The sequence below is a fragment of the Microbacterium sp. EB106-03-03-XG65 genome, assembly GCF_058791955.1.
Genome location: NZ_JBYTEB010000001.1, coordinates 871,638 through 1,102,323 on the forward strand (window position 1 = coordinate 871,638; position 230,686 = coordinate 1,102,323).

193 protein-coding genes, 3 tRNA genes and 1 pseudogene (1 of these 197 running past the window's edge) are annotated in these 230,686 nt (G+C 68.9%); 120 read left to right on the forward strand and 77 right to left on the reverse strand.

Annotated elements, in window-relative coordinates; translation table 11 throughout:
• From AC3WS6_RS04180 to AC3WS6_RS04205, 6 genes are all read left to right on the forward strand, one after another.
• A protein-coding gene (locus tag AC3WS6_RS04180; protein WP_492499811.1) for an ABC transporter substrate-binding protein crosses the window boundary here: on the forward strand, positions 1 to 670 show its 3' portion. It extends 998 nt beyond the left edge of the window; only the last 670 of its 1,668 coding nucleotides appear in the window; the start codon falls outside the window, past its left edge; its stop codon occupies positions 668 to 670.
• A gap of 222 nt (positions 671 to 892) precedes the next feature.
• Complete coding sequence (locus AC3WS6_RS04185) at positions 893 to 1,717, forward strand: ABC transporter ATP-binding protein (protein ID WP_492499812.1); 825 nt, start codon at positions 893 to 895, stop codon at positions 1,715 to 1,717.
• Complete coding sequence (locus tag AC3WS6_RS04190) at positions 1,714 to 2,520, forward strand: ABC transporter ATP-binding protein (RefSeq protein WP_492499813.1); 807 nt, start codon at positions 1,714 to 1,716, stop codon at positions 2,518 to 2,520. The genes AC3WS6_RS04185 and AC3WS6_RS04190 overlap by 4 nt, the downstream gene beginning before the upstream one ends.
• Positions 2,517 to 3,605 carry an ABC transporter permease gene (locus AC3WS6_RS04195; RefSeq protein ID WP_492499814.1) on the forward strand — a complete coding sequence of 363 codons (1,089 nt, stop codon included), beginning with the start codon at positions 2,517 to 2,519 and terminating at the stop codon, positions 3,603 to 3,605. The genes AC3WS6_RS04190 and AC3WS6_RS04195 overlap by 4 nt, the downstream gene beginning before the upstream one ends.
• Before the next feature lies 1 nt (position 3,606).
• The gene (locus tag AC3WS6_RS04200) at positions 3,607 to 4,734 is read left to right on the forward strand and encodes an ABC transporter permease (RefSeq protein WP_492499815.1); all 1,128 of its coding nucleotides are present in this window, start codon (positions 3,607 to 3,609) and stop codon (positions 4,732 to 4,734) included.
• Positions 4,731 to 6,977 carry an exo-beta-d-1,3/1,6-glucosidase gene (locus AC3WS6_RS04205; RefSeq protein ID WP_492499816.1) on the forward strand — a complete coding sequence of 749 codons (2,247 nt, stop codon included), beginning with the start codon at positions 4,731 to 4,733 and terminating at the stop codon, positions 6,975 to 6,977. The genes AC3WS6_RS04200 and AC3WS6_RS04205 overlap by 4 nt, the downstream gene beginning before the upstream one ends.
• A 17-nt stretch (positions 6,978 to 6,994) precedes the next feature.
• Here the strand turns inward: AC3WS6_RS04205 and soxR are convergent, their stop codons facing one another.
• A complete protein-coding gene (soxR, locus tag AC3WS6_RS04210) occupies positions 6,995 to 7,477 on the reverse strand; it encodes a redox-sensitive transcriptional activator SoxR (protein WP_492499817.1) in 483 nt (160 codons plus the stop codon).
• An 80-nt stretch (positions 7,478 to 7,557) separates the two neighbouring features.
• On the opposite strand from soxR, the gene fdxA reads away from it, so the two are divergent.
• Genes fdxA through AC3WS6_RS04225 form a run of 3 tightly spaced genes read left to right on the forward strand, consistent with a single transcriptional unit; the run spans position 7,558 to position 9,042 of the window.
• Positions 7,558 to 7,884: a ferredoxin gene (gene fdxA, locus AC3WS6_RS04215; RefSeq protein WP_492499818.1), complete on the forward strand. Its 327-nt coding sequence runs from the start codon at positions 7,558 to 7,560 to the stop codon at positions 7,882 to 7,884.
• Complete coding sequence (locus tag AC3WS6_RS04220; protein ID WP_492499819.1) at positions 7,881 to 8,402, forward strand: flavin reductase family protein; 522 nt, start codon at positions 7,881 to 7,883, stop codon at positions 8,400 to 8,402. Before fdxA ends, AC3WS6_RS04220 begins: the two co-directional genes overlap by 4 nt.
• Positions 8,403 to 8,412: 10 nt before the next feature.
• Complete coding sequence (locus AC3WS6_RS04225) at positions 8,413 to 9,042, forward strand: superoxide dismutase (protein ID WP_492499820.1); 630 nt, start codon at positions 8,413 to 8,415, stop codon at positions 9,040 to 9,042.
• Between the two features lie 125 nt (positions 9,043 to 9,167).
• On the opposite strand, the gene AC3WS6_RS04230 is transcribed toward AC3WS6_RS04225, so the two are convergent.
• Positions 9,168 to 9,575, reverse strand: coding sequence for an arsenate reductase ArsC (locus AC3WS6_RS04230; protein WP_492499821.1), 408 nt, complete (start codon positions 9,573 to 9,575; stop codon positions 9,168 to 9,170).
• Between the two features lie 75 nt (positions 9,576 to 9,650).
• On the opposite strand from AC3WS6_RS04230, the gene AC3WS6_RS04235 reads away from it, so the two are divergent.
• Complete coding sequence (locus AC3WS6_RS04235) at positions 9,651 to 9,824, forward strand: hypothetical protein (protein ID WP_492499822.1); 174 nt, start codon at positions 9,651 to 9,653, stop codon at positions 9,822 to 9,824.
• A 66-nt stretch (positions 9,825 to 9,890) separates the two neighbouring features.
• On the forward strand, positions 9,891 to 11,165 hold the full coding sequence (gene nhaA / locus AC3WS6_RS04240) for a Na+/H+ antiporter NhaA (RefSeq protein ID WP_492499823.1): 1,275 nt from the start codon (positions 9,891 to 9,893) through the stop codon (positions 11,163 to 11,165).
• Here nhaA and AC3WS6_RS04245 read toward each other — a convergent pair.
• The 3 genes from AC3WS6_RS04245 to AC3WS6_RS04255 all read right to left on the reverse strand — a co-directional run bounded on the left by AC3WS6_RS04245 (position 11,113) and on the right by AC3WS6_RS04255 (position 14,816).
• Entirely contained in the window at positions 11,113 to 11,952 is an 840-nt protein-coding gene (locus tag AC3WS6_RS04245; RefSeq protein ID WP_492501443.1) for a formylglycine-generating enzyme family protein, read from the reverse strand. The two genes, nhaA and AC3WS6_RS04245, sit on opposite strands and share 53 nt — an antisense overlap.
• Before the next feature lie 75 nt (positions 11,953 to 12,027).
• Positions 12,028 to 13,038, reverse strand: coding sequence for a LacI family DNA-binding transcriptional regulator (locus tag AC3WS6_RS04250; protein WP_492499824.1), 1,011 nt, complete (start codon positions 13,036 to 13,038; stop codon positions 12,028 to 12,030).
• 116 nt (positions 13,039 to 13,154) lie between these two features.
• Positions 13,155 to 14,816, reverse strand: coding sequence for a glycoside hydrolase family 13 protein (locus AC3WS6_RS04255; protein ID WP_492499825.1), 1,662 nt, complete (start codon positions 14,814 to 14,816; stop codon positions 13,155 to 13,157).
• A 138-nt stretch (positions 14,817 to 14,954) separates the two neighbouring features.
• On the opposite strand from AC3WS6_RS04255, the gene AC3WS6_RS04260 reads away from it, so the two are divergent.
• Complete coding sequence (locus AC3WS6_RS04260; protein ID WP_492499826.1) at positions 14,955 to 15,383, forward strand: DUF1761 domain-containing protein; 429 nt, start codon at positions 14,955 to 14,957, stop codon at positions 15,381 to 15,383.
• Here the strand turns inward: AC3WS6_RS04260 and AC3WS6_RS04265 are convergent.
• Entirely contained in the window at positions 15,380 to 15,829 is a 450-nt protein-coding gene (locus AC3WS6_RS04265) for a VOC family protein (RefSeq protein WP_492499827.1), read from the reverse strand. The genes AC3WS6_RS04260 and AC3WS6_RS04265 overlap by 4 nt on opposite strands.
• A gap of 155 nt (positions 15,830 to 15,984) precedes the next feature.
• Between AC3WS6_RS04265 and AC3WS6_RS04270 the strand changes: the two genes are divergently transcribed.
• Positions 15,985 to 17,241, forward strand: coding sequence for a hypothetical protein (locus AC3WS6_RS04270; RefSeq protein WP_492499828.1), 1,257 nt, complete (start codon positions 15,985 to 15,987; stop codon positions 17,239 to 17,241).
• Between the two features lie 271 nt (positions 17,242 to 17,512).
• Here the strand turns inward: AC3WS6_RS04270 and purQ are convergent, their stop codons facing one another.
• From purQ to AC3WS6_RS04285, 3 genes are all read right to left on the reverse strand, one after another.
• Positions 17,513 to 18,220: a phosphoribosylformylglycinamidine synthase subunit PurQ gene (purQ, locus tag AC3WS6_RS04275; protein WP_492499829.1), complete on the reverse strand. Its 708-nt coding sequence runs from the start codon at positions 18,218 to 18,220 to the stop codon at positions 17,513 to 17,515.
• Positions 18,217 to 18,465, reverse strand: coding sequence for a phosphoribosylformylglycinamidine synthase subunit PurS (purS, locus tag AC3WS6_RS04280; RefSeq protein ID WP_201468628.1), 249 nt, complete (start codon positions 18,463 to 18,465; stop codon positions 18,217 to 18,219). Before purS ends, purQ begins: the two co-directional genes overlap by 4 nt.
• 80 nt (positions 18,466 to 18,545) lie before the next feature.
• Positions 18,546 to 19,076, reverse strand: coding sequence for an adenine phosphoribosyltransferase (locus tag AC3WS6_RS04285; RefSeq protein ID WP_492499830.1), 531 nt, complete (start codon positions 19,074 to 19,076; stop codon positions 18,546 to 18,548).
• 165 nt (positions 19,077 to 19,241) lie between these two features.
• Between AC3WS6_RS04285 and AC3WS6_RS04290 the strand changes: the two genes are divergently transcribed.
• The 6 genes from AC3WS6_RS04290 (at position 19,242) to AC3WS6_RS04315 (ending at position 26,073) form a co-directional block, all read left to right on the forward strand.
• Entirely contained in the window at positions 19,242 to 20,546 is a 1,305-nt protein-coding gene (locus AC3WS6_RS04290) for an ABC transporter substrate-binding protein (protein WP_492499831.1), read from the forward strand.
• Positions 20,547 to 20,705: 159 nt separating this feature from the next.
• Complete coding sequence (locus tag AC3WS6_RS04295; RefSeq protein WP_492499832.1) at positions 20,706 to 21,794, forward strand: carbohydrate ABC transporter permease; 1,089 nt, start codon at positions 20,706 to 20,708, stop codon at positions 21,792 to 21,794.
• Entirely contained in the window at positions 21,791 to 22,681 is an 891-nt protein-coding gene (locus tag AC3WS6_RS04300) for a carbohydrate ABC transporter permease (protein WP_492499833.1), read from the forward strand. Before AC3WS6_RS04295 ends, AC3WS6_RS04300 begins: the two co-directional genes overlap by 4 nt.
• Positions 22,682 to 22,686: 5 nt before the next feature.
• Positions 22,687 to 24,117: a GH1 family beta-glucosidase gene (locus tag AC3WS6_RS04305; RefSeq protein ID WP_492499834.1), complete on the forward strand. Its 1,431-nt coding sequence runs from the start codon at positions 22,687 to 22,689 to the stop codon at positions 24,115 to 24,117.
• Positions 24,118 to 24,216: 99 nt separating this feature from the next.
• Positions 24,217 to 25,212, forward strand: coding sequence for a LacI family DNA-binding transcriptional regulator (locus tag AC3WS6_RS04310; protein ID WP_492499835.1), 996 nt, complete (start codon positions 24,217 to 24,219; stop codon positions 25,210 to 25,212).
• Positions 25,213 to 25,407: 195 nt separating this feature from the next.
• Positions 25,408 to 26,073: a TetR/AcrR family transcriptional regulator gene (locus AC3WS6_RS04315; protein ID WP_492499836.1), complete on the forward strand. Its 666-nt coding sequence runs from the start codon at positions 25,408 to 25,410 to the stop codon at positions 26,071 to 26,073.
• A 21-nt stretch (positions 26,074 to 26,094) separates the two neighbouring features.
• Here AC3WS6_RS04315 and AC3WS6_RS04320 read toward each other — a convergent pair whose 3' ends face one another.
• Positions 26,095 to 26,751, reverse strand: coding sequence for a GntR family transcriptional regulator (locus tag AC3WS6_RS04320; protein WP_492499837.1), 657 nt, complete (start codon positions 26,749 to 26,751; stop codon positions 26,095 to 26,097).
• 173 nt (positions 26,752 to 26,924) lie between these two features.
• Here AC3WS6_RS04320 and AC3WS6_RS04325 point away from each other — a divergent pair, with 173 nt between their 5' ends.
• Genes AC3WS6_RS04325 through AC3WS6_RS04345 form a run of 5 tightly spaced genes read left to right on the forward strand, consistent with a single transcriptional unit; the run spans position 26,925 to position 33,071 of the window.
• Entirely contained in the window at positions 26,925 to 28,202 is a 1,278-nt protein-coding gene (locus AC3WS6_RS04325) for an NRAMP family divalent metal transporter (protein WP_492499838.1), read from the forward strand.
• Positions 28,203 to 28,206: 4 nt separating this feature from the next.
• A complete protein-coding gene (locus AC3WS6_RS04330) occupies positions 28,207 to 28,971 on the forward strand; it encodes a LamB/YcsF family protein (RefSeq protein WP_492499839.1) in 765 nt (254 codons plus the stop codon).
• 1 nt (position 28,972) lies between these two features.
• On the forward strand, positions 28,973 to 29,773 hold the full coding sequence (locus AC3WS6_RS04335) for a putative hydro-lyase (RefSeq protein ID WP_492499840.1): 801 nt from the start codon (positions 28,973 to 28,975) through the stop codon (positions 29,771 to 29,773).
• Positions 29,773 to 31,362, forward strand: coding sequence for a 5-oxoprolinase subunit B/C family protein (locus tag AC3WS6_RS04340; RefSeq protein ID WP_492499841.1), 1,590 nt, complete (start codon positions 29,773 to 29,775; stop codon positions 31,360 to 31,362). The genes AC3WS6_RS04335 and AC3WS6_RS04340 overlap by 1 nt, the downstream gene beginning before the upstream one ends.
• Positions 31,359 to 33,071, forward strand: coding sequence for an acetyl/propionyl/methylcrotonyl-CoA carboxylase subunit alpha (locus AC3WS6_RS04345; RefSeq protein ID WP_492499842.1), 1,713 nt, complete (start codon positions 31,359 to 31,361; stop codon positions 33,069 to 33,071). Before AC3WS6_RS04340 ends, AC3WS6_RS04345 begins: the two co-directional genes overlap by 4 nt.
• Before the next feature lie 83 nt (positions 33,072 to 33,154).
• Here the strand turns inward: AC3WS6_RS04345 and AC3WS6_RS04350 are convergent, their stop codons facing one another.
• Both AC3WS6_RS04350 and AC3WS6_RS04355 read right to left on the reverse strand, forming a co-directional pair.
• Complete coding sequence (locus AC3WS6_RS04350; protein WP_492499843.1) at positions 33,155 to 34,510, reverse strand: uracil-xanthine permease family protein; 1,356 nt, start codon at positions 34,508 to 34,510, stop codon at positions 33,155 to 33,157.
• A gap of 312 nt (positions 34,511 to 34,822) precedes the next feature.
• The gene (locus AC3WS6_RS04355; protein ID WP_492499844.1) at positions 34,823 to 35,701 is read right to left on the reverse strand and encodes a phosphoribosylaminoimidazolesuccinocarboxamide synthase; all 879 of its coding nucleotides are present in this window, start codon (positions 35,699 to 35,701) and stop codon (positions 34,823 to 34,825) included.
• Positions 35,702 to 35,796: 95 nt separating this feature from the next.
• Here AC3WS6_RS04355 and AC3WS6_RS04360 point away from each other — a divergent pair, with 95 nt between their 5' ends.
• The 8 genes from AC3WS6_RS04360 to AC3WS6_RS04395 all read left to right on the forward strand — a co-directional run bounded on the left by AC3WS6_RS04360 (position 35,797) and on the right by AC3WS6_RS04395 (position 41,854).
• Positions 35,797 to 36,012, forward strand: a complete 216-nt coding sequence (locus tag AC3WS6_RS04360) for a hypervirulence associated TUDOR domain-containing protein (protein WP_492499845.1) — start codon at positions 35,797 to 35,799, stop codon at positions 36,010 to 36,012.
• 170 nt (positions 36,013 to 36,182) lie between these two features.
• Entirely contained in the window at positions 36,183 to 36,794 is a 612-nt protein-coding gene (locus AC3WS6_RS04365) for a PadR family transcriptional regulator (RefSeq protein WP_492499846.1), read from the forward strand.
• A complete protein-coding gene (locus AC3WS6_RS04370; RefSeq protein WP_492499847.1) occupies positions 36,791 to 38,371 on the forward strand; it encodes a DHA2 family efflux MFS transporter permease subunit in 1,581 nt (526 codons plus the stop codon). The genes AC3WS6_RS04365 and AC3WS6_RS04370 overlap by 4 nt, the downstream gene beginning before the upstream one ends.
• Before the next feature lie 145 nt (positions 38,372 to 38,516).
• On the forward strand, positions 38,517 to 38,741 hold the full coding sequence (locus AC3WS6_RS04375; RefSeq protein WP_492501444.1) for a DUF4160 domain-containing protein: 225 nt from the start codon (positions 38,517 to 38,519) through the stop codon (positions 38,739 to 38,741).
• Positions 38,722 to 38,958 carry a DUF2442 domain-containing protein gene (locus AC3WS6_RS04380; protein ID WP_492499848.1) on the forward strand — a complete coding sequence of 79 codons (237 nt, stop codon included), beginning with the start codon at positions 38,722 to 38,724 and terminating at the stop codon, positions 38,956 to 38,958. The genes AC3WS6_RS04375 and AC3WS6_RS04380 overlap by 20 nt, the downstream gene beginning before the upstream one ends.
• A gap of 41 nt (positions 38,959 to 38,999) precedes the next feature.
• On the forward strand, positions 39,000 to 39,530 hold the full coding sequence (locus AC3WS6_RS04385; protein WP_492499849.1) for a GNAT family N-acetyltransferase: 531 nt from the start codon (positions 39,000 to 39,002) through the stop codon (positions 39,528 to 39,530).
• 183 nt (positions 39,531 to 39,713) lie between these two features.
• Positions 39,714 to 41,129 carry an amino acid ABC transporter substrate-binding protein/permease gene (locus AC3WS6_RS04390; protein WP_492501445.1) on the forward strand — a complete coding sequence of 472 codons (1,416 nt, stop codon included), beginning with the start codon at positions 39,714 to 39,716 and terminating at the stop codon, positions 41,127 to 41,129.
• A complete protein-coding gene (locus AC3WS6_RS04395; protein WP_492499850.1) occupies positions 41,126 to 41,854 on the forward strand; it encodes an amino acid ABC transporter ATP-binding protein in 729 nt (242 codons plus the stop codon). The genes AC3WS6_RS04390 and AC3WS6_RS04395 overlap by 4 nt, the downstream gene beginning before the upstream one ends.
• 77 nt (positions 41,855 to 41,931) lie before the next feature.
• Here the strand turns inward: AC3WS6_RS04395 and purD are convergent, their stop codons facing one another.
• Positions 41,932 to 43,209: a phosphoribosylamine--glycine ligase gene (gene purD, locus AC3WS6_RS04400; protein WP_492499851.1), complete on the reverse strand. Its 1,278-nt coding sequence runs from the start codon at positions 43,207 to 43,209 to the stop codon at positions 41,932 to 41,934.
• Positions 43,210 to 43,315: 106 nt separating this feature from the next.
• Positions 43,316 to 43,996, reverse strand: coding sequence for an NUDIX hydrolase (locus tag AC3WS6_RS04405; protein ID WP_492499852.1), 681 nt, complete (start codon positions 43,994 to 43,996; stop codon positions 43,316 to 43,318).
• 56 nt (positions 43,997 to 44,052) lie between these two features.
• On the opposite strand from AC3WS6_RS04405, the gene AC3WS6_RS04410 reads away from it, so the two are divergent.
• Positions 44,053 to 44,424 carry a sterol carrier family protein gene (locus AC3WS6_RS04410; RefSeq protein WP_492499853.1) on the forward strand — a complete coding sequence of 124 codons (372 nt, stop codon included), beginning with the start codon at positions 44,053 to 44,055 and terminating at the stop codon, positions 44,422 to 44,424.
• A gap of 57 nt (positions 44,425 to 44,481) precedes the next feature.
• Complete coding sequence (locus tag AC3WS6_RS04415; RefSeq protein ID WP_492499854.1) at positions 44,482 to 44,796, forward strand: potassium transporter Trk; 315 nt, start codon at positions 44,482 to 44,484, stop codon at positions 44,794 to 44,796.
• A gap of 24 nt (positions 44,797 to 44,820) precedes the next feature.
• Here the strand turns inward: AC3WS6_RS04415 and AC3WS6_RS04420 are convergent, their stop codons facing one another.
• Positions 44,821 to 45,453 (reverse strand): zinc-binding alcohol dehydrogenase, encoded by a 633-nt coding sequence (locus AC3WS6_RS04420; protein ID WP_492499855.1) that lies wholly within the window; start codon positions 45,451 to 45,453, stop codon positions 44,821 to 44,823.
• A gap of 62 nt (positions 45,454 to 45,515) precedes the next feature.
• Here AC3WS6_RS04420 and purM point away from each other — a divergent pair, with 62 nt between their 5' ends.
• From purM to AC3WS6_RS04435, 3 genes are read left to right on the forward strand one after another with little or no spacing between them, the layout of a single operon-like run.
• The gene (gene purM, locus AC3WS6_RS04425) at positions 45,516 to 46,646 is read left to right on the forward strand and encodes a phosphoribosylformylglycinamidine cyclo-ligase (protein WP_492499856.1); all 1,131 of its coding nucleotides are present in this window, start codon (positions 45,516 to 45,518) and stop codon (positions 46,644 to 46,646) included.
• Between the two features lie 6 nt (positions 46,647 to 46,652).
• A complete protein-coding gene (gene purF / locus AC3WS6_RS04430; protein ID WP_492499857.1) occupies positions 46,653 to 48,125 on the forward strand; it encodes an amidophosphoribosyltransferase in 1,473 nt (490 codons plus the stop codon).
• The gene (locus AC3WS6_RS04435) at positions 48,098 to 49,423 is read left to right on the forward strand and encodes a CynX/NimT family MFS transporter (protein WP_492499858.1); all 1,326 of its coding nucleotides are present in this window, start codon (positions 48,098 to 48,100) and stop codon (positions 49,421 to 49,423) included. Before purF ends, AC3WS6_RS04435 begins: the two co-directional genes overlap by 28 nt.
• Before the next feature lie 42 nt (positions 49,424 to 49,465).
• On the opposite strand, the gene AC3WS6_RS04440 is transcribed toward AC3WS6_RS04435, so the two are convergent.
• Both AC3WS6_RS04440 and AC3WS6_RS04445 read right to left on the reverse strand, forming a co-directional pair.
• Positions 49,466 to 50,287, reverse strand: a complete 822-nt coding sequence (locus AC3WS6_RS04440) for an MOSC domain-containing protein (RefSeq protein WP_492499859.1) — start codon at positions 50,285 to 50,287, stop codon at positions 49,466 to 49,468.
• Between the two features lie 131 nt (positions 50,288 to 50,418).
• A complete protein-coding gene (locus AC3WS6_RS04445; RefSeq protein WP_045254362.1) occupies positions 50,419 to 50,607 on the reverse strand; it encodes a DUF3073 domain-containing protein in 189 nt (62 codons plus the stop codon).
• 149 nt (positions 50,608 to 50,756) lie between these two features.
• Between AC3WS6_RS04445 and AC3WS6_RS04450 the strand changes: the two genes are divergently transcribed.
• A complete protein-coding gene (locus tag AC3WS6_RS04450; protein WP_492499860.1) occupies positions 50,757 to 51,299 on the forward strand; it encodes a universal stress protein in 543 nt (180 codons plus the stop codon).
• Between the two features lie 341 nt (positions 51,300 to 51,640).
• Here AC3WS6_RS04450 and AC3WS6_RS04455 read toward each other — a convergent pair whose 3' ends face one another.
• Positions 51,641 to 52,267, reverse strand: a complete 627-nt coding sequence (locus AC3WS6_RS04455; protein WP_492499861.1) for a PadR family transcriptional regulator — start codon at positions 52,265 to 52,267, stop codon at positions 51,641 to 51,643.
• On the reverse strand, positions 52,264 to 53,106 hold the full coding sequence (locus AC3WS6_RS04460) for a DUF4097 family beta strand repeat-containing protein (protein ID WP_492499862.1): 843 nt from the start codon (positions 53,104 to 53,106) through the stop codon (positions 52,264 to 52,266). Before AC3WS6_RS04460 ends, AC3WS6_RS04455 begins: the two co-directional genes overlap by 4 nt.
• Positions 53,107 to 53,268: 162 nt before the next feature.
• On the opposite strand from AC3WS6_RS04460, the gene AC3WS6_RS04465 reads away from it, so the two are divergent.
• The 3 genes from AC3WS6_RS04465 to AC3WS6_RS04475 all read left to right on the forward strand — a co-directional run bounded on the left by AC3WS6_RS04465 (position 53,269) and on the right by AC3WS6_RS04475 (position 55,412).
• A complete protein-coding gene (locus AC3WS6_RS04465; RefSeq protein WP_492499863.1) occupies positions 53,269 to 54,057 on the forward strand; it encodes a MerR family transcriptional regulator in 789 nt (262 codons plus the stop codon).
• Positions 54,058 to 54,208: 151 nt separating this feature from the next.
• The gene (locus AC3WS6_RS04470) at positions 54,209 to 54,583 is read left to right on the forward strand and encodes a hypothetical protein (RefSeq protein ID WP_492499864.1); all 375 of its coding nucleotides are present in this window, start codon (positions 54,209 to 54,211) and stop codon (positions 54,581 to 54,583) included.
• Positions 54,584 to 54,587: 4 nt separating this feature from the next.
• Positions 54,588 to 55,412, forward strand: coding sequence for a nitroreductase family protein (locus AC3WS6_RS04475; protein ID WP_492499865.1), 825 nt, complete (start codon positions 54,588 to 54,590; stop codon positions 55,410 to 55,412).
• 3 nt (positions 55,413 to 55,415) lie between these two features.
• On the opposite strand, the gene AC3WS6_RS04480 is transcribed toward AC3WS6_RS04475, so the two are convergent.
• Positions 55,416 to 56,945: an FAD-dependent oxidoreductase gene (locus AC3WS6_RS04480; protein WP_492499866.1), complete on the reverse strand. Its 1,530-nt coding sequence runs from the start codon at positions 56,943 to 56,945 to the stop codon at positions 55,416 to 55,418.
• A gap of 87 nt (positions 56,946 to 57,032) precedes the next feature.
• Here AC3WS6_RS04480 and AC3WS6_RS04485 point away from each other — a divergent pair, with 87 nt between their 5' ends.
• From AC3WS6_RS04485 to AC3WS6_RS04500, 4 genes are all read left to right on the forward strand, one after another.
• Positions 57,033 to 57,422 (forward strand): fluoride efflux transporter FluC, encoded by a 390-nt coding sequence (locus AC3WS6_RS04485; protein ID WP_492499867.1) that lies wholly within the window; start codon positions 57,033 to 57,035, stop codon positions 57,420 to 57,422.
• Entirely contained in the window at positions 57,419 to 57,778 is a 360-nt protein-coding gene (locus AC3WS6_RS04490; protein WP_492499868.1) for a fluoride efflux transporter FluC, read from the forward strand. The genes AC3WS6_RS04485 and AC3WS6_RS04490 overlap by 4 nt, the downstream gene beginning before the upstream one ends.
• A 99-nt stretch (positions 57,779 to 57,877) precedes the next feature.
• Positions 57,878 to 58,471: a TetR/AcrR family transcriptional regulator gene (locus AC3WS6_RS04495; protein ID WP_492499869.1), complete on the forward strand. Its 594-nt coding sequence runs from the start codon at positions 57,878 to 57,880 to the stop codon at positions 58,469 to 58,471.
• Positions 58,472 to 58,494: 23 nt separating this feature from the next.
• On the forward strand, positions 58,495 to 61,731 hold the full coding sequence (locus AC3WS6_RS04500; protein WP_492499870.1) for an efflux RND transporter permease subunit: 3,237 nt from the start codon (positions 58,495 to 58,497) through the stop codon (positions 61,729 to 61,731).
• Positions 61,732 to 61,747: 16 nt separating this feature from the next.
• Here the strand turns inward: AC3WS6_RS04500 and AC3WS6_RS04505 are convergent, their stop codons facing one another.
• Positions 61,748 to 62,644, reverse strand: a complete 897-nt coding sequence (locus AC3WS6_RS04505) for an aldose 1-epimerase family protein (RefSeq protein ID WP_492499871.1) — start codon at positions 62,642 to 62,644, stop codon at positions 61,748 to 61,750.
• A gap of 293 nt (positions 62,645 to 62,937) precedes the next feature.
• Between AC3WS6_RS04505 and AC3WS6_RS04510 the strand changes: the two genes are divergently transcribed.
• Positions 62,938 to 65,133, forward strand: coding sequence for a DEAD/DEAH box helicase (locus AC3WS6_RS04510; RefSeq protein ID WP_492499872.1), 2,196 nt, complete (start codon positions 62,938 to 62,940; stop codon positions 65,131 to 65,133).
• A 247-nt stretch (positions 65,134 to 65,380) separates the two neighbouring features.
• On the opposite strand, the gene AC3WS6_RS04515 is transcribed toward AC3WS6_RS04510, so the two are convergent.
• The gene (locus AC3WS6_RS04515) at positions 65,381 to 65,920 is read right to left on the reverse strand and encodes a YaeQ family protein (RefSeq protein ID WP_492499873.1); all 540 of its coding nucleotides are present in this window, start codon (positions 65,918 to 65,920) and stop codon (positions 65,381 to 65,383) included.
• A 43-nt stretch (positions 65,921 to 65,963) separates the two neighbouring features.
• Positions 65,964 to 67,025, reverse strand: a complete 1,062-nt coding sequence (locus tag AC3WS6_RS04520; RefSeq protein WP_492499874.1) for an Rv2578c family radical SAM protein — start codon at positions 67,023 to 67,025, stop codon at positions 65,964 to 65,966.
• 101 nt (positions 67,026 to 67,126) lie between these two features.
• Between AC3WS6_RS04520 and AC3WS6_RS04525 the strand changes: the two genes are divergently transcribed.
• Both AC3WS6_RS04525 and AC3WS6_RS04530 read left to right on the forward strand, forming a co-directional pair.
• Positions 67,127 to 68,065, forward strand: a complete 939-nt coding sequence (locus tag AC3WS6_RS04525) for a M15 family metallopeptidase (protein ID WP_492499875.1) — start codon at positions 67,127 to 67,129, stop codon at positions 68,063 to 68,065.
• A 149-nt stretch (positions 68,066 to 68,214) separates the two neighbouring features.
• Positions 68,215 to 69,378, forward strand: coding sequence for an acyl-CoA dehydrogenase family protein (locus AC3WS6_RS04530; RefSeq protein ID WP_492499876.1), 1,164 nt, complete (start codon positions 68,215 to 68,217; stop codon positions 69,376 to 69,378).
• 181 nt (positions 69,379 to 69,559) lie between these two features.
• Here the strand turns inward: AC3WS6_RS04530 and AC3WS6_RS04535 are convergent, their stop codons facing one another.
• The 5 genes from AC3WS6_RS04535 to AC3WS6_RS04555 form a co-directional block, all read right to left on the reverse strand.
• Positions 69,560 to 70,138, reverse strand: a complete 579-nt coding sequence (locus AC3WS6_RS04535) for an ECF transporter S component (RefSeq protein WP_492499877.1) — start codon at positions 70,136 to 70,138, stop codon at positions 69,560 to 69,562.
• Positions 70,135 to 71,010, reverse strand: a complete 876-nt coding sequence (locus AC3WS6_RS04540; RefSeq protein ID WP_492499878.1) for a siderophore-interacting protein — start codon at positions 71,008 to 71,010, stop codon at positions 70,135 to 70,137. The genes AC3WS6_RS04535 and AC3WS6_RS04540 overlap by 4 nt, the downstream gene beginning before the upstream one ends.
• 11 nt (positions 71,011 to 71,021) lie before the next feature.
• Positions 71,022 to 71,843, reverse strand: a complete 822-nt coding sequence (locus tag AC3WS6_RS04545) for an energy-coupling factor transporter transmembrane component T (RefSeq protein ID WP_492499879.1) — start codon at positions 71,841 to 71,843, stop codon at positions 71,022 to 71,024.
• Complete coding sequence (locus tag AC3WS6_RS04550; RefSeq protein ID WP_492499880.1) at positions 71,840 to 73,534, reverse strand: ABC transporter ATP-binding protein; 1,695 nt, start codon at positions 73,532 to 73,534, stop codon at positions 71,840 to 71,842. Before AC3WS6_RS04550 ends, AC3WS6_RS04545 begins: the two co-directional genes overlap by 4 nt.
• Before the next feature lie 84 nt (positions 73,535 to 73,618).
• Positions 73,619 to 74,161, reverse strand: coding sequence for an ECF transporter S component (locus AC3WS6_RS04555; protein ID WP_492499881.1), 543 nt, complete (start codon positions 74,159 to 74,161; stop codon positions 73,619 to 73,621).
• Positions 74,162 to 74,326: 165 nt separating this feature from the next.
• On the opposite strand from AC3WS6_RS04555, the gene AC3WS6_RS04560 reads away from it, so the two are divergent.
• Positions 74,327 to 77,359, forward strand: coding sequence for a S8 family peptidase (locus tag AC3WS6_RS04560; protein WP_492499882.1), 3,033 nt, complete (start codon positions 74,327 to 74,329; stop codon positions 77,357 to 77,359).
• Between the two features lie 225 nt (positions 77,360 to 77,584).
• Here the strand turns inward: AC3WS6_RS04560 and AC3WS6_RS04565 are convergent, their stop codons facing one another.
• Together AC3WS6_RS04565 and AC3WS6_RS04570 are read right to left on the reverse strand one after the other, a co-directional pair.
• Positions 77,585 to 78,502, reverse strand: coding sequence for a pirin family protein (locus tag AC3WS6_RS04565; RefSeq protein ID WP_492499883.1), 918 nt, complete (start codon positions 78,500 to 78,502; stop codon positions 77,585 to 77,587).
• Entirely contained in the window at positions 78,502 to 78,819 is a 318-nt protein-coding gene (locus AC3WS6_RS04570) for a GNAT family N-acetyltransferase (RefSeq protein WP_492499884.1), read from the reverse strand. The genes AC3WS6_RS04565 and AC3WS6_RS04570 overlap by 1 nt, the downstream gene beginning before the upstream one ends.
• Positions 78,820 to 78,909: 90 nt before the next feature.
• On the opposite strand from AC3WS6_RS04570, the gene recQ reads away from it, so the two are divergent.
• The gene (recQ, locus tag AC3WS6_RS04575) at positions 78,910 to 80,961 is read left to right on the forward strand and encodes a DNA helicase RecQ (RefSeq protein WP_492499885.1); all 2,052 of its coding nucleotides are present in this window, start codon (positions 78,910 to 78,912) and stop codon (positions 80,959 to 80,961) included.
• Positions 80,962 to 81,007: 46 nt separating this feature from the next.
• Here recQ and AC3WS6_RS04580 read toward each other — a convergent pair whose 3' ends face one another.
• The gene (locus AC3WS6_RS04580) at positions 81,008 to 82,282 is read right to left on the reverse strand and encodes a TetR/AcrR family transcriptional regulator (RefSeq protein WP_492499886.1); all 1,275 of its coding nucleotides are present in this window, start codon (positions 82,280 to 82,282) and stop codon (positions 81,008 to 81,010) included.
• A gap of 138 nt (positions 82,283 to 82,420) precedes the next feature.
• Here AC3WS6_RS04580 and AC3WS6_RS04585 point away from each other — a divergent pair, with 138 nt between their 5' ends.
• The 17 genes from AC3WS6_RS04585 (at position 82,421) to AC3WS6_RS04665 (ending at position 115,668) form a co-directional block, all read left to right on the forward strand.
• Entirely contained in the window at positions 82,421 to 83,719 is a 1,299-nt protein-coding gene (locus tag AC3WS6_RS04585; protein ID WP_492499887.1) for an MFS transporter, read from the forward strand.
• A 2-nt stretch (positions 83,720 to 83,721) separates the two neighbouring features.
• Positions 83,722 to 85,488: a glycoside hydrolase family 3 protein gene (locus AC3WS6_RS04590; RefSeq protein ID WP_492499888.1), complete on the forward strand. Its 1,767-nt coding sequence runs from the start codon at positions 83,722 to 83,724 to the stop codon at positions 85,486 to 85,488.
• Between the two features lie 368 nt (positions 85,489 to 85,856).
• Positions 85,857 to 92,222, forward strand: a complete 6,366-nt coding sequence (locus AC3WS6_RS04595) for a hypothetical protein (protein ID WP_492499889.1) — start codon at positions 85,857 to 85,859, stop codon at positions 92,220 to 92,222.
• A 77-nt stretch (positions 92,223 to 92,299) separates the two neighbouring features.
• On the forward strand, positions 92,300 to 93,118 hold the full coding sequence (locus AC3WS6_RS04600) for a DUF5819 family protein (RefSeq protein WP_492499890.1): 819 nt from the start codon (positions 92,300 to 92,302) through the stop codon (positions 93,116 to 93,118).
• Positions 93,119 to 93,216: 98 nt separating this feature from the next.
• The gene (locus AC3WS6_RS04605) at positions 93,217 to 94,323 is read left to right on the forward strand and encodes an HTTM domain-containing protein (RefSeq protein WP_492501446.1); all 1,107 of its coding nucleotides are present in this window, start codon (positions 93,217 to 93,219) and stop codon (positions 94,321 to 94,323) included.
• Positions 94,324 to 94,443: 120 nt separating this feature from the next.
• Positions 94,444 to 96,516 (forward strand): acyl-CoA dehydrogenase family protein, encoded by a 2,073-nt coding sequence (locus tag AC3WS6_RS04610; RefSeq protein WP_492499891.1) that lies wholly within the window; start codon positions 94,444 to 94,446, stop codon positions 96,514 to 96,516.
• 132 nt (positions 96,517 to 96,648) lie between these two features.
• Entirely contained in the window at positions 96,649 to 97,695 is a 1,047-nt protein-coding gene (locus AC3WS6_RS04615; RefSeq protein ID WP_492499892.1) for an NAD(P)-dependent alcohol dehydrogenase, read from the forward strand.
• Positions 97,696 to 97,850: 155 nt separating this feature from the next.
• The gene (locus AC3WS6_RS04620; protein ID WP_492499893.1) at positions 97,851 to 99,305 is read left to right on the forward strand and encodes an HNH endonuclease signature motif containing protein; all 1,455 of its coding nucleotides are present in this window, start codon (positions 97,851 to 97,853) and stop codon (positions 99,303 to 99,305) included.
• Between the two features lie 286 nt (positions 99,306 to 99,591).
• Entirely contained in the window at positions 99,592 to 100,173 is a 582-nt protein-coding gene (locus tag AC3WS6_RS04625) for a DNA-3-methyladenine glycosylase I (RefSeq protein WP_492499894.1), read from the forward strand.
• Positions 100,174 to 100,301: 128 nt separating this feature from the next.
• Complete coding sequence (locus AC3WS6_RS04630; RefSeq protein WP_492499895.1) at positions 100,302 to 101,435, forward strand: serine/threonine-protein kinase; 1,134 nt, start codon at positions 100,302 to 100,304, stop codon at positions 101,433 to 101,435.
• Positions 101,435 to 107,461: an Ig-like domain-containing protein gene (locus AC3WS6_RS04635; RefSeq protein ID WP_492499896.1), complete on the forward strand. Its 6,027-nt coding sequence runs from the start codon at positions 101,435 to 101,437 to the stop codon at positions 107,459 to 107,461. The genes AC3WS6_RS04630 and AC3WS6_RS04635 overlap by 1 nt, the downstream gene beginning before the upstream one ends.
• A gap of 97 nt (positions 107,462 to 107,558) precedes the next feature.
• Positions 107,559 to 108,524, forward strand: coding sequence for an AAA family ATPase (locus AC3WS6_RS04640; RefSeq protein WP_201471500.1), 966 nt, complete (start codon positions 107,559 to 107,561; stop codon positions 108,522 to 108,524).
• Positions 108,521 to 109,891: a DUF58 domain-containing protein gene (locus tag AC3WS6_RS04645; RefSeq protein ID WP_492499897.1), complete on the forward strand. Its 1,371-nt coding sequence runs from the start codon at positions 108,521 to 108,523 to the stop codon at positions 109,889 to 109,891. The genes AC3WS6_RS04640 and AC3WS6_RS04645 overlap by 4 nt, the downstream gene beginning before the upstream one ends.
• Positions 109,888 to 112,467, forward strand: coding sequence for a transglutaminase domain-containing protein (locus AC3WS6_RS04650; RefSeq protein ID WP_492499898.1), 2,580 nt, complete (start codon positions 109,888 to 109,890; stop codon positions 112,465 to 112,467). The genes AC3WS6_RS04645 and AC3WS6_RS04650 overlap by 4 nt, the downstream gene beginning before the upstream one ends.
• Positions 112,464 to 114,257, forward strand: coding sequence for a DUF5684 domain-containing protein (locus AC3WS6_RS04655; RefSeq protein WP_492499899.1), 1,794 nt, complete (start codon positions 112,464 to 112,466; stop codon positions 114,255 to 114,257). The genes AC3WS6_RS04650 and AC3WS6_RS04655 overlap by 4 nt, the downstream gene beginning before the upstream one ends.
• Positions 114,254 to 115,084, forward strand: a complete 831-nt coding sequence (locus tag AC3WS6_RS04660) for a PP2C family protein-serine/threonine phosphatase (protein WP_492499900.1) — start codon at positions 114,254 to 114,256, stop codon at positions 115,082 to 115,084. Before AC3WS6_RS04655 ends, AC3WS6_RS04660 begins: the two co-directional genes overlap by 4 nt.
• Positions 115,081 to 115,668: a hypothetical protein gene (locus tag AC3WS6_RS04665; protein ID WP_492499901.1), complete on the forward strand. Its 588-nt coding sequence runs from the start codon at positions 115,081 to 115,083 to the stop codon at positions 115,666 to 115,668. Before AC3WS6_RS04660 ends, AC3WS6_RS04665 begins: the two co-directional genes overlap by 4 nt.
• Before the next feature lie 42 nt (positions 115,669 to 115,710).
• Here AC3WS6_RS04665 and AC3WS6_RS04670 read toward each other — a convergent pair whose 3' ends face one another.
• Genes AC3WS6_RS04670 through eccD form a run of 3 tightly spaced genes read right to left on the reverse strand, consistent with a single transcriptional unit; the run spans position 115,711 to position 119,762 of the window.
• Entirely contained in the window at positions 115,711 to 117,075 is a 1,365-nt protein-coding gene (locus tag AC3WS6_RS04670; RefSeq protein WP_492499902.1) for a S8 family serine peptidase, read from the reverse strand.
• Entirely contained in the window at positions 117,075 to 118,424 is a 1,350-nt protein-coding gene (eccB, locus tag AC3WS6_RS04675) for a type VII secretion protein EccB (RefSeq protein WP_492499903.1), read from the reverse strand. The genes AC3WS6_RS04670 and eccB overlap by 1 nt, the downstream gene beginning before the upstream one ends.
• Before the next feature lie 3 nt (positions 118,425 to 118,427).
• Positions 118,428 to 119,762: a type VII secretion integral membrane protein EccD gene (gene eccD / locus AC3WS6_RS04680; RefSeq protein ID WP_492499904.1), complete on the reverse strand. Its 1,335-nt coding sequence runs from the start codon at positions 119,760 to 119,762 to the stop codon at positions 118,428 to 118,430.
• Between the two features lie 215 nt (positions 119,763 to 119,977).
• On the opposite strand from eccD, the gene AC3WS6_RS04685 reads away from it, so the two are divergent.
• The 9 genes from AC3WS6_RS04685 to eccCa all read left to right on the forward strand — a co-directional run bounded on the left by AC3WS6_RS04685 (position 119,978) and on the right by eccCa (position 132,225).
• Positions 119,978 to 121,330 (forward strand): S8 family serine peptidase, encoded by a 1,353-nt coding sequence (locus AC3WS6_RS04685; RefSeq protein WP_492499906.1) that lies wholly within the window; start codon positions 119,978 to 119,980, stop codon positions 121,328 to 121,330.
• Between the two features lie 222 nt (positions 121,331 to 121,552).
• A complete protein-coding gene (locus AC3WS6_RS04690; protein ID WP_067115405.1) occupies positions 121,553 to 121,870 on the forward strand; it encodes a WXG100 family type VII secretion target in 318 nt (105 codons plus the stop codon).
• Positions 121,871 to 121,913: 43 nt separating this feature from the next.
• Positions 121,914 to 122,195 (forward strand): WXG100 family type VII secretion target, encoded by a 282-nt coding sequence (locus AC3WS6_RS04695; protein ID WP_079113895.1) that lies wholly within the window; start codon positions 121,914 to 121,916, stop codon positions 122,193 to 122,195.
• A 125-nt stretch (positions 122,196 to 122,320) separates the two neighbouring features.
• Positions 122,321 to 122,755, forward strand: coding sequence for a hypothetical protein (locus AC3WS6_RS04700; protein ID WP_492499907.1), 435 nt, complete (start codon positions 122,321 to 122,323; stop codon positions 122,753 to 122,755).
• The gene (locus AC3WS6_RS04705; protein ID WP_492499908.1) at positions 122,755 to 124,098 is read left to right on the forward strand and encodes a S8 family peptidase; all 1,344 of its coding nucleotides are present in this window, start codon (positions 122,755 to 122,757) and stop codon (positions 124,096 to 124,098) included. Before AC3WS6_RS04700 ends, AC3WS6_RS04705 begins: the two co-directional genes overlap by 1 nt.
• Positions 124,082 to 125,533 (forward strand): hypothetical protein, encoded by a 1,452-nt coding sequence (locus tag AC3WS6_RS04710; protein WP_492499909.1) that lies wholly within the window; start codon positions 124,082 to 124,084, stop codon positions 125,531 to 125,533. Before AC3WS6_RS04705 ends, AC3WS6_RS04710 begins: the two co-directional genes overlap by 17 nt.
• 61 nt (positions 125,534 to 125,594) lie before the next feature.
• Entirely contained in the window at positions 125,595 to 126,953 is a 1,359-nt protein-coding gene (locus AC3WS6_RS04715) for a hypothetical protein (protein WP_492499910.1), read from the forward strand.
• Positions 126,953 to 128,254 (forward strand): FHA domain-containing protein, encoded by a 1,302-nt coding sequence (locus AC3WS6_RS04720; RefSeq protein WP_492499911.1) that lies wholly within the window; start codon positions 126,953 to 126,955, stop codon positions 128,252 to 128,254. The genes AC3WS6_RS04715 and AC3WS6_RS04720 overlap by 1 nt, the downstream gene beginning before the upstream one ends.
• Positions 128,251 to 132,225: a type VII secretion protein EccCa gene (gene eccCa, locus AC3WS6_RS04725; RefSeq protein ID WP_492499912.1), complete on the forward strand. Its 3,975-nt coding sequence runs from the start codon at positions 128,251 to 128,253 to the stop codon at positions 132,223 to 132,225. Before AC3WS6_RS04720 ends, eccCa begins: the two co-directional genes overlap by 4 nt.
• Before the next feature lie 61 nt (positions 132,226 to 132,286).
• Here eccCa and AC3WS6_RS04730 read toward each other — a convergent pair whose 3' ends face one another.
• Both AC3WS6_RS04730 and AC3WS6_RS04735 read right to left on the reverse strand, forming a co-directional pair.
• A complete protein-coding gene (locus AC3WS6_RS04730) occupies positions 132,287 to 132,757 on the reverse strand; it encodes a recombinase family protein (protein WP_201468707.1) in 471 nt (156 codons plus the stop codon).
• A 52-nt stretch (positions 132,758 to 132,809) separates the two neighbouring features.
• Positions 132,810 to 133,799 (reverse strand): malate dehydrogenase, encoded by a 990-nt coding sequence (locus tag AC3WS6_RS04735; RefSeq protein WP_492499913.1) that lies wholly within the window; start codon positions 133,797 to 133,799, stop codon positions 132,810 to 132,812.
• 67 nt (positions 133,800 to 133,866) lie between these two features.
• Between AC3WS6_RS04735 and ypfJ the strand changes: the two genes are divergently transcribed.
• Together ypfJ and pip are read left to right on the forward strand one after the other, a co-directional pair.
• Positions 133,867 to 134,751 (forward strand): KPN_02809 family neutral zinc metallopeptidase, encoded by an 885-nt coding sequence (ypfJ, locus tag AC3WS6_RS04740; RefSeq protein WP_492499914.1) that lies wholly within the window; start codon positions 133,867 to 133,869, stop codon positions 134,749 to 134,751.
• Positions 134,752 to 134,761: 10 nt separating this feature from the next.
• Entirely contained in the window at positions 134,762 to 135,724 is a 963-nt protein-coding gene (gene pip / locus AC3WS6_RS04745; protein WP_492499915.1) for a prolyl aminopeptidase, read from the forward strand.
• Between the two features lie 56 nt (positions 135,725 to 135,780).
• On the opposite strand, the gene AC3WS6_RS04750 is transcribed toward pip, so the two are convergent.
• Complete coding sequence (locus AC3WS6_RS04750; protein ID WP_492499916.1) at positions 135,781 to 137,580, reverse strand: aldehyde dehydrogenase family protein; 1,800 nt, start codon at positions 137,578 to 137,580, stop codon at positions 135,781 to 135,783.
• 91 nt (positions 137,581 to 137,671) lie between these two features.
• Entirely contained in the window at positions 137,672 to 137,935 is a 264-nt protein-coding gene (locus AC3WS6_RS04755; RefSeq protein WP_492499917.1) for a glutaredoxin family protein, read from the reverse strand.
• An 83-nt stretch (positions 137,936 to 138,018) separates the two neighbouring features.
• Between AC3WS6_RS04755 and AC3WS6_RS04760 the strand changes: the two genes are divergently transcribed.
• Positions 138,019 to 138,411, forward strand: a complete 393-nt coding sequence (locus AC3WS6_RS04760) for an SIP domain-containing protein (RefSeq protein ID WP_492499918.1) — start codon at positions 138,019 to 138,021, stop codon at positions 138,409 to 138,411.
• A gap of 22 nt (positions 138,412 to 138,433) precedes the next feature.
• Here AC3WS6_RS04760 and AC3WS6_RS04765 read toward each other — a convergent pair whose 3' ends face one another.
• Entirely contained in the window at positions 138,434 to 138,907 is a 474-nt protein-coding gene (locus tag AC3WS6_RS04765; RefSeq protein WP_492499919.1) for an FAD synthase family protein, read from the reverse strand.
• Positions 138,908 to 139,065: 158 nt separating this feature from the next.
• Here AC3WS6_RS04765 and AC3WS6_RS04770 point away from each other — a divergent pair, with 158 nt between their 5' ends.
• The gene (locus AC3WS6_RS04770) at positions 139,066 to 140,250 is read left to right on the forward strand and encodes a glycosyltransferase (RefSeq protein ID WP_492499920.1); all 1,185 of its coding nucleotides are present in this window, start codon (positions 139,066 to 139,068) and stop codon (positions 140,248 to 140,250) included.
• Here AC3WS6_RS04770 and AC3WS6_RS04775 read toward each other — a convergent pair.
• The 4 genes from AC3WS6_RS04775 to AC3WS6_RS04790 form a co-directional block, all read right to left on the reverse strand.
• Entirely contained in the window at positions 140,247 to 141,761 is a 1,515-nt protein-coding gene (locus AC3WS6_RS04775) for a glycoside hydrolase family 16 protein (RefSeq protein WP_492499921.1), read from the reverse strand. The genes AC3WS6_RS04770 and AC3WS6_RS04775 overlap by 4 nt on opposite strands.
• A 139-nt stretch (positions 141,762 to 141,900) precedes the next feature.
• On the reverse strand, positions 141,901 to 143,328 hold the full coding sequence (locus AC3WS6_RS04780) for a glycosyltransferase (RefSeq protein WP_492499922.1): 1,428 nt from the start codon (positions 143,326 to 143,328) through the stop codon (positions 141,901 to 141,903).
• Positions 143,329 to 144,237 (reverse strand): glycosyltransferase family 2 protein, encoded by a 909-nt coding sequence (locus AC3WS6_RS04785; RefSeq protein ID WP_492499923.1) that lies wholly within the window; start codon positions 144,235 to 144,237, stop codon positions 143,329 to 143,331. It abuts the gene before it with no gap.
• A 56-nt stretch (positions 144,238 to 144,293) separates the two neighbouring features.
• On the reverse strand, positions 144,294 to 145,598 hold the full coding sequence (locus tag AC3WS6_RS04790; protein WP_492499924.1) for an O-antigen ligase family protein: 1,305 nt from the start codon (positions 145,596 to 145,598) through the stop codon (positions 144,294 to 144,296).
• Positions 145,599 to 145,709: 111 nt separating this feature from the next.
• Here AC3WS6_RS04790 and AC3WS6_RS04795 point away from each other — a divergent pair, with 111 nt between their 5' ends.
• A complete protein-coding gene (locus AC3WS6_RS04795; RefSeq protein WP_492499925.1) occupies positions 145,710 to 147,281 on the forward strand; it encodes a Wzz/FepE/Etk N-terminal domain-containing protein in 1,572 nt (523 codons plus the stop codon).
• Between the two features lie 81 nt (positions 147,282 to 147,362).
• On the opposite strand, the gene AC3WS6_RS04800 is transcribed toward AC3WS6_RS04795, so the two are convergent.
• The 6 genes from AC3WS6_RS04800 to AC3WS6_RS04825 all read right to left on the reverse strand — a co-directional run bounded on the left by AC3WS6_RS04800 (position 147,363) and on the right by AC3WS6_RS04825 (position 156,150).
• Complete coding sequence (locus tag AC3WS6_RS04800) at positions 147,363 to 147,983, reverse strand: CDP-alcohol phosphatidyltransferase family protein (RefSeq protein ID WP_492499926.1); 621 nt, start codon at positions 147,981 to 147,983, stop codon at positions 147,363 to 147,365.
• Between the two features lie 101 nt (positions 147,984 to 148,084).
• Positions 148,085 to 151,531, reverse strand: a complete 3,447-nt coding sequence (locus tag AC3WS6_RS04805) for a fibrinogen-like YCDxxxxGGGW domain-containing protein (protein WP_492499927.1) — start codon at positions 151,529 to 151,531, stop codon at positions 148,085 to 148,087.
• A 29-nt stretch (positions 151,532 to 151,560) separates the two neighbouring features.
• Positions 151,561 to 152,241: a hypothetical protein gene (locus AC3WS6_RS04810; protein WP_492499928.1), complete on the reverse strand. Its 681-nt coding sequence runs from the start codon at positions 152,239 to 152,241 to the stop codon at positions 151,561 to 151,563.
• 126 nt (positions 152,242 to 152,367) lie between these two features.
• Positions 152,368 to 153,855: an oligosaccharide flippase family protein gene (locus AC3WS6_RS04815; protein ID WP_492499929.1), complete on the reverse strand. Its 1,488-nt coding sequence runs from the start codon at positions 153,853 to 153,855 to the stop codon at positions 152,368 to 152,370.
• The gene (locus tag AC3WS6_RS04820) at positions 153,852 to 154,613 is read right to left on the reverse strand and encodes a WecB/TagA/CpsF family glycosyltransferase (protein WP_492499930.1); all 762 of its coding nucleotides are present in this window, start codon (positions 154,611 to 154,613) and stop codon (positions 153,852 to 153,854) included. The genes AC3WS6_RS04815 and AC3WS6_RS04820 overlap by 4 nt, the downstream gene beginning before the upstream one ends.
• Positions 154,614 to 154,617: 4 nt before the next feature.
• Entirely contained in the window at positions 154,618 to 156,150 is a 1,533-nt protein-coding gene (locus tag AC3WS6_RS04825; RefSeq protein WP_492499931.1) for a sugar transferase, read from the reverse strand.
• Between the two features lie 352 nt (positions 156,151 to 156,502).
• Here AC3WS6_RS04825 and AC3WS6_RS04830 point away from each other — a divergent pair, with 352 nt between their 5' ends.
• The 7 genes from AC3WS6_RS04830 to AC3WS6_RS04860 all read left to right on the forward strand — a co-directional run bounded on the left by AC3WS6_RS04830 (position 156,503) and on the right by AC3WS6_RS04860 (position 161,993).
• Positions 156,503 to 157,633 carry a low temperature requirement protein A gene (locus AC3WS6_RS04830; protein WP_492501447.1) on the forward strand — a complete coding sequence of 377 codons (1,131 nt, stop codon included), beginning with the start codon at positions 156,503 to 156,505 and terminating at the stop codon, positions 157,631 to 157,633.
• Positions 157,634 to 157,720: 87 nt separating this feature from the next.
• Positions 157,721 to 158,734 (forward strand): intradiol ring-cleavage dioxygenase, encoded by a 1,014-nt coding sequence (locus AC3WS6_RS04835; RefSeq protein ID WP_492499932.1) that lies wholly within the window; start codon positions 157,721 to 157,723, stop codon positions 158,732 to 158,734.
• A gap of 36 nt (positions 158,735 to 158,770) precedes the next feature.
• The gene (locus AC3WS6_RS04840) at positions 158,771 to 159,010 is read left to right on the forward strand and encodes a twin-arginine translocase TatA/TatE family subunit (RefSeq protein WP_492499933.1); all 240 of its coding nucleotides are present in this window, start codon (positions 158,771 to 158,773) and stop codon (positions 159,008 to 159,010) included.
• 3 nt (positions 159,011 to 159,013) lie between these two features.
• Positions 159,014 to 159,826: a twin-arginine translocase subunit TatC gene (gene tatC, locus AC3WS6_RS04845; protein WP_492499934.1), complete on the forward strand. Its 813-nt coding sequence runs from the start codon at positions 159,014 to 159,016 to the stop codon at positions 159,824 to 159,826.
• Between the two features lie 2 nt (positions 159,827 to 159,828).
• Positions 159,829 to 160,242, forward strand: a complete 414-nt coding sequence (locus AC3WS6_RS04850; protein ID WP_492499935.1) for a Sec-independent protein translocase subunit TatA/TatB — start codon at positions 159,829 to 159,831, stop codon at positions 160,240 to 160,242.
• A 203-nt stretch (positions 160,243 to 160,445) separates the two neighbouring features.
• Positions 160,446 to 160,730: a hypothetical protein gene (locus tag AC3WS6_RS04855; protein WP_492499936.1), complete on the forward strand. Its 285-nt coding sequence runs from the start codon at positions 160,446 to 160,448 to the stop codon at positions 160,728 to 160,730.
• A gap of 144 nt (positions 160,731 to 160,874) precedes the next feature.
• Positions 160,875 to 161,993, forward strand: coding sequence for a fatty acid desaturase family protein (locus tag AC3WS6_RS04860; RefSeq protein WP_492501448.1), 1,119 nt, complete (start codon positions 160,875 to 160,877; stop codon positions 161,991 to 161,993).
• Positions 161,994 to 162,154: 161 nt separating this feature from the next.
• Here the strand turns inward: AC3WS6_RS04860 and AC3WS6_RS04865 are convergent, their stop codons facing one another.
• The 9 genes from AC3WS6_RS04865 to AC3WS6_RS04905 form a co-directional block, all read right to left on the reverse strand.
• Positions 162,155 to 162,778, reverse strand: a complete 624-nt coding sequence (locus AC3WS6_RS04865) for a response regulator (protein WP_492499937.1) — start codon at positions 162,776 to 162,778, stop codon at positions 162,155 to 162,157.
• Complete coding sequence (locus tag AC3WS6_RS04870; protein WP_492499938.1) at positions 162,775 to 163,959, reverse strand: sensor histidine kinase; 1,185 nt, start codon at positions 163,957 to 163,959, stop codon at positions 162,775 to 162,777. Before AC3WS6_RS04870 ends, AC3WS6_RS04865 begins: the two co-directional genes overlap by 4 nt.
• Before the next feature lie 16 nt (positions 163,960 to 163,975).
• Complete coding sequence (locus AC3WS6_RS04875) at positions 163,976 to 164,809, reverse strand: ABC transporter permease (protein ID WP_492499939.1); 834 nt, start codon at positions 164,807 to 164,809, stop codon at positions 163,976 to 163,978.
• The gene (locus AC3WS6_RS04880) at positions 164,806 to 165,684 is read right to left on the reverse strand and encodes an ABC transporter ATP-binding protein (RefSeq protein ID WP_492499940.1); all 879 of its coding nucleotides are present in this window, start codon (positions 165,682 to 165,684) and stop codon (positions 164,806 to 164,808) included. Before AC3WS6_RS04880 ends, AC3WS6_RS04875 begins: the two co-directional genes overlap by 4 nt.
• Positions 165,685 to 165,829: 145 nt before the next feature.
• Positions 165,830 to 167,287, reverse strand: coding sequence for a cell division initiation protein (locus AC3WS6_RS04885; RefSeq protein WP_492499942.1), 1,458 nt, complete (start codon positions 167,285 to 167,287; stop codon positions 165,830 to 165,832).
• Between the two features lie 117 nt (positions 167,288 to 167,404).
• Positions 167,405 to 167,878 (reverse strand): hypothetical protein, encoded by a 474-nt coding sequence (locus tag AC3WS6_RS04890; protein ID WP_492499943.1) that lies wholly within the window; start codon positions 167,876 to 167,878, stop codon positions 167,405 to 167,407.
• A gap of 30 nt (positions 167,879 to 167,908) precedes the next feature.
• Complete coding sequence (locus AC3WS6_RS04895; RefSeq protein ID WP_492499944.1) at positions 167,909 to 168,829, reverse strand: AEC family transporter; 921 nt, start codon at positions 168,827 to 168,829, stop codon at positions 167,909 to 167,911.
• A gap of 255 nt (positions 168,830 to 169,084) precedes the next feature.
• Positions 169,085 to 169,396 (reverse strand): hypothetical protein, encoded by a 312-nt coding sequence (locus AC3WS6_RS04900; protein WP_492499945.1) that lies wholly within the window; start codon positions 169,394 to 169,396, stop codon positions 169,085 to 169,087.
• A gap of 39 nt (positions 169,397 to 169,435) precedes the next feature.
• Positions 169,436 to 170,458, reverse strand: coding sequence for a LacI family DNA-binding transcriptional regulator (locus tag AC3WS6_RS04905; protein WP_492499946.1), 1,023 nt, complete (start codon positions 170,456 to 170,458; stop codon positions 169,436 to 169,438).
• Between the two features lie 87 nt (positions 170,459 to 170,545).
• On the opposite strand from AC3WS6_RS04905, the gene AC3WS6_RS04910 reads away from it, so the two are divergent.
• Genes AC3WS6_RS04910 through AC3WS6_RS04925 form a run of 4 tightly spaced genes read left to right on the forward strand, consistent with a single transcriptional unit; the run spans position 170,546 to position 174,208 of the window.
• Positions 170,546 to 171,769, forward strand: a complete 1,224-nt coding sequence (locus AC3WS6_RS04910) for a Gfo/Idh/MocA family protein (protein ID WP_492499947.1) — start codon at positions 170,546 to 170,548, stop codon at positions 171,767 to 171,769.
• Positions 171,769 to 172,461: a ThuA domain-containing protein gene (locus tag AC3WS6_RS04915; protein ID WP_492499948.1), complete on the forward strand. Its 693-nt coding sequence runs from the start codon at positions 171,769 to 171,771 to the stop codon at positions 172,459 to 172,461. Before AC3WS6_RS04910 ends, AC3WS6_RS04915 begins: the two co-directional genes overlap by 1 nt.
• A complete protein-coding gene (locus AC3WS6_RS04920; RefSeq protein ID WP_492499949.1) occupies positions 172,446 to 173,537 on the forward strand; it encodes a Gfo/Idh/MocA family protein in 1,092 nt (363 codons plus the stop codon). The genes AC3WS6_RS04915 and AC3WS6_RS04920 overlap by 16 nt, the downstream gene beginning before the upstream one ends.
• Positions 173,538 to 173,563: 26 nt before the next feature.
• Positions 173,564 to 174,208: a DUF1684 domain-containing protein gene (locus tag AC3WS6_RS04925; RefSeq protein WP_492499950.1), complete on the forward strand. Its 645-nt coding sequence runs from the start codon at positions 173,564 to 173,566 to the stop codon at positions 174,206 to 174,208.
• 46 nt (positions 174,209 to 174,254) lie between these two features.
• Here the strand turns inward: AC3WS6_RS04925 and AC3WS6_RS04930 are convergent, their stop codons facing one another.
• Entirely contained in the window at positions 174,255 to 175,424 is a 1,170-nt protein-coding gene (locus AC3WS6_RS04930) for an ROK family protein (protein WP_492499951.1), read from the reverse strand.
• Positions 175,425 to 175,527: 103 nt separating this feature from the next.
• Between AC3WS6_RS04930 and AC3WS6_RS04935 the strand changes: the two genes are divergently transcribed.
• A complete protein-coding gene (locus tag AC3WS6_RS04935) occupies positions 175,528 to 178,038 on the forward strand; it encodes a glycoside hydrolase family 2 protein (RefSeq protein ID WP_492499952.1) in 2,511 nt (836 codons plus the stop codon).
• 63 nt (positions 178,039 to 178,101) lie between these two features.
• Here the strand turns inward: AC3WS6_RS04935 and AC3WS6_RS04940 are convergent, their stop codons facing one another.
• The gene (locus tag AC3WS6_RS04940; RefSeq protein ID WP_492499953.1) at positions 178,102 to 180,360 is read right to left on the reverse strand and encodes an alpha-galactosidase; all 2,259 of its coding nucleotides are present in this window, start codon (positions 180,358 to 180,360) and stop codon (positions 178,102 to 178,104) included.
• A gap of 160 nt (positions 180,361 to 180,520) precedes the next feature.
• Here AC3WS6_RS04940 and AC3WS6_RS04945 point away from each other — a divergent pair, with 160 nt between their 5' ends.
• The 6 genes from AC3WS6_RS04945 to AC3WS6_RS04970 all read left to right on the forward strand — a co-directional run bounded on the left by AC3WS6_RS04945 (position 180,521) and on the right by AC3WS6_RS04970 (position 188,165).
• Positions 180,521 to 182,227 carry an ABC transporter substrate-binding protein gene (locus AC3WS6_RS04945; RefSeq protein ID WP_492499954.1) on the forward strand — a complete coding sequence of 569 codons (1,707 nt, stop codon included), beginning with the start codon at positions 180,521 to 180,523 and terminating at the stop codon, positions 182,225 to 182,227.
• 52 nt (positions 182,228 to 182,279) lie between these two features.
• On the forward strand, positions 182,280 to 183,269 hold the full coding sequence (locus tag AC3WS6_RS04950) for an ABC transporter permease (RefSeq protein ID WP_492499955.1): 990 nt from the start codon (positions 182,280 to 182,282) through the stop codon (positions 183,267 to 183,269).
• A 70-nt stretch (positions 183,270 to 183,339) separates the two neighbouring features.
• Positions 183,340 to 184,353, forward strand: coding sequence for an ABC transporter permease (locus tag AC3WS6_RS04955; protein WP_492499956.1), 1,014 nt, complete (start codon positions 183,340 to 183,342; stop codon positions 184,351 to 184,353).
• Complete coding sequence (locus AC3WS6_RS04960; RefSeq protein ID WP_492499957.1) at positions 184,350 to 185,240, forward strand: ABC transporter ATP-binding protein; 891 nt, start codon at positions 184,350 to 184,352, stop codon at positions 185,238 to 185,240. Before AC3WS6_RS04955 ends, AC3WS6_RS04960 begins: the two co-directional genes overlap by 4 nt.
• Positions 185,237 to 186,133, forward strand: coding sequence for an ABC transporter ATP-binding protein (locus tag AC3WS6_RS04965; RefSeq protein ID WP_492499958.1), 897 nt, complete (start codon positions 185,237 to 185,239; stop codon positions 186,131 to 186,133). The genes AC3WS6_RS04960 and AC3WS6_RS04965 overlap by 4 nt, the downstream gene beginning before the upstream one ends.
• The gene (locus tag AC3WS6_RS04970; protein WP_492499959.1) at positions 186,126 to 188,165 is read left to right on the forward strand and encodes a beta-galactosidase; all 2,040 of its coding nucleotides are present in this window, start codon (positions 186,126 to 186,128) and stop codon (positions 188,163 to 188,165) included. Before AC3WS6_RS04965 ends, AC3WS6_RS04970 begins: the two co-directional genes overlap by 8 nt.
• 201 nt (positions 188,166 to 188,366) lie before the next feature.
• Here AC3WS6_RS04970 and AC3WS6_RS04975 read toward each other — a convergent pair whose 3' ends face one another.
• From AC3WS6_RS04975 to AC3WS6_RS04995, 5 genes are all read right to left on the reverse strand, one after another.
• Positions 188,367 to 190,952, reverse strand: coding sequence for an alpha-L-rhamnosidase (locus AC3WS6_RS04975; protein ID WP_492499960.1), 2,586 nt, complete (start codon positions 190,950 to 190,952; stop codon positions 188,367 to 188,369).
• A gap of 7 nt (positions 190,953 to 190,959) precedes the next feature.
• The gene (locus tag AC3WS6_RS04980; RefSeq protein ID WP_492499961.1) at positions 190,960 to 194,289 is read right to left on the reverse strand and encodes a sugar-binding protein; all 3,330 of its coding nucleotides are present in this window, start codon (positions 194,287 to 194,289) and stop codon (positions 190,960 to 190,962) included.
• Positions 194,290 to 194,345: 56 nt separating this feature from the next.
• Positions 194,346 to 195,284 carry a carbohydrate ABC transporter permease gene (locus AC3WS6_RS04985; RefSeq protein ID WP_492499962.1) on the reverse strand — a complete coding sequence of 313 codons (939 nt, stop codon included), beginning with the start codon at positions 195,282 to 195,284 and terminating at the stop codon, positions 194,346 to 194,348.
• Positions 195,284 to 196,234, reverse strand: coding sequence for a carbohydrate ABC transporter permease (locus AC3WS6_RS04990; RefSeq protein WP_492499963.1), 951 nt, complete (start codon positions 196,232 to 196,234; stop codon positions 195,284 to 195,286). The genes AC3WS6_RS04985 and AC3WS6_RS04990 overlap by 1 nt, the downstream gene beginning before the upstream one ends.
• A 73-nt stretch (positions 196,235 to 196,307) precedes the next feature.
• Positions 196,308 to 197,711: an ABC transporter substrate-binding protein gene (locus AC3WS6_RS04995; RefSeq protein ID WP_492499964.1), complete on the reverse strand. Its 1,404-nt coding sequence runs from the start codon at positions 197,709 to 197,711 to the stop codon at positions 196,308 to 196,310.
• 278 nt (positions 197,712 to 197,989) lie between these two features.
• Here AC3WS6_RS04995 and AC3WS6_RS05000 point away from each other — a divergent pair, with 278 nt between their 5' ends.
• From AC3WS6_RS05000 to AC3WS6_RS05015, 4 genes are all read left to right on the forward strand, one after another.
• Positions 197,990 to 199,048, forward strand: a complete 1,059-nt coding sequence (locus AC3WS6_RS05000) for a LacI family DNA-binding transcriptional regulator (protein ID WP_492499965.1) — start codon at positions 197,990 to 197,992, stop codon at positions 199,046 to 199,048.
• A gap of 22 nt (positions 199,049 to 199,070) precedes the next feature.
• A complete protein-coding gene (locus AC3WS6_RS05005) occupies positions 199,071 to 201,128 on the forward strand; it encodes a glycoside hydrolase family 36 protein (RefSeq protein ID WP_492499966.1) in 2,058 nt (685 codons plus the stop codon).
• 11 nt (positions 201,129 to 201,139) lie between these two features.
• Positions 201,140 to 202,126: an acetylxylan esterase gene (locus AC3WS6_RS05010; RefSeq protein ID WP_492499967.1), complete on the forward strand. Its 987-nt coding sequence runs from the start codon at positions 201,140 to 201,142 to the stop codon at positions 202,124 to 202,126.
• A gap of 135 nt (positions 202,127 to 202,261) precedes the next feature.
• Positions 202,262 to 205,630 carry a DUF5979 domain-containing protein gene (locus AC3WS6_RS05015; RefSeq protein WP_492499968.1) on the forward strand — a complete coding sequence of 1,123 codons (3,369 nt, stop codon included), beginning with the start codon at positions 202,262 to 202,264 and terminating at the stop codon, positions 205,628 to 205,630.
• A gap of 7 nt (positions 205,631 to 205,637) precedes the next feature.
• Here the strand turns inward: AC3WS6_RS05015 and AC3WS6_RS05020 are convergent, their stop codons facing one another.
• On the reverse strand, positions 205,638 to 206,207 hold the full coding sequence (locus AC3WS6_RS05020) for a flavin reductase family protein (protein ID WP_492499969.1): 570 nt from the start codon (positions 206,205 to 206,207) through the stop codon (positions 205,638 to 205,640).
• Between the two features lie 194 nt (positions 206,208 to 206,401).
• On the opposite strand from AC3WS6_RS05020, the gene AC3WS6_RS05025 reads away from it, so the two are divergent.
• A complete protein-coding gene (locus AC3WS6_RS05025) occupies positions 206,402 to 207,355 on the forward strand; it encodes an ATP-grasp domain-containing protein (protein ID WP_492499970.1) in 954 nt (317 codons plus the stop codon).
• Positions 207,356 to 207,378: 23 nt separating this feature from the next.
• Here the strand turns inward: AC3WS6_RS05025 and AC3WS6_RS05030 are convergent, their stop codons facing one another.
• From AC3WS6_RS05030 to AC3WS6_RS05050, 5 genes and pseudogenes are all read right to left on the reverse strand, one after another.
• Positions 207,379 to 207,939 (reverse strand): zinc-binding dehydrogenase, encoded by a 561-nt coding sequence (locus AC3WS6_RS05030; protein WP_492499971.1) that lies wholly within the window; start codon positions 207,937 to 207,939, stop codon positions 207,379 to 207,381.
• A 118-nt stretch (positions 207,940 to 208,057) separates the two neighbouring features.
• Positions 208,058 to 208,351, reverse strand: a pseudogene (locus AC3WS6_RS05035) (alcohol dehydrogenase catalytic domain-containing protein); the annotation flags it as partial.
• Between the two features lie 160 nt (positions 208,352 to 208,511).
• Positions 208,512 to 208,584: transfer RNA gene (locus tag AC3WS6_RS05040), tRNA-Phe, on the reverse strand.
• A gap of 70 nt (positions 208,585 to 208,654) precedes the next feature.
• Positions 208,655 to 208,728 (reverse strand) — tRNA-Asp (locus tag AC3WS6_RS05045).
• Positions 208,729 to 208,757: 29 nt separating this feature from the next.
• Positions 208,758 to 208,830, reverse strand: a tRNA-Glu gene (locus AC3WS6_RS05050).
• A gap of 220 nt (positions 208,831 to 209,050) precedes the next feature.
• Here AC3WS6_RS05050 and AC3WS6_RS05055 point away from each other — a divergent pair.
• A complete protein-coding gene (locus tag AC3WS6_RS05055; protein WP_492501449.1) occupies positions 209,051 to 210,448 on the forward strand; it encodes a peptidoglycan DD-metalloendopeptidase family protein in 1,398 nt (465 codons plus the stop codon).
• Between the two features lie 89 nt (positions 210,449 to 210,537).
• On the opposite strand, the gene AC3WS6_RS05060 is transcribed toward AC3WS6_RS05055, so the two are convergent.
• Positions 210,538 to 211,029 (reverse strand): inorganic diphosphatase, encoded by a 492-nt coding sequence (locus AC3WS6_RS05060; protein WP_492499972.1) that lies wholly within the window; start codon positions 211,027 to 211,029, stop codon positions 210,538 to 210,540.
• 38 nt (positions 211,030 to 211,067) lie between these two features.
• Complete coding sequence (locus AC3WS6_RS05065; RefSeq protein ID WP_492499973.1) at positions 211,068 to 211,751, reverse strand: TMEM175 family protein; 684 nt, start codon at positions 211,749 to 211,751, stop codon at positions 211,068 to 211,070.
• Between the two features lie 70 nt (positions 211,752 to 211,821).
• On the opposite strand from AC3WS6_RS05065, the gene tilS reads away from it, so the two are divergent.
• Entirely contained in the window at positions 211,822 to 212,808 is a 987-nt protein-coding gene (gene tilS, locus AC3WS6_RS05070) for a tRNA lysidine(34) synthetase TilS (protein ID WP_492499974.1), read from the forward strand.
• A 78-nt stretch (positions 212,809 to 212,886) separates the two neighbouring features.
• Here tilS and AC3WS6_RS05075 read toward each other — a convergent pair whose 3' ends face one another.
• Positions 212,887 to 213,474, reverse strand: coding sequence for a DUF937 domain-containing protein (locus AC3WS6_RS05075; protein WP_492499975.1), 588 nt, complete (start codon positions 213,472 to 213,474; stop codon positions 212,887 to 212,889).
• A 138-nt stretch (positions 213,475 to 213,612) separates the two neighbouring features.
• Between AC3WS6_RS05075 and hpt the strand changes: the two genes are divergently transcribed.
• From hpt to AC3WS6_RS05125, 10 genes are all read left to right on the forward strand, one after another.
• Positions 213,613 to 214,164 (forward strand): hypoxanthine phosphoribosyltransferase, encoded by a 552-nt coding sequence (gene hpt, locus AC3WS6_RS05080; protein ID WP_201468772.1) that lies wholly within the window; start codon positions 213,613 to 213,615, stop codon positions 214,162 to 214,164.
• A gap of 141 nt (positions 214,165 to 214,305) precedes the next feature.
• Positions 214,306 to 216,306, forward strand: coding sequence for an ATP-dependent zinc metalloprotease FtsH (gene ftsH, locus AC3WS6_RS05085; RefSeq protein WP_492499976.1), 2,001 nt, complete (start codon positions 214,306 to 214,308; stop codon positions 216,304 to 216,306).
• Between the two features lie 3 nt (positions 216,307 to 216,309).
• Positions 216,310 to 216,903, forward strand: a complete 594-nt coding sequence (gene folE / locus AC3WS6_RS05090) for a GTP cyclohydrolase I (RefSeq protein WP_492499977.1) — start codon at positions 216,310 to 216,312, stop codon at positions 216,901 to 216,903.
• Positions 216,903 to 217,709, forward strand: a complete 807-nt coding sequence (gene folP, locus AC3WS6_RS05095; protein WP_492499978.1) for a dihydropteroate synthase — start codon at positions 216,903 to 216,905, stop codon at positions 217,707 to 217,709. The genes folE and folP overlap by 1 nt, the downstream gene beginning before the upstream one ends.
• Before the next feature lie 3 nt (positions 217,710 to 217,712).
• Positions 217,713 to 218,105 (forward strand): dihydroneopterin aldolase, encoded by a 393-nt coding sequence (gene folB, locus AC3WS6_RS05100; protein WP_492499979.1) that lies wholly within the window; start codon positions 217,713 to 217,715, stop codon positions 218,103 to 218,105.
• Positions 218,102 to 218,656 (forward strand): 2-amino-4-hydroxy-6-hydroxymethyldihydropteridine diphosphokinase, encoded by a 555-nt coding sequence (gene folK / locus AC3WS6_RS05105; RefSeq protein ID WP_492499980.1) that lies wholly within the window; start codon positions 218,102 to 218,104, stop codon positions 218,654 to 218,656. Before folB ends, folK begins: the two co-directional genes overlap by 4 nt.
• A 4-nt stretch (positions 218,657 to 218,660) precedes the next feature.
• Entirely contained in the window at positions 218,661 to 219,158 is a 498-nt protein-coding gene (locus tag AC3WS6_RS05110) for a DUF3180 domain-containing protein (RefSeq protein WP_492499981.1), read from the forward strand.
• Entirely contained in the window at positions 219,094 to 219,690 is a 597-nt protein-coding gene (locus AC3WS6_RS05115) for a PH domain-containing protein (protein ID WP_492499982.1), read from the forward strand. The genes AC3WS6_RS05110 and AC3WS6_RS05115 overlap by 65 nt, the downstream gene beginning before the upstream one ends.
• Complete coding sequence (locus AC3WS6_RS05120; RefSeq protein ID WP_492499983.1) at positions 219,687 to 221,564, forward strand: PH domain-containing protein; 1,878 nt, start codon at positions 219,687 to 219,689, stop codon at positions 221,562 to 221,564. The genes AC3WS6_RS05115 and AC3WS6_RS05120 overlap by 4 nt, the downstream gene beginning before the upstream one ends.
• A gap of 4 nt (positions 221,565 to 221,568) precedes the next feature.
• Positions 221,569 to 222,261, forward strand: coding sequence for a DUF2520 domain-containing protein (locus AC3WS6_RS05125; RefSeq protein WP_492501450.1), 693 nt, complete (start codon positions 221,569 to 221,571; stop codon positions 222,259 to 222,261).
• Positions 222,262 to 222,391: 130 nt separating this feature from the next.
• Here AC3WS6_RS05125 and AC3WS6_RS05130 read toward each other — a convergent pair whose 3' ends face one another.
• Positions 222,392 to 224,227, reverse strand: a complete 1,836-nt coding sequence (locus AC3WS6_RS05130) for a DUF2207 domain-containing protein (protein ID WP_492499984.1) — start codon at positions 224,225 to 224,227, stop codon at positions 222,392 to 222,394.
• 80 nt (positions 224,228 to 224,307) lie between these two features.
• On the opposite strand from AC3WS6_RS05130, the gene lysS reads away from it, so the two are divergent.
• Positions 224,308 to 225,834, forward strand: a complete 1,527-nt coding sequence (gene lysS, locus AC3WS6_RS05135) for a lysine--tRNA ligase (RefSeq protein ID WP_492499985.1) — start codon at positions 224,308 to 224,310, stop codon at positions 225,832 to 225,834.
• A gap of 35 nt (positions 225,835 to 225,869) precedes the next feature.
• Here the strand turns inward: lysS and AC3WS6_RS05140 are convergent, their stop codons facing one another.
• On the reverse strand, positions 225,870 to 226,988 hold the full coding sequence (locus AC3WS6_RS05140) for a DUF4192 family protein (RefSeq protein ID WP_492499986.1): 1,119 nt from the start codon (positions 226,986 to 226,988) through the stop codon (positions 225,870 to 225,872).
• 128 nt (positions 226,989 to 227,116) lie between these two features.
• On the opposite strand from AC3WS6_RS05140, the gene AC3WS6_RS05145 reads away from it, so the two are divergent.
• From AC3WS6_RS05145 to AC3WS6_RS05155, 3 genes are all read left to right on the forward strand, one after another.
• Positions 227,117 to 227,290, forward strand: coding sequence for a hypothetical protein (locus tag AC3WS6_RS05145; RefSeq protein WP_492499987.1), 174 nt, complete (start codon positions 227,117 to 227,119; stop codon positions 227,288 to 227,290).
• A gap of 100 nt (positions 227,291 to 227,390) precedes the next feature.
• The gene (gene cls / locus AC3WS6_RS05150) at positions 227,391 to 228,851 is read left to right on the forward strand and encodes a cardiolipin synthase (protein WP_492499988.1); all 1,461 of its coding nucleotides are present in this window, start codon (positions 227,391 to 227,393) and stop codon (positions 228,849 to 228,851) included.
• A gap of 59 nt (positions 228,852 to 228,910) precedes the next feature.
• Positions 228,911 to 229,651, forward strand: coding sequence for a hypothetical protein (locus tag AC3WS6_RS05155; protein WP_492499989.1), 741 nt, complete (start codon positions 228,911 to 228,913; stop codon positions 229,649 to 229,651).
• A 20-nt stretch (positions 229,652 to 229,671) separates the two neighbouring features.
• On the opposite strand, the gene AC3WS6_RS05160 is transcribed toward AC3WS6_RS05155, so the two are convergent.
• A complete protein-coding gene (locus AC3WS6_RS05160; RefSeq protein WP_492499990.1) occupies positions 229,672 to 230,670 on the reverse strand; it encodes a diacylglycerol/lipid kinase family protein in 999 nt (332 codons plus the stop codon).
• Positions 230,671 to 230,686 lie beyond the last annotated feature (16 nt).

Here is a 230,686-nt window from a genome sequence, read left to right on the forward strand (position 1 = left end):
GATCCTCGAAGACGAGATCCAGCCCGAGTTCGAGGGCCAGGAGTACTCGGTCGACGCCGAGAAGGCGCGCGATCTGCTCGAGAGCGCCGGCTACACCTGGAAGGACGACGCGCTGATCGACCCCGACGGCACGCCCGTCTCGTTCACGCTCTCGGTGCCGTCCGGCTGGAGCGACTGGAACACCGCGCAGGAGCTCATCGCCGAGGACGTGACCGAGGCGATCGGCGCCGAGGTCAAGATCGACATGCCCGACTGGGGCGGCTGGGCAGGACCCCGAGACGAAGGAACCTTCTCGGCGATCATCCACTGGCTCGAAGACAGCGGCACGGCATATGGCCTCTACACGTCGACCATGGATCCGCGGTGGATCTCGCCCGAGGGCATCGCCGGGTTCAACTTCGGACGCTTCGACGACCCGGCAGCGACCGAGGCGCTGAACGCCTACGCGAACGCGGCGTCCGACGACGTGCGCACCTCGGCGATCACGACTCTCGAGCAGATCTTCGTCGACCAGGTGCCGGCGATCCCGCTCGGCGCTCACCCGCTGCTCGGCGAGTACAACACCCGCAACTACGTCGGATGGCCGTCGGAGGAAGACCCCTACGCCTCGGGCGACCCGACGCAGCAGAACATCGTGATGATCCTCACGAAGCTGAAGCCGGCCGAGTAAGCGACGACGAGGGCGCGTTTCGTCTCGCTCCGCTCGCTCAACGGCCGGACTCCTCTTCTCCGGTCGTTGAGCGAGGCTCGGAGGACCGAACCCCGGTCGTTGAGCGAGGCCGCGAAGCGCCCGAGACGAAACGCAGAACGCATCCTCACCGCGTCTCGACACTTCGACCCGCTCCGCTCGCTCAACGACCGGGTGGTGACCACACCCGACGAAGGACCCCTCATGTCAGAACCCCTGCTCAGCGTGCGCGACTTCTCGGTCGTGTACGACGTCGATCCGCCCGTCGAGGCGGTGAAGAACGTGACGCTCGAACTGCAGCGCGGCGAGATCCTCGGTCTCGCCGGCGAGAGCGGATGCGGCAAGACCACGCTCGCCTACGGGGTGCAGCGTCTGCTGCGGGCTCCCGCCGTGATCGCGGGCGGCAGCGTGACCTTCCACGATGCGTCCGGTGTCGACGTCGACATCAATGCGCTCGACGTCGAGGCGATGCAGAAGTTCCGCTGGGACAAGGTCTCGATGGTGTTCCAGGGGGCGATGAACGCCCTCAACCCGGTCGCCACGATCGGCTCGCAGCTCGAGGACGTGTTCGAGATCCACCGCCCCGACATGACGCGACGCCAGCGCCGGGCCGAGGCTGAGGAGCTGCTCGAGATCGTCAAGGTCGGCCGCCAGCGCACCCGCTCGTTCCCGCATGAGCTCTCGGGCGGCATGCGGCAGCGCGTCATGATCGCGATGGCCCTGGCGCTCCGCCCGCAGCTCATGGTCATGGACGAGCCGACCACCGCCCTCGACGTGCTGGTGCAGCGCGAGATCCTCAAGCAGATCTCGCAGCTGCGTCACGAGTTCGGCTTCTCGGTGATCTTCATCACGCACGACCTTCCTCTGCTGCTCGAGATCAGCGACCGCATCGCGATCATGCGTGCCGGGGAGATCGTCGAACTGGCGTCGGCCGAGCAGATCTGGACGAACCCGCAGAACGACTACACGAAGACGCTCCTGTCGTCGTTCCCCCGACTCACCGGTGCGAGAGGAGTGCTGACCCGATGACCACTCTCGAGTTCGCGAATGTGACCAAGGTCTACAACGTCAGAGGTGCCGGGCGCCTCAAGGCCCTCGACGACGTGAGCTTCACCCTGTCGTCCGGTCAGACGATCGGCCTCGTCGGCCAGTCGGGCAGCGGCAAGTCGACTATCGCCAAGATCCTCACCCAGCTCGAGACCCCCACCGGCGGCGAGGTGCGTCTCGACGGCAAGCCCATCCCGCGTCGCGGCAAGGGGCTGCGAAAGTACCGCCAGCAGCTGCGCATGGTGTTCCAGGATCCGTTCGCCTCGCTCAACCCGTACCACTCGATCCGTTACCACCTCGAGCGCCCGATCCGTCTCGACGATGTCGTGCCCAAGAAAGAGACCGAGGCCGAGGTGCGGCGACTGCTCGCGCGAGTGCGGCTCGATGCGGATGCCGTGATCGACCGCCGTCCGCATGAGCTGTCCGGCGGCCAGCGCCAGCGCGTCGCCATCGCCCGTGCGCTCGCCTCGCGGCCGTCGCTGCTCGTCGCGGATGAGCCCGTGTCGATGCTCGACGTGTCGATCCGCCTCGGAGTGCTGAACCTGCTCGCCGATCTGCAGCGCGAAGAGGGCCTCGGCGTGCTCTACATCACCCACGATCTCGCCACCGCTCGTCATTTCAGCGACAGGATCATGGTGCTCAACCAGGGGCGCGTCGTCGAGTACGGCGACGCCGACGACGTCATCCTCAACCCGCAGGACCCCTACACGCGCGAGCTGCGAGCGGCGTCTCCCGACCCCGACAAGCATTTCGCGACGGCCGGCTCGCACGGAGGTGCACAGTGACCACCGCATCCCCCCAGCTTCCGCTGGTCGACGACGAGAACCGCGACGCGCTCGAGGTCGGCACCACCGCGACGACTGCGCAGAAGGGGCGAGCCGCGGTGCCGTGGCGATTCTTCGCCGGTCGGGCGGGCTTCTACCTGTTCACCCTGTGGGCGGCCATCACGATCAACTTCTTCCTGCCGCGATTCATGAAGGGCGATGCGGTCAGCTCGTACCTCGCGCGCAACCGCAACATCAGCCCCGAGGCCGCGGATTCGCTGCGCATCCTGCTCGGCATCGACTCCGACAAGTCGATGTGGCAGCAGTACATCGACTACTGGGCGATGCTGTTCCGCGGCGATCTCGGCATCTCGACCCTGCACGGCCTGCGTCCGGTCGGCGAGGTGCTGGCATCCGCACTGCCGTGGACGCTGGGCCTGGTCGGACTCGCCACGATCATCTCGTTCGTGCTCGGCACCGTCGGCGGGGCGATCGTGGGCTGGAAGCGCGGCAGCAGGCTCGACGCGCTCATCCCGATCACGACGTTCTTCAACACGATCCCGTACTTCTGGCTCGGCCTGATCGCCATCGCGATCTTCTCGTCGACGCTCAAGTGGTTCCCCTCGTCGCACGCCTACGACAAGGGGCAGTCGCCGGAGTGGAGCCTCGACTTCATCGGCCAGGTCATCATGCACGGCACGCTGCCGGCGGTCACGATCATCATCGCCTCGCTCGGCGGTTGGATGCTGGGCATGCGCAACATGATGCTCACCGTGCTCGACGAGGACTACATCACCGTCGCGCAGGCCAAGGGCATGCCGAACAGGCGCGTGCTATGGGCCTATGCCGCGCGCAACGCGGTGCTGCCGCAGATCCAGAGCTTCGCGCTCTCGATCGGTTTCATCGTGGGCGGAACGATCGTCATGGAGATGGTCTTCAGCTACCCGGGTGTCGGCAAGCTGCTGCTCGACGCCACCAACGCGAAGGACTTCGCGCTGATGCAGGGCGTGTTCCTCGTGATCACGCTGTCGGTGCTCGTCGCCAACATCCTGGCCGACATCGTCTACGCATACCTCGACCCGCGCACGCGCCAGACGGAGGCCTGACATGAGTGTTCCCACCTCGACCGAGACCACGGCTCCCGACGGCAGCGCGATCCCCACCGGGATGCCGGAGACGGCCACGTTCCGCACGGCCGATGACGCCGCACCCGCCCGCAAGACCTTCTGGTCGCAGCTCGCACAGTCGTTCGCGATGTTCCGCAACCCCAAGTCGATCGCGGGGCTGATCATCCTCGGTGTGTTCGTGCTGATCGCGATCTTCGCGCCGCTGCTCGCGCCCTACGGGCCCACGCAGAAGGACCGCACCGCGCTGCGGCAGCCGCCCTCGCTCGACCACTGGCTCGGCACCACGCACATGGGCGAGGACGTGCTCAGCCAGCTGATCTTCGGCACGCGCGGCGTGGTGGTCGTCGGCTTCCTCTCGGCGATCATCGCGACGATCATCGCGATCACGATCGGCGTGATCGCCGGATACGTGCGCGGGTGGAAGAGCGAGTCGCTCTCGGCTCTCACGAACGTGTTCCTGGTGATCCCCGGCATCCCGCTGATCATCATCGTGGCCTCGCAGTTCGAGAACCCGCCGCTCATCGTGATCGCCGCGGTGCTCGGCCTCACGGGCTGGGCCTGGGGTGCCCGCGTGCTGCGCGCGCAGACCATGTCGCTGCGCAACCGCGACTTCATCCAGGCCGCCCGCGCCAACGGCGAACCGCTGCACCGCATCATCACGGTCGAGATGCTGCCGAACCTCATGGCGCTGATCGCATCGAGCTTCGTCGGCACGGTCACCGCGGCCATCCTCGGCCTCACGACCCTCGCCTTCATCGGTGTGATCCCGGTGAGCAACCTCAACTGGGGAACGATCCTGTTCTGGGCACAGCAGAACGGCGCGTTCCCGCGACTGTGGTGGTGGTACGTGCCCGCAGGTCTCTGCATCGCGATCATCGGCGTCGCCCTGTCGCTCATCAACTTCGGCATCGACGAGTACGTCAACCCGAGGCTGCGGTCGGCAGGAGAGCGCGCCCGCGCGATGAAGAAGAAGGGTCTCAATGTGAACGACCCGGTGACGGCGGTGCGGAGCGTGCCGACGACCGACTCGGGTACCGTGCAGAGCGCGGCGACAGCGACGACGACCCAGACGAAGACCGATACGAAGACACAGAACGCCGAGCGATGACCTCTCAGACCCTGACCGAATCCCTGCCGTACCTCGACCCCGAACTTCCGATCGCAGCCCGCGTCGCCGATCTCCTCGACCGCATGACGGTCGAGGAGAAGATCGGGCAGATGCTGCAGCTCGACGCGCGTGACGACCTCGACGACCACGTGCTGGGCAAGCACGTGGGGTCCATCCTGCACACCTCGCCCGAACGCATCATCCGTGCGAACGAGCTGACCTCGCAGACGCGACTGCGCATCCCGCTGCTCGTCGCGGAGGACTGCATCCACGGGCACTCGTTCTGGCCGGGCGCGACGATCTATCCGACGCAGCTCGGCATGGCCGCCACGTGGGACGCCGAGCTGGTCGAGAAGGTCGCCAGGGCCACCGCCGTCGAGGTCGCGGCGACCGGCATCCACTGGACCTTCTCGCCGGTGCTCTGCATCGCGCGCGACCTGCGCTGGGGCCGGATCGACGAGACGTTCGGCGAAGACCCGTTCCTGATCGGCGAACTCGCCTCGGCCATGGTGCGCGGCTACCAGGGCGACGGCCTCGACGACCCCACCGCGATCCTCGCGACGGCCAAGCACTTCGCCGGGTACTCCGAGACGCAGGGTGGTCGGGACGCCAGCGAGGCCGACATCTCGCGCCGCAAGCTGCGGTCGTGGTTCCTGCCGCCGTTCGAGCGCGTGGCCCGCGAGGGATGCCGCACGTTCATGCTCGGCTACCAGACCACCGACGGCGTGCCGATCACGGTCAACGACTGGCTGCTCAGCGACGTGCTGCGCGGCGAGTGGGGCTATACCGGCACGCTCATCACCGACTGGGACAACGTCGGACGCATGGTCTGGGAGCAGCACGTGCAGCCCGATTACGCGCACGCCTCGGCCGCCGCGGTGAGCGCGGGCAACGACATGATCATGAACACCCCCGGCTTCTTCGAGGGGGCACTCGAGGCCGTGTCGAACGGGCTCCTCGCGGAGGATGCCTTCGACGACGCCGTCGCGCGCATCCTCACGCTGAAGTTCGAGCTCGGGCTGTTCGAGAACCCGCGCCTGCCGCAGGACGAGCTGGATGCCGTGGTCGGCAGCGCGGCACATGCCGAGCTCAATCTCGAGACCGCTCGCCGCTCGATCGTGCTTCTCGAGAACGACGGTGTGCTGCCGCTCGACGCCGCGACGCCGCTGAAGGTCGCCGTCGTGGGGCCGCTCGCCGACGACGCGCAGACGCAGCTCGGCGACTGGGCCGGCGGCTCGGGTCAGGCGGGCTGGCTCGACGGACAGCCGCGCGAGATGATCACGACCGTGCTCGACGGCCTCGCGGGCATCGAGGGATGGTCGGTCACGCATGCCCGCGGCGCCGAGATCCTCACGCTCGAAGACGACCCTCGCGGTGCGAAGTTCCCCGACGGACAGCCTCGGCCTTCCGTCGTCGTGCCGGCGCCGGTCGACGACGCGCTGATCGCTGAGGCCGTGGCGGCTGCTGCGTCATCCGATGTCGTGGTCGCTGTGGTCGGAGACCGCATCGAACTCGTGGGCGAGGGGCGATCGACCGCCACGCTCGAGCTGATCGGCGGCCAGAACGCGCTGCTCGACGCACTGATCGCGACCGGGAAGCCCGTGGTCGTGGTGCTGCTCGCCTCGAAGCCGCTGGTGCTCCCGGCATCCGCCTCGCAGGCCGCCGCCGTGATCTGGGCGGCGAACCCCGGCATGCAGGGTGGCCGCGCGCTCGCCGAGATCATCTCGGGTGCCGTCGAGCCGTCAGGGCGCCTGCCGATCTCGTTCGCGCGTCACGTCGGCCAGCAGCCGACCTACTACAACCAGATCCGCGGACAGCACGGCGACCGGTACGCCGACCTCACCCAGTCTCCGGCGTGGGCGTTCGGGGAGGGGCTGTCGTACTCGACCGTCGCGTACGGCGAGCTGTCGCTCGACTCCGACAGGGTCTCTCTCGACGACACCGTCGCAGCGGAGGTCACGGTCACGAACACGGGCTCTCGGCCTGTGCGCGAGACCGTGCAGGTGTATGTGCGCGACTCGGTGACGAGTGTCAGCTGGGCCGACAAAGAGCTCAAGTCCTACCGCCAGGTCGACATCGCGCCGGGGCAGTCCGTGCGCGTACGACTCGAGGTGCCGGTGGCCGAGTGCTCGATCATCGACGCCGCCGGCATCCGGCGGGTGGAGTCGGGCGCGTTCGAACTTCTCGTGGGTCCGAGCTCGCGCGATGAGGTGCTGCTGAGCGCTCCGTTCACCGTCGCCTGAGTCAGTGACGAGGGCGCTCAGGCGTCCTCGTCACGCAGCCGCTGCGGACCCGCGCCCTGGCTGCTCAGAGCGTCGTCGGGGTTGAGCAGGCCGCACGCCTTCATCGACAGGCACCCGCAGCCGATGCATCCGGTCAGCTCGCGTTCGAGGCGCTCGATGCCCTCGCGGCGCTTCTCGAGCTCTCGCTTCCAACGCCGCGACGCGCGCTGCCAGTCCTCGTGACTGGGGGTCTGCGTGAGAGGGACGTCGGCGAAGGCATCGTGCACATCGGACAGCGGGATGCCGAGGCGCTTCGCCACCGTGATGAGCGAGACCCGTCGCAGCATGTGGCGGGCGTAGCGGCGCTGATTGCCCGAGGTGCGGGTGGATGCGATGAGGCCGAGGCTCTCGTAGAAGTGCAGCGCCGAAGGCGCGACGCCGGTGCGCCGACTCATCTCGCCGATGGTCAGTGGCTCGTCAGGGCCGTGGACAGCGCGGTCTGCGGCAGCATCCGAGATCATGCCGACCTCCCTCGATTTGACCTCAAGTATACTTGAGGTCGTACGGTGGCAACCGTGACCCGAACGGAGACCGCCACCCCATGACCTACGTGATCGCGCTCCCGTGCGTCGATGTCAAGGACCGTGCGTGCATCGACGAGTGCCCGGTTGACTGCATCTATGAGGGCGAACGCTCGCTGTACATCCATCCCGACGAATGCGTCGACTGCGGCGCGTGCGAACCCGTGTGCCCCGTCGAAGCGATCTACTACGAAGACGACCTGCCGCAAGAATGGCAGGACTACTACAAGGCCAACGTCGAGTTCTTCGACGACCTGGGATCGCCGGGAGGTGCCGCGAAGCTCGGCATCATCGAACGCGATCATCCGATCGTCGCAGCCCTTCCGCCCCAGGAGGCACCCGCATGAGCACCCAGCATCCCGCAGCGCCGGTTCCTTCCGAGGTCGGTGAAGGACTCAAGGCCGCCTTCCGCGCGCATCCGGCCGGAGTCGCGATCATCACCGCGATGACCCCTGCGGGGCCGGTCGGCCTCACGGCATCCAGCGTCGCGTCCGTCGCCGTCGACCCCGCGGCGATCGTGTTCTCCGTCACCAGAGCGACCGGCAGCGCCGGGTCGATCCTCAACGCCGAGTCGTTCGTCGTGCACCTGATCGATGACGAGCATTCGGCCCTCGCGCAGAGCTTCGCCGTGAGCGGCGCCGACCGGTTCACCCCCGAGCAGGGGTGGAGCTCGCTCCCCACCGGAGAGCCGTACCTCGCCGAGGCACGCGCCGCGATGCGCGGGCACACGATGTCGACCGTCGCGGTCGGATCGTCGACCGTCGTGGTCGCCGAGATCGACGAGGTGCTGCTGGGGCGCCCGGGCCGACCGCTCGTCTACCTCGACCGCAGATTCCACTCACTCCCCACCGATCAGAACGACTGAAAGGAACAGCATGTCTGCTGCGTACACCCTGCCCGAACTGCCGTACGACTACTCGGCACTCGCCCCGCACATCTCGGGCAAGATCATGGAGCTGCATCACTCGAAGCACCACCAGGCCTACGTGACCGGCGCGAACACCGCGCTCGAGCAGCTGGCTGCGGCCCGCGAGTCTGGCGACTTCGCCGCGGTGAACAAGCTCGAGAAGGACCTCGCGTTCAACCTCGGCGGGCACATCAACCACTCCGTGTTCTGGGAGAACCTGTCGCCCGACGGCGGCGGCAACCCCGAGGGCGAGCTCGAGGCGGCGCTGACCGACGCGTTCGGCTCGATCGACGCGTTCCGTGCGCACTTCACCGCGACCGCGCTCGGCGTGCAGGGCTCGGGCTGGGCCGTTCTCGCCTGGGACAGCGTCGGCGCCCGCCCGGTCATCTTCCAGCTGTTCGACCAGCAGGGCCACGCGCCCCTCGGTGTGACGCCGCTGCTGCAGCTCGACGTCTGGGAGCACGCCTACTACCTCGACTACCTCAACGTGCGCGCCGACTACGTCAAGGCGTTCTGGGAGCTCGTCAACTGGTCCGACGTGCAGCGCCGCTTCGAGGCCGTGCAGCAGAAGACGCAGGGACTCATCGTCGCCCGCTGACCCGGCCTCCCCGTCGGCCCGGGACCGGCCCCAGCCACATCAGCCTTTCGAATCGCGCACCTTGCACGTTTCGCCCTCGCGAAACTGCAAAGTGCGCGATTCGAACGGGGCAGGGCGGGCGCGCCTCAGGCGAGCAGCTCGGCCGCGAGCGTCTCGATCCGACGGCGGATGTCGTCGCGGATCGGACGCACGGCGTCGATGCCCTGCCCGGCCGGGTCGTCGAGCTCCCAGTCTTCGTAGCGCTTGCCGGGGAAGAACGGGCAGGCGTCGCCGCATCCCATCGTGATCACGACGTCGGATGCCTGAACCGCCTCGGTCGTCAGCACCTTGGGCGCCTCGGCGGTGATATCGATGCCCAGCTCGGCCATCACCTCCACCGCGACCGGATTGATCTGGTCGGCGGGCATGGACCCGGCCGAGCGCACCTCGATGCGGTCGCCGGCGACCTCGCGCAGGAAGCCGGCGGCCATCTGCGAGCGCCCTGCGTTGTGCACGCAGACGAAGAGGACGGAGGGCTTGGTGGTCGTGGTCATGGTGTCTCCAGGGTAAGCGAGCGTGCGGGTTCATGCTCACGGAGGACTCCCGGTGCCACCCGATAGGCTGGTTCCATGGCCCTCCTCTCGATCGCCGGTTCGGCGCGCGCTCCCCAGGAGCTGCGTTCGGCGACCCCGATGAGGACGTCGATGCGCGTCGTCATGCACCCGGGGACCAACGGGTGGACCAGCGTCTGGGGCACTCTCTCGCACGGTGAGATCGCGGGCTGCCCGCCGCCACGCGACTAGACCGCGCTCCCGTCGGGGGTGCGGTCTTCCGTGCCGTTCACCCCTTCTCCCGCGTGAGGTCTCTTCGTGTCCATCTCTCCCGTCCGTACCCGGCTGCGCCTCGCTCCTCATGAGCTGTGGCGCGGCATCCGCACCAACGCCCGCAGTGACGTGCTCGGAGGCACGCTGCTCCTCGCCGCCACCGTCGCCGCGCTGATCCTCGCCAACACCCCCGCGGTGTCGTGGTACGAGTCCGTCCGAGACTTCACGTTCGGCATCCCGGAGCTGCATCTCGATCTGAGTATCGGCGCCTGGGCGGCCGACGGGCTGCTGGCGATCTTCTTCTTCGTCGTCGGTCTCGAGCTGAAGGAGGAGTTCGTCACGGGCCGCCTGCGCCATCCCCGCCAGGCGGCATTGCCGATCGCCGCAGCCGTCGGAGGGGTCATCGTGCCCGCCGTCATCTTCGCCGTGATCAACGCGGGCGACGCCGACGCCCTGCGCGGCTGGGCGATTCCGACCGCGACCGACATCGCCTTCGCCGTCGCGGTGATCGCCGTGGTCGGAAAGTTCCTCCCGCCCGCGCTCCGCGTCTTCCTGCTCACGCTCGCGATCATCGACGACCTGATCGCCATCACGATCATCGCCACGTTCTACACCGAGACGATCAGCTTCCCGTGGCTCGCGTTCGCCCTGCTGCCCCTCGCCGGGTTCGCGCTCCTGGTGCAGAAGGGCGTGCGCGCCTGGTGGATCCTGCTGCCGCTCGCGATCGCGGTCTGGGTCTGCATCCACGCCGCGGGCATCCATGCGACCGTCGCCGGTGTGCTGCTGGGCTTCGTGGTTCCCGTCGTGCCGACCGAGCGCGCGCGTGTGCGGCGAGGGACGGATGCCGACGGGGAGGCTGTGTACGACGGCCTCGCCCCGCATTTCGCCGACCGGTGGGGCGTTGTGGCGACCATGTTCGCCGTGCCCGTCTTCGCGTTCTTCGCGGCGGGCGTCACGATCGGCGGCCTCGACGGACTCCGCTCCGCGCTGACCGACCCGATAGCGATCGGCATCATCACAGGGCTCGTCCTGGGCAAGCCCATCGGGATCCTCGCGACCACCTTCCTTCTCAGTCGGGTGCCGTCGCTGCGCCTCGATGAGACGCTGCGCTGGCCCGATCTCACGGGTATGGCGTTCCTTGCGGGAATCGGATTCACGGTCTCGCTGCTCGTCGGCGAGCTCGCCTACGGCTCGAGCTCGGTCGCCGACGAGCACGTCAAGATCGGCGTGCTCCTCGGTTCGCTCCTCGCGGCGGTGATCGGCGGACTCATGCTCGCGAGGCGAAACGCACTCGCCCGCCGATCACGGATCGACTCCTGAGGGCGCCGGTCAGGAGCTCCCGACCGTCGACTTCAGCTTCGCCATCACCTGCGTGATCGTGAACGGCGCGGATTCCTGGCGAGCGGGGAACTCGGCGAGCGTCTGCGCCACCGTCGCCACGTACGCCTGTGCAGGGATCGCTTGTCCACTCCCACACGTTCGCGATCATGTCGTAGAGGCCGTAGCCGTTGGCCTCGTAGGAGCCGACGGGGGCCGTGCCGCCGACGCCCTGGTTGCCGTACGGGAAGCGACCCAGCCAGGAGTTGGCCTGCGCCTCACCGCCGGGGTAGATCTCGTCGCCCCACGCGAACGCGGCGCCGTCGAGACCGCCGCGGGCGGCGTACTCGTGCTCTGCTTCGGTGGGCAGCCGCATCCCCGCCCAGTCGGCGTACGCGACGGCGTCCTCGAAGGCGACGTGCACGACGGGATGCTGCAGCCGATCGTCGATCGACGAATCGGGACCGAAAGGATGCCGCCATGAAGCGCCCGCCTGCCATCGCCACCAGTTGCGCCAGTCGCGCAGGTCCGTGGGGCCCGTGGTCGGCGTGAAGACCATGGACCCGGGAACGAGGTCGTTGGGGTCGGCACCCGAGAAGGCGGCAGGGTCGAGCGGACGCTCGGCCACCGTGACGTAGCCCGTCGCGTCGACGAACTCCGCGTATTGCGCGTTGGTCACCGCGTAGCGGTCGATCTCGAACGACGCGACCTGCCGCTCGTGCACCGGGCGCTCGTCGGGGTAGAAGTCCTCGGATCCCATCCGAAAGGTCCCGCCGGGGATCCGGACCATGTCGCGAATGTTCGTCACCCGCGTCAGCGTAGCGTCAGGGGCCGCGCGGGGCTCGGCGAGCTCGCCCGCGCGGGGCTACCCGGCCAGGCGCGCGGTCGTGCCGCGCACATTCAGCTCGTAGGGGAGCTCCGCGGGAATGCCCGCGGCGTCGCCGTCGGCGAGCTTGGCCAGCACGGCATCCGCTGCCCGCTCGCCCTGACCGAGTGGGAACTGGTCCACGGTCGTGAGACGGAAGAACTCGCCGAGCTCGTGGCCGTCGATGCCGACGATCGAGAGGTCTCCGGGCACGGCGAATCCGAGGTCGCGTGCCGCGAGGATCGCCCCGATCGCCATCTCGTCGGATGCGGCGAACACGGCGGTGGGCCGCGGGCCGGGGCGGCCGAGCAGCTGTTTCGCTGCACGGTATCCACCCTCGACCGTGAAGTCGGCAGGTTCGAGGAATGCCGGGTTCAGCGGGATGCCGGCCTTCGCCAGGGCCTTCTCGAAGCCCAGTCGACGGTTGGTCGGGATGTGGAAGTCGATGTCGAACTCGGGATTCGCCCCGATGTGCGCGATGTCGTGGTGGCCGAGACCGATCAGGTGCTCGGTCGCGAGCTGGGCGACGGTGACGTCGTCGACCGTGAGGGTGTCGAGCTTCGGATTCGGTCCTCCGATCGCGATCACCGGCAGGCCGAGGTCGAGCAGATACTGCGTCTCGTCCTCGTCGAGCTCGATCGACACCGCGATCACGGCATCCACTCGCTGCCGCCGCAGGAAGGTGTCGAACACGTGGCGGCGCACGTCTTTGTCGGCGGTGATGTTGTAGAGCGTGATGTCGTAGCCCTCGCGCATCAGCGCGGCGGACACCCCCGACAGCACCGTGCTGAAGAACCACCGGTCGAGGAAGGGCACGACCACGCCGATGTTGCGGGTGCGGCCGGATGCGAGGCTCGATGCCCTAGAGGACACCACGTAGCCGAGCGCCGACGCCGCCTCCTGCACGCGCGCACGGGCCGATTCCGACACATGGCCTCGTCCGCTCAGCGCGCGCGAAACGGTGGCGGTCGAGACGCCGGCGAGCCGGGCGACCTCATCGATGCTCGCCATGGGGGTCCTCTCGAAGGGGGTGGCGTGGAGTGCGAGACCCCGCTTCCGCGGCGACACCCACCGCCGGAGCGGGGGTCTCGTGCAGAAAGCGGGGTCTCGTCAGACTATGTCGCGAGTCAGGCGGTCGTGTACCAGACGGCCGTGTCGACCGGCAGCTCGGTGCCCTCGAACGGCTGGCTGCTAACGATGATCGTCGCGTCGGCCGGCAGGGCGAGCGGCTTCGTGCCGAGGTTCGCGACCACGTGCACCGCACCGCGACGAAACGCGACCGCGTGCTTGCCTGCGTCCTCCCACACCAGCGATCCGCTGCCGAAGCCGTGCTCACGACGACCGGCGAGCAGCTGCTTGTACAGCGACAGGGTCGAGGTCTCGTCCTTCTCCTCGACCTCGCGCGAGTACGCGGCCCAGTCGGCGGGCTGCGGCAGCCACGACGCCCCGGTCTCGTTGAAGCCGAATGCCGGAGCATTCGCCTCCCACGGCAGCGGCACACGGCATCCGTCGCGGCCGTAGCGCTCGCCGTTGGTGCGGAACCACGTCGGGTCCTGACGGAACGCGTCGGGGATCTCCATCGCCTCGGGCAGCCCCAGCTCCTCGCCCTGGTACAGGTACGCGGAACCCGGGAGCGCGAGCATTACGGTGGTCGCGGCGCGGGCGCGGGCAAGGCCGATCGCGGTGTCGGGCTTGTCGGGGGTGTTCGGGCCGATGCCCTCGCCCTGCGGGTTCTCGGCGGTCAGCGCGAGGCGCGAGGCGTGGCGCACGACGTCATGGTTCGACAGCACCCAGGTGCTCGGCGCTCCGACCTCGCCGAATGCGTCGAGAGATTCGCGGATGACGTCGCCCAGAGCCTTGGCATCCCACTCGGTCATGAGGTACGGGAAGTTGAAGGTCTGGTGCATCTCGTCGGGGCGCACCCACAGCGCGGTCTGCTTCAGCGTCGGCATCCATGCCTCGCCGCACAGTGCGCGATCGCCGTCGTACTCGGCGAGCACCTTGTGCCAGTCGCGGTAGATGTCGTGAACGCCGTCCTGACCCCAGTACGGCACGTTCGCCTCGCCGCCGCCCATCGAGTCGGCGTCGGCCGGCGGGGTGTAGTCGGGCAGACCGTCGGCCTTGATCATGCCGTGCGCCACGTCGACGCGGAAGCCGTCGACGCCGCGGTCGAGCCAGAAGCGCAGGATCGAGCGGAACTCCTCGCGCACCTCTTCGTTGTTCCAGTCGAAGTCGGGCTGCGTGGGGTCGAAGATGTGCAGGTACCACTGGCCCGGCGTGCCGTCGGCCTCGGTGATGCGCTCCCACATGCCGCCGCCGAAGACGGACTCCCAGTTGTTCGGGGGCAGCTCGCCGTTCTTTCCCTTGCCGTCGCGGAAGATGTAGCGCGCGCGCTCGGGGCTGCCGGGAGCCGCCTTGAGCGCCTCCTGGAACCAGGCGTGCTGCGCCGAGGAGTGGTTGGGAACCAGGTCGACGACGACGCGGATGCCGCGGGCGTGCGCGGCATTCAGCATCATGTCGAAGTCGTCGAGGGTGCCGAACAGCGGATCGACGTCGCGGTAGTCGGCCACGTCGTAGCCGGCGTCGCGCTGCGGGCTCGTCATGAAGGGGCTCAGCCAGATCGCGTCGACGCCGAGCTCCTTCAGGGAGTCGAGCCGGCTCGTGATGCCGGGCAGGTCGCCGATGCCGTCGCCCGAGGCGTCGGCGAACGAACGGGGGTAGATCTGATAGATGACCGCACTGCGCCACCACTCGGAACCGGGGGCTGCGATCTGCTCAAGCTGTGCCATGGCAACAGATTAGTGCAAACGCTTACATGATTGCCAGAGCGAGCATCGAATCGATTCGGCGTTGTGATATTCCGCGCCGACCTGTGGCGGCTTGCAGCCCGGGAGTATGCTTCCCGCATCCGACCACAGGAGGCTGTCATGGTTCCCGAGATCAACTACTGGGCCGTTCTGCTCGCGACCGCTTCGAGCATGATCGTCGGCTCGATCTGGTACGCGCCGAAGGTGTTCGGCTCCCGCTGGTCGAAGCTCGCGAACGTCGACATGGACCGCCCGGGCTCGAGCGCGACGATGGCGATCATCACCACCGTGATCGTGAGCTTCGCGACGGCATGGGTGCTGGCCGGAGCATCCGCCATCGCCTGGCACTTCTACGACGGATCGTTCTTCTGGGCCGCTGTCGTCACCGGCGTGCTGCTCTGGGCGGGATTCACCGCCGCCCGGTTCATCACGCACGACGCCTTCGAAGGGCGCCCGACGGCCCTGACCACCCTGAACATCGCGCACGAGATCGTCACGATCGTGGTCATGGCGGTGATCATCGGGGTCTGGCCGCCGGCTCTCGGCTAGGTCGTCGCGGAATCTTTCGTGAGGTCCTGCGCGAACATGACGAGGATGCCGCTCGGGCCGCGCAGGTAGGTGAGGCGGTAGACGTCCCGGTAGTTCGCGACTCCCCGCAGCGGGTGGTATCCGTGACGGGCCGCAATGGCGAGCGACGCGTCGATGTCGTCGACGGAGAACGCCACGCGGTGCATCCCGATCTCGTTCGGCAGCGTCGGCTCCGTCTCGATCGCGTCGGGATGGATGTATTCGAACAGTTCGAGCTGACCGTGGCCGTCGGGTGTCTGCAGCACGGCGATCTTCGCGTGGTTGCCGTCGAGGCCGACAGCGGTGTCGGCCCACTCGCCGCTGACCTCGTCGCGACCGAGCACGGTGAGGCCGAGATCGGTGAAGAAGGCGATGGTCGCCTCGAGGTCGCGCACGGCGATGCCGACGTTCTCCAGTGTGATGGGCATGGCTCGCATGCTACTCGCGGGGTGCGACACGCCCGGAGTCGCAAAAGACTAGACGTTCGCCACTTCCGCCGAGACTTCCTGGTATGCCAGCATTTTGCTCGTGACCTCCAGGTCGCCTGCGGTCACCGACCGCAGTTGTGACCGAGGGGGTCTTGATGTCGGGTTCGTCGCGCCGCTCCGCGCCGTGGATGATCGCCGCCGCGCTCATGGCCGCTGCGCTGGTAGCGGGGGCTGCGACCGCGGCATCCGGTGATGCGCCCGCCGACGACCCGACCTCCGCGCCGGATCCGACTCTGTCGGTCGCCCTCGCCTACGAGTTCCTCGATGCCCGCACCGATGAATTCTGCGACGGCGCCGGCCACTGCCTCCCCCGCAGCTACCAGGGCGGCTTCTTCACCGACCTGCCGACGTGGGACTTCACACCCTCGTTCGTCTACGACGACGCGCTCGTGGTGATCGCCTACACGGCGCGGGGCCTTCCCGACGACATCCGTCGGGCGCAGGCCATCGGCGACACCCTTCTCTTCGTGCAGGCGAACGACCCGATCGGCGACGGGCGCGTGCGCACCTCGTATGAGCCCCACGGCATCCGTCAGGGGCGCGTCGAGATCACCGGCCCGGGCACTTTCACCGGCAACCAGGCGTGGACCGGGATGGCACTCGCGCGGCTCTTCCACGTCACCGGGGAGCAGAAATACCTCGACGGCGCCGTGCAGATCGCCGAGTGGATTCAGGCGAACACCGCCGACATGGTGCGCGCGCCCTTCGGCTATACCGGCGGACAGCTCGAGAACGGCTCGTCGCTGGAATGGAAGTCGACCGAGCACAACACCGACATCGCCGGGTTCTTCGCACAGCTCTCCGAGCTCACCGGTGACTCGGTCTGGGCGGATCGCGCGGCCGTCGCATCGGCCTTCGTGGCGGCGATGCAGAGTGCCGACGGGCATGTCGACACGGGCACGCTCCTCGACGGCTCGACCGTGAACACGTACCCGGTTCCTCTCGACGCGCAGACCTGGACGCTGCTCGGCACGGGGGATCCGAGGTACGGCGCATCCGTCGACTGGGCGCTCGCGAACCTGATGGCGACCGACGGGCAGTACACGGGACCGTCGATCAGCCACGTCGATACGTCGAAGGTGTGGTTCGAGGGCAGCGGTCACCTGGCGCTGGCCCTGAAGCTGCGCGGCGCTGACGGCGACGCCGATCGCGCCGAGGCGCTGCTCGACAGCATCCGCCTCGGTCAGCGCGATGCCGCGAACGGCGACGGCAAGGGCATCGTCGCGACCTCGACCGACGGCCTCGACTCGGGCTTCGGCGACCTGTACTACGCGAGCCTGCACACCGGAGCGACGGCCTGGTATCTGCTCGCGGCCGCGGGCGACAATCCGTTCACGCTGCCGGCCGACTGAGACGCGCCTCCCCGTCCTAGGTCTGGCTGTCCCTGGTCATGGCCCCCTGCTTTCGAATCGCGCACTTTGCAGATTTTCAGACCGATAATCTGCAAAGTGCGCGATTCGAAGGGGCTGGAGGATCGGCCCTCTGCGCGCTGCGGGGTCAAAAACGCATCTCCCGTGTGATGCGGGGTCAAAAGCGCATCCCATTCGGGCGATACGGATGCGAAAGTGGCCCCGGCGGGGTCGCGGATGCCGAATGGGCCCGGCTGGGCGCGGCGCGAACCCGTTACGCGGCGACGCGGGCCACGGCGGCGATCGCGCTCGTGAAGAAGTCGACCCCGTCGATGCCCGAGCGCATGGCGGCGGAGGTGTCGGGACCGAAGCCCGCCTCGGTCGCGTGCTCGGGGTGCGGCATGAGCCCCACGACGTTGCCGGCCTCGTTGGTCAGTCCGGCGATGTCGCGCAGCGAGCCGTTGGGGTTCACGCCCGCATAGCGGAATGCGACGAGGTTCTCTCCCTCGAGGCGGTCGAGCGTGTCTTCGTCGGCGATGTAGCCGCCGTCGGCGTTCTTCAGCGGGATCGTGATCTCCTGGCCCGTGCGGAACCGGTTGGTCCACGCGGTGTCGGAGTTCTCGACGACGAGCTTCTGATCGCGGCGCACGAAGTGCTGGTGATCGTTGCGGATCAGTCCGCCGGGCAGCAGGTGCGCCTCGACCAGCATCTGGAAGCCGTTGCAGATGCCGAGGATCGGCATGCCCTTGGCAGCCGCATCCTTGACCTCCGCCATGATCGGCGAGAGCGCGGCGATCGCACCGGCGCGCAGGTAGTCGCCGTAGCTGAATCCGCCGGGCAGCACGAGGGCGTCGACGCCCTCGAGGTCGTGCGAGCCGTGCCAGAGGGCGACGGGCTCGGCGCCGGCGATGCGCACAGCGCGCTGCGCGTCGCGGTCGTCGAGGGAGCCGGGGAAGGTGATGACGCCGATGCGCGTGGTCACTCGGCGACCTCGATGCCCACGACGTCTTCGATCACGGAGTTCGAGAGCACCTCGTCGGCGATGCGCCGGGCCTCGGCGAGCACCTCGTCGGTGACCTCGCCTTCGACGGTGAGCTCGAAGCGCTTGCCGATGCGGACATCCGAGAAGCCCTCGACGCCGAGACGGGAGAATGCGCCGGACACGGCCTTCCCCTGCGGGTCGAGCAGTTCGGGCTTGGGCATGACGTCGACGACGATGGTGGGCATGAACGGCTCCGGGAGTCGCGGGCGGACGGGCGTGTCCAGTCTACCGGCTCAGGACTCGCCCGATTCCCGGGTGACGAGGCTCAGGCGTGGAAGACGGTGTGCAGGTCGCCGATCGCCTCGCGGCCACCGAGGCCGTCGATCTCGAAGAGCACCGAGATGCCGATGACGTGGCTTCCCAGGCGCTCGACCAGCTCACGGCCTGCGGCGAGCGTGCCTCCGGTCGCGAGCACGTCGTCGATGAGCAGCACGCGGGATCCGGCGGGCAGGTCGTCGTGCATCTCGATCGTCGCGGTGCCGTATTCGAGGGCGTAGTCGACGGATGCTGCGGGACGGGGCAGCTTGCCGGCCTTGCGGATCGGGATGAGGCCGACGCCTGCCGCGATCGCCGCCGCCCCGGCGAGGATGAACCCGCGAGCCTCGATGCCTGCCACGACCTCGAACTGGCCGGCGAACGGCGCGATGATCGCATCCGTCGTGGCCTGCAGCGCCTCGGCGTCGGCGAGCAGCGGGGTGATGTCGCGGAAGATGATCCCCGCCTCGGGATAGTCCGGGATGCTGCGGATCAGCGATTCGGCGCGGACGAGGGCGGGGGAGAGTTCGGTGTCGGGCACCGGTCAAGGGTACGCCAGGCCCGCACTTGACATTCATGGGAGCGCTCCCATAGAGTCACTGCACAGTGCGTGGGAGCGCTCCCACAGAACTTCCACGGAGCCGCCACGCACGCCCCAAGCACCATCTGCACCATCACTGCACGACCCACCACAAAGGAGTGAACCGTGAACACACGTGCCCGCACCCGGATCCTGACGACAGCAGCCGTCGCATCCGTCTCCGCCCTGGCCCTCGCCGGCTGCGCCGCCGGCGGCGGCGACGCCGAGGGAGGCGACGAGAAGGTCACCCTGACCGTCACCACCTTCGGCACCTTCGGATACGACGACCTCTACGACGAGTACGAGAAGGCGAACCCGAACGTCACGATCGAGGCGACCAACATCGACACCGGCGGCAACGCCCGCACCGACGCCTTCACGAAGATCGCCGCAGGCTCGGGCCTGAGCGACGTCGTCGCGATCGAAGAGGGCTGGCTCGGAGCCATCATGGACGTCTCCGACACCTTCGTCGATCTGCGCGACTACGGCATCGAAGACCGCAAGGACGACTGGGTCGACTGGAAGTACGGACAGGCGACGGATGCCGAGGGCCGCGTGATCGGCTACGGCACCGACATCGGCCCCAGCGGCATCTGCTACAACGGCGCAGCCTTCGAGGCTGCCGGACTCCCGAGCGACCGCGAGTCGGTCGCCGAGCTGCTGAACGGCGACTGGGAGAACTACTTCACGGTCGGCGCCGACTACACGGCCAAGACCGGCAAGGCCTGGTACGACCACTCCGGCTTCGTGTGGAACGCCATGGTCAACCAGCTCGACGAGGGGTACTACACCACCGACGGCGAACTGAACGTCGAGGACAACGCCGAGCTCAAGGAGCGCTTCGAGCTGCTCGGAGCCGCCACCGAGGGCGGCCAGTCCGCGGCACAGACCGCGTGGGACTGGAACGGCGGCAAGTCGTTCGTCGACGGCACCTTCGCCACGTTCGTCTGCCCGGGCTGGATGCTGGGTGTCGTGCAGGGCCAGGTCGAGGCCGGCGGCGGCGACGCCTCCACCGGATGGGACTTCGCCGACGTGTTCCCGGGCGGCGCCGCGAACTGGGGTGGGGCGTTCCTCTCGATCCCCGAGAGCTCGCAGCACAAGGAAGAGGCGGCGAAGCTGGCCGACTGGCTGACCCAGCCCGAGCAGCAGGTCGAGCAGTCGGCCGCGGCGGGCAACTTCCCGTCGACGATCGGCGCGCAGGAGACCCTCGCCTCGGAGGCCACTCCGAACGAGTTCTTCAACGACGCACCCACCGGCGCGATCCTCGCCGAGCGCGCGAAGGGCGTCGTCGCCCAGTTCAAGGGCGCCGACGACTCGGTGATCCAGGAGAACGTCTTCGGTCCGGCCCTCAGCGGCCTTGACCGCGGCGAGACCGACACACAGGGCGCCTGGGATGCCGCGGTCAAGCTCCTGAACGAGCTGGTCGACTGACCCGCGAGCTCTCCGGTCGTTGAGCGAAAAGGGCTCACCGCGTTTCGTCTCGGTGATTCGCTCCTCGCTCAACGACCGGGGTGGTCTCCACACCCGGTCGTTGAGCGAAGACGACGAAGTCGCCTGAGACGAAACGCGTCAACCGAAGAAGGAACCCTCATGACCCTCACAGCGGAACGCCGCCAGACGGCATCCGAAGAGCCGAAGACGGATGCCGCGGGCCGGCGACCGTGGCGGCATCGCCTGTCGCGATTCGACCAGAACGCCTCTCCGTACTTCTACATCTCGCCGTTCTTCCTGCTCTTCGGACTGGTCGGACTCTTCCCGCTGCTCTACACGGTGTGGGTGGCCGTGCACGAGTGGGACCTGCTCAAGGGGCAGGGAGAGTTCGTCGGCACGGGCAATTTCGTCGAGATCCTCGGCGACGCGATGTTCTGGAACTCCATCGTCAACACCCTGAGCATCTTCCTGCTCTCGGCGATCCCGCAGCTCGCCGTGGCCCTGGTGATCGCCTATCTCCTCGACCGCGGACTGCGCGCCCCGACGTTCTGGCGCATGAGCATCCTCATCCCGTTCGTCGTCACGCCCGTGGCGGTCGCCATCATCTTCTCGAGCATCTTCAATGAGGCCGACGGCCTCGCCAACAACCTGCTCAATCTGATCGGCATCGCCGACCAGGAGTGGAAGCACAACACCGCGCTCTCGCACATCGCGATCGCCGTGATGGTGAACTTCCGCTGGACCGGATACAACGCCCTGATCCTGCTCGCCGCGATGCAGGCGGTGCCCCGCGACCTCTACGAGTCCGCCGCGCTCGACGGCGCAGGCGCCGCTCGTCGCTTCTTCTCGATCACGATCCCCACCATCCGTCCGACCCTGATCTTCGTCATCATCACGTCGACGATCGGCGGACTGCAGATCTTCGCCGAGCCGCGACTGTTCGACGTCTCGACGGCGGGCGGCATCGGCGGCAGCGACCGCCAGTTCCAGACGACCGTGCTGTTCCTGTGGGAACTGGCCTTCTTCCGGCGGGACCTCGGCGAAGCATCCGCCGTCGCGATCCTGCTGTTCCTGCTCATCGTCGGGATCGGAGTGATCAACTTCCTGGTCTCCCGGCGCATCTCGACCGGCGATGCGCCGAAGAACCGCGCCGCGCGTCGGCGCCACCGTGCGGCTGCCGCTGCCGCAGCGACCGCCGCCGCCACCGGAACGACGCTCGCCACCACCACCGAGGAGAACGCACGATGACCGCCACCCAGGCGCTGAGCGTCCCCGAGAAGATCCGCAGGCGCCGAGGCGTCGTGGGCGGAAACGCCGGAATCGGCAGCCGCCCCGGCTTCCTCACCTACGGCCTGCTCGCCGCCTTCATCATCGGAAGCGTCTACCCGCTGTGGTGGTCGGTCGTCGTGGCGAGCGGCACCAACGCCACCCGCGGCGAGACTCTGCCGCTGATCCCCGGCGGCAACTTCTTCGCCAATGCGGCGAAGGTGTTCGACGCGATCCCGTTCTGGCTGGCTCTCGGCAACTCGTTCCTCATCTCGGCGATCATCACGCTCTCGGTCGTGACGTTCTCGACCCTCGCGGGCTATGCGTTCGCGAAGCTGCGGTTCAAGGGCCGCGACGGTCTGATGATCTTCGTGATCGCGACCATGGCGATCCCGACGCAGCTCGGCATCATCCCGCTGTTCATGCTCATGCGCGAGCTGGGGTGGACCGGCTCGATCGGCGCGGTCATCGTGCCGACGCTGGTCACCGCCTTCGGCGTCTTCTTCATGCGCCAGTACCTCGTCGACGTCATCCCCGACGAGCTGATCGAGGCGGCGCGGATGGACGGCGCGAACCAGTTCCGCACCTTCCTCACCGTCGGCATCCCTGCCGCTCGTCCCGCCATGGCGATCCTCGGCCTGTTCACCTTCATGACCGCGTGGACCGACTACCTCTGGCCGCTGATCGTGCTCTCCCCGCAGAATCCGACGCTGCAGACAGCACTCAGCCAGCTGCAGTCCGGCTACTACATCGACTACTCCATCGTGCTCGCCGGTGCGGTGCTCGCGACGCTTCCGCTGCTCGTCCTGTTCATCGTGGCGGGCCGGCAGCTGGTCAGTGGCATCATGGCGGGCGCGGTGAAAGGATGACCCCTATGACCCGTGCCTTTCCCGAGAACTTCCTGTTCGGCGCCGCGACAGCGGCGTACCAGATCGAAGGGGCGGCTTTCGAAGACGGGCGCACCGCGTCGATCTGGGATGCCTTCAGCAGGGAGTCCGGTGCCGTGATCGGCGGCGACAACGGCGATGTGGCGTGCGACCACTACCACCGCTATCCGCAGGACGTCGCTCTCATGAAGGAGCTCGGGCTGCAGACCTACCGCTTCTCGACCTCGTGGTCGCGGGTGCGGCCTGACGGCGGCGCTGTCAACGCGAAGGGCGTCGACTTCTACAAGCGTCTGGTCGACGAGCTGCTCGCGAACGACATCCTGCCCTGGCTGACCCTCTACCACTGGGACATGCCGCAGGCCCTGCAGGAGACCGGCGGCTGGACGAACCGTGACACCGTCGGGCGCTTCCTCGAGTACGCGGGCACCATGCACGACGCGCTGGGCGACCGCGTGAACGTGTGGACCACGCTGAACGAGCCGTGGTGCTCGTCGTTCCTCTCGTACACCGGTGGCGAGCACGCCCCCGGTCACACGAGCGTCGCCGAGGGCCTGCTCTCGGCGCACCACCTGCTGCTCGCGCACGGCGAGACCGTGCGCGAACTGCGTGGGCGCGACGACAGCCTGAACCTCGGGATCACGCTGAATCACACGGTCGCAGACCCCGCCGACCCCACCAACCCGGCTGACATCGACGCCGCACGCCGTGTCGACGGCCAGTTCAACCGCTGGTTCCTCGACCCCATCTACCGCGGCGTGTACCCGGACGACATCATCAGGGACATCCGGGCGGTGGATGCCGACGCCGTGGCGCGCTTCACGGAGGCGGTGCACGACGGCGACCTCGACGTGATCTCGCAGCGCATCGACACGCAGGGCGTCAACTACTACCACGGGGACTTCGTCTCGGGCACGGCCCCGAGCGAGGAGTCCGTCAGCGGAGCGCCCACGACAGGGCGCCCCACTCGCAGTCCCTACCCGTCGCACGAGGGCATCCACCCGGTCGAGCGCGGACTGCCGCGCACGGCCCAGAACTGGGAGGTGCAGCCCGAGGGGCTCACCCGCCTGCTGCAGCGGGTGTGGACGGAGTATGCGGAGCCCGCGGGAACCGTGCTGTACATGACCGAGAACGGCGCCGCCTACGACGACGTCGCGGTCGTCGAAGACGGCGAGACCCGCGTGCACGACGAGGACCGCACCGAGTTCCTGCGCCTGCACCTGGCCGCTGTGCTCGATGCGGCGGATGCCGGGGTCGACGTGCGCGGCTTCTTCTACTGGTCGATGCTCGACAACTTCGAATGGGCGTGGGGCTACGACAAGCGCTTCGGCATCGTGCGCGTCGACTACGACACCCAGGAGCGGTCTCTCAAGGACTCGGGCCGGGAGTACGCTCGCATCATCGCCGCTCGCTCGCTCTGAGCGCGAGCGATCCGGATCGCTCACCCGATCGCTCTCTCCTCGCGGGAGGGCCGGGTGGGCGACGCGGATCGAGCGGCGTGTCAGACCGAAGGGAGAGCTGTGCCGTCTCGAGCGACCATCGAAGAGGTGGCGTCGGCCGCCGGCGTCTCGCGATCGACCGTCTCCCGTGTGGTGAACGGCTCGACGGCCGTGAGCCCCGAAGCGCTCGTCGCCGTGCAGCGCGCGATCGAAGACCTCAGCTATGTGCCGAATCGCGCGGCGCGCTCTCTCGCGTCGAAGCAGACGCACGCGATCGCGCTGATCGTTCCCGAAGACACCACCCGCTTCTTCGGAGATCCTTTCTTCGCCGAGATCGTCGCGGGGATCACGGGCGCGCTCCGGCGCTCGGACTACCTGCTGAATCTGCTCATCGCCAGCGATGACCCCGGCGACAAGATGACCAGCTTCGTGCGCAACGGCGGTGTCGATGGGGCGCTCATCGTGTCGCACCACACCAGCGATGCGTTCATCGATCGGGTGGCAGATGCGGTGCCGGTCGTCTGGGGCGGCCGCCCGACCCGTTTCCGCGACGGCGACTACGTCGTCGACGTCGACAACGTCGAGGGCGCGCGCACAGCGACGACCCACCTGATCGAGAGAGGGCGTCGGCGCATCGCGACGATCGGCGGACCCGTGACGATGGTCTCGTCGGTCGACCGCGTGCAGGGCTTCCGCAGCGCCCTGGCGGACGCTGGACTCACGCCCTTCGCCGAAGAGGCAGGCGATTACAGCGAAGAGAGCGGGGCGGATGCTGCGCGGCGCATCCTCGCGACAGGGCGTCCTGACGCGATCTTCGTGGCGAGCGACCTCATGGCGCGCGGCGCGCTCACGGCTCTGCGCAGCGTCGGCATCCGGGTGCCCGAAGACATCGCCATCGTTGGTTTCGACGACTCCTCGGTCGCGCTGAGCACGGATCCGCAGCTCACCACCATGCGGCAGCCGATGTATGCGCAGGGTGAGGCGATGGCGGGCGTTCTGCTCTCGCGTCTGGCCGGTCGCGACCCCGAGCACCAGACGATCCTGCCGACCGAGCTCGTGGTTCGCGCGTCGGCGTAGGCTGTAGTCGAGCGCGGATGCGGACCCCACGCCCCTCGAAGAGGTCCGCACCCGTCGATGCCCGGTTACCCGAAACCGGAGTGAATGTCGTCAGGCGTTCTCAGCCCCCGCTTAGCCTGAACGGTCATTCAACGACTAATATATAGGTTTGGCTTCGATTTTCGAAGTCGTCCGATTTCTGGGGAAGAGGACGCAGTGGCACGATCTGACGAGCGCAATCAGCAGGTGCGCGAGCGGGCCCGAGAGAACATTCTGCTCTCGGCGACCGAGGTCTTCGGTGAGAAGGGCGTCGCAGGAGCGAGCATCGCAGAGATCACGCGGCGCGCCGGCGTCGCCCAAGGGCTCGCCAACTACCACTTCGGCGCCAAGGACCAACTCGTCGGGGCCGTGATCGACCGGTGGTTCGAAGCGCTGTTCGACATCCCTCAACGCCCGGGGTCGCCCGAGGACAAGCTCGCGGGCATCATCGACGGCGTGCTCATGGCGACCGGATTCGCGCTGCCGCTGCAGCGTGCGGTGCTCGCGATGCAGCAGCAGCCCGACACTCATCGGCTCTTCGCCGAGTCGGAGCAGCGGTTCGCAGAGCAGGCGAAGGCCTCGGAGGAGATCGTGCGCGGCATCTTCCGCGAGCGCGGCGCCGACGATCCCGCACTCGAGGAGGTCATGCTCCGCAGCAACCTCGAGGGCGTCGTGATCAAGTACGCCGTGTACGGCGACTCGTTCCCCCTCGAAGACGCGCGCCGGTGGATGTACCGCTTGTACGACCTCCGTGATCCCGAGGAGCCGCTGCCGCTGGATCTTGCGCCTCGCGACGCCGACCTCAGGCTGCGCGCCATCCGCGCCGTGCGGCCGACTCACTGAGCCGACCGGCTGCGCGCGCGTTCACCCCAGCTGCATCCGAGCGAACGCCCCGAGAACGACGCGCTCGGACTGCACCAGGTAGCGCTCGAGCTCGGCTGCGCCGGCCTGCGCGCCGCGCGTGAGGAACGTGTCGAGCACCGCGCGGTTCTTGCGCACGAACGGCTCGTGGAGCGATCGAGGATCGTCGATCTTCAGGAAGGCGAGTCGCAGCTCGGCCGCCAGGTCGCGATAGGTGCGCGCCAGGCGGGGGCTGTCGGCGAGTGAGACCAGGGCCACATGGAACGCCATGTTGGCGCTGCCGACCGCACGCCAGGTCTCGGTGTCGTCGAGGACGGCATCCGCGGCAGCCGCCTCTGCGGCGACCACGGCATCCTGCATCTGCTGAACCGCGGGGTGCTCGGGCTCGGAGTGCAGCAGCGCGGTGCACTCGATGATGCGTCGGGCGCGGTAGATGTCGATCACGTCGGCGATCGAGGGCGAGGCGACGGAGACGCCGCGGTGCGGCACGTGCTCGAGGAGGCCCTGTTCGGAGAGGGCGCGGAATGCCTCGCGCAGCGTGTTGCGTGCGACGCCGAAGTGCTCGGCGATCGCCGATTCCGACAGTCGCGAACCGGGCGCGAAGGCGCCGTCGATGATCTGCTGTCGAAGCTCATCCGCGAGCATGCCCTGCTGGCTCATGCCTTCATCGTAGGTGCGGGTCGGGCGGATCGTTCAGAGCGGCAGTTCCTGTTACACGTGAATGCAATCGATTCGTAGCACAGCCGAAACAAAGTTGTTGAACAATATTTCTCATTCCGTTCTACACTGGGTGACACTCGACACCCACCAACGACGATGGGAATCCCCCCGCAATGTCTGAGAACACCGCAGTCCCGCTCACCGCCGAAGACGAAGTCCGCATCGCCGCCGCCAAGAAGCGCGCCGGCCGCAGCGCGGTCATCGGCGCGATCTTCCTGATGGCCACCAGCGCCATCGGCCCCGGATTCATCACCCAGACGGCCACCTTCACCGCGACGATGGGGGCGGCGTTCGCGTTCGCGATCCTCGTCTCGATCCTCGTCGACATCGCCGTGCAGCTGAACATCTGGCGAATGATCACCTCGTCGGGCAAGCGCGCCGGCGAACTCGCCAACAGCGCGATCCCCTTCTCGGGCCACGTGATCGCCGTGCTGGTGGTGATCGGCGGCCTCGCGTTCAACATCGGCAACATCGCCGGCGGCGGGCTGGGGCTCAATGCCCTGCTCGGCATCGACCCCAAGCTCGGCGGCGCTCTCACCGCGGCGCTCGCGATCATCATCTTCCTGGTCAAGAAGGCCGGCCCGGTGATGGACGTGGTGCTCGTGATCCTCGGCATCGGCATGATCGGGATGACGATCGTCGTCGCCGTGATCGCCCAGCCTCCCATCGGCGAGGCGCTGCGCCAGACGTTCCTCCCCGACGAGCTCAACTTCGCCACCATCACGACGATCGTCGGTGGAACCGTCGGCGGATACATCACCTACTCGGGCGCGCACCGCTACCTCGACTCGGGTCACACGGGTCCTGAGCAGGCGGGCCCCGTGATGCGCGCTGCGGCGAACGGCATCCTCGTCACCGGTGTCATGCGCTACGTGCTGTTCCTCGCGATCCTCGGCGTGGTCGCCTCGGGCGTCTCGCTGGACCTCTCGAGCCAGGCCGCGAACCCGGCCGGCCAGGCGTTCGGCGCCGTGCTCGGCGACGCGGGACTGCGGATCTTCGGCGCGATCTTCTGGGCTGCCGCGATCAGCTCGGTCATCGGTGCGGCCTACACGTCGGCGACCTTCCTCTCGACCTTCACGAAGAAGCTCAAGGGCGGCTGGCCTCTGCAGCTGGCGACCGTCGCCTTCATCGTCGTGTCGCTGATCGTCTACCTGTCGATCGGCACCGCACCGGCCGCGATCCTCGTGTTCGTCGGCGGTTTCAACGGCCTGATCCTTCCCATCGGCCTCACGGTCTTCATGTACATCGGATGGTTCCGGCGTGACCTGCTCGGGTCGAAGAAGTACCCGATGTGGCTGCTCGTCGCCGGTACGCTCGTGACGCTGCTGACCTGGTACATGGGCATCGTCTCGGTCGGCCCCATCTTCGCCTTCCTCGGAATCGGAGCGTGACCCCATGACGACGATCGACCTGAACTCCGACCTCGGGGAGAACGTCCCCGATCGCATCGTGAGCGACGACGAGAGCATGCTCCGTCTGGTGACCAGTGCGAACGTGGCGTGCGGGTTCCATGCGGGCAGCCCCGAGGGCATCCGGTCGACGCTCGAGAGCGCCGTGGCGGGTGGCGTCGTGATCGGCGCGCACCCCGGCTACCGCGACTACGAGAACTTCGGCCGCACGAAGGTCGAGATCGACTCGGTCACCCTCCAGGCGCACGTCGAGTACCAGCTCGGGGCCCTGATCGGTCTTGCCGCAGCCGTGGGCGGCCGGGTCGCCTACGTCAAGCCGCACGGAGCGCTGTACAACACGATCGCCCGTGACGAGCGGCAGTCGAAGGACGTGGTGGCGGCGATCCGCGCGATCGATCCGAGCCTCGTGCTGCTGGGCCTCGCCGGCGGCGTCGTGCTCGACGTCGCCGAGCGCGCCGGCCTGCAGATCGCGGCCGAGGCCTTCGCCGATCGGGCCTATCAGCCTGACGGTCAGCTGGTTTCGCGCACCGAACCGGGCTCGGTGCTGCATGACCCCGCAGCCGTCGCCGAGCGTATGGTGCGCCTCGCCGGCGACGGCGTGATCCGGGCGATCGACGGCACCGATGTGCCGGTCAGCGCGCAGTCGATCTGCGTGCACGGCGACAGCCCCGGCTCGGTGGCGATGGCTGCGGAGACCAAGCGGATGCTGCAGGATGCCGGCATCACGATTGCACCGTTCGCGGGAGTCTGACATGAGCGTTCTCGCCACCCCCGATCAGCTCGCCTCCGCCCGCGCGGCGCGAGCGGCCATCCGAGCAGGGCACTCCGCGCCCACGAGCGGCGTCGCGGTCGGACTCACGCAGGCGAACCTCATCTCGGTGCCGGCGGACTGGGCGTTCGAGACCCTGCTCTTCGCGCAGCGCAACCCGAAGCCGTGCCCCGTGCTCGAGGTCATCGAGGCGGGCCAGGTCGAATCCCGGCTCGCTCCGGGCAGCGACATCCGCACCGACATCGGCCGGTACCGCATCTGGCGCGGCGGCGAGCTCGTCGACGAGGTCACCGATGCGACTGCGGCATGGGCGGAGCATCCTGACCTCGTCTCGTTCCTGATCGGATGCAGCTTCACGTTCGAGTCCGGGCTCGTGCAGGCGGGCATCCCGATCCGCCACCAGGAACTCGGACGCAACGTGCCGATGTACCGCACGGCGATCGACTGCACCCCGGCGGGACGCCTGAGCGGTGAGATGGTCGTGTCGATGCGGCCGATCCCCGCGGATCGTGTCGCGGATGCCGTGCAGATCTCGGGCCGGACCCCTGCGGTGCACGGTGCCCCGGTGCACATCGGCGATCCCGCATCTCTCGGCATCGCCGACCTCGCCCACCCCGACTTCGGCGACGCCCCCGAGGTGCGCGAGGGCGAGATCCCGGTGTTCTGGGCGTGCGGCGTCACCCCTCAGGCCGCCATCATGGCCTCGAAGCCGCCGTTCGCCATCACGCATGCGCCCGGCTACATGTTCATCACCGACGTGCCGGATGCGGAGTACCTCGTCTGATGCGCATCCTCACGGCATCCGACCACGCCCTTCTCGTCGAGGCCGCCGACCTCGACGAGGCGATGCGTCTGAACCTCGCGTGGGATGGCGTGCGCGGCGTGGTCGAGCGGATCCCGGGGGCCCGCACGGTGCTCGTGCGGTTCGACCCGCTGGTGGTGTCGGCATCCGATCTCGCCCATGCTCTGGCCTCGACCGAGATCGACGCCGCTCACCTGCCGGCCACCGGTGAGGTCACGGTTCCGGTGCGATACGACGGGGAAGACCTCGACGAGGCAGCATCCCTGCTGGGCGTGTCGGCATCCGAGCTCGTGAACCGACACCTCGCCGCCGACTGGAAGGTCGCGTTCTCGGGCTTCGCCCCGGGCTTCGGATATGTGGTGAGCAGCGATCCGCTGTTCGACGTGCCGCGCCGCTCATCGCCCCGCACCCGGGTGCCGGCCGGATCCGTCGCGCTCGCCGGGCAGTTCACCGGGGTGTACCCACGGGAGAGCCCCGGCGGCTGGCAGCTCATCGGTCGCACGGATGCGGTGATGTGGGACATCGACCGCGACCCTCCTGCGCTGCTCTCGCCGGGCACGACCGTGCGGTTCGCGCACGTGCGCGAGCGCGTCACGGCGTCGGAGAACGCAGACCACCGCGTCGACGCGGGGCGTGGCGTCGAACGACACGCCGATGCAGAGGCAGCGGACCCGAGTCCTCCGACAGCCCCCGCCGTCGAGGTCGTGCGTCCCTCCATGCAGCTGCTGGTGCAGGATGCCGGCCGCCCGGGATTTGCGGCGCTCGGCGTCTCGGCGTCCGGTGTCGCCGATCGCCGAGCCATGCGCGAGGCGAACCGCGCAGTCGGCAATGCGGTGGGCGCCGCGGTGCTCGAGAGCGTCGGGGGAGCCGTGCTGCGCTTCCGGGGCTCCGGAGTCGCGGCCGTCACCGGTGCTGTCGGTTCCCTCGAGCTGATCGACGCCGACGGCGTGGCCCGCCGCATCAAGCACGGCGCGCCCTTCGCCACCGTCGAGGGCGACGAACTCACGCTGGGGCATCCGACCCACGGTCTGCGCTATGTCATCGCGGTCCGCGGCGGAGTGGCCGCGGAACCGGCGCTCGACAGTCGATCGAGCGACACCCTCGCCGGGCTCGGACCTGCTGCGCTCGCCGCCGGCGACGTGCTCAGCATCGGCGACTCGGCTCGGCACTCGGTCGAGCCGGACGTCACGCCGCGCGCGCTTCCGGCATCCGGTGACCTCGTCGATCTCGAGATCACCCTCGGCCCTCGCGGCGACTGGTTCACGCCCGCAGCACTCGCGACCCTCACCGGGCAGGAATGGACCGTGACCCCGCGGTCCGACCGCGTCGGCATCAGGCTCGAGGGCGATGTGCCGCTCGAGCGCTCCGTCGCAGGGGAGCTCCCCAGCGAGGGAGCTGTCACCGGGGCCATCCAGGTGCCGCCCGACGGTCAACCGGTGCTGTTCCTGCCCGATCACCCGCTCACCGGCGGATATCCCATCATCGGCGCACTCACCGATCGCAGCCTCGACCTCGCCGGGCAGCTGCCGCCCGGCGTGCGCATCCGCTTCATCATCAAGGAGACCTCATGACCACGGTGCTGATCGCGAATCGCGGAGAGATCGCCGTGCGGGTCATCCGCGCCTGCGCCGAGGCCGGCTACACGTCGGTCGCGGTCTACGCCGACCAGGATGCCGATGCGCTGCACGTGCGCCTCGCGGATGAGGCCGTGGGGCTGGGGGGAGAGACCGCCGCGACGACCTATCTCTCGATCGAGGCGCTGCTGGACGCGGCTCGCAAGAGCGGTGCGGATGCCGTGCATCCCGGATACGGATTCCTGTCGGAGAGCGCGGAGTTCGCCCGGGCCGTCGAAGGCGCAGGTCTCACGTGGATCGGCCCCTCGCCCGACAGCATCGATGCGCTCGGCGACAAGATGACCGCGCGCCGGATCGCGCAGCGCGTCGGGGCGCCCCTGGCCGCCGGCACCGATCAGCCGCTGGCCGGCCCCGACGAGGCCGTGGCCTTCGCCGAAAAGCATGGACTTCCGATCGCGATCAAGGCGGCGTTCGGCGGAGGCGGTCGAGGCCTGAAGGTGGTGCGTGAGCTGTCGGAGGTCGCGGATGCCTTCGAGGCCGCGACCCGCGAGGCGATCGCCGCCTTCGGTCGGGGGGAGTGCTTCGTCGAGCGATTCCTCGAGAGCCCGCGCCACATCGAGGTGCAGGTGCTCGGCGACGGACACGGCGGCGTCGTGGTGGTCGGCGACCGCGACTGCTCGATGCAGCGCCGCAACCAGAAGCTCATCGAAGAGGCCCCCGCGCCGGGACTCTCCCACGACCAGCGCACGCGATTCCATGACGCGGCCAGGGCGATCTGCGCCGAAGTGCAGTACCGCGGCGCGGGGACCGTGGAGTTCCTGCTCGCCGCCGACGGCACGATCTCCTTCCTCGAGGTGAACACCCGGCTCCAGGTCGAGCACCCGGTCACCGAAGAGGTCACCGGCACGGATCTCGTGCGCGAGCAGTTCCGCATCGCGTTCGGAGAGGGCATCTCGTTCTCGGAGACGCCCGTGCCGTCCGGGCACGCGTTCGAGTTCCGCATCAACGCCGAGGACCCGGGTCGCGGCTTCCTGCCCAGCCCCGGTCGGGTCGAGTCGCTGCGCATCCCCGGCGGGCCCGGCGCGCGCTGGGACAGCGGCATCGAGGCGGGCGACGTCGTGCAGCCGGCGTTCGACTCGATGATCGCCAAGCTCATCGTGCACGCCGACACCCGTGATGCGGCGCTCGTGCGGGCGCGACGGGCGCTGCGCGAGCTCGTGGTCGAGGGGCCGGCGACTGTCATCCCGTTCGATCTGCTCGCGCTCGACGACGAGGCGTTCGCCACCGAGACCTTCGCGGTGCACACCCAGTGGATCGAGAGCACTCTGCTTCCCCGCCTCGAACCCCAGCTGCGGCCGGCGCCTGCTCCGGACGCCGGACTCCAGCGCTTCCCCGTCGAGATCGACGGGCGACGGGTCGTTCTCGGACTCCCGCTCGCGCTGCTCGCCGGGTTCGGCGGGTCGGCGGGTGCTGCCGCTGCGGATCCGGCATCCGACCCGACCGAGCTGCGCGCCCCCGCGCCCGGCACGCTCGTACGCTGGCTCGCCGACGACGGGGCGACCGTCGCCGAGGGCGATCCGGTCGCCGTGCTCGACGCCATGAAGATGGAGACCACGGTCACGGCCCACCGCGCCGGCGTCGTGTCGCACCGGGCGGAACTCTCCGCCGCGATCGCGCCTGACGGGCTGCTCGCCGTCATCGCCTGAGCCCAGGTCGCCCGCTGAACGCACAGATCCCGGATGCCGCAGGTGCAGCATCCGGGATCTTCGCGTTCGCGAGTCGAGCCTGATTACGCGGGGTCGCCGCCCAGCGGGCCCACGGCCTCGAGCGGCTTGGGGTCGTCGGCGCCGGTCTTGCGGGCGCGGGCGATCGCGTTGCCCAGGTGGTAGATCAGCAGAGCCGCCACCGTGCCGAGCACGATGCCGCCGAAGGCGAAGTCGCCGAGCTGCATCGAGAATCCGGCGATGCCGATCACGAGCGAGACGGCGGCGGTGTACTGGTTGACGGGACGGGAGAAGTCGACCTTGCTGTCGACCCAGATCTTGATGCCGATGATGCCGATCAGGCCGTAGAGCGCGGTGGTCGCGCCGCCGAGCACACCTGCGGGGATCGAGTTGAAGACCTCGCCGACCTTGGGCGAGAACGCCAGAAGGATCGCGAAGAGACCGGCGACCCAGTAGACGGCGGTCGAGTAGACGCGGGTCGCGGCCATGACGCCGATGTTCTCGCCGTACGTCGTGGTTCCCGATCCGCCGAAGCCACCGGCGATCGTCGTGGCGACACCGTCGGCGATGAGCGCGCGACCCGTGTGCTTGTTGATCTCCGGGTCTTCGGTCATGGTCGCGACGCCGCGCACGTGGCCGACGTTCTCGGCGACGAGCACCAGCACGACGGGCAGGAACATCGCGATGGTCGACCAGGTGCCGGGTTCGACGAAGTCGGGGAGCTGGAACTCGGGAAGGCCGATCCAGGGGGCGTCGGCGATGAGCTCGGCGGGCGTCTTGCCTCCGCGGAGGGCGTTGGGAACGTCGAACGATCCGGTGAACGCGGCGTAGATGAAGCCGACCGCGACGCCGAGGAAGATCGAGATGCGTCCGAGGAAGCCGCGGAACAGCACCGCGAACAGGATGATCGCGACGAGCGTGATGGTCGCGGTCACGGGGTCGATCTGGAAGTTGTTCCACGCGGTGGGGGCGAGGTTGAAGCCGATCAGCGCGACGATCGCGCCCGCGACCACGGGAGGCATCAGCGCGTCGACCCAGCGGAGGCCGGCGAACTGCACGACCAGGCCGACGACGGTGAGCAGGATGCCGACGGCGACCACGCCCGCGAGGGCGGAGCCGGTGCCGCCCGCGGCGACCGCGGCGGTGATCGGGGCGATGAACGCGAACGATGAGCCGAGATAGCTGGGCAGCTGGTTCTTGGTGATCAGCAGGAAGATCAGGGTGCCGAGACCGCTGAACAGCAGGGTGGTCGAGACCGGGAAGCCGGTCAGGGTCGGGACGAGGAACGTGGCGCCGAACATCGCGACGACGTGCTGGGCGCCGATCGCGATCGTCGCGGGCCAGTTCAGGCGCTCGTCGGGCTTGACGACGGCGCCGGGCTCGACCGTGCGTCCGTTTCCGTGGGTCTTCCACAGGGGCATGCGGGCTCCTCAGGATCGGGGGGAGGGGAGTGCTGGAGCAACACTACCGATTCCTGAGTGTTCCCTGGGTGCGCCGAGTCGTTCGGTCGTTGAGCGAGCCCGGCGGAGCCGAGCGAGACGAAACGCGCTCCGCTCGGGTCGCGACGTCGTCCGTTCCGGTCGTTGAGCGAGCCCGGCGGAGCCGAGCGAGACGAAACGCGCTGCGCTCGGGTCGCGACGTTTCGTCTCAGTCGACTTCGTCGGCTTCGCTCAACGACCGGGGGGGGGGCGACGCGCTGCGCCGGCTCCGCTCAGGCCGGGAGGTCGCGCCCGTCAGGCGCCGAGTCGCTCGATCAGCTCGCGGTAGCGGGCGGCGGTGCGCTCGACGATGTCCTCGGGCAGCACGGGCGGCTCGCCCTGCTTGTCCCAGTTCGCGGCGAGCCAGTCGCGCACGATCTGCTTGTCGAAGCTCGCCATCCGCGCGCTCGGCGTCGTGCCGGTGCGCCACGCCTCGGCATCCCAATACCGCGAGGAGTCGCTCGTGAGCACCTCATCAGCCAGGCGCAGGGTGCCGTCGGCATCCGTTCCGAACTCGAACTTCGTGTCGGCGAGGATCAAGCCCTTCTCCTCCGCGATCGCGGCGGCGCGCGCGTAGAGCGAGAGAGAGGCGTCGCGCAGCTCGGCCGCGCGCTCGGCGCCGACGAGTCCGACGGTCTGCTCGAACGTGATGTTCTCGTCGTGCTCGCCCATCGGGGCCTTGTAGGCGGGGGTGAAGAGCGGCTCGGGAAGGCGGTCGCCGTTCTGCAGGCCCTCGGGCAGCGGGATGCCGCACACGGTGCCGCTCTCGGTGTACTCGGCCCAGCCGGAACCGGTGATGTAGCCGCGCACGACGCATTCGATCGGAAGCATCTCGAGCGACTGCGCGAGCATGGCGCGGTCGGCGATGCTCGCCGGGAGATCTCCCTCGGCGAGGTGGTTGGGAATGTCGTCGAGCTGGTCGAACCACCAGCGGCTGAGACGCGTGAGCAGTGCGCCCTTCTCGGGGATGCCGGGGGAGAGAACGAAGTCGAACGCACTCACACGGTCGGAGGCGACCACGAGGATGCGAGTGTCGGCGGCGTCTTCCGACGCATACAGGTCGCGGACCTTGCCCGAGTAGATGTGGCGCCAGCCGGGGATGGTCTGCGCGCTGTCGTCCGAATGTGTGCTCACCCGCCCATTATCCCGGTACCCGTGGTCCTGTCGTGTCAAGGCCTGTACGACCGAGATGACATCGACCACGCTGGAATCGAGGAAGCGGAGGAATCATGGCGAAGGATCTGTCCACGGGGGACCGCGTGAGCTGGAACACGTCGCAGGGACGCACGCAGGGGACCGTCGAGGAGAAGAAGACCGAGGACTTCCGGTTCGCCGGGCAGAGCTTCTCCGCCTCCGAAGACGAGCCCGCGTACATCGTGAAATCAGAGAAGAGCGGCGACAAGGCGGCGCACAAGGGATCGGCGTTGCGCAAGCTGGGCGCCTGAGCCCCGCGGCGACATGGCGCGGAGACGACGGGGTACGCCACCGCGCGGGCCCAGCTCGACGCGGCGCTGCGGTAGACGCCCCCGGAGCAATGGGACGGCTTGTCGATGTCGGACCCCAGGCGTATAGTCCACACGGACTATTTGAGCCGGACCATCCGAGGAGGGGAACGATGCACCGTCTGACCCCCATGGGCGTGATGATCCTCGCTCTGCTGCGTGAGGGCGACATGCACCCCTACGAGATGGTGCGGCTGATGCGCGCACGTCGCGATGAGCGGCTGCTCGCGGTCACCAACGGCACGCTCTATCACACGGTCGGTCGACTGCAGCGGGCCGGACTCATCGACGAGGTCGGCAGCGATCGCGAAGGGAATCGCCCCGAGCGCACCACGTACGCACTCACGGATGCCGGACGAGAGGCGCTCATCGTCTGGCTGCGTCGTGAGCTGTCGATCATCGAGCGTCCTGCCGAGTTCCGCATCGCACTCGCCGAGGCTCACAATCTCGAACGTCACGACGTCATCGACTGCCTCCGCACGCGCCGCTTCGCGCTCGCCGAAGGCCACGCGCTGCACCGTGATGGGCTGGTCGGCGCTCGCCGGAAAGACGTGCCCGAGCAGGTGCTCGTCGAGTTCGAGCGCCAGGAGGTGCTGCTCGACGCCGAGCTGCGCTGGATCGACTCCCTCCTCTCCCGTCTCGAGGCCGAGGAGTTCCCGTGGGGACCCACCGCTTTCGAGAACACAGACCGCTACCTCGCTCAGCGAAAGGCTGCACAGCAATGACCGATTCCCCCTCGACCGGAGGCCGTCCCACGGCATCCGCGTCATCCGGTCCCTCGACCGGCACCTTCGCCGCAGGGCACCGCCCCGCGAGCCCCTGGCCCGCGCTCTGGGCGCTCGTCATCGGCTTCTTCATGATCCTCGTCGACACGACGATCGTCTCGGTCGCGAACCCCGCGATCAAGGCCGCACTCGACCCGACGACCAACAACCTCGACAACGTCGTGTGGGTGACGAGCGCCTACCTGCTCGCCTACGCCGTGCCGCTGCTGATCACCGGGCGGCTCGGCGATCGATTCGGGCCGAAGAACATCTATCTCATCGGTCTCGCGATCTTCACGCTCGCCTCTCTCTGGTGCGGGCTCTCGAGCTCTCTCGAGGGGCTGATCGTCGCCCGGGCCGTTCAGGGCCTCGGCGCCGCGTTCATGACGCCGCAGACCATGGCCGTCATCACCCGCACTTTCCCGCCGAATCGTCGGGGAGCGGCCATGGGGCTCTGGGGAGCCACGGCCGGAGTCGCGACCCTCGTCGGCCCGCTGCTCGGCGGCGTGTTGGTCGACAGCCTCGGGTGGGAGTGGATCTTCTTCGTCAACCTCCCCGTCGGCGTGGTCGCCTTCGTCGCCGCATGGATCCTCGTGCCCAAGCTCGCGACCCATCCGCACCGCTTCGACATCCTGGGCGTCGTCCTGAGCGCCGCCGCCATCTTCCTCGTCGTGTTCGGCCTGCAGGAGGGTGAGAAGTACGACTGGGGCGTGATCTGGGGACCCTTCTCCGTCTGGGGGATGATCATCGCCGGCATCGTCGTGCTGGGCGTGTTCATCGTGCAGCAGTGGAAGACGAAGAGCGAGGCGCTCGTGCCGCTGGAGCTCTTCCGTGACCGCAACTTCTCGGGGGCGAACATCGCGATCGCGACCGTGGGCTTCGCCGTCACGAGCATGTCGCTGCCGCTCATGTTCTTCCTGCAGATCGCCCGGGGCCTCGCACCGACGCAGGCTGCGCTGCTGATGATCCCGATGGCGGTGTTCTCGGGCGTGCTCGCCCCGGTCGCGGGCAAGATCCTCGATCGCACGGATCCCCGATTCATCCTGATCCCCGGCCTTCTCATCTTCGGGACGGCCCTCGTCTGGTACTCGTCTCTGGTGAGCATGGACACCGAGATCTGGATGTTCCTGTTCCCGTCCGCTCTTCTCGGCATCGGCAGCGCCGGCATGTGGGGCCCTCTCGCGACGACCGCGACGCGACGCCTGCCGATGCGTCAGGCGGGCGCGGGCGCGGGCATCTACAACACCACCCGGACGATCGGCTCGGTGATCGGATCCGCCGCGATCGCGACGTTCATGCAGTCGCGGCTCGAGGCGAACCTTCCGGGCATGGGCGACTCCGCCGGTTCGATCAGCTCCGGGGGCACGCTTCCTCCGCAGGTCGCCGACGGCTTCTCCGCCGCGATGTCGCAGGCGATCCTGCTGCCGGCGAGCGTCATCGTGATCGGCCTCGTCGCCGCGTTCTTCCTACGTGGTGCGCCGAAGGAGACGGATGCTGCGGCATCCGCCCCCGCAGAGGCGCCCGCCCCCGCGGCCTGAGCCGCCCCTGAGCTGCACCTGACGACGAGCCGGGTCTTCTGCACGATCGTGCGGACGGCCCGGCTCTCCCCAATCGGCGGAGGGCGCTGCGAACCCGTCTCGCTCGGCTGATGACGTCGCCTACCGTCAGTCCGTGCCGACGGTCATGCGGGTTCGCGGATACCGATTCTTCTTCTACAGCAACGAGGGATCGGAACCGCCGCACGTGCATGTCGAGCATTCCGGAATGACTGCCAAGTTCTGGCTTGCGCCCGTAAGATCGGCATCAAGATCGAGGTTCACCGACGATGAACTGCGCTCGCTCTCGCGCCTCGTCGAGAAGTACCGAGACCGATTCGAGGAGGTCTGGCATGAGTATTTCGGTCGATGACGCTGTCGCCGTCGCCGTCATGATCGACGATGACGCCCTGCACGTGCGAATCCGCGACGGGCGGACGATCAGTGCTCCTCTCGACGGATTCCCTCGTCTTGCGAGCGCAAGCGCTTCAGACCGCGCGGATTGGCGATTGATCGGCTCGGGCGAGGGTATCCACTGGAACCGGCTCGACGAGGACGTCTCGATCTCGGGGCTGCTGCGCAGAGACTGACCGCATTGCGCCGGGCGCCGTCGGTGTGCTGTCATCGGGCGATGACGATCGTGCTCACGAGGCCCACCGCCGAACTCTTCGACTCCTGGGCGGCCGCGGTCGCCGAGTTCGGCGAGGCGCATGTCGACGGGTCGGGTCTGCAGGCACCCGTCACCCCCGATCGTGCGACGCTGGATGCCCTGATCGAGAAGTCGACGATGCTCTCCGACACCACGATCACGCCGCCTGAGGGCGCGGTGCACAACGACCTCTACTGGATCGTCGATGAGGGCGAGGTCGTGGGGTTCCTCTCCTTCCGGCACGAGCTCGACGAATGGCTCCGCGAGGCGGGCGGGCACATCGGCTACTCGGTCCGCGCTTCCCGCCGCCGTCAGGGCTACGCCTCCGCGGCGCTGCGACTCGGACTGGAGCGGGCGCGCGAGATCGGGCTCGACCGTGTGCTGGTCACATGCGACGACGACAACGTCGGCTCCTCCCGCACGATCGAGGGCGCCGGCGGTGTGCTGCAGGACGTCAGAGACCAGTCGGAGCGCGGATACGCGATGCTCCGGCGCTACTGGATCACGCTCTAGCGCCGAGCGCGCGAACCGTGCTCGGAACACGGCGACACGCCGTCGCCGGTTAGGGTGGAGGGTCGACGACCGTCCCGGTGGCAGCATCCTGTCGCCCATCCGATCCGAGGAGCATCCGTCGTGATCCCACATCCCACTCCTGCGTCCGCGCGTCTGCGCGCGATCGGGCGCACCGTCGGGGCGATGGCGCTCACGGCGTTCATCGCGGCCGGTGCCCTGCTCGGCGGGGCTTCCGCTGCGACCGCGGCTGACGAGACCGAGACCTTCGTCATCGGCACAGACACGACGTTCGCGCCGTTCGAGTTCACGTCTCCCGAGGGCGACCTCGTCGGCATCGACATGGACCTGCTGCGCGCGATCGCCGAAGACCAGGGCTTCGAGGTCGAGATCCGCCAGCTCGGATTCGATGCGGCGCTGCAGGCTCTGCAGTCGAACCAGGTGGATGCCGTCATGGCCGGCATGTCGATCACCGACGAACGCCAGCAGATCTTCGACTTCAGCGACCCGTACTTCACCAGCGGCATCCAGTTGGGCGTGCTCGATGACAGCGACATCCAGTCGCTCGACGACCTCGACGGCAAGACGGTCGCGGTCAAGACCGGCACCCAGGGTCAGACCTTCGCCGAAGAGAATCAGGACGAGTTCGGCTTCCGCGTCACGCCGTACTCCGACACGACCGACATGGTCGATGCCGTGAAGGCGGGTCAGGCGGTCGGTTACTTCGAGGACTTCCCGGTGCTCGCCTACGGCATCCAGCAGGGGTCCGGCTTCCGCCTCGTCGGTGAGCCCGAGCTGGGCGGCGAGTACGGTTTCGCGGTCAACAAGGGACAGAACCCCGAGCTGATCGAGATGTTCAACGAGGGTCTCGCGAACCTCCAGGCATCCGGCGAGTACGACGAGATCGTCGACACCTACCTCGCCGGCGGCGAGGAGACCACGCAGGCCACCGACATCTTCTCGGTCGCCGTGAAGTACTGGCCGGCGCTCATGGAGGGACTCTGGCTCACCATCCTCGCCACGCTCGTCGCCCTCGTCGCGGCGTTCATCCTCGGCATCGTGTTCGGGTTCGGACGCATCTCGAAGTTCACGCCCTTCCGCTGGCTCGCGACGGCATACGTGTTCGTCTTCCGCGGCACGCCGATCCTGGTCCAGGCCTTCTTCGTGTTCTTCGCCATCCCGCAGCTGTTCCCGGAGCTGACGTTCAGCCCGTTCGTCGCCGGGGCCATCACGCTCTCGCTGAACACGGGTGCGTATATGACCGAGATCATCCGCGGCGGCATCCAGGCCGTCGACCCGGGCCAGAACGAAGCCTCGCGCTCGCTCGGGCTCGGCCACTGGAAGACCATGCAGAAGGTCGTGCTGCCGCAGGCGTTCCGCATCATGATCCCGTCGTTCGTGAACCAGGGCATCATCACGCTCAAGGACACCTCGCTCATCAGCGTGATCGGCCTCGCGGAGCTGACGTTCGTGTCGCGGCAGATCATCGCGTCGACGTATCTGTCGGCGCAGGTGCTGACGATCGTCGCCATCATCTACTTCGTCGTGATCACGCTGCTGACGCTGCTCGCGAACCGCCTGGAGAGGAAGTTCAACGCATGAGCAAGATCGAGGTCAAGGGCCTGCACAAGTCGTTCGCCGACAACCACGTGCTCAAGGGCATCGATCTCACCGTCGACGACGGCGAGGTCGTCGCGGTCATCGGTCCCTCGGGGTCTGGCAAGTCGACGCTGCTGCGGTGCCTCAACAAGCTCGAGGAGCCGACGTCGGGTCACGTGATCGTCGACGGCGTCGACCTGACCGACAAGAGCGTCAAGCTCGACGAGGTGCGCCAGCGCATCGGCATGGTGTTCCAGCACTTCAACCTGTTCCCGCACATGACCGTGCTCGAGAACATCACCCTGGCGCCGATCGAGCTCGGCAAGCTGTCGAAGGCCGAGGCGAAGCAGCGGGCACTCACGCTGCTCGACCGCGTGGGCCTCGCCGAGAAGGCCGACGCCAAGCCGGCATCCCTCTCGGGTGGTCAGAAGCAGCGCGTGGCGATCGCCCGCGCGCTCGCCATGGACCCCGAGATCATGCTGTTCGACGAGGCCACCAGCGCGCTCGACCCCGAGATGGTCGGAGAGGTGCTCCAGGTCATCCGCGACCTGGCGTCCGGCGGCATGACGATGGTGCTCGTGACGCACGAGATGGGCTTCGCCCGCGAGGTCTCGGGCCGCACCGTGTTCATGGACGGCGGAGTCGTCGTCGAGGAGGCACCGCCGGCCGAGCTGTTCGGCGCCCCGAAGAACGAGCGCCTGAAGGACTTCCTCTCGAAGGTGCTCTGACCGGCTCTCCCCGCTTCGAATAGCGCAAATGGTCCCGTTTCTGCCAGAAACGGGACCATTTGCGCTATTCGAACGGGCTACTCGGCGACGCGCGCCGCGATGTCGGTGCGGAAGTGCGAACCGTCGAGGCGGATGCGGGCGATGGCCTCGTACGCGCGGTCACGAGCGGTGCGGAAGTCGGATGCCACGGCGACGACGTTCAGCACGCGGCCCCCGGTCGCGATGAGCGAGCCGCCGGGTGCATCGGGGCTCGCGGTCGCGGCGTGCACGAGGCGAACGCCCTCAACGGCGGACGCATCGGCGAGGCCCTCGATCGGACGGCCCGTCTGCGGCGCTTCGGGGTAGCCCTCGCTCGCGAGGACGACCGTGATCGCGACGTCGTCGCTGAAGACGGGCTCGGGCTGGTCCTCGAGCGTGCCGGATGCCGCGGCGAGCAGCAGCTCCGAGAGCGGGGTCTGGAGGCGAGGCAGCACGATCTGCGTCTCGGGGTCGCCGAAACGGGCGTTGAACTCGATCACGCGCACGCCGGCGGGCGTGAGGATGAGACCCGCGTACAGCAGGCCGATGAACGGGGTGCCCTCGTCGTCGAGCCGGCGGATCACCGGCAGAGCGACGTCGCGGGTGACTTCCTCGACGAAGGCCTGCTCGCTGCCGAACTGCTCGGCGAGCCAGGGGAGCGGCGAGTACGCGCCCATGCCGCCGGTGTTGGGGCCCTCGTCGCCGTCGAGCGCGCGCTTGAAGTCCTGCGCAGGGCTGAGCGCGCGCACGGTGTCGCCGTCGCTGAGGAAGAAGAGCGAGACCTCGGGTCCCGACAGGAATTCCTCGATCAGCACGGGGCCGGACGGCAGGTAGTGCTCGGCGTGAGTGAGCGCGTCAGCGCGGTCGGACGTGACGATGACGCCCTTGCCCGCTGCCAGTCCGTCGGCCTTGACCACATACGGGGCGCCCAGCTCGTCGAACGCGGCCTCGACCTCGGAGGTGGTGGTGGCGCGCACCGCGCGACCGGTGGGCACGCCCGCGGCATCCATGATGCGCTTCGCGAACGACTTGGAGCCCTCGAGCTGGGCGGCCGCCTTGCCAGGACCGAAGACGGGGATGCCGTGGGCCCGAAGAACATCGGCCACTCCGGCGACCAGGGGGGCCTCGGGGCCGACGACGACCAGGTCGACGGCATGTTCGTTGGCGAACGAGGTCACCGCGGCGCCGTCGAGCATGTCGAGGGTGACGGGGGTCGCATCCTGGGCGATGCCGGCGTTGCCGGGGGCGACGAAGATCTCGTGCTCCGCGGTCTCTGCTCGCAGAGCGAGGATGATCGCGTGCTCACGGGCACCGGAACCGAGGACGAGAATCTTCACTCATCCAGACTACCGACGCCGGTCGGAACGGATGCGACGCGTTTCGTCTCCGTCGACTTCGTCGTCGTCGCTCAACGACCGGGTGGGCGGCGCCTCGGTCGGCAGATCAGAGCGCGATGGGCCGCTCGACCGACGGATCCCAGGGCAGGGTCCAGCCGGCGGCGTCGAACAGTGCATCGAGCACCATCGCGGTGAAACCCCACACGATCGTGCCGTCGATGTCGAACGCAGGACCCTTCCACGTGCGGCCCATGCGGTGGATCGTCGAGGTGTGCCGGTTCGCAGGATCAAGCAGCTGCGCCACCGGCACGCGGAAGACGTCGACCGTCTCGGCGTGATCGACCGCTGCGACGCGCGACGGTGATCGCCACCAGCCCAGCACAGGGGTGACCACGTGGTTGCTCGCGGCGAGGGGAAGCTCGGGCAGAGTGGCGAGGATCTCGACGCCGGCTGGATCGAGGCCCGTCTCCTCCTCGGCTTCGCGGAGGGCGGTGGCGATCGCATCCGCATCCGTGTCCTCGGCCCGGCCCCCGGGGAACGACACCTGGCCGGGGTGCGACGACAGCGTGGCCGCGCGGCGCTGCAGCAGCACGTCGAGGTCGGCGGCCACGGTCGCGGCGTCGGTCTGCGCCGGGATGCTGTCGAGCCGCCCGAACAGCACGAGCACGGATGCCGGATGCGCAGCGCCGTCGACCGGCGGGAACGGTCTCGCCCAGCCCCCGCTGCGGGTCGCCGCGGCGATCAGCTCGGCGCGCGCTCCGTGCAGGGTGTCGGGATTCTCGCTCATCGACCCGAGCCTATGCCCGCGGCGCGCCCCCCCGGGGCGGGCGTACCCTGGGCTGCATGCCATCTCGCAAGATCGACATCGTCGACGGTCGCGCCGCGCTCGCCGCGGTGCGGGCCGCCGAGACCGCCGGTGAGAAGCCGCAGCGCACCGCGCTCGCGACCACCGTGCGCTACCTGCTGCAGCTGCTCGACGAGAAGGCGCCGGGCAACAGCGTCGAGGTGCGCGTGCCGCCCTTCGGCGCCGTGCAGGTGATCCAGGGGCCGCGCCACACACGCGGCACTCCTCCCAATGTCGTCGAGATGGATGCCGCCACCTGGATCGCCGTCGCGACGGGGACGGAGCGCTGGGCCGATGCCGCAGCATCCGGTCGGGTCCAGGCCTCGGGCACGCGGGCGGATCTCGCAGACGTGCTGCCGCTGCGTCCCTGATCGGGTGCTGCCGCAGATCCGCATGCGGCACACATGCAACGGTGGGACAATGGATGCATGTCCTCCCACGATTCCTCCGAGACGGTCGAGGCGACCGTACGACGCGTACCGCGATTCGGCGTGTTCATGGGCATCGGCGTCGTCCTCGGCGTCATCGCCGCGGGCATCCTCACGATGATCGGCAGCTACGAGCCGTCGGATGCGGTGAACGTCGTCTACCCTCCCGGCCAGGTGTTCGGATTCCTGCTGCTGTGGACGGTTCCGATCGGTGTCGCGCTCGCCAGCATCGTGGCGCTGATCCTCGAGCGCACCGCGCGTCGCCACGATCACGTCGTACGCGTCGAGCACGAGACCATCATCGCGAACGACTGACGTCCCCGTCCGATCGCCGCCGCGTCACGCCAGTTCGGCGATGATCGGCCTGATCGCCGCGTCGAACGACACCACATCGCGTCGCAGCCCGTCTGTCACGGCCACCGTCAGCGCGCCGACCCACCAGATCCCGCGCTGCGAGAACGGCAGCACCTGCACGTTCAGCTCGAAGGAGTGCGCCCGGCGGCCGACGTCGCGTTCGAACTCCGCGATCGCGCTGGCGTACGCGCGATAGGACTCTCCGCCGATGGTGCCGCCGCCCGAGCGGGTCGCGATCGAGCTGCGGATGGACGACACGTACCGGTCGTGTGCGACCCGGGCGAAGTGCAGGGCCGATGCCGCATGGGGCGCGATCGCCTCTGCCAGCTGCTCCGCCCCCGTCGCCGGCAATGCCACCAGCGTGTCGAAGCCGTCGACCAGTTCGAGCGGAACGCCGGAGGGATGTGCGCGCGGCTCGATCGTCATGTCCCAGTAGTCGCGCCACTGCTTCTCGAGCTCAGGCGTCACGTCGACGGCATCCGGCGCTCTGACGGGCAGATCGCGCAGGCTCGGCAGGTCGTCGGGGGCCCGGATGCCGAGGGATTGCCGCAGTGCGAGCGCGACGAGCACCGGAACGCTCGCGTCTTCGCGTATCAACCACTGCGGCTTGTCGGCCATGGCCCCATCGTAGGAGATGCGGGGAGGGGAGAGGAGGCCTCGGCGGGCGGTAGGCTGGAGAGGTGGCTGCCTCCCCCACCAATCCCTATTCCGAAGCCGGCGTCGATACCGCTGCAGGCGATCTCGCCGTCGAGCTGATGAAGTCCTCTGTGCGCGCGACGCACGGCCCTGAAGTGCTGGGCGGTGTCGGCGGGTTCGCCGGGCTGTTCGATGCGAGTGCGCTGCGCGACTTCCGTCGCCCGCTGCTCGCGACCAGCACCGACGGCGTCGGTACGAAGGTCGCCATCGCGCAGGCCATCGACAAGCACGACACGATCGGTCAGGACCTCGTCGGCATGGTCGTCGACGACATCGTGGTGGTCGGCGCGAAGCCGCTCTTCATGACGGACTACATCGCGTGCGGCAAGGTCTTCCCGCAGCGCATCGCCGACATCGTGCGCGGCATCGCCGAGGCGTGCTCCGCGACCGGCACCGCGCTGGTCGGTGGCGAGACGGCCGAGCATCCGGGTCTTCTCGGTCCGCGCGACTACGACGTGGCGGGAGCTGCGACCGGTGTCGTCGAGGCCGACGGCATCCTCGGTGCCGACCGCGTGCGCGACGGCGACGTCGTGCTCGGCATCGAGTCGAGTGGCCTGCACTCGAACGGCTACTCGCTCGTTCGTCACATCGTGACGAACGCGGGAATCGCCTACGCAGACAACGCCGCCGACTTCGGCGCGACCTGGGGCGAGGCGCTGCTCGAGCCCACGCGCCTGTACACGCTTCCGCTCCTGCGTCTGATCGAGCAGCTCGGCGGCTCGACAGGCACGGGCGGAGTGCACTCGCTCAGCCATGTCACCGGCGGCGGCATCGCGGCGAACCTCGCGCGCGTGCTCCCGCAGGGCAGCTGGGCCGAGGTCGATCGCAGCACGTGGTCGCCGAGCCCGGTCTTCCGCGTGCTCAGCGACATCGCGGGATCCACGCTCGAATCCGCCGAAGGCACCTGGAATCTCGGCATCGGGTTCCTCGCGGTCGTCGCGGCCGACAAGAAGGATGCGGCGATCGCGGCGCTCGCCGCCGAAGGAATGCCCGCATGGCAGGTCGCGACGGTGGGCTTCGGCGCACGTCCGGCAGGAGAGTTCGAACAGGGCGCCAAGGGCGTCGATGGTGGAGCAGTGCGCCTGGTCGGCGCCTACGCGGACGGAGCGAAGTAAGAGCCCATGTGCGGCATCGTCGGAATGGTGGGCTCTGCCCCGGTCAATCAGGACATCTACGACGCTCTCCTGCTGCTGCAGCACCGCGGCCAGGATGCGACAGGCATCGCCACCGCCGAGGCGAACGGCGTGATGCACAACGCCAAGGCGCAGGGCATGGTGCGCGAGGCGTTCCGCACGCGTGACATGCGCGGGCTCCTCGGCAACGTCGGCCTCGGTCATGTGCGCTACGCGACCAAGGGCACCGCGTCGAACGAAGAGGAGATGCAGCCGTTCTACGTGAACGCGCCGTACGGCATCATCCTCATCCACAACGGCAACCTGACGAACACGCGTGAGCTCACGGCCGACATGGCCAAGCGCGACCGCCGTCACCTCAACTCCTCGAGCGACACCGAGCTGCTGCTGAACGTGCTCGCCGGTGAGCTGCAGAACACCACGTCGACGGTCGACCTCGATGCCGAGCGCATCTTCGAGGCCGTCGCCCGCACGCATGAGCGCATCGAGGGCGCCTACGCCGTGATCGCCGTGATCGCGGGATACGGCCTCCTCGCGTTCCGCGACCCCTTCGGCATCCGCCCGCTGATCCTCGGACGCAGGCCCTCGACCGTCGCCGGTTCCGAAGGCCGCGACGAGTGGGTCGTGGCGAGCGAGTCGCTGGTGCTCGAGAACGCCGACTACGAGGTCGTGCGCGAGGTCGAACCGGGCGAGGCGATCTTCATCACGAACGAGGGCGAGCTGCACAGTCGGCAGTGCGCCACCGAGGCTGTGCTCGCGCCGTGCGCGTTCGAGTACGTGTATCTCGCGCGTCCCGACTCCGTCATGAACGGCGTCTCGGTCTACGAGTCGCGCCTGCGCATGGGTGACAAGCTGGCCGACACCATCGCCAAGCACGTGCCGATGGACAAGATCGACGTCGTGATGCCGATCCCCGACTCCGCGCGCCCTGCGGCCATGGAGGTCGCCCGCAAGCTGGGCATCGAGTACCGCGAGGGCTTCTACAAGAACCGCTACGTGGGCCGCACCTTCATCATGCCGGGCCAGGCCGTGCGCAAGAAGAGCGTGCGTCAGAAGCTCAACGCCATGTCGACCGAGTTCCAGGGCAAGAACGTGCTGCTGATCGACGACTCGATCGTGCGCGGCACGACCTCGAAGCAGATCATCCAGATGGCCCGTGACGCGGGTGCGACGTCGGTGACGTTCGCCTCTGCGGCGCCGCCCGTGCGGCATCCGCATGTCTACGGCATCAACATGCCGTCGCGTCACGAGCTGATCGCGCACGGCCGCACGATCCCCGAGATCGCGCAGGAGCTGGGCTGCGATCACCTGGTCTACCAGGAGGTCGATGACCTCAAGGCCGCGATCATCGAGGGCTCCGTGCTCAGCGATCTCGACATGAGCTGCTTCGACGGTCGCTATGTCACCGGAACCGTGTCCGACGAGTACCTCGCGTGGGTGGAGGGGTCGCAGACATCGTGACCTCGGGTGCGCAACCGCTCTGGCGGGGGCGTGCTCTCGCCCTGATCGGCATCGTGCTGGTCGCCTTCTCGCTGCGGTCTGCGGTGGCGTCGCTGTCTCCGGTGATCGATCACGTCGCCGAGGACTTCCCCGTCTCGTCGGTCGTGGTCGGCCTGATCGGCGCGGCACCGCCCGTGTGCTTCGCGGTGTTCGGCCTGCTCACGCCGCTGTTCGAGCGTCGGTTCGGGCTCGAGCGCGTCGCGGTGGTGGCGATCGGCCTGATCGCGGCAGGCCTGCTGCTGCGCAGCTTCGCCGGCGACTCGACCTCGCTGCTCGCTGCGACCGCAGTGGTCTTCGCGGGTGTCGGATCGGGCAACGTGCTGCTGCCGCCGCTGGTCAAGAAGTACTTCCCCGATCGCCTCGGGTTGATGATGACCGTCTACTCCACCACCATGGCGGTGTCGACGTTCGTGCCACCGCTGGTCGCTGTGCCCATCGCCGACACTGCGGGGTGGAGAGTCTCGTTGGGTCTGTGGGGAGTCTTCGCCGCGATCGCACTGGTGCCGTGGGTCGCGATGCTGCTGACCAGCAGAGCGGATGCCTCGGCGAGGCCTGCGCGCGTCGAGCCGGCCCCCACGCCCGACGTCGACACCCATGACGCCGCGTCCGTGGCGACGGGACCGATCTCGACGAGTGGTCCGAACCCCCGAGTGTTCGGGCGCCTCTGGCGACTCCCGCTGGCCTGGTCGATCGCTCTCGTGTTCGGCGCCTCGTCGACCGTGGCGTATGTGTCGTTCTCGTGGCTGCCGACCATCATGATCGACGTGGGCGGGGTCTCCCCGGCGAACGCCGGGCTGCTGCTGTCGCTGTTCGGCCTGATGGGGCTGCCGTGCTCGCTGCTCGTGCCGATCCTGATCGTGCGCTTCCAGGCGACCCGCCCGGTGTTCTTCATCGCGATCGCCTGCGGTCTCGCCGGTCTCGCCGGATTCCTCTTCCTGCCGACCGTGGCGATGCCCCTGTGGGTGGTGCTGTTCGGCCTCTCTCCGGCGCTGTTCCCGCTCGCGCTGGTGCTGCTCAGCATCCGTGCCCGCACGCCCGAGAGCGCCGTCGCACTCAGTGGATTCGTGCAGAGCGTCGGCTACGCGGTCGCCGCGGCCTTCCCCCTGCTGATCGGCCTGATCCACGACCTCACCGACAGCTGGCAGATCCCGCTGTGGGTGCTCGTCGGCGTGCTGGTCGCGGTGATCCCCGCGGGCTGGGTCGCCGGTCGCCGCCGCACGATCGAAGAGGACTGGGAGCGCCGGCACGGTCGCTGGTGATCCGGGCCCGCACACCGGGGTCGAGACCCGTGCGCCGCGGCGTCACACGCCGGTGTGCACCTCGTCGCCGATGCTGATGGTGCCGCCTGCCCAGGAGTCCTGCTCGCCTGCACTGCGCCCGGGCAGCAGGAGCCGTCCGAGAGTGGGCTCGGCCTGACCGAGAGCGCCCGTGAGCGTGGTCAGCACCTTGGCGTCGCGAACGCCGGTGTCGGGGTTCGCGTGCGTCGCGAGGCAGCGCACGATCGGTCCTGCCACCTCGAACGCCACCCGTCCGACGGTCACCTCGCCGCTCCACTCGAGTTCGGACCAGGCTCCGGCATCGTCGATGACGATGTTCGAGCGGAACCGACGGTCGTCGATGCCGAGGCCGAGCGCGTCACCGAGAGCGCTCACGCTCGCGCTGCTGTGCACCGACACGTAGCCGCGCGCGCGATCCTGGAACCGCGGGGTCGTGCCGTCGCCGACCACGACCAGAGGGAGTCGGCCGGGCCGACGCAGGCGGCGTCCCTCCGGCGTGGCGAGAACGAAGTCGGCCACGGCATCCGCCAGCGCGGTACGACCCGCGTCGTCGAGACCCGCTTCGACGATGGTCGACCCGTCGAGGTCGATGCGCACGATACGAGACTCATCGTCATAGGTGGTCTTCAGAGTGGCGAGGGCGGGGAAGTCCTGCAGAGAGAGGCCCTTCGCCTTCGGCCAGTGGTCGAGCCCGTCGTCGACCTCGGGCGCGACGGCGTCGGCGAAGCGGAAGGCGAGCACGCGGTCGCCGGCGATGCGACCATCCGGCTGCACCGTGATCGAGTCGACGGACTCGGGGGTGAGTCCTTTGACGGGGTGACGGTACAGAGAGACGACGCGAGCCATGGGAACAGTCTCTCAGCGGCGGTGCCGAGCTCCGTGCTCACGCACGCGGCGCGAAGCGAAGTTCTGGTATTCCAGACACGACGAATCCCCCGAGCGGCGCGCGGGGGATTCGACGACGAGCGAAATGGCGGTCAGGCCTTTTCGAGTTCGTCCTCGTCTTCGTCGGCATACTCGTCTGCCCACTTGTCGACGTATGCGTCTTCCGAGTCGCTCGGGTGCGCGAGTTCGCGCTCGAGCGCCGAGTAGTTCACCGACGGACTGAATGACTTCAGTTCGCGGGCGATCTTGGTGTGTTTCGCCTTTTGACGGCCACGGCCCATGCCTGAGACCCCCTCACGATTTAAGCTGCGGGCAGCTGACGGCCCGATGCATTCACGACACCGGCTCAGGGCCGGTAAGAGTAGCATTCAGAATAGCACGCGGCCAGGCAGCCACGGCCGATGCCGAGCCGGTGAAGGGAGCGATCATCATGACCGACAACACCTCCACGCACTCTGACGAGGCGGCGCAGAACGCCACGTTGCAGAAAGCCGTGATCGTCGGGATGCAGCCGGGGCAGTCCGCGCACGTCATCCACGAGGCGGCGCGTTTCGCTCGACTGTTGCGGGTGCCGCTCGTGGTCGCTCATGTCGATGTCACGCGCTTCGTGACCTACGAGGATCCCGACGGGTATGTGCACTCGGCGCCCATCGATCTCAACCTCGAGGCGGGCGCGGCCGAGTTCGAGACCGTGCAGGCAGAAGCCGCGGCGGCGCTCGACGGCACGGGCATCACCTGGACGGCTCGTCAACTCGTGGGTGACCCTGCTCTCGCGATCAAGCAGCTCGCGAACAAGGTCGACGCTCAGCTGATCGTCGTGGGAACCCGCAAGCGAGGCATCGGCGAGTCGATCCGCGAGTTCTTCACCGGGTCTGTCGCTGCGCGCCTCGCGCATCGCCAGCACCGCTCGGTGCTCGTCGTGCCTCTCGGCGAGTCCGTGCCCGACAGCGAACCCGAGATCTGGACCGAGTAGGGCGCACCTCCCCATCCGGTCGTTGAGCGAGGACGGCGGAGCCCCCGCCCTCCCCATCCGGTCGTTGAGCGAGGACGGCGAAGCCCCCGCCCTCCCCATCCGGTCGTTGAGCGAGGACGGCGGAGCCCCCGCCCTCCCCATCCGGTCGTTGAGCGAGGACGGCGAAGCCCCCGCCCTCCCCATCCGGTCGTTGAGCGAGGACGGCGGGGCCGACCGAGACGAAACGCGCCGAATCGACGCGGAGCGCTGTCCGCGGGATTCGGCGCGTTTCGTCTCGGTGCTTCGCTCCTCGCTCAACGACCGGGGCAGGTGCTTCGCTCCTCGCTCAACGACCGGGGAAGTCAGCGCTTGAGAGACGCCAGTGCCGTGGTGATGCCGCGAGCCGCGGCATCCAGTCCGTCTTCCAGTTCTGAGACGACGGATGCGGGAAGCGTGCCGCCCTGGGCGACGTGAGTGCGCAGGTCGGTGCGCACGCGTGCGCGGAAGGCGTTGATGATGGCATCCGCCCTGTGCATCTCCTCGCGACTGACGATGCGTTCGTCGTCTCCCGCGCTGCGCGGGCGCGACTTGGATGCCGCCCGATCGTCTTTCTCGGCGGTGGCGAGATCGGCCCGCAGGCTCTTCATTGCCTCCTTGACGCTCTGGCGCACTTCGTTGGCGATCAGCCGCACAGAGTCGGTGAGTCCCGCCTCGATGCCGGCCAGGTCGCCTTCGCGTGATGCGAGCTCGGCGCGTCCGGCATCCGTGATCGCGTAGATCGTGGTGCGGCCGTCGACGGTCTTGGTGACCAGACCCTCATCTTCGAGCTTCGCGAGACGGGGATAGATGGTGCCCGCACTCGGCGTGTAGGTTCCGCCCGTTCGATCGGTCAGGGCCTGGATGATGCCGTAGCCGTGCTGGGGCGATTCGGCGAGCAGCGACAGCAGGTAGAGCCTGAGATCGCCATGCGAGAAGACTGCGGGGCTCATGCTTCCTCCCACTCCGCATCATTCGTGATCGACTCGGGTGTGCGGCGCAGCACGGTCACGCCGCCCGAGACGGAGTTGGCGCGCAGGTCGACGAAACGTCCCGCGAGCTCGCCCGACGAGCCGGTGTAGTTGTTGATGCCTGACGATCCTCGCTCGATGCCGTCGATGAGCAGGCGACCGCTGAGCGAGCGGATCACGTAGTTCGCCGCGAGCGACTCGTCGAGACGCACCGTGGTTCCGCCTGACACCGAGTTGATGTTGATCGTGTTCACGTCGCCCGCGGCGTCGACGAGCGTCGAACCCGAGACGATGTCGACCGTGGCCTTGCGCACCGTTCCGGTGACGGCCACGTCTCCTGAGACGCTGTTCGCCGTGATCGACCCCGTGAGGCCGCGCACCTGCACGTCACCCGACACGGAGTTGACCGACAGATCGCCGATCAGCGTATCGACGATGATGTCGCCCGAGACGGTGTTGAGGCGAGCGTCATTGCGGATGCCCGAGATCAGAGCGCCGGCGCTGACGACGCCGAGGTTGAGGGCGATGGAGCGGGGAACCGCGACGCTGACCTCTGCCTTGGGGCCGCCGGAGCCGAAGTTGCGGAACACCTCGAGGAAGTTGTCCCAGCCGAGCTGGGGGTGGTCGATCTCGACCTCGCCGTCGTGCGCCTCGATGCGGAGGTCTTTCGTGGTGACGCCGTGCACCTCGATGCGGATGCCGGGTTCGTCGTGCGCGATGACATCGACCTGGCCGCCGACCAGACCGATCTTCAGGCGGGTGACGTTCTCGATGTCGATGACGCGTTCTTCGCCCGGGGCGATGAGCCACTTCTCGGTCATGTCTGCTTCTCCTGGGTTGAGGGAACACGATATATCGTGTTCGACGAGAATAACACGATATATCTCGATCTTGTCAAGGGCCGCGTGCGAAGCTCTTGACCTCGACGTAGCGTCAACTTCTACCGTGGAGTCATCGAAGAAGGATTCACGGAAGGAGGAGCCATGACCGGTCGTGATTGGTCGATCCAGGAGATCGCCCGACTCGCGGGCACCACCAGCAGAACGCTGCGTCACTACGACGACGTCGGTCTGCTGCCGCCCTCGCGCATCGCGCACAACGGTTATCGCCACTACGACGAGGCTGCGCTCGTGCGTCTGCAGCGCATCCTGCTGCTGCGCGAGCTCGGACTCGGTCTGCCGCAGATCGCCGAGGTGCTCAACCCGACGACTGCGCGACAGAGCGAGGCATCCGCTCTCGAGACCCACCTCGCGCTGCTGCGTGAGGAGCAGAAACGGCTGGCGCGGCAGATCGCGTCGGTCGAGAACACCATCAACGCATTGAGAGGAGGTGAAGAACTCATGGCAGAGAACATGTTCGACGGTTTCGACCACACCCAGTACAAAGAGGAGGTCGAAGAACGCTGGGGGCGCAAGGCCTACGCCGACAGCGACCGCTGGTGGCGCGGGATGACCGACGCCGAACGAGCCGACTGGCAACAGCGTGTGTCCGACCTCGGTCGCGACTGGATCGCCGCCGCGGAGAGCGGCATCGCCCCGGCATCCGCCGAGGCTCAGGACGTCGCCCGTCGCCACGTCGACTGGCTCACCGGCATCCCTGGGACACCCGCTGCCGCGCCCGGCGGCGATGTCAAGGCATACGTCATCGGACTCGGCGAGATGTACGTGGCAGACCCGCGCTTCGGCGCGAACTACGCGACATCGGCCGGCGGCACGCAGGGCGCGGAGTTCGTCCGCGACGCGCTCCGCATCTACGCGGAGGGCAAACTGTAGCCCCCCACCGGCTTTGAAGTCGCGCACTTTGCAGAAAACCCGGGTCGAAAACTGCAAAGTGCGCGATTCGAAAGCCGGGGGGGTGTTGCACAGAACCGGACGCCGGATCAAGGCCGGGATCGGATGCCGGGGGTGGGCGTAGGGTCATGGCATGGGCCCTCGACGCAGACGTACGGATGCTGCGCCGCTGTTCGCGGCGGCGGCCGTCGCCTACACCGCGAACGTCGCCCTCGGCTCGGCGGTCGCCGTCAAGCTCATCGACACGAGCAGCTTCCGCTGGCTGCACCACGCGATCTACATCGCCACGTGCGTGACCTCCGCCGCCGCGTTCTCGGCGGTCCTCTGGGGTCGGCCGCGCCACGCGAGCCGCCGCGCGGCCCTGGCGCTCGCGCCGGCTGCCGCCCCGCTTGCCGCCATCCCGTATCTCGGCACGCACAGCCGACGGCATCCGCTCATCGCGCTCGCCGCGGCGCCCTTCATCGTCGCGGGCCTCGTGTGCTCGCGCCTCGCCACCGACCGGAAGTGAACGCATGGAACTGCTCGACGCCATCCGCCGCCGCAAGACCACGAACGGATCGTTCCTGCCCGATCCGGTGTCGGAGGAGCATCAGCGCATCCTGCTCGAAGCCGCAGGCCGTGCGCCCTCGCAGTTGAACAGTCAGCCGTGGCGGTTCGTGGTCATCGAGAACCGCGACACGATCGACAAGATCGCGCGCATCTCGGGCGACAGCATGACCGAGGCGATGTCGAACGGCACCTTCTTCGAGCGCTACAAGCCGTACTTCCGCTTCAGCCAGGCCGAGATGGAGGAGAAGCGCAGCGGGATGCTGTTCGACAAGCTCCCCGCAGCGCTCCGCCCGTTCACCAGTCAGGTGTTCACCAAGCGCGGCCAGAAGCTGATGAACACGTTCGGGGTGCCGAAGACACTGGGTGAGGAGAACCACAAGCTCGTCGCCGGATCGCCGCTGCTGCTGGGGGTGATGCTCGATCGCAGCGAGTACCGACCGGGTCAGCTGTCGTCGTTCTACTCGGTGTTCAGCATGGGCGCGGCGATGGAGAACGTCTGGCTGACCACGGTCGAGCTCGGCATGGGCATCCAGTTCATCTCGTTCCCGATGGAGGTTCCGGGTCAGTGGGACGAGATCGTGAAGCTGCTGCGCGTGCCCGACGACCTCGAGCTCATGGCCGTCTACCGTCTCGGCTACCTGCCGCCGGAGCAGCGGCGCCCCGCGATCGACTGGTCGAGCCATCAGCGCAAGCTCGCATCGCAGTACGTCTTCCGCGAGAACTGCGATGAGCCCCAGCAGGGGTGGGATTCGCCGCCGCCCGGTGCGGAAGCGCCGGCGTCGAACTGAACCTCAGCCCTCGCTCGTTCGGGGCAGCGGCTTCAGGTCCTGCAGCGCCGGGCCTTCGATCCGCGTGCCCTCGGCGGTGAAGCGCGAGGCGTGCAGCGGGCAGTCCCACGTGCACTCGGCGTCGTTCCAGTCGAGCACGCCGCCCAGGTGCGGGCACACGGCCGAGACGGCGCGGGTCACACCGTCGACCGTCGAGATGCCCACGGGGCGGCCACCGCGGTTCGCGACGACACCCTCGCCCTCGGCCGGCTTCGGCACAGGCACGGGTCGGCGTTCGGCGTCGACCCATCCGGTCGTCGCTGCCGCAGCCACCTTCGCACCCTCGACCGCTCCTCGGGCGAGGTCGGCGGGAACCGTGAGTCTCGTGCCGATCTTGACCATCCAGCCGGGTCGATCGTGCCAGTTCGCCCCGAGGATCTCGGTGGTGAGCCGCAGCGCGGCGGCCGGTGCGTTCGACAGCCCCCACTTCGCATAGCCCGTCGCGAAGCGGATGCTGCCGAGCCCCCGCGGCATCGCACCCACGAACGGGATCTGGTTGTGCGACTCGTAGTCCTGCGCCGACCACCGGTGCGTCTCCTCGGCGTCGGGAAAGTGCGACCTCGTCCACTCGACGAGGTCGTCGACCGCGGCGGCCTCGCTGTCGGAGCGACCGACCGGGTGTCCGTTGCCGCCGACGATGAGCTGGGCGGTCTCGCCGGGCCCGTCCGCGGCGGACACGGGGCGGATCGATCGTGAGGGACTGTCGACCGACATGAACGTGCTGTCGGGGATGTCGGCGGAGGTGCGGAACGAGACGCAGTACGAGCGGAACGCCCGCATCTTGGTGAAGTAGAGGCCGCGGTCGAGGATCGGGTACCCGGTGGCGATCACGATGTGCTCGGCGAACATCGGGCCGACCGGCGTCTCGACGCGCGGCTCGGGGAGCGCGTGTGTCGCGGTCACGCGGACGCCGGTGTGCAGTGTCCCGCCGCCGGCGAGCAGCTCACCCGCAAGCGCCTCGGCGACGAGCATCGGATCGATCGTGACCTGGTCGTCGAGAGCGACGGCACCGGCGGCGGGGAAGGCGGTCGACCCGAGCTCGCCCTGCGTCAGCATCCTGGTCGCGAGTCCCGCCTCGCGTGCCGCCGAGTGGATCTCCTGCAGGGTCTCGAGGCCGTCCGATCCCTGGGCGTAGGAGTGGTCGGTGCGGCATTCGTACGGGACTCCGGCATGGTCGGCGAAGCCGACGAGCCAGTCCATGCCTGCGCGGTTGCCGTCGACATAGGCCTGCGTCAGAGAGGCGGAATGGTGCGCGCGGATCTCGGCGAGGCGCTGACCCTGCAGCAGCGTGAGCTTGCCGGTGTTGCCTCCCGATGCGAGCTCCCCGACCGCGCCCGCTTCGATCACGGCCACATCGAGACCAGCGCGCGTGAGCATGACCGCGGTGCTGAGGCCGGTGAGGCCCGCTCCGACGATGATCACGTCATGTCGTGCGCCGGGGTCGAACGGTGTGCCGGTGGGCGGGGTCCGGTCGAGCTTCCACAGTGGCTTCATGCTGACAGTCTCGACCCAGGGTGGATCCGAGCGCACCCGGTTGACAAGCGGGCGGATGCGGCGGAAGGGCGCGACTAGAGTTGCCGCGTGACCCCTCGACGCCTGCTCCTCGTCTTCATCGGCGGCAGCATCGGCACGGCGGCGCGGCTGGCGGTCGGCCTCTGGATTCCGGATGCCGGTGGCTTTCCCGCAGCGACCCTCGCGGTCAATGTCGTGGGCTCCCTGCTGATCGGCGTGTTGGCCGCGCGTGTGGCCCCGACCGCAGGACTGCGGTTGTTCCTCGGCACCGGGGTGCTCGGGGGATTCACGACGTACAGTGCGTTCGCGACAGGGGCCATCTCGCTGTCGACGGATGCTCCGATCCTGGCGTTCATCTATGCCGCGGGCAGCCTGGTGCTCGGCCTCGCGGCGGCGGCGCTCGGGCTGCGCGTCGGCCGCCCACGTTCGACGAATCCCCACGAGAGAGTCGACTCGTGAGCCCGCTGCTGTTCGTCGGAGCCGCGCTCGCCGGGGGAGCGGGGGCGATGCTGCGCTACCTCGTCGACCTCGGTGTCGCGAAGATCGTGGATGGACGCTTTCCCTGGGGCATCATGCTCGTGAACCTCAGCGGGTCGTTCGCGCTCGGCCTCGTGACCGCGGCGCTGCCCGATCAGGCGTTCCTCGTGGGGGCCGGGCTGCTGGGCGGGTACACCACCTTCAGCACGGCCATGCTCGACACGGTCGCGCTGTGGGGCGACGGCGAACGCCGAGCATCCGTGTTCAACGCCGCCGGGATGCTGCTGATGGGACTCGTCGCGGCGGGTCTCGGTCTCGAAGTCGGCTCAGGCATCTGACGGCCGAGCAGGCGAGCGCCCCCGGCCAATCTCCAGCTTTCGCATGCAGAATGTACAAACGTACATGTACGCACGTACAAGAGAGCGTGAGGGGATGCGATGAGCGAGGGCACACGCCGCCGTCGGGATCCTGAAGCGCGCCGTCTCGAGATCGTGACGGCCGCCGCCGAGCTGATCGTCGAGATCGGCGTCGACGCGCTCACCCACCGCAAGGTCGCCGCGCGTGCCGGGGTGCCGCTCGGTGCCACCACGCAGTATTTCGCGACACTCGACGACCTGCGCGAAGCTGCCATCGGCGCGCTCGCCGCAGAGATCGAATCGCGCATCGACGAGACCAGGCGCGCGGTGGTCGTCGAGGGTGTCACGCCCGAGGGGCTCGCGCGACTTGTGCATCAGGGACTCACGAATGCCCGGGCGATCCAGGCCGACCGGGCCGTCGTCACGGCCGCCGTGCATGACCCTCGCGTACGACAGTTCGCCAAGCTCTGGTCCGACGAGATCGTGGGGTTCATCGCCCCGGTACACGGGGTGGACCGCGCCAGGGCCGCCGCCGTCTTCATCGACGGCGTACTGTGGCATGCACAGATCCACGACGAGCCGCTCGACGAAGAGCTCATCCGCGACGCCCTCGCCGGGATTCTCCTCCCTCGGCAGGCGTCGTCCTCAGCATCCACCGCCGCAGCATCCTCCTGATCCCACCGAGAGAGAATCCGCCCGTGTCGAACCTCGCCGTCCTGAGTCTGAAGAACCGCGCACTGATCGCGTTGATTACGATCGTCGCCGCCGTGTTCGGCGGGCTCGCTCTGACGAACCTCAAGCAGGAGCTCATCCCGTCGCTCGAGCTGCCGAACCTGATGGTCATGACGACGTATCCCGGCGCCTCGCCCGAGGTCGTCGAGAACGACGTGTCGACGCCCATCGAGTCGGCGATCCAGGGGGTTCCGGGTCTCGAGGGCACGACCGCCACGAGCACCACGAACGCCTCGATCGTGCAGGCGACGTTCGCCTACGGCACCAACCTCGCGACGGCCGAGCAGAAGATCCAGCAGGCCATCAACCGCATCTCCGCTCAGCTGCCCGAAGACCTGAGCCCGCAGGTGCTCGCGGTGTCGATCGATGACTTCCCCGTGATCCAGGTCGCGGTGACGGGATTCGACGACGCCGAGAACGCACAGGCCGAGCTGACGAACGTCGCGATCCCCGAACTCGAAGACGTCGATGGCGTCAACGCCGCGCAGCTCATCGGAGGCGTCGGCCAGCGCATCACGATCACGCCCGACGTCGCGGCGCTCGCCGCGCAGGGGCAGTCCTCGCAGGCGATCAGCACCGCACTGCAGCAGAACGGCACGCTGTTCCCGGGCGGGGAGATCACCGAGAACGGTCAGACCCTCACGGTGCAGACCGGAGCCAAGATCACGTCCGTCGACGAGATCGCAGCGCTGCCGCTCGTCGGCACGACGGCGACCGTCGGAGATGTGGCGACGGTGGTGCAGGAGACCGATCCTGTCTCCTCGATCTCGCGCGTCGACGGCAAGGACGCCCTCTCGATCTCGATCACCAAGCTGCCCGCCGCCAACACCGTCGAGGTCTCGCAGGGCGTCATCGCCGCGCTCGACACGATCGGCGAGGCGTTCCCCGACGCCGAGTTCACGATCATCTTCGACCAGGCGCCGTTCATCCAGCAGTCGATCGAGACTCTCGCGACCGAGGGGCTGCTCGGGCTCGTCTTCGCCGTGATCATCATCCTCGTCTTCCTGCTGTCGATCCGCTCGACGCTCGTGACGGCGATCTCGATCCCGACCAGCGTGCTGATCACCTTCATCGGTCTGCAGGCGTTCGGGTATTCGCTCAACATCCTCACCCTCGGTGCGCTCACGATCGCGATCGGTCGTGTGGTCGACGACTCGATCGTCGTGATCGAGAACATCAAACGCCACTACGTGGGAGACGCAGACAAGGGTGACGCGATCCGTCTCGCCGTGCGCGAGGTGGCGATGGCGGTGACCTCGTCGACCATCACCACGGTCGCGGTCTTCCTGCCCATCGTGTTCGTGGGGGACATGGTCGGCGAGCTGTTCCGACCGTTCGCCATGACCGTCTCGATCGCGATGGTGGCTTCGCTGCTCGTGTCGCTGACGATCGTGCCGGTGCTCGCCTACTGGTTCCTGCGCCCGGGCAAGCCGCTGCTCGACGAGAACGGCGTGCAGATCGATCCGGAGGACCCGGCTGCGCCGCCGACGGCGCTGCAGCGCGCTTACCGGCCGATTCTCGGGTGGACGCTCAAGCACTCCGGTCTCACCGTGATCCTCGCGGTCGTCGTGCTCGGTGCCACGCTCGCCGCCGCGCCGCTGATGAAGGTGAACTTCCTCAGCGACTCGGGGCAGAACACCATGACCGTGACTCAAGATCTGGGCCCGACAGCGAGCCTCGAGACCAAGTCGGAGGCGGCTGTCGCCGTCGAAGACGCTCTGATGCAGATCGACGGCGTCACCACCGTGCAGGCATCGATCGGGTCGAGCGGTTCCGCTCTGCGCGACGCGTTCTCGGGCGGCGCCGGAATCACCTACTCGGTGCTCACCGATGCCGACGCCGATCAGGAAGAGCTGAGGGCAGCGGTGCAGGATGCCGTCGCAGACCTCACCGACGTCGGAGAGGTGTCGGTCGCATCGGCGGCCGGATTCGGATCGAGCGACATCGAGATCTCGGTCTCCGCCTCGAACGCCGAGGACCTGCAGACCGCGACGACCGCGGTGGTCGACGAGCTCGACGGACGTGACGGAATCGGACAGATCACCGACAACCTGGCAGCGGCTCTGCCGTACCTGGCCGTGGTCGTCGACCGGGACGCCGCTGCACAGCGAGGTCTCTCGGAGGTCGCCGTCGGATCGATCGTGTCGAACACGATGCGTCCGCAGCAGGTCGGAACGGTCGAGATCGACGACACGTCACTCACGATCTACCTCGCCTCGGCTGAGCCGCCGACGACCGCACAGGCACTGCGCGAGCTGACGATCCCCACGCCGCTCGGCGTGGTGCAGCTGCAGGAGATCGCGACCGTCGAGGAGCGCAACGGCCCCACCTCGATCACGACCGAGCAGGGGCGCCGCACCGCCACGATCACCGTGCCCCCGGCATCCGACAACCTCGCCGTCGCGACCCAGTCGGTCACCGCGGCGCTCGACGCGGTCGATCTGCCCGACGGCGCCTCTGCCGAGGTCGGAGGTGTGGCGACGCAGCAGGCGGACTCGTTCTCGCAGCTGGGCCTGGCGATGCTCGCGGCGATCCTGATCGTCTACGTCGTGATGGTGGCGACCTTCAAGTCGCTGCGCCAGCCGCTGCTGCTGCTCGTCTCGGTGCCGTTCGCGGCGACCGGAGCGATCCTGCTGCAGATCATCACCGGAGTGCCGCTCGGTGTGGCCTCGCTCATCGGCGTTCTGATGCTCATCGGCATCGTGGTGACCAACGCGATCGTGCTCATCGACCTCGTCAACCAGTATCGGGAGAAGGGGCTGTCGACGCTCGACGCCGTGAAGGCGGGTGGGGAGAAGCGACTGCGTCCGATCCTCATGACGGCACTCGCGACGATCTTCGCGCTGACTCCGATGGCGCTCGGCATCACCGGCCACGGCGGGTTCATCTCGCAGCCGCTCGCGATCGTCGTGATCGGCGGACTCATCTCGTCGACCGTGCTGACCCTGATCGTGCTGCCCACGCTCTACAACCTGGTCGAGGGCGCGAAGGAGCGTCGTCGCGCTCGCAAGGCGGGCTCCGGCGACGACGGGTCCGCGCCGGTCGAGGGCGTTGAGCCGTCCGACGGGCCCGCGCCGGCCGGTGACCTGGCGCTGGCCGGTGCGGGTGTGGCCGGTGCCGGTGTGGCCGGATCGGATTCGGGCGCCGGGCTGCCGCACGCGAACCAGCTGACCCGACGCGAGCTGCGCGAGCGCGGCGACTAGCTGCGAGCGTGGGTGGTCACTCGAAAGTGATGCCCCACTCCAGCGTCCAGGTCTCGCCCGGGGCGAGGCGACGGATGCCGGTGCCGCTGTTGAGGGCGTCGGCGGGGGCGGTCATGGGCTCGATCGCCACCGCGAGGGGCTGTCCCGGGTACTTGTCGGTGATGTAGACCTGCACGAAGTCGAAGCCCGCGCCCTGCCAGAGCGTCAGACGGCGCCCGTCCGGAGCCGTCAGCGAGTGGCGCACGAGTCCGTCGGTGTCGCGCGCGAGGTCGGTGAACCCGGTGTCGAGGGTCACATCGCCCACGCGCACGCCGTCGCGCAGCGCGGCATCCGCCGGGTGCGTGCCCGTGGGCAGCATCCGCTCGTCGGTGTCGAATGCGGTCTGCGCCGGCACCCTCAGTACGAGGTCGTGCGGGTCGACATCGCCGATCGTCACGAACGGGTGCGTGCCGAGGGCGACCGGTGCCGCGGTGGCGGAACGGTTGGTCAGGGCGTGGGTCACGTCGATCCCGTCGGCGCGCAGCACGTAGGTGACGCTCGTCTCGATCAGGTACGGGTAGCCCGTCTGCGGCACGACCGTGGCGCTCAGCGTCGTCGCCGAGGCCGTCTCCTCGATCGTGTAGGCCGTGAACCGCAGGAGTCCGTGGCTGGCATTCATGAACTTCGGCTCGGTGATGGCGAGTTGCCGCTCGGTGCCCTCGTCGCTCCAGAGCCCGTCGCGCACGCGATTCGGCCAGGGCGTGAGCACCACGCCGGAGCACGAGGGCGTGGGAGCGTCGAGGGGATAGGGGGCGATCAGGTCGACAGAGCCGATGCGCAGCGAGCGGAGCGATGCGCCGACCTGCGCGATCTGAGCGCTGACATCGCCGAGCTGCAGGTGCACCTGGGTGCCGGTGGGGGATGCGGAGTTCACCCCGCAATCGTATGGCGAGCCGAGCCCGCCCGGGGGACTGGGCGGTTTTTCAGGTGCGCCCGCTACACTTGATGCGTCGGCTTCGGACACCCGCGCATGGCGCGGACGTTTTTGTGTAAGAAGTGTGAGTCCAGGGGCCGATGGTGAGCGTCGCTCGACGCTAATCAACCATCACATGAATGGCCCCGGCCGCTGACAGTCCGGAACCCCGCCCGATCGCATCCGATCCGGCGCAGGGTGCTCGCGCGTGTGCGCGGCGCCGTTCTCGTGCGAGAACTCAGAAGGACATCCCCATGCCCAAGAACAAGAAGCCCCGCGGCGGACGCCCCGCCGCCAACTTCGAGCCGCGCTACGGCGCGAACAAGACCTCGTTCCACGACCGCCGCGCCGGCGGCCGTGACGCCGGTCGCGACACGCGCGATTCCCGCGACGCTCGCGGCGGACGTGCGGATGCCGGTGAGCGCCGCGCTCCCTCGGCCGGTTTCGACCGTCGCCCCGGCAGCCGCAGCGTCGGTCACCGCGGATACCGTCCCGCTGAAGAAGGCGGCGCACCCAAGCAGCGCTGGAGCGCCCAGGAGCGCGCCGGTCGCGATGAGGCCCGAGGCATCCGCAGCCGTGCCGAGTCGGGTCGCCGTGACGCGCCGCACACCCGCGACGACCGTCCGCGCTACAACGACCGCTCCTCCTCGGGCTTCGACCGTCCGCGCCGTGACGACCGCGGTGCCGGCACGCAGCGCCAGGGCTTCCGCGACAACGATCACCGCGATGGCGGACGTCCGGGCCGTGACGACCGCCGCGATCAGCGCTCCGGTGGCTTCCGCGACGATCGCGGTGGCCAGCGCTTCAACCGCGACGACCGTCCTGCCCGTTCGGGCGACCGCTCCGAGCGCCCCCGCTTCGACCGCTCGGCATCCGAGCGCCCCCGCTTCGACCGTGACGACCGCCCGCGTCGTGACGACCGTGGCGCGGGCCCGCGTCGTGATGACCGTGGCGGCGCCGAGCGCCCTGAGCGCTCCTACGACGCCGACCGTGCGCGTCGTGCCTTCGACCGCGACCGCACTCAGCGTGCGATCGAGGGCGGCCGCGACGAGCGTTCGCGTCCCTCGACCGGTGGCGCGTACCGTACCGAGCGTCCCCGCCCGTTGACGTCGGACACCCGCAGACGGCCGTCGCGCAATGAGCGCCCCAGCCGTAACGACTGGAACGCCACAGCGGCGCCCGCCAAGAAGTTCGAGCCGACCGACGACGTCGTGCACGAGCGCCTCGAGGCGAAGTCCGTCGCCGCGGTCGAGGTCGACGGCGTGACCTTCGGCGATCTGGGTCTCGGATCCAACATCGTCGAGACCCTCGTCGGCATGGGCGCGGCGACGCCGTTCCCGATCCAGGCAGCGAGCATTCCAGCCGTTCTCGCGGGCCGCGATGTGCTCGCCCGCGGACGCACCGGCTCGGGCAAGACCATCGCTTTCGGAGCGCCGCTCGTCGAGCGCGTGCTGCAGTCGCAGGCGGGCAAGCGTCGTGAGTTCGGCCGTTCGCCGCGCGCGATCATCCTCGCTCCGACCCGGGAGCTCGCGCTGCAGATCGACCGCACCATTCAGCCGATCGCCCGCAGCGTCGGCCTCTTCACCACGCAGATCTACGGTGGTGTGCCGCAGGGCCGCCAGGTGGGCGCGCTGAAGAAGGGCGTCGACATCGTCATCGGCACGCCCGGTCGTATCGAGGACCTGATCAACCAGGGCAAGCTCGACCTCTCGGACTGCCGCATCGCGGTGCTCGACGAGGCCGACCACATGTGCGAGCTCGGATTCGTCGAGCCGGTGCAGCGCATCCTGCGTCACACGGCCGACGGCAGCCAGAAGCTGCTCTTCTCGGCGACGCTCGACCGTGAGGTCGCGGCTCTCGTCGACGAGTTCCTCGTCGACCCGGCCGTCTACGAGGTCGCCGGTGAAGACCAGGACTCGAGCACGATCGAGCACCGCGTGCTCGTGATCGAGCACCGCGACAAGGCCGACATCCTCACCTCGCTGGTCGACCGCGACGGCAAGACCCTGGTCTTCGCCCGCACGCGTGCCTACGCCGACATGCTCGCGGAGCAGTTCGACGACGCCGGCATCCCCGCGGTCTCGCTGCACGGCGACCTCAACCAGGCCAAGCGCACGCGCAACCTCGAGCGTCTGACCTCGGGACGCGTGAACGTGCTCGTCGCCACCGATGTCGCTGCCCGCGGCATCCACGTCGATGACATCGATCTGGTCGTGCAGGCCGACGCTCCCGACGAGTACAAGACGTACCTGCATCGCTCGGGCCGCACCGGTCGCGCGGGTCGTTCAGGTCGCGTCGTGACGCTCATCACCCGTCAGCGTCAGCGTCGCATGACCGAGCTGCTCGACCGTGCCGAGATCGATGCGCCGTTCGAGAACGCGCGCCTGAACGACGACCTGATCGAGGAGATCGCCGGCCGCGTGCCGACTGCCGCAGACCTCACCGCCTGACCCGTGTGATTCGAAGACCCCGTCGCCGCATCCGCGGTGGCGGGGTCTTCGTAGTTGGGCGGTGAACTCGCTGTTGGGCGGAGGGGCTCACGCTCATCGGCCTCCCATCGGGGAGTTCTCCGCCCGACAGGGTGCGCACAAGACGGATGCCGCCGCCCGACAGGGTGCGCACAAGACGGATGCCGCCGCCCGACAGGGTGCGCACAAGACGGATGCCGCGGGGCGGGCCGGAAGCGGCTCGCGCGGGTCAGGCCAGCTCGTGCTCGTGCACGCCGGTGGTCAGGCTCGTGCCGTTCAGATCGAGATACAGCGTGCCCTCGGTGAGTGTGATCGTCATCGTGTTGCGGCGCTCGATGAGCGGCGCGGCCGAATCGACGAACCCGGGGTCGAAACTGAAGACCCGGATGTCTTCGGAGCGATGGATGCGCTTGTCGGCCCATGGCGCCATGACCTTCAGCGGATCGCGATGCGTGTAGACGACGGTGCGGTCGGCGAGTCGACTGCCGTAGTGCAGACGCTCGGCATCGGGTGCGCCGACCTCGATCCACGCGGTGATCAGACCGGTGAGATCGCGCACCAGAACAGCCGGCTCGTCGGTCTGCGAGATCCCGCCGCCGAACGCGATGCCCTCGGTGAACTCGAGGCCGTAGGCGAGCACCCGTGTGAGCATGTAGGCGTCGGTCTCGGACGGATGCCGCGCAGCACGCAGCGAGAAGTCGTCGTACACGCCACGATCCATGTCGGCGAGCTGGACGTCGAATGTGTGCATCGTGGAGCCGGTAGCCATAACGAACGAGCCTACGCGCCCGCGACGCGGGCGGACGACCGCTTCAGAACAGCATCGGCTGTGCCGACGGCGCCGACGGCGCGAAAGCGGGCGCCGGCCGCCCATGGGGTGCGGATGCGCGCATGCCTCGCACCGGGTAGTCGTCTTCATGCTGTCCGTCGAGACCGTGCAGCCGGATCAGCGGTCGCGCCCGCTTCGCGAGCCACTGCCGGTATCCCTTCGGCGTCTCGGCCGAGACGCCCGGATACAGGCCTCGGTAGGACGAGACCAGGTCGGGGCGCACCTCGCCGAGCCACTGCATGAACCAGGGCTTCACTCCCGCGCGAAGATGCAGAGCACCGTAGACGACGCTGCTCGCCCCGGCCTCTTTGATGCGTCGCAGGGCGGTGTCGATCGCCTCGATCGAGTCGGTCATGTGCGGCATGATCGGCATCAGGAACACCGTCACGCGGAACCCGGCATCGCGCAGCGCCCGCACGGTGTCGAGCCGCGCCTGAGTGGTGGGCGTGCCCGGTTCGATCGCCTTCTGCAGCTCGTTGTCGTACATCGCGATCGACATCTGGATGTCGATCGGCACTCGCTGGGCGGCCTTCACCAGCAGCGGGATGTCGCGCCGGATGAGCGTGCCTTTGGTCAGGATCGAGATCGGTGTGCCCGAGGCGGCGAGGGCGTCGATGATCCCCGGCATCAGCGTGTAGCGGCCCTCAGCGCGCTGGTAGGGGTCGGTGTTCGTGCCGAGGGCGACGGTCTCATGCTGCCAGCTGCCCTTGCGCAGTTCCTTCTGCAGCACCTCGACGATGTTCGTCTTGACGACGATCTGCGAGTCGAAGTCCGCGCCCCCGTCGAGGTCGAGATACTCATGGGTTCCGCGAGCGAAGCAATAGATGCATGCATGGCTGCACCCGCGGTACGGGTTGATCGTCCAGGCGAAGGGCATGCGCGATGCGCCGGGGACATGGTTGAGTGCAGACTTCGACAGCACCTCGTGGAACGTCATTCCCGCGAAGTCGGGGGTCGTCACGGAGCGGACGATGCCGGCGCGGTTCTCCAGCCCGGGCAGGGCGGAGTCATCGATCTCTCCGACTTTCTGCCCTTGCCATCGCATACTTCATTCGAACATATGGACTACTCTCGCGTCAACCGGTCACCGATATGCCGTCGACTGTCTCAGCGAGCATCCGGCCTGGGATGAGTGACAATGGAGGCATGCTCTCCACGCCGCAGCCTCAGCATGCGGCACGGCGCTCCCCGATCTTCGAAATCGCTCTGCCTGTCGGGCTCGCCGTCACGGCTCTCGGCATCCTGCTGTCCCTCTCCGGAGCCGAGGCGGTGGAGACCCCTCAGGCCGCAGTCCAGGTTCTCCCCGAACCCGTCGTGGTGCAGGCGGTGCCCGAGGTGCAGGTCGGGGCGACGACCGCTGCGGACCCGTGCTCCGAGCCCAGTGTGCTCGAGGCGATATCGGTGGCCGACGATGCGGCGATCATCGCGGGATTCGGCGGCGGCGAGAGTTTCCGGGCCGCGGTGGTGGCGGGCAACGCGCCGTGCATCTCGCTCGCTGACCCCGCACACGTCTGGGTCGTCGTCAACAAGGCGCGTCCGCTCGAGCCGGTCGAGTTCGCCCCCGCGCCGCTCGCCGATCTTCCCGTGCCGATGACCACGAGATCGGGCCAGGCGCGTTCCGACGTCGCGGCCGCGATCGGCGCTCTGGCCGCGGACGCCGCCGCGGAGGGGGTCGGCAGCATCGGAGCCAACAACGGCTATCGCTCCTACGATCTGCAGGTCGCCACGCACGCGTCGCACGTGCGCAACAGCGGCCAGGCCGGGGCCGATGCCTCGTCGGCGCGAGCCGGCCACAGCGAGCACCAGACCGGTCTCGCACTCGACCTCGTGGCCTGCGACGGCTCGTGCGGAGAGATCGATGCGTTCGGGGGCACCGCTCAGGGGGCGTGGGTGGCCGAGAACGCGTGGGAGTACGGATTCATCGTGCGCTACGAGCAGGTGGGCACGGGCATCACCGGGTACAAGCCCGAGCCCTGGCATCTAAGGTACCTGGGGCCGGAGCTCGCCGCCGCGTACCACGAGGGGGGCTTTCACACGCTCGAAGAGTTCTTCGCGCTCCCCGCTGCACCTGATTACGCCCACTGACCAGCCGTAAAGACGTTCTGAGGGCTTTCGACAATCGCGAGACCCAGTCTCACGGGTTGTGAGATGCATTCCCACAATGCTGTGGAGCGGACCTGCGAACCGGCATAGAATCGCCGGAGCAATGACGCATGAACGTTCGGGAGGACGCAATGGAACGCGACATCTACGAAGAGGATCACGAGGCCTTCCGCGACCTCGTCAAGGACTTCGTCAAGCGCCACGTGAACAACGAGGCGATCGAGCGGTGGGATGCCGCGGGCGAGATCGACCGGGCGACCATGCTGGCGGCCGGTGAGGCCGGTCTGATCGGACTGTCCGTCCCCGAGGAGTTCGGCGGCGCCGGAATGCTCCAGGACTACCGCTTCCGCACGATCGTGATGGAAGAGGTCATCGCCTCGGGTGCCGGTTCGCTCGCCGGTGCCTTCGGCATCCAGGACGACCTGGCAGTGCCCTACCTCGTGCACATGGGCACGCAGGAGCAGAAGGAGAAGTGGCTGCCCCGCATGGCCACGGGCGAGGTGCTCGGCGCGCTCGCGATGACCGACCCCGGGGCGGGCTCGGACCTGCGCGGCATCAAGACCAACGCCAAGAAGGTCGACGGGGGATACATCCTCAACGGCGCCAAGACGTTCATCTCGTCGGGCTCGACGGCCGACGTGGTGGTGACCTTCGTCAAGACCGGTGAGGGCAATCGGCCCGACGCGTTCAGCCTGCTGCTCGTCGAGAAGGGCATGGAGGGCTTCGACCAGGGCAAGAAGCTCAGCAAGATGGGCTTCCACGGGTGGGACACCGCCGAGCTCAGCTTCACCGACGTGTTCATCCCCGACGAGAACCTCATCAGCGGCAAGGAGGGGCAGGGCTTCATCCAGCTGATGCTGAATCTGCCGCTCGAGCGTCTGTCGATCGGCGTCGCCGCGGCCGCTGCCGCGCAGGCCGCCCTCGACTGGACCGTCGCCTACACGAAGGACCGTGAGGCGTTCGGCGAGCGCATCGCCGACTTCCAGAACACCCGCTTCCGGCTCGCGGACATGGCGGCGACCACGGACGCGATGTGGGCGTACATCGACCGCGCGCTGATCGCCTACAAGAACAGCACTCTCACGGCCGAGGACGCCGCGAAGGTGAAGTTCTGGGCGACCGAGCGCGAGTGGGAGGTGCTCGACACGGGTGTGCAGCTGCACGGCGGCTACGGATACATCATGGAGTACCCGATCGCCCGCGCGTTCACGGATGCCCGGGTGCACCGCATCTACGGCGGCACGAACGAGATCATGCGCGATCTCGTCGGTCGCCAGATCGTCGGCAAGCGCTAACGCGCATCGCCCACGAGGGCCCCGGATGCCGGCATCCGGGGCCCTTCCTGTGCCGTCGGGCTCCTCGTGCCAGATCTTGCCGGGCACAGATTCGGACGGCAGGCACGACGCGCCGCAGTCGGACATGGGCGCGCGGCGCGCCCGACGCCGGGATCCGAAGCTGTGCCCGGCGGATGCCCTGTCACCGAGGCAGGCGGGCACCGACCCCGGCCCTGCGCAGCCGATCGGCGATCAGGATGCCGAGGGCGGTGCCGCCGAGACAGCTCGCGAGGGTGATCGCGAAGAAGGCGATCTGCAGTCCGACATCGAACGTCCCGAGGTCGAACGAGGTCCACGCGAGCACGGGATACACGACGCCGACGATCGCCGCACCGAGATAGTGCAGCCAGGTGCCCCAGTATCGCCACAGGACGAACAGGAACGGCAACTCGGTGAACGCCGCCCACCACACGTTCGTAGCCACGCTGCTGAACCCGTAACCCGAGAACGGGACGATCACGAGCCCGGCCAGAAGGCCCACGAGCAGACCGACGAGAGGGCGTCGCAGCAGGCGAAGGGCGATCACCGAGGGGAGCAGCCAGAGCCCGGCCAGCGCCACGCTCACGAAGGGGAGGCCGGGGAAGAGGATCGTCGAGATCCAGTTGGCGGGTGCCAGCAGTGCCCCGCCGGCGACGCCGAGCGCGGCGCACGTCAGGAGGATCGCGGTCGGGAAGCGGAAGCGCGAGCGAGACCGCGGCCCCGACGCATCCGTGCCGCTCATGAGAGCGGCTCCGCTGCGGCCTCGCGGGCGGCCTTCGACGCGGGCGACGACGCGCCGATCTTCCAGTACCCGCAGAAGCTCACATGGTTCTTGTCGACCCCGCGCTCGCCGACGAGGTGTTTGCGTGCACCCGAGGCGAGCGACTGCTCACCCGCGGCATAGGCGTGGAACGGCGCCTCGGGAAGCGTCAGCTCGCGCAGGCGGGCGAGCGCGAACGACCCCGGCTCGAACTCGTGCGGGCGTACGAGCCAGACCACCTCGATGCCGGCAGGATGCGGGAACTCCAGCGCGTCTTCCTCCGCAGGCACCTCGATGATGGCCGTGCCCGTGGCGTCGCCGGGCAGTGAGGCGCAGATCGAGGCGATCGCGGGCAGTGCCGTCTCGTCACCGATCAGCACCACCCGACTCGTGCCGCGCTGAGGATTGAACGTGAGACCCTCGTCGATGATCAGCACGTGCTCGCCGGGCTCGCACGTCTCGGCCCACCGCGAGGCGGGGCCCGCCGTGCCGTCCGACGCAGATCCGTGCAGCACGAAATCGACGTCGATCTCGGCGCCGGAGAGCGCCGTCGCCGGGCGGTGGGCGCGCACGCTGTAGTTGCGCATGACCGGGCGCTCGCCGTCGGGGATGCGCAGGAATTTGAGGTACCCGAACATCTTGTTGGCCTTCGCGGGAACGCGATCGAGGCCCGCATCGCCGCCGATCGGCAGGAACAGGCGGAACCATTGATCGAAGCCCATCGGACGGAACCTTTCGATCTCGCCCTCCCCGAGCGTGACCCTCATCCAATGCTCGGAGAGACGCTCGGTACGCACCACCCGGAGATGGATGAGCTCGGACGACTCGGGCTTGACCAGTTTGCTGTATGCCATGCGGGCGCCTTTCAGGGCAGCTGCCAGGGGAAGAACGACACGAAGATCGCGGCGGATGCGGCGATCGACACGACGATGAAGACGGTGTCGCGCACGCGGAACGGCACCAGATGCCGCTCGGTGCGCGTCGTGTGGGCGCCGAACGCGCGGGAGTCCATGGCGAGTGCCACGCGCTCGGCATGACGGATGGCCCCGGCGAGCAGCGGCACGATGTACCCCCAACCGCGGGCGATCCGTGCGAACGGGCCGTTGCCGCCGTGGTGTCCGCGAACGCGGTGCGCGGCGCGGATCACCGAGAGCTCGTGACCGAAGCGCGGCACGAACCGGAACGCGGCGAGGGCCGTGTAGCCGATCCGGTAAGGCACCCGCAGCTGCTGCACGCTGGCCCGCACGAGGTCGGGACCGGTGGTGGTCAGTCCGCCGATGAGCGCGAGTGCGATGATCGCGCCGAGACGAAGCGCGGTCGCGAAGCCGATGGCGAGGGCGCCTCGGTGCAACGTCCAGTCGCCGAGCTGCAGCACTGCGGCGGTGTCGCGCACGAGGTCGGCGTCGACCCACAGCGAGAAACCCACTCCGATGGCGATCATGCCGATCGGCAGTGCCAGGAACAGCAGGGCGGCGACGCGCCACGTGAGGCGGGAGCCGAGGACGATCAGTGCGAGAGACAGCACCAGGAAGACAGCGGGCGTGGCGAGGTCGCGCACGAAGATGAGCACCAGCATGGCGGGCGCGACGCCGGCGATCTTGGCGAGCGGGTTCAGCGCATACAGGAACTGGCGCGGAGAGGAGGCCGTCATCGCGGCGTACGGATCGAAGGCCGGTGCGCTGCTCATGCGATCGCCTGCCCCGCCGCAGCCAGCACGCGCTGCAGTGCCGGAAGTCGCAGCCCCGCCTCGAGGAAGGGCGTCTCATCGCGGAAGAGCACGTCGGTGCGATCGGCGGCGTGCACGAGGCCGTCCTTGAGGATGACGGTATGCGAGGTGTGCTCGGCGACGAGCTGCAGGTCGTGAGTCACGATGACGATCGTGGTGCCCTCGTCGCGCAGATCGTGCAGCAGCGCGAGGAGCTCGGATGCTCGGGCGCGATCCTGCCCGAACGTCGGTTCGTCGAGAGCGAGCACCCTCGGGCGGGTGATCAGCGCGGTGCCGACCGACAGACGGCGCTTCTCCCCGCCCGAGAGCAGAAAGGGATGCACGCCGGCCTTGTCCTCGAGGCCGAAGCGGGCGAGCATCGCCTCCACTCGCTCGCCGACCTCGGCATCCGGAGTGTGCCGAAGCCTGAGCCCGTGTGCGAGCTCGTCGAAGACCGTGTGCGCGATGAACTGGTGCTCGGGGTTCTGGAAGACGAAGCCGATGCGGTTCGACAGCGCGCGGGGCGAGGCGGACCCCGGATCGATGCCGTCGACGCTCACCTGCCGCGCGGGTGGTGGCACGACGCCGGCGAGCGCCTGCAGCAGAGTGGTCTTGCCCGCGCCGTTGGTGCCGATGATGGCGGTGAGGGTGTCCGGTGCGATGTCGAGGTCGATGCCGTGCAGGATCTCGGTGCGGCGGCGACGCACCGTGAGGCCGCGTGCGCTGATGATCGGGGCAGAGGCTGCGGGGGGCGAGGCGGACGGGGCCGCCCCCGCGACGGACGGAGCCGGAGCCGGGCGGGCGGATGAGGGGCGGGCGGACTCCAGGGCCGCGGCGAGCTCCTCCGGGGTGAGCGGCAGTTCGGTGAGATCGACGGTCCCGGCATCCTGCATCCGCAGGGCGGCCAGCGTGGCCCCCGGCAGCCAGACACCCATGGCGGCGAGTTCCGCGGCGTGCGTGCGGATGACGTCGGCGGCCGGGCCGTCGAAGACGACCCGGCCGGTACGGTCGAGCACGACCACGCGGGTCACGAAGCCCATGGCCGCGTCGAGGTTGTGCTCGACCAGTAGGATGCCGCGATCGCCGGCCGCGACGACGTCGCTGAGAGCGGCATACACGTCGTCGATCCCCTGGGGATCGAGGTTCGCCGTGGGCTCGTCGAGCACGATCAGCGGTGAGCCCATGGCCAGCGCGCACGCGATCGCGAGTCGCTGCCGACCGCCTCCCGAGAGCCGATCGGGGTTCTCGTCGCGTCGATCCCACAGGCCGACGCGCCGCACCGCGTCTTCGGTGCGCCGATGCACCTCGTCGAGGGGCAGCCGCAGATTCTCAGGGCCGAAGGCGACCTCGTCGTAGACCGTGCCGGTGACGATCTGGGCATCCGGATCTTGGAAGACCATCGCGACCCGCGTGCTCAGCTCGGCGGTGGCGTGGTGCGCGGTGTCGAGGCCGCCGGCCTCGACACCGCCGGTCATGGTGGCCGGCACGGCGTGCGGGATGAGTCCGTTGAGTGCGAGCGTCAGGGTGGATTTGCCCGATCCCGAGGGGCCGAGCAGCAGCACGACCTCGCCGGCGGCGATGTCGAACGTGACGCCCCGGGGCGAGGGGTGCACGGCATCGGCGTGGGTGATCGTGAGGTCACGCACGCGGAGAAGAGGCGCAGATGAGCGCACGGCATAACCCCGGTTCTGCGGATCGGTACCGTTCTAACTTAGCTGAGCCTTACCTGAATTGTCACGGCGATCAGGGCCGCTCGATCAGCGTCGGGCGACGCCGGCGCGAGACAGTGCAGACCCGATCGCGAGCCCGACCGCCGTCCAGGCGAGGGGACCGATCACCGCGATCGCGAGATAGGCGATCTGCACCCACGGGGCGAAGGTCGCGAGATCGACCGCGAAGAAGACGACGACCGCCACGATCAGGCCGATCACGCCGGCCGAGATGAAGAAGCGCCACGGTCCCCACGAGCGGTAGCGGGTGAGGGCGGCGATCCCCTCTTGGATCGCGCCGAAGAGCAGCGCCGTGCCGATGAAGCGCAGAGCCCACGCCGGATTGAAGGCGCTCGAGATGAGCGCCGCGATCAGGTGGGTGACCAGGGCGACGAACGGGCGGCGCAGCACCTCCTGGGCGATGATGCCGGGCAGCACATGCGACCCCAGCACGAATCCGTAGAGGTAGGGGGTGAGCACGATGACACCGGGAGTGATGAGGCCCGCGATCCCGCCGAGGATGCCGGTGGCGACGCCGATCGCGGCGCAGATCAGCAGCACGCGGGTCGTCAGGACGGGGGAGGGAGCCACTCTCTCAGCCTACTGTCGACCAATGGCGAGGCGGCTGGCCGATCGGCCAGTAATAACTCCGGAACCTGGAAACGGAGCCGAGCGCGGGCTTAGCGTGAGCGGCAGTGCGGCAACCGGCCGCGCCGGGATCATCGGGAGAATCACATGGGTCGAACACCCCTCCGGATGGCAGCGGTCACCACCGTGGCCACGCTGTTCATCGCATCGACGGCAACCGTCAGCTACGCAGCGACGGGGGAGGCGACTCACCCCACTCCCGTCGACGGAACGCCGGGCCATTACATCGTCGTGATGAAGTCCGATCCGCTCGCGAGCTACACCGGCGGCGTGAACGGCCTCGAGGCGACCAAGCCCGCCGAGGGCGAGCAGCTCGAGACGCAGTCGCAGGACTCGCAGCGCTATGTCGAGCACCTCGAGACGCAGCAGCAGACTCTCGCGCAGGAGGTCGGGGTGACGCCCGACATCACCTACCAGGTGGTGCTCAACGGCTTCAGCGCCGATCTCTCGGGCGAGCAGGTCGACAAGCTGCGCGCGTCGAAGGACGTCTACGGCGTCTACCCCGACTTCGTGCGGCATCCGGATGCGCAGACCTCGACGGACTTCCTCGGACTGGGCGATGACAAGAAGGGCCGCGGAGGTGTCTGGCAGCAGACCGGCGGCGTCGACAAGGCGGGCGAGGGCGTGGTCGTGGGTGTGATCGACACCGGCATCGCTCCCGAACACCCCTCTTTCGAGGGCAAGAAGCTCAAGAACCAGAAGAAGAGCGACAAGCGCCACAAGGGCAACCAGCCCTACACCGACGGCAGCTACGTGTACTTCGACAAGTCCGACGGCGGTCAGTTCCAGGCCGCGATGGTCGAGGCGCAGGAGTGGGACAAGAACGACTACTCCACCAAGCTCATCGGTGCGCAGTACTTCTCGGCGGGCGCCGCGGCCGCAGGGTTCGACTTCCAGTACGACTATCTCTCGCCGCGCGACGGGGACGGCCACGGATCGCACACCGCGAGCACCGCGGCAGGGAACTTCGGTGTGCGCGCGTCGATCGAGGACGTCGACTTCGGGCGCATCTCGGGAGTCGCGCCCGGCGCGAAGGTCTCGGCATACAAGGCCTGCTATGTCGGACCGGATGAGGCGGTCACGACCGACGACATCTGCGCCGGCAGCGACCTGATCGCGGCGATCGACCAGGCAGTCGCCGACGGCGTCGACGTGATCAACTACTCGATCGGAGGCGGTGCGGCATCCACCGTGCTCGCCCCCGAGGACATCGCGTTCTTCAACGCCGCGGCAGCGGGCGTCTTCGTCGCCACGAGCGCCGGGAACGACGGGCCCGACTCGGTCACGGCCGATCACGCGTCGCCGTGGTACACCACGGTCGCGGCATCCACGATCCCCACATGGGAGGGAACCGTGCAGTTCGACGGCTTCGCCCAGGCGGGTGCGTCGGTGAGCGTGCCGTTCGGCACGACGGTGACCGGTCCGTCGATCTACGCGGGCGATGCGCCCGCAGCGGGCGCATCGACGGCGGATGCCGCTCTCTGCCTGCCCGGCTCGATCGACCCGGCGAAGGTCACCGGTCACATCGTGGTCTGCGATCGCGGAGGCAACGCCCGCGCCGAGAAGTCGCAGGTCGTGAAGGATGCCGGCGGTATGGGCATGGTGCTCGTGAACGTGCCCGGCGCTGCCGACTCGCTCGACAACGACTTCCACGCGGTGCCCACCGTGCACCTGTCGTCGGTGCACCGCGCAGCCGTGCTGGCCTACGTGCAGGGCGGCGTCGACCGTCCGATCACGCTCGTGGGTGAGAACACGACCGGAGTGGTGACGCCCGTGCCGCAGATCGCCGGATTCTCGAGCCGCGGCCCGATGCTGGCGGACGGCAGCGACATCATGAAGCCCGACATCGCCGCGCCCGGCGTGGCGATCCTCGCGGCCACGCAGAACGCACCCGGCGAGGAGCCGACGTTCGGCATCCTGTCGGGCACGTCGATGGCGTCACCGCATATCGCCGGTCTCGCGGCTCTGTACCTCGGTGAGCGTCCGAACGCCAAGCCCGCCGAGATCAAGTCGGCCATGATGACCACCGCCTACGACACGGTGAACCCCGACGGCTCGGCCAACACCGACCCGTTCCAGCAGGGTGCGGGCCAGGTCGACCCGAAGCGCTTCTTCAATCCCGGTCTTCTCTACCTCAACGACGTGCCCGACTGGGTGGCGTTCCTCGAGGGCAAGGGCCTGGCGGACTTCCCCGGTGAGCCCATCGACGGCAGCGACCTCAACATCGCTTCGTTCTCGATCGGGTCGCTGGCGAGCGCGCAGACGGTCACCCGCACGGTGACGGCTACCGAGAAGGGCACGTTCACGGCATCCGTCGATCTGCCCGGCGTGAACGTGACGGTGGAGCCGTCGACGCTGAAGTTCGACAAGCCGGGCCAGACCGCGACCTACACGGTCACGTTCGACAACCAGAGCGCGCCGGTCGAGCAGTGGGCGACCGGATCGCTCACCTGGACGAGCAAGAAGAACACGGTGCGGTCGCCGATCGCGGTGTTCCCGGTCACGGCGGATGCTCCGGCCGAGGTCACGGGCACGGGAGTCGACGGTTCGACAACGGTCGACATCACCCCCGGCGTCGACGGCGCTCTCGCGCTCGGGGTCTCGGGTCTGACGCCGTTCACGCTGCTGGAGGACCCGGACGGCCGGGTCGTCGGCCACTCGGGAGACGAGACGTCGGGAGATGAGAACAAGGACGTGTCGTGGATCGTCGACGTGCCGGAGGGCACGACGCTGTCGCGCTTCGACCTCGACTCGTCGGACGACACGGGCAGCGACCTCGACCTCACGGTCTATCGGGTCGTGAGCCCCGACGATCTGCGCTACTACGAGCGCTGGCAGTCGGCCACCGGTTCGGCGGATGAGCAGGTCACGCTGCCCGCTCCGACGGCCGGCACGTACCTCGTGGTCGCGAACGTCTACTCGACCTCGGCGCCGATGACGTGGGACATGACCTACGCCAACGTGCAGCCCGAGGGTGAGGGAGCGTTCACTGCGACCCCGAACCCGATCGAGGCCGTGCGCGGGCAGGCGACGAGCTACGAGGTCAGCTGGACCGGCCTCACGGCAGGCACCCGCTACCTCGGTCTCGTGCAGTACGGCGAGTCGGAGGTGCGCACGATCGTCTCGGTCGACGCGCCGTAGCGGTCAGCGCGCCGTTCCGGTCGTCGAGCGAGCAGCGGAGCAGCGACACCCGGTCGTCGAGCGAGCAGCGGAGCAGCGAGACGAAACGCGGTGGGTGTGCGATCGGCCCACTGCGTTTCGTCTCGGTCGACTTCGTCGTCCTCGCTCAACGACCGGGGGAGGTCGGGTCGTCCTCGCTCGGCGACCGGGGGAGGTCGCGTCGTCCTCGCTCGACGACCGGGGGCGTCAGATCTTGCGGCCGCGCGGCATCAGGCGCACATCCGGCAACGGAGGTGCGGGAATGCGCACATCGTGTCCGTCGACGACTCCGAAGCGATCGGATGCCGCCTCCCAGTCCGCGCGCGCCTCGACGATCTCGTCATGCGTGCGGCCGGCGAAGTTCCACCACATCACGATCTCGCTCTCGAACGGCTCGCCGCCGATCAGGAACAGCAGCGCCCCCTGAGCGCTGGACACCTCGACGAACTCCCTCGAGTCGCCGAGATAGAGCATGTCGTTCCGTGGCATCGCGTGAGTCGAGACCGTCGCATCGCCCTCGACCAGCATCAGCGCGTGCTCCCACTCCGGCCGCAGCGGCAGCCGCACCCGGGTGCCTGCCGGCACCGAGATCTCTGCGCCGACGATCGGGGTGTACACGGTCGCGGGCGACACCGTGTCGGCGAACTCTCCGAGGACGACGACGCTCGTGGCGTCCTCGCCCGCGTCGGCGGGAAGAGTCACCTGTGGCAGCTGGGTGTGCCGTTCGAAGCCGCCGGCGCCGTGCCGGGCGCTCTCGGGGAGCACCACCCAGAACTGCAGGGCGTCGAGAGGGATCGGGTCGTCGCCGATCGAATACTCCGAGTGCGAGATGCCGTTGCCGGCGGTCATGAGGTTCAACTGGCCTCGGCGCAGGTCGGCATCGCTGCCCACCGAGTCGCGGTGACGGATCTCTCCGACCAGGGGCCAGGTCACGGTCTGCAGTCCGATGTGCGGATGCGGTTCGACGCGCATCCGCGTGTCGGCGGGCCCGAACCGGTCGAGGAAGCACCACGCGCCGATGGTCGGGAGGTTGCGGTGCGGCAGCACGCGCAGCACGTTCATGCCGCGCACCCCGCCCAGCGGCACCTCGCGCGGTTCGAGGACGATGCGCCGTTCGCCGATCATCACGCCTCCGTCGGCGCGGCGCCGGGTCGCTTCGGCCAGCGGATCTCGGCTCCGGGGATCTCATGCGTGGTCAGGTACTTCACGATGTACGGGCAGAGCGGCACGATCGCGTCGCCGGATGCCGAGGCATCCGTCAGGGCGCGCTCGGCGAGGATCCCCGCCAGTCCCTGGCCCTGGAACGCCGGGTCGATCTCGGTGTGGATGAAGCGGATCGCGCCCGGTCGCCGCTCGAACTCGGCGAAACCTGCCAGCGTCTCATCCGAGTGGATCTCATAGCGGGAGGCGTCGTCGTTGCGGGTGACGGTGATGTCGGTCATCGGTGCTCCTTCGGGCGTCTGCCACAAACCTACGCCCGCTGAGTCTGCACAGGCGCGGCCGAGGTCGGCGGGGGTCGTTACGCTGGAGGGATGCCGCAGACTCCCCGTGACCCGTACGAGGATCTGCCCTACGCCGACGAGCCGTGGGACGGCGCCGGGTGGGAGCCCTCCGAGCCGCCCGAGCCGATGGACTGGGAGCCGCAGGGCGCCGGCTACGAGCCGCCGCTCGACTGGGGCCAGGGGCCCGTGACGCCGGTCGGATCGGCGTCCGCGCGTTCGTCGTCCGGTCCGAGGGCGACGGCGACGGCGGTTCGGCGCGCCGCCCCCAGCAAATACGCGACTGCGGTCGAGGCGCTGCACACGGTCTTCGGCTACGACGAGTTCCGTGGCGATCAGGCCGCGATCGTCGAACAGGTCATCTCGGGCGGTGACGCCGTCGTGCTGATGCCCACCGGCGGCGGCAAGAGCGTGACCTATCAGGTGCCTGCGCTCGTGCGCGAGGGCACGGGCCTCGTGATCAGCCCGCTCATCGCGCTCATGCACGACCAGGTCGACGCGCTGAGGGCAAACGGCGTCAACGCCGCGTACCTCAACTCGACGCAGGCGATCGAGGAGCGGCGCGAGGTCGAACGGGCGTATGTCGCGGGTGAGCTCGATCTCATCTACGTGGCCCCCGAGCGGCTGTCGTCACCGCAGACGACCGCCCTGCTGCAGCGGGGCACGCTCAGCGTGATCGCGATCGACGAGGCGCACTGCGTGTCGCAGTGGGGCCATGACTTCCGCCCCGACTACCTCGCGCTCGGCGACCTGGGCGAGCGGTTCCCCGGCGTTCCGCGCATGGCCCTCACGGCGACCGCGACCCGTGCGACGCATAAAGAGCTCACCGAGCGCCTGCGTCTCGACGCGGCGAAGCACTACGTCGCCAGCTTCGACCGCCCCAACATCCAATACCGGATCGTGCCCAAGGTCGATCCGCGCAAGCAGCTCGTCTCGTTCATCCGCGCGCAGCCCGAGGGATCGGTCGGCATCGTCTACGCGCTCAGCCGCAAGTCGGTCGAGCAGACCGCGACCTATCTCGCCGCGCAGGGGTTCGACGCGCTGCCGTATCACGCCGGTCTGCCGGCCGAGGTGCGCGCGAAGAACCAGTCGCGGTTCCTGCGCGAAGACGGCGTCGTGATGGTCGCGACGATCGCCTTCGGCATGGGCATCGACAAGCCCGATGTGCGTTTCGTCGCCCACATCGACCTGCCGAAATCGGTCGAGGGGTACTACCAGGAGACCGGTCGCGCAGGCCGTGACGGAGAGCCGTCGATCGCCTGGATGGCCTATGGCCTGGGCGACGTGGTGCAGCAGCGCCGCATGATCGACCAGAGTCCCGGCGACCGCACATTCAAGATGCGCCTCGGGCAGCACCTCGACGCCATGCTCGCGCTGTGCGAGACGGTCGAATGCCGCCGCCAGAACCTGCTGGGCTACTTCGGGCAGGACTCGCAGCCGTGCGGCAACTGCGACACCTGTCTCGAGAACCCCGAGACCTTCGACGGTCTGGTTCCCGCGCAGAAGCTCCTCTCGACCATCGTGCGCCTCAAGCGCGAGCGCAATCAGTCGTTCGGCGCCGGGCACCTGATCGACATCCTGCGGGGCGCCTCGACCGAGCGCATCCGCCAGCAGGGGCACGAGAAGATCGCGACCTACGGCATCGGCGCAGATCTTTCGGATCAGGACTGGCGCAGTGTCGTGCGCCAGCTGCTCGCACGAGGCATCATCGTCGCGCAGGGCGACTACGGCACCCTGGCGCCGGGTGAGCAGGCCGGGGGAGTGCTGAAGGGCGAGACCGCTGTGCCGCTGCGCAAAGACACGATCGGGCGGCCGGCATCGTCACCGCGCGCACGCAAGGCGAGTGCGGCGGATGCGCTGGACACGGCCGACCGCGGGCTCTTCGAGGCTCTGCGCGCATGGAGGGCCGAGACCGCGCGCGAGCAGGGTGTGCCCGCCTACATCGTCTTCGGAGACGCCACGCTGCGTGCGCTCGCCGAGCACAGGCCGGCCTCGCTCAGCGACCTCGACGGCATCACCGGCATCGGCGCCAAGAAGCGCGACGCCTACGGCGAGGGCGTGCTCGCGGTGATCGCCGACGCCTGATCAGGCACCACTCGACGCGGCGCTCGGCGTCGGGTCGATTCGCGGCTCAGCGCCGGGGGAGCACATCGTCGAGGTGCGCCTCGAGGTGCGCGACGACGTCGATCGCTCCGCGGTCGTACAGCCACTGATACTGCAGACCGTCCCACAGGGCGACGAGCCAGATCGCCTCGTGCTCGGGGTCGCGGTGCTCGGGGAGATCGCCGTCGACCGCCGCGAGCCGGAACAGCTGCGTGAAGTAGTCGATCGCCTGCGAGAACCGGGTGGTGAAATAGTCGTGCGCAGGATGCGCGGCCGGTACCGCCTCGCACGACAGCACGGCGTACACCTCGATGAGCCCGGGTTCGTCGAGGGCGCTCACCCGGGCGCCGTGCGGGATGCTGCGGAGGGCATCGGCTGCCCGGTCAGCGGGCACCGACTCGTTGCGCGTCCGGATGGCGCTGTCTCGCTCGGCGAGGACCGCGCTCAGCAACAGCTCCTTCGACGAGTAGTGGTGCAGGAGCGTGGACTTCGAGACGCCGACCGCCTGGGCGATGTCGCGCAGACTCGTATCGCCGTAGCCGTCGCGTGCGAAGAGCCGGGTGGCGTCAGCCAGGATCTGCGCCCGGCGGCGGCGACCGACCTCATATCCCTCCGTGTCGTCATCGGCCGCATCTGCACCGAAGACCGGAGGCAGGGGGCCGGCGGGAGCGGATGATGCCAGCGGATGGCCGGGATCGCGCCACCCCTGCGGCAGGGCCCAGAGAGTTTCGCGCTCCTCGAGCATCTGCACGACGTCGACCCGATCGGGGAGGTACTGCGAGATGAGCTGCAGACCGTCCCATCCCGCCATGTGCCTCGTGGTCTCGTCTGCCACGCATCGTTCCGGGTCGATCGTGCCGTGCTGTGCCGCGTCGGCCAGCACCTCGGAGCACAGGTGGCGAAGCCGGGCGTACCGCTCGCGCATCCGCTGGTGGGCGGGGTGTCCGGGGGCGGATGCCTCTCCCGTCAGCGCTGCGAACAGCTCGAGATAGCCGGGGGTGCGCGCATTGCGTCGCGCGACGTCCGCGAAGATCAGCTCCCCGGAATCGGATGCCGCCGCCACCAGGTCGAACGCCCTTTCGTTGTCCTCTTCGAAACCCGCGACGACCTCGGCGAGCAGGTCGTCCTTCGAGGAGAAGTGGCCGAGGAGCCCCGGGTGGCTCACCGAGGCTGCGGCCGCGATGTCGCGAAGAGACGTCGCACGGTAGCCGTTCGACACGAAGAGGTCGCGAGCGGCATCCACGATGCGCATGCGCGTCGCCGCGGCGCGGTTCTGGCGCGAACCCGTGGTCGTCGTCGTCATCGATCCCCCTTTCCCTTCATTCTCCCTCATTACCGATCGGTCGACTTTCACTTACCAATCGGTCGAGATTCGTGTATCGTCATCTCTCGACGCCGATCGCGGACGATCGGCGCACCCTGCTCGAGAGGACCCCCCTTCATGACAGAGTTGTCATCGGCCGCGGCTGCCGCTGCCGTCGGAACGACCGGCTTCAAAGCCCCAGGCACCACCCCGCTGAAGACACCGCGTGGCTATACCCCCGGCCTCGCCGCGGTGAACTTCGGCGTCTATCTGGCTCTGCTCACCCCGGTGATGGTGTCGATGGCCTTCAAGATCCAGCGCCTCGACCCGACGAACACCGAGGCGAGCCTCGGGCTGGTGATGGGGGTTGGTGCGGCATTCGCACTCGTCGCGAATCCCCTCGTCGGACGCCTCTCCGATCGCACCACCTCGAGGTGGGGCATGCGCCGTCCCTGGATCCTCGGTGGCGCGATCGTCGGCCTCGGCGGCTTCGCCATCATCGGCCTCGCGACCTCCGTGCTGGTGGTCATGCTCGCCTGGTGCCTCGTGCAGGCATCGATGAACGCGGTGCTCGCCGCCGCCAACGCGACGCTGCCCGACCAGGTGCCGGTGTCGAGCCGAGGGAAGGTCTCGGGTGTCATCGGCATCACCACGCCGATCGGCATCCTGGCCGGAAGCTTCATCGTGAACTTCCTGCCGGGCGACTTCGAGCGCTTCTTCGTGCCCGGCGCGATCGCTCTGATCCTGGTCGTCGTCTTCGTGCTGACCCTCAAGGACCGTCGCCTCACCGAGAAGCCGGCGACGCGCTTCACGGTCGGCACGTTCTTCGGCTCGTTCGTCTTCAACCCGCGCAAGCACCCCGACTTCGGCTGGACCTGGCTCACGAAGTTCTTCGTGATGTTCGGCTACGCCGGAATCGCCACGTTCCTGCCGCTCTACCTCGTGACGAAGTTCGAGCTCGACGAGCAGGGCGCCGTCGGTACGATCCTGATCGCGAACCTCGCCTCGATGGCAGCCATGGCCATCTCCGCTCCACTCGGCGGATTCCTCTCGGACCGGATCGGCAAGCGGCGCCCGTTCGTGGCGATCGCCGGCCTGATCATGGTCGTGGGGCTGGTCATCCTGGCCATCGCTCCCACCATCGCGGTCGTGATCATCGCTCAGGCGATCATCGGTCTCGGTGCAGGCTCCTTCTTGTCGGTCGACCTCGCGCTCGCCACCGAGGTGCTGCCGAACCCCGACGATGTGGCGAAGGATCTGGGTGTGCTCAACATCGCCAACGCGCTGCCGCAGTCGATCGCCCCGGCCATCGCCCCGAGCATCATCGCGCTGGGTGCCGCCACACCGCTCGGCGGCTACACCACCTGGTATCTGTTCGGGGCGCTCGTCGCGCTCGCCGGTGCCGTGCTCGTCTATCGCATCAAGGGAGTCAAGTGACCATGACCGGCAACGACACGACGACCATGACCGCGCGCCCCTGGCTCGACGCGAGTCTTCCTATCGATGAGCGGGTGCGCCTGCTGCTCGACGAGATGACGGTGGAGGAGAAGGCAGGTCTCTTCTTCCACACCATGATCGCGATCGGCGACCTCGACGAGCAGAACCCCGTGTTCGGCACGCCGAGTGCGCGCGACTTCGTCGACGTCAAGAAGATGAACCACTTCAACCTGCTGGGCGGCGCTCCGAGCGGACGCGAGATCGCAGCGTGGCAGAACGAGCTGCAGCGGCTCGCCGCCTCCACGCGCCTCGGGATTCCGGTGACCCTGTCGACCGACCCCCGGCATTCGTTCAGCGAGAACCCCGGAGCGTCGATCCTCGCCGGCCCGTTCTCGCAGTGGCCGGAGACCCTGGGCCTCGCGGCGACGAGGGACCCCGAACTGGTCGAGCGTTTCGCAGATATCGCTCGGCAGGAATATACGGCCGTCGGCCTCCGTGTCGCCCTGCATCCGCAGGTGGATCTCGCGACCGAACCGCGCTGGGCGCGACAGACGGCGACCTTCGGCGAAGACGCAGAACTGGCCGGCATTCTCGGAGCGGCATATATCCGAGGCTTCCAGGGCGAGTCGTTCGGGCCGGGGTCGGTGGCGACCATGACGAAGCACTTTCCCGGCGGCGGCCCGCAGAAGGACGGCGAGGATCCGCACTTTCCGTACGGACGCGAGCAGGTGTATCCGGGAGGCCGGTTCGAGCTGCACCTCGCGCCGTTCGAAGACGCGATCGCCGCGGGTACGCGTCAGATGATGCCGTACTACGGCATGCCTGTCGGCACCGAGCACGAAGAGGTCGGATTCGGATTCAACAAGAGCGTCATCACGGGTCTGCTGCGCGAGCGCTTCGGCTTCGACCGACTCGTCTGCACGGATTGGGGACTGATCAACGATGCCGAGATCTTCGGTCAGCCGTTCCCGGCACGGGCGTGGGGCGTCGAGCAGCTGAGCCCACGGGAGCGCATGATCAGGGTGCTGGATGCGGGCGTCGACCAATTCGGCGGCGAGGACTGCCCCGAGATGCTCGTGGAACTCGTCGAGGACGGCTCGGTCTCGGAAGCACGCCTCGATGCCTCGGCGCGGCGGATCCTGCGCGAGAAGTTCGAACTCGGTCTCTTCGAGGATCCTTTCGTCGATGAGGATGCCGCGGATGCGGTGGTCGGTCGTGCCGACTTCCGGGCCGCCGGCGAAGACGCTCAGCGCGCATCCGTCACGGTACTGACGAACGACGGGTCCTTGCCCTTCGCTGCCGGCACGAAGCTCTACGTCGAAGGCATCGAACCCGAGGTCGCGGAGGCGTACGGTCAGGTCGTCGCGACTCCGGACGAGGCCGACCTCGCGCTCATCCGCCTGCATGCCCCCTTCGAGCAGCGCGAGACGATGTTCGAGAACTTCTTCCATGCGGGGTCGCTCGACTTCCCCGACCAGGTCGTCGAGCATGTGCGTGCGATCGCTGCGGCGGTGCCGACGGTCGTCGACGTGCTCGCTGATCGTCCCCCGATCCTCGAGCCGATCACGGTCGCCGCGGCAGCCGTCACCGTGAACTGGGGTGCGTCGGGCGCGGCCCTGCTCGACGTGCTCAGCGGCCGCGTGGGCGCGCGAGGTCGGCTGCCGTTCGACCTGCCTCGGTCGATGGCGGCGGTCGAGGAGTCGCGGCCCGACGTGCCGTTCGACACGGCTGATCCGCTCTTCCGCTTCGGGCACGGCCTCACCCTCTGACGCCTCCCGCACACCTCCTCAGAACGCCCCGCAGGTTGACTCCTGCGGGGCGTTCTCGTCGTCTCCCGCAGCTGTGCACGATCCTCCGACCGCGCCGCGACACGCCGAAGACGGACGCGGGATCGCTCTGTCCAAAATGTTGACTGAACCCCCATTCAGTCACACGTTAAGTTGACTGAACGCGCAGTCAGGTTGCAGTTTGTCTCGATATGAACGTTGATAACGCGACACCTTAAGACAAAACCTGGACTTTGGCCGTGAAAAACGGCAATACTTTCCCCACATGCGCTCTGTCGATGAAGTCGTCGACACCTGGGGAGGGCCTATGACGCGGATTATCTGCATCACGGGAGAGGCGAATGGGCATCATGGAGGGGAAGACTCTGCGCACGCGCAGAGCCATCGGAGGGGGAATCGCGAGCGCTACAGCCGCAGCGGTCGTCCTCGCGAGTGCACTGGTCCCATCGGCGGCGAATGCCCTCGATGCGGCGAATCCGAACGATCCTTCGGTCGCGCAGGGGCAGATCATCGATCTGCCGGCGCCACTGCTCGGCGGCCTCGATGTCGCGGCGCTCGGACACACGCTCACGAGCAACCCGGCGGCAGCCGGACCTGAGCTCGGCGGACTCGACATCGCGCTTCTCGAAGCGCTGAACATCCAGGTCGGTGCGGTGAACCTCCCGCTCCTGACCGACGGCACAGGCCCCGGACTGCTGCAGCTCGGCGACCTCGGAACGACGCAGAGCTACAGCTCATCGCCCACGCAGACGCAGTCCGTCGCTTCGTCCGGAACGATCACGTCGGGCGGCGCGATCGACGCCGGCGCGATCGACGGCTCGAGCAACCCCGCGTCTCTCGAGCTCACGGGACTCCTGTCGCAGCTCGGCCTCACCGGCGTCACTGACGGGATCATCGACGAAGCGTCGGTGAGCATCGGCGCGCTCGCATCGCGCGCCACTTCGGATCAAGACGTCATCGCATCCGAGTATCGGATCGCCGACCTCGGCGTCGACCTGCACAGCCAGCTGCTCGACGAACTCGCCGACACGCTCGACACGACCGTGCAGACGGCCGTCGCCCCGGTGAACGCCCTGGTCGGCCCGGGCGGTGCGCTGACGAACCTGACGAGCTCGATCTCGAGCACGCTGAACGGCATCAACGCGCTCCTCGCGCAGGTGCGCTCCACGGGCGCGACGTCGACCATCGTGGGCCTCGACACGGTCGGGCAGACCGTCGCGAATGAGGTGCTCAACGAGCCCGTGCAGAACACCACGGGCTCGGTGCTCGTCGACCTCGAGACCGGCACGATCTCAGCGAATCTCGCGCAGATCCTGGTCGAGACCGGGCAGGGAGCCGACCTCAACAGCCTTCCGGCGAACACGCCGGCTCTCTCCGCGGCGACGATCGCGGCGATCCAGCAGGGAGTGACCTCGGCGCTGACCGGCACCCACGCCGACAGCCTGAACGGCAAGCTGGCGTCGGTGCTCACCACCACGCTGAACGCACTGCAGGTGCAGCTGCAGGTGAATGTGCAGCTCTACACGCCGGGGGTCCCGCCGCTCGTCCCCGAGGTCATTCTGGCGAACGGAAACATCACGGTCGCCGGTTCGCTCGCGCAGTTCGCCGGAGTCGGTGCGCAGCCCACGGTGACTCCGAACATCACCCTCGCCGGGCTGGATCTCTCGCTGCTGACGACACCCGTCGTCACGCTGCTGACCAACACGCTGAGCACGGTCACCGCACCCCTGGTCAATACGGCGCTCACCAGCGTCGTCCCGGGTCTTCAGACGACGCTCGCCGCCACCACCGGTCCCCTTCTGACCGCGCTCGACCCCGTGCTCCAGGGCGTGCTCTCGGGCATCGCGACGATCACCATCAACGAGCAGAACGAACCAGGCGACATCCCCGGCGACAGCTTCACCGTGCGGGCGCTCGGCATCAACCTCCTGCCCGCCGTCGGCGGCGGGGTGGAACTCGACCTCGGCTCGGCGACCGTCAAGGCTGCGGTCGCTGCTGTCGCGGCGATCGATGCGGCCGCCACGGTACCCGCGGGCACAGACCTGCCGGTCACCGGGTCGGGCTGGCCCGCGAACACCTCGGTATCGATCGCGGTCACGACTCCCGGCGGCGATGCGGTCAACGAGCCGGAGTTCGTGACGACCGACGGCAATGGCGGGTTCACCACGACCTTCTTCATCCCCGCAGACACGACGCCGGGCACGGGCTTCACCGTGACGGCGACCGCGGGTGGCATCACAGCCACCGACACGACAGAGGTCACGGCGGCGGCGACGGTCGATGCTGCCCCTGCGGTGCAGGACGGCACCGACCTCGCGGTGACCGGCGCCAACTGGCCCGCGAACTCGACCGTCTCGGTGCAGCTGACCGCGCCCGGTGGGGGTGCGATCGGCGGACCTGAGACCGCGGCGACCGACGAGTTCGGCGTCTTCACACTTGCCTACCCCGTACCGGCCGGAACCCCCGCTGCGCCCGGTTACACCGTGACGGCCACCGCTGGAGCACAGACGGCGACCGACACGACAGAGGTGACGGCCGCGCCGGTGCCGGTGGTGGATGCCGCCGACACCGTGCAGGCCGGCACCGACCTCGCGGTCGGCGGTGACACGTGGCCGGCGAACACCGACGTGACTCTTCAGCTCACGGCACCCGGTACCGGCGAGAACATCGGGACGGCCGTCACAGTGACGACGGACGGAGCCGGCGCCTTCGCGACCGGCTACCCGGTGCCTGCCACGGCAGTGCCCGGCACGGGATACGTGCTGACGGCGACGGCCGGTGCGCAGTCGGCGATCGACACGACCCAGGTCACGGCAGCGGTATCGGTGGATGCTGCGGACACGGCTCAGGCCGGAACCGATCTGCCGATCACGGGTGCGAACTGGCCGGCGAACACCGATGTCACGGTGCAGCTGACGGCTCCGGGCGGTGCGACGGTCGGTGGTCCTGAGACGGTCACGACCGACGGTGCCGGCGGGTTCACTCTGAACTACCCGGTGCCTGCCGACGCCGAGCCGGGCACGGGCTACACCGTGACCGCCTCGGCCGGAACCCAGACCGCGACCGACACGACCGAGATCACGGCCGCCGCGACGATCGACGCCGCGCCTGCGGTGCAGGCTGGCACCGACCTTGCGGTCACGGGTGCGAACTGGCCCGCGAACACCGTCGTCACGGTGCAGCTCACGGCTCCCGGCGGCGGCGCCATCGGCGGACCCGAGACGGCGACGACCGACGGCACGGGCGTGTTCACCCTCGCCTACCCGGTGCCCGCGGGAACCCCCGCTGCCACCGGATACACGGTCACCGCGAACGTGGGAGCACAGACGGCGACCGACACGACCGAGGTGACGGCTGCGCCGGTGCCGGTGGTGGATGCCGCCGACACCGTGCAGGCCGGCACCGACCTGCCGGTCAGCGGTAACACATGGCCGGCGAACACCGACGTCACTCTCCAGCTCACGGCCCCCGGCACGGGCGACAACGTCGGTGGGCCGGTCACGGTGACGACCGACGGCACCGGCGCCTTCACGACCGACTATCCGGTGCCCGCATCCGCGGTGCCCGGCACCGGCTACATCGTGACGGCCACGGCCGGTGCGCAGTCGGCGATCGACACGGTCGAGATCACGCCCGCGGTCGCGGTGGATGCTGCGGATACGGCTCAGGCCGGAACCGCCCTGCCGGTGACCGGTGCCAACTGGCCTGCGAACACCGACGTCACGGTGCAGCTCACGGGTCCCGGCGCGACGCCGGTCGGCACGCCGCAGACCGTCACGACCGACGGAGCGGGCGGGTTCACGCTGAACTACCCGGTGCCTGCGGACGCTGAGCCGGGCACGGGCTACACCGTGACGGCGACGGACGGCACGCAGACGGCGACCGACACCACCGCGATCACCGCGGCGGTCTCGGTGGATGCTGCGGACACGGCTCAGGCCGGAACCGATCTGCCGATCACGGGCGCGAACTGGCCCGCGAACACCGAGATCACGGTGCAGCTCACCGCTCCCGGCGGTGCGACGGTCGGTGGTCCCGAGACGGTCACGACCGACGGAGCGGGCGGGTTCACTCTGAACTACCCGGTGCCTGCGGACGCTGAGCCGGGCACGGGCTACACCGTGACCGCATCGGCCGGAACCCAGACCGCGACCGACACCACCGATATCACCGCCGCCGCGACGGTCGACGCCGCGGACACGGTCGAGGCCGGTGGAGATCTGACGGTGACGGGCGCCGGATGGCCGGCGAACACGCTGATCACGGTGCAGCTCACCGCTCCCGGTGGCGGTGACATCGGCGGACCCGAGACCGTCACGACCGGTGCGCTCGGAGGCTTCACCCTCGAGTACCCGGTTCCGGCCGGCACCCCGGCTGGAGCGGGCTACACCGTGACGGCATCCGCGGGTACCCAGACGGCGACCGACACCACCGAGGTCACGGCGGCAGCCGTCGTCGTCGACGCGGCGGCCTCGGTCCCGGCGGGCACCAACCTGTCGGTGACGGGATCCGGCTGGCCGCTGAACACCGCGGTCGCGCTGCAGCTCACCGCTCCCGGCGGCGCTGACGTCGGCGGGCCCGTCGATGTGACGACCGACGGGGCGGGAGCCTTCTCGACGGTGTACGCCGTACCCGCAGACGCGACGCCGGCCACCGGCTACACGATCACGGCCACGGCAGGTGCGATCACGGCCACCGACACCACCGAGGTGACGGCGGGCGACCCGGGCGACGTCAACACCAACGCGGCGGCGTCGGCATCCGCATCGGCTGACGCCACCGCTGACGGAGACCCCTCCGCGCAGGCGGCGGCAGAGGCTGCGGCCTTCGCAGACGCCACGTCGAACGCCTCGGCCGCGGCTGACTCCGATGCGACCGCTGCGGCTGAGGCGGCGGCGACGCCGGATGCCTCGACCGCGGCATCGAGCGACGCGACCACCGATGTGAACGCCTCGGCGGCGACCGCCGCGCAGGCAGCGGCTCAGGCCGACGCCTCGGATGACGCGAACGCTTCGGCATCGACGGCGGCGGACGCGAACTCCGCGGCTTCGTCGGAGTCGGCGGCGACGAGCGATTCGTCGTCGGATGCCTCGTCCGAAGCCTCGGCCAACACGAACGCGGCTGCCTCGGCATCCGCCTCCGCAGACGCCACGGCAGACGGTGACCCGTCCGCGCAGGCAGCGGCTGAGGCCTCCGCCTTCGCCGACGCCACCTCGACCGCGTCGGCCGCGGCCGATGCGAGCGCCGAATCGGCGGCTGAGGCGGCTGCTCTGGCTACCGCATCGGCTGACGCCTCGACGACGTCGACGTCTGACGCGAACGCTCAGGCTGCTGCGGCGGCCCAGGCCGCGGCGCAGACCGACGCGTCGGATGATGCCAACGCGTCGGCCTCGGCCGTCGCCGATGCGAACTCCTCGACGGCGGCGCAGGCCGCAGCCGTGGCGGACGCCAGCAACGACGCGTCGGCCGATGCCTCGACGAACGCGAACGCCGCGGCCTCGGCTTCGGCATCCGCGAACGCCGATGCGACGACGGCCGCAGTCGCCGAAGCCTCCGCGCAGGCGGCGGCCTATGCCGACGCGACGTCGGAGGGCTCGGCTGCGGCCGACCCGGCGGCAGAGGCGGCGGCACAGTCCGCGGCGACGGCGAACTCGTCGACCGCAGCCACCGCTGACGCGACCTCGGCCGCCAATGCCAACGCTGCGGTGGCGGCACAGGCGGCTGCGCAGGCAGACGCGTCCGACGACACCGCGGCGCAGGCCTCGGCGGTCGCGAACGCCAACGCCTCGTCGGCGGCGGATGCTGCGGCGGTCGCGAACTCGTCGACGGATGCCTCGAGTGAGGCCGCAGCGACGTCGCAGGCGAACACCAACGCCTCGGCCTCTGCAGCGGCATCGGCGCAGGCCGATGACGACAGCAACGCCTCGGCTCAGGCCGCGGCCGAGGCTGCGGCACTCGCTGACGCGACGAGCTCGGCATCGGCGGCGGCGGATGTGTCCGCGAACGCGGCGGCCCAGGCCGCTGCGACCGACGACGCCTCGACCGATGCCTCGGCCACGGCGACGTCCGAGGCCTCGGCGGCAGCTGCGGCGGCGGCCCAGGCTGCAGCGCAGAACGACGCGACCTCGACCAGCGCGGCGGACTCGTCGGCGTCGGCCGATGCCGATCCGAACGCCTCGGCGGCAGCCGCTGCCAACGCCTCGGCGTCGGCGACGGCCTCGGCGACGGCGGCGGCAGACGCCTCGGCGGAAGCATCCGCGGAAGCATCCGCCTCCGCGACCGCAGAGGCCTCGGCTTCTGCAGACGCGGGCGCCGACCCGACGCAGCAGCTCGGCATCCGGGTGCTGGTTCCCGTGCTCGAGCGCGGCGAGCAGCAGACCGCGATCGGCACCGGCTTCCGGCCGGGCGAGGTCGTCACCGGTGTGATGACCTCCGACCCGCTCGCGCTCGGCACCCAGGTGGCGAACGCGCAGGGAACGGTCACGTTCACCTGGACGATCCCGGCCGACTACGACCTCGGAACGCACACCGTGACGCTCACCGGACCCGAGTCCGGAAGCATCGCGACCACGTTCAAGGTCGTGGCGAAGGGTCTCGCCACCACCGGTGGTGACGTGCAGGGCGGATGGATCGCACTGGCGGCGCTGCTGCTGATGCTCGGGTTCGGAGCGACCAGGGTCGCCCGCTCCCGGCGCCCACTCGTCGACACCGAGTGAACGTCGCGTAGGAAACGCTGACAGGTCGGGGCCGTCAATGCGGCGGTCCCGACCTTCGGTGATGAGAAGGTATGGGAATGAGCACGATGACCGAGGCGTCACCGGACGCACAGGACGAGAATCCCCGCTCGACCGCATCCTCGAGGCCCCGCCCCGCGTGGTGGGTCAAGCTCGTCGCTTTCGCGGCGTGCCTGCTGACGCTGTGGCACATCGGTGCGTCCTTCCTGTGGATCGCTCCGTACTCCGCGTTGCGGGAGATCCCGACCCAGGAGGTGCTCGCGGGGTACATGCTGCCGATGTTCGGACAGTCCTGGAGCGTGTTCGCCCCCGAGCCCATCAACGGCGACTACCACTTCAACGTCAGGGCCGTCATCGAGAAAGACGGAGAAGAGGTCGAGACCGGGTGGGTCAGCGCGACCGACGTCGAGCTCTCGATGATCCGCTACAACCTGTTCCCGCCGCGTGCCGGCATCCAGTCCACTGAGGTGGCGAGCGGTCAGATGGGCGCCTTCAACAAACTGAACGAGCAGCAGCAGGCCGTGGTCGCACTCGACTTCGCCGAAGACGGCTGGGAGGACTGGATGGTCCGCTCGTTCGATGAGCTCGAGGGCGAGAACCCGTCGACCGAGGCCTACATGGCCGAGGAGCGACTCTCCACGGCGTATGCCACGCAGGTCGCGTACGCGATCTGGGGCGCGGATGCCGTCGTCTCGGTGCAGTACCGGGTCAGCCGACAGAATGTGGTCCCGTACGCCGACCGCAACGATCCCGGCGCGCAGCGCCCGGACCCGACCTTCTCGACGACCGGGTGGCGTGCCCCTATAGAAGAGGAAGGGCAGAGTCGCGAGAACTTCGCGAACACGTTCCGCAGCCAGTTCGAGAGGACCCAGCCGTGAGCGCCCCGACGAAGACCTCATCGAAGGCCGCGCCGAAGGCTGCGTCGAAGGTTGCGGCCGAGACCGCGACGACGTCCACGGCGGGAGACACGGCTTCGATGAAGCCCGGTGTCCCCGGGGCGGCACCCGAGGCGCAGACGGTCTCGTTCCCCGCGAGAGTCCTCACCTTCCTGTCGTCGATGATCGGCGGACTGTGGGCGATGGTCGTCTCGGCGATCGACCGTATCTCGGCGTTCGTGGGCGACTGGCTCTTCAACGGGAAGAAGGCCCTGTACGGCCTCGCCGTGACGCGCATCCTGTTCGGGGTCACCGCGATCGGCCTTCTCGCATCGAACTTCAGCACGCGGCTGTACACCTTCGGCTCGGGATCGGCATGGAACGGCGAGCTCGCCGAACCCGTGAGCGACTTCCCGAAGATCTGGCTGTTCAGCGCCTTCCACGCGGCGATGGGGAACGACGTCCTCTATACGGCGCTGTATGTGCTGTTGGGCGTGCTGGCCGTGCTGTTCGTGCTCGGCTGGCGGTTCCGCATCGTCCTCCCCGTGTTCTTCTGCCTGTGGGTCGGTTTCATCGAGGCGAACGACATGGTCGGCGACCAGGGGGACAACATGTTCCGCATCGCGCTGTTCCTGCTCTTCTTCGCCGATCCCGCGGCACGCTGGTCGCTCGATGCGAAGCGTCGGGCCCGGAGCGGCGACTGGTTCCCTCCGAACAGCCAGCCGGCGCTGCTGGGCACCATGTTCCACAATCTCGCCCTCGTCGCCCTGACCGCACAGGTGTGCTTCGTGTACGCCTCCGGGGCGCTCTTCAAGGCCGGCGGCGAGCCGTGGAAGGAGGGGTACGCGGTCTACAACCCGCTGCAGACCGCGCGCTTCGGCACCTGGCCCGTGCTCAGCGATCTGGTGACGGCGTGGGGCCCGATGGTGGTCGTCGCGAGCTGGGGATCGATCATCCTGCAGGTCGCGTTCCCGCTCATGCTGCTGACGCGTCCCACCCGACTGCTCGGCCTGCTCGGCATCCTGTCGTTCCACATCGGCATCGCGGTGCTCATGGGGCTGCCCTGGTTCTCGTTGACCATGATCGCGATCGACTCGATCTTCATCCGTGACCGCACCTGGTCGCGGCTCAGCGAGGGCACCGTGCGGCGGTGGAATGCCGCGAAGCGCCCGGCCATGAGCGCGGCACCACCCGGGACTGTGGCCTGACGACAATCGGGCGCGGCGACTGGGTCGGGCCGCGTTGGAGGATGACCACAGGCGACTTCGCCTCTCGTTGTGGCAGACCTACCATGGCAGCATCCCTACTTCTCTGTGAGAGGAATGCACATGGTCGACGCTGCTGTCCGTCCGAAGACGACTCCCGCCCCCGGTTCCCCCGATGTCTCTGATGCCGCGCTGCAGGTCGACGTCGCCCAGGTCACCGAGTTGCTGCTCGGCACCTGGGCCGACACGAGACGCGAAGCCCGTGAGCTCATCAAGGACTCGGCGTTCTGGCGCGACGACGAACTGGGCAAGGACGAGCACCGCGAGCGCGTGCTGAGCCAGCTGCACCTGCTCGTCGAGAACAAGGCCGTGCACCGGGCATTCCCCAAGTCCCTCGGCGGCGAGGAGAACAACGGCGCGAACATCGCCGGTTTCGAGGAGCTCGTGGTCGCCGACCCGAGTCTCCAGATCAAATCGGGCGTGCAGTGGGGGCTCTTCGGCTCCGCGATCCTGCAGCTGGGCACCGCCGAGCACCACGAGAAGTGGCTGCCCGGCGTCATGGACCTCACTATCCCCGGTGCGTTCGCGATGACCGAGATCGGCCACGGCTCCGACGTCGCGGCTGTCGGCACCACCGCGACCTATGACCCCGAGACCTCGGAGTTCGTGATCAACACGCCGTTCCGCGGCGCCACGAAGGAGTACCTCGGCAACGCGGCGCTGCACGGTGTCGCCGCCACCGTGTTCGCCCAGCTGATCACGAACGGCGTCAATCACGGCGTGCACTGCTTCTACGTACCGCTGCGCGGAGACGACGGCGTCGACCTGCCCGGAATCGGGCGTGAGGACGACGGGCTCAAGGGCGGGCTCAACGGCATCGACAACGGACGGCTGTCGTTCGATCACGTGCGCATCCCGCGCACGAACCTGTTGAATCGGTACGGCGACGTGGCAGCCGACGGCACGTACTCGAGTGCGATCGACAGCCCCGGTCGCCGTTTCTTCACGATGCTCGGCACGCTGGTACAGGGCCGTGTCTCTCTCGACGGCGCAGCCTCGTGGGCGTCTGCCCTCGGACTGAAGATCGCGATCACCTATGCGACCCAGCGCCGCCAGTTCGACGGGGCGGACGGGCAGGAGGTAGTGCTGATGGACTACGGCAAGCACCAGCGCCGACTCTTCCCCCGCCTGGCGACGACCTACGCGCAGATCTTCGCGCACGACGAGTTCCTGCAGAAGTTCGACGGAGTCTTCTCGGGGCGCATCGACACGCCGGCCGACCGCGAAGACCTCGAGACTCTGGCTGCGGCGCTCAAGCCGCTCTCGACCTGGCACGCGCTCGACACCCTGCAAGAGGCGCGCGAGGCCTGTGGCGGGGCGGGCTTCATGTTCGAGAACCGTCTCGTCGGCCTCCGCGCCGACCTCGACATCTACGTCACGTTCGAGGGCGACAACAACGTGCTGCTGCAGCTGGTCGGCAAGCGCCTGCTCACCGACTACGCCAAGCAGTTCACGGGCAAGGATGCCGCAGCGCTCGCGAAGTTCGCGGTCGGGATGACCGCAGGCAAGGTGTTCCACGGCGCGGGTCTGCGCCAGTTCGGGCAGTCGGTCGTCGATCTGGGCCAGGTCGCCCGCTCGGTCGAGAACGGGCTGCGCGAGGAGCAGCAGCACCAGCTGCTCGCCGAGCGCGTGCAGCAGATGGTGGCCGATGTGGCCGGCCGCCTGCGCGCGGGCGGCAAGGACAAGGCGCTCGGGGCGCGGCTGTTCAACGAGAACCAGGCGGAGCTCATCGAGGCGGCGCGCGCGCACGGCGAGCTGCTGCAGTGGGAGGCCTTCACCGATGCCGTGCGCCGCGTCGAAGACGCCGACACCAAGAAGGTGCTGACGTGGCTGCGCGACCTGTTCGGCCTGCAGCTGATCGAGAAGCATCTCGCGTGGCACCTCATCAACGGACGCCTCTCGACGCAGCGCGCGGCCGCGGTCTCGCGCTACATCGACCGTCTCTGCGCGCGGCTGCGCCCCTACGCGCTCGACCTGGTCGATGCGTTCGGCTACGAGCCCGAGCACGTGCGCGCGCCGATCGCCTCGGGTGCCGAGAGGCAGCGTCAGGATGAGGCCCGCGCGTACTACGCCGAGCAGGCGGCATCCGGCGCAGCGCCCGTGCTCGAGAAGACGCTGAAGAAGTCGAAGCGCTGAGGCCGTTCGCACCCCATCGCACGCGGGCCGGGATCGAGTGATCCCGGCCCGCGTCGTGCGCGGTCAGCTGCCCCAGGGGCGGCGCGGGTAGTGTCGACCTGCCCCACCCGTATCGACCCCGAGGAGTCTGCGATGACCCGCGTCCACGCCTATGCCGCACCCAGCGAAGCCGCCCCGCTCGAGAAGACCGTCATCGAGCGTCGCGAGCTCGGCCCGAACGACATCCTGATCGACATCGCCTTCGCGGGCATCTGTCATTCCGACATCCACACGGTTCGCGGGGACTGGGGGCCGCAGAGCTACCCGCTCGCTCCCGGCCACGAGATCGCCGGAATCGTCGCGGCCGTCGGTTCGGATGTCACTCGGCACGCGGTCGGCGACCGCGTCGGAGTCGGATGCCTCGTGAACTCCTGCGGCGAGTGCCGCAACTGCCAGCGCGGTGACGAGCAGTTCTGCTCGAACGGCGCGATCTTCACCTACGGCAGCCCCGACCGCGACGGCAGCATCACGCAGGGCGGGTACTCCGAGCAGGTCGTGGTGACCGAGGCGTTCGTCGTGCGCATCCCGGACGCGCTCGCACTCGATGTCGCCGCGCCTCTGCTGTGCGCGGGCATCACCACCTACTCGCCGCTGCGGCACTGGAACGTCGGTCCCGGGTCGCGAGTCGCCGTCGTCGGACTCGGCGGGCTCGGACACATGGGTGTGCAGATCGCGCACGCGCTCGGTGCCGAGGTGACCGTGCTGTCGCAGACGCTGAACAAGAAGGACGACGGCCTGCGTCTCGGCGCCGACCACTACTTCGCCACGTCCGATGCGGGCACCTTCCGGTCGCTGCGGAACTCCTTCGACGTCATCCTGAACACCGTCAGTGCACCGGTCGATCTGCGCGCCTACCTCGGGCTGCTCGACGTGGGCGGATCGATGGTGTGCGTCGGCGCCCCCGCCGAGCCGCTCCCCGTCACCGTGTCATCGCTGATCGGCGGTCGTCGCTCGCTGGCCGGATCCAACATCGGCGGAATCCGCGAGACGCAGGAGATGCTCGACTTCTGTGCAGAGCACGGCATCGCAGCCGAGATCGAGGTCATCACCGCGGCTCAGATCAATGAGGCGTACGAGCGCGTGCTGAAGTCAGACGTGCGCTACCGCTTCGTGATCGACGGGTCGACTTTCGCGGACTGAGCCGAGCGGTTCCTCCGGGCGGGGATGTCGCTGACTGGAGGTGTTTCTCGGGATGCCGGAACGGTGGTGCGGTGTTCCGGAATATGCTTCTGAACTGGCCTTTGGCGGGCTGGTTTCGAGGGTCGAATGTCGGTGGGTGAGGGTTGGATGGGGTCATGCCCACCCGCACGCTCTCCCTTCTCGATCAGGCGGTGTCGTGCCTGGATGAGGTGCTGGCCGGTGCCGGTGCCGGTGCGGATGCGGGCGGGCTGGCGGGGTTGTCGGATGCGGAGCGCGTCGACGTGCTCGTGATCGCGGGGGCGGTGTTCCGTCGGGTGGAGGCGGTGGTGGTCGAGGCGCTCGCGACTGTTCCTTCGTCTGCGGTGGATCTGGCGCACGTGGCGGGGTGCCGGTCGGAGAGCGAGTTGTTGCAGCGGACGCTGTTGATCGACGTGCCGGCGGCGACGCGGATCGGCAGAGTCGTGGGGCTGGTGCACCGGGATGTGAGCCTGGTGTCGGGGGAGAGGCTTCCGGCGCGGTGGCCGGCGTTGCGGGAGGCGCTGTTGGAGGGCGCGCTGACGGTGGAGGGGTTCCTGGCGGCGGTGGGCCCGTTGCAGAAGTGCGCGGATCGGATCACGGCCGCGGAGCGCCTGGCGGCGGATGAGTTCCTCGCCGACCAGGCGCGCGGGGTGCGGGATGCAGACGCGGGGCCGGATGCGCCGCGGGGTGCGAAGCCGACGCCGGCGGATCTGCAGATCCTTGCCCAGGCGCTTGTCGCGTTGTGGGATCCGGATGGTGCGGAACCGGATGATGACAACGCGCAGCACCGCCGCGGTGTGACGATCGGGCGGTTGAAGCACGGTCTGCGGTCGATCCGCGGATGGTTGTCCCCTGAGGTCGCTGCGCAGCTCGAGACGATCTTCGACGCGATCAACAACCCCAAGGGTGCGAGTGGGGCGGGGGTGCGGTTCACAGGCGCCGACACCGATGCCGATGCCGATGTCGATGCCGATACCGACACCGACACCGACACCGATGTCGATGGTGGCTCGGGTTGCGGCGCGGGGTTCGATCCGGTCGCCGAGGGCCTGCCTGACACCGAGGATCCGGCGAACTGCGACCCGCGGGCGGTGATCGATCCCCGCACCGCGGATCAGAAACGCCACGACGCGTTCGCCGCGGCGATCAGCATCGCCGCCCGCCACGCCTCGATGCCCACCATCGGCGGGGCCGCCCCGACCCTCGTCGTCACCATCGACGCGAAAGACCTCGCCGACGGCACCGGGTGGGCCACCCTCCCCGGCGCACACGGACACCCCTTCGCACACGCCCCCGCCCGTGTCGCCGCACAGACCGGCTGCACCGGAACCATCCAACGCGTGATCATGGACGAGGGACGCATCATCGGCATCAGCACCACACACCGGGTGTTCACCGCCCACCAGGGACGTGCGATCATCGCCCGCGACCACGAGTGCCTGATCCCCGGATGTCACACCCCCGCGACCTGGTGCGAGATCCACCACGTCACCGAACACGCACACGGCGGGCCCACGCACACCGACAACGGCGTCCCGCTCTGCTACTACCACCACCGATCCCTCGACGGATCCGATGGGACATCCGCATGACCACCGGCACCCCCCAAGTCAGAGGCCCCGCCTGGTGGGACCCCGAACAACAATGGCGAACACCCGCACTCAGCCTGCCGTCGCATGCATCGGCATCCCGCTCTCACTCGCGCGCCGGGTTCCGCTCCGGCTCCGGCTCCGGTTCCGGTTCCGAGTCCGGTCTCGACTCCGGTTCCGGTTCCGGTCTCGACTCCGGTTCGGGCTCCCGTGCAAGACCGGGGTCGCGCGACGCCGACGGCATTCGCGCCCGGATCCCGCTGTCCGAGTCTGCAGATACGGTGAGAGCATGACGTCTCTCGCCACCGGCCCTGACCACCGCGCGCGCTGCGCGTGGGTGGGCGACGATGCGGAGTACCGCCGTTACCACGACGAAGAGTGGGGCACTCCTCTGCGAGGCGACAGGGCGCTGTTCGAGAAGATGGCGCTCGAGGGGTTCCAGGCGGGGCTGTCGTGGATCACGATCCTTCGCAAGCGTCCCCGCTTTCGCGAGGTCTTCGCAGGGTTCGATGTCGCGGCTGTCGCGGAGTTCGACGAGAACGACGTGGAGCGGCTCATGACAGACGCCGGCATCATCCGCAATCGAGCCAAGATCGAGGCGACGATCGGCAACGCGCGCATCGTCCGGGAGATGGCCGAGGGCGACCTCGACGCATTGATGTGGTCCTTCGCGCCCGAGCCGCGCAGTCGACCCGCGACGCTGCTCGACGTGCCGGCCGTGACTGTCGAATCGACTGCGATGAGCAAAGAGCTGAGGCGGCGCGGCTTGCGTTTCGTGGGGCCGACGACCATCTATGCGCTCATGCAGTCGACCGGCATGGTCGACGATCACGTCGTCGGGTGCTGGCGCAGCGAGCGCGACGAACGATAGACCGCCCCTGAGCTCTGCCGTGCGGCGCGCTCGACCGCGGATATACTCGGTGACCGGGGGGAACGCCTTGCGCGTGGCGTCAGGCTCAGCACGGCGCGGTCTCCCTGCACCGACCGTGAGGAGCATGAGTGGCCACGCGCATGGCATCGACCCCGCCGACCTTGGCGGGCTACAGCTACGTGCGCCCTCTCGGTTCCGGCGGTTTCGCCGATGTCTTCCTCTACGAGCAGGACATGCCGCGTCGCGTCGCCGCCGTCAAGGTGCTGCTGGCCGACGCGGTCAACCCCGAGGTGCTGCGGACGTTCAACGTCGAGGCCGACATCTCCGCACGACTGAGCGCACACCCCTCGATCGTCACGATCTATCAGGCCTCGATCTCCGCCGACGGACGTCCGTACTTCGCCATGGAGTACTGCCCCGACACCATGAGCGCGCGCTACAAGAAGGCTCCGCTGCCGCTGGCCGACGTGCTCGACACCGGCGTGCGCATCGCGGGCGCGCTCGAGACCGTGCACCGCGCGGGGCTGCTGCACCGTGACATCAAGCCCTCGAACGTGCTGATCAACTCCCTCGGGGCGCCCGTGCTCGCCGACTTCGGCATCGCCGCCGCCGTCATCGACGAGGGCGACGGCGAGACGATCGCCATGTCCGTGCCCTGGAGCTCGCCGGAAGTCCTGCAGGAGCGCGTGACCGGTTCCGTCCCCAGCGAGATCTGGAGCCTCGGCGCCACGCTCTACACCCTCCTCGCCGGTCGGAGCCCCTTCGAGCGCGCCGACCGAGGGTCCAACTCGCGCGACCAGCTGACCGACCGCATCATCAAGGCGCGGTACACAGCGGTGCCGATCGCGGGGGTCCCGCCGATCATCGACGACATCCTCGCGACGGCCATGCAGCGCGACCCGGCCAAGCGGTTCGCGACCATGGCGGAGTTCGCAGAGCGACTGCGCTGGGCGCAATACGAGCTCGGCATCCACCCCACCGCCTTCGAAGCGGCCTCGGCGGAGTGGGCGGCTGCCGCGCCGGTGAGCTTCTCCGACTCCGCGGCCCGCGGCCCCGTCATCACGACCGTCGCGTCCGATTCCCGCCGTGCCGCTCGCGCAGCTCGCCCTCTCGCCGCGCCACGTGACCGCGATGACCTCCCGTCGACGCCGCGGACGAAGACTCGCTCGCCGTTGGTCGCCGGCGTGATCGGAGCCGTCATCGGAGCCGCGGCCCTCGGCGGAGTGGGCGTCGCAGCGCTGTTCCTGACGGGGGTCCTGTGATGGCGATCGGCGACCGCGCCAAGAACGTCGCGAGCCCGCGGCCTCGCCGCCGAGTGATCGCCGCGATCTCGGGAATCGCCGCACTCGCGGTCGTCACGACGCTCGCGATCACAGCGCAGGGTTACGAGTCGCAGGAGGTGCCACGGCTCGAATCCGCCGTGTGGGTCATGCGCGACAGCGGACAGTACGCCCGTGTGAACACCGAGCTGGCCGAGATCGACACGGTCCGCAACGTCGACGACCCCGAGGCCGTATGGCAGAGCGGCTCGCGCGCGGTGCTGTACGCCCAGGGGAACCGGCAGCGGTGGGATGTCGATCCGGCGACCCCCACCGACCTGCTCTCCGATCCTTCCGCAGAAGGCGCTCCGATCGCCTCGGAGCCGACGCCGGCGGGGACCCGCCAGATCATCTCGGCCGGCCCCTACGTCGCCTACCGCACCGACACGGGACAGGTGTCGGTGACGACTCTCGAGGCCGGAGCGGCGACCGCCCTGGTCGACCCGTTCTCCGGCGTCGAGGTCGAAGAGGGCGAGGACCCTCCGACCTACACGGCCGATGCCGTGGGACTGTCGCCCGACGGCCTGCTCGTGCTCTATTCGGCTGAGGAGGGGGCCGTCCGGCGTTTCGACATCGACGAGTACCGCTTCCTCGACGAGGGCACCGCCGTCGCGAACGCCCCCGAGGCCGGTGACGATCTCGCACTCACCGTCGTGGGTGAGCGCTGGGCGATGCTGCAGGGCGGCTCGGGCGATCTCTGGCTCTCGGGCCGAGACGAGCCCGTCGAACTCGACGTCGCCGAGGACGCCACACTTCAGGCGGGCACGGCGCGTGGCGACGACGTCGTGGTCGCCGACTCCGACGGCCTCGTGTCCGTCGAACTCGCATCCGGTGAGTCCGACCGCATCGTCGAGGCATCCGGAGTTCCGGCGACTCCGGTCGTGGTAGGCGGGGACACCTACGCCGCGTGGCTCGACACGGCATCCGGCACGCTGTGGTCGAACGGCGAGAGCGTGACGCTGACCGTTCCCGACGAAGCGCTCGACTCCGCGACGATCGAACCGGTCTTCCAGGCGAACGGCGATCGTGCGGTGCTGAGCGAGCTCGGCACCGGTCTGATCTGGACCGCCCCTGATGGGGTGCTGATCCCCCTCGAGCAGTGGGCCGTCGAAGACGAGACGGAGCAGGAAGAGGGCACCGTCATCGTCGAGGACGTCGCCGAGCAGATGCCTCCCGTGGCGGTGAACGATGCGTTCGGTGTGCGCGCGGGTCAGCAGGTGATCCTCCCTGTGCTGTTCAACGATCACGACCCGAACAAGAAAGACGTCCTGTCGATCGACCCCGCATCGATCTCGGGGCTCGCCGACGGCGGATTCGGCGACCTGTCTCTCGTCGCGAACGGGCAGTCCCTGGTCGTGAACGTGCGAGCGGATGCAGGGCAGACGAGCTTCACGTATGCGGTGACCGACGGCGCGGCGACCTCAGCGCCCGCGACCGTGTCGCTCACTGTGATCGATGACGCGTCGAACTCCGCGCCGGTGTGGTGCGGTGTGGAAGCGTGTCAACAGGAATGGCCGACCCCTCAGCTCCTCCCCGGCGGCAGCACGATCGTGTCGGCGCTGTCGGGCTGGGTCGATCCCGAGGGCGATCCCTTCGTCCTCAGCGACGCGTACGAGACCGACCCGTCGTCTCCCGTCATGGTCGTCCCGATGTCCGACGGCCGCGTCGCGATCCGGCACACCGACCCCAACGCGGCGGATGCCGTGATCCCGGTGACCGTGGTCGTCGAAGACGTGCACGGCGCCCGCGCGGAGAAGACGCTCGAAGTGCAGGTCACCGGCAGCCCCGCACTGCTCGCCGCTCCGGTGGCGCTGACCGCGCGGGTGGGCGAGCGGCAGTCGATCCGCATCTCGGACCATCTCTCGGGCGGGTCCGGTTCGTACCGTCTCGTCGACGCCGTGCAGACCGCCGCGACGGCACAGGGACTCGAAGTCACCCCCAACACGGCCGGGGGCACGGTCGATCTGACGGTCGCCGAGCCCGGTCAGTACGTCGTCACCTACACGGCGCAGGACGTGTCGACCCAGGCCGAGCAGTCCGCCGTCATCCGCATCACCGCGGTCGACGGCTCCTCGGCACTCGCGATGGCCCCGCTCACCGCTTTCGTGCGCGAGGGTGAGGACACGACGGTCGACGTGCTCGACTCCGTGCAGAACACCAGCGGCAGGGTGCTCATGCTCTCGGATGCCGTGAGCTCGACGCCGCAGCTCAATGTCCGCGTCGTCGGCAACGAGAGCATCCGCGTCAACGGCACGACCGAGAGCGGCGACCCCGGGGTCATCGGCACCGCGACAGTGACGGTCGCCGACGGGGCGGGCGCGGCTGTGCAGGGCACCGTCACGGTCTTCCTCGCTCCACCGTCGACAGTCACGCGGCCGATCGTCTTCCCCGACGCCATCACGGTGCGCGCCGGATCGCTCACGCGCATCAGCGTCGCGGCCAACGACGTCGCTCCTCGTGGCGAGCCGCTCGTCGTGCTCCCCGAGGTCACGGGCTCCGGTGAGGCCGGCGAGCTCGTCTTCGCCGACGGCAACGCACTGCGCTACCTCGCGCCGAGCACCCCGGGAACCTACCGCCTCACCTACTCGGTGTCGCTGGAGCGCAACCCCTCGCTGTACGACAACGGCTCTGTGACGGTGACGGTGCTTCCGGCCGGCACGAACCGTGCGCCGACCCCCACCACCCTCACCGGTCGGGTGCTGAGCGGTCAGACCGTGTCGATCCCCGTGCCGGCCACCGGCATGGACAGTGACGGCGACCGCGTCGTGCTGGCCGGTGTCGACCAGCCCGAGCGCGGGTCAGGCACGGCGACGATCTCGGCCAACGGCGAGTCGATCGTCTACCGTGCTCCCGCCACGGGCGTCTCCGGCGGGCAGGCGTCGTTCCGGTACACGGTCCGCGATCCCCAGGGAGAGACCGGCACCGGCATCGTCCGGGTCGGAGTCCTCGATGCCGACATCGACGACACCGCGCCGGTGACCTTCAGCGACTATGTGCGCGTCGAGGCGGGCTCCGAGACCCCTGTCGTGCTGGACCCACGCTCGAACGACCTCGACCCCGCGCAGAGCGACCTCGAGATCACCGAGCTCGTGCCCAATGCGCCCCCGGTGCAGGGCAACCCTCTGTACGAGCGGCTCACCTCGCTGATCGACCCGGACACCTCGTTGGAGGACGGCCGGATCGTGCTGCGAGCCGGCGACACGGCGGGCACGAACTCCTACTTCTACACGGTCAAGTCGGCGAGGTCCTCGAGCACGTCGCAGGGGCTGATCGTCGTCACGGTCACCGACGGCGCGGTCACGGACCAGCCGACCATCGCCGACACGGTCCTCACGGCGAGGGACAGGGATGAGATCGCCGAGCGCGGCATCGACGTCGTCACGGATCGGGTCAGCTGGCCCTCCGGCGACGTGGGTTCGCTGACGCTGAGCCTCTGGGGCGACCAACCCGGATTCTCGGTGCAGGGCGACCGCATCATCGGTCAGGCACCCGCAGAGGGTGCGCTCGTGCCGTTCCAGCTCACCGGCACGGCGCAGGGCGGGCGCGACGTGGTCGGCCACGGATTCCTGCGCATCCCGGCCTTCGACGACATGCAGGTGCAGATCAAGCCGGGCACCACGCCGTTGACGGTCGACGAGGACGCCTCGGTCTCGTTCGGGCTCGCCGACTATGTCGACCTGCCGCCCTCCGACAGCATCGAGGTCGGTACCGGTGAGTTCGCCGCGCAGCGTGCCTCGGCCACGTGTGCCCCGGACGGCTCCGGCGGAGCGATCTACAAGGCGGGCCGGGAGGCCCCCTGGGCTGACACGTGCCTGGTGCCGGTAAGGCTGCAGGGGCAGGAGCGCTGGTCGTACATCGACGTGCCCATCAGCATCCGCCCGGCAGAGCCCCAGCTGCTGCTCTCGTCGATCTCGCATACGATCGCGCCCGGCGCGACCGAGAGCGTCGATCTGTACTCCAACATGGCGAGCTGGGAGGGCGGTCGCGAGGGCGATGTCGGCGCTCTCGACTATCGCGTCGTCTACAACGGCTCGGCATTCATCGTCACCCAGAACGGGGCGTCGCTCACGATCGAGGCGCGGGCGGATGCTCGGCCGGGCAACACCGAGAACGTGAGCATCACGGTGCCGCAGTACGGAGAGCCGTCGGCATCCGTCCGGCTCGTGGTCGGGGCGGCGCCGCCGGATGCTCCTCGCGGTGCGACGTTCACGCGGCAGTGCGTCGTCACCAACCCCAACTGCTCCATCGAGGTGGTCGACGTCGCGGGTGAGTACGATCCGTTCGCGGGCAAGGCCGGCTCGGGGCTCCGCCTGGTGTCCCTGGGGGACGGCGCGCGGTGCGACGTCGCATCGATCTCGACCTCGGGCAGCACCTCGCTCGTCGCCACCTGGCCCGGCGGCGGTCAGGCGCCCGGCGGCCAGTGCGTCATCCCGTTCGTCGTCTCGGACGCTCAGGGACGCACGGGCACCGGCACGCTGACCCTCGATCTGCAGGGCTTCCCGCAAGCGCCCGCGAGCGTCTCGACCGTCGGGTTCACCCGCTCCACGGTCGAGCTCGAGGTGCCGCTCGGCGAGGCAGGGCGTGCGCACCCCGCGGTCAGCGCGATCACGATCCTGCAGGACGGTGCTCCGGCGAATACCTCGTGCAGCCCGGCGGGTGGCGGCGTCTACCGCTGCACCGTCAGCGGCCTCGTCAACGGAGAGCCGCATGCGTTCACCGCATCGGCCGTGAACGGGGTCGGCACCTCGGCCGCGACCTCGGCTCACACCACGTGGGCCTACGCGGCACCGGTGGTGTCGAACGCCTCGGCCGCGCCGGTGTACCGCGCCGGTGTGACCGACCGGTCGCGCGGTGTGGCCGCGCTGTCGGTCGCCGCATCCGACGATGCCCGTGCGTTCCGCATCGAGGAGACGGGGCAGGTCATCGAGCGCACCGGTGCCACGACCACGGCCGACATCACGCTCGCCCCCGGTGCGCAGACGCTGACCCTCGTGCCGATCAGTCAGTTCCAGCCTCCCACCGGCGAGGGCGGCAACGAGGGCGGCGCGTTCCGCACCTCGGTGACCGTCGCGGGCACCGTGTACTTCGACCCCGCGGGCACCCAGGCGGCCGCAGCGTCGAACACCTCGGTGAACGTCACCGGGGTGAAGGCGCAGGCGAACGGCAGCGCACAGCCCCTCGATCTGGTCTACCTCGCCTGGCGCTCGGGCACCGCGAGCTGCACTGTCGACGGCAATGGTCGCCTGGTGGTCTCGGGAGCCGAGGCGAAATCCACATCCGCGACCCTCACCAACCTGGCCGAGTACTCGGTGTACAAGATCAAGGCGTGCGCCTCGAACGGCTACGGCGTCGCCGAATCGGCCACGACAGAGGTGTTCACGTTCGTGTTCGTCGACGGTCCGAAGGGCAACGCGAGCTACACGGTGGCGACGCAGCCCGCGTTCCAGGACAATCGCTACGCGTACGTGCTCGAGTCGGCACCGAACGTCGCGGCGAGAGACGGCTTCGTCACGCAGTACAACAGATATGGCTCGTGGTACCCGAACTTCGAGCTGACCTCCGACGCCTCGCCGCTGCCGGTCAGCGCGCGATCGTGTCATGCGGTGTTCACGCAGTTCTGCTCCGACCCGATCGAGATCGTGCCGCGCACCGCGCCCACCACCGTCGCGGTGCAGTTCCAGCGCTGTGTCCCGGTGAACGTGAACGACGTGTTCACGGTGACGGCGGCTGCCCGCGGCTCGTACTCCGCGATCTTCGAGCCCAAGATCGTCGACGGCGTCTCGGTGGTCGACGCCAGGATCACCTGGACCGGCGCTTTCGCCGCGCTCAAGCCGATCAGCCACCGTGCGCCGCTGTGCACCCAGCCGCCGCCCCCCAAGCCGCCGGTTCCCACCAAGCCGCCGGTTCAGCCCGAGCCCGAGCCCGAGCAGCCTGAGGTTCCGGGCGTTCCTGTGGACCCGGCCGGATGACCATGACGATGACGACTCCCCACGACCCCATGCCCTGCACAGCGCAGAGGCCCGAGAAGAATACGGTTGCCCTATGCCTGCTCCCACCGCTGCTCCCGTGACGATCGCCGCCGAACAGGCGGCCTGGTTCGCAGAGACGTTCTCGATCCTCACCGGCAATGTCGAACAGGCGATCCTCGGCAAGAGGCACGTCGTCGAGCTGGTGCTCGCCGCGGCCGTGAGCGGTGGGCATGTGCTGCTCGAAGACTTCCCCGGCACGGGCAAGACCGCGCTCGCCCGTGCGATCGCCCAGACGGTGACCGGCACGAGCACCCGCATCCAGTTCACCCCCGACCTGCTGCCGGGCGACGTGACCGGCATCACGGTGTACGACCAGAAGGAGGGCGCGTTCGAGTTCCACGCGGGCCCGGTCTTCGCGAACATCGTGCTCGCCGACGAGATCAACCGTGCCAGCCCCAAGACGCAGTCCGCGCTGCTGGAGGTCATGGAGGAGGGGACGGTCACGGTCGACGGCGTCACGCGCCCGGTCGGCTCGCCGTTCCTCGTCATGGCGACGCAGAACCCGATCGAGCAGGGCGGAACGTATCGTCTGCCCGAGGCGCAGCTCGACCGCTTCATGATCAAGACCTCGATCGGCTACCCCGATGAGGCGGCGACCATGCGCATCCTGCAGGGGGCGGCTCAGCCGAAGCACGTTCTCGACGGCATCGTCAGCACCGACACCATCCTGACCATGGCCGAGATGACGCGCGGCGTGTATGTGAACCCGCTGGTGTCGGACTACATCATGCGCATCGTCGACGCCACCCGACGCGCCTCCGAGGTGCGCCTGGGGGCCAGCGTGCGTGGAGCGCTCGCGCTGTCGCGCCTGGTGATGACCTGGGCGGCCAAGAACGGCCGCACGTTCGTGACACCGGATGACGTGCGCGAACTCGCCGTCGTGGCGCTGGCGCACCGACTCGTGCTCGAGCCCGAGGCAGAGTTCGACGGCGTCACCGCGGTCGCCGTCGTCGGCCAGATCCTGCTCGACGTCGAACCTCCGCGCGAGAACGGCACTGCGTGAGCTTCAGCACCGAATCGCGACTGACGCGCACCACGGCGGGCACGAGCACCTCCACTCGCACGTCGACGGTGACGCGCTACGACCGCACGCGCCGCGGGCCCGTCCGCGGCGCGGTGTTCGGCGTGCGTCAGGCGCTGCGTACGACCGCGCGCGCGATCGGTCGCTCTGCGGACTGGGTGCGCGAGACCGTCACTGCCGCCGGACTCCTGGTCGCGGTGACGCTCGTGCTGGGTGTCGTCGCCGGTCTGTTCTTCGGCTGGATCGAGGCGTGGGCGGTCGCCGCGATCGCCCTGGTGCTGCTGCTCGTCTGCATCCCCTTCATCCTGGGGGCGCACGACTACCGCATCGACCTCGAGCTCGATCGCGATCGGGTCGTCGCGGGGGCGGAGATCGGCGCGACCCTCGATGTGCGCAACAACGGCGAGCGCCTGTCGCTGCCGGGAATCGTCGATGTCCCGGTGGGGGAGGGACTCGTCGAGGCTCATGTGCCGCTGCTGCGGCCTGGCGCGCACCACCGCGAGCAGCTGACGATCGCCGCACACCGGCGAGGTGTGATCGACGTCGGTCCCATGACCATCACGCGCGGCGACCCGATCGGCATCCTGCGTCGTGAGCTGCGCTGGCCCGACGTGCAGCGGATCCACGTGCATCCGGTCACGGTTCGCCTGCCCAGCACAAGCGCGGGGCTCATCCGCGATCTCGAGGGCACGCCCAGTACCGCCCTGGTCGATGCCGATCTGTCGTTCCACGCGGTCCGCGAATACGTCGTCGGCGACTCGCAGCGCCACGTGCACTGGAAGTCGACCGCCAAGACCGGCAAGCTCATGGTCCGTCAGTACGAGGAGTCGAGACACGCACGCATCGCGATCATCCTCGACCTCGACGCCGAATCGTACGAGAGCGACGACGAGTTCGAGAACACGGTGAGCGCCGCGGCATCCCTCGCCCTGCAGGGCGTGCGAGACGGCCGAGACGTGCTCTTCTCAGTGAGCAACGAGATCCCCGAGCACAGCCGCACCGAGGTGCTCTCGATCCGCACTCTGCCCACAGTCACGCCCAAGGCGCTGCTCGACGCGACCTCGACGATCGATGCGGCCGACAGGGTGATGCGCCTCGAGGCCGTGACCGCACTCACGGCGCAGTCGTACCCCGATCTGTCGATCGGCTTCCTGCTGACGGGATCGCGCATGCCGCTGGAACGTCTCCGTCACGCTGCCGTCAAGCTCCCGGCCGCAGTGGAGGCCGTGGCCGTGCGCAGTGAACTCGGCGAGCAGCCGACGATGCGCACGGCGCGCGAACTCGCCGTCATGACGCTCGGCGCTCTCGGCGATCTGCCGCAGATGCTCGCCCGCGGAGCCCTCCGATGAACGCGGCAGGGCCGAAGAGGCGCGGCAGCGCGAGAGACGGTGCGAGCGGCACTGCGAAGGCCCGTCGCCCGTTCGCGCTCTCGGCACTGACCCTCTGGTCGCTGGGGTATGTCGTGGTCGGCATCCTGCTCGCCACCGCCGCCGCCTGGCCCGTGTACGAGGCGCCGCGCGAGGTCGTCGTCGGACTCGTCGGCGGCGCGCTCGGCGTGGCCCTCGCGCTGACCGCGCGGATGCTTCGCTGGGGTCTGCTGTTGGGCACGCTCGCCGCCGCGGGAGCCTATCTGGTCGTCGCCGTGCCGCTCGCGATCCCCTCGGCCCTCACCTCGATTCCGGCCTTCATCGGGGGTCTCCGCGATGCCGTGCTCGGGGTCGTGCTGGGCTGGAAGCAGATGCTCACGCTGAACCCGCCGCTCGGCGAATACCAGGCGGTGCTCATCCCGTTCCTGGTGGTGATGCTCTTCGGAGCGTTCTTCGCCACTCTGCTGGTTCTCGAGCAGGGGCGTCGCTCGACCGTCGCAGTGCCGGTGGTCGCAGCCATGAGCCTGTTCGGCATCGCTTTCGGACTCAGCGGCACCTCGTCGGCGGTCACCGTGCTGGGGATCACGCTTCCCGCTCCGCGCGAATGGCTGATCGGCGTCGCCGTGTTCGTCTCGGCGCTGGTCTGGGTGATCGGTCGCACCCGACTGCAGCGCGCGCAGGCGCTGCGCGCTGTGGCCGCCGCCAACATCTCGCGACGCGCGACGCCGGTGTGGTTGACCGTTCGTCGCCATCTGCTCTCGGCGGGCATCGCCGCGGTCGCGCTGGTCGCGGGTGTCGCCGTCGCGCCGGCCGCTGCCGGATGGAGCGATCGGTCGGTGCTGCGTGACGAGGTCGAGCCGATGGTCGTGGTGCAGCAGCAGACCAGCCCTCTCAGCTCCTACCGCTCGTGGTTCACGGCCGAGCGGTTCGGCGAGACCGTGCTGCAGGTCGAGGGCGATCCCGGCGCCGTGGATCGCATCCGACTGGTCACCCTCGACTCATACGACGGCGAGGACTTCCACATCGCCCCCGACGACCGCTTCAGCCGGTTGCCGCGCACCGCGCTCCCGGGTCCCGGGCGCACGTCGCTCGACCTCACGGTCGGCGATGCCTATCGAGGCATCTGGGTGCCCGCCCCGGCCGGTCTCGCCGAGGCGCCGCAGTTCGACGGAGCGCGGGCAGATGAGCTCGCCGACGGTTTCCACGTGAACGAGGGCGGCGACACCGCCATCACCATCGCGGATGCTCCGGGTGGCGGTCAGGGACTCGTGCCGGGCGACAGCTATTCCGTGCTCGTCGACGCGCCATCCGACGGTATCGATCTCACCGCGGCGCAGGGTGGCGGTTCGAAGCTCGACACCGACCTGTACCCGGCGCTCGCCGAGTGGGCCGAGATGCAGGAGCTGCCACGATCGGGGGCCGGTTACCTCGAGCTGATCGATCGCCTGCGTTCGCGCGGATACCTCAGCCATGCACTGATCGACGACACCTCCGCCGACGCATGGATCGCCTCGCTCGCAGCGGCGGAGGGCTATGCGTTCGCGTCGAGCTATGCGGGCCACTCGGTGGCGCGCATCGAAGAGCTCTTCACCGAGCTGATCGAGCAGGAACGTCGCGCTGGGGCCGACGCGGCACCCGAGATGCTCGTCTCCGCTGTCGGTGACGACGAGCAGTTCTCGGTCGCGGCCGCCCTGCTCGCCCAGCACTTCGGCCTCGAATCACGCGTGGTGATCGGCGCCCGTCTGGCAGGAGCGGCCGAGGTTCCGGGCATCCCGGCATGCGACCAGGTGTGCACGGGCGCCAACATGAGCGCCTGGGTCGAGGTGCGGGCCTCCGGCGGCGAGTGGACGCCGGTCGACACGACACCCCAGTATGCGATGCTGCCCAGCTCCATCAAAGAGGGCGAACAGCTTCCCGAGCATCCGACGGTGCCCGAGCAGCCGCGGTCCGAGGCCCTCGACCCGCCACTCGCGCAGAGCGACTCCAACAACGACGCGGAGCCGCTCGACGAGCCGCAGTCCGCGGTGCTCTCCGTCCTGCTGCCGATCCTCCGCGGCGTCGGGCTGGGGCTTCTCGCCGTGGCTCTGCTCCTGCTTCCGCTGCTGGTCCTGTTCCTCGCGAAGCGGCAGCGCGCACGGGCACGCCGCACGGCCGCCGACCCCGAAGTGCGTCTCGCCGGGGCCTGGGAGGAGCTCGTCGACCTGTATGCCGATCACGACGTCACGATGGATGCGGCCGGCACACGCACGCAACGGGCGCAGTCTGTCGACCGTGGGGCCGCCGCGCGGCTCGCCGCGCTCGTCGATCGCGGTGTCTTCGGTGAGCATCCGCCCACGGATGACGATGCCACAGCGGCATGGGCTGTCGTCGACGCCGAGCGGGCGGATCTCGTGCGGTCGCAACGACGGTGGCGGCGGCTCGTGAGCCGCGTGCGCCCCAGGTCGTTCGTCGGTCGGGTGCGGCCGACGCGGGATGCTGCGTTCTTCGGACTGCGTCCCATGCTCGGTACGCTCGGATTGACCGGATCGCTCGACGACCGGAAGAAGGGGATGTCATGACCGCCGCTACGGAGACCGGCCTCGTCACGATGCTCGCCATCGTCGGAGGCCTCGGCCTGCTCATCGGCGTCGCCGTGTACGTCTGGTACGCCCTGGCCCTGTCACGGCTGTTCCCGCGCATCGGTGGCGAGGCGTGGAAGGGCTGGGTGCCGATCCTCAACGAGGCCGAGATCCTCGCGCGGGGGGGAGTGCCGGCGTGGTCGGTGGTGTTCTACTTCATCCCGATCGTGCAGCTCTACGGTCTGTATCTCAAAGTCGTCGCGACGCACCGCATCAACAAGCGTTTCGGCCGGGGAGCCGGCATGACGGTGTTGGCGATCCTCCTTCCGCCGGTCTGGGCGACCGTGCTCGCGTGGGGCGCCGCCCCGTATCCCGAGGGTGAGCGTCTCGCCGCTCTGCAGCCGGGGCCGCGTCGCAGCACGCCGCCGTCGGCGACACCGGCACGCGACGCATCCGGCTACACGATCCCGTCGCTCGCGCCGCAGAACCCGGCGCCTGCCGAGTCTCCCTCGCTCATCTTCCCCGACTACGCTGCACCGCAGCGCGCCCCTCAGCCGGCTGCTGCAGAGCAGCCCGTGGCTGCCGCCGAGCCGCATTCGGCGCCTCCCGCCGCGACGCCCTCTGTGTGGGGCGCTCCGCCTCAGCCGCCGGTCGCGGGAGCGCCCGTCGCCTCCGGCGCCCCGGCCGCGTCGTTCGCACCTCCGGCACCGACACCTCCCGCACCGACACCTCCGGCACCGGCGTCCTCCGCACCGGTGACGCCCGCTCCGCCTCAGCCGTTCGCGCCGCAGCCGCCCGCGTTCAGCGCGCCGCAGCCGCCCGTCCCGCCTGCGCAGCCCGTTGCGCCCGCACCGGCGGCCGACCCCGCCGGGCCCGGTGCGTCCACGCCCGCGACGCTGCCGCACGTCTCGACCGATGCCCCCCAGTTCAGCGGGCACGCCGAGTTCGACGGCTACGCGAACCAGCCCGTCGCGCCTGCGCCTGTCGAGCCTGCGCCCGAGCCCGCGCCTGCGCCTGTCGAGGCCGACGCGCACCCTGCGACGGGAATCATGGCCGCGATGGGCGGAGAGCCCTCCGAGGAGCAGCAGCCGTACTCGCCGATGCCGGAGTCGCACGCCGAGCACGACGACGCCCGCGCCGCAGAGAAGCCGGCACCGGTCGTTCGGCCTGTCCCTCCGTCGTTCCGCGAGTCCGACTCGGCGGTCGAGGTCCCCGCGGCGCCGAGCATCCGTCCGGCACCGATGCCGACCAACGCCGAGACCCCCGCACCCGGAGCGGCTGTCGCACCCCCCGCGCTCGACGCGCCTGGCGTCGCTGCCGCCGACGGGGGCGTCGTGGCCGGACTCACCGACGCGAGTCTCGCGGGTGCCGGGCTCGCCGCCGACGTGGACAAGACGGTCGTGACCCCGCGCCCGACCGACGACGACCTCGATGCGACCGTCGTGGTGGCGCGCAAGCGCGGAGTCCGACGTTCGCTCGTGCTCGACGACGGACGCACTTTCGCTCTGTCTGGCGCGAGCGTCGTGATCGGCCGCAACCCGATGGGTGATCCGGGTGAGCAGCGACTGGCGATCTCCGACACCACTCGCACACTGTCGAAGACGCACGCGCGACTCGTCGTGCACGACGACGAATGGCGCCTGACCGACCTTCACGCCACGAACGGCGTGGTCGTGGTCGAGGAGAACGGAACCGAGACACTGCTCGATCCCGGCGAGAGCGTCACGGGCAACGGGCGGTTCATCCTCGGCGAGGTCGGGATGCACGTGGTGGCGGAGCGCGATTCGTGACCGTCTCGTCCGTCGTCCTCAATGTCGCGGCGCTCTCCGACACCGGGCTCACGCGCGCGGCGAACGAGGACTCCGTGCTCGCTGCCTCGCCGGTCTTCCTCGTCGCCGACGGAATGGGCGGGCATGAAGCCGGAGACCGCGCGAGCGCTGCCGTGGTCGCGGCGTTCGAGCCGCTGATCGGCGCGGCGGTGCAGGTCGACGACGTCAGAGAGGCGCTGAATCGAGCCGCCGCGGTCGTCGAGGGCATCGCCGCCGAGCACAAGCGCGGCGCGGGGAGCACCGTGTCGGGTGTGGCCCTTCTCGAGCACGACGGTGCGCCGCACTGGCTTCTCTTCAACGTCGGCGACTCCCGCGTATACCGGCTTCACGGCAGTGAGCTCACGCAGCTCACGATCGATCATTCCCTCGGGCAGGAGCTCGTGGATGCCGGCGAGCTGCGCCCCGAGGACCTTGCGACCTTCGCGCAGCGCAACGTGATCACCCGAGCGATCGGCGGTCCCGACAGCACGGCAGACAGCTGGCTGCTCCCGGTGATCGACGGCGAGCGGATGCTGCTGTGCTCCGACGGCCTCAGCGGCGAGGTCAGCGACGAGGGGATCCGTGCCACGCTCACGATGAACGGGCGCCCCGAGACCGCCGCCGCGGCGCTCATCCGTCGCGCGCTGCAGTCCGGAGGTCGAGACAACGTCTCTGTCGTGGTGATCGACGTGGTGTCGGGTGGCGCCCGCACCGCGCCGTCCGACGAAGGTGCGGCGGGGCACGCGGCGGTCGCCGCTCTGACCGATTCGATGCTCGAGGGCACGACGATTCCGGTTCGGGCGAGATGACCGCCGACGAGAACGTCGAAGAGACGGTCATGCTCACACGGCGCGACCGCCGTCGGGCCGTGGCGCAGGAGGCGTCCGACTCGAATGCGGCACCGGTCGGGGTCGCGGGCGCGGTCGAAGGCGAGGTCGAGGTCGAAGGCGTGGATCCCGAGGCTGTCGATGAGGCGACGGTGGTCGTCGATCGTTCGCCGGGCGGTGCGTCACAGCCTGTCGATGACGCGACGGTCGTCGTCGATCGTTCTGATCGCCGATCGAAGGGTGATGTCGCCACCGACACCGACGCCACCATCGACACCGACACCGACACCGCCACCGATGCGGCAGCTGACGCTGGAGCGCAGGCGTTCGCGGCGCCTGCGGAGCCGGCCCCGGCCATCTACAAGCCGCGTCCCGCTCCTCGGGAGCCGAGCGCCCCGCCGGTCGTCGTCGGCGGAGAGGCGCCGACACGCATCGACGATCCCGAGCGGCCATCCGTCGCGAAGCAGGCTCGTCGGTGGGGCGTGCTCACCCTCGCCGCTTTCATCGTGGCGTGTGTCGCGTCGGTCGCGGGGCTCATCGGAGTCGGGTTCCTGGCCCTCAGCTGACCGCATCTCGGACCGAGCCCCGGTCGCGCAGGCGTGCGGCGGTCAGATCGTCCGCGTCGGGTCGGCGTTCGGGTCTGCGCGGTCGAGCAGCCCGCCTTCGCGGTCGACCTCGACCTCGCCCTCGGGGTCCTGTCGACGACGGCGCAGCACGATGAGGATGCCCAGGACTCCGAGGAGGCTCGCTCCGCCGATCGCCGTGATCAGCGCCGCATCGCGTGTGAGCAGGAACGGAGAGGACCCGTGGTCGGGGTTCACAGCCGCGACGGGTGGCCGCGCCTGGCTCTCGACAGTGTCGAAGAACGGGCTGACGGGGCCACGCGTCGTCTCATCCGGCAGCAGCTCGATCGCGGCTGTCGGCTGAATGAGGCCCCAGCCGTTCACGTCGTCGCGGTTGTCGGCATCGGCGCGCAGGGCCGTGGCGGTGAGGCGATACGCCCATCCCGCGGGGGGATCCTCAGGGTGCGCCTCGGCGACGAGGGCCGCTGCAGCGCTCGCATACCCCGTCGCGAAGCTCGAGGCCGGTGCGTCGCTGGCGAACACGCAGTCGCCGCCGCCGGGGAAGGCCGTGAGCACATTGCTTCCCGGGGCCGTCACATCGACCTGCGGACCGTGGATCGACGAGTCGGTCGCGAGCCCTCTCGCGTCGGCGGCGCTGACCCCGAGTGCCTGTTCGTAGGCGGCCGGATAGCGCGCGGCATCCGCGGCGTCCTCGTCGGACAGGCGGTTGCCGCCGCTTGCGACCACGAGCGCCCCGACGGCCGCAGCGTGCTCGACGGCGGCCCGCAGCACGGGGGAGTCGGTCGTCTGCGACATCGACACGTTGATGATGTCGGCACCGTTGTCGGCTGCCCAATGGATGCCGTCGGCGAGTCGCTCGGACGTGGGGCCGAACCCCTTGTCGACGTCCTGCTTGTCGTCGCTGCGGAACACTCGCACCGACAGCAGCTTCGCGTCAGGGGCGAGGCCCACGACCCCGGAGCCCTGAACCGGCTGGGCGGCGATCTGGCCGGCGATCGCCGTGCCATGGCCGGTCGTGTCGCTCAGACCGTCGCCGCGCTCGCCGTCACCCACCAGATCGATGCCGCCGATGATCGTGCCCGCGAGATGCGCGTTGCTCGCATCGACACCGGAGTCGACGATCGCGACCACGACTCCCTTGCCGGTGGCGAGCCGGTTCGCTTCTTCGGCCGCGAGTTGTGCGAGCGCGGAGGGGGCCTCCGGAGAGTAGACCACTGTGCCGGGGGTGCAGGCGTCGCCGGTGGTCGCCGTGCGCACGAGCGACGTCGGCGCGGTGTACCCCCATGGAACGGATGCCGTCGATGCCGGTGCCGCAGCCGAGGGAGCTGCGGCGCCGAAGACGGCAGCGCCCAGCACGAGGGCGGCGACGGCGGACAGTCGACGTCGCATCAGTTCGTTCCGGAGCCCGGGGTCTCCCGTGCCGCCTCTGCGGTGAGCGCGGGGCCCGCCGCGAAGAACTCGATCCAGGCGTCGGAGACCTGGCCGACGTCGGAGAGCGAGTACCCGAGCTGGGTGATCGCGCCGGTCGCGGCATCTTCGGCGCCCTCATCGAGAGTCGCTCCGGAGATCGCGTATGCGGTTCCGGACTCGTCGATCAGCACGGCCATGCCGGCGGCACCGTCCGACCCGTCCGTCACCTCGACCAGCGCACCGGCACCGACTGCCACGTCGACGCGCGAGCGCTCGTCCGGAAGCGCGTCCGTGGTGGTGCCGAGCACAGTGCGGGCGTCGCCGCCGAGAACGGCGCACGGCGTCTCGCCGTTCGCCAGGGGGGTGAGGGGCTGAGCGGGCCAGTCGGCACCGCCCAGATTCGAAATCGTCGGGACATCGGCCACGTCGGCAGGCGAGACCTCGACCTCCCTGGCCTGCTGGCCGCTGCCGAGCAGGTACAACTGATAGGCCAGCGGGCTGAGCGGTGCGAGCTGGCCGGAGGCCAGGGCGACGTATCGCTCCTCTGCAGGGGTGTCCCGGGTGTGGACGATGGCGCCCGCGGTGAGGTCGGTGCCCTCGACCGCGGCTCCGAAGCCGTCGATGCGGATCGGGGCGAGCTCGTCACCCGAGGCGAAGAGATTGAGCCAGCGTCCGTCGACCTCGAGGATGTCGCTCGCTCCGAGACCGACCGCGCGCAGCACCGCGTTGGCATCCCCGGGGGCCACCGCGTACCGCAGTCCGTCGGCCACCACGAACAGGTCTTCGCCGCGCTGGACGACGGCACCCGTGCCGGTCGAGATCGCGGCGATCGGGTCGTCGGAGAGCGCGACGGCCGCGCCCGTGCCGTCGTCGATGCAGGCCGTCCACGAGGAGTTGATGAGCGCGCCGGGGGCGGGGAGATCGTCGGGAGCGCCGAGGATGCCGATGGCGGGGCCGATCGGGATCCCGTCGAGCGCCGACTGGTCGGTGCGAACCACCTTGAACTCACCGGCGGGTATCAGCAGTCGTGCACTCGCCGTATTGATCACCGGATAGAGGGTGCCCTCGACCGAGACGTAGCGAGACCCCGTGTCGGTGGCCACGATCAGACGATTGTTCTGCCAATCACCGGGGAGACCCGGCTGCATGATGCCCCAGAAGACTCCGACGAGGATGACTCCCACGGTGAGCGCGACACCCGCCACGACAGCACGCAGCGGCTTCGCCGGATCGAGTTCTTTGCCGCCGGGCGCGCCACCGGTGAAGGCCGACAGCAGTCGGCGGCGGCTGAAGCCCTGGGCCTCGATCAGATCCTTCTTGGTCGCCATCGGTCAGACGAGCCCTGCCGTGATGACGCCCAGGGGCAGGAGCAGGGCGAGAGCGACGACTTCGACCGTGTCGCCGAGTCGCGTGAGGCGAAGACGTGCACGGGGCGTGAGGAGTGTGAGCCCGACGAGGATGACGGTCGCGACGACGAGCACCAGCAGCATCCAGGTGCGGACATCGGGCAGTGCGAGAGCGACGGTGACGCCGGTCGCAGCGAGTCCGATCGCACCGATGGCCATCAGGACGAGCACGCCGAGGCGCGCATGGATCTGCCGCGACTGGAACATCATGCCCACGAAGGCGAGCACGCACAGCACGGCGCCGAAGGCTCCGCTCGCCGCGACGAGCGGGGTCGCCATGAGGGCGGCGAGTCCGAGTGCCGCGCGCAGCGAGATGAGGGTGCGGGTGCCCGCGGCCGCGCGACGCTTGACCTCGTCGGCGTCGATCGGCTCGGGTGCCGAGAACATGTCGGCATCGCTCTGCGGCGAGATCACGCGGATGCGCGTCGAACTCAGCGCGAGCCAGGGGATGCCGTTGGCGAGCAGGGCCGTCGTCGCCAGCATGATCGCATAAGGCGCGAGCGTGTCGCCGAACAGGGCCGCTGCCGTCGCGGTGATGCCGATCGCGGCGCCGAGGGTGATGGGCACCAGGTGGATCTCGGGCTTGTCCTGCGTCACGGCGAGCCCGATGCCTCCGACGATGACGAGACCGAGGCCCATCGCGGCGAACGGCCAACCCCAGATGCTCTGCGGCGGGACAGCGAGATAGCCGGCCAGACCGCCGTACGCGGCGGCGGCGAGGCCCAGGGCGTGACCCGCTTCGGGCTGCCGCAGCCGCATGAGCACGGCCGCCGCGACGCTCAGCACCACGGCGCCGGATCCGGCGATGATGGCGGGGATCAGCGAGGTCGGCGGAGTGGCCACCAGCAGGAGGGCGCACAGCGCGAGGAAGGTCATGCTGATGAAGAGTGCGGTGCGCGAGCTGTCGGCCGGAGTCCAGGCTCCGTGCTGTTCGGCTGTCGCATCGATCACGGCCTCGACGACGTCGTCGTAGACGCGAGGCTCGCTGGTGAGCCCCCCGCGCACGAGCGTGAGGAGTTCGCCCTCGTGCACGCCCTGTGCGGCGGCGCCCCGCGACGGATCGAGGGGAGTGCCGTCCGCGCGCTGCAGGGCGTATCCGCCGTGCGTGAGCGTGGGATCGAGCACGCCGAGGCTGCGCGCGAAGCCGGGGATGATCTCGATCAGCGGCACCTGAGACGGCACGCCGACATCGAGCCGCCGGTCATCGCTGACGACGGAAAGTCGCAGCACGGTGCCTGCCGTGGCGCTGCTCTGAGACATGGAACGAAGCCCCCTCCATGGTGTGCAGCCGCAAGTGACGGGATGTGGCTGCGCATTCCGCATCTCACCCTAGTTGAGGCGCCGGACAACGTGTAGTCGCGCGGGCGAGTGATTTGTCCACCGACCGCACGATCTCGCGCGCGTCGACGCAGGATTCCGGAGACCGGCGGAGCCTGATCTAGCCTGTCCCAGAACAGGAGGCCGAGGAGAACATGATGCAGCGCAGTTCTGAAGCGATTCGCAGGGCGGTTGCCGCTGCCGGCGCGCTGGTACTGGCTGCGGTGGTGGCCGCGCCCGCGACCGCGACCGCGGCCGCGACGTCGGAGCAGGGGCTGTGGTGGTTCGATCGAGGGCGGATCCAAGAAGCGCATGATGCGGGATTCGATGGCGCCGGCATCAAGATCGCGGTCATCGACAGCCAGATCAACCCGGATGTCGTCGGGCTGCGCGGGGCGAACCTCACCGTCGACGATTCCTCGTACTGCCGCGATGCGACCGGTCAGCCGTATCCCGCGGTGTCCGCCGAGTACGACGAGTCCTCCCACGGCACACAGGTCGTCTCGATGATCTCCGGTACCGGCGAGGCGCCTCCGGGAGGCGCGCCCGTGATGGGCATGGCACCGGGGGCCGAGGTCCTCTTCTACAGCACCGGGGTGCTCGACGGCGTCACCGGCGAAGACGGCGGTGACGTGGAGTGCATCCAGGAGAACGGCGAAGAGCTCGGCGACGACGGCCGTTTCGCGCTCGACCGCGCGATCTCCGACGCAGCGGCCGACGGCGCCGACATCATCTCGGTCTCGTCAGGGAGCAGCATCAACATGCGGCAGGGGCTCGCCGACGCCTACGCCGCCGGTGCGGTGGTGGTCGCCGGAATGTCGAACGACGACGGGATCAGCCTGTGGCCCGCCGGACTCAACGGAGTCGTCGCCGTCCAGGCGTTCGGCGAGGACGGCAAGATCCAGACGGGAACGAACGGCACGCCGAACCTCGCAGACGACGTGGTCGTGGCCGCGCCCGGTGTCGGGCTCCTGCTGCAGGGGACACGCGAGTCGTGGGACGCTCAGCAGATCGGCTCGGGCACGTCGTTCTCGACTCCGATCGTCGCGGGCTTCCTCGCGATCGTGAAGCAGAAGTATCCGGATGCGACCGCAGGTCAACTGATCCAGAGCCTCATCCGCAACACGGGCACGAAGGGCGAGCACGAACCGGAGTGGAGCAACAGCGTCGGCTATGGGGCCGCGTCTCTCACCGGGATGCTCGCGGTGAACCCGACGAAGTACCCGGATGTCAATCCGCTCTTCGATGCGGAAGAGCCGTACGCGCAGCCGTCCGCCGGTGACGTCGCCAAGGCGAAGGCGGCTCTCCAGGAAGGCGGGCAGACCGCGATCCCGAGCGATGCGCCTGTCGCCGACGACGCGGATCCTCCGCTCTCGACGGTCACGCCGTGGCTCATCGGCGGTGGGGCCCTTCTCGTGCTGCTGGTCGTCGGCGGCGCGATCCTCGCGACCGTCTTGACGCGCTCCGCGCGCCGACGGGCGGGTGAGCAGGGTCCGAATCGCGAGAGCTGAGCAGATCGGTCCGAGCATGCGCAGCGCGCAGCGAGGAGGGGCGGCGAGATTTGTCCATCGAGTGCACGATTTCGCTTCGGATCCTCACAGGATTCTGGCGATCCGTGTGGATCTGATCTAACCTGTCACCTGAAACGAATCGTGGGGGGTTGTTTCGAAGTCGTCCCAACACTGGGATGCGCTCCCCGCACGTGTGTCCGTGAGGACCGGAGGGAGTGAGTTATGGCTGATGTCATCTCCGCAGAAGAAGGGGCTCTGCGCCGCGGAGCCCAGGCGGTGCGGGAGACCAAGTCCGGAATCGATCAGCAGACCAAGAAGGTCCGCAGCGAGATCGAGCAGCTGCGCGGCTTCTGGACGGGTGCGGCAGCCGCATCGTTCACCACGCTGATGTCCCGCTGGGACGAGCAGGCTCGTCAGCTCAACGAGGTCCTCGTGACCCTCGAGGATGCTCTCGCGGGCACCGAGCGCGACCAGGCAGCGACCGAAGAGGCGCACCAGCAGACCATTTCGGGCCTCGGCTCGATGATGTCGGGCGCCTGAGCGCTCGCATTCACAGGACTATAAGGAGAACATGATGCAGTCGATGTCAGTTCGCCCGGAGCAGGTCAACGCTCTGGCAGCTCAGATCCGCAGTGGTTCGCAGGGCATCCGCTCCGAGCTCGATCGCCTCGAGTCCGAGGTCGGCAAGCTCCGCGCCGCGTGGGACGGTTCTGCTCAGCAGGCCTACGACCAGGCTCAGGCGAAGTGGAACCGTTCGCTGAGCGAGATGCAGCAGCTGCTCACGCAGATCGCAGGAAAGACCGAGGAGATCTCGGGCCAGTACGTGCAGACCGACAAGTCGGCTGCCGGGCGGTTCGGGGCCTGATCCCGTGGCGCGGACCCGCGGCAGAGATGCTCGGGTCCGCGCCATCTGCTGTGCTGTTCGTCCGCATGGCCGGACCGCACAGCAGATGTCACGGGATTCGTCGTTGTAAATGAGGAGGGGCGTCGATGGTAATCGCAATCGACTTCGAGCAGATCTTCGCCGAGCTCAAGCGCATCTCGCGCGAACTCGAGCACTTCCCGGCGGCTGACGAGGTCACCGTCGTCGAGGGCGGTGTGTCCGAGACGACGAGCGCGTTCCGCGGAGAGCTGCGCCGGGCTGCGCAGCGTATGGGCGACGCCACCGCGAAGACCATCGAGGCGCTGACTCAAGCGCAGGAGACGATCCGCGCCGCCGTCATGCAGATGGCGGAGCAGGATGCTGCGCTCGCCGACGAGAGCAAGATGATCATCCAGCTGCTGGATTCCGCTGTCGCCCAGGCGAACGGGACCCCGAACACAGCAGGTTCGACCCGCACCGGCGACGGCGGCGGCACCGGATCCGGCATCGGTGTCGAAGCCGGAGCAGAGGCCGGTCACACGGCCGAAGAGGCCGACTACTGATGAAGCGTGTGCATCGCCTCGGCGCGGTGCTCAGTGCGGTGGTGCTGGGCGCGGCGATCGCCGTGCCGTCGAGCGCAGTGGCGGACGACCTCGCCTCGGGACTGTGGTGGTTCGACCGTGGCAACGTGCAGGAGGCGCACGACGCCGGCTTCGATGGCTCCGGCGTCACGATCGCGGTGATCGACACTCAGATCAACCCCGATGCGATCGGGCTCCGCGGCGCCGATCTGCAGGTGCGCGAGAACACCTACTGCTACGACGCCGCCGGTGCTCCCATCCCCGCGGTGTCCACCGACTACGTGGCCGCCGCACACGGCACCAACGTCGCGTCGATGATCCTCGGCACGGGGGAGGCTCCCGCCGGCGGTGTGCCGATCAAGGGCGCTGCGCCGGGCGCGACGGTGAAGTACTACTCGGCAGGGCTCGAGGATCCGGAGTCCGGTGAGGTGTCGTGCGCGCTCGAGGACGGCGAGCAGACGACCACCGACTACACCGGGGCATCCGCCGAGGCGATGTCCTTGGCCATCTCCGATGCGGTCGACGAGGGCGCCGACTTCATCTCGATCTCCAGCGGCGGTTACGGCTCCATCCTCGGAGGGGTCGCGAAGGCTGTCGCCGCCGGAGTCCCGATCATCGCGAGCCTGCCGAATGAAGGCGGCGTCGGTGATCAGCCCGCCGGTTTGAACGGTGTGGTCGGGGTGCAGGCGTTCGGCTCGGACGGAGCGATCGCGACGTGGCCGAGCGGCGACCCCAACCTGAGCGACGACGTCCGCACGGCAGCCCCCGGAATCGGAGTCCTCCTGCAGGGCACCGACGCGTCCTGGGACGAACAGCAGCTGGCAAGAGGAACATCGTTCGCGACTCCGATCGTCTCCGGGTTCCTTGCCGTGGTCAAACAGAAGTACCCCGAGGCCACGGGAAATCAACTTCTTCAGAGTCTCATCCACAACTCGGGGACCAAGGGCGAGCACGAGCCCGAGTGGAACGACAGCACCGGCTATGGTGCGGCATCACTGACCGGGATGCTCGCGGTGGACCCCACGAAGTACCCCGATGAGAATCCTTTCTTCGATGCCGACGATCCCAACGCTTTCCCGAACGCTGAGGATGTGGCGAAGGCCGAAGCGGAGTTCGGCTCCGGATCCACGCCCGAGCCGACCGAGACCAGCGCCGCACCCGAGCAGCCCAACGCAGACAGCGCGGGGGTGATGCCCTGGGCGATCGGCGGCGGTGTCGCCCTGCTCGTCCTGCTCGCGGGAGGCATCGTGCTCGCCGTCGCACTCTCCAGATCATCGAAACGACGCACTGAAAACACAGGGGGCAATCATGACCGGCAGGTATGAAGCCGAGTTGAATCGCATGCGGGCCATCGAAGACTGGCGGATCCCGAAAGCTGCGGCTCTGAGGTCCGCCCTCGATTCCCTGAACGATGCGATCACCGCGGTGACCGCGTCCGAGGCGTGGGACAGCAAGACGCGGGATGCCGCGAATGCCGCCCTGACCGACATCCAGGGGCAGATCCGGACCATCGGCGACGCTGTGACCGCGATCGACTCCGCCGTCACTCAGGCCAACAACGCTCGGCGGGCGGCGAACGATGCCGAGCTGCCGTCGGCGACCGTCGACCCGTTCTGGGCGAACGCGGCGAAGGGAGCATCCTTCGTGGTGCATCCCTTCCTCGGGCCGATCGCGGCAGACAAGGCGATCGACGTGATCGGTGACTTCCTGGGCAGCCAGCGCGAAGCGGAGGCCGAGCGCAGGGTGAAGAGCATCGAGAAGTCACTCGAGCCGCCCACGGACTCGGTTCGTGCGTCGGCGGAGGCCCTCGAAGCGGTGCGGTACGACCGTATGACAGACGGTCCGGCGAGTGACGACAGCGGCGGCGACGGTCCCTCCGTCGACAGCCCGTCGATCACCTACCCCGGTGGCGGCAACAGCCCCTTCAACACCGGGCCCGGCGGCGGCGGGTACCCGACTGGCGGTGGCGGCGGCGGTGGCGGAGTCGGAGAGTATCAGCCGCCGGTGCCGACGAACCCGACATTCCCGACTTACCCCGACGACCCGACCTTCCCGACCTATCCGGACGACCCGACATTCCCGACCAACCCTGACGACACGGGCAACTGGGAGTACGACCCGGACGGCCCCGGTGTGATCGACGGCGGAGACGATCCGACGGTCGACTTCCCAGGCGGTGGCGTGCTGCCCGGCGGCTCCGGCGGCGGAAACGGCGGGGGCTCGTCACTGACCCCGGGCGGAACGTTCCCCGGTGGAGGGACCCCGGGTGGGCTGCTCCCCGGCGGTGCGGGCGGCGGCGGTATCGGTGGGATCGTCGGCGGTGGCGCCGGAGCTGCGGCGATCGCCGCAGGTTCGAAGATCGCCGGCATCGGAAGCATGGGCGCCCTGGGCAGCTCGGGTCTCGGTGGAGCATCCGGTGCTGGACTCAAAGCCGGCGGCGGCCTGCTCGGCAACTCCGCGCTCGGCGGCGCCGGCGGTTCGGGCGGCGCGGCGGGCTCCGCTCGTCCCGGGGGCATCGGCGGTGTCGGAGGCGTCGGGGGTGCCGGTGGCACCGGAGGCGCAGCCGGATCGTCGGGAGCAGCGGGGTCCGGCATGCGTCCGGGTATGGGCATGATGGGCGGCGCCGGCGGCGACGAGGAGGAGAAGGCCAAGCGCTCGGGACTCGGCGGTCCGATCGCTCCCAAGCTCGAGGACGAGGAAGAGCGGGGTCCGCGCGCCAAGGGCGCACAGGCCGGTTCCCGCGGCGACCACGCAGGCTGATCCGCGTGCGCGGAAGAGGGGGCGTGCGGTTGAGGCCGCACGCGGTCGATAAGGTGCAGGTGTGTCAGTCGAGATCGTAGAGCGGCGCCGCATCGTGCTCCAGAGCGAAGATCGGCGTATCGATCTCTCGCTTCCGTTCGACGAGACCCTCGACGACGCGCTCGTGCTGAGCGGCCTGTCGAACGCCGACGGGTTCGTGATCGTGGGCCCCGGAGGCTTCGAGGTCCCGGGCGACACCGAGTGTGAAGAGCTCGTCGACGGCGGCCTCTATGCGTTGATCGACCGTGAGGCCCTGGCGCCGCGCGCCAGCCGCACGACATCGGGTGCGCCCGACAGGGCGGATCACGGAGCGCGATGGTGGATGCTGGGCGTCAGTGGGCTTCTGCTGGTGGCGGTGTTCGCCCAGGGGACGGGTGATCCTCTGCTGCGCATGTCGGTCGCGCTGATCCTGGTCGCCGGCACGCTCGGCGGCGCGGTCGCCTGGGCGCGCCGCGATTCCATGGCAGGGGCGCGGGGCGTCCTCGGGGTGCTCGCACCGGTGCTGATGGCGTTCTCGGCCGGGGCGCTGCTGATCCCTGCGGCGCTCGAGGCGAGCGCGCACCTGTCGATCGCATCCGGGTTCCTCGCAGCGGGCGTCACGACAGCGATCGTGGCCGTCGTCGCGCGCGCTCGCCCGATGCGCGCCGCGGCAGGCACGGCCACCGTGCTGCTGGTGAGCCTGGCAGCGGTGTGGGGTCTCGCGCTTCTCGTGCGCTGGCAGCCGTCCGATGCTGCGGCGATCTCGCTCGGGCTCGTTCCGCTGGGCCTGCGTGCGCTGCCGAGCAGCCTGGTGAACCTGCCCGAGGGGTATTTCATCGACTACAAGCACTTCATGACGAGCCGGTGGACCGTGCGCGGCGCGATCCCCGACTCCGTCGGCATCCTGCGCACCGAGCGCATCACCGCGGTGGTCGACGACTCTTCAGCGCGACTGGTGGCGGGCACGGCGGTGCTCAGCGTGGTGGCCGCGGTGATGGCACCGATCGCCTTCCTGCGGCCCTGGTCCGCCGATCCTTTCGTCGTGTCGGGCGGCATCGCCCTGCTCGTCTGCGTCATCCTCGCTCTGCTTCTCACCCCGCGGCACACGACGTCGCGCATCCTGCGATGGCTGCCGCGTGCCGCCGCAGCAGCGGTCTTCATCGTCGCCGCGATACAGGCCGCCACAGCCCTCGGCGCGGGGTTCCAGATACTGGGGGCCACCGTGCTGTTCGCGATCGCGCTCGTCGCCGTCGCCGTCATCGTCCCGATCTCCCGCGGCTCGAGCTCGCTGATCTGGTCTCGTTTCGGCGACGCGTTCGAATGGCTCGCCGTGGCGCTCTCGCTCCCTGCTGCGCTGCTCTTCGCGGATTCGCTGTCGCTCCTCCGTGGAATGATGGCGTGATGAGCGGGAACGGCGAACCACAGCCCCGGCCGGCGGGTGGCCCGGTCCCACCGGTGGACCCCGGCCTCGCACAGCTCGGTGCGGCTCCGTTCGGCTCGGCCCAGGTCGGAGACGTGCCTGCGCTGCCGCCCGCTCTGATCGCGGCTCCCCCCGGCGTCGACGGCGCTCCGCTCCGGCAGAGGTCCACTCCGGTGGCGCCCACGCCGCTGGTCACCTCTCGCGCACGCGACCGACGCCCCACAGAGGGCCTCGGTCCCGCTTTCGTCGGCGCGCCCGCCTCGACAGGCCTTCGCATCGCCGCGTTCACACTCGACGCGGCTGTGGTCATCCTCGCCGCCGCCGTCGTGCTGATCACCACCCGAAGCACTCTGCTCGCCGGGTTGACCGTCGCCGAGCTCGCCGTCTTCCTCTGGGTTCTCGAGGCCCGGACAGGTCTCACCCTGGGCAACCTCGTGCTCCGTCTGCGCAGCGCGCGCGGCGATCGTCCGTTCTCTCCCGGTATCGGACGCCAGTTCGTGCGCGGTGCCATCACGGGTGCCGGGTTCCTCGTGGCCGTGGGCAGCTGGATCGTCGTCGCCTCCAGCGCCTGGGACCCGGACGGTCGCCGTCGTACCTGGGCCGATCGGATCGCCGGCACCGTGGTGGTCTCGGTGCCCCCTCGGGCGGCTGCAGCGTCGACGGAGGCAGCGCACCCGACACTCCCGCCCGCAGAGGCGGATTCGTTGGCGCCGCCGCAGGTCGTCACGCTCGGTTCGCACCCCGCCCTGGTCGACGAGGACTCCGAGCCGACCGATGCGCGGGCAGCGTCGCATCGTGCAGAGCCGCCGGTCCCTTCGGCCTCCGGCGCGCCGGAGAAGCCCCTCTTCTCGGTCGCGCCCCAGACCGCGCCGCAGACAGGGCCGCAGCCGGTGGCCGAGTCCCGGTCGGCTTCCGATTCCGGTGCGCTGCTGCTCATCTTCGACACGGGGCAGCGCGTGCAGCTGCCCCTGCCGCTCGCCGCCAACCTCGGCCGGGGGCCGGTCGCGAGCGCGCACGACGACCGTCTCGTGATCGTGACCGACCCCGACTCCTCGGTGTCGAAGACCCACCTGCGCATCGAGCACTCCCGCGGACGCACCTGGGTCACCGACTTCGGGTCGACCAACGGCTCCGACATCCGCTCCGATGACGGTCAGACGACCGAGCTCGTGGCGGGCGAACGGGTTCTTCTCGACGACGCCGATCGCGTGCGCATCGGCAACCGCAGCTTCACGATCAGCCTTCTGCTGGGCACCGACAGCAGCGCTGGAGAGAGAGCATGACAGGACCCCGTCTCGCACCGCCACGCGTCCCCTCGGGAAAGGTGCCCGTCCAGGCTCCGCCCGAGCTCCAGCCGAACGACGGTGGAATGGGCGTGCTGGGATCCCTGCTGCCGATGCTCGGCAGCGTCGGCGCCATCGTGATGGTCACCATGTCGAATCAGTCGGTCACCGGCCTTTTGACCGGTGGCATGTTCCTGCTGTCGTCGCTCGGCTTCGTGGCGGTCAACGGCTGGCGTCAGCGGTCGCAGCGGCAGGCGGCCACACTCAGCTCGCGCCGCGAGTACCTCGCCTATCTCACCGAGCTGCGACAGACCGTGCGGGTGGCGGCGCGCCAGCAGCGGCGCGCCGCGAACTGGCATCTTCCGGCTCCGTCGGCGCTTCCCTACATCGCCGAGGAACGCACCCGGGTGTGGGAGCGCAACGTCAACGACCCTGATTTCCTCTCGGTGCGGGTCGGCACGAGCGATCAGCCGTTGTGCATCACGCTCGAGGCCCCCGAGCTTCCGCCGCTCGCGCAGCTCGACCCGGTCGCGGCGTCTGCCGCGCACCGTTTCATGCTCACGCACGAGATGCAGAAGAACCTGCCGGTCGGCATCACCCTCCGCGACTACGCGCGGATCGAGATCACGGGCGACGAGAACGAGTCGCGGGCCCTGGCCCGCGCCATCCTGCTGCACGCCGCGACCATGCACGATCCCGACACCGTGCAGATCGTCGTCGCCGCCGATGCCGCCGTGCTGCCGCAGTGGGAATGGACCAAGTGGCTTCCGCACACCCACTCGCGGACCGTGCGGGATGGCCTGGGTGCGGCGCGCATGATCGGCTCGCAGCTCTCGGAGCTCGAAGACATGCTGCCCGCCGAGGTGCGCGAGCGTGCGCGGTTCGCGCGCGACGGCTCGTCTCCGACGCTGCCGCACATCGTGATCGTGACCGACGGCGCCGCGACGTCGTTCAAGGATGTCCTCGTCAGCGGCGACGGAGTTCAGGGCGTCACCGTCATCGATCTGCCTTCACGCTGGGCCGACCTCGAAGACCCGCACGCGCTGCGCATCGCTTTCGACCCCGCGTCGAAGGGCTCACGCGCAGAGCTCGTCAGTCTGCAGGTGTCGACCCGGCCGTTCGACGCAGACGGCATCAGCATCGTCGAGGCCGAGGCGACGGCACGTCGTCTCATGCCGCTCTACTCGGGCGGCACCGCGATCGCCAAGAAGAAGAGCTCGACCGACCAGGCGGAGCTCGTCGAGCTCCTCGGCCTGCCCGATGTGCGCGACATCGATCTCGATGCGGCCTGGTCGCCGCGCCTCGAGCGCGATCGCCTGCGCGTGCCGATCGGGCAGACCGAAGACGGCAGCCCCCTGATCCTCGACATCAAGGAGTCCGCGCAGCAGGGTATGGGGCCGCACGGCCTCATCATCGGAGCGACCGGTTCGGGAAAGTCCGAGGTGCTGCGCACGCTGGTGCTCGCTCTCGCGATGACGCACTCGCCCGAGCAGCTCAACTTCGTGCTCGTCGACTTCAAGGGTGGCGCCACCTTCGCGGGTATGGCCGACATGCCTCATGTCTCGGCGATCATCACCAACCTCGGCGAGGAGATCTCGCTCGTCGATCGTATGCAGGACGCGCTGCAGGGAGAGATGGTGCGCAGGCAGGAGCTCCTGCGCGCGACGGGTCCCTTCGCCAACGTCGCCGACTACGAGAAGGCTCGACGCGGTGGCCGCACCGATCTGGCGCCGCTGCCCGCGCTCCTGATCGTCGCCGACGAGTTCTCCGAGCTGCTCTCGGCCAAGCCCGAGTTCGTCGACACCTTCGTCAACATCGGTCGACTGGGCCGCTCGCTGCAGGTGCATCTCCTGCTCTCGTCCCAGCGTCTGGAAGAGGGCAAGCTGCGCGGTCTCGACACTCACCTGTCGTATCGCATCGGTCTGCGCACGTTCTCGGCCGCCGAGTCGCGCACCGTTCTGGGTGTGCCCGACGCGTACCACCTGCCCACGCAGCCGGGTGCCGGCATCCTGAAGTCCGATACCGAGACGATGACCCAGTTCCGTGCCGCGTACGTGTCGGGGCCCCCGCCCCGCCGCCGGCGCCGCGCGTCCTCCGGATCCACGCAGAGCACGGGGTCGACGGCGGTCGAGCTGTTCACTGCGGCCCCCGTGTGGCGCGCCGAGACTCCGGTCGACGAGCCCGAGGTCGTCGTCGACGCCGAGCCCGAAGAGAAGCGCAACACGTTCGAGATCGCCGTCGAGATGATGAGCGGGCGCGGCCCGTCGGCGCACCAGGTCTGGCTGCCGCCTCTCGAGACGCCCGCGACACTCGATCAGTTGTTCGGCGACCTCGTCGAGGACCCCGCGCTCGGCCTCATCTCGCCGCGCTGGCGCGGTGCGGCGGCGCTCACGGTCCCGCTCGGCATCGTCGATGTGCCGCTCGAGCAGCGTCGTGAGACTCTCGCGGTCTCGCTCGGAGGGGCCGCCGGTCACATGGCGATCGTCGGTGCTCCGCTCAGCGGCAAGAGCACGCTCGCACGCACGGCACTCGTGGCGCTCGCGCTCACACACACGCCGCAGGAAGTGCAGTTCTTCGTCATCGACTTCGGCGGTGGCAGCTTCGCCGGTCTGCAGAAGTTCACCCACGTCAGCGGTGTGGCGACGCGCTCGGAGCCCGACATCGTCCGACGCACCGTGGCCGAGATCACGAGCCTGCTCAACGCTCGCGAGGTGTACTTCCGTCAGAACGGCATCGACTCGATCGACACGTATCGGCAGCGACGCGCCCAGGGCATGGCGGATGACGGCTACGGAGACATCTTCCTCGTGGTCGACGGCTGGGGCACCCTCCGCGCCGAGTTCGACATGCTCGAACCGCAGATCCAGGCGATCGCTGCGCGCGGTCTCACGTACGGCGTGCACGTCGTGATCACGGCAGCCCGGTGGATGGAGGTTCGCGCCAATCTCAAGGACCTCATCGGCACGCGCATCGAGCTGCGCCTCGGCGATCCGTCGGACTCCGAGGTCAACCGCAAGGCGGCCGAGAACGTCACCTCGCTTCCTGGTCGCGGACTCAACGACAACGGGCTGCAGATGCTCACGGCGCTGCCGCGCATCGACGGCGTCGACGAGGCCTCGTCGCTCTCCGACGGCATCGACGATCTGGCGCGCAAGGTCGCGGACGCTTGGCACGGTCCCGCGGGGCCGAAGCTGCGCCTGCTGCCGTCGCAGATCGGCCACGCCGACCTGCGCGCTGTCGCCGCTGCCGCGAGCCCCGACGGAACGGAACCCCGCGAGATCCTGCTCGGCATCGACGAAGCGAATCTCGCACCGTTCTCGATCGACCCCATCGCCGAGCCGCTGCTGTACCTCTACGGCGACGCCGACTCGGGCAAGTCCTCGATGCTCAGGGGAGTCGTGCACGAGATCACACGTCTCTACGGCCCCAACGAGGCGAAGATCTTCGTGGTCGACTACCGACGCGCTCTGCTCGGTGAGATCCCCCAGGAGTACCTGGGCGCGTACCTCACCTCGCACGAGATGACCGAGGGAGGCATGAGCGAGCTCGCCCAGTTCTTCCAGAGTCGCATCCCCGGCGCCGACGTCACTCCCGATCAGCTGCGTTCGCGGTCGTGGTGGTCGGGCGCCGAGGGCTTCGTGCTCATCGACGACTACGACCTGGTGTCGACCTCGCAGGGCAACCCGGTCGCCGTGCTCGCCCCGCTGCTCGCACAGGCCGCAGACCTCGGCCTGCATGTGATCCTCACCCGCCGAACCGGCGGGGCGAGCCGCGCCGCCTACGATCCGATCATCCAGCGCATGACCGACCTCGGAGCGACCGGGATCCTGCTCTCCGGAAGCCCGGAAGAGGGGCAGCTGATCGGGAAGGTCAAGGCCATCCCGGCCATCCCCGGCCGAGCGCAGATCGTCAGCCGTGATCGCGGACTCGTCTCGGCTCAGCTTCTGTGGGTCCCGCCGAAGTATCAGTGAGGGTCACCCGCTGACGCAGAAGGCCCGCTGACGCACGTCAGCGGGCCTTCTCACGTGCGGTTCAGCGCACCGCGTCGGCGAGGTGCCGGGCGTCGTGGCTCAGCACCTTGACGATGATGCCGTGGCGGCGCAGCTCAGCGGCCGTACGGACCCCTTCATCGGCATCGCGACCGAGGGCGTTGATGTTGGCCACCACCAGGACATCACCCTTGTTCAGGGTGGCGATGAGGCGTGAGAGCCGGTCGCTCCAACTCTCGAGGATGTCGGGGGCGGGGTGTCGAAACCCCTCGATCGGCACGCCGAATCGCGTCAGATCGTCTCGCTGCTCGACGACCGACGGCATGCCCTCACGCGACACCACGAGGCCGACCAGCCGTGACCCGTCGGGGCGGGCCAGCCAGAAGTCGCGGTTCCGCTGCAGCTCGGTGAAGCACTTGGGGCATTCCGCGGCCGCATGCGGCAGGTGCAGCGGACTCGTCAGGGCCTCGTCGACGGATGCCGTCGCCTTCATGGGATCGATCGTCTCGCTCATCGCGCACCTCCAGCATCCATTGTGCCCTGATTCACGACGCGGCGGTGGCGTTTCAGAGCATCCCGAGTGCTCTGACCGCGTCGCGCTCGTCGACCAGTTCTGTGACCGAGGCGTCGATGCGGGCACGGGCCCACTCGCTCACCTCCAGTCCCTCGACGATGCGCCACTCTCCGTCGATCGCGCGCACCGGGAAAGACGAGATCAGGCCGGCAGGGACCCCGTACTCGCCGTGCGACACGACGCCCGCCGACGTCCAGTCGTCTGTGCCACGCACCCAGTCGCGCACGTGGTCGATCGCCGCGCTGGCGGCGGAGGCCACCGACGACGATCCGCGTACCCGGATGATCTCGGCCCCGCGCTGGGCGACCCGGGGGATGTAGGTGTCGGCGAGCCATGCGGGCACGTCGCCGACGATCGCTTCCAGCGCGTCGGTCACGGGGCGCCCCGCCACCGTCGCGTACGACACGTCGGGGAACTGCGTCGCCGAGTGGTTGCCCCAGATCGGCACGCGCCGGATCGTGTCGACGGGAGCGGCGAGGGTGTGGGCGAGCTGGGCCCGCGCGCGGTTCTCGTCCAGCCTGGTCAGCGCCGTGAAGCGCTCGGCGGGCACCCCGTCGGCGGCGGCTGCGGCGATCAGGGCGTTCGTGTTCGCGGGGTTCCCGACCACGGTCACCCGCACGTCCGACGAGGCATGAGCGGCGATCGCGGCGCCCTGAGGGCCGAAGATGCCCGCGTTCGCGGCGAGGAGGTCACCGCGCTCCATGCCAGGACCGCGAGGACGCGCGCCGACGAGCAGGGCGAGCTCGCACCCGTCGAAGCCGATCGCAGGATCGTCGGTGACCTCGACGTGGTCGAGCAGGCCGAACGCTCCGTCCTGCAGTTCGAGAGCCGCACCCTCGGCGGCGCCGAGGCCCTGGGGGATCTCGAGCAGCCGAAGCCGCACCTTCTCGTCCGGGCCGAGCAGGTCTCCTGCGGCGATACGGAAGAGCAGCGCGTACCCGATCTGTCCGCCTGCACCGGTGATCGTGATCGTGGTGGTCATGACTCGAGCCTACGACCGACAGGGCGCCGATGTGCCCCTGAATCGGTGCGCAGAGTACCCTCGTGGCATGACCTTCAATCCCGACGCCGACGTCTCCGGAAACACCGCTCGCCGCCGTGGACGCGGTGCCGTCGTCGCCGGAGCGGGCGGTGTCGGCCTGCTCGGCATCATCGCGCTGATCGCCGGCCCGCTGCTCGGCATCGACCTCACCGGGCTGCTCGGCGGCACGGGTGGCGCGGGTGGCGGAGCGGAGCCGTCAGAGGGCAGCGTGATCGAGAACTGCCTGACCGGTGAAGACGCCAACGAGAATGTCGACTGCCGAGTGGCGGCCTCGCAGCTCGCGCTCGACGGCTACTGGGAGGACTACATCGACCCCTATCGTCCGCCGCAGCTCGTCATCGTCGACGGCGCCACGTCCACCTCCTGCGGCACCGCGTCGAACGCGGTCGGCCCTTTCTACTGCCCGCCCGATGAGACGGTCTTCATCGATCCCACGTTCTTCGACCTCATGCAGCAGCAGTTCGGGGCGTCCGCCGGCGACCTCGCTCAGCTCTACATCGTGGGTCACGAATGGGGGCACCACATCCAGTACATCACCGGCGTGATGGATCAGTATCCGAACAACGGCACCGGCCCGGACAGCAATGGCGTGCGCATCGAGCTGCAGGCCGACTGCTATGCCGGCGCCTGGATCGGGCAGATGACCCAGGAGAAGGACCCGGACGGTGTCCCCTACCTGCTGGAGCCGACCGAGGCGGAGATCACAGACGCGCTGAACGCCGCGAACACGGTCGGGGACGACAACATCCAGGAGCAGTCCTCCGGTTCGGTCAATCCCGAGAGCTTCACGCACGGCACCAGCGAACAGCGCAAGTACTGGTTTGCGAACGGCTACCAGAACGGTCTCGATGTGTGCGCCGCGCCGCTCACCGCAGCCGCCGGCGACCTGTGAGGCTGAGGACATGACGCTCGACGCGCTGTACCCGCCGATCGAACCGTACGAGACGGGCGAGCTGCTCGTCGGCGACGGGCATCGCGTGTACTGGGAGGTGAGTGGGAATCCCGACGGCAAACCCGTGGTGTTCCTGCACGGTGGTCCGGGCAGCGGTACCTCAGCCTGGCAGCGTCGATTCTTCGATCCCGAGAGGTACCGGATCGTGCTGTTCGATCAGCGCGGGTGCGGTCGCAGCACTCCGCACGCGAGCGCACCCGACACCGATCTGCGTTTCGTCACCACGCCGCATCTCGTGGCCGACATCGAGCTGCTGCGCCGCAATCTCGGCATCCGCAGTTGGCAGGTCTTCGGGGGATCCTGGGGGAGTGCTCTCGCCCTCGCCTACGCGCAGGCGCATCCGGATGCCGTCAGCGAACTCGTGCTCCGCGGGATCTTCACGCTCCGCCGCGAAGAGCTCGAGTGGTTCTACGAAGGGGGTGCCGCGGCGCTGTTCCCGGATCTGTGGGAGGAGTTCGTCGCGCAGATCCCGGTGCTCGAGCGCTCACATATGATCGAGGCCTATCACCGGCGGCTGTTCGACCCCGACCCGGCGGTGCATGAGCCGGCGGCCGTCGCCTGGTCGCGCTGGGAGGCGTCGACCGTGACATTGCGCCCTGATGCCGCGCAGATCGAGGCGATGTCCGATCCGCGCACCGCCACCGCGTTCGCCCGCATCGAGAACCACTTCTTCGTGAACCGCGGCTGGTGGACCGAAGGCCAGCTGATCGCCGGCGTCGACCGCATCCGTCATATCCCCACGGTCATCGTGCAGGGCCGCCACGATGTCTGCACCCCCATGATGACGGCGTGGGACCTGCATCGTGCCTGGCCCGAGGCGGACTTCGTCGCGGTCGACGATGCGGGCCATTCGGCGACGGAACCCGGAATCCAGGCCGCTCTGCGGGAGGCGACCGACCGCTTCGCCGTCTGACAGCGTCGCGAAGGGCATTCTGCCCGAGATCGGCGCCGGGCAGAGCGCGGCATGACTCAGGCGCGCAGCGCCTTCGCGAGCGTCTTCACGAGTCCGAGGGTCCCGCCGTCGGCGCGGAAGCGCGTGAGGCCCTCGCTCACCGCCGCTCCCGTGCGCGATGACACGAACCACGGCGGCTTCGGCAGGATCGTGCGGCGGCTGCGGCGTCCGGAAGGTCGCAGCGATCCGGGCACCCAGCGCGGGAACGGGCGGAAGGGGGCCCGCAGGACCGAGCGCTCGACGCGATCGAGGAGCAGCGCGTTGTGCACGACCCCGATGCCGCTGCCCACGCTGTCGAGCGTGTTGCCGGGGAATGCGCCCCAGGTCAGGGTGGGAGTGATGAACGCGAAGGCGGTCCAGCCGTTGATGGCGATCGATCCGTACCGCAGCGCGGCGATCGCTCGGCCGAAGCCGCTGCCCAGCGACTTCTCGGTCGCGGGGTCGATCAGCAGGTTGGCGCCGAGCGTTCCCGCCAGCCGGTCGTTCGCATAGGCCACGGCGGCGTCGAGGAACTCCTGTCCGTGGCCCCCGATCGTGACGACTCCGAGCACCGGCGCGAAGTACTCCGTGCTCTGGAGCGCCGAGGCGTCGTCGCCGGGGCCGATCTCGACCAGCATCCGGTCTCCGAGCGCCAGGGCGTCGGGGTAGTCCTGGGCTGCACGATCCATGCGCGACGACGAACCCGGGTACCACGTGGAGCGTTCGGGAGCGTTGGCGTAGGCACGCCGCAGTTCTGCGCGGAACTGGTCTGCCTGTGCCCAGTCGGAGGACATGATGACGATCTGGCCCGCGATGCAGTTGTGTCCGCTGTTCTGCAGGCGCATGGTCGCCACATGCTCGGCCTGATACGTGAGATCCGCCGGAGTCCACTCGCCGGGCACGATGATGATGGGCGAGACGCCGCCGAGCTCTGCCGTGATCGGCTTCTCGAGCTGTGGGCGATTCTCACTGCGGCGTCGCGCCGCGGCGGCGCCGGTGCCCCACACGATCGCATCGAATGTCTGGGCGGAGCCCGTGATGTGCACGTGAGTGAGGTCCGGGTGCGCGGTCAGGTACTCGCCCACGTTCGGTCCGCCGCGCACGATGCGCATGAGGCCCAGCGAGATGAGCGGCGCGAAGGCTCGTGTGTACACCGGCACGAGGGGATCCTGCGTGGGATTGAGCTTGAGCAGGGCCGTGCGGTTGTGCGCGAGGAGTTCATAGAGCACATCGAGAACAGGGATCGACGTGACGTTGCCGGCCCCGAGGACCAAGCCTGCACCTCCTGACTCGCGGGGGGTCCGCTGGGCCAGACCCGCGTTCGCGCGTGCAGCGTTCGGCGTGACACCGGGTTCGAGCCAGACCTCGCCGTCGAAACCCGCGAGCAGCAGACGGTCGATCCCGGTCAGCGGGAAGGCATGCACTCGGGTGCGCCCACCCGGCGCGCGATCGATGCGGATGCCGTCGAGAGGGTTGGTTCCGGCCGCGAGGCGCGAGAGGGTCTCGATGTATGCGTCGAGCGCGCCGAGCACGCTGTACGGCCCGCTGAGCCATTCCTCACCGCGCAGCGGGTGTCGCGAGTCCAGCCCTTTCGACGCCGCCGCTGTCGTCGCCCATTCCTCTGCGACCGCGGAAACGCTGGTCCGCACGCCGCGCAAGAGCGTGACCCGTTGAGCGAGCGTCAGGGTCGACCAGGTGCGCGAACCGATCTGCAGCGCGCCGATCGCCGCGTCGAGCCTCGCCCGCTCCGCGTCGCCGAGCCCTGCAGTCGCATCCGCGGGCGTGTCCGCGACCTTTTCAGTGGACGTCGAGGTGGACGGCGTGGTCGCAGAGGTCATCGGCGGCTCCTTCGGACGGGATCCCAGCTTATGCCGCGCGTGCGGCGCCTTTGCCGGATCGTTTCTCCGAGAGGCGCTGTCGACCCGAGGGTCAGATGAGGGAGAGTTCGCGCAGCTTCGTCTCGACGTCGGCATTCGACGGCTCGACGTGGTGCGAGGAGTCGGGGTAGACCACGACCGGGATGCTCGTACGTCCCGAGATCTCCTTCGCGACATCGGCTGCCGAGGGATCGGCGACGAGGTCGACATAGGTGTAGTCGACGCCGAGGGCATCGAGCTGCTTCTTGGTGCGGATGCAGTCACGGCACCAGTCGGCGCCGAACATGGTGATCGCGGATTCTGCAGGAGAAGTCATGCCTCAAGCCTAGAGCCGCTCACCTGGACGGGCGCCGAAATGCAGCATTGATAGGTAAGGGGAGCCTTACCTATAGTGGTGGCATGACTCACGCACGCGAGCACCTCGACGATCCTGACTGGGAGAGCATCGAGGGCGCTGTGCTCATCGCGGGTGATGCGGCCGATGCGGTGGTGATCGCCGACATCGCCGCACGGCTGCCGTGGGACGCCTCGGGCGTCATCCTGCTCGAAGCCGCTGCGCGCATACAGTTCCGCCACATCGACGTGCCCGAGGGAGTGTCGGTGCGATGGCTGCTGCGCGGTGACGGAGTGCGTCAGCGCGCGAAGGGTGAGCGTCTCGCGAATGCGGTGCATTCGTGGCTCATCGAGTGGACGTGTGCGGAGCCGCCGGAGCAGTGGACGGTGTGGCTCGGTGCGCACACGCCTCCGCACGTCGCGCGGATGGCGCGGAGCCTGCTCGGCGTCTCGAACTGACGCGTCGACCTCCCGTCGTGCGTCAGACGGTGGCGAGAGCCGCGCCGCCCCGGGACACGCCACCCGGCGTCGCCGCCGCGGTGATCGCGTCGAGAGCACGGCGAAGCGACGAGCTCGAGGTGTGGGCCGTGTACGGGAAGTACACGACCTCGACACCGACGACCGCGAACTCGCGCTCGAGCCGAAGGCCCTTTTCGGTACCTCGCCAGTCATCGCCCTTGAAGAAGTGCGTGAACTGCACGTCGCGCCACGAATCCATCTTCGACGGAGTGGTCTCGACGTAGACGTCGTCGACGAACGAGATGTGGCGAACGATCTCCGCCCGCTCCGCGGTGGGGATGACGGGCTCGATGCCCTTCACCTGCCGCAGCATCTCATCGCTGACCACACCGGCGACGAGAACATCGCAGTGCTGCTTTGCGTGACGAAGAAGGTTCAGATGCCCGACGTGAAACAGGTCGAAGGCACCAACGGCATAGCCGATGCGCGTCCCCATGATCTCCCCAGATCAGTTGATTCCCCAGGAGCGGATCCCCATCCGCTCAGCGACTCCCACAGCCGCCTTCTCGGAGTGTAGCAGGAACGGGTTTCGCTGTGCACAGGCTGACGTGGAACTATGGATGCCGCAGCGATCGCGCGCACAGGCGAAGGGGGATGCTCGTGGCGACAGGGGTCACCGTCATCGTGCCGACCTTCAACGAGCGTGACAACGTCGTGGAACTCGTGGCACGCACCGCTTCGGCTCTCGCCGGATACGACGTCGAGATCGTCTTCGTCGACGACAGCGTCGACGACACCGCGACGGAGGTCGAGCGGGTGGCCGCCGACGCTCCGATCCCCGTGCGGGTCATCCACCGCGACGAGAACACCGGTGGGTTGGGCGGCGCGGTCGTCGTGGGGCTGCGCGCCGCGGCATCCGACCTCTGCATCGTCATGGACGGCGATCTGCAGCATCCGCCCGAGCTCCTGCCCGCGCTGCTCGCCCGGCACGCGCAGGGCGATGCCGATGTCGTCGCGGCTTCGCGCTATGTCGGCGGCGGCGACACCAGCGGCCTCGGCACCGCCGTGCGCTTCGGGGTCTCCCGTGCCGCGACCTGGCTCACCCGGGCGATGTTCCCGATCCGACTCGCCCGCAGCACCGACCCGATGACCGGGTTCTTCCTCGTCGACCGCAGCCGCCTCGACCTCGACTCGCTCAAGCCGCAGGGCTTCAAGATCCTGCTCGAGATCCTCGCGCGCACGGATCTCCGCATCGCGGAGATCCCGATGGAGTTCGCCGAGAGACGTCACGGCACCTCGAAGGCGAGCCTTCGTCAGGGGGCGACGTTCGTCGCCCATCTGGCGCGTCTGAGATTCGGCAAGATGTCGCTCTTCGCGCTGATCGGTGTGATCGGCGCCGTGGCCAACCTCGGCATCATGTGGGCGCTCACGGCCCTCGGTGTCCCGTACATCTGGGCCGCGATCATCGGCGCCGAGGTCACCATCATCGGCAACTTCATCCTGCAGGAGAAGTTCGTCTTCGCCGACATGCGCACGAACGCGAGGGGGCTCGGAGGCCGCTTCGCCGCGTCGTTCACATTCAACAACGTCGAGGCGGCCCTGCGGATCCCGGTCATGGCCTTGATGGTCGAAACCTGGCACATCTCGAGCGTGCTGGCCACCGGCCTGTCGCTCATCGTGGCGTTCTTCGCGCGCTTCCTCTTCCACTCGCTGGTCGTCTATGCACCGTCGCGCCGCGTGCGCACAGAAGCGGCGGTGTCCGAGCCGAAGCCGGACACCGCCGCGATCCGTGTCCTCCGCGCCATCGACGCTGAGGCCATGAAGCCGGGTGAGCTCTAGCGCAGCTGGGCGCTGAGCTCCGACCACGGCGCAGTGACGGCGTTGGGCGCGACCTTCGACAGGTAGCCCATGATGCGGATGCCGTCACCCGTCGCCGCACTGGCGCCGCCCGCAGCGCTCAGCTGCCAGTCGGGCTCATTGGCGTCGGCGGCCCACGCCTTCGCGAGGACCTTGCCGTCGATGACCCGGATCGAGACGCGCACGTCATCGCCCGGTTCGTAGGATCCGCGACCCGCGACGACCACGTCCTTCAGGACCTCGGTCTTGTTGGCCGTGACCTTCGCAAGAGTCAGTCGGATGCTGCCCGACGCCTTGAGCGTGACCGTGGCGCGGTAGCCGTTCTTCGCGTCGTCCGACGAGAGCGCCTGCAGCGAGTTGTACATCACTCCCGTGCCGATGTTCTCGGGAACGGTGAACGTGACGGAACCCTCGGTGCCCTCGGTGTCCGCCCCCTGGTAGTCGTGACGGATCTCCTGACCCGGACGCAGAGCGAAGGTTCCGGCCTCGTCAGCCGGAGGTTCGACGACAGGCGGCTCGACGACGGGAGGCTCGACCACGGGCGGCTGGACGACAGGCGGCTGCACGACAGGCGGCTGCACGACAGGCGGCTGCACGACAGGCGGCTGCGGTGCAGGCTCCACCACGGGAGGCTGCGGTGCAGGCTCCACCACGGGTGGCTGCTGCTCGCCCGGCTTTGCCATGCGCCAGATCTTCAGGGTCTCGAGCTTCATCTGCCCGCCCTTCCACCCGGTGGCGGGCAGGCCGATACCGCAGCCCACGTCGAGCGGCGGGCAGCCGATCTGCAGTGTCACACGCGGGTACCAGGTCGCGCCGGGGCGCTCGAAGATGGCCTTCCAGTCGAAGCCGGGGCGCACGTCCTCCGGACCCGCGTCGAGCATGACGTGGCCGTCGACGCTGATCACGATGCGGTTCGGCGTCTTCTCCATCACGTACGTGTGCACGCCAGTGGGATTGGAGTTCGGCAGCTGCTCCCAGCGCACAGAGCCCTGGAGGCTGCGGTGCGTGGAACCGTACTCGTTGTGCAGTGTCGCTGCCGGGCGAGCGTCATCGCCGAAGACCTCCATGAGGTCGATCTCGCCATGAGCGCTGTCGAGCGGACGCAGCCACATCAGAGCCGGCCAGAGCCCGGGGCCGAACGGCACGGAGCCGGTGACCTCGACACGGGAGTAGTTCGGGATCACGATGTCGAGACCCTTCGCGTCACCCGAGGTGTACGCGGCGCTGCCGCGAGACTCGGCGGCCCCTCGAACAGTCAGTCCGCTCGAACCGAACGACACATTGCTCGGGATGTCGTACGACGAGGTGTTCGCAGCCTGGCCGGTTTCGAGAGTCCACCGGCTGGCGTCGGAAAGATCGACGTCCTCCTGATGGATCCAACCGGGCAGGTCTTTATCATCGGCGGCGGTGGCAGCTGGTGCCCCGCCGAGAATGGAAATGGTGAGTATGGCCGCGCTGAGCGCGGCAAGAGACGTCTTTCGGGAGATGCTCATATTTCGGAAAACTCAATCCGTCGGAACCCCCTCCGCGGAAAATAACGCTTTCATCACAGCATGACCTACTTGCCACGGTCAAATCACGCCGCGGCCATATAACAGTATGCCGGACTGCTGGATATTCGCTCTGAGGAATTCAGACGCGCATCTCGGCGGCGGGCGAGAGCACGATCGCGCCCGCAGGCACATCTTTGAAGACCACGGCATTCGGACCGATCCTCGCACCCGCGCCCACGGTCACGGCGCCGATGATCACTGCGCCGACCCCGATCTCGACGCCGTCCTCGATGGTCGGACAGTCGTCGGAGCTCTTGCGGTTGCCGAGGGTCACGCCCTGCCTGATCATGACGCCCGCGCCGATACGACTCGCCGGATTGACGACGATCCCGACACCGTGACGCAGTCGAAGGCCCGGGCCCACGCGGGTGCTCACGGGGAGCTCGATGCCCATGAACCCCTCGGTCGCCACCTTGTAGGAGCCGCCGACGATCAGGAAGAGGATCCGCGCGAGCGGGCCTCGTTCCGCGCGCCAGCGCTGAGCGCGACGGAACCAGCGGAGTATGAAGCGGCTCTTCGGGTACGACGCGTTCGCCCGGCGATCGGCGGCGACCGCCTCTCGATAGGTCTGCCGCGGGCTCGCCGTCGCAGTGGTCGGTGCTGCCGCGCCGCCGTCACTCGCCTCTTGCCGCACGCGATTCGCGAGCCACGCACGGCGCTCAGCGAGTTTGCGGTGCAGCGCGCGCTGAGCGGGTTGCGAGTGCGCCTCGATCGCCTGAGCGAAGTCCGCCGCGAACCGATCGACCTCGGCGAGCTTGTCGGCCCCCGTGCGGCTGTCATCGATCGAGAGCGAGGTGATGCGGACCGCGGGGGATCCGAGCAACCGCTCAGCCAGCGCGGAGTAGGCCTCGGCGATGTCGGGGTTCTGCCACGAAGACCGCCGCCAGTCGGCGGAGGCCGTGACCTGGCCGGGGTGCACGCGGTAGGCGAGCCCGGGGATCGCGAGCCGCTGCAGACGAGCACCGCGGGCGGCCATGCGCAGCCAGAGGTCGTAGTCCTCGGTGGGGATCTCGCGATACGCGCCGGCGTCGACCACCGCAGAGCGCCGACCGAGGAAGGTCGAGTGCGCCACCGGGTTGGTCAGCAGCAGATGCATGCCGAAGTCCTCGGGCGAGATGCCGGAGGGCCGCGGTACTCCGGGAAGCCCCGAACCCCACGTCACGACGGTGCTGAAGACGCCGTCGACGCCGTGGTCCATCGCACGCAGCTGTCGGCGGAACCGACCGGGCAGCACGATGTCGTCGGCATCCATGCGCGCGACGAACTCGCTGTCGGTCGCGTCGAGCAGGTCGTTGAGCGTCGCGGCGACCCCCCGGTTCGGGCGAGAGAGCACTCGCACCCGAGGATCGTCGACCGCACGCGCAGCGTCTGCGGTGCCGTCGACACTGCCATCGTCGAGGATCACGACCTCGGCGTCGCGCGGAAGCGCGCGCACCGTCGATCGGACCGCTGAGGCGATGGTGCCCGCCGCGTTGTAGGCGGGCACGATCACGGACAGGCGAGGCATCTACATGCCTCTGCCGCGCTTGTTCAGCGCCGAGACCACGCGCTCGCCGGAGACGAGGCCCATGCCGACGACCATCGCGAGATAGGCGCGCGGCTGACGGATGTCGTGCCCGATCGCGCGCCGGGCCCACGACCTGGCACGAGGACGATCGCCCAGCGCACCGTGAGCGAAGGCGATCTGACCCTCGATGCGAGCCTGGCCCTCTCCGCTGCGCACGAATTCCGGGTGCTTGGCGAGGAGGTAGCTCAGGCCGTCTGCGATGCCCTGCCACTTCTCGCTGAAGTAAGAGGTGCGGTCCCAGTGGATGATGGTGTGCGCCTCGGGAACAGCGACCACGCGGCCGGCCTTGGCTGCCCGGAGCAGGAGGTCGTAGTCCTCACCGTATGACGCGGGCAGCTCTTCGTCGACGAGCCCGATGGCACCGCGGAGCGCATCGGCGCGCACGACGAACGAGCTGGGATGCAGCTCGGTGATGCGCGAGCGGAGCAGATCGTCGAGTGTCACCGAGGCCGGCGAGAGCCGAGCGTGCGTGCCCCCGGCGGAGTGGATCTCGATGCCGGTGGCGGCGAGTACGACCTTCTCATCGTCGAACAGCGGAAGCTGGGCGGCGAGCTTGGTCGGCTTCCACTCGTCGTCATCGTCGCAGAACGCGACGAGATCGGCGGAGGCCTCGAGGATCCCCGTGTTCCGCGCGCCCGCGAGGCCGGGAGTGCGAGAGTTGTTGACGGCACGCAACGTGTGCGGCCCTCGATCCAGGTCGGTCAGCTCATCGATGTCGGTGCCGTCGTAGACGAGCACCACCTCGATCGGCTGGACCGTCTCCTGCGCGAAGACGGACGCGACAGCGCGTCGAAGCAGCTGCGGACGATTGCGCGTCGCCATGACGACGCTCACTAGCGGTTGCACCATTGACTCCCCAAAGTCTGGTAGACGTCGCACTTCCCCAAAAGTGCGATCGGTCCATCCTAGCGGAGGGTCGGAGGCGGGGACAATGATGTGCTCCGCAGCTCGCGCATCGCGAGAGCCGCCGCCGGGAAGGTGAGGATCAGCCCGTTCGGCAGCACGCCGTAGAAGAAGATCTCCACGAGGATCACGAGTTGCACGGTGTTGAGGATCATCAGAGCGGTGCTGCCGGTGCGCAGTGTCGCGAAGAACATCCACACGAGGGCGGCGACGAAGCAGATCAGCGCCGGGAAGCCGTGCGAGAACATCACCATCCACAGGTGGCCCTGCGTGCCGGCCGACGGTGCGCCGTCGGTGAAGGACGGGCGGGGGGCGCCGTAACCGAAGAGTGGCGACTGGAGAGTGCGCACGAACGTCTCCTCGTACAGGTTCGCCCTGTCTTCGGTGGATGAGCTCGTCTCCACCCGGTCGGTGAGCTTGCTGCCGATGTCGAGCGCGACGGCGGCCGCTCCGGCGATCACGCCGATGACGCTGAGGAGCCCGACGGCTCGCAGCTTGCCGGCGAGGGCGAAGCGGACGAAGAGGTAGGCGGCGGCGACGGCCAGGCCGATGAACATGCCGCGGTTCAGAGTGAGGAACGCGGGGATGAGCGAGAGGGGGATCGCCAGGAGGAGCAGCCAGAACCGTCGTCCTCGCGGGATCACCGTGAGGTACGCGACCACCATCGGCAGGGTGATCGAGTACACGTTCCCCCAGCCGTTCGTGTAGAGGAAGGGTGCGGACGGGCGCGGATCCAGCGCCAGCCAGCTGTCGGGGTTGTACTGCGTGAGCCGCCGCACGACCATCTCGCCGATGAGCTCGTTGGACTGGAGCCCCTGCGGCAGGATGTAGCCGAGCGGCGTGCGGAACGAGAACTCCGGTGCGACGATGCCCGCGAATCCGCCCAGCACCGCCCAGAGCCAGAAGAGCGTGAACACCCCCAGCACGTAGCGCAGGGTGAGCGTCTCGCGCGCGTTGTAGACGTACACGAAGACCACCGTGATCATCATGTACAGCAGCGCGCGGTAGACGAACCCGATCATGCGTCCCGACGTGTCGACGCCGATGACCGAGGCGCACATGAGCACGACGAAGAGCAGCCAGATCGCGAAACCCCGCGGGACCTGGATGCCGCCTCTGCGCACCATGAGGACGACCATGCATGCCGCGAGCGGTATCCATGCCATCTCGGCGAAGCCGAGCACCCACCACAGGGGGAAGAAGGCGAGCATGGCTGTGAACGGCCACCGCGGCAGCTCCGAGCGCAGGGTGCCCGCAGGGGGCGTGAGCGATCGTGCCCCGCCCGCCAGTGCGATATGCGAGTTCACCCGTCCTCCAAGTCCCCAGGGTTCGCCCCTAGGATAGGCGCACAGGCTGTTATGTAGGCGGAAAAACTGGGGACGACTCCGCGGCAGTGTGAAGGCGAGGGGGATTCGTCCATGGATACCAACGATCAGGCAGCATCCGCGACTCTGGGATTCGAGCACTACGTGTTCGTGCTCAAGCGGCAGTGGCGGCTGCTCGTCGTGGCCACCGTGCTCGGCGCGCTCGCCGCCGGCGGCTATCTGCTGCTCGCTCCGCAGACCGTCACCGCCACGACGACGATCAACCTCAACGTCATCACCACCGAGCCGTTCAGCGCGCAGCGCGCGGCATCCGGCCTGCTCGACGATGCGACCGAGACGGCGATCGCACGATCGCACGTCGTGGCGTCGCGCGCGGCCGACCTTCTCAAGGGCGACGCGTCGGCGAGCGAGATCCGCAGCGCCTCGACCGTCGCCACGTCTTCCGGTGCCGCGGTCGTCACCGTGGACTACGACGCCCCCACAGCCGCAGCCGCCGTGCGCGGGGCGGACGCCGTGGCATCCGCCTACCTGTCGTTCCGCAGCGAGCAGGCGCAGGAGCGCATCACCGTGATGGTCACCAACCTCAACGAGCGGATCGACGCTCTCAACACGACGCTCGGCGAGGTGAACCAGCAGCTGGTCTCCGCGGATCCGAACAGCGCGGCGTTCGCCCAGGCGACGACCCAGCGACAGCAGATCATCACCGAGCTCGACGGACTGCTGACCCAGCGGAACGGCCTGCAGAGCGTCGACACCACGGGCGGCATCGTGCTCTCGGCCGCGGAGGACAATGAGCTCGCGTTCGCTCCCGGGCGCACGATCACCCTGCTCACCGGGCTCGCGGCCGGACTCGTCGTCGGGATCATCGCCGCCTTCGTCTGGAACCCCTTCGACCGCCGCCTGCGGAACGCCGCAGAGATGACACGCGCGCTCGGAGCACCCGTCTTCGCGACGCTCGACGCGAACCGCGAAGACGTGCCCGCCAAGGGGGCCGCGGCAGACGCGCTCCGCGTGACGCGCGAGCGTCTGCTCGTCGACATCTATCTCGGCACCACGGTGCTCGTGATCGACGCGACGCACTCCGACGAGACCTCGCCGACCGCGGTGAACCTCGCCGTCGTGACCGCCCAGGTCGGGCACGATGTGCAGTTGATCGTTCCGGCGGGCAGCGATGACTTCCGCGAGCATCTCACGAGCGCGCTCGACCTGGAAGAGACCGAAGGCGGCGCGGCCGTCTCGACGGTCGTCCCGGCGCTGCGGGTCTTCACCGCATCCGACGCCGGTGACGAGCGCCAGGGCGATCTGCTTCTCACAGAGCAGACGCACGCGGCCATCGGCAGCGCCGGAGACGAGACGCTCACGTTCCTCGTGCTGCCGTCGTCGGCGCACCCCGCGAGCATCCTCGCCGGACTGCGCCTGTCGCAGTCGGTGGTGGTCGTCGCCCGCGAGCACGACACGACGACGACCGAGATCCGCTGGCTGAAGGAAGAGGCGGACGCCATCGACACCGCGGTGCTCGGCGCCGTCGCCGAGCGTCGTGTGCGCCACGGGCGGCGGGATGCCGCCGGAATCGGCTGGCCCTTCCCCGCACGGTCCGAACGAGGAACCGCCGCCCGGGCGAATGCGCGAGCGGCGGCCAAGGTCGAGGTCGGGACGGGTTCCTGACAGGCGGCGAACGCCGAACCGCCGCCCGTGCGAGTGCGCGAGCGGCGGCCAGACGGTGGGTCGCGGGGCGACTCCTCAGAGTCAGCGAACGGTGAGTTTGCGGTACTTCCTGCGCATCGACGCCGCGGAGTGCACCGTGTTGATGAGGAAGAGCGCGCCGTAGACGACGAGGAACAGTGGGGGAGCGGCCCAGAAGACGAAGCTCCAGCACAGCACGCCGGTATCGGTGGGCAGCAGCACGAGCGACTTGCGGGTGCCTGACGCCTCTGCCGCTTCGCCGCCGGTGTTGCGCACCAGCTGCTCGGCGAGGATCTGACTCATGAACTGCCCCACGCTCATCAGCGTGAAGAGGATCGCGATCACGGCGAGCCAGACCAGATCCGGGCGGTGAAGAAGAACGGCGACAGCCACGGTCAGGTGGATCGCCGGAGTGCGGATCGCGTCGACGACATGGTCGAGCCACTCGCCGGCGGGGCTCGAGGTGCCCGTGAGTCGAGCGACCTGCCCGTCGGCCGAGTCGAACACGTAGCCAGCGGCGAGCAGTGCTCCCGTCGCAAGCGCCGACCACCAGGAGGGCTCGACGACGATCATGATCGCGAGCCCGACGGCGGAGAGGCCGGCGCTGATCATCGTGACGGCGTTGGGTGAGAGCCCGAGGGCCGCCGCCGATGCGGCGACACCTCGGGCGAGTCGACGATTCACCCAGCGTGTGTACGCAGGCACTCCTGCCCCGCTCTTCTGAGCGCGGTTGAGATCGGCGAGGTGGTCTCGGAACCCCGGCCGCGGACGAGCTGCCACCTGCGTCACGACGCCACTGCCGAGAGTTCGAAGCTGTGGCTCGGGGTCGAGCGGTAGTTCGAGTGCACCTCGACGCTGATGACGTTGGCGCCCACCTGGAAGGCGGATGCCGGCACATCGAACACGAGCGGCGTGCTGACCGCGGCCGAGGCCGACACCGCCGCGTTGGCATAGGTGCCCTGCGTCACGGCTCCCGCGTTGAGGTTCTTGCGAGCCACCTCGACGCCGTTCACGTACACCACTACTCCGTCGTCAGCGCGGGTCGTGACCGTCACCTTCGAGAAGTTCAGCGCACTGAGCGTGATCGGCTGACGGTAGTAGCTCGTGATCGGCCGCGGCGACAGCGTCGTGTCGAGCGGAGTCGCGAGTCCGGTGTGCCCCCAGCCGAAGGCTCCGGCTCCCGTGGCCCAGGTCGAGGCGTCGAAGTCGACTGCCGCCCAGTTCGCCGGGGTCGCATCGTTCGTGAAGCGGTATGCCCACGTCGATCCGGCCGCGACCACCGTGGTCACCGCGGGTTCGGGCTCCGGCTCGGGCTCGGGCTCGGGCTCGGGCTCAGGTTCGGGCTCCGTGACGGGCGGCGCCGGCTGCGTGCCGATGGTCGCGATCGCCTCGAGCTCGAAGCTGTGGCTCGGGGTCGAGCGGTAGTTCGAGTGCACCGAAGCGGTGATCACATTGACCCCGTTGGTGAACAGGTACCCCGGAACCGTGACGACCTGCGGATTGGCCACCGCGGCAGCGGCACCGACGGCAGCGGTCGCGTACGTTCCGACTCCGGCTGTGACGCCCTCGGTGACGTTCTTGCGCAGTACCTCTGTACCGTTGACGTACAGGACGATGCCGTCATCGGCCCTGGTCGTGATCTTCACGGACTCGACCTTCGAGGCGTCTGCGATCTGGAACGCGTGTCGGTAGAACGACGCCAGAGGCTTGGGTGTGACGGTCGTGGTCAGCGTGGTCCCGAGCGTCGACTGACCCCAGCCGAGCGGTGCTGCGCCCGTCTGCCATGCCGAGCTGTCATATGCCGCGGTCGTCCACGGGCCCGTCGGGCCTGTCGCGTCGTACACGTACGACCAGGTGGAACCGGCTGCGACGAGCGTCGCGGACGCCGGCTGCGCGGGCGGCACGACCGCCGTGACGCCGGCGGTCGATGCCGACGCGTTGCCGCGGCCGTCGATCGCTCGCACGAAGTACAGCGTGCCCGCGGGCGCTGCGGGGAGCGCTGCCGTCGTGCCGGTGATGGTGGCCACCACGCGGTCGTTACGCAGTACCTGGTAGGCGGTGACGGCCCGGTCATCTGTCGACGCGGACCAGGTCAGAGCGACACCGTCTGCGGTGGTCTTGACGGACAGGTTGGCGGGCGTCGTCGGAGCGACCGTGTCGCGCTGGGCGTGGCGGACGAAGCCTCCCGACCACTGCCGGATGTACCCCGGTCGCGTCGAGTAGGTCCAGTCGCCGCCCTGCCACAGTGTGCCGGTCGAGTCCACGAAGAGAGCCCACGAGCCCGCACCGCGGTTCGTGTCGAAGTCACCGTTGAAGCTCGGGATGCGCTCGCCGGTCGTCGCGCTCCAGGCGCCCGAACCGTACACCGCGTTCGCCGAGGTCCATGCCGTGCCGATCGGGTTCCAGGTCGTGGACCCGTCGTACTGCGTCTCGAAGCAGTGGCATCCGCCGTACACGGCGTTTCCGTCGGTCGCGATCGCCTGGAAGTCGCCGCCGGCGTTGCCGACCGACGAGCTGACGAGGGTGAGCGCGTCGCGCGAGTAGCTGAACAGCGAGTGCTCGGACCCTCCGAGCCACACCTTGTCGCCCACCTCGAGCACGGCCTGCTGATAACCGGTGCGGCCCGAGTTGCGGTTCGAGAAGACGACTGCCCAGGGCAGCAGGTCGGTGTTCGCCGACGACATCGCGGCGGCCTTGTCAGCCGGGCGCGACTTCGACGTCGAGAAGAAGCCGGCGAAGTACACGCGGTCACCGCGAGCCGAGGCATCGACGCTCATCACGGTTCCGTTGAACTCCGGGTTCCACGTGCCGTCGGGGGCTCCGGTGGTCAGGTTGAAGCGCGCGGCTCCTCGCGTGTAGGTCTGCGCAGAGGTACCGCTCGCCGAGTGCGTGAAAGTGCCGGCGACGTACAGCCAGTTGTCCTGCACATCGAGCGTTCTCACGACGGGGACCCCGCCGCTGAGAGCGTTGATCAGGCGACCCGTGAAGGCCGTGTCGATTTCTCCCGTCGTGGCGTTCAGCACGACCAGGCCGGCGGCGTTCTGCCCATTGACCTGGGTGAAGTAGCCACCGACGGCCAGCCTGTTGCCAGGGAGGGCGGCGAGAGCCTTGATCTGGTTGTTGAACGTCGGCCGGAACGTCGGGATGAACTCGGCCGAGTCGCGCTGGAATGCCGCGAGGTAGGCCTGCGGCTGTGCGCTGCCACCGCCCGCCGTCTTCTGCACGCTGGTGAAGTTGCCGCCGGCGAACACCGTGCCGCCGACCTCGGCGAATGCCGAGACCTCGTTGCTGCCCTCGATGGTGGCAGGGCCTGCGCCGAGGCCGGCCACGCCCCAGTTCTGCGTCTGCGCGAAGCTGTCGACGACGGCCTGGTTCGCGATCGCCGGAGTGCCCGATGCGGCGATCGGCGTGAACGACGCGGTCGAGATCTGCGGGCGGATGAAGACCTGCGTGAAGGGCCGCGCGTATCCCGTGTTGGTGTCCTTCGACCACAGGAAACTCGTCGAGGCGGGGTTTCCGCGGATGTTGCTGCCGAATCCGAAGCCCATCGCCCAGCCCTCGTTGGCAGTGGTGATGGTGCGAACGCGGACGTAGTTGTTGTCGTTGCCGAAGTTCGACGTCTGTCCACCGGTGCGCGTGGTGGTGCCGATCTTGTACTGTGCGACGCGCTGCTCGTTGTTGAACATCCAGGTCCACTTGTCGCGCGGGCTTGAGAACGTGAACGTCAGATCCTGCCAGGTGGTGCCTGCCTGATTGGTGGCGCGAACCAGACGGATGCCCTCGGCGAGGTTCTTGATCGGCTGATTGTTGTTGAGCTGGTCGATCAGCTCGCCCGACAGCTGACGGGGAGTGAACGCGGCCGTGCCGGTGACGTTGGTGCGTACCTGCTCCGGCGATCCGGAGCCGTTCGTCGAGGTCGACCATGCCTCGCGACCACGCCCGACGAGCAGCCAGCCGCCGCCGTTGGTCGTCTGATCGCAGTAGAACTGGTCGGCGGCGACCATGGCCTGAGTCTTGAGCCAGTAGACGCCGTCGGTGGACTGCGGGTTGCGCTGCTTGATCTCCCAGCACGACGCGGCGGCGGTGATCTCGGTGAGCCCGTCGGCCGTCGGCAGAGTCGGCTCGGCGGCGTTCGCGGCCGTGACCGGCACGAACATCGCCGCGATCGAGAGGGCGGCCGTGGCTGCGGCCACGAGGAGACGGCCCTTGCGGCGGGTCGGCTTGATGGTCATTTCGTGGCGCCTTTCGTGGGCGGCGGAGGTCAGCATGTCGGGTCGTTCGGGAAACTGTGGCTGGCGATGCGCCAGATGTCGTCGTCGCCCTGGACCAGGGAGAAGAGGTGCAGTGCGCGCGCCACGGTGGCGGAGTCATCGCCGATGCGGTCTCCGTTCGCGTCGAGGATCGCCACTGCGGACGAGTCGATGCACGCGGTGATCTCGGCTGTCGCCGGGTCGGCCTCGGCGTTCACCGCGGTGACTTCGCTCGACACCAGCGAGGGCTCGCCCGTGATCGTCCAGCCCTGGGAGACGAGCTCCTGCCACTGGGCCTCGATCTCGGCGGCGTATCCGTCGACCGCGACGTCTTTGAGCAGAACCGCGAGGTCTTCCGACGTGCCCACGGTGCTGATCGGGGCGGCCAGAGCCGTCTCGACCGTCACCAGCGCGGCGTCATCGTCGAGTTCGCCGTCGACCGTGGGCGGTGCCGCAGGTGCGGGCGTCGCCGTCACGGTCGGAGTCGGCTCGGGAGTCGGAGTGGCGGTCGCTGACGCGTCCGCTCCGATGCTCCCGCCCGATCCGGCGTCGGGATCGTTGCCCCCACCGCCGGATGTCGTCACCCCGTAGGCGGTGATCGCGCCGAGCGCGACCACAGCCGCGACGGCGAGTGAAATCCATAAAGCCTTGCGCCTGCGCGCGACAGGCGTCGCTAAAACGTCCCCAGACATCCCCTATATCCCCAATTAGTAGTTGCTCGTCCCACCGAGCGGGCTTCTTCGTACTAAGAGACGAGAAGCTTCCCCAGGCGCAGAATATCACACAGCCTGAACTTCTCACCAGTAGTTTCTCGACGGCTATGCAGAGGGCCTCCGCAGCTCGTCGAGATGCAGTCGGCGCCGGTCGAGACGGCACCAGACGAGGAAGAGGAGCGCCCCCACAGCCGCGGCCAGGATGAGGCTGAGCCACGTCGCCCCCAGGCTCAGCCGCAGCGCGGTCGCGGGCACGCCGAAAGTGATGATCGCGACGGCCAGGGGATAGAGACCGGGCAGCGGCGACACTGCGAGATGCAGCACGAAGCGCACCTGCACCGTGGCGAGGGCGGCGTCGATCGCGCACGCTGCAGCCCAGGCCACAGCGGCTCCGGTGATGCCCCAGATCGGCACGAGCAGGTAGATCAACGCCACGTTCATCGCGACCGCGATGGCCTTGTTCATCGCGGCCAGCCCGCTGCGGCCGCTCATGAGGAGCACGGAGTGGATGTTGCCGGCCAGGAAGGTCACGATCGACCCGATCGCCATGACCACGAGCACCGGCTCCCCATCGGCGAAGGAGCCGCCGAGCAGTGAGAGCGCAACGGGCGCGAAGGCCGCGAGCAGCACGTACACGGGCGTGCTGAAGAGAACCAGCCACACGGTCGCCGTGCGGTAGACGCTCTCGAGCCCCGTCGTATCGTCGCGGTGGAGCATCTTGCTGAACATCGGCGAGACCACGACCCGAAGGGCGGTGTCCACGATCATCCCGGCGGCGACGAAGCGGCTCGCCGCGCCGTAGACTCCCGCCGCGGCGGGGCCCGCCAGCGCACCGACGATGATCACGGCGAGCCAGATCAGGAGCTGTTCGAGCCCCGAGGACATCACGCGGGGGAGCGCATACCGGATGGTTCGCGAGGGGACGCCGGAGCGCAGGAATCCCGGCTGCGCCGCGTGTCCGAGCCGCCGCAGCTGCCACAGCATCACGATCACGGCGGCGATGGCGGCGGGGAGCAGGGGCAGTGCCCAGGCGAACGCGGCGCCGACCGCGCCCGCCCCGACGCCCACGGCGATCGCGATGGCGACCGGGCGCAGGGTCGGCAGCAAGACGTTGCCCACGAGCACGTAGGCGTTCACCTTGCCGAGGGCTCGCGTCGCCGACAGCGAGGTCAGCATGACGGAGGCGACGGGGAGGAGCCACGCGATCGAGCGGACGGCGTGTGCGACCTCGTCTGCAGGGTCCTGCGCCTCGACGATCAGCGCCCCGGCGAACAGGATGCCGGCGCACGCGAGTCCCGCGATCGCCGACACCAGCACGAGGAAGGCGCCGGTCGGACGCAGCATCGCGCGCTCGTCGTCGAGCTGGCGCGGCAGGATCCAGATCGCCGCAGAGTCCATCCCGAAGCGAGCCACCCCCAGCGCGATGGTGAAGGCGCCGACCGTCTGCAGCACGACTCCCGAGCCGGCATCGCCGAGCAGGCGTCCGAGCACGACGATCAGCACGAGCCCCATCACGGCGCTGACGGCCGAGCCGACGAAGCTCAGTGCGCCCCCGCGAGCGAGTTCGGAACGTGCGGTGGGTGTGCTGGTCATGCCCGCGACCTGCGAAGCCGCTGCGCGGCGACCGCGGCCATGAAGGACGGGTTGCCGAGCAGGTAGCGCTTCGCGAGTCGACGCGGTTCGATCATGAGGCGCCACAGCCACTCGAGTCCGGCGCGGATCATCCATTCCGGTGCGCGGCGATTCGACCCGCTGAGCCAGTCGAAGAGCCCGCCGCACGTCAGCACCGCCGCCGGGAGGTGCTCCCGGTAGGTGTCGACCCAGTACTGCTGCGCAGGATCGCCCATTCCGACGAAGAGGATGCGGGTTCCGTGCGCGGCGATGTCGTCGAGCACCGCGGGCATCTCGTCGGGTGAGACGTAGCCGTGATGTGCACGCAGCTTCAGCCCGGGGATGCGTCCTCGCAGGATCGCCGCAGCGCGCTCGGCCACGCCTTCGGCAGCGCCGAAGAAGTAGACCGGTATGCCCTCGACCGCGGCTGAGCGGAGCAGCGGCTCGGCCACGTCGGTGGTGGCGAGGCGCTCAGGCAGATGGCCGCCGAGCAGCTTCGCGGCCCAGACGACGGATTGCCCGTCCGCGTATGCGACGCTCGAGCCCAGCATGCGTCGAAAGCGCTCGTCGGTGCGAGCCAGATTGCAGACGTGTGCATTGACCCCGACCGCGACCTGCGTGCTCGCCCCGGCGGACATCTCGAGCACGCGGTCGATCAGCGTCGCCTCTGTGAACGACTGCACGCGCACGCCGGTGATGTCGACGGACATGGTCTCGTCGATCGAATTCCTGTCGCTCATCCGCTCAGTATGCCCCGCTGGGCTGCACCATGACCTTGGCGGTGCGCCACATGATCTGCAGGTCGCTCATCACGGACCAGTTCTCGACGTAGCGGAGGTCGAGCCGCACACTCTCGTCCCACGACAGATCGCTTCGCCCCGATACCTGCCACAGTCCGGTGATGCCCGGCTTGATGTACAGGCGGCGGTAGACGGTGCCGTCGTAGGCGGTGACCTCACTGGGAAGCGGCGGACGGGGCCCGACGACGCTCATGTCGCCGACGAGCACGTTCCAGAACTGCGGCAGCTCATCGAGCGAGAGCTTGCGCAGAATGCGGCCGACACGCGTCACACGAGGGTCGTCCTTCATCTTGAAGAGGAGTCCGGCTCCCTCGTTCTGCGCCTTCAATGCGACGAGCTGCTGCTCGGCATCGGTCTTCATCGAGCGGAACTTCACGATCTTGAAGGTGCGACCGTCTTGCCCCACACGCTCCTGGAAGAAGAAGAGCGGCCCCGGGGAGTCGAGCTTCACGAGCAGAGCGAGGAACGGGGTGATGAGTGCGATCGGGATGAGCGCCACGGCGGCCACGATGATGTCGAGAGCGCGCTTGAGCAGATGGCGACCGCCCTCGTAGGTCGGGATCTGCACCTGGATGAGGGGGAGGCCCTCGACCGACGCGAAGGAGATGCGCGGGCCGGCGACATCGGTGAGCCTGCTCGAGAGCACGAGCTCTGCGGCGGTGCCCTCGAGCTGCCAGCTCAGGTGCTTGACGAAGTCGGGGCTGCCCTCAGGACGGCTCGCCACGATGATCGTGTCGGCGCCGAGCTCGGCGGCGACCGTCGCGACGGTGTTGACGTTGCCGAGGACCGGGAACTGCGCTCCGTCGATGTCGACGTCGCGTGCGTTGCCGTCGAGCAGCGTGGCGCCCACGACCTGGTAGCCCGATGCCCCGATCGGATGCAGAGTGCGGACGACGTACTCGACGTCGTCTCTGTTGCCGACGACGAGCGTGCGCGAGGCGAACCTCCCCCGCGCACGCTGCGCCGTCAGCCAGTGCCGCCACACCCAGCGGGTGATGAGCAGCGTGAGGACACCGAGCGGCAGGCCGACGATCAGCACGAGCTGCATCGTCTGCCAGCCGAGCACGACACCGAACATGGCGATGATCCCGAACGCCAGTCCGCTGGCATGCGCCACGCCTCGGTATTCGGTCGCACTGGCGCGGAACAGCGCTGCATCACGAGTATGCAGAGCGCTGAGCATCAGATACCACAGAGCCGCCAGCGGCACTCCGGTGCGCAGGGCCTCTTCCCCCGCGACACCGGTCACCATCTGGACTGCTGCGGTGATCGCGACTGCGAACAGGATGACCCCAGCATCCGTCACCCGCAGAAGCATCCGATAGCGCCGTTCCCACTGTCGGCGTCGTTCCAGCGTCGCCGACGCACGCGGCGTGACCGCCGTGTGCGTGACAGACCTCGTGGCTCGCGGTGCGGCGATCGGCGCGAATACCGACCCCGTGCGAGTGATGCTCACGGCATCCTCGACGGAGGTCATGCCGAAGCCCCTTGAGCCGTGCAGGTACGCAGAATTCCCCAGTGCGCCATGTGTATCCCCAGTTTTCCCCAGACCAGGGACCCCACGTCCCCAGCGTCGTCCGCATTCCCGACCCCTCGGGTCCTGCATGCGACCGTGATCCCACATCACGGGGGCGAACACCGTCCCACACGGTGTTGCTGGCAGCAGGTACTGCAGACTTCGTTCACTCTAGCGGAACCTCGCGTTCAGCGGAAGGTAATTCACCCGAGTGGATGAACCGAGATTCCAGTACTCACGTATACGTCGGGCACGGCGTCGATATCCTGACCGCGTGAACACCCTCAGTGCACCGCGCTTCCATCTGAGTCGCATGCTCCCGCGCGACCCCGCGCAGCCTCATCGCACCGCGAGCACGCTCGAGCTCTTCTTCGACCTGGTCTTCGTCGTCGCGGTGAGCATCGCCTCGGCGCAGTTGCACCACGCGCTCAGCCACGGCGACTTCGTGCACGGGATCACGTCGTACGCGATGGTGTTCTTCGCCGTGTGGTGGGCGTGGATGAACTTCACCTGGTTCGCGACCTCCTTCGACACCGACGACTGGCTCTACCGGGTCACCACTTTCGTGCAGATGGGCGGCGTGCTCATCGTCGCCGCCGGCATCCCCGCGGCATTCGAGCACGGCGACTTCATGATCCTCGTGCTCGGCTACATCGTGATGCGCATCGCGATGGTCGCGCAGTGGCTCCGCGCCTCGCGCGGGGCGGGAGAGCTGCGGTCGGCCACCCGTCGATACGCGGTCGGCATCGCGGCGGTGCAGGTGCTGTGGGTGCTGTTCCTGCTCATCCCCTCGGGGCCCGCGCAGCTCGTGGCGTTCGTCGTCTTCGCGCTGATCGAGGTCAGCGTGCCGATCTTCGCCGAGTATCGGCGGCAGACGCCCTGGCACCCTCACCACATCACCGAGAGATACGGCCTGTTCACGCTGATCGTGCTGGGCGAGAGCCTCCTGGCTTCCGCGAACGCGATCATCGATGCTCGAGAGCAACTCGAGTCCTTCGTGCCGCTCATCTCGATCTCGGTGCTGACGCTGGTCGTGACCGCGTCGCTCTGGTGGATCTACTTCTGGCCGCCGCACCACCGCGCGATCACGACCTTCGCTCGGTCGCTGCGATACGGGTACACCCACTACTTCGTGTTCGCTGCGGCCGCGGCATTCTCAGCGGGCGTCGAGGTCGAGATCGACGTGCTCATCGGCGAGAGCCATCTGTCGGCCGCCACCGCCTCACTGACGGTGACCATCCCGATCGCCGTGTTCCTGATCAGCATCTGGTGGATCGCCATCCGCGACAATGCCGATCGCGTGGTCAACGTCGTCGTCCCGACCGGGGCGGTCCTCGTGCTCCTCGATCCGCTCCTGCCCATACCCGTGGCGATCACCGCGGTCGTCATGGCCGTGATCGTGGTCGTCCTGGTGCTGCGACCCCCGGCGCCTGTGCACTCATAGCTTCCGCATAGTTGAGGCATAGCTCGCTGATCGTCTCCTCGATGAACATGGGTGCAACGACACCCCTGATCCGAGAGGAGCACGATCATGAGCCGCATCCCCGAACCCGTACAGACCCCCGAAGGCCCCGCATACGAGGGGCGTCTGCTCGACCGCGCCGACGAGGAGGTCGTCGACCAGGGGGCCGCCTTCGACATCCGCACCCTCGTCACGCGCCGCGGCGTGCTCGGCCTCGCCGGCCTCGGGGTCGGAGCCCTCGTGCTCGCGGCCTGCGCGCCGGCGGCCACCGGGACGTCGTCGCAAACCTCGGTCGACGGCGGCGCGAGCTCGACAGATGGCACAGGGTCGGACTCGTCGTCGGGGTCGTCCACGGGGGCGTCCACGGCAACCGTGGAGGGGGAGATCCCGGACGAGACGGCGGGGCCCTATCCCGGGGACGGCTCGAACGGCCCTGACGTGCTCGAGGAGTCCGGCATCATCCGCCAGGACATCACGACATCGATCGACGGGGTCGCCACCGCCGACGGCATCCCGCTCACCTTCTCGTTCCAGGTGGTCGACATGGCGAACGGCGGCATCCCGTTCGCGGGGGCAGCCGTCTATGCCTGGCACTGCACCGCGCAAGGGGAGTACTCGATGTACTCGTCGGGGCTGGAGGACGTCACCTATCTGCGGGGAGTGCAGGTGGCGGATGCCGACGGCATGGTCTCTTTCACTTCGGTGTTCCCGGGCTGCTACTCGGGGCGCTGGCCGCACATCCACTTCGAGGTGTATCCCAACGCCGACTCGATCACCGACTCGGCGAACGCGATAGCCACCTCGCAGATGGCCCTGCCCGAAGACGCGTGTGCGGCGGTCTACGCCGATTCCCGCTACGACGGCTCGGCGCGAAACCTCTCGCAGACCAGCCTCTCGACCGACAACGTCTTCAGCGACGATGCGGCAGCCCTGCAGCTGCCCACGATCACCGGCGACACCGCCGCCGGTTATGCGGCCACGCTCGTGGTCGGCGTCGACACGGCGACCACGCCCAGCGCAGGCTCCGCCCCCTCGGGTGGCGGCACGGGCGGCCCCGGCGGCGGCCAGTCGCCGTCGCGCTGACACCGCTCATACACGTACACGAACAAGGAGAGAATCATGCTGCAGAACCTCACGGGCTGGCACGCCCTGATCATCCTCGCGATCATCGTCCTGATCTTCGGCGCGGCGAAGCTTCCCGCACTCGCGAAGAGCGTCGGGCAGTCGATGCGGATCCTGAAGACCGAGGTCGCGGACCCGGTGTCCTCGATGCCTGCCGTGTCGGGGCAGCAGGGTGCTGCAAGGGATTCGGCGGCATCCGTCGATGCTTCCCGGTCATCGCTGCGCCCCGGGGAGTAGATCATGACCGCGTTCGCTCCGGTGTCCGTGGACGCGGCGGTGCAGGCGCCGACCTCGGCGCCTGCACCGGGCAGCGCTCCGCTGTCGTCGCACCTGCAGGAAGCGCGCACTCGCGCGGCCCGCGCGACGGCGGCGCTGCTGGTCGGTGTGGTGTTGGGATACCTGATGTCGGACCAGATCCTGAACGTACTGCGCACGCCCATCGCCTCTCTCGCCGAGTCACGTGACGCGAGTCTGAACTTCGACAGCATCACGGGAGCGTTCGACCTCACGATCAAGATCGCTCTGTTCGCCGGTGTCGCTCTGTCGAGCCCGGTCTGGATGTACGAGATCCTGGCCTTCCTCGCGCCGGGACTCCGGCACCGCGAGAAGAAGTACACGTTCGGATTCCTGGCGGCAGCCGTTCCGCTGTTCGCGGCGGGCTGCGCGGCGGGGCTCCTTCTGTTCCCGCACATGGTCGAGCTGCTCGCGGGATTCGCCTCGACCGAGGACGCCACTCTGCTGCAGGCGTCGGACTACGTGGACTTCGTCGTGAAGATCGTGCTCGCCTCAGGAGTGGCCTTCGTGCTGCCGGTGTTCCTGGTGGTACTCAATCTGCTGGGCCTGGTGTCCGCTCGCTCGCTCGCGCGCAGCTGGCGGATCGCGGTGGTCATGATCGTGCTGTTCAGTGCGATCGTGACACCGGCTGCCGACGTTCTCTCGATGTTCCTGATCGCGGTGCCGATGACCGCACTCTTCCTGACCGCGCTGTCCGTGGCGTGCGTGCATGACCGTCGCGCCGCTCGCCGCGCATCCATCGCCTCGAGCGGGGAGTGACGATGTTCGGGCTCACGATCGAGAAGCTCTTCGTGGTCGCGCTCCTCGCGGCCGTCATCATCGGGCCGCGCCGGCTCCCCGACTACGCCAGCGGCCTCGCCCGATTCGTGCGCGGCCTCGCAGCGCGGGCGAGCGATGCCGCCCGACAGGCGGGGCGCGAGAGCGGAGTCGCGGACCTGCGCGAGGACTGGACCACGCTCGATCCGCGGCAGTACGACCCGCGGCGCATCATCCGCGAGGCCTGGGCGGCGAGCGAGTCGACCGGGGCAGGAGGCGGGATCCTCGGGGCGGAGGAACCGGATGCCGCAGCCCGCCGCAGCACAGATGCGGCGTCGGGGGCGGGAAAGGTCGGCGGGGAGTGGGTGATGGCCGGTTCTTCCGGACATCCGCGACGGGTCTGGGTTCCGGGGGAGTGACCTCGCACCGCGTCGGAGGAGCGGGGTGCGGCGGTCTGCTAGACTGATCGAGCTACGTGTGACATGGCCTCCTCTCAGGCCGCCACGTCGCCACTGATCAGGGCCATCACGGACCATGCGCATCGACGCGCGCGATCCGCCCTCGATCTCACATCTTCGCGAGCCGCCTACTGCGTGCCCGCCGCACAGCAATGAGTATCACCATGAGCACGACCACCTTCCCTCCTTCCGATCCGCTGACCTGGAAACAGGCAGACGACGACGTCTACGTCGCGACCCGCGCCGGCGAGTTCGCCGGATTCGTCGAATTCGACGGCACCTCGCACCTCGTCCGTGACCAGCGCGGTGCCGAACTCGGCACCTTCTCCTCTCTCGACGACGCCCAGGTGGCGCTCGAGGGCGCTCACGCAGATGCGAAGACACCGCTGAGCTTCACGATCACGCTGCCGCGGATTCTCCGCAGGCGCCCTCGCCGCGCTCGCGCCTGAGACGCCTCGACGCCACGACCTGTGAGTTGTCAGGGCATCGCGACGTATTCCGCGCGGTGCATGCGGGGCGGGTTAGCCTGAGTTAAGCGTTGGGCGATCTGCCTTGGGCTTCCACAGCTCAAGGGCTCCAATCGACAGGAGAGCATCATCTCCATTGCACAGGTCGAAACGACCGCCACGCTCGGACCGGTACGTCAGACGTATTCCGGCAACGCGGAATTCCCTCCCATGGCGCACGCCTACAAGCAGGTGTCGCAGGTGGTGAAGGAGACCGGCCTCCTCCGCCGCGCCGGATGGTTCTACGTCATGGTGGGTGCCGCTCTCGCGGTCGCTCTCGGTGGCGTGATCACCGGATTCATCCTGCTCGGCGACAGCTGGCTCCAGCTGCTGATGGCGGGCGCGCTCGGCATCATCCTGACGCAGGTCGCGTTCCTCGCTCACGAGGCGGCGCACCGTCAGATCCTCTCGTCCGGGCCGGCGAACTTCCGCCTCGCCCGCATCCTCGCCGCCGGTGTCGTCGGCATCAGCTACTCCTGGTGGGACTCCAAGCACACCAAGCACCACGGAAACCCGAACCAGGTCGGCAAGGACCCCGACATCGAGGTCGACACGATCTCGTTCCTCGAGACCGACGCGGCGCAGTCGCGCGGCATCGTGCGTCTGGTCACGCGCAAGCAGGGCTGGTTCTTCTTCCCGCTGCTCACCCTCGAGGGTCTCAACCTCCACTACCTCGGCGTCAAGCATCTCGTCACCAGCAAGAAGGCCAAGGGCCGCTGGATCGAGCTGGGTCTCATCGCCCTCCGGTTCGCGATCGTCCTCGTGCCGGTGTTCCTGATGCTCCCGCTCGGAATGGCGTTCGCCTTCATGGGCGTGCAGCTCGCGGTCTTCGGCGTGTACATGGGCGCATCCTTCGCGCCGAACCACAAGGGCATGCCGATCATCGATCCCAACGCCCGTCTCGACTTCTTCTCGAAGCAGGTGCGCACCTCTCGCAACATCCGCGGCGGATGGTGGGCCACCTGGCTCATGGGCGGTCTCAACTACCAGGTCGAGCACCACCTGTTCCCGAACATGCCGCGACCGCACCTGTCGAAGGCCCGCGAGATCGTGCGCGACTACTGCGCCTCGAACGATGTGCCGTACACCGAGACCAGCCTCGGCCGGTCGTACGCCATCGTCATCGAATACCTCAACCGCGTCGGCCTCGCCGCCGGTGCTGACCCGTTCGACTGCCCGGCGGTCTCGCAGTTCGGCCGCGCCTGAGCACGACATGACGAAGGCCCCATCCCTCGGGATGGGGCCTTTTTCGTGCCGCACACGCGCATCGCCCCGGGAGGCGGACTCGGCGTCGGGCGGGGATCCTCGTCGGATTCCTCCGCCGCACACGGAGTTCTCCGCCCGACGCGGTGGCCCTCCGCCGGAGGCTAGAGCAAGCCCAGCTCCAGGGCGAGCGTGACGGCGCGTGTACGGTCGGAGACCTCGAGCTTCTCGAAGACGTGGAGCAGGTGGGTCTTGACCGTGGCTTCGCCGATGAACAGATCCCGCGCGATCTCGGGATTGCTGCGGCCCGCGGCCACGAGTCGCAGCACATCGAGCTCGCGCGGACTCAGCTGCGGGCGACCGGGGCGCTCGCCGCGCATGCGTGAGACCAGCGTCGCCGCGATCGTCGGCGCGAGCACGGTGTGCCCGTCGGCGACCGCGCGGATGCCGGCCACGATCTCCTCCTGCGGGGCGGCCTTGAGCAGGTAGCCGCTGGCCCCCGCCTCGATCGCACCGAGGATGTCGTCGTCCGTCTCATAGGTCGTGAGTACGAGGACGCGAACGTCGGGCTGCTCCGCGGTTATGCGGGCGGTCGCCTCGATGCCGGAGAGGCCGGGCATCCGCAGATCCATCAGCACCACGTCGGGCTGCGCACGCGCGGCGAGCTCGACCGCCGCTGCTCCGTCGGGCGCCTCTCCGACGACGTCGAGTCCGGGATCGAGTGCGAGGAGTCCGACGATGCCGGAGCGGACGACGGGATGGTCGTCGGCGACGATCACGCGGATCACGATGTGTGCTCCATCTCTCGGATCAGCGGTATCCGAACGGTGAGGTCGGTGCCGGGGGAGTCGCCGTCGGTGACGGTCAGGGAGCCGCCGACGAGCGCGACGCGCTCCCGCATCCCGGCGAGGCCGAAGCCCCGGTCGTCGTCGATCGACACTCCTCCGAGGCCTCGCCCGTCGTCGCGGATGCGGAGCTCGGCGGAGTCCGCCGTGAGGAGCGTGACGCGGGCTGAGGCCGCTCCGGAGTGCTTGCGGACGTTCGCCAGTCCCTCCTGGGCGCAGCGGAGCAGCACGACCTGCACGTCGCGCGCGAGCGTGGCATCGGAGGCCGTGACCTCGACGCGCACGCCCGTCTCGCGGGCGAACCGCTCACCCAGGCGGCGAAGGGCATCACCGAGCGAATCGGCCGACGGTGCCGGCGACGTCACCGCGACCAGTGCCCGCGCCTCGAGCAGCGCCTCGCGCGCCGCATCCTCGATCAGGCCGAGCGCGGCGGGAGAGCCGTCGAGACGCGCCCGCTCGGCGAGCATGACGATGCTCGTGAGGCTCTGCGCGATCGTGTCGTGCACGTCGCGCGCGAGTCGAGCTCGTTCCTCCACCGCTCCGGCCTCACGGCTGGCGATCTCGAGGCCCGCCTGCGCGGCGGTGAGCTCGGTGAGCAGCGTCTCGCGCTCGGCGCCCCACTCCGCGATGCGCGTGATCCACAGGCCGAGCGCCAGGCTGAAGGCCGTCGAGAGACCCGCCGTGAGAAAGCCGCCCGCGAAGGCGTCGGCGACCCACCCGCCCCACGCGGCGTAAGCCAGCGCGAGGACGATGCCGTTGCCGATCGTCACCAGGATCGCCTGGAGCGTGGACCGAGATGTCATCCACAGGAGCGGGAGCACGAGCGTCTGCAGAAGCAGCATGTTCGGCTCGAGCACCACTCCCGCGGCGAGGAGCGCGATCAGCAGCACCTGGATCGCCGCGGATCGGGCGGGCGACGGATCTTCGATGCCGTCGCTGATGCCGACGTAGGGGCGAGCGCCGAGGGCGTAGACGAGCAGGACGCTGACGGCGATCCCGATCAGTACCCCGCGCGACCCCGGGAAGCTCTCGGGCAGCGAGAGCGAGAGTCCGGCCACCGCGACCACCAGTGCGGTCGCGGCGATGTCCCACCCCCACCGCTCCCTGCGGTTTCCACGCGTCATACGAACACTCTTCCAGTCATCCGTCGCGACGGATCCATCGGAAGGTCGCGCGGCTGAGGATGACTCCGACGACCAGCCACACGCCCAGCACGATCGCCACCAGGCCGATCGCCCACTCGCCTCCCGGCTCGACCGCCCGGAAGGAGTCGGGGAGGATCGCTGCGCGCATGCCCTGAGCGATCCACTTGAGGGGGAAGACAGACGCGACGTTCTGCAGCCATTCGGGCAGCGACGTGAAGGCGATGTAGACCCCCGAGATGAACTGCAGCAGGAGCACCACCGGGATGACCACCGCCGAGGCCGTCTTGCCCGAGCGGGGTACGGCCGACAGCGCGACGCCGAGCAGCGCGCACGTCAGGAGACCGAGCACGAACACCCAGGCGAAGCGGCCCCAGGCGCCGGCATCGGTCGGCAGCTCGACCCGGTACAGGACGACCGCGACCACGAGGAGCAGGGCGATCTGCAGGATCGCGGTGACGAAGACCTCGCCGATCTTGCCGATGAAGTACGTCACGGGTGAGAGCGGGGTGCCGCCGAGGCGTTTCAGCGTGCCGTCGCTCTTCTCCACCGCGATCTCGATCGACAGTCCTTGGACGCCGGAGAGGAAGATGCCTCCCGCGACCAAGCCGGGGAGATAGTAGGTCGCCATGCTGATCCTGTCCGGTCCCTCGCCGATGTCGCCCGTGAAGATCGTCGCGAAGATCACGTACATGACGGTCGGGAACAGGAAGGTGAAGAAGACCTGGTCGCCGGCTCGGAAGTACTGTCGCAGCTCGAAGCCGATGCGACGCACGCCGAGACGGATCGTCCGGGACGGGCCGAAGCGGGTGGGTGCGGTCGTGGTGCTCATGCCGGCTCCGTGACGTCGGTGAGTGCGGCGGCGTCGTGCGCCCTGATCAGTCCGAGGTAGATGTCCTCGAGGGTGGGCCGCACGATCTCCAGCCCCTGTGGTTCGCCGACGGCGCGGTGGAGGTCGGCGACGACCGCACCGGGAGAGGTCGTGCGCTGCTCGTGCCGCACTCCGTCTGCATCGATCCAGCGGACCACGGGCGTGCGCGCCTCGAGGTCGCCGATCTCGTCGATCGCGCCCATCGCGGCGATGCGTCCGCCGACGATGACTGCGGCGCGGTCACCCAGTTGCGCGGCTTCGTCGAGGTAGTGCGTGGTCAGCAGGATGCTGGTTCCCTCGGCCTTGAGCGAGCGGATGAGATCCCAGAACTGGCGTCGGGCCTCGGGGTCGAAGCCCGTGGTCGGCTCATCGAGGAAGAGCAGCTCGGGGCGGCCGATGATCCCGAGTGCGACGTCGAGGCGGCGCTGCTGTCCGCCCGAGAGCCTGCCCGCGCGGGATCGCTGCTTCTGCTCGAGGCCGACCGCCGCGATCACCTCGTCGATGTCGCGGGGGTTCGGGTAGTACCCGGCGAACTCGGTGAGCAGCTCACGCACCGTGAAGGTGCCCGCTTCTCCGGTCGACTGCAGCACGATGCCCAGGCGCGCCTTCCAGTCCAGGCCGCCGCGCTGCGGGTCGACGCCGAGCACGCGTACCTCGCCCGACGTGCGGTGGCGGTATCCCTCGAGGATCTCGATGGTCGTCGACTTGCCCGCACCGTTCGGGCCTAGCAGCGCGAACGTCTCACCCCGCCGGATGTCGAAGCTGATGTCGTCGACGGCGACGAACCCGCCGTAGTCCTTGCGGAGCCCTCGCACTTCGATCACGCTGTCTGTCATATTCCCAGCGTGCCCGTGCACGGGCTCCCGCGGTAGCCATGAAGCGACGGACTCGTGCATCCACCGATCGGTGGATGTCCCCGAGCGTGCAGAAGGGGCGTGAGCGGTATGCCCGCCCACGCCCCTGTCGGTCAGAAGCTCGAGGTCAGCGCGAGGACGTGTCGTCGGCCTCGACGACCTCGATCGTGATCTTGCCGTCGATCGTCGCGGCATCGTCATCGAAAAGCTCGTCGTCGAGTGCCTCGTCGCCGCGGAACTCCTCGACTCGCGTGTCGGCGTCGGCGTCGTCGGACTCCTCGATCACCTCGGCGTGCACGGTCTCGATGTCGTCGTCGGAATCGGCTGCGAGCACGTCGTCGAGAGTCGAGACCGACGACCCGGCGGCGGAGCCTGCGGCGGACGAGTTCGCGGCCGGTGCGGCGTCGCTGAAGATGCCGTCGGGGCGGATGAGCTCGCGCACCTCGGCCATGAAGCTGGCGAGCTGCTGCTGCTGCCAACGCAGCTGGCGGGCCTGGTCCTCGGCATCGCGCAGCACCTGTGAGGTGTGCGAGGTGACGGAGTCGACGATCTTCTGCGACTTCGCGCGGGCGCGGTCGAGCGTGTCGCGGGCTCGCACCTGAGCATCCGCCTCGATCGTCTGCGCCTGCAAGCGCATGAGGCGCTCGTAGTCGTCGGCCTTGCCCGAGATGCGCTGTGCGTGCTCGAGCGACGCCCTGACCTGCTCATTGGCGTCGGCGGTGACCCGCTCGGCGTGGGCGACCGCCTGATTGTGCAGCACGAGGAACTCCTGCTGCGCGTCGTCCTGGCGGCGCGTGAGAGTCTCTTCGAACTCGAGCACGCGTGCGTTCATGTCGCGCACCTCGCGCTCGGCATCCGTGCGGAGCTGCGTCGTCTCACGCGTGACGAGGGAGCGGAGCGCGGCTGCGCCCTTCTCGGCCTCGGTGCGGATCGCCGTGGCTTCCTGCGTCGCCTGATGCACCTTCTCGGCGGCATGTGCGGCCTCGCGCTCGATCGTCGCCTCGTGCGCGGTGTACTCGGTGTCGATCTTCAGGCGGATCTGGTCGGCATCGTGCTGCGCCTGCGCGATGATGCGGGTCACATCGGCCTCGGCCTCGGCGCGCTGGGCCGTGACCTCTTCGCGGGCGGCGGCCATCAGACGGTCCGCCTGCACCGCCGCGTTCTGGATCAGGACGTTGGCCTGGTCTTCTGCGACGCGGAGGATCGTCTCGAACTGCTCGCGCGAGGGGGCGTCCTGGCCGTCTGCCCGAGGGGTGTCGACGAGCTCGTTGGTGAGGGTCAGCACCTGCTGCTCGGTCTCGGCCGCCTTGGCCTTGATGGTGGTGAGCTCGGCCTCGAGCTCTTCGCGGGCCTCGCGCTCATCGTCGCGCAGTGCCTCGAGAGCGTCTTCGTGTCGAGCCTCGGCGTCGGCGAGATCGGCCTTGGCCTGCTGCAGCTGGTTGCGCAGAGTGCTCAGCGCGGAGTCGACCTCGGCCTTGTCGTAGCCTCGGAACGAGGCCGTGAAGCCGGACTGCTCGCGGGGGGTCTCTTCGATCAGCTTGTCGAAGAAGTCGGGCGTTCGATCGTTGGACGGGGTTTCGCTCATGGGTCAGCCTTTCCGGCGCAGGTCACGGCCTCGGAGACTGTGACGAGAAGTGGTGCCGCGGTGGTGCCGACCGTGGGCACGAGTCGGTCGGGCGTCGGCACACACAGCCTAGTTGCGTCAGGCTGAGTTCGCGCGTCCGGGTTCGGTCGTGACGGCGATATCTTGCGCGACAGCACGGGCGCTGACGAGGGAACGCAGCTCGTTCCAGAACGATGCGCCCTGCGGCATCCCGAGATGCTCGCGCGAGCGTTCGACCTGCATGCGGGTGGTCGCGCCGTCGGTCACGAGGCGGACGACCGCGTCATCGGGTTCGACGAACCGGATGCCGTAGCCGCCGTCGTCGAGCACCGTGAACTCGCGAGGTCGCTGCCAGACGATCTCGTCGACCAGCCCGCGGACCACGGTCTCGGGAGCGTGGAGGACGAGGGTCGTGCCCAGATCGCGGAGGGCGTCGGCGCGCCGGGAGTCGGCGACACGTCGCTCCTCTCGGGACCCCGCCGATGTGCTCGAGCGTCGCACCCACCGCGGCAGGAAGATCGAGAGCACGATGAGCGCGGCGATCAGCACGACGAAGATGAGCGGGTTGTCCACCGTTACAACCTAGGGCGTGGGTCGTGCTGATCAGCCCAGCAGCACCATGATCAGCACGAGCACCGGCAGGCATCCGACCGTGGTGAGGAAGACCGTGTCTCGCGAGATCGTCTCGCCGACGTCATAGCGCTGCGAGTAGTTGAAGACGTTCTGGGCGGTGGGCAGGGCGGCGAGCACCACGACGATCAGCACCTCTGCGGGGGAGAGGCCGAACACGAACTCCGCCATCACCCAGGCGATCAGCGGCATGGCGACGAGCTTCAGTCCGCTCGCGACGATGATGTCGCGGCGTCGCCCCGGCGCGCCGAGGACGCGCTGACCGTGCAGCGAGATGCCGTAGCTGATCAGCAGCACCGGCACGGCGGCGTCTGCGATCAGCTGCGCGGGCTGCATGACGATCTCGGGCACCCTGATGCCGAACACCGAGACGAGAGTGCCGAGCACGGATCCGATGATGATGGGGTTCGTCGCCGTGCGGACGAGGGTCTTGCGCAGCGACACCCGATCGCTCGTGACCGCGTCGAGGATCGTGAGGGAGATCGGGGTGAAGATCAGCAGTTGGAGCAGCACGACCGGCGCCGGATACGCGGCGCTGCCGAGCAGGTAGAGCGACAGTGGGATGCCGATGTTGTTCGAGTTGACCTGTCCGGCGGCCAGAGCGCCGATCAGGGTCTCGCCGACGGAGCGCTTCCACCACAGCCGGGCGATCAGGGCGTACATCGCGATGACGGCGACCGCGGCGATCGCCGACACCGGCAGCAGCGAGGAGAACAGCATGCGCGCGTCGGCGTGAGCGAGCACCGTGAACAGGAGGAAGGGCGACAGGACGAAGAAGATCAGACGGCCGAGGACGTGGCGGGCGTGCGGTCCGAGCAGATCGATGCGCCCGATGACGTAGCCCAGGATGATCGCCACCCCCACGACGGCGAATCCGGTGAAAGTCTCGAGCACCCTTCGAGCGTAACGCCCTACCAAGCGCCGGGCCGTCAGTCAATGGTCGGGCCGACATCGGTGCTGCGGGATCATTCCCCGTACGCTGAGATCACGTCGAGCCGCCATGCGCCGCTCTCCGTCGGTCGAACCAGATGTCGTCCTCGGGTTCTCTCGGTCTCGGGCACGAAGATGGGGGTGGGTGCGCATGCGCGCCTTCTCAACACGACTGCTCCGGTCCCCCTGTTCGGGCATGGGGGGCCGGAACCAACTTCTTCAGCGTCGCTCTTCGGCGCCGGCGCGAAGACGCGCGCGTCGGTTGTGAAGCGCGATCACCGACAGCGCGGCGATCGGCCCGGCCGCCACGACCATGGCGGTCCATTGCCAGCCGGAGGTGCCGACCAGTACCGCCCCGAGCACGATCAGGCCGGCTGCGAGGGCGCGCATCTCGACCGTTCCACGAGGACTGATCGGCGGTCTGCGCCCGAAGGGAAGGCGAGACGTCGGGTTCGCCGCGATCGTTCGGCCGAGGGCGGTGTGGAACAACACGATTCCTAGGACGGCGGTGATCACTCCCACGACGAACATGCTCCGACAGTATCAATGGGGATGCGGCCGTGCGGCGGTTCAGGTCGAGTCGCGCACGATGAGCCGGGTCGGGAGCACGATCGGCTCTCCCGGCAGCTCGTCTGCTCTGGCTGCGTCTGCGAGCGCGGCCACGGCCGCGCCGGACATCTCTCGGATCGGCTGTCGCACGGTCGTGAGAGCCGGGCTGAGCCACCGCGCGGCGCGCAGGTCATCGAACCCCACGACGAGCACGTCCTCGGGAATGCGCCGCGCGGTCACGGCTGCGGCGGCGTAGACGCCGGCGGCCAACTCGTCGGTGCACGCGAAGACGCCCAGGCGCTCGCCCGGTCGCAGCCCTCGGAGGACCGGGACCATCGAATCGCGGGCGGCGGCCGTCGACCACCCGGACTGGATGAGCGTGATGCCCGCTCCCGGCCGAGCTTCGCCGAGCGCCTCGCGGAATCCCGCGTACCGGGTGCGTCCGTACCGGTACCGGGGTCGTCCGAGCAGCACGGCGAACCGCGTCGCACCCCGGCCGGTGAGGTGGAGCGCCGCGGAGCGACCGCCCTCGTGGTCGGTGGTGCGCACGCTCGTGAGCCCTCGCGGGTCGTCGCTGCGCGGATCCATCAGGACCACCGGGATCGAGGCGTCGGCGAGAACAGCCAGCTGCGACGCGGTGGGCGAGATCAGTCCGAGCACGACCCCGGCCGACCCACGGCGTCGGATGCGGAGCGGCCAGTCGTCGTCGGGGAGGTCGCGCTCCTCCGTGAGCACCAGATCGTATCCGGCGTCGGCCGCGGCGCTGCGGGCGCCCGCCGTCACCTCGTCGGAGTAGTCGTCGCCGTACGCGCCGAGGACGAGGTCCATGAGGCGCGCGGATCCGGGTGGGCGTCCGCCGGCCGACGGTTCGCGCACGTAACCGACGTCTCGTGCCGCGGCGTGCACCCGACGGCGCGTGGCCGCCGCGAGATCGCCCCGCCCGGCCAGTGCGCGCGACGCGGTCGCGACGCTCACACCCGCGGCGTCTGCGACGGCGGCGAGGGTCGCCCGTCGTGGCCTGGCGGTGTCCGCGTGATCGGGCATGGATCCACCCTGGCGCTCCCGCGGGTTTTGCGCAAACTTCTCGACGTCGTTCGGAGCGGGTGGCATCGTCGATGTCAGGAGGGTGAGATGACGACGACGACACCACCGCTGCGGATCGCGATGATCGGCACGGGCTTCATGGGGCGCATGCACTCGCAGGCATGGAACACCGCACCGCGGTTCTTCGATCTGCCGAGAGAACCGAGGCTCGCGCTCATCATCGGACGCCGAGAAGAAGCGACGAGGGATGCTGCCGCGCGATGGGGCTGGTCGGACCACTCGCTCGACTGGCGCGCAGCCGTCGAACGCGACGACATCGACGTGATCGACATCTGCACGCCGGGGGACACGCACGAGGAGATCGCGCTCGCCGCGCTCGCGGCGGGCAAGCACGTGCTGTGCGAGAAGCCGCTCGCCAACACTGTCGCCGAGGCCCAGCGGATGACGGCGGCGGCCCGTGACGCGTTCGAACGCTCGGGTGCCGTGGCGATGTGCGGCTTCAGCTATCGGCGCACACCTGCACTCGCCCTCGCGCGGCAGCTGATCGCCGACGGACGCATCGGAGAGATCCGTCACGTGCGTGCGCAGTACCTGCAGGACTGGCTGAGCGACCCCGATTCTCCGCATACCTGGCGCCTCGACCGCGAGCGAGCGGGGTCCGGCGCTCTGGGCGACATCGGAGCGCACAGCATCGACACGGCGCAGTGGCTCGCGGGCCAGCGGATCTCGGCGGTCTCGGCCACCCTGCGCACCTTCGTCGATTCGCGACCCCGGCGCTCGAGCGTCGAGGGACTCGGGGGCAGCGCGGCAGATGCGTCGGATCGCCTACCCGTGACGGTCGACGATGCCGCGGCGTTCACCGCCCGCTTCGACGGCGGTGCGCTCGGAGTGTTCGAGGCGACGCGCATGGCCACGGGCCGACGCAATGCCAATCGCATCGAGATCAATGGCGACAGAGGATCGGTCGCGTTCGACTTCGAGCGCATGAACGAGCTCGAGGTGTACGACGTCGCCGACGACGCCGCGCAGGGGTTCCGGCGTGTGCAGGTCACCGAGGCCCGGCATCCGTACGCCGGTGCCTGGTGGCCCGCAGGCCACGGGCTCGGCTACGAGCACCTCTTCACCCACCAGGCGGTCGATTTCGTGCGGGCCGTGGCCGGCGACCACCCGGTGTCTCCGGGATTCGCCGAGGCGACGCAGGTGCAGAGAGTGCTCGCGGCGGTCGAATCCAGCGCGCAGCGCGACAGCATCCTGACTCCCGTGGGCACGGGATCAGACGCCGACACCGATTCCGAAGAAGGAGAATCCTGATGACACGCACCGCTCTCGTCGTCCGCGGCGGCTGGGACGGACACCACCCCGTCGAGGCGACCGAGCTGTTCCTCCCCTTCCTGCGGGAGAACGGCTTCGACGTCGCCGTCGAATCGGATCCGGAGATCTACGCCGACGCGTCGCGCATGGCAGAGGTCGACCTCGTCGTGCAGTCGGTCACGATGTCGCAGTGCTCGGACGCGGCCGTGCGCGGCCTCCGCGATGCGGTCGTCGCCGGCACGGGACTCGCCGGCTGGCACGGCGGCATCGCCGACTCGTTCCGGGCGAGCTCCGACTACCTGCAGCTCGTGGGCGGCCAGTTCGCCACGCATCCCTCCAAGCATCCCGATGAGGTCGTGGGCGATCAGACCGACAACTATCTGGAGCACGCGGTCGAGATCACGGATCTCGGGCAGACGCATGAGATCACTCGTGGCATCGACGACTTCACCCTCGTCACCGAGCAGTACTGGGTGCTGCACGACGACCTGATCGACGTGCTCGCGACGACCACGCATCCGGTGCAGCCGTATCACCCGTGGCATCGACCGATCGTGTCGCCCGCGATCTGGACCCGCGACTGGGGGAAGGGGCGGGTCTTCGTCTCGACTCCGGGCCACAGCCTCGACGTACTGCAGCACAGCTCGGTGCGCACGGTGATCGAGCGGGGGATGCTGTGGGCGGCGCGGTGATCGGCGTCGGCATCGTCGGACTCGGCGTGATCTCGGAGCAGTACCTCACGACTCTGCTCTCGGCGCCGGCCGTGCGCATCGTGGCGGTCGCCGACCTCGACCTCGAGAGGGCGCGATCCGCCGCCGAGCGCATCCCCGGCTGCCGGGCACTGACCACCGCAGAGCTCGTCGCCGCAGCAGATGTCGATGTCGTGCTGAACCTGACGATCCCCGCCGCGCACGCCGAGGTCGCGCTCGCCGCGATCGCACACGGAAAGGCGGTCTACGGCGAGAAGCCGCTCGCGGCGACGTTCGCCGAGGCCGCAGCGGTGATGGATGCCGCGACGGCCGCCGGAGTGCGCGTCGGAGGGGCGCCGGATACCGTGCTCGGCACCGGACTGCAGACCGCCCGCGCCGCGATCGACCACGGCCTGATCGGCACGCCCACCTCCGCCTCGGCGATGTGGGTGTCGGCGGGTCACGAAGCGTGGCACCCGCACCCGGACTTCTACTACCGCGAGGGCGGGGGGCCGCTGCTCGACATGGGTCCCTACTACGTCACGGCACTCGTGCAGCTGCTCGGACCCGTGATCGCGGTCTCCGGGGCGGCATCGCGGTCGCGCGATGAACGCGTGATCGGCTCGGGACCCCGGGCAGGCGAGAGCATCCCGGTCGAGGTCGACACGCACCTCACCGGCATCCTGCATCACGGATCCGGTGCGATCTCGACCGTGACGATGAGCTTCGACGGCGTGCGCTCGACCGCAGCGCCCATCGAGGTGCACGGAGTCGAGGGGTCGCTCGGCGTTCCCGACCCCAACGGCTTCGCCGGCGAGGTGCGCCTGCATCCGCGTGAGGGGGAGTGGCGCGTGCTCGACCCCTCGGCCGGTTACGAGGATTCCGGCCGCGGCATCGGGCTGATCGACTTCGTGAACGGCGCAGGACGCGCCGACGGCGCGATGGCGCTGCACGTGCTCGAGATCATGTCGGCGCTCTCGGCCTCCGCGCGCTCCGGCGCCCGCGTGACGGTGTCGACCACGGTCGAACGTCCCTCTCTCGTGCCGTTGACCCCGGCGAGCGAGTGGCGCGCCGTGTGAGTGACGGGTCGGCGTAGCCTGGCCACATGAACCCCGCAGCCCGCACGGCCCTCGAGGTCGCAGACTGGCGCCGTCGCGTCTTCGCCCTCTATTCGGCGGTGCGTGATTCCGACTCGCCCGAAGAGGCGCACGAACTCTGGCGCATCGAACGCGACGAGCTGATGCTGCACCATCCGGCCACACCGCTGCTGCCCGACGACCGGCTGCTCTTCGAAGGGTTGCCGATCTCCTCGTACGACGCCTCCTGGCGCTTCGAGCTGCCGGTCCTCGACGCCGAGCCGGGTGGTTTCGACTTCGCGACGGGCACCGACGGCGTCGTCCCGTTCGAACGGGTGGGACGGGTCGAGATCCCGGAGGCGGGTTCGCTCGACGTCTGGCGATTGACCACGTACGGAGGAGGACTCTTCGTCCCCTTCCGCGACTCCCTCGCGGGGCGGCCGGGCGGAACATACGGCGGCGGCCGGTACCTGATCGACACGATCAAGGGCGCCGACCTCGGGTCGGATGCCGAGCGCGGCACGATCGTGCTCGACTTCAACTTCGCGTACAACCCGTCGTGCGCCTACGATCCCGCCTGGGCCTGCCCTCTCGCGCAGCCCGGGAACGTGCTCGACGTGGCGATCCCGGTCGGCGAGCTCTACGGCCCCTCCGATCGGAGTCGACGCGCGTGACATGAGCGCGCCGTGCCGATCGCTCGGCGACGAGTGCCGCTGCGGGTCAGAAGCGCAGCAGGCTGCGGATGGCGAGCACCGCGCCGGCGCGCGCCCACTCCGTGAACTCGAACGGCTGCACGTCGAGCGGAACAGGGAGCGTGCTCGGCAGCCGTGCGGCGTCGATCGTCTGCATGACGCGTTCGCCCTGCAGCTCCATCACGGCCAGGCCGTCGCCGGTCAGCACGATCTTCTCGGGGTCGAGTCCGCTCACGATGGTTCCGATGATGATCCCGAGAGCGCGTGCGGCGTCGTCGAATGCCTGCAGCGCGATCGGATCTCCCTCGTGGGCGCGCCGGACCGCACCCTCGTAGTCGAGATCGTCGGTGCCGCCTCCGGCGTCGCGGATCGCCTGCACGATGCACGCGCTGGGCAGATAGGCGCTCGCGCAGCCGTGATGGCCGAGCCCGCACTCGGGCCCCGTGGTGTCGACCAGCAGGTGGTCGAGCTGGCCGGCGCGGCCGTTGTGCCCGGTCACGACGCGGCCGTCGATCACGAGGCCGAAGCCGATCCCCGCCCCCACGGTGACCAACGCCAGGGAGTCGCAGCCCGCGCCCGCCCCGAACCAGTGCTCCGCGGCGGTCAGAGCACGCACGTCGTTGTCGGCGGTCACCGGGATGCCCATGCGCTCACTCAGCAGCGCGGCGAGAGGGACGTCACGCCAGCGGAGGAAGAAGGAGGCGACGACGATCTGCTGCCCGTCGACGGTCGCGAGGTCGCCCGCCAGACAGATCCCCGCGGCATGGATGTCGGGGTAGTCCTCGGCGAATCGGGCATGGATCCTCACGATCTGGTCGACCGTGTCGGCCACCGAGTTCGACACCAGCGGCTCCTCGACGGAGGCGACCATCCGCGCACCGAGGGTGGTCACCACGGCGAACACGGCATCGCCCGTGAGCTTGACGCCCAGCAGGTGGTGCTCGTCGTGGTTGACCGCGAGCATCTCGCTGGGACGGCCCATCGCCCCGCGGAGGGTGATCTCGTCTTCGGCGATCAGCGACTGCTCGACCAGGATGCGGGTGGCCCGCGTCATGCTGGCTCGCGAGACGTGCAGTCGCCGTGCCATCTCTGCCCGGGGGAGTGGGCCGTGGATCAGCAGCTCGCGCAGCGCTCCCCGCTCGACGCCCGTCAGGTGGGGCCAGGTGCGCTTCTTCGCGCCCGCATCGTGCTCGGTCACCTGTCCTGCTTTCGGTTCATCGACACCCCGGATCATACCGCCGGGCTATACTGGGCTGACTTTGTAAACTTAAGTAATAAAGTACCTCAAGGCAAGGATGCTCATGGCGCTTCGACCACTCCACGACAACTGGACCCTCACCGCCGTCGCCGGCCCGATCCCCGCGGAGGTCGCCGACAGAGCGATCCCCGCGGCCGTTCCGGGCTGCGCGCACACCGACCTCCACTCGGCGGGACTCATCGCTGCGCCGTTCGACGGCGACAACGAATCGTCGCAGCAATGGATCGGCAGCACCGTGTGGCGCTACGAGACCGAGTTCGAGTGGCACGACGACGGGTCCGACCGTCATGATCTTGTCGCCGACGGCCTCGACACCGTCGCGGAGATCGCGGTGAACGGCCGAGCGATCGCCACGACCCAGAACCAGCACCGCAGCTACCGATTCGAGATCGGACCGCACCTGCGCGAGGGGGCCAACACACTCGCGATCACGTTCCGTGCACCGGTCGATGAAGCCGAGTCGCGCAGCGCCGAGCACGGCCCGCGCCCCCATGTGAACCACCACCCCTACAACGCGCTGCGCAAGGCGGCGTTCAACTTCGGCTGGGACTGGGGGATCGACGTCGCCACCAGCGGCATCTGGCGACCGATCGGTCTCGACAGCTGGTCGGGGGTGCGGATCGCCGCGGTCAGGCCGCTCGTCGACCTCGCGCGCCACGACGGCGGGATCGATGGCGTGCTCGACGCGCATGTCGAGCTGGAGTGGGCAGCGGGCGCGGCCTCGGAGCCGGTGCGGGTCACCGTCGACGTGGGCGGCGAGACGGCCACGGCCGAGGTGTCGCACGGGACGACGTCCGCGCTCCTGACCGCGCGGGTCGTCGACGTGCAGGTGTGGTGGCCCACCGGCCACGGAGCGCAGCCGCTCTACCCGGTCGCGGTGGCGGTCGAGCGTGCCGGCGAGGCTGTGGATCACTGGGAGTCACGGGTCGGGTTCCGCACCGTGCGGGTCGACACGGCGCCGGATGCCGAGGGCCGGCCGTTCGCCCTGTTCGTGAATGACAAGGCCATCCAGGTGCGCGGGGCGAACTGGATCCCCGATCATGCGTTCGTCACCGAGATCGACGCCGACCGCTATCGGCGTCGCGTGGTCGACGCCGCCGAGGCCAACATGAATCTGCTCCGGGTGTGGGGCGGTGGCATCTACGAGTCCGATGACTTCTACGCCGCATGCGACGAACTCGGCATCCTGGTCTGGCAGGACTTCCTGTTCGCATGCGCCGCGTACGCCGAGGAGGCGTGGCTGGCCGACGAGGTCGAGGCCGAGGCCAGGCAGGCGATCGTGCGGCTCAGCCCGCATCCCTCGCTGGTGATCTGGAACGGGAACAACGAGAACATCTGGGGACATGAGGACTGGGGCTGGAAGGAACCGCTCGACGGCCGCACCTGGGGTCTCGGGTACTACCTCTCGCTGCTGCCTTCGCTCGTGGCCGAGCTCGACCCCACGCGTTTCTACTCTCCGGCCAGCCCGTACTCGTTCGACGAAGAGCGGCATCCCAACGACGAATCCCACGGCACCATGCACATCTGGGATGTGTGGAACACCCTCGACTACTCGGAGTACCGGCGCCACCGTCCGCGCTTCGCATCGGAGTTCGGGTTCCAGGGCCCGCCGGCGTGGACGACGCTGGTCGACGCCGTGCACGACGAGCCGCTCGAACCGTACGCGCAGCAGATGCTGGTGCATCAGAAGGCGGCCGACGGCAACCTCAAGCTCGAACGGGGGATGGCGGGTCACCTGCCCGAGCCCCGCTCGATCGAGGAGTGGCACTGGGCCACGCAGCTGAACCAGGCCGCTGCTGTGCGCTTCGGCATCGAGCACTTCCGTTCGCTCTCGCCGCGCAACACCGGGGTGATCGTCTGGCAGCTGAACGACAGCTGGCCGGTCGTGTCGTGGGCGGCGGTCGACTTCGCCGAGCGCCGCAAGCCCCTCTGGTTCGCGCTGCGCGACGTCTACGAGCCGCGTCTGGCGACCTTCCAGCCGCGGGAGTCCGGGCTCGCGCTCGTGGTGCTCAACGACACCGACGAACCGTGGCAGGGCGAGATCACCCTGCAGCGCACGACGTTCGACGGCCGGGTGCTGGTCGAGTCGGTGCAGGCGCAGTCGCTCGCGGCCCGCGGCGAGACGACCGTGCCGCTCGCGCCGGAGCTCACGGACTTCGAGGATGCCGCCCGCGAGATCCTGATCGCGCGTCTCGAGGGATTCGCGACGGCGGTGCACAATCCGGTCGAGCTGGTCGATCAGCGGTTGCAGCCGGATGCGGTCGACGTCGAGGTGCGCGCGAGCGAGGGCGAGCCGGGCGTGACGCTCGTGCAGGTCACCGCGCGGGCCTATGTGCGCGACCTCACACTTCTCGTCGACCGGTACTCGGTCGATGCGACCGTCGATCGAGGGCTCGTCACGCTGCTCGCCGGGGAGACCGCGGTGTTCAGGGTCGTCGGCGGGGGTTCCGGCGATCCGGCGGCGCTGAAGGACCCCGCGATCCTGCAGAGCGGCAACGCCCTGCAGCGCGGACGCGCCGCCCTCGACGAGGTGTCGGAAGGCGCCGCGGCGTAACCGAGACTCGCAGACAGCAATGCCCGGTCGGTCGCGAGAAGCGGCCGACCGGGCATCGCTCTGTCAGTCGCGCACGAGATGCAGCACGACCGCCTGCGCGGGCCAGAAGGGCGGGATCTGCAGGCCGACGGTGGCGAGGACCGCACCCGACAGGGTCACGCCCGCGGACTGGAGCCACTCGGGGGTCGCGAAGCCATGCGGCGCGGCGCCGATCTCGTCGCGCACCCTGAGGCGATACCGGCCCTCGGGGTCGAGCCCGTGCAGGCGGATGCGTTCGGGCAGGGAGTCCTCGAGCGTCGCGACGCTCGCGATCGTGAAGACCGCCTCCGCGCGGTCGGTGCTCACGGCGCCGACGACCCGCAATGCAGGGTCGCGCACGTCGGCGTGCACCGCGGTGCCGGTGTGGATCACCGACCGCAGCTCCTTGTACAGCGCGGCCCATCGACGCAGCACCTCGACCTCGTCGGGAGTGCACTCGGCGATGTTCCATTCGAAGCCCGCGGACCCCATCAGGCTCGTCGCGAGACGGAAGGCGAGCGAGGTCGTGCGGCCCGAGGAGTGAGCGGTCGTCGGGCCGACGTGTCCTCCCACCAGTTCGGGGGCGAGCAGCAGCTGGGTCCACCGCTGGATGTCCTGCCGTTCGACGGGGTCGTTCGAGTCGCTCGCCCACACCCGGTCGGCGACCTGGAGCACGCCGAGGTCGCTGCGCGCCCCGCCCGAGGAGCAGGACTCGATCTCGAGGCCGGGATGCCGTGACTTCAGCTCCTCGATCATCCGGTACATCGCGAGCGTCTGCGCGTGCGTGCCGGGTGCGCCGGCGTGCTCGGCCTCGACGAGATCGCGATTGTGGTCCCACTTGATGAAGTCGATGCCGAGCTCGGTCACGAGCGCGTCGATGCGGCCGATGATGTGCGCGTAGACCTCGGGTCGTGCGATGTCGAGCACGTACTGCGATCGCCACGAGAGCCGCGCAGGGGTCGGAAGGTGATCGGCCGGGTGCAGCAGCCACTCGGGATGTTCACGCGCGAGGTCGGAGTCGAGATTGATCATCTCGGGCTCGAACCAGAGCCCGAACTCCATGCCGAGCTCGTGCACGTGGTCGGCGAGAGGCGCGAGGCCGTCGGGCCACACGGTGCGATCGACGAGCCAGTCTCCCAGGCCGCTCCGGTCGTGACGTCGGCCGAGGAACCAGCCGTCGTCGAGCACGAAGCGCTCGACGCCGACGTATGCCGCGCGGTCGGCGAGTGTGCGCAGGAACGCCGGATCGTGATCGAAGTACACGGCCTCCCAGGTGTTCAGCACCAGGGGGCGCGGCCGGATCGGATGCTGCGGACGCGCCCGCTGGAATCGGTGGAAGCGTTCGGAGAGCCCGTCCAGGCCCGCCCCCGACCAGGCGAAGTACGCGGTGGGGGTGGCGTAGGTCTCGCCGCTGCGCAGAGTGACCTCACCCGCGCGCAGCAGCTCTCCGGCGCCGATGACGTCGACCGAGTCGGGCAGCCGGTCGTTGCGGTACGTGACGTCGGCGCTCCACCCCAGGTGCACACCCCAGAGTTCGCCGTCGCGGTCGCGCGGCGGGTCGATCGAGACGATGTAGAGCATCGGCGAATCGTGTCCGCCCCGCCCACGTCGGGTCTGCCGCACCGTCGATCCGCGCGGGATCTCGGAGGTGTGCGGAACCTTCTCACGCGTCCACCGGCCGGAGAACGTGGTGAGTCGGTCGACGGCCTTCGGGGTCGGCAGCGTCGCTTCGAGCCACCCGATCGAGAGGCCGCCGGTCGCTCCGGAGCCGTCGGTGTCGGCGGAGGCGCTCTCGTTCTCGCCGGTCGAGGTGAGCGCGTGGTCGACCGTGACGACGCCTCCGGCCTGCAGCGCGATGCTCGTGGTGAGGCGCATGCCGTTGCGCAGGTCGTCAGCGATGATCGTGAGCTCGTGCGCGTCGTCGTCGGCGATGCTGTCGACCCGATCCCATCGCGGGTGCACGGAGAGTCCTCCGCGAGAGACCGCGAGCCCGGGGCGGCCCGCCCAACCGTCGCGGTCGACCGGCAGGATCGACGCCTGCCACGCCGCGTCGAGGGCGCCCGACGAGTGCTGTCGGCTGACCGCCGCAGCGATGTCGATAAGTTCGGCGTCGGACTGCGGGCCGAGGTCGGCGCCCCAGAACAGCACGTGCGGGAGGGCCGGCGCCTGGTCGTCGTGCGCGCCGCCGGTCGGATGCTCGACCAGCAGTGACACGCCGTCGCGACGCAGATGGGCGAACCGCGTGGCGGTGGATGAGCGCGCAGCGTCAGTGCTGTGCGCGGGGGGAGGTGCGAGGTCTGTCATGGTGCCCTTTCGCGGCTGGGTGCGCTCGGAGTGCTTCTCGGAAAACGCTTGACGGACATAGTTTAGCTAAGTAACAATGGGGCCGGTAGGTGAGATTCCCCCCTCACGATCACACAGTCGGCGCCGACAGCTCTCAGCGGAAGCGCCTGAGAAAGGACCAATGATGTTCCGCAGAAAGAACGATGCACGACCGTCGAGACGGCTCTGGATCACGGGTGCCGCGGCTGCGGCGACCGCCGCTCTCCTGCTGTCGGGATGCTCACCCGCAGGGGGAGGTTCGTCGTCGTCGTCGAGCGCCGACACCCTCGTCGCGTACACCGGCCAGTCCGGCGACTATCAGATCAACTTCAATCCGTACTCGCCCTCGCAGATCGGCGGTATCGGCACGATCTACGAGTCGCTCTTCTTCGTCACGAACGTGAACAACGACCCCTACGTGCCGCTGCTCGGCACCGAGTACGCCTGGAACGACGACGGCACCCAGCTGACCGTGACGGTGCGCGAGGGCGTCACCTGGTCGGACGGCGAGCCCTTCACCGCCGACGACGTGGCATTCACGTTCCAGATGATGCTCGACACCCCGTCTCTGAACAACGGCGGGTTCGACGGTGCGGTCGAGGCGGTCGACGACACGCAGGTCGTGTTCACGTGGGACTACCCGGCATTCGTGAGCGCGCCGACGCTGCTCGGGCGCACGCCGATCGTGCCCGAGCACATCTGGTCGGGCATCGACCCGACGACCGACGTCATGGCCGAGCCGGTCGGCACGGGGCCCTACACCCTGAGCAACTTCAAGCCGCAGGCGTTCACGCTGGAATCCAACCCGGACTACTGGGACGGCGAGCCGGCCGTGAAGGCCGTGCGGTACCTGTCTCTGTCGGGCAACACCGCCGGGGCCGATGCGCTGAAGGCCGGCACGATCGACTGGCAGACGGGCCCCGTGCCCGACATCCAGAACGTGTCGACCACCTACCCCGGCTATGACGCGATCACCATCCCGCAGAACCAGGTGGCTCTGCTCACGTGCTCGAACGCGGATCTCGGCTGCGCAGGGCCGCAGACCGACCCCGCGGTGCGGCAGGCGATCTACGCGGCACTCAACCGCGATCAGATCAACTCTCTCGCGTTCCAGAACACCGCCAGCGAGATCTCTCCGACGCTCGCGCTCACCACGACGCAGAAGGATCTGATCTCCGCCTCCGTCGCCGAGCCTGTCGCGCCCAACACGGCCGACCCCGAGGGGGCCGCCGAGATCCTCGAGGCCGCCGGGTGGGAGAAGGGCACGGACGGGATCTACGCCCGCGAGGGCGAGAAGCTCGCGCTGACGGTCGAGGTGGTGACCGGATGGACCGACTACATCACGGCGATCGACACGATGGCCCAGCAGCTCAAGGCCGCGGGCATCGAGCTGAAGGTGTCGCAGTCCTCGTGGAACGAATGGACCGACAAGAAGGGCAAGGGCACGTACCAGCTGGCGATCGACTCGCTCGGCCAGGGCGCGGCATCCGACCCCTATTACCTGTACGACAAGTACTTCAACACGGAGTTCACGGCACCCGTGGGTGAGGTCGCGCCGCAGAACGTCGCCCGCTTCAGCGACCCGGCCGTCGACGCCGCGCTCGCCGTGCTCAAGGCCACCGACCCCGAGGACACCGCGGCGCGTCAGGCCCAGTTCGACATCATCCAGGCGGAGATCGTGACCTCGATGCCGTACATCCCGGTCCTGACCGGTGGCACGACGAGCGAGTTCCACGCCGACAAGTTCACGGGCTGGCCGACCCTCGACGACCTCTACGCGTTCCCCGCGATCTGGGCGTCGCCGGACAACGCGCAGATCTTCAAGGCCCTGAAGCCGACGGGGGAGTGATCGTGATCGTCGTCGAGAAGGGGCCCGTCGGGCCGGAAGGAGGGCGGACGCCGTGAACTACGTCGTTCGAAAGCTGGGGTTCTATCTCGTGGCCCTGTGGGCCGCACTGACCCTGAACTTCCTCATCCCCCGGCTGCTGCCCGGGAATCCGGTCGACATCCTGCTCGCGAAGCTGCAGCAGAGGGGCGGAATCGTCACTCCTGCCACTCGCGATGCCTACGAGCTCCTTCTCGGCGGCGATTCCGACCAGCCGCTGCTGCTGCAGTACGGGAACTACCTCGTCAACGTGTTCCGGGGCGACCTCGGCGTCTCGGTGAGCTATTTCCCCACCCCGGTGACCGAGGTCATCAGCACCTCGCTGCCGTGGACGATCGTGCTCGTCGGCGTGGCGACCGTGCTCGCCGCGGTGATCGGCGTCACCCTCGGTGCGATCGTCGGATGGAAGCCCGGCACGTGGCTGGACTCCCTGGTGCCGGCCACGACCCTGCTCGCCGCCGTGCCGTACTTCTGGCTGGCGCTGATCCTGGTCTACTTCTTCGCCTCGACGCTCAAGATGTTCCCGTCGCAGGGCGGCTACGACGTGGTGCTCGACCCCGGATTCAGCTGGGAGTTCATCGCCTCCGCGATCCAGTACGGGTTCCTGCCGGCGCTCACGATCGTCATCGCGTCGGTCGGCGGATGGCTGCTCGGCATGCGCAACATGATGGTGTCGACCCTGTCGGAGGACTACATCGTCACGGCGCAGGCGAAGGGGCTCACGCCCGGGCGCATCCTCCGTCACTACGCGGCCCGCAACGCCGTGCTGCCCTCGATCGCGGGGTTCGCGATCTCTCTGGGCTTCGTCGTGTCGGGCTCCATCGTCACCGAGCAGGTGTTCTCGTATCCCGGCATCGGCTCGAAACTGCTCTCGGCGGTGACGAACAACGACTACGCGCTGATGCAGGGCCTGTTCCTGTTCATCACCCTCGCCGTGCTCGGCGCCAACCTGATCGTCGACCTGTTCTACGGCCTGATCGATCCCCGCACGCGGGTGAACGCATGAGGCGCCGGGCGATCTCCGCAGACGCCGCGCGCACCGCATCCCCGCGCCACCTCTCGGAAGGATCCGGCGAATGACGAACCTCTCACCACGGACCGAGCCCAGCGTCGCCGACTCGACGATGACGCTCGCCACCGCCCAGGCGGAGCGCGGCAAGCCGCCGCGCTCCGCCTGGCGGATGATGCTCCCCACGATGACCCCGTGGCTCGCCTTCGGTCTGATCCTCATCGGCGGCATCACGCTCTTCGGCGTCCTCGGCCCGCTCTTCGTGCAGGATCCGACCACCATCCGGGATACGGGCCTGCAGCCCCCGAGTGCCGAGCACATCCTCGGCACCACGCAGACGGGACAGGACGTGTTCGCGCAGCTCGCCTACGCGACGGCCGGTTCACTGCAGATCGGCCTGATCGTCGGCGTTCTGGCCACCATCCTCTCCGCGTTCTTCGGCATCCTGGGCGCGTACATCGGCGGCTTCGCCGACGAGGCGTTCTCGCTGTTCTCGAACGTGTTCCTCGTGATCCCGGGTCTTCCGCTCGTGATCGTGATCTCGGGCTTCGTGCCTCAGGAGCAGCGCGGTCTCTGGACCATCGCCGTGGTGCTCGCGATCACCGGATGGGCAGCGTCCAGCCGAGTGCTGCGCGCCCAGACGCTCTCGATCCGCAACCGCGACTACGTCGCCGCATCCCGGGTCGCGGGAGAGAGGGCAGGGCGAGTGATCGCCGTCGAGATCCTCCCGAATCTGCTGCCCGTGCTCGCCTCGCAGTTCGTGTTCGCGGTGATCGCCGCGATCCTCGGTGAGGCGGGGCTCTCGTTCCTCGGCCTCGGCGCCTCGAACTCGTCGACTCTCGGGACGATGCTGTTCTACGCGCAGAACGGGTTCGCCCTGTCGCTCGGCGCCTGGTGGTGGTTCGTGCCGCCGGGGCTCATCATCGCCCTGTTCGGCATGGGATTGTCGCTCGTCAACTTCTCGATCGACGAGATCATCAACCCCAAGCTCAAGAACGTGCGCCTGCACCGCCGCCGCGCACGCATCGCGGCGCGTGAAGAGCGCGCCCTCGCGGCCCGCGAGAGAAAGGCACTGGCATGACACTCACCGAAGCTCCCCCGCGCCGTTCCGAGCGCTCGGCGGTGATCAGCATCGAAGACCTCTCGGTCGTCTACGAGGTCGAGACGCCCGTGACGGCGGTGAAGCACGCGAGCCTCTCGCTCGCCCCCGGCGAGATCCTCGGCCTCGCGGGGGAATCCGGATGCGGCAAGACGACGCTCGCGTATGCGATCAACCGACTGCACAGGCCGCCGGCGCGCATCGCCTCCGGAACCATCACGTTCCATGACCGCGACGGCTCGGATCTCGATCTGATGGCGCTCAAGGAGGACGAACTCCGCGCCTTCCGCTGGACCAAGCTGTCGATGGTCTTCCAGGGCGCGATGAACGCTCTCAATCCCGTCACGACGATCAAGGCCCAGCTGTGCGACGTGCTGATGACCCACCGCCCCGAACTGTCGAAGAGGCAGCGCGTCGAACGGGCGGGGGATGTGCTCGAGCGCGTCGGCGTCGACCGTGCGCGCCTGCAGTCGTATCCGCACGAACTCTCCGGCGGCATGAGGCAGAGGGTCATGATCGCCATGGCGATGCTGCTCGAGCCGCAGGTCATGATCATGGACGAGCCCACCACGGCTCTCGACGTCGTGGTGCAGCGCGACATCCTGCGAGAGATCGTGCGGTTGCGGGATGAGCTCGACTTCGCGGTCATCTTCATCACGCACGACCTTCCGCTGCTCCTGGAGATCAGCGACCGCATCGCGATCATGCTGCGCGGCGAGATCGTCGAGCTCGGAACGGCCGAGCGCATCTACCGCGAGCCCGAGCACGAGTACACGAGGCAGCTGCTCTCGTCGTTCCCGAGCCTCAGCGGCTCACGCGGAGGGTTCATCCGAACGGGAGACGACGAAGGGCAGGGGGAGTACCGATGACCAGCATCCGCGTGTCCGAGCTGACGAAGGACTTCACGATCAAGAAGGGATTCGGCCGCACCGCCTTCCGGGCGGTCGACCGGGTCTCGTTCGAGCTGGTGCCGGGCCGCACCGTCGCGCTCGTGGGCGAGTCGGGGTCGGGCAAGTCCACGATCGCCAGGATCCTCTCGCGTCTCGAGAAGCCGACGTCCGGGCGCATCGACGTGACGCGCGACGATGGCACGCCCGTGCCGCGGTCGCTCTACCGACAGCACGTGCAGATGGTGTTCCAGGACCCGTTCGCCTCGCTCAACCCCTTCCACACGATCGAGCACCACATCGCGCGCCCGATCCGGATCCATCACGCCGACCGCAGCGCCCGCGCGGTGCACGACAAGGTCGTGTCGATGCTCGAGCGGGTCAACCTGCATCCCGCAGACGAGGTCGCCGCCCGCCGACCCCACGAGTTGTCGGGCGGCCAGCGCCAGCGCGTCGCGATCGCTCGGGCGCTGGCGCCGGGTGCCGAGGTGCTCATCGCCGACGAGCCCGTCTCGATGCTCGACGTGTCGATCAGGCTCGGCGTGCTCAACCTGCTGGGCCGACTGCAGCGTGAAGACGACCTGGCGCTGCTCTACATCACGCACGACCTCGCGACCGCGCGGCATTTCTCCGACGAGATCCTCGTGCTGTACCGGGGACGCATCGTGGAACGCGGGCCCGCGGACGACGTGATCCTGAACCCGCAGCACGCGTATACGCGCCTGCTCGCCGTCGCAGCCCCCGATCCCGAGAAGATCGGCAAGGTGGTGTCGGGAGAAGTGGCGACCGACCGTTCGACGCTCGACAACACGGTGTGCTTCAACCACTACACGCAGTCGTGGGAGTCGGCGGATCGGGAGACGGCGAGTGTCTGACCGCATCGCATCGCACCGTCGATCGACACCGTGGCCGACCGAGGGGATGTCGTTCGGCGGTGACTACAGCCCCGAGCAGTGGCCGTGGGAGGTGGTGCTCGAAGACATGGCGCTCATGCGCGAGGCGGGGGTCAACCTCGTCACTCTCGGAGTGTTCTCGTGGGTCGTGCACGAGCCCCGCGAGGGCGTCTTCGACTTCACGTGGCTGGACCGGATGCTCGACCTGCTGCACGAGAACGGCATCGCGGTCGACCTGGCCACGCCCACCGCGGCGGTTCCCATGTGGCTGCACCGGCTGCATCCCGAGATCCTGCCGCAGGACAGGAACCGGCATCCGCTCGCCCCCGGTGGCCGGCTCGGCTGGTGCCCGTCATCGCCCGTCTTCCGCTCGTACGCCCTGCGGATCGTCGAACGTCTCGCCGCGCACGTCGCCGGTCACCCGGCCGTGCGGCTGTGGCACGTGAGCAATGAGCTCGGCGGCGGCAACGCCCGCTGCCACTGCCCGGTGTCGAACGCCAGGTTCCGCGAGTGGGTCGAAGCGAAGTACCGCACGGTCGAGGCGCTCAACGCCGCGTGGGGCATGGCCTTCTGGGGCAACTCCTACTCGTCGTTCGAAGAGGTCACGACGCCGTGGGGCGAGACGGCGCACAACCCCGGCCAGCTGCTCGACTACGAGAGGTTCTCGTCGGACGAGCTGCTCGCGCACTACCGCGCCGAGAAGGACGTGCTGCAGCGCCTCGCTCCCGGCATCCCGGTGACCACGAACTTCATGGTGGGCCTCGGCCCCGACGTCGTGGACTACACGCGCTGGGCCGAGGAGATGGATGTCGTCGCCAACGACCACTACACATTCGGCCCCGATCCGCTGCGCCACCAGGACCTCGCCTTCAGCGGCGATCGCATGCGCGGACTCAGCGGCGGTGCGCCGTGGATGCTCATGGAGCACGCCACGGGAGCATCGAGCTGGCACCGCATCAATCAGCCGAAGGAGCCCGGCGAGCTCGCCCGCCATGCGTTCGCGCATGTCGCTCGAGGCTCAGACAGCGTCATGTACTTCCAGTGGCGGGCGTCGCGATCGGGCACCGAGCAGTTCCACTCCGCGATGCTCCCGCATTCCGGCCCGCAGAGTCGCGTCTTCCGTGACGTCGTCGAACTCGGGTCGCAGCTGGCCGCGCTCGCCGAGGTGCAGGGGAGCACGGTCGAGCCCGCGGCCGTGGCCCTCCTGCACGACAACGAGGCGGGGTGGGCGCTCAAGTCGGGGCTGAAGCCGCGCAACGATCTGCGCTACGCCGACACCGCGCGAGCCGTGCACAACGCGCTGTTCTCTCGCGCGGTCACGACCGACGTCGTGGCTCCCTGGACATCTCTCGACCCCTATCGACTCGTGATCGTGCCGGGGCTGTTCCTCGTGTCCGACGAGAACGCCCGTGCCGTGCATGACTTCGTCGAGGCCGGGGGGACCGTGCTCGTCACCTGGCTCTCGGGCATCGTCGACGAGGTGAACACGGTGCGGATCGGCGGATACCCGGGGGCGTTCCGGTCGCTGCTGGGCGTGACGAGCGAGGAGTTCTCGCCGCTGGATGCCGACCAGAGCCTGCGTCTCGACAACGGGTGGACCGTGCGGCACTGGGCCGAACGGCTGCGCGAACCCGACTCCGACGCCCGGACGGAGGTGCTGGCTCGTCACACCGAGGGGGCGCTCGCGGGCGTCGCGGCTCTCACGAAGCGTCGGGTCGGTGCGGGCTCGGCGTATTACCTGTCGGTCGACCTCGACGCCGGGAGTCTCGGAGCGCTCGTCGATCACCTGCTCGAGGAGACCGGCATCGCCCCGGCCGCCGCGGTCTCGCCCGGGATGGAAGCCGTTCGCCGGGTGGGGGACGACGCGTCGTACCTCTTCCTGATCAACCATGCCCACGAGGAGGGGCGGGCCGAAGCGTCGGGCGTCGACCTGTTGACCGGACGGGAGCACGAGGAAATCGTCTCGGTCGCTGCCGGGGGAGTCGCGATCATCCGGGAGCGTGCGAAGGGCTGATCGGCTGACCCGCTGAGCGGCGAGGCGCGGCGGTCGACAACATTATCAAGAGGGTCGGCGGTCATAATGTTATCGCCACCGCTCACGTCGAGCGCATCCTCGAGCGCCCGCCGCGCGGTCGAGGCCCACCTGTCGAGCGACTGGCCGCAGGCCTGAGAAGGTCGTCACGCGCCCGTCTCTGCGGGCGCACCGCCTGCGTCGTCACACCCGGGCGGCGAGCACCCTCAGAACGCCGGTTCCGCCGGCGAGGGGAACCTCGCGTCCACCCAGCCGTGCCACACCCCTCGCGCCGGGCGGCAGGGTCACCGACAGGACGATCTCGTCGCCCCGTCGCTCCCAGCGGGTGCGGACCTCACCGCGGGGCGTCTGCAGACGAGCATTCACCCACTCGAGTCGAGAGTCGATGCGCGGCGCGATCACGACCTCGTCGAACCCCGTCGACGTCGCGGCCTGAGCGATCCCCGCGACGTCCGAGTAGATCCATTGACCGACCGAGCCGAGGCTGTAGTGGTTGAAAGAGTTCATCTCGGGAGTCTGGAAGCCGGCATCCGGAGTCCACCCGTCCCACCGTTCCCAGATCGTCGTGGCCCCGTTGTCGATCGAGAATCCCCACGACGGGAAGTCGCGCTGGAAGAGCAGGTCGTACGCGAGGTCGGCCCGGCCGAAGCGTGACAGCGTGGGGCACAGGAGGGCCACTCCGTGGAATCCGGTCGTGAGACGCGCACCACGGCCCTCGATCTTCTCGACGAGACGGGCGAAGAGCGCGTCGCGCTGATCCTCGGGCGCGAGGTCCCACGCCAGGGTCATGAGATATCCGGTCTGAGAGTCGCCCCGCACGCGCCCGGGCTCATCGAGGAACGCGGCGACGAAGGCTGCGCGTGCGACCGCTGCGCGTGCCTCGAGCGCAGCCTCGACCTCATCCTCGCCGAGCACGGCGGCGATGCGCGCCGCGACGGCCGTCGCGTGCGCGTGATACGCCGTCGCGACCACCTCTTTCGGAGTGTGCTCGTCGACCGAGAGCCAGTCGCCGTAGTCGTTGCCGCGACCTGAGCGCCACAGCCCGTCGGGGTTGCGCACCGCGACGTAGTCGAGCCATCGACGCATCGGCTCGAACATCGCCCGCAGCACGTCGACGTCTCCGTAGGTGCGGTAGAGGGTCCACGGCACGAGCACGATCGCATCTCCCCAGCCCGGGGCACCGTAGTCGAACAGGGTCGTGCCGGGCGAGCGCGGGATCACATCGGGCACCGACCCGTTGGGCAGCTGGGCCGCGACGAGGTCGTCGAGCCAGCGACGCAGCAGCGCCTGCAGGTCGGCGTTGAGCGTGGCCGTCGGGGCGAACACCTGCACGTCGGCGGTCCATCCGAGCCGCTCGTCGCGCTGAGGGCAGTCGGTCGGCACCGAGACGAAGTTGCCGAGCTGGCCCCAGCGGATGTTGTCGATGAGCCGGTTGAGGAACGGCGACGATGTGGTGACCTCGCCCGTCCACTCGACGTCGCTCGACAGCACCATGGCGCGTACCTGCGCGGGATCGACGTCGGCGCCGCTCAGCTCGGCATAGCGGAAGCCGTGGAAGGTGAACACCGGTTCCGACGGGGTCGTGGTGCGCAGATGGTCCGTGGCCTCGGCCGAGCGGAGGTTGTCGGTGTAGAGCTCGCCGTCTGCATCGAGGACCTCACCGTGGCGCACCCTGAGCGCGTGATCCGGGCTCGCGGGCAGGCGCAGGCGCCCCACGAGGTTCTGTCCGAAGTCGATGATCATGCGTGCCGCAGAACGATCGATCGCCACGGGAGCGAGCTCGTCGACGACGCGCACCGGCTCGTCGCGCTGCCCGATCAGGGGGCCGGGGTCCGCATCGAGAATGCGTGCGGCTCGCCACGCCGAGTCGTCGAAGCCGCGCCCCGTCCATCCCGGTGTGCCGTGTGCGCTGTCGATGTACTCGCCCATGAGCAGGTCGGCCCATCGACGTCGGCCCTCGTGCTCGCGCCAGTCCTCATCGGTGCCGAGCACGGTTCGTGCGCCGTCGACGTCGTCGATCACGAGGCGTGCCAGCAGCTGCGGCGCCGTGCCGTAGTGGTGGGCGTGGTGACGGTGATCGAACCCCACGAACCCCGACCACCAGCCTTCGCCGACCTCGGCAGCGACGATGTTCTCGCCCGCGTGCAGCAGCGGGGTCACGTCGAAGGTGCGGTATTGGATGCGCGTGCGATAGTCCGTCCATCCGGGCAGCAGCTCGTCGTCGCCGACCCTCGTGCCGTTCACGTACGGCACGACGAGTCCGCGCGCGGTCACCGTCAGGCGCGCGCGCACCGGCTCGGCGGAGGTGCGGAATGCGCGTCGAAGTTGCAGAGGCGGCTTCAGATCGTTCGTGCGCATGGTCGGCCGCACCGGGGGCTCGGCATCGCGGTCGGTCGCGTCGATCGCGCCGTTCGGCTCAGGATCCCGACCGATCCAGGCGGACCCCGACCAGTCCGCGACCCCCGTCTCGAAGTGCGAGCGGGCCACGGCCCGCTGGCCCTGCTGATCCTCGACCTCCACGGACCAGACGAATGTCGTCTCGGGCGTCAGGGCCGGGCCGTCGTACCGCACGCGGGTCGAGGAGTCGTGGCGAGCGCCGCTGTCCCACAGCACGGCCGTGTCGTCGACCGGCCGCAGAGTCACCCGATGGCCGACGGGGACCGCGCGTTCGGTGTCGCTGCGCAGCGCCCACGACAACTCGGGGTTCGCGACGTCGACCTCGCGAGGCTCGACACGGGCCTCGACCCGCAGGCGATACGGTTCGATCATTCGCAGGTCACTCTCCCGCCGCGTCGTCGGCGAAGATCACCGGTTCGAACAGCTCGCTGTCTTTCGCGGTCGTGATCCCGCCTCCCCACTGCACCCATCCGCGCGTGCCGTCGCCGTCACTGTCGTTCGCCACGATCGAGAGCGAGGCGGCGGATGCCGGAGTGACCCTGATCGGTGCGAGCAGCGCCCACGGCACAGCCGCTTCGTAGACCGTGGTCTTGGTCGCCTCATCGCGGACCGCCGCGATGTCTGCCGTGGTGAGATGGCCGCTCACTGATCCGGAGGCGTACCGATACAGCTGCGGCCCCTGCGACGTGAGTGCGAATCCGAACTCGATCCGCTCCTGGATCTCCGGGCGCAGGTCGGTCTCGCCGGGCCAGTTCGGTGCGACGGCGAACTGCAGTCCGTCGGCCTGCCAGGTGGCGTTGCCCGTGAAGGGCTGGATGTGGATGTCGTCCGTCACCTCGGCGGTGAGATATAGGTTCTCCTCGTCCCACGTGAACCAGGTCTGGGAGGCGAGGCTGTCGCCATCCACGCCGGGTGCAGTGAGCGTCGTGGGTGTCAGGTCGCTCAGGTCGTCGCGCACGCCGTCGATCTCGATCGTGCGCTGCGGCACGCGGGGCACGTCGTGCCACGGAAGCGCCGACAGGGTGCCCTGGGCCGACACCTCGCCGACCCCGTCGATCTCGAGTGCCGCCGTGTACGCCAGTTCGCCGACTCCCGCCGGAGAAGGCGTCGAGAGCAGCGTCGCTGTGGCGCCGGGCGCGACATCGACATCGGCATCCGACGTCTCGGTGTCTTCGCCGAACGTCCACGAGGCGTTCGAGATGTGCTGCACGGCATCCGTCGTGTTCGTGTACGTGGCCCTCACGACGTCGCCGGCACCGTCGATGACATGCTCGACCGCGAGCGAGGCCGTGCGCGGACGCAGCTCGGCCACCGCGGGCGACGAGGTCTCGCCGTCGACCGTGGCGACGAGCGTGAGGTCGGCGATCGTCTGACGGAGGTCGGTGCCCGCGCTGATCTCGAGCGACACGTCGCTCTTTCCGCCCGCGGGGATCGTCACGGTCTGATCGCCCCCGGCGATCTGCCAGCCTCCCGCGGCGGTCGCGACCACCTGCGCCGTGACCGCGGTGTCGTTGAAGTTGTAGACCTCGGCGGTCACCGCCGTGGTCGACTCCGCGTCGAGGCCGTAGCCGTAGAGCTGGGAGTTCTTCGAGGTCTCGGCGTCGAAGATCGGCTGGATGACGACGCGCTCGGCCGCGCTGAAGTCCGCGACATCGATCGGTGCGGCGGGGTCATCGGGCGTGGGCGCCTCGGCGAGGCCCGAGAATCCTGCGGCCGAGAGGTACACCGGGTCGGGTCCGACCGTGAACGTCGCTGTGCCACTCGACGAAGCGAGGTCGGCATCGCGCCCCATGAGGTCGACGAGAGAGGCGGTGCCCTCGATCGGCACCGACACCTCGGTGTCGTCCCCCGCCCAGAGCACGGTGGTCGGGCCGTCACCCGTGTCGAACACGTATGCCGAGACGCCGGCGGGCAGGTCCGCGACCGTGCCGATGTAGCGTCCGTCGCCGAGCTCTCTGGTCATCACCGACTGCGCCGCCAGGGCGGCCATCGGCTCGTCCGGGCTGCGGTACATGCTCCAGTACGAGGCGCCCTCGCGATACGGCGCTGCGATGAAGAAGAACTGCTTGGTCGAGCCGTGAGCGAGCGACTCGGCGGCCGAGCTGACGATGTACCGCGCCTGCAGCGTCTCTTGAGCGGCGGTCGGCAGCTGGTTCACGTCGGCCGTGTTGAGGGCGATGCCGCTCTCGGTGACCCACCGGCCCTTGGTGTCGCCGCCATACGGCCGCGCCGCCTCGAGCTGCGACGAGAAGTCGGGGTGCGGATTGACCGATGCGGAGGAGTTCACGGTGGTGTGCGTGTGGTACGCGTAGGCGTCGAGGTAGTCGAGGATGCCGTTGCGGAACTGCCACTGCGCGTAGTGCGGATCGACGCCCGCGAGGCCGCCGTTCACGAGGAGAGCATCGGTGCCCGAATCCAGGAATCCGAGCGCCGCCGCCTTCATGACGGCGGCATACCGATCTGCACCCTCCGACTCCAGCGCGAACTTGCGGTTCTGCTCGTTCCACAGCTGCCAGGCGTCGACCAGACCGTCGTACTGCTCGCCGGCGGCCAGCGCGAAGTCGTACATGTCGCGAAGGTCCTGCGGCAGTTCACGCGTGGTCGTGCGGGTCCACGCGGGGCCGTCGTGGAACGACGAGAGGGTCTTGAGCCCCGCGGCATCGGCGGCCTGCAGCCAGTTCCAGGGCTGCTGCTCGCCCGAGAAGTCGATGGTTCCCGGTGCCGGGTTGATGACGTCGTTCCACCGTTGACGGTCGCGGATCCAGTCGACTCCGGTGAGCGAGAGCACGTGGGCGAACGCTTCGGCGTCATCCTGCGCGATGAGCTTCGACCCGTAGACGTCGACCGCGAAGGGGCTGTCGTCGACGGCGGGCCGCGACGATGATGCGGGCAAGACCGCGAACGCACCCTCGACCGAGGCGTCTGCCTCGGTGATGTGAGCCGACACGCGGTACGAGCCGGTGTCGAGACCGGCGCCCAGGTCGATGCTCGCGGCGCTCTGGCCCGTCTGGACGGTCGATTCTCCTTCAGTGACCAGTGCGCCGTCGTAGTCGGTGACGCTCCAGGTCACGGGGACGGCAGCGGGGGCCTCGGCGTTGATGGCAGCCTCGAGGGAGACGAGCTCGCCCTGCTCGAACACGCCGAAGCGGTCGGGGGCCGTCACCGAGTCGAGAGTCACTTCGACCGGCGTGAGCGTGAAGGCGTCGAGGAAGAGCGCGTAGTTGGTGTTCGGCGACACTCGGCGCTCGGTCACCTGGAACTCGACGGTGTTGACGCCGGCATCCAGCGCGAGTGTCCCGAACTCGTAGCGACGCAGCTCGTTCGTGACGGTCGAGAGCTGACGCGCGTCGCGGCTCTCATGCCACGCGTCGTCGTTCGCCCGGACGCGGAAAGGAGACGCCCAGTCGACACCGGTCGGGATCGTGGTGGCGTCGAGACGGTAGAGCGACGCCTCGTCGACCTCGATCTCGTAGGTCGCGACGTATCCGCCGGTGGGCGCATCGGCCGCTGTGTAGAGCCGCAACGACGATCCGCCGCTCGCGCCGGTCTGCGCGGCAGCGCCGGGAGTCATGTTCGTCGAGGTGGGGCTCTCGCCCTCGATCGTGAGGGGCTCAGCGCCCTGAGCAGGTGCGGCGACGAGAAAGCTCGCGGCGAGCGCGACGGCGGCTGCGGCCGCTATGCCGAGCGCGCGATGACGTGGTGCGGACACAGAGATCTCCTTCGATCAGACGTGCGGATGAGCGGGTGAGCGGGTGAGCGTGACGGTCAGCCCTTGAGAGCGCCGGCGGATCCGGCACCCGTCAGGAACTGCCTCTGGAAGATCGCGAACACGGCGATCGGGATCAGCACGGCGATGAACATGCCGGCCATGAGCACAGCGAGGTCCGCCTGCGGCGCGACCGTCGCGAGTCCCACCGACAGCGGCTGCTTGTCGGGCGAGGGGAGAGCGAGGAGCGGCCAGAGGAAGTCCTTCCACGATGCGACGAACGCGAGCAGCGCGACGACCCCGATGATCGGACGTGCCATCGGCAGCACGATCGACCACAGGATGCGGAGCGGACCGGCACCGTCGACCGTCGCGGCCTCGAAGAGCTCGCGAGGGATGGTCTGGAAGTACTGCTTCATGATGAGCACGTTGAACGCGCTCACCCCGTTCGTCAGCCACAGCGCGGCGTAGCTGTCGAGCAGCCCGAGGTCGATCACGGTGAGGTACAGCGGGATGAGCGAGATGACTCCGGGGATGAACAGCGTCGCCATGATCGCTGCGTTGAGCACGGCCCCGTACCTCGGGCGAAGCACCGCGAGCACATAGCCGAGCGTCACGGCCGAGAACACGGCCACGAGCACCTCGCCGCTGGTGATGATGAGCGAGTTCGCGGTGAAACGGCCGATCTGGATCTGGTTCCAGGCGTCGGTGAGGTTCTGCCACTGGATCCCCGACGGCCACAGCCCGAACGGGTCGCGGAGGATGTCCTGCGTGGTCGAGACCGCGGCCTTCGCGAGCCACAGCAGAGGACCCGCCGAGACGACCACGAGCAGCGCGACGACCACACCCACGACCACGCGGAAGGTGAACCGCGTGCTCGCGCGAGACAGATCCGAGTCCGAGATGTTCGAACGCTCGAGCGAGCGGTTCGCCGAGCGGCCGCGACGCGAGGGTCCGGTCACGGCGGTCAGCGTGCGAGTCGATCCGGTGAGGGCCATCAGGTGCTCCACTTCCGAGAGAGCCACAGATACACCGCGGCGAAGACGCTGAGCGCGGCTGCGAGCATGAGGCTCAGAGCGGCTGCCTGGCCGAAGTTGCCGAAGATGAATGCGTAGCGGTAGATCAGCATGAGAAGCGTCACGGTGCTGTTGTTCGGTCCGCCGCCGGTGAGCAGGAACGGCTCGGTGAACACCTGGAAGGTGCCGATCAGCTGCAGGAGCAACAGGAGAAGGATGGTCCCGCGCATCTGCGGGAGTGTGATGTGCCAGATGCGACGGAAGATGCCCGCTCCGTCGATCTCGGCGGCCTCGTACAGCTGGGTGTCGATCGAGAGCACCGTGGCGAGATAGATGATCGTGGTCGATCCGAAGGCACCCCAGGTGGCGACCAGGACGATCGACAGCATCGCCGTCGACGGCGATTGCAGCCACGGGAGCGGATCGATGCCCACCGCGCCGAGTATCGAGTTGAACAGACCGCGCGAGCTCGGATCGTAGAAGACCTGCCACAGCAGGATCGAGACGACCGGCGGGATCACGGTGGGCAGGAAGACCAGGAAGCTCGAGATTCGCCGCGACCTGCGCATCTCGGCGAGCATCACGGCGAAGAAGATCGGCACGGGGAACCCGATCAGCAGTGCGAGGCCCGCATACAGGGCGGTGTTGGCGAGCGCCTGCCCGAGCAGCGGGTCGGCGAGAACGCGCTGGAAGTTCTCGATGCCGACCCAGCTCGTGGTGATCAGGTTGGTCTTCTGGAACGCGATGACGAGCCCGCGCAGGATCGGCCACCACGAGAAGAGCGCGAACAGCACCACGGCCGGGAGCAGGATGAGGGCCGCGCTGATCCCGCCTCGCCGCAGGAGCGGGCGACGACGGCTCGGTGCGGGCGGCACGGCTTCCTCTCCGGCTGCCACGGGGGGCACGAGGGGTGGGGACGTGACCGACGTCATGCGGACTCCTTCATCGGGTCGGGTGCGGGGTGGTCGGGAGGGGCGGGGGCGCGGTGGCGCCCCCGCCCGGCCGTCACTCCGTCTGGGCGTCGGCGACGATGGTCTCGGCCTGGCTCTGCGCCTGGGCGAGGAGAGCGTCGATGTCGGCGTTCTCGTCCGTGAACACGGCCTGCAGCACGGTGTCGAGCAGCCCGTAGATCTGCTGCGCCTCGACGGGCGGCTCCGTCACGACCGAGAAGTCGGGCGACTCGGTGGCCGAGTAGTACGTCTCGAGGTTCTCGAGCGGCACGTTGATGCTGGGCTCGATCGCCTCGAGGTACGCGGTGTAGGCCTCGGGGGCGACGAGCGGCAGACCGACGCGCGGCACGGTGCCGCCGTCGGCGGCCATGCCCTCGGCCTCCTCCGCCGCGAAGTCGAGGTCGGAGAACCGGTCGAGGTAGTAGAAGTTCGTCCACTTCACGCCTGCCGCGGTCTCGGCGTCACTGGCGTCGGCGCGGATGATCGAGACCGAGCCTCCGCCGAGCGAGCCGAGGCCGCCGGACTCCTGGGGAAGCGGGAAGAGCCCGTACGACTCCGGAGCCATCCCGAAGTTGCGCACGAGCGGGTTGTACCACTCGGAAGCGCCGACCATCATGCCGTACTGGCCGGCGGCGAAGGCGGGCCCTGCCGCATCGAAGTCCAGCAGGAAGTTGCTGCCCAGCACGTCTTCGTTCCAGCGCAGGTCCGACAGGTATTCGAGAGCGGCCGCCGTGCCGTCGTTGTCGAGGTTCGCGGTGGTCTCGCCGGCCTCCGTCTCTTCGACGAGTCCGCCGAACGCCGCGCTGAGCGCGGTGAGGGTCCATCCGCCCTGGTTGGTGGTCGTGAGCTGGCCGAGGCCGGCGGCATCCGTCTTCTCGGTGATCGTCGCCGCGGCCGCGGCGATGTCATCCCACGTCTCGAGCGTCTCATCGGGGTTGAGTCCCGCCTGCTCGAACACATCGCGGTTGACCAGCACGGCGAGGGTGAAAGCCGAGACGGGGATGCCGTAGTACGCGCCGTCGGTGCCCTGCACGTTCGCGGTGACCGACTCGTTGAGATCCTTCAGCACGTCTTCCGACTCGAAATACGAGCTGAGGTCCTTGAGCTGTTCGCGGTTGATCAGCGACTGGATCTCGGTGACCGGGATGCCCATCACGACGGGCAGCGTGCCACCGGCGAGCTGTGCGGCGAAGGTCTGCGGGTCGTAGACCACTTCGCTTCCCTCGATCGTGATGTCGGGGTTCTCCTCTTCGAATTGGGCGATCTTCTCGTCCCAGAGAGCGAGAGCCGCTTCATCGGTCGCCTGGGGCTTGCCGCCCACCGTGAGCGTGACCTCTCCCGAGTCGCCCGAGTCTCCGGCGTCATCGGTGGCGGTGCCGCCGCAGGCGGTCAGGACGAGTGCCGAGGCGGCCATCGAGGCGATGAGCCCGACGGCAACGCGGCGCGAGTGTCGTGCCATGTTTCTTACTCCTTTGTAAAAGACGTCGTTCCGCGTCGTCAGGGTCGCGGATCTTCGGGTGCAGGGCTCCGGGATATGCCGGTGCGATAGCGAACGTACCTGAATTGGATCGGTTCAACAAGTGTCAATCGAGGAGCGCCCGCGTTTGCATCCACCCGCTGTATGCCCGCATAATTGTGCACATCCTGATCGGATGCAACGCGGGTTGTCGAAAATGGATCACTCCAATCCCCGCACCGCGTACGCTCGATCAGGCACGAACGAAAGGGACCCGAGCGATGAAGCGAGTGGCCATCACCGATGTCGCAGACGCGGCGGAGGTGTCGAGATCGACGGTGTCGAACTATCTCAACCGCCCCGAGATCCTCTCCCCGTCGACGCGGGAGCGGATCGCCAGGGCGATCGACCAGCTCGGCTTCGTGCCCAGCGATGCGGCGCGCACGATCAGTTCGGGAGACACCCGCACGATCGGGTACGTCGCATTCGAGTTCACGAACCCGTTCTCCGGCGTCATCGCGGATGCGATCGAGCGGCGAGCCGCCGAGACCGGCCGTACCGTGATGATCGGCAATTCGGCCGGATCGACCGCGCGTCAGCTGGAGTACCTCGAGCTGTTCGAGCGCAAGCGCGTCTCAGGACTCATCATCGCCACGCTCGATGAACTCGAACCTCGCCTGGCCGAGATGCGTCGACGGGGAACCCCGAGCGTCGTGACGGGGCGCCGGGCGACGACCGACGACCAGGCATCGGTGTCGGCGGCCGACTCGACGGGCGGCTACCTCGCGGCGAAGCATCTGCTCGACCTCGGGCGTCGGCGGCTCGCCTTCGTGGGCGGGCCGTTCGGCGTCAAGCAGGTCAGTGAGCGATTCGATGGTGCGAGCCGCGCCGTGCGGGAGGTGCCGGGAGCGAGCCTTTCGGTGCTCCGTGCCGACGAACGCAGCATGAACGCGGGGTTCGCGGCGGGCGTCGAGATGGCCTCGCAGCGCGATCAACTGCCCGACGGGGTGTTCGCGGTCAACGACATGGTCGGTCTGGGCGTGGTGCGCGGGCTGACGTCGTTCGGCATCGACGTGCCGCGCGACGTGGCGGTGATCGGCTTCGACGGCGATGAGATCGCCTCGGTGGCGGCCATTCCGCTGTCGACCATCAGCACCCCGGGAGAGGCGATCGGCGAGACGGCCTACGACCTGCTGCTCTCGGAGCTGGGTGAGCCCGTGCGCGAGTTCGCCTCGCGCCAGCACATCGTCGACCCCGAGCTCATCGTGAGGGCATCGACCGTCGGCGATGCCGCGGGCACCGCTCACGGCGATGATCTACAGCACACCCGCCCCGCCTGACGACCCGAGGATGCATTCGACGATGGCTCTCACCGCACCGCGCCGCTACGAGCTCGAGCAGGACGGGGTCTCGATCGCCGTCACCCTTCCTGACACCGGCCCGGCGACCCTCGACGCATTGCGCGCAGGAGACGCGGCGAGCGTGGTCCGACGGCATCCGCTCGTCGAGGTTCTCACGGCGCACGAGCGTCACGACCGCATGACGCTGGGATACGTCGGCACCACCGTCGGGGCGCGACTCGGAGTCGAGTCGGCGAGCGAGTCACAGGGGCGCCTCGAGATCTCGCAGCGCGATGAGACGACCGGGCTGCGCGTCGTGACGACTCTCACCCTCGTCGGTGGCGGCCTGCGGGTGGTGCATGAGGCCATCAACAGCGGCGGTGCCGACATCGTGCTGTTCGCGCTGCCGACGCTGAGCGTGCGCACGGCGGCCGAACCCGATGAGCTCCGGCTCGCCAGCGGGCGCAGTGAGTGGCTGGGTGAGGGGCGGTGGAGCGAGGAGGCGATCGCCTCGCTGCTTCCCGAGCTCGGCTTCGCGAAGGTGCGGCAGCCCGATCGCACGGGATACGGGCAGTCGAGCTCGGGTGGCTGGTCGACCGGGAGCACACTGCCGGTCGGGGTGCTGTCCACGGCACAGAGCGGTCTGGCCTGGCAGATCGAGTCGTCGGCGGGGTGGCAGTGGTCGCTCTCGCGTGGCGACGGCGGAGTCGTGCTGAGCGCGGGGGGGCCGAACGAGAGAGAACATCAGGCCGAGGTGGTGCTGCGACCCGGGGATGCGTTCACGACGGTCGCCGCCGGGCTCGCGGTCGGCGACGGGCGCGACGGCGCGTTCGCGGCGCTCACCCGCCACCGCCGGGGGCTGCGGCCGCTGCGTGCCGTCGAGAGCACCCTGCCGATCGTCTACAACGACTACATGAACACGCTCATGGGTCAGCCGTCGACCGAAGCGCTGCTGCCGTTGATCGAGGCGGCGTCGCGCGCGGGGGCGGAGTACTTCTGCATCGACGCGGGCTGGTTCACCGACAGCCGCGACTACTGGGGAGAGATCGGCGAGTGGCAGGATGCTCCGACGCGCTTCACGGGAGGACTCGCTCGCGTGATCGCGGCGATCCGCGACGCGGGCATGACACCGGGCATCTGGCTCGAGCCCGAGGCGGTCGGACTGGATTCCCCGATGTCCGACAGCCTGCCTGCCGAGGCGTTCTTCCAGCGGCACGGCGCCCCTGTGGTCGAGCAGCGACGCAAGCACCTCGATCTGCGGCATCCCGCCGCTCGCGCTCACCTCGACGCCGTGGTCGACCGGCTGGTGACCGAGCATGGGATCGGCATCATCAAGCTCGACTACAACATCGAGCCGGGGTCGGGCACCGATGCCGGCGGCCTCGCACCCGGCGTCGGTCTGCTCGCGCACACGCGGGCGCTGCGCGAGTGGCTCGAGGAGGTGCAGCAGAGGCATCCGCAGCTTCTGCTCGAGAACTGCGCGTCGGGTGCGATGCGCAGCGACTACCACCTGCTCGCCGTGACGCATCTGCAGTCGACGAGCGATCAGCAGGATGCCCTCCGCTATGCCGCGATCGCCGCCTCCGCACCCGCCACGGTGCTGCCCGAGCAGTCGGGCAACTGGGCGTATCCGGCGGCCGACATGAGCGCCGGCGAGCTCGCGACGACTCTGGTCTCGGGCCTCTCCGGTCGTCTGTACCTGGCGGGGTTCCTCGACCGGTTGACTCCCGACGCTTTCTCCCGCGTCGTCGACGCGGTCGCTTGGGCCAAGGCGCATCGCGTCGGTCTCGCGCATGTCGTGCCGTTCTGGCCGAAAGGCCTGCCGCAGTGGGATGACGCACTTCTCGTGCTCGGACACCGGTTCGGCGACGGATCGGCGATGCTGTTCGTGTGGTCTCGAGGCGCGGGGGGTTCGCTCGAGCTCTGGGCGGATGCCGACGTCGAGATCGTGTTCGACGGCGCCGGCGTCTGGCAGATCGATCGTGACCCGGATGCCGTCCGGGTGGCCGTGCCGGCCGGGCCGGATGCAGCCGTGCTGCGGATCCGCGGCGATATCCGCACCATCTCCGAGAACCACTGATCAGGAGCGTCATGGCCTTCTTCGACATGCCCGAGGCCGAGCTGCGGTCCTACCGACCCGACATCGCCGAGCCCGTCGACTTCGACGAGTTCTGGGAGCGCACACTGCGCGAATCGCGCGCCGGCGGCTCCGAGGCGATCGTCACGCCGGTGGTGTCGCCGTTCACTCACGTGCGCGTCTTCGATGTGCGCTTCAGCGGCTTCGGCGGGCATCCGGTGGGCGCGTGGCTGCTGCTGCCGCCAGAGGAGGAGCCCGCGCCCGGGATCGTGCACTTCCAGGGCTACGGCGGCGGCCGCGGGCTGCCTCACGAATGGCTCGCCTGGGTGAACGCGGGATACGCGACGCTCGTGGTCGACACCCGGGGACAGGGCGCCCAGCGCGACTCGGGCAGCGGCACCGCCGACCCGGTCGGCTCTGATCCGTCCGTTCCCGGTTTCATGACCCGGGGTATCCGCGATCCCGAGACCTATTACTACCGTCGGGTGTTCACGGATGCCGTGCGCGCGGTCGACTTCCTGCGGGCCCGCCCCGAGATCGACGCGAACCGCGTGGCCGTCGCAGGGGTCAGCCAGGGCGGAGGGATCGCCCTCGCCGCGGCCGGACTGCACGAGGGGGTCGCCGCGTGCCTCGCCGATGTGCCGTTCCTCTGCCACTTCGAACGGGCGGTCGGTCTCACCGAATCCGATCCCTACGCCGAGGTCGTCCGCTATCTGCGCGCACATCGGGGTGACGCGCAGGCGGTGGCCCGCACGCTGTCATATGTCGACGGCGTGTCGTTCGCGGCACGTGCCCGAGCGGCCGGCCTGTTCTCTGTCGCGCTGCACGACGTCGTGTGTCCGCCCTCGACCGTCTTCGCGGCCTTCAACGCCTATGCCGGGCAGGACAAGGACATCGTGGTCTGGCGCTTCAACGGACATGAAGGGGGAGGGGCCGACCAATGGTCGCTGCAGGTGGAGTTCCTCTCGAGGGTGTGGTCTCGACACCTCCTGCGCGAGTGACCTGAGTCCTGTCATCACGCTGACCTCTCCGGAATATCGGTTAGTGACAGCGGCCCGCCACCCTGCTTGACTGATGCCCGACGACGGGCGGGGGCCAACGTGGCAGGTCATATCGGGCGAAGGATGCGCAGTCGAGTGGTCGCGGGGATCGCCGCGTTCGCTGTCGTGGCCTCAGGGTCGGTCGCATACGCGCCTCCTGCGGCGGCCGCGTATCCGGAATCGTTCAATCCGTTCGCGATCGCCGGGGGCTTCACCGTGTATGCGCGGGAGGACGGTTCGTTCGGCAACACCGAGACCGAGGGCAGCATCGCCGTCGGCGGCACGATGACCAAGCCGGGCGACGGCCAGTACACGCTCGTGCACGTCGTCGCGGGCACGGGTGACTACGCGCTGCCTGCAGTCGATGGTGACCCCACCCGCCTGCTCGCGGGTTCGTATTCGCCTGAAAGCGGGGGGATCACAGCCATCACGAGCGCTGGCACGTCGGATCCTGCGCTGTTCGGAGACCTGAAGCTCGTCGAGCGGGATGGCCCGTTCGAGGCGTTCGCGCGCGCGGACTGGCTGCGGCTGGGTACCGACCCCGCGCAATCCGACCAGACTCCCCTCATCGATGCGACCCATCAGCGATTCCCCGACGATGCCACTCCGCCGTCGGGAAGCGCGGGGGACGGAAGCATCTACACCGCCAGCACGGGTCCGACGGCGGTGGCCGACTACGTCGAGGCGCAGCGCGAAGCGAGCTGGTCGCAGGCGTCGCAGTGCCTCGCCGCCATCGCAGACCCGACGCTTCCCTCCGGCCACCCCGTCGCTGTCGCGGAGAACTTCGGCGACCGGGTCGTCCTCGAGCCGCTGCGCGACGATCGCCCGAACGTCGTCGACTACACCGACATCGCGGGAACAGCCCTCGTGCAGTTCTCGCCCGGGCCCGAACCGAGCGTCGCGAATCCCCTCATCATCCGGGTTCCGGCGGGCACCACGGATGTCGTGGGCGCGCGCTTCGACCCGCAGGGGGCGTACTCGCCGTACGTCATGTGGGATCTCTCGGCTCTGTCCGGACCGGTGTCGGTGACGGCGGCGCAGGGGCGCATCGACGGGTCGATCTACGCTCCCGACGCCGACATCACGGTCGACGCTGCTCCCCTCGACGGGCAGATCATCGGCAACGACGTCACGACCCGGGGCGGCGAGATCCACTCCTTCCTGTTCGCGGGGCAGATCGCGTGCGCCGCCGACGAAGGGGGCTTCCGGATCCGGAAGCAGCTCGACGGGATCGCGGCGGACGATCCGCTGCTCGAGGACGTGGACTTCGCGGTGAACTACACCGCCACCGCACCTGACGGGACGGTCACCAGCGGGCATCTGGTTCTCCCCGCCGACGGCTCACGGGTGGATCCGGGGGACGACTTCCCCCTCGGCACCTCGATCGCCTTCGAGGAGATCCCGCCGCCGTCGATCGCCGGATACACCTGGTCGACGCCGACGATCGCGCCGAACCCGCTGATCGTCGGCGATGCGGTCGCAGAGGTCGTCGTCGAGAATGTGGCCACGGCCGCAGTGGGGACGTTCACGGTCAGCAAGAGCATCGTCGATGAGGCGGGCGAACCCGTGACCGCGACCGGGACTGTGCCTGTGACGTGGACCGCGCAGCAGGGGGCGACGACGATCGCGAGAGGAACGCTCGACGTGCCGCTCGACGGCACCGCAGTCGCGGCACCGCAGCAGTTCCCCGCCGGCACGCAGGTGACCTTCGACGAGGACCTCGCCTCGGTGACACCCCCTCCCGGTTACGACTGGTCGGGTGCGTCGTGGAGTCCCGGTCGCACGATCGAGATCGGCACCGCATCATCCGTCGCGATCGAGCTGACGAACCTCGTCACTCCGGCGCAGGCCACGCCCGTGCCGTCTGTCGTCAAGCACACCGAGGGCGTGCCCACGGATCCGCGATTCCAGTACGCGATCAGTTACAACGTCGATGCGGCGACACCGGGTGCTGATGAGCGACGCACGCGGGAGTTGCCGACAGGTCAGCCGATCTCGCTGTCCGACATCGAGACCGGCAGCCCCGTGCTCGAACTCGCCGAACTGGTCCCTCTGTTCGACGGTGCTCCCGTCGACGTCACCGAGTGGGAGCCGCCCACCATCCGTGTCACCTCGGGCGGGGTCACGACCGACTACGAGCCGGCGGGCTTCGAGGGAGCGGTGCCGCTGGCGGACGCCATCGTCGACATCCCCGTGGCAGACGGCGCCGACCTCGAGATCGAGTTCGTGAACGTGCGCGACACCGGGTCCTTCCGCATCTCGAAGGAGCTCGCCGGCATCGATCCGGCAGCGCTTCCGCCCGGGGCACTGTTCACGGTCGGCTGGACGGCCACTGATCCCCTCGGCGCCGTCCGCACCGGCACGCTCGCCCTGCCCGCCGACGGCAGTCCCGTCTCGCCCCTCGACAGCGAGGGCACACCCCTGCAGTTCGCCGACGACACAGTGGTCACCTTCTCGGAGCAGGCGCCGCCGGCGATCGACGGAGCGACGTGGCAGGCGCCGACCTTCTCGCCGGAGTCGTTGGTCATCGGCGACGGCGACCAGCGCGTCGTCGCGGCGACGGTCACCAACACGGCGGATTTCGCGACCGGCACCTTCGAGGTCGCGAAAGAACTCGTCGGCATCGCGCCCGAGCAGATCACGACGGACGACTTCACGGTCGCCTATCTGGCACGTGAGCCCGGCGGAGACTGGGAGCTCGGGTCCTTCGCCATCCCGGTGGACGGCAGCCCGGCCTCGCCGATCGACGAGGCCGGACAGCCGCTGTCGTTCCCACTGGGCACGCATGTGCTCCTCGGGGAGGTCACCCCCGAAGAAGACGCCCTGCCCGGGAACTTCGACTGGGCGCTGCCCGTGTGGTCGCCGTCGCGGTGGGTCTCGATCGATTCGACCGAGGAGGTCCCGCGCATCACGGTCACGAACACCGCGGTCGAGTACGCGTCGGTGTCATTGACGAAGGTGCTCGACAACCCCGACGGAGTCGACGCCGCCGGGCTCGCCTACGACGTGGAGTGGTGGCTCGACGGAGACCCGCAGCCGACCCTGACGCTCGAGGCCGGGCAGACGGTGGTCGGCGAGCGGTTCCCGGTCGGCTCGATCCTCGAGGCGGCCGAGCCGGCGCTCGTCGACCCGCCGGGCGGCTCGTGGGATGTGCCCGAATGGTCGATCGACGGCGAAGAGCTCCCCGTGCAGAGCAACGGCCGGGTCGTCGCTCCGGTCTCGTCCCGAGACGACGGGGTGATCGCCTTCACTGTCGAGAACAGCCTGCGTGCCGACGTCCCCACCCCGACGCCGACTCCGACGCCGACATCCGTTCCGAACCCGCCGAGCGAGCCGGACCCGCCGAGCGGGACTCTTCCGACCACGGGCGGGTCCGTGCCCGTGGTGCCGATCGTGATCGCGGCTCTGCTGCTCGTGCTCGGCGGCGCGATCGTGCTGGTCGCTCGCCGGCGTCGATCGGACTAGAAAGCCCTCAACGCAGCACGGAGTGCTCGCCGAGAGCGTGCCAGGTGCGGTCGTGATACACGAGCGCCCGATCGGCATCGCGATCGATGTTCGCCTGGAGTCCGTGCGCGGCGATGACGGTGGAGCCGCCCGCTTCCATCCTGCTGACGACCGAGCAGCGCACCCAGGCGCGCGCTCCCGCGAACACCGGTTCTCCGGTCGCGAGAGGCGCCCATGCTGTCGTGTCGGCGAATCTGTCGACGCCGCTCGTGGCGCCGAGACGGGCGAGCTCGATGTCCTCCGCGTCGAGCAGGTGCACCACCACGGTCGAGGCCGAGGTGATCGTCGGGAACGCGGACGACGATGCCGACACCGAGAACACGAGCAGGGGAGGGTCGACGCTCACCGACGACACCGACGATGCGGTGAGGGCCACAGGACCGTCGACGCCCTGCGCGGTGATGACCGCGACGCCGCCGGGATGCCCGCGGAACACCGCCTTGAAAGCATCCGCGCTCACCGACAGCTGTTGCAGCGCCTCCGACGCGGGAACAGCGTCGCGGGATCCGGGCTGGGAGGGAGAGGCATGAGCGGTCATGTCCCGACCGTAGACACCACGTGGGGCTCCCTCCATCTGCCGTGCAACACGGCGACATGCTTCGCCACACTCCGTCGCATGTCTGCGGAGGGGTGAGAGGCCTGGGGTCTTCGGCGCAGGTGTCTCGAGGGTGCTGCGTTAACCCGCGTTACGTCGCGACCCTGACGGCTGTCGACGCGACCTAGCGTGAGGGTATGACTACGCAGCCGCGCGTGTACGTGATCCACGAGAACGCCGAATGGTTCCCGCCGTTCGCCGCCGCATTCGCCGCCGAGGGCGTCCCCGCCGAGGAATGGCTGCTCACCGACGGGTCGATCGATCTGTCGGCCGAGCCGCCGGCCGGGGTGTTCTGGTCTCGGCTCAGTGCGTCGGCGCACACGCGGGACCACGCGCATTCGAAGGAGTACGGTCGCGCCGTGCTCCGCTGGCTCGAGGCGTCGGGCCGCACGGTGGTGAACGGAAGCGGGGTGCTCGAGCTCGAGGTGAGCAAGGCGGCGCAGCACGCAGCGCTGCAGCGCGCCGGCATCGAGGTCGCGAAGACGGTCGCGGTCTTCGGCACGACATTTCTGAAGGAGCGCGCCAAGGAATTCGACGCGCCGTTCATCAGCAAGCACAATCAGGGGGGCAAGGGCCTCGGCGTGCGTCGTCACGACTCGCACGAGGCGTTCGACGCCTGGGTCGACGGCGCGGAGTTCGAGCCCTCGCCCGACGGCATCACGCTGCTGCAGGAGAACCTGACGGCGCGCGAGCCCTTCGTGACGCGCGTCGAGTTCGCCGGCGGCGAGTTCGTCTACGCCGTGCGCGTCGACACGAGCGCGGGCAGCTTCGAGCTGTGCCCCGCCGAGGCGTGCGCGGTGCCCGGGGCCGACGGCATCGAGCCGGAGCCGCTCTTCCGCGTGCGCGAGGAGATCGGTTCCGAGCATCCGCTCGTCCGGCAGTACGCGGCGTTCCTGCAAGAGGCGGGGATCGCGATCGCCGGCATCGAGTTCATCGAGACCGCCGACGGCCGCCTGGTCACCTACGACGTCAACACCAACACGAACTACAACCCGGATGTCGAGGCGGTCGCGCCGGCATCCGGTCCGCGCACGATCGCTCGGCACCTGGTCGGTCTGCTCGCTCGAGAGACGCAGCCCGTCGCCGTCTGAGCCGCCTCGACGCGCAACGTCATCTAGAACGCGCGCTCCTCGTCGAGGATGACCACGATCTTGCCGACTGCGTGTCCGGAGATGGAGCGAGCGTATGCGTCACGCACCCGTTCCAGCGGATGCCGAGAATCGATCGGCACCTGGACGTCGCCGCGTACGATCCTCTCCGCGAGGTCGGCGAGCTCTGCCGTGCCGGCGGCTGCGCCCCCGACTCCACGAACCTCATGGGCGTCGCGCGCCTCGTAGTCGGCGATGGTGTTGATCCGGGCGCGTGGCACGCCGAGGCGCAGTGCCATGTCCACCGTGCCGTGGCCGACGGTGTCGAGCACGGCGGAGATGCCCTCGGGCGCGGCGGCGCGGAGCCGGTCGGCGAGATGGTCGCCGTACGCGAAGGGCTCGATCCCGAGCGAACGGAGCAGATCGTGGTTCCCCGCCGACGCGGTTCCCAGCACCCGTGCCGCGGCGGCGATCGCGAGTTGTGCGGTGAGTATCCCGACGCCCCCGGCCGCCCCGCTCACGAGCACCGTCTCGCCGATCGCGATGTGCTGAGAGCGCACGCTCGCGACCGCCGTGCGTCCCGCCACGTTCAGTACCCCTGCGACTTCGAAGGGACAGCCCGTCGGGGACGCGCGCCAGCTGACGCGGGTCGATGAGCAGGTGATCCGCCTGTGCGTGAAAGCGCAGCCCGCCGAACACGCGGTCACCCGGCATCCACCCCTCCGCGACACCCGAGCCGACTCCGACGACCGTGCCCGAGAAGTCATAGCCGGTCCCGGATGGCAGAGACCGCTCGTACGCGTCGAACAGAGGCCCGCCGCTGAAGATGTTCCAATCGACCGGATTGACCCCGGCCGCCGCGACGCGCACCAGGACTTCACCGGGCCCCGGCACCGGGATGGGCCGCCGCTCGATCTCGAGCACTTCGGGACCGCCGTACCGGTGATACACGACCCGTCGAGAGTCTGTCTCGCTCGGATCCCCCTGATCGGCGCGCATGACCTCACGCTACGCCCGACGAGGGGTCCGGGACGCAAGAGGTGTGCGATAGTCACTTCGGCTTGTGTGCGCTATAAGTCACATCCGCCGGGAAAGGCAAAACCCCCGCCATGTAGAAGCTAGGCGAGGGTTTCTGGGACCACTGTAATGATGGTCCTTGTGGCTCCGACGGGCGTCGATCCCGTGACCTCACGATTTTCAGTCGTGCGCTCTACCAACTGAGCTACAGAGCCATGCGACCGGCTAGACCTGTCGCATCTAGACGAAAGGCCCTTCTCAGAGAAAAGGGCCCGTCGCTTAGAGCGACCCTGACGGGACTTGAACCCGCGACCTCCGCCGTGACAGGGCGGCACGCTAACCAACTGCGCTACAGGGCCATACTTGTTTTCAATTGTACCGGAAGGAGTGACCCCAACGGGATTCGAACCCGTGCTACCGCCGTGAAAGGGCGGCGTCCTAGGCCGCTAAACGATGGGGCCGAAGTCTGTCCCGGAGGACTTCCTTGCCGACGCTCAAGCATAAGGGAAGATCTGAGCAAAACGCGAATCGAGGGCGAGTCTGCTTCCGCCCGGGCGTGTTCGGGAGGACGATGGAGTCCTACGCCCGTGTCGATCGACGCCGCCCGCACTCTGTTGCGGATGTGAAAGTTGTTGTTACTGTGGCATTTGTGAATCCGGCGGAAGGGGCCGTGTGAACGACATGCATTCACCTGTGGATGCTGCTGCCGCAGCGGCATCCGAGGATTGCGGCTGCGCGCCCACGCCCGCCGAGAGCCGCGCCTTCTGGCAGAAGGGCTCGCTGAGCCGCCGTGGCGCCCTCGGGCTCGGTGTCGGAGCGCTGGGAGTCGTCGCGCTCAGCGCCTTCGGCGTGACCAACGGCGTCACCGCCGCGTACGCCGCTTCGTACCCCAGCTGGGACGACGTGCAGAACGCCATGCGCAACGAGTCGTCGAAGGCGGCCGAGATCACGCGGATCGAAGGCCTCATCGCCTCTCTGCAGCAGAAGGTCGCCGAGACCCAGGCCGCGGCTGTCGCCGCGGGTGACGAGTTCTACGCCGCGCAGCAGGCCTACTTCGAGGCGATCGCGATCGCCGACGAGCTGCAGGCCCAGGCAGACGCGCAGGCCGTGATCGCCGATGACGCGTCCCGCAAGGCGGCGCAGCTCGCCGCACAGCTGTACCGCAACGGCGGCGACGACACCGCCCTCGAGCTCTTCTTCGCCGGGTCCGCCGACAACGCCGACGAGCTGCTCTCGCGGCTCGGCACGATGGACAAGGTCTACCAGTACAACCAGACGGTGCGCGATAAGGCCACCGCAGCGCGCGACGCCTCGCAGTCGCTCACCGATCAGGCGGTCGTCGCCCGGTCCGAGCGCGACCGCCTGCAGCAGGTCGCCGAGCAGAAGATGAAAGAGGCGCAGGCCGCCGCGGATGCCGCACAGGCGGCACTCGACGAGCAGTCCGCGAACCTCGCCACGATGCAGGCTCAGCTCGCCGCCCTCAAAGACCAGACCGCGACCACGGTCGCCGGCTACCAGGAGGGCGTGCGCGTCGCCGAAGAGGAGCGCAAGCGCCGCGAAGCCGAGGCGGCTGCAGCCGCTGCGGCGGCGGCTGCTGCCGCGGCAGCAGCCGGCGGTGGCGGCGGTGGCGGTGGCGGTGGAGGCGGAGGCGCGGGAGGCCAACCCGGTACCGGTGGATGGGTTCGCCCGCAGGGCGGTTATCGCAGTGCTGGCTACGGATCGCGTCCGCGTCCGTGCCCCGCGTGCTCGGCGTTCCACTACGGCGTCGATCTGGCCAACGGCTGTGGCGCCGCGATCTTCGCCGCGCAGTCGGGCACGGTCGACTACGCCGGCCCCAATGGCAACTACGGCAACTACATCCGCATCCAGCACGGCGGCGGCGTCGCGACGGGCTACGCGCACATCAAGCCCGGTGGACTCAACGTGCGCAATGGGCAGTGGGTCAACGCGGGCGATGTGATCGCGTGGGCGGGCAACACCGGAGCATCCGTCGGCTGCCACCTGCACTTCGAGGTCTACATCGACGGCCGGTACACGAACCCCATCGACTTCCTCGCGGGCCGGGGCATCTCGGTCTGAGAACCTCACCCCGCATGCACGAGACCCCCGGCCGCTGAGCGGAACCGGGGGTCTCGTGCGTCGGGCTCACAGGCCCGGCGGATGCAGTGTCAGTGGCCCTGCTCGCCGAAGCGGACGATCGCCTCGTCGAGGATGCGCTGCGCCTCGGCCTTGTCGCCCCACGCGTCGACCTTGACCCATTTGTTGGGCTCGAGGTCCTTGTAGTGCTCGAAGAAGTGCTCGATCTCCTTCTTGGTGTACTCGGCGACGTCGCCGATGTCCTGGATGTGGGCCCAGCGAGGGTCCTTCGAGAGCACGGCCACGAGCTTGTCGTCGCCGCCGGCCTCATCGCTCATCTTGAGCACTGCGACCGGGCGCACCTCGACGACGACGCCGGGGTAGATGGCGTGGTCGAGCAGCACGAGCACGTCGAGCGGGTCGCCGTCCTCTCCGAGGGTGTTGTCGAAGTAGCCGTAGTCGGCGGGGTACCCGAAGGTCGTGTAGAGCACGCGGTCGAGGTGCACTCGTCCGGTCTCGTGGTCGACCTCGTACTTCACGCGGCTGCCGCGCGGGATCTCGATGACGGCGTCGTGTGCGCCCATGCGTGTGCTCCTTGGAAATGACGGTTGGATGCCGCGCACTAGCCTACCTGCGGGTCGTCGTCCTCCGTCTTCGCGCGGGGATCGGCGGCTGCCGACGACGGTCTGGCGATGATCCGTTGCAGGATCTTGGCGAGGGGAGAGGTGAGGGCGACCAGCACCAGCGCGAAGTATCCGACCTCCGGCACCGTCACGGCGAGGACCAGCGCGATCACGAACAGTGCCGCCGACGCGATGTCGCCCAGGATTCCCGCCCGCAGCGTCTCAGGCGCGTAGTTGCTGAGTTCGGGATGCCGGATCAGATATGTCTTGGCCGCGAGCGTCGCGAGCTGAGTGCCCAGCAGGGTGCCGATGTAGATCGTCGTCTGCAGCGCGTCGGTCGGCAGTTGGCCGATCATCGCGGTCGCGACAGGAAGCCAGACGATCGTGAAGAGCCACACGACGTTGATCCACACGAGTGCGCCGGTGATCCGATGCACCCGGCTGTAGACGCGATGGTGTTCCATCCAGAACGTCGCGATCAGCAGGAAGCTCAGCGCGAAGCTGATGAGCTGGCCGCGATGGTCGCCGAGGAACTCCGCCGTGGTCAGTCGAGAGTCGGCGGCATCCGAGGCCGATTCCATGAGCGGCAGGATGAGCAGCGTCATGGCGATCGCGACGACCGCGTCGACGAAGGCCGTGAACCGCTCGGGACTCAGGCGGGCGGCGGCGGTTGCGGAGGACACGGCCCCAGGCTAGGGGCGCATCCGTCCAGGGGGAAGAGGCGTTCTCCCGCTCGTTCGCTACCGTGGAGCTGTGCCTTCACTCTCACCCGCCATCGCAGAGATACGCCTCGCTGTGCGCACCGCGCTCGACGATCTGCCGGAGGGATCGACCGTCGTCGTCGCGCTCTCGGGGGGAGCGGATTCACTCGCGCTCGCTGCCGCGACGGCATTCGAGGGCGCGAAGCTCGGACTGCGGACGGCGAGCCTGACGGTCGACCACGGGCTGCAGGACGGATCCGATGCCGTCGCGGCGCGCGCTGCCCGCGCGGCGGCGGCTCTCGGACTGGATGCACTGATCGTGCGGGTCGAGGTCGGCGCGGAAGGCGGTCCGGAAGCCGCGGCACGTGACGCCCGGTATCGGGTGTTGAAGGATGCCGCGGCGGATGTCGGCGCATCGGCCGTGCTCCTCGGACACACCCTCGACGATCAGGCCGAGACCGTGCTGCTGGGCCTCGCACGCGGATCCGGAGCCGCGAGCCTGCAAGGGATGGCTCCTGTGCGCACTGACGACGACGGACTGCGCTGGGTGCGTCCGCTGCTCGGCGTGCGTCGGGAGACGACGCGCGGGTTCTGCGCGGCATCCGATCTCGACGCGTGGGACGACCCCCACAACTCCGAACAGCGCTTCGCTCGGGTGCGCGTGCGCGAGCGGGTGCTGCCGGTGCTCGAGGCCGAGATCGGCCCCGGCATCGCCGAGGCCCTCGCACGCACTGCGGAACAGCTCCGTGAAGACGCCGAGGCGTTCGACGAGATGATCCACGAGACCATCGAAGACATCGTCGAGCACGCCGAAGCGGGGATCTCGGTCAGCGTCGCCGCACTCGCCGCGAACCCCGCAGCGCTGCGCAACCGGATCATCCGCCTCGTGGTCGACAGCGAGTTCGGGGTCAGCCTCACCCGCCTGCAGACTCTCGAGGTCGCACGGCTGGCGACGGACTGGTCGGGTCAGGGTCCCATCGACCTGCCCGCATGCTCGGCCGCTCGGATCGGCGGACGCATCGTCTTCACCGCGCGCTGAGCGGGGGAGGGGACGGCGCCCATCGGTCGTTGAGCGAGCCCGGCGGAGCCGAGCGAGACGAAACGCGCTGCTCCCTCGTTACTTCTTGCCGCCGAGGAGCCCGCCCAGCAGGTCGCCGATCCCGCCGCCGCCCGAGGAGTTGCCGCCGAGGAGCCCGCCCAGCAGGTCGCCGATCCCGCCGCCGCCCGAGGAGTTGCCGCCGCCGAGCAGTCCGCCGATCACGTCGCCGATGCCCCCGCCACCCGACGGCGCCTCTGCGGTGTCGGTCTTGGAGCTCTTGTCCTTGTTCGCGTTCGCGATGAGCCCCATCACGATCGGGGCGAGGATCGGCAGCAGCTTGCCGAAGTCGATGCCGGCCGTCTTCGGCGACTCGGTGAGCTTCTCGGTCACTTTCTTCTCGTCGGCACCGAGGATGTGCGAGACGATCTTGCCGCCGTCGGCCTGATCGATGTCGTCGACCTTCGAGGCGCCGGTCGCGCCCTCGTGGCGCTTCAGGGCGTTCTCGATCGCGGACGAGCCCTCCGAGGTGGAGGCGTTCTTCGCGAGGCCGCCGAGCAGCACCGCGCCGCCCTGCTCGACTCCGGCCTTCGCGACCTCGCGAGAGACTCCGAGCTGCGCGGCGATGTCGTCGATCGGCACCTGCGTGAGGATGTCGTCAAGAGCCATGGGGATTCCTTCCGTCGTGGGCATCCGCCCGTCTCACGGCTCAGGGTAATGCGGATGCGGGCGACGCACCCGGAATTCCGGTGGAGGATCTGCGGATCCTGTGCGGGAGCATGGGCGCGCGTCACCTAAAATCGATCCATGCGCGCCGCGGAAATCCAGGACGACCTTGCCCAGATCCTCGTCACCGAGGAGGAGATCATCGCGAAGCTCGACGAGCTGGCGGCTCAGGTCGCCATCGACTACGAGGGCAAGGAGCTCATCCTCGTCGGCGTGCTCAAGGGCGCAGTCATGGTCATGGCCGACTTCGCACGGGCGCTGCCGTTCCACGCTCCGATGGACTGGATGGCCGTGTCGAGCTACGGCGCCAGCACCAAGTCGAGCGGTGTGGTGCAGATCCGCAAAGACCTCGACACCGACCTGAACGGCAAGCACGTGCTGATCGTCGAGGACATCATCGACTCGGGTCTCACCCTCAGCTGGCTGCTCGAGAACTTCGAGTCGCGCGGGGCCGAGTCGATCGAGGTGCTCGCGCTGCTGCGCAAGCCCGAGGCCGCCAAGGTCGTCATCGACTGCAAGTACGTCGGCTTCGACATCCCCACCGACTTCGTCGTCGGGTACGGACTCGACTACGACGAGCGCTACCGCAACCTCCGCGATGTCGCAGTGCTCGCACCGCACGTCTACAGCTGAACGCGTTCCTCCTCTTCGTTTCGTCTCTTCGCCGGCTCCTCGCTCGGCGACCCGGGGTCGGTTCCCTGAGCCCGTCGAACGGTACGCCGTGGGTGAACGCACAGCGGGCACCTAGTGCCTGCGCGATACGCTGATCCGACCATGGATGTCAAGAAGCTCACGCGGAACCCGCTGATCTACGTCGCCCTCATCGGTCTGCTGCTGTTCGGCGGCTTCCTGCTGATCTCGAACCTCGGCGCGCCGAAGCAGATCACGACGCAGGAGGGCCTCGAACTGCTCTCCGGTAAGACGGTCACCGAGGTCGTCACGACCGACGGCGACCAGCGCGTCGACATGACGCTGTCGAAGGCGTTCGAGGGCTCCGAGAACGTGCAGTTCTATTACGTCGAGGCCCGCGCAGACGAGGTCGTCAAGGCGATCAACGCCGCAGAGCCCAAGGACGGCTTCAACGACGCGGTGCCGCGCGCGACGTGGTTCGACGGCATCCTCTCCCTCCTCCTCCCGCTCGTGCTGCTCGGCCTGCTGTTCTGGTGGCTGCTCTCGTCGATGCAGGGCGGCGGCGGCAAGGTCATGCAGTTCGGCAAGTCCAAGGCCAAGCTCGTCAACAAGGAGACACCCACCGTCACCTTCGCCGACGTCGCCGGTGCCGATGAGGCGATCGAAGAGCTCCATGAGATCAAGGAGTTCCTGCAGGACCCGGCCAAGTTCCAGGCGATCGGCGCCCGCATCCCCAAGGGCGTGCTGCTGTACGGCCCTCCCGGAACCGGAAAGACCCTGCTCGCCCGCGCCGTCGCCGGTGAGGCCGGAGCCCCGTTCTACTCGATCTCGGGTTCGGACTTCGTCGAGATGTTCGTCGGTGTGGGTGCATCCCGTGTGCGCGACCTGTTCAACCAGGCCAAGGAGAACTCTCCCGCGATCATCTTCATCGACGAGATCGACGCCGTCGGCCGTCACCGCGGTGCGGGCATGGGAGGCGGAAACGACGAGCGCGAGCAGACTCTCAACCAGATGCTCGTCGAGATGGACGGCTTCGACCCGAACGCGAACGTCATCGTGATCGCGGCGACGAACCGCCCCGACATCCTCGACCCCGCACTGCTGCGCCCCGGTCGTTTCGACCGCCAGATCGGCGTGGACGCTCCCGACCTCAAGGGTCGGCAGAAGATCCTCGAGGTGCACAGCAAGGGCAAGCCCCTGGCGAAGAGCGTCGACCTCGAGGTCGTCGCCCGCAAGACTCCCGGTTTCACGGGTGCCGATCTCGCGAACGTGCTCAACGAGGCCGCTCTGCTGACCGCGCGCTCGAACGCGCAGCTGGTCGACAACCGCGCGCTCGACGAGGCCATCGACCGTGTGATCGCCGGGCCCCAGCGCCGGACCCGTGTCATGAAGGATCGCGAGAAGCTCATCACGGCCTACCACGAGGGCGGTCACGCGCTCGCGGCGGCGGCGATGAACTACACCGACCCGGTGACCAAGATCACGATCCTGCCGCGTGGCAAGGCGCTCGGTTACACCATGGTGCTGCCGCTCGACGACAAGTACTCCGTCACGCGCAACGAACTGCAGGATCAGCTCACGTACGCGATGGGCGGCCGAGTCGCTGAGGAGATCATCTTCCACGACCCGACCACAGGCGCGTCGAACGACATCGAGAAGGCGACCTCGATCGCCCGCAAGATGGTCATCGAATACGGCATGACGACCGAGGTCGGACCCGTCAAGCTCGGCAGCGAGGGGGGAGACGTGTTCGTCGCTCGCGACATGGGCCGCGGGCGGGAGTACTCCGAAAAGGTCGCCGAACGGGTCGACGCCGAGGTGCGCGCTCTCATCGAGCAGGCCCACAACGAGGCCTACGAGGTCATCAGCGCGAACCGCGACATCCTCGACAGGCTGGCGCTGGCGCTGCTCGAGGAGGAGACCCTCGACCACAACCAGATCGCCGAGATCTTCACCGAGATCAAGAAGCTTCCCGAGCGTCCGCTCTGGCTGTCGAGTGAGAGCCGCCCGGTCTCCGAGCAGCCGCCGATCGAGGTGCCGAAGAAGGTCGTCCCGGTCGCCGCGTCTGTCGAGGCGCCCGCCGCCGCTCCGCGCACGCAGCCGGGATCGGCCGGTGCCGGTCAGGCGCGACCCGCGACGGCCTGACCCGTGTCGGTCGACCGCGCTCGCGTCGAGCGGCTCACCCGTGAGCTGCTCGCGGCGATCGGTGAGGATCCGGATCGCCCGGGGCTGAGGCAGACGCCGTCGCGCATGGCCGAGCTGTATTCGGAATTCTTCGCCGGTGTCGGACAGGACGCTGCGGCGCCCCTCGCTCACACGATCAGCGTGGCGAGGGGGCCCGCTCCCGACACGCTGCCCTCGGGAGCCGTGCTGCTGCGCGACATCCGCTTCCGGTCGGTGTGCGAGCATCACCTTCTGCCGTTCGCGGGTCGCGCGCACATCGCGTACCTGCCGGGCGAACAGGTCGTCGGACTCGGGGCGCTCGTGCGCGTCGTCGAGATCCTCGCGACGAGGCCACAGGTGCAGGAGCGGCTGGGCGAGCAGATCGCCGACACGATCGCCGAGAATCTCGACACCCGCGGTGTGCTCGTCGTCCTCGACGCGAGTCACGGTTGCGTGACCATGCGGGGCGGACGCCAGCCGGAGGCATCGACGCTGACGATCGCTGCCCGCGGCGAGTACACGGATCCCGTGTCGCGCACGGAGCTGATCGCGCTGATCGGCGCGGGATCGTCGCACTGATGACCGGCATCTGGGGCATCGTCAACGTCACGCCCGATTCGTTCAGCGACGGAGGGCGCTACCTCGACGTCGATCGGGCTGTCGCACACGGACTGAGCCTGCGCGCCGACGGCGCCACGGTGCTCGACATCGGGGGAGAGTCGACGCGTCCGGGAGCGGAGCGCGTGGGACCTGCGATCGAGCAGGAGCGGGTGCTGCCGGTGATCGAGCAGCTGGTCGCCGCAGGTGCCCCCGTGAGCATCGACACGATCAATGCCTCGACCGCCGCCGCCGCCGTGCGGGCGGGAGCGCGCATCGTCAACGACGTGTCGGGTGGGCTGGCCGACCCCGAGATGCTGGCGGCCGTGGCCGACACCGGGGCCGACTATGCGATCGGGCATTGGCGCGGCTTCTCCGACGACATGTACGCGAAGGCGGAGTATCAGCGCATCGCGCGCGAGGTCGTCGCAGAGCTCAGGGAAAGGATGGGGGATGCGGCGTCGGCCGGCATCGCACCGTCCCGCCTCATCGTCGATCCCGGAATCGGATTCGCGAAGGCGGGCGCCCAGAACTGGGAGCTCCTGCGCGGGCTCGACGAGGTGGTCGCCCTGGGGCCGCGAGTGCTGATCGGCACCTCGCGCAAGCGGTTCATCGCCGAGGCGCTGCAGCACGCAGCACCCGAGCAGGAGGCAACCGAGGCCCGTCGCGACCTCGCCACGGCCGTGACCAGCGCGCTGGCGGCGCGAGCCGGGGTGTGGGCCGTGCGCGTGCACGACGTGGCCGCCACGCGGGATGCTCTGGCGATCACCCACGCGTGGGAGGGTTGACCCATGGATTTCCTCGACGAGATCGTTCTGACCGGACTCACCGTGTTCGGCCGGCATGGGGTCTACGACCACGAGCGTGAAGACGGCCAGGAGTTCACGATCGATCTGACCCTGCGGATGCCGCTGCGGGACGCTGCTGCATCGGACGACGTCGTCGACACCGTGCACTACGGCGAGCTGGCCGAGAAGGTGGCGGCGGTGGTCGCCGGCGAGCCGGTGAACCTCATCGAGACGCTCGCCGAGCGCATCGCCGATGTCGCGCTCTCTGATGCGCGCGTGCACTCGGTCACGGTCACCGTGCACAAGCCGCACGCGCCGATCGCGTTGGCCTTCGCCGATGTCGCCGTGACGGTGCACCGCACGCAGCGGCATCCGGCCGTGGGGTTCTCACGATGAGCCGCAACCTGACGAATCCGCTGACAGGACCCGCTCCTCGCGAAGGACGATCCGACGCGGTCGCGGTCGTCGCATTCGGGGCGAACCTCGGCGACCGCGAGGCCACGATCCGTGCGGCGGCGGAGCGTATCTCCCGACTGCCGCTCGTGAGCGAGGTCCGGCTGTCGCCGCTCATCGAGACCGTGGCCCTGCGTGTCGACGGCCCCGATCCCGATGCTCCCGGATATGTGAACGCCGCGGCTCTCGTGCGCACGCGACTCGCGCCGACCATCCTGCTGGGCATGCTCCACGCGATCGAAGACGAGTACGGGCGCGAGCGTCACGAGCGCTGGGGCGACCGCACCCTCGATCTCGATCTGATCGTCTACGGTGACGAGAACTCCGACGACGAGCGCCTGCAGCTGCCGCATCCGCGCGCGGCCGAGCGCCTGTTCGTCCTCGAGCCGTGGCTGGCGCTCGACGCCGATGCCGCGCTGCCGGGACACGGTCGCGTCGCCGACCTCGTCGCCCGGCTGCGTGCCGGCGAGGCGGCCGACGGGGATGCGCGGTGACGCCATGAAGCGCACGTCGGTGTCGCTGCTCGGAGTCCTCGCCCTGCTCGCTGCGGGCGGGGGATTCCTGCTCGACCATCTGCTGACGGTGATGGGACGCACGACGTTCACGCCGTCGCTCCTCCTTCCCGTGCTGCTTCTGCTGATCGCCGCCGCATCGCTCGGGGTCGCATGGCCCGTGCGCACGAGCGTCCGCACGGGGCAGCGGATCGATCCTTTCCGCGCGACGCGCGCCGTGACTCTCGCTCGTGCATCGAGCCTGGTCGGCGCGATCATGGCGGGGTTCGGCGCAGGGCTCCTGATCTTCCTCCTGTCACGCCCGATCGATCCCCCGGTAGGGTCGACTGTGGCGATGCTGGCGCTGATCGTGAGCGCGATCGTGCTCGCGGTCGCCGCGCTCATCGCCGAACAGTTCTGCACCCTGCCGAAGGATCCTGATGACTCAGAACCCACAGATCGAGCCGGAGACCCCGGCCCCGCTGAACTCGGCGGAGGTCACTGACCTCGGAGCCCTCGACCAGGGCACCTACCCCGAGCTGCGCACGACGCGAAGCTCGGCCAGGCTCGAGCTCGACGGCACCTGGCACCAGATCTCTCCGCGCTACGTGGCGTCGCAGATCCTCCAGAACGTGATCTTCATCGTCATCGTGGGCGCCATCGCCGCCGTGCTCGCCCTCGCTCTGGGGCAGACGTGGGCGTGGATCCCGGCCGGGGTGATCGTGCTCATCACTCTGATCACCCTGATCATCCTTCCCCGCCAGGCGAAGGCGATCGGCTACATGCTGCGCTCCGACGACATCGTCTTCCGCAAGGGGATCCTCTGGCAGCGCATGATCGCCGTGCCCTACGGGCGCATGCAGCTCGTCGACATCACACAGGGTCCCCTCGACCGCGCCTTCGGAGTCAGCCAGTTGAAGATGGTCACGGCTGCCGCCACGACCGGGGTGCAGATCCCGGGTCTCACGCAGGCGGGGTCGGAGGCGCTGCGCGACACGCTCATCGAGGTCGCCGAGACCCGCCGGACCGGCCTGTGAGCGAGCCGCAGCTGCCGCCGCCGGCTGCTCCCACGACGGCGGATGCCGACGGCCCGACCACGCTCGCCGACGGCGAGTGGCATCGGATGCATCCGCTGACCCCCCTCTTCAAGGGTGGGCTGGCGCTCATCATCGTCGCGGGCATCGTGGTCGCCAACATGCGCGATCGTCTCATCGCGTGGGCGGTCGACCTGTTCTCGCCCGAAGCGCATTACGGCGACTACTCGGGCGGCGACCCCGTCGATTGGGTGCTCGAGAACAACCTGATCCTCGTCGCCCTGCTCAGCGTGCTCGCGCTCGTGCTGCTGCTGATCGGCGTCTTCTGGTTCCTGTGGCGCTTCCATCAGTTCCGCATCACCGGCGACCACGTCGAGGTGCGCAAGGGGATCGTGTTCAGGTCGCACCGCCGCGCGCCGCTCGATCGGGTGCAGGGAGTGAACCTCACCCGACCGTTCCCTGCCCGCATCATCGGCCTCGCGAAGCTCGAGGTGGTGGGCGCCGGCACCGACTCCAACGTCGATCTCGAGTACCTCGCCACGGGACGCGCCGAGTCGGTGCGCGCCGACATCCTGCGCCTCGCGTCGGGTGCACGGGCTGCACGCACGCGCGGGGCGGCTCCGCTGGTGACGCCGGGCGCTGCGGCCGCGTCAGGCGCCCCTGCCACGGCTCGCGGGCAGCTCGTCGGGTCGATGAACGAGGGCGTCAACGGCCTGATCGGCGGAGTCGATCTGGCCGACGTGGAACCCGAGAGCGTCGTCAAGATCCCGACCGGTCGTCTGGTGGGATCGCAGCTCATCTCCAGCGTGCTGTGGTTCGTCTTCTTCGCGGCGATCTTCGGCGTCGCGCTCGGCGGCATCGTGATCGGCTCGATGGTCGACGGCGATCCGATCGACGGGTTCCTCGGCCTCGGCATCACGCTGGGAATCGGTATTCCGATGATCATTGCGATCGTCGGTATCACCTGGGCGCAGATCTCGAAGTCGCTGCGGTACTCGATCGCCCCCACTCCTGACGGGGTGCGCATCACGTACGGGCTGCTGACCACCGTGACCGAGACGCTGCCTCCGGGGCGCATCTTCGCCGTCGAGGTGACGCAGTCGCTGCTGTGGCGGCCCTTCGGCTGGTGGACGATCAGGATCAACCGGATGAGCGGCAAGAGCGCCGCACAGCAGTCATCGGGGTCCGCGCAGCAGTTCAACGTCGTGCTGCCCGTCGGCAAGCGCGCCGACGTCGAGCGCGTGCTGGCGCTGATCCTCCCCGATGCGCAGCCCGCCGAGATGGCGCTCGTGTGGGAGCACGGCATCCTGGGTCCCGTCGAGGGCGACCCGTATCGTGTCATGGCGTCGCGCGCCTGGTGGCGCCGGCCGCTCTCATGGAAGCGTCACGGATACCTCCTCACCGACATGGGACTGCTGCTGCGTCGCGGTGTGATGTGGCGCAAGCTGGCGATCTTCCCGCTGGCCCGCCTGCAGGGCGTATCGCTCTCGCAGGGACCGATCGACCGCGCCCAGCGTGTGTCGGGAGCTCAGGTGCACTCGGTGCAGGGGCTCATCACGGGATACCTCTCGGGCCTCGAACGCGACGACGCGCTGTTCCTGATCGACGGTGTCACGTCGGCCGCTGCGGCTGCAGCCGAACGCGACCACACCCACCGCTGGGGAGAGCACGCCGCCGCGGATGCCGAGGCCGCAGCGACACCCGACGAGGCCCTTCTGTCGCCGCCGTCCGGTCCCGCCTTCGCGTACCCGGATCCGACGACGCCGGCCACCCCTGCGGCTCCGGTGGCTCCGCCTGCGCCTCCGGTGGCTCCGCCTGCGCCTCCGGTGGCTCCGCCTGCGCCTCCGGTTCTTCCGCCGGCTCCGCGCGATGAGTGAGCCGATGCGTCGGGACGGACGTCTCGGGGTCGGCATCATCGGCGCGGGCCGCGTCGGCCCGGTCATCGGGGCTGCGCTGGCGGGCGCGGGTCATGCCATCACGGGGATCACGAGCGGCTCCGACGACGATCGCGCGTCGGCTGTGCTTCCCGACGTGCCCGTGCTGGATGCTCTCGAGATCGTGCGTCGCAGCGAGCTCGTCGTGATCGCGGTGCCGCACGACGAGCTTCCGTCTCTGGTGGCGGGCATCGCAGAGGTCGGCGGCTGGCAGATCGGGCAGCTCGTGCTGCACACCGACCCCGGTCACGGCATCGAGGTGCTTCGACCCGCAGCCGAGCGCGGGGCGATCCCGCTCGCGGTGCATCCGGCGATCACGTTCGCCGGCACATCCATCGATCTCCGTCAGTTGCGAGCCGGATACGCGGCCGTCACGGCGCCCGCCGCCGTGCTGCCGATCGCTCAGGCGCTCGCGGTCGAGATCGGATGCGAGCCGGTCGTGATCGCCGAGGGCGACCGGGGCGACTACGCCGATGCGATCCACACCGTCACCGAGTTCTCGCGCTCGATCATCGCGCAGTCGACGGCCAGGCTGAGCGAGATCGGCGTCGAGAACCCCGGCGGGTATCTGTCTGCGCTCGTGCAGTCGGCCGTCGAGGGTGCACTGCGCGACGCCTCGCCGCAGGCGCCGCTTCTCTAGGCGCGGCTTCTCGAGGCGCGGGTTACAGAGGCGCCGCTTCTCGGGGCGCGGTCACTCGAGGCGCGGTCACTCGAGGCGCCCCTTCTCGAGGCGCCGCGATCCGCACGCTGTCGCCGATCGACGTCGCGGTTCAGCGTCCTCCTGAGAAGCCGCCTCCGCCGCCTCCGCCAGAGAAACCGCCGCCGAACGATCCTCCGCCGCTCGACGAGCTGCTCGCGCTCGGTGCGGAGTACGTCGCCGCCTGATGCGATGACGCGGCGAACGCCGCCAGTTGCGCGCTCATGAACGGTGTCGAGGGATCCCCGATCCACGAGGCACCGTGCTGTTCGTGCGCATAGGCGCGCTCGAGCACCGAGCCCCATTCGTCTTCCATGCCGAAGAGCATGGCGTAGGGCAGCAGTCGTTCGTAGACGACGATGACGTTCGCGCTGCCGTCTTGTCGTCGCTCGGCACCGGAGTACGACTGCAGCATCTGCAGCCTGTCGGCCTCTGCGACACGGATGAACTCCTTCACGCCCATCAGGTATTCGTGCTCGCGTGCGCCCTCGGCCGTGAGCACTGTGTGCTTCGCGAACGAGTAGAGCGACGAGACCAGCACCAGGAACGTGCCGAAGCAGACCGCGACGAACGCGGGCAGTGCGGTCACGCGGCCGCCGATGATGCCCCACAGTCCGAATCCGAAGCCGGTCAGGACCACCGCTATCGCCAGGGCCTGGAGCGCCATGGCCGCGCGGCTGCGCGCTTTCGTCGTGAGGCCGCGAGACACTGCAGCATCCGTGCCCCGCTGTGCGAGGGCCTTCATGCGCGCGGCGAATGTCTCGCTCTCGGAGGGGAGGTCGGCGACGTCGTCCGCGTCGGCCTCGGCGAAGAGAGCCTCGAGCGCTTCGCCGTCGAGTGGATCGGGTGCGGGCGCGCCGTGCAGGCGTCGCAGTCGCGGCTGATCGGAGGATGCCCCCTCTTCGATGCGCAGCGCGCCGCGCACGGCGAGGTGCACGATCTCGGCGGGGATCGCATCTTTCGCTCCCGGCACGATCGCGGCGGCGAGCAGCGGCGGCATCCGGTCAGGTACGTCGTACTGCGCCACGATGACCCCGGTCGATCGCTGCCGCGACCGCCGGAAAGCAGAGACGGCGAACCAACTCGCCACTGAGGTGCCGAGCGCGCCGAGTGCGGCGAGGGCGGGCACCGTGTCGGTGACGGGATTCGGCTGCCGCGCGGACGGCTGCATGGCGGTGCCCTGGTCGAAACCGATGGCCACCGTCACGCCCTGGCCGGGGGAGAGGTCGTCGGCCCCGACGGTGAAGGTCGACCCGTCTTTCGTGATCGGGCATTCGTCGGTCGATCCTGAGACGCCGATGTAGCAGCGTGCGTTGCCCGTGAGGTGCTCGGTCAGGGTGTCGTCGACGGTGATGTCGGCCCGGAAGCTCTCGATCGGCTGGGTGCTGTCGAGGGGGAGGAGGTCCCAGTAGAACTCGTCGACGCCGGTGTCGGCGGGCAGGATCACGTCGCGCATCTCGTACTCGATCACGTAGGTCGTGAGGCCCTGCACGTAGTCGTCGTCACCGGTCAGCACGGAGAGGAGACCGTCTTCCTCATCGGTCTCATACGGCACCTCCGTGCCGTTCTCATCCGTCACTGCGAGCACTCGGACCTCGAGCCACGCGTTCTCATAGCTGGTGGGGAGGCCCCGCACGATGCCCTTGTTCTGATCGATGTCCGGGAACCGGGCGGTCAGAGACTCGGTGACGTGCATCTGCGCCCGACCTTCGGCGTCGAGGCCCACCTCGACATTCGCATCCCACGAGGCGTACGAGAAGTCGTCCTCGTCGGCGAGGACCGTCGTTGCGACACGGGCCGGGGTACCTGTGTCCGGTGGCGCCGCGGCGCTGGCCGATGCAGGGACCAGTAGTGCGGCGGCGCAGAGCGCTGCAGCCGCGAGGCCAGGGGCGAGTCGGAAGGCTGCCATGCTTCGAGGCTACCCAGACTCCGTCGCCGGGTGAGCGAGCAGACCTCGGTAAACTGGACTCGACTTTCAAGGAGCCCCGAATGACTGACGCGTCTGCCGCGCCCGAGCCGACCACCGCCGCCATCGAAGAAGACGTCCACGAGCAGAAGGCCGTGCGTCTTGCCAAGCGCGAGCGACTGATCGCGAAGCGCGCGGATGCCGGCGGCGGCGCGTTCCCCGTCGGAGTGCCCGTGACGCACACGATCCCTGCACTGCGCGCGGACTACGACGACCTCGAGGCCGGCGCTGAGACCGGCGTCGTCGTGGGCGTCGCGGGTCGCGTGGTGTTCAGCCGCAACACGGGCAAGCTCTGCTTCGCCACGCTGCAGGCCGGTGACGGCTCCCGCATCCAGGCGATGATCTCGCTCGCGAACGTCGGCGAGGAGTCGCTCGCCGACTGGAAGGAGTACGTCGACCTCGGGGACCACGTCTTCGTGCACGGCGAGGTGATCTCGAGCCGCCGCGGTGAGCTGTCGATCATGGCCGATGGGTGGGCGATCGCCTCGAAGGCGATCCTCCCGCTGCCGAACGCCTACTCCGAGCTCAGCGAAGAAGGCCGTGTCCGCAGCCGCTACCTCGATCTGATCGTGCGCGAGCAGGCCCGCACCACCGTGCGCGCGAGGGCCGCCGTGAACGCCAGCCTGCGCGCGACCTTCGGGAGTCACGACTACCTCGAGGTCGAGACGCCCATGCTGCAGGTGCAGCACGGCGGCGCGTCGGCGCGGCCTTTCGTCACGCACTCCAACGCTTTCGACACGGAGCTGTATCTGCGCATCGCGCCGGAGCTGTACCTGAAGCGCGCTGTCGTCGGCGGCATCGAGCGCGTGTACGAGATCAACCGCAACTTCCGCAACGAGGGCGCCGACTCGACGCACAGCCCCGAGTTCGCGATGCTCGAGGCCTACCAGGCATACGGCGACTACAACCAGATGGCTGCGCTCACGCAGGAGCTCGTGCAGCAGGCGGCGATCGCCGTCGCCGGGTCCACGACCGTGACCTGGGCCGACGGCACCGAGTACGATCTGGGCGGCGAGTGGGATCGCATCTCGATGTACGAGTCGCTCTCCGCGGCATCGGGACGCACGATCACACCGCAGGATTCGGTGGAGGACCTGATCGCCTTCGCCGAGGCGAACGGCGTCGATCTGCCCCCGCAGGCCACGCACGGCAAGCTCGTCGAAGAGCTGTGGGAGCACTTCGTCAAGGGCGATCTCGTGCGTCCGACGTTCGTCATGGACTTCCCCGTCGACACCTCGCCGCTGGTGCGCGAGCACCGGTCGGTCGCGGGCGTCGTCGAGAAGTGGGACCTCTACATCCGCGGGTTCGAGCTGGCGACGGGCTACTCCGAGCTCGTCGACCCCGTCATCCAGCGCGAGCGGTTCGTCGAGCAGGCGAAGCTCGCCGCCCGAGGTGACGTCGAGGCGATGCCGGTCGATGAGGAGTTCCTGCGGGCTCTCGAGCACGGCATGCCGCCGTCCGGAGGCATGGGCATGGGGATCGACCGACTGCTCATGGCGATCACGGGCCTCGGCATCCGCGAGACGATCCTGTTCCCGCTCGTCAAGTAGGGCGCGGGCCCCGAGGAACGCGAGCTGCGGACCGATCACCCGATCGATCCCGCACCTCGCCGGAACGCCCACTCGGGCAGAACCGCGGCGCCGATCATCGTGTCGAGCAGCGATGCGAGTCCGTACTCCGGCTCGATCGACCGCGCCAGGTCGAGATAGTGTCCGGCGTGACTCGCACGGCCCAGGGCCCACGAGATCCATGCGGCCACCGTGAGGGGTGCCGGGCGTGACAGGCGCGGTGCGCGTGCCGCGGCCGTGCGCACAGTGTCGAGCGCGCGCTTGAGGCGCTCCGCGTCGGGGGCCGGTCCCCTGCCGAGGAAGACCTCTCCCAGGTCGTCGGGCACGGTGGCGTGCCCGCCCCGGAACGCGAGCTGCGCGTCGAGGGTGCGCACACCGCCGAGCAGATCCGTGGCCCACTGCGTGAGCGCGACATCACGGAAGATCGGACGATCGAGGCACCAGAGCAGCGCAGCGTGAGCGAACGGCGGCAGGTCGGCAGGGCTCGTGAGCACCGACTCGAAGAAGGCAGGGAGATCTTCGAGCAGGGCGAGGGCCGCGATGGCCTGAGGGTTCTCCTGCCCGGTGATCCCGCCGACCCGCTCGTGGGCGAGCAGCTCGTCGAGGTCGCGCAGGGCGCGGGCGACGCGCTCCTTCTCGGCGAGATCCGCCGGCGGCAGGTCGGTGCCCGCCAGCTGGTCGCCGGACACGTCGCCGAGGCCATCGACCTGCGGGGCCGCATCCTCGAGAGCGCGCAGCGTCGGCTCGTCATCCAGGTAGCTCGACCACCCCGAGGGGGTCACGCAGAGCGCATCGACGATCCGCAGTCCGCTGTCGGCGGCGCAGCCGAGCACCTCGTCGATCTCGACCGTGTACGGGAGCACCAGGCCGTCACGGGTCGGGTAGGCCTCGTCGTCGGTGTAGACGACGACGGCGACCGCATCCGTGTTCTCGACGCGCGCGACCAGCCCGATGGCCGAGTCCGCGTACTGCTCGAGCGAGACGTCGTCATTCGGCAGATCGAGCCGCATCGCGCCGTGACTCCTGCTGCCGCGGAAGGGGAGGAGCACGAGGCTCTGCCGTGGAGTGAAACCGGCGAGAGAGGGGACGATGGTGAGGAATTCGGAGGAGTCGGAGGCTCTGAGAACAGTGGTCATGCGGCGAGTGTGCTCGGCGCAGCGCGTCTGCGGACGAGGCCCACAGGCTCGCGCGCCGGCACGTCGGGAGGCCGCGGATGTGCAGGAGCAGTGGGTCGGGCGTGGTCGGCGTCGCGTACCATGGAGCCATGGAGAACTTCTGGGTCGCAGCGGCATGGTCGATCATTCCGACCATCGGCGTGAGCGTCGTGTTCTTCTTCGTGATCCGGGGCATTCTGCGGTTCGACCGCACGGAGCGCAAGGTGCACGCGCGAATCGAAGCCGAAGAGCGTGCAGCCCGTGGCCTGCCGCCGCGTTCCTGAGCGGCGTCCGCACCATCCGCTACTGTGTAGCCAACGCACCGCTACAGGTGCCCACTGAGGCGTGTCCCGTCGAAGTGCCGACCCGTCGGGAGGACGAGGTATGACACCCGACAGTTGGGCGCCGTGGATCGCCGGATTCATCCTGCTGCTCGATCTGACCATCCGCATCACCGCGATCATCGTGATTCCGCGGAACCGCCGCCCCACTGCCGCGATGGCCTGGCTGCTGGCCGTGTTCTTCATCCCGTTCGTCGGCGTCTTCCTCTTCCTGCTCATCGGCAACCCGCGCCTGCCGCGAGCGCGCCGCCGCAAACAGGATCAGATCAACGAGTACATCGCCGAGACGAGCGAGCACCTGCACTTCGGCACCCTGCGTCCTGACGCGCCGAGCTGGTTCCCGCCGCTCGTCGAGATGAACCATCGCCTCGGCGCTCTTCCGATCTCGGGCGACAACGGCGCTCACCTGATCGCCGAGTACCAGGACTCGCTCGACGCGATGGCCGACGAGATCCGCAAGGCGGAGGAGTACGTCCACGTCGAGTTCTACATCCTCCAGTCCGACGAGTCGACCGACAACTTCTTCCGTGCGATGGAAGAGGTCGCGGCACGCGGCGTGCATGTGCGCGTGCTGCTCGATCACTGGGCCAACCGGTGGAAGCCCCGGTATCGCGCGACGATCAAGCGCCTCAATGCGATGGGCGCCCACTGGCACCTCATGCTGCCGGTGCAGCCGCTCAAGGGACGCATGCAGCGACCGGACCTGCGCAATCACCGCAAGCTCCTGGTCGTCGACGGCAAGGTCGCGTTCCTCGGATCGCAGAATGTCACGGACTCCACCTACAACCTGCCGAAGAACATCAAGCGCGGACTCCACTGGGTCGACCTCATGGTGCGCATCGACGGCCCCGTGGTGCTGAGCGTGAACGCGATCTTCCTCAGTGACTGGTACAGCGAGACCGACGAGGTGCTGCAGGAGATCGACATCTCGCACGCCGAGACCGGCTCGGGTGACCTGGACTGCCAGGTGGTCCCGTCGGGTCCGGGCTTCGAAGTCGAGAACAACCTCCGTCTCTTCCTGGGGCTGCTGTATGCGGCCAAGGAGCGGATCATGATCGTCAGTCCGTACTTCGTGCCTGATGAAGCGTTGCTTCTGGCGGTGACGGCCGCCGTTGACCGCGGCGTCGAGGTCGAGCTCTTCGTGTCGGAAGAGGGCGATCAGGCGATGGTCTATCACGCCCAGCGCAGCTACTACGAGGTGCTGCTCAAGGCGGGAGTGCGCATCTGGATGTATCGCAAGCCCTACATCCTGCACACGAAGAGCCTCACGATCGACGATCAGGTCGCGGTGATCGGCTCGAGCAACATGGACATGCGCTCGTTCGGTCTCAACCTCGAGGTGTCGATGCTCGTCCGCGGCGAGGAGTTCGTCGCCGAGATGCGGGAGGTCGAAGACCGGTACCGCTCGCTCAGTCGTGAGCTCACGCTCGAGGAGTGGAAGCAGCAGCCGCTGCGGTCGACCGTGCTCGACAACCTCGCGCGTCTCACCTCGGCGCTGCAGTAGCCGCATCCTGGCACCGATCGGGCTGTCAGCGGAGTCGGCAGGACGATAATCTGTGGGGCATGGCCCTCCCCTCGCGTGCCGCCGCTGCTCTGTCAGCCGCCGCCTTGTCTGCCGTCGCAGTACTGCTGTTCGCCGGATGCACGGCGGGCCCGGGGTCGACGGCTCCGAGCTCGACGCCCGTGCCTTCGAACTCGGCCGGCGTCGAGGCGGATGACGTCGACGACATGGAGGCGGCGATCCTCGACGACGGTCGTATGTTCGCGATCGTGACCTGGGGATCGTCGACCTGTGTGCCCCACGTCGACACCGTGTCGGCGAACGGCCAGACCGTATCGGTCGAGCTCGTGGAGACCGACGCGAACGCCGTGTGCACGCTCGACATGGCGCAGCGCGCCAGCGTGGGCGCGCTGCCCGACGGTGTGGACCCCACGAAGGAGATCACCCTCCAGGTCACCTATGGAGACGTGTCCGACGACATCGATGTCGACGGCGACGCCGCATTCGCCGGAACACCCGGATCCTCGACCGAGTACCTGCCCTCGGCGGCCTGGTTCGACGACGGCTCCCTCGTGCTTCTCACGTGGGGATCCTCCGGCTGCCCGCCTGTCGTGGAAGAGCTGTCGGCGTCGGGAGCGACCGGAACGGCGACGTTCGTCACCGATGATGACAAGGCGTGCACGATGGACATGGCGCCGCGCGCGACGATCCTCTCGTTCGGCGACGATCAGGTCGACGACGACGGCTTCACACTGACCCTGGTCGGCGGTGGCCTGGACGGCACTGTGACGGTGCGCGGCTGATCGACGTGATTCGGGGCTGGTCAGAGCAGCGAGACCGGATGCCCCGCGGGTAGAGCGAGCAGCAGCGCACCGGGGTCGGCGCGGCATGTGACACGCACGGCGAGACCGAACTCATCGCCGTCGAGCTCGATCGGGATGGGCCGCGGAGCCGCCGCCTCGGCCGCCAGTCCGCGGAAGTAGTGCACCGACGCGTCGCGTCCGCGACGTTCGAGCACCCGCCGTCCTGCACGGGAGCGGCGCAGCACCGAGTTGTCCCACCAGATCTTGCGCCACACGCCCAGCCAGCCGAGAACTCCGGCCGGCTGGATGACCGCGACATCGAGCGTTCCGTCGGTGATCGAGGCATCCGGGATGAGCGCGATGCCGGCCGGCAGCGTGCCGCAGTTGGCGAACAGGATGCTGTGCACCTTCGTGGTGTGCAGGCGGCCGTCGTCGACCTGGAAGACCGCACGGAACGGCTCGGCGGTGACGAGCGACCGCGCGGCGCCGTCGACATACGCGATCCAGCCCATCGCCTTCTTGAGGTCGGGTCGGGTGTTGGCGATCATGTCGGCGTCGAGGCCCATACCGGCCAGCACCACGTAGGCGTGCTCCTCGCTCTCGCCGTTCGCCCGGGTGAGGCGCGCCCAGCCGATGTCGATCGGATGACGGAAGTCTCCGAGCGCCGCCCGGATCATCTCATCGGGATCGGCGAGCGGAAGGCCGAGGTTGCGCGCGAGCAGGTTCCCCGTTCCGCTGGGCAGGATCGCGAGCGGAACGCCGCTGCCGGCGATGGCCTCGGACACGGCGCGCACGGTTCCGTCGCCGCCCGCGACGAGAACCACCGAGACGCCGCGGGCGAGTGCCAGCGCGGTGAGGCCCTGCCCGGCGTCGGCGATCGTGGTCGGGTAGAACACGGGGAGGTCCCACCCCGCATCGCTCGACAGAGACCGAACCCGTTCGCGCAGGTGATTCGCTTCGACCTTGATGGGGTTGTAGATGAGTGCCGCCTGCCGTCGGACGGGGGCGCTCTGGGTCATGGCGCTACTCTAGCCT

Bases quoted from the DNA above. Each gene is read 5' to 3' on its own strand.
- AC3WS6_RS04880 (WP_492499940.1), bottom strand. From the start codon at position 165,684: ATGACAGACAGCGTGATCGAAGTGCGAGGGCTCCGCAAGGACTACGGC.
- AC3WS6_RS04250 (WP_492499824.1), bottom strand. From the start codon at position 13,038: ATGGCGAGCATCGATGAGGTCGCCCGGCTCGCCGGCGTCTCGACCGCC.
- AC3WS6_RS04635 (WP_492499896.1), top strand. From the start codon at position 101,435: ATGGCGATCGGCGACCGCGCCAAGAACGTCGCGAGCCCGCGGCCTCGC.
- AC3WS6_RS04510 (WP_492499872.1), top strand. From the start codon at position 62,938: ATGCCCAAGAACAAGAAGCCCCGCGGCGGACGCCCCGCCGCCAACTTC.
- AC3WS6_RS04375 (WP_492501444.1), top strand. From the start codon at position 38,517: ATGCGGGTTCGCGGATACCGATTCTTCTTCTACAGCAACGAGGGATCG.
- AC3WS6_RS04965 (WP_492499958.1), top strand. From the start codon at position 185,237: ATGACCAGCATCCGCGTGTCCGAGCTGACGAAGGACTTCACGATCAAG.
- AC3WS6_RS04945 (WP_492499954.1), top strand. From the start codon at position 180,521: ATGATGTTCCGCAGAAAGAACGATGCACGACCGTCGAGACGGCTCTGG.
- AC3WS6_RS04380 (WP_492499848.1), top strand. From the start codon at position 38,722: ATGAGTATTTCGGTCGATGACGCTGTCGCCGTCGCCGTCATGATCGAC.
- AC3WS6_RS04570 (WP_492499884.1), bottom strand. From the start codon at position 78,819: ATGACCGACATCACCGTCACCCGCAACGACGACGCCTCCCGCTATGAG.
- AC3WS6_RS04960 (WP_492499957.1), top strand. From the start codon at position 184,350: ATGACACTCACCGAAGCTCCCCCGCGCCGTTCCGAGCGCTCGGCGGTG.
- AC3WS6_RS04685 (WP_492499906.1), top strand. From the start codon at position 119,978: ATGCAGCGCAGTTCTGAAGCGATTCGCAGGGCGGTTGCCGCTGCCGGC.
- AC3WS6_RS04395 (WP_492499850.1), top strand. From the start codon at position 41,126: ATGAGCAAGATCGAGGTCAAGGGCCTGCACAAGTCGTTCGCCGACAAC.
- AC3WS6_RS05160 (WP_492499990.1), bottom strand. From the start codon at position 230,670: ATGACCCAGAGCGCCCCCGTCCGACGGCAGGCGGCACTCATCTACAAC.
- AC3WS6_RS04885 (WP_492499942.1), bottom strand. From the start codon at position 167,287: ATGAGCGAAACCCCGTCCAACGATCGAACGCCCGACTTCTTCGACAAG.
- AC3WS6_RS04735 (WP_492499913.1), bottom strand. From the start codon at position 133,799: ATGACCACCACGATCACGATCACCGGTGCAGGCGGACAGATCGGGTAC.
- AC3WS6_RS05025 (WP_492499970.1), top strand. From the start codon at position 206,402: ATGACTACGCAGCCGCGCGTGTACGTGATCCACGAGAACGCCGAATGG.
- AC3WS6_RS04440 (WP_492499859.1), bottom strand. From the start codon at position 50,287: ATGGCTCGCGTCGTCTCTCTGTACCGTCACCCCGTCAAAGGACTCACC.
- AC3WS6_RS04935 (WP_492499952.1), top strand. From the start codon at position 175,528: ATGGCGCTTCGACCACTCCACGACAACTGGACCCTCACCGCCGTCGCC.
- eccCa (WP_492499912.1), top strand. From the start codon at position 128,251: ATGACAGGACCCCGTCTCGCACCGCCACGCGTCCCCTCGGGAAAGGTG.
- AC3WS6_RS04325 (WP_492499838.1), top strand. From the start codon at position 26,925: ATGTCTGAGAACACCGCAGTCCCGCTCACCGCCGAAGACGAAGTCCGC.
- AC3WS6_RS04940 (WP_492499953.1), bottom strand. From the start codon at position 180,360: ATGACAGACCTCGCACCTCCCCCCGCGCACAGCACTGACGCTGCGCGC.
- soxR (WP_492499817.1), bottom strand. From the start codon at position 7,477: ATGATCTCGGATGCTGCCGCAGACCGCGCTGTCCACGGCCCTGACGAG.
- AC3WS6_RS04370 (WP_492499847.1), top strand. From the start codon at position 36,791: ATGACCGATTCCCCCTCGACCGGAGGCCGTCCCACGGCATCCGCGTCA.
- AC3WS6_RS04535 (WP_492499877.1), bottom strand. From the start codon at position 70,138: ATGAGCGGCACGGATGCGTCGGGGCCGCGGTCTCGCTCGCGCTTCCGC.
- AC3WS6_RS04320 (WP_492499837.1), bottom strand. From the start codon at position 26,751: ATGAGCCAGCAGGGCATGCTCGCGGATGAGCTTCGACAGCAGATCATC.
- AC3WS6_RS04650 (WP_492499898.1), top strand. From the start codon at position 109,888: ATGAACGCGGCAGGGCCGAAGAGGCGCGGCAGCGCGAGAGACGGTGCG.
- AC3WS6_RS04955 (WP_492499956.1), top strand. From the start codon at position 183,340: ATGACGAACCTCTCACCACGGACCGAGCCCAGCGTCGCCGACTCGACG.
- hpt (WP_201468772.1), top strand. From the start codon at position 213,613: ATGCGCGCCGCGGAAATCCAGGACGACCTTGCCCAGATCCTCGTCACC.
- pip (WP_492499915.1), top strand. From the start codon at position 134,762: ATGACGCTCGACGCGCTGTACCCGCCGATCGAACCGTACGAGACGGGC.
- AC3WS6_RS04300 (WP_492499833.1), top strand. From the start codon at position 21,791: ATGACCGCCACCCAGGCGCTGAGCGTCCCCGAGAAGATCCGCAGGCGC.
- AC3WS6_RS04850 (WP_492499935.1), top strand. From the start codon at position 159,829: ATGTTCGGGCTCACGATCGAGAAGCTCTTCGTGGTCGCGCTCCTCGCG.
- AC3WS6_RS05125 (WP_492501450.1), top strand. From the start codon at position 221,569: ATGCGTCGGGACGGACGTCTCGGGGTCGGCATCATCGGCGCGGGCCGC.
- AC3WS6_RS04360 (WP_492499845.1), top strand. From the start codon at position 35,797: ATGGCGAAGGATCTGTCCACGGGGGACCGCGTGAGCTGGAACACGTCG.
- fdxA (WP_492499818.1), top strand. From the start codon at position 7,558: ATGACCTACGTGATCGCGCTCCCGTGCGTCGATGTCAAGGACCGTGCG.
- AC3WS6_RS04200 (WP_492499815.1), top strand. From the start codon at position 3,607: ATGAGTGTTCCCACCTCGACCGAGACCACGGCTCCCGACGGCAGCGCG.
- AC3WS6_RS04340 (WP_492499841.1), top strand. From the start codon at position 29,773: ATGCGCATCCTCACGGCATCCGACCACGCCCTTCTCGTCGAGGCCGCC.
- AC3WS6_RS04295 (WP_492499832.1), top strand. From the start codon at position 20,706: ATGACCCTCACAGCGGAACGCCGCCAGACGGCATCCGAAGAGCCGAAG.
- AC3WS6_RS04655 (WP_492499899.1), top strand. From the start codon at position 112,464: ATGACCGCCGCTACGGAGACCGGCCTCGTCACGATGCTCGCCATCGTC.
- tatC (WP_492499934.1), top strand. From the start codon at position 159,014: ATGACCGCGTTCGCTCCGGTGTCCGTGGACGCGGCGGTGCAGGCGCCG.
- AC3WS6_RS04670 (WP_492499902.1), bottom strand. From the start codon at position 117,075: ATGCGACGTCGACTGTCCGCCGTCGCCGCCCTCGTGCTGGGCGCTGCC.
- AC3WS6_RS04795 (WP_492499925.1), top strand. From the start codon at position 145,710: ATGGATACCAACGATCAGGCAGCATCCGCGACTCTGGGATTCGAGCAC.
- AC3WS6_RS04540 (WP_492499878.1), bottom strand. From the start codon at position 71,010: ATGGCATACAGCAAACTGGTCAAGCCCGAGTCGTCCGAGCTCATCCAT.
- AC3WS6_RS04590 (WP_492499888.1), top strand. From the start codon at position 83,722: ATGACCGGCAACGACACGACGACCATGACCGCGCGCCCCTGGCTCGAC.
- AC3WS6_RS04475 (WP_492499865.1), top strand. From the start codon at position 54,588: ATGGAACTGCTCGACGCCATCCGCCGCCGCAAGACCACGAACGGATCG.
- AC3WS6_RS04870 (WP_492499938.1), bottom strand. From the start codon at position 163,959: ATGACGCGTGGAAACCGCAGGGAGCGGTGGGGGTGGGACATCGCCGCG.
- AC3WS6_RS04470 (WP_492499864.1), top strand. From the start codon at position 54,209: ATGGGCCCTCGACGCAGACGTACGGATGCTGCGCCGCTGTTCGCGGCG.
- AC3WS6_RS04995 (WP_492499964.1), bottom strand. From the start codon at position 197,711: ATGGCACGACACTCGCGCCGCGTTGCCGTCGGGCTCATCGCCTCGATG.
- AC3WS6_RS04835 (WP_492499932.1), top strand. From the start codon at position 157,721: ATGAGCCGCATCCCCGAACCCGTACAGACCCCCGAAGGCCCCGCATAC.
- AC3WS6_RS04190 (WP_492499813.1), top strand. From the start codon at position 1,714: ATGACCACTCTCGAGTTCGCGAATGTGACCAAGGTCTACAACGTCAGA.
- purF (WP_492499857.1), top strand. From the start codon at position 46,653: ATGTGCGGCATCGTCGGAATGGTGGGCTCTGCCCCGGTCAATCAGGAC.
- lysS (WP_492499985.1), top strand. From the start codon at position 224,308: ATGACTGACGCGTCTGCCGCGCCCGAGCCGACCACCGCCGCCATCGAA.
- AC3WS6_RS04405 (WP_492499852.1), bottom strand. From the start codon at position 43,996: ATGAGCGAGAATCCCGACACCCTGCACGGAGCGCGCGCCGAGCTGATC.
- AC3WS6_RS04205 (WP_492499816.1), top strand. From the start codon at position 4,731: ATGACCTCTCAGACCCTGACCGAATCCCTGCCGTACCTCGACCCCGAA.
- AC3WS6_RS04985 (WP_492499962.1), bottom strand. From the start codon at position 195,284: ATGGCCCTCACCGGATCGACTCGCACGCTGACCGCCGTGACCGGACCC.
- AC3WS6_RS04330 (WP_492499839.1), top strand. From the start codon at position 28,207: ATGACGACGATCGACCTGAACTCCGACCTCGGGGAGAACGTCCCCGAT.
- AC3WS6_RS04720 (WP_492499911.1), top strand. From the start codon at position 126,953: ATGAGCGGGAACGGCGAACCACAGCCCCGGCCGGCGGGTGGCCCGGTC.
- AC3WS6_RS04695 (WP_079113895.1), top strand. From the start codon at position 121,914: ATGTCAGTTCGCCCGGAGCAGGTCAACGCTCTGGCAGCTCAGATCCGC.
- AC3WS6_RS04770 (WP_492499920.1), top strand. From the start codon at position 139,066: ATGCTCGTGGCGACAGGGGTCACCGTCATCGTGCCGACCTTCAACGAG.
- AC3WS6_RS04445 (WP_045254362.1), bottom strand. From the start codon at position 50,607: ATGGGCCGTGGCCGTCAAAAGGCGAAACACACCAAGATCGCCCGCGAA.
- AC3WS6_RS04565 (WP_492499883.1), bottom strand. From the start codon at position 78,502: ATGATCGGCGAACGGCGCATCGTCCTCGAACCGCGCGAGGTGCCGCTG.
- AC3WS6_RS05110 (WP_492499981.1), top strand. From the start codon at position 218,661: ATGAAGCGCACGTCGGTGTCGCTGCTCGGAGTCCTCGCCCTGCTCGCT.
- purS (WP_201468628.1), bottom strand. From the start codon at position 18,465: ATGCCCACCATCGTCGTCGACGTCATGCCCAAGCCCGAACTGCTCGAC.
- AC3WS6_RS04840 (WP_492499933.1), top strand. From the start codon at position 158,771: ATGCTGCAGAACCTCACGGGCTGGCACGCCCTGATCATCCTCGCGATC.
- AC3WS6_RS04780 (WP_492499922.1), bottom strand. From the start codon at position 143,328: ATGCCTCGCCTGTCCGTGATCGTGCCCGCCTACAACGCGGCGGGCACC.
- AC3WS6_RS04620 (WP_492499893.1), top strand. From the start codon at position 97,851: ATGCCCACCCGCACGCTCTCCCTTCTCGATCAGGCGGTGTCGTGCCTG.
- AC3WS6_RS04305 (WP_492499834.1), top strand. From the start codon at position 22,687: ATGACCCGTGCCTTTCCCGAGAACTTCCTGTTCGGCGCCGCGACAGCG.
- AC3WS6_RS04585 (WP_492499887.1), top strand. From the start codon at position 82,421: ATGACAGAGTTGTCATCGGCCGCGGCTGCCGCTGCCGTCGGAACGACC.
- AC3WS6_RS05020 (WP_492499969.1), bottom strand. From the start codon at position 206,207: ATGACCGCTCATGCCTCTCCCTCCCAGCCCGGATCCCGCGACGCTGTT.
- folP (WP_492499978.1), top strand. From the start codon at position 216,903: ATGACCGGCATCTGGGGCATCGTCAACGTCACGCCCGATTCGTTCAGC.
- AC3WS6_RS04625 (WP_492499894.1), top strand. From the start codon at position 99,592: ATGACGTCTCTCGCCACCGGCCCTGACCACCGCGCGCGCTGCGCGTGG.
- AC3WS6_RS04615 (WP_492499892.1), top strand. From the start codon at position 96,649: ATGACCCGCGTCCACGCCTATGCCGCACCCAGCGAAGCCGCCCCGCTC.
- cls (WP_492499988.1), top strand. From the start codon at position 227,391: ATGACACCCGACAGTTGGGCGCCGTGGATCGCCGGATTCATCCTGCTG.
- AC3WS6_RS04600 (WP_492499890.1), top strand. From the start codon at position 92,300: ATGAGCACGATGACCGAGGCGTCACCGGACGCACAGGACGAGAATCCC.
- AC3WS6_RS04595 (WP_492499889.1), top strand. From the start codon at position 85,857: ATGGAGGGGAAGACTCTGCGCACGCGCAGAGCCATCGGAGGGGGAATC.
- AC3WS6_RS04335 (WP_492499840.1), top strand. From the start codon at position 28,973: ATGAGCGTTCTCGCCACCCCCGATCAGCTCGCCTCCGCCCGCGCGGCG.
- AC3WS6_RS05005 (WP_492499966.1), top strand. From the start codon at position 199,071: ATGGCTCTCACCGCACCGCGCCGCTACGAGCTCGAGCAGGACGGGGTC.
- AC3WS6_RS04730 (WP_201468707.1), bottom strand. From the start codon at position 132,757: ATGAGCGAGACGATCGATCCCATGAAGGCGACGGCATCCGTCGACGAG.
- AC3WS6_RS05055 (WP_492501449.1), top strand. From the start codon at position 209,051: ATGCATTCACCTGTGGATGCTGCTGCCGCAGCGGCATCCGAGGATTGC.
- AC3WS6_RS04765 (WP_492499919.1), bottom strand. From the start codon at position 138,907: ATGGGGACGCGCATCGGCTATGCCGTTGGTGCCTTCGACCTGTTTCAC.
- AC3WS6_RS04855 (WP_492499936.1), top strand. From the start codon at position 160,446: ATGAGCACGACCACCTTCCCTCCTTCCGATCCGCTGACCTGGAAACAG.
- AC3WS6_RS04820 (WP_492499930.1), bottom strand. From the start codon at position 154,613: ATGAGCGACAGGAATTCGATCGACGAGACCATGTCCGTCGACATCACC.
- folB (WP_492499979.1), top strand. From the start codon at position 217,713: ATGGATTTCCTCGACGAGATCGTTCTGACCGGACTCACCGTGTTCGGC.
- AC3WS6_RS04270 (WP_492499828.1), top strand. From the start codon at position 15,985: ATGTCGGGTTCGTCGCGCCGCTCCGCGCCGTGGATGATCGCCGCCGCG.
- AC3WS6_RS04460 (WP_492499862.1), bottom strand. From the start codon at position 53,106: ATGACCGAGAAGTGGCTCATCGCCCCGGGCGAAGAACGCGTCATCGAC.
- AC3WS6_RS04990 (WP_492499963.1), bottom strand. From the start codon at position 196,234: ATGACGTCGGTCACGTCCCCACCCCTCGTGCCCCCCGTGGCAGCCGGA.
- AC3WS6_RS04690 (WP_067115405.1), top strand. From the start codon at position 121,553: ATGGCTGATGTCATCTCCGCAGAAGAAGGGGCTCTGCGCCGCGGAGCC.
- AC3WS6_RS04365 (WP_492499846.1), top strand. From the start codon at position 36,183: ATGCACCGTCTGACCCCCATGGGCGTGATGATCCTCGCTCTGCTGCGT.
- AC3WS6_RS04245 (WP_492501443.1), bottom strand. From the start codon at position 11,952: ATGGTCCGGATCCCCGGCGGGACCTTTCGGATGGGATCCGAGGACTTC.
- AC3WS6_RS04580 (WP_492499886.1), bottom strand. From the start codon at position 82,282: ATGACGACGACGACCACGGGTTCGCGCCAGAACCGCGCCGCGGCGACG.
- AC3WS6_RS04805 (WP_492499927.1), bottom strand. From the start codon at position 151,531: ATGACCATCAAGCCGACCCGCCGCAAGGGCCGTCTCCTCGTGGCCGCA.
- AC3WS6_RS04775 (WP_492499921.1), bottom strand. From the start codon at position 141,761: ATGAGCATCTCCCGAAAGACGTCTCTTGCCGCGCTCAGCGCGGCCATA.
- AC3WS6_RS04910 (WP_492499947.1), top strand. From the start codon at position 170,546: ATGACGACGACGACACCACCGCTGCGGATCGCGATGATCGGCACGGGC.
- AC3WS6_RS04900 (WP_492499945.1), bottom strand. From the start codon at position 169,396: ATGTTCGTCGTGGGAGTGATCACCGCCGTCCTAGGAATCGTGTTGTTC.
- AC3WS6_RS04925 (WP_492499950.1), top strand. From the start codon at position 173,564: ATGAACCCCGCAGCCCGCACGGCCCTCGAGGTCGCAGACTGGCGCCGT.
- AC3WS6_RS04410 (WP_492499853.1), top strand. From the start codon at position 44,053: ATGCCATCTCGCAAGATCGACATCGTCGACGGTCGCGCCGCGCTCGCC.
- AC3WS6_RS04560 (WP_492499882.1), top strand. From the start codon at position 74,327: ATGGCAGCGGTCACCACCGTGGCCACGCTGTTCATCGCATCGACGGCA.
- AC3WS6_RS04875 (WP_492499939.1), bottom strand. From the start codon at position 164,809: ATGAGCACCACGACCGCACCCACCCGCTTCGGCCCGTCCCGGACGATC.
- AC3WS6_RS04450 (WP_492499860.1), top strand. From the start codon at position 50,757: ATGACCGACAACACCTCCACGCACTCTGACGAGGCGGCGCAGAACGCC.
- eccD (WP_492499904.1), bottom strand. From the start codon at position 119,762: ATGTCTCAGAGCAGCGCCACGGCAGGCACCGTGCTGCGACTTTCCGTC.
- AC3WS6_RS04265 (WP_492499827.1), bottom strand. From the start codon at position 15,829: ATGCCCATCACACTGGAGAACGTCGGCATCGCCGTGCGCGACCTCGAG.
- AC3WS6_RS05010 (WP_492499967.1), top strand. From the start codon at position 201,140: ATGGCCTTCTTCGACATGCCCGAGGCCGAGCTGCGGTCCTACCGACCC.
- AC3WS6_RS04520 (WP_492499874.1), bottom strand. From the start codon at position 67,025: ATGCGATGGCAAGGGCAGAAAGTCGGAGAGATCGATGACTCCGCCCTG.
- AC3WS6_RS04825 (WP_492499931.1), bottom strand. From the start codon at position 156,150: ATGACCTCCGTCGAGGATGCCGTGAGCATCACTCGCACGGGGTCGGTA.
- AC3WS6_RS05115 (WP_492499982.1), top strand. From the start codon at position 219,094: ATGACTCAGAACCCACAGATCGAGCCGGAGACCCCGGCCCCGCTGAAC.
- AC3WS6_RS04530 (WP_492499876.1), top strand. From the start codon at position 68,215: ATGGAACGCGACATCTACGAAGAGGATCACGAGGCCTTCCGCGACCTC.
- AC3WS6_RS04710 (WP_492499909.1), top strand. From the start codon at position 124,082: ATGACCGGCAGGTATGAAGCCGAGTTGAATCGCATGCGGGCCATCGAA.
- AC3WS6_RS04225 (WP_492499820.1), top strand. From the start codon at position 8,413: ATGTCTGCTGCGTACACCCTGCCCGAACTGCCGTACGACTACTCGGCA.
- AC3WS6_RS04260 (WP_492499826.1), top strand. From the start codon at position 14,955: ATGGTTCCCGAGATCAACTACTGGGCCGTTCTGCTCGCGACCGCTTCG.
- AC3WS6_RS04455 (WP_492499861.1), bottom strand. From the start codon at position 52,267: ATGAGCCCCGCAGTCTTCTCGCATGGCGATCTCAGGCTCTACCTGCTG.
- AC3WS6_RS04975 (WP_492499960.1), bottom strand. From the start codon at position 190,952: ATGATCGAACCGTATCGCCTGCGGGTCGAGGCCCGTGTCGAGCCTCGC.
- AC3WS6_RS05155 (WP_492499989.1), top strand. From the start codon at position 228,911: ATGGCCCTCCCCTCGCGTGCCGCCGCTGCTCTGTCAGCCGCCGCCTTG.
- AC3WS6_RS04830 (WP_492501447.1), top strand. From the start codon at position 156,503: ATGCTCCCGCGCGACCCCGCGCAGCCTCATCGCACCGCGAGCACGCTC.
- AC3WS6_RS04220 (WP_492499819.1), top strand. From the start codon at position 7,881: ATGAGCACCCAGCATCCCGCAGCGCCGGTTCCTTCCGAGGTCGGTGAA.
- AC3WS6_RS04515 (WP_492499873.1), bottom strand. From the start codon at position 65,920: ATGGCTACCGGCTCCACGATGCACACATTCGACGTCCAGCTCGCCGAC.
- AC3WS6_RS04415 (WP_492499854.1), top strand. From the start codon at position 44,482: ATGTCCTCCCACGATTCCTCCGAGACGGTCGAGGCGACCGTACGACGC.
- AC3WS6_RS04700 (WP_492499907.1), top strand. From the start codon at position 122,321: ATGGTAATCGCAATCGACTTCGAGCAGATCTTCGCCGAGCTCAAGCGC.
- AC3WS6_RS04815 (WP_492499929.1), bottom strand. From the start codon at position 153,855: ATGACCAGCACACCCACCGCACGTTCCGAACTCGCTCGCGGGGGCGCA.
- AC3WS6_RS04495 (WP_492499869.1), top strand. From the start codon at position 57,878: ATGAGCGAGGGCACACGCCGCCGTCGGGATCCTGAAGCGCGCCGTCTC.
- AC3WS6_RS04255 (WP_492499825.1), bottom strand. From the start codon at position 14,816: ATGGCACAGCTTGAGCAGATCGCAGCCCCCGGTTCCGAGTGGTGGCGC.
- AC3WS6_RS04905 (WP_492499946.1), bottom strand. From the start codon at position 170,458: ATGCCCGATCACGCGGACACCGCCAGGCCACGACGGGCGACCCTCGCC.
- eccB (WP_492499903.1), bottom strand. From the start codon at position 118,424: ATGGCGACCAAGAAGGATCTGATCGAGGCCCAGGGCTTCAGCCGCCGC.
- AC3WS6_RS04185 (WP_492499812.1), top strand. From the start codon at position 893: ATGTCAGAACCCCTGCTCAGCGTGCGCGACTTCTCGGTCGTGTACGAC.
- AC3WS6_RS05140 (WP_492499986.1), bottom strand. From the start codon at position 226,988: ATGACCACTGTTCTCAGAGCCTCCGACTCCTCCGAATTCCTCACCATC.
- AC3WS6_RS04345 (WP_492499842.1), top strand. From the start codon at position 31,359: ATGACCACGGTGCTGATCGCGAATCGCGGAGAGATCGCCGTGCGGGTC.
- AC3WS6_RS04420 (WP_492499855.1), bottom strand. From the start codon at position 45,453: ATGGCCGACAAGCCGCAGTGGTTGATACGCGAAGACGCGAGCGTTCCG.
- ypfJ (WP_492499914.1), top strand. From the start codon at position 133,867: ATGACCTTCAATCCCGACGCCGACGTCTCCGGAAACACCGCTCGCCGC.
- AC3WS6_RS04235 (WP_492499822.1), top strand. From the start codon at position 9,651: ATGGCCCTCCTCTCGATCGCCGGTTCGGCGCGCGCTCCCCAGGAGCTG.
- AC3WS6_RS04785 (WP_492499923.1), bottom strand. From the start codon at position 144,237: ATGGTGCAACCGCTAGTGAGCGTCGTCATGGCGACGCGCAATCGTCCG.
- AC3WS6_RS04385 (WP_492499849.1), top strand. From the start codon at position 39,000: ATGACGATCGTGCTCACGAGGCCCACCGCCGAACTCTTCGACTCCTGG.
- AC3WS6_RS04610 (WP_492499891.1), top strand. From the start codon at position 94,444: ATGGTCGACGCTGCTGTCCGTCCGAAGACGACTCCCGCCCCCGGTTCC.
- AC3WS6_RS05000 (WP_492499965.1), top strand. From the start codon at position 197,990: ATGAAGCGAGTGGCCATCACCGATGTCGCAGACGCGGCGGAGGTGTCG.
- recQ (WP_492499885.1), top strand. From the start codon at position 78,910: ATGCCGCAGACTCCCCGTGACCCGTACGAGGATCTGCCCTACGCCGAC.
- folK (WP_492499980.1), top strand. From the start codon at position 218,102: ATGAGCCGCAACCTGACGAATCCGCTGACAGGACCCGCTCCTCGCGAA.
- AC3WS6_RS04465 (WP_492499863.1), top strand. From the start codon at position 53,269: ATGACCGGTCGTGATTGGTCGATCCAGGAGATCGCCCGACTCGCGGGC.
- AC3WS6_RS05130 (WP_492499984.1), bottom strand. From the start codon at position 224,227: ATGGCAGCCTTCCGACTCGCCCCTGGCCTCGCGGCTGCAGCGCTCTGC.
- AC3WS6_RS04915 (WP_492499948.1), top strand. From the start codon at position 171,769: ATGACACGCACCGCTCTCGTCGTCCGCGGCGGCTGGGACGGACACCAC.
- AC3WS6_RS04760 (WP_492499918.1), top strand. From the start codon at position 138,019: ATGACTCACGCACGCGAGCACCTCGACGATCCTGACTGGGAGAGCATC.
- AC3WS6_RS04390 (WP_492501445.1), top strand. From the start codon at position 39,714: ATGGCGCTCACGGCGTTCATCGCGGCCGGTGCCCTGCTCGGCGGGGCT.
- ftsH (WP_492499976.1), top strand. From the start codon at position 214,306: ATGGATGTCAAGAAGCTCACGCGGAACCCGCTGATCTACGTCGCCCTC.
- AC3WS6_RS04705 (WP_492499908.1), top strand. From the start codon at position 122,755: ATGAAGCGTGTGCATCGCCTCGGCGCGGTGCTCAGTGCGGTGGTGCTG.
- AC3WS6_RS05075 (WP_492499975.1), bottom strand. From the start codon at position 213,474: ATGGCTCTTGACGACATCCTCACGCAGGTGCCGATCGACGACATCGCC.
- AC3WS6_RS05060 (WP_492499972.1), bottom strand. From the start codon at position 211,029: ATGGGCGCACACGACGCCGTCATCGAGATCCCGCGCGGCAGCCGCGTG.
- AC3WS6_RS04665 (WP_492499901.1), top strand. From the start codon at position 115,081: ATGACCGCCGACGAGAACGTCGAAGAGACGGTCATGCTCACACGGCGC.
- AC3WS6_RS04755 (WP_492499917.1), bottom strand. From the start codon at position 137,935: ATGACTTCTCCTGCAGAATCCGCGATCACCATGTTCGGCGCCGACTGG.
- AC3WS6_RS05145 (WP_492499987.1), top strand. From the start codon at position 227,117: ATGGAGAACTTCTGGGTCGCAGCGGCATGGTCGATCATTCCGACCATC.
- AC3WS6_RS04230 (WP_492499821.1), bottom strand. From the start codon at position 9,575: ATGACCACGACCACCAAGCCCTCCGTCCTCTTCGTCTGCGTGCACAAC.
- AC3WS6_RS04525 (WP_492499875.1), top strand. From the start codon at position 67,127: ATGCTCTCCACGCCGCAGCCTCAGCATGCGGCACGGCGCTCCCCGATC.
- AC3WS6_RS04810 (WP_492499928.1), bottom strand. From the start codon at position 152,241: ATGTCTGGGGACGTTTTAGCGACGCCTGTCGCGCGCAGGCGCAAGGCT.
- AC3WS6_RS04480 (WP_492499866.1), bottom strand. From the start codon at position 56,945: ATGAAGCCACTGTGGAAGCTCGACCGGACCCCGCCCACCGGCACACCG.
- AC3WS6_RS04750 (WP_492499916.1), bottom strand. From the start codon at position 137,580: ATGACCTCTGCGACCACGCCGTCCACCTCGACGTCCACTGAAAAGGTC.
- AC3WS6_RS04350 (WP_492499843.1), bottom strand. From the start codon at position 34,510: ATGCCCCTGTGGAAGACCCACGGAAACGGACGCACGGTCGAGCCCGGC.
- AC3WS6_RS04605 (WP_492501446.1), top strand. From the start codon at position 93,217: ATGAAGCCCGGTGTCCCCGGGGCGGCACCCGAGGCGCAGACGGTCTCG.
- AC3WS6_RS04545 (WP_492499879.1), bottom strand. From the start codon at position 71,843: ATGAGCAGCGCACCGGCCTTCGATCCGTACGCCGCGATGACGGCCTCC.